This is a genomic window from Butyricimonas sp. BSD2780061689_150309_C8, from assembly GCF_015560935.1.
GTDB classification, from domain to species: Bacteria; Bacteroidota; Bacteroidia; order Bacteroidales; family Marinifilaceae; genus Butyricimonas; species Butyricimonas paravirosa.
Genome location: NZ_JADMSV010000001.1, coordinates 346030 through 576715 on the forward strand (window position 1 = coordinate 346030; position 230686 = coordinate 576715).

General features: G+C 42.2%; 176 protein-coding genes, 2 tRNA genes and 1 pseudogene (2 of these 179 running past the window's edge). 80 read left to right on the forward strand and 99 right to left on the reverse strand.

All coding sequences use genetic code 11. The features are described 5' to 3' along the window. The 3 genes in view from I2I33_RS01295 to I2I33_RS01305 are tightly spaced (at most 6 nt apart) and all read right to left on the reverse strand, a layout consistent with a single transcriptional unit that may run on beyond the window. Nucleotides 1-1111, reverse strand: partial view of a hypothetical protein gene (locus I2I33_RS01295; protein WP_087419146.1) — the 5' portion only. It extends 44 nt beyond the left edge of the window; 1111 of the gene's 1155 nt are visible here — the first part of the coding sequence; its start codon is at nucleotides 1109-1111; its stop codon lies beyond the left edge, outside the window. Nucleotides 1112-1113: 2 nt separating this feature from the next. Beyond that, on the reverse strand, nucleotides 1114-1512 hold the full coding sequence (locus I2I33_RS01300; protein WP_087419147.1) for a YbaN family protein: 399 nt from the start codon (nucleotides 1510-1512) through the stop codon (nucleotides 1114-1116). A 6-nt stretch (nucleotides 1513-1518) separates the two neighbouring features. Beyond that, nucleotides 1519-2481 (reverse strand): tRNA-dihydrouridine synthase family protein, encoded by a 963-nt coding sequence (locus tag I2I33_RS01305; RefSeq protein WP_087419758.1) that lies wholly within the window; start codon nucleotides 2479-2481, stop codon nucleotides 1519-1521. Between the two features lie 138 nt (nucleotides 2482-2619). On the opposite strand from I2I33_RS01305, the gene I2I33_RS01310 reads away from it, so the two are divergent. Continuing rightward, complete coding sequence (locus tag I2I33_RS01310; protein ID WP_027200712.1) at nucleotides 2620-2826, forward strand: hypothetical protein; 207 nt, start codon at nucleotides 2620-2622, stop codon at nucleotides 2824-2826. Between the two features lie 17 nt (nucleotides 2827-2843). Further along, nucleotides 2844-3368 carry a TlpA family protein disulfide reductase gene (locus I2I33_RS01315; RefSeq protein WP_087419148.1) on the forward strand — a complete coding sequence of 175 codons (525 nt, stop codon included), beginning with the start codon at nucleotides 2844-2846 and terminating at the stop codon, nucleotides 3366-3368. 10 nt (nucleotides 3369-3378) lie between these two features. Here the strand turns inward: I2I33_RS01315 and I2I33_RS01320 are convergent, their stop codons facing one another. The 11 genes from I2I33_RS01320 to I2I33_RS01370 form a co-directional block, all read right to left on the reverse strand. Continuing rightward, a complete protein-coding gene (locus I2I33_RS01320) occupies nucleotides 3379-4281 on the reverse strand; it encodes a DNA/RNA non-specific endonuclease (RefSeq protein ID WP_087419149.1) in 903 nt (300 codons plus the stop codon). A 3-nt stretch (nucleotides 4282-4284) separates the two neighbouring features. After that, nucleotides 4285-5883, reverse strand: coding sequence for a S41 family peptidase (locus I2I33_RS01325; RefSeq protein ID WP_087419150.1), 1599 nt, complete (start codon nucleotides 5881-5883; stop codon nucleotides 4285-4287). Between the two features lie 11 nt (nucleotides 5884-5894). Then, nucleotides 5895-6341 carry a dCMP deaminase family protein gene (locus tag I2I33_RS01330; RefSeq protein WP_087419151.1) on the reverse strand — a complete coding sequence of 149 codons (447 nt, stop codon included), beginning with the start codon at nucleotides 6339-6341 and terminating at the stop codon, nucleotides 5895-5897. 13 nt (nucleotides 6342-6354) lie between these two features. Continuing rightward, complete coding sequence (locus tag I2I33_RS01335; RefSeq protein ID WP_087419152.1) at nucleotides 6355-7329, reverse strand: polyprenyl synthetase family protein; 975 nt, start codon at nucleotides 7327-7329, stop codon at nucleotides 6355-6357. A gap of 541 nt (nucleotides 7330-7870) precedes the next feature. Next, complete coding sequence (locus I2I33_RS01340) at nucleotides 7871-8977, reverse strand: thioredoxin family protein (RefSeq protein WP_087419154.1); 1107 nt, start codon at nucleotides 8975-8977, stop codon at nucleotides 7871-7873. Between the two features lie 30 nt (nucleotides 8978-9007). Then, nucleotides 9008-10531, reverse strand: a complete 1524-nt coding sequence (locus I2I33_RS01345; RefSeq protein ID WP_087419155.1) for a PKD-like family lipoprotein — start codon at nucleotides 10529-10531, stop codon at nucleotides 9008-9010. Between the two features lie 18 nt (nucleotides 10532-10549). Continuing rightward, the gene (locus tag I2I33_RS01350) at nucleotides 10550-11362 is read right to left on the reverse strand and encodes a DUF4843 domain-containing protein (RefSeq protein ID WP_162613663.1); all 813 of its coding nucleotides are present in this window, start codon (nucleotides 11360-11362) and stop codon (nucleotides 10550-10552) included. 6 nt (nucleotides 11363-11368) lie between these two features. Beyond that, nucleotides 11369-12865 carry a RagB/SusD family nutrient uptake outer membrane protein gene (locus I2I33_RS01355; protein ID WP_162613664.1) on the reverse strand — a complete coding sequence of 499 codons (1497 nt, stop codon included), beginning with the start codon at nucleotides 12863-12865 and terminating at the stop codon, nucleotides 11369-11371. Between the two features lie 22 nt (nucleotides 12866-12887). Then, nucleotides 12888-16250 (reverse strand): SusC/RagA family TonB-linked outer membrane protein, encoded by a 3363-nt coding sequence (locus I2I33_RS01360; protein ID WP_162613665.1) that lies wholly within the window; start codon nucleotides 16248-16250, stop codon nucleotides 12888-12890. Nucleotides 16251-16352: 102 nt separating this feature from the next. Next, entirely contained in the window at nucleotides 16353-17480 is a 1128-nt protein-coding gene (locus I2I33_RS01365; RefSeq protein ID WP_162613666.1) for a FecR family protein, read from the reverse strand. 47 nt (nucleotides 17481-17527) lie between these two features. Beyond that, a complete protein-coding gene (locus I2I33_RS01370) occupies nucleotides 17528-18061 on the reverse strand; it encodes an RNA polymerase sigma factor (RefSeq protein WP_087419160.1) in 534 nt (177 codons plus the stop codon). Nucleotides 18062-18207: 146 nt separating this feature from the next. Here I2I33_RS01370 and I2I33_RS01375 point away from each other — a divergent pair, with 146 nt between their 5' ends. Beyond that, nucleotides 18208-18786 carry an ORF6N domain-containing protein gene (locus tag I2I33_RS01375; RefSeq protein ID WP_087419161.1) on the forward strand — a complete coding sequence of 193 codons (579 nt, stop codon included), beginning with the start codon at nucleotides 18208-18210 and terminating at the stop codon, nucleotides 18784-18786. A 49-nt stretch (nucleotides 18787-18835) separates the two neighbouring features. Here I2I33_RS01375 and I2I33_RS01380 read toward each other — a convergent pair. Then, nucleotides 18836-18907 (reverse strand) — tRNA-Arg (locus I2I33_RS01380). Between the two features lie 323 nt (nucleotides 18908-19230). Here I2I33_RS01380 and I2I33_RS01385 point away from each other — a divergent pair. The 6 genes from I2I33_RS01385 to I2I33_RS01410 all read left to right on the forward strand — a co-directional run bounded on the left by I2I33_RS01385 (nucleotide 19231) and on the right by I2I33_RS01410 (nucleotide 25190). Beyond that, the gene (locus I2I33_RS01385) at nucleotides 19231-20454 is read left to right on the forward strand and encodes a PLP-dependent aminotransferase family protein (protein ID WP_087419162.1); all 1224 of its coding nucleotides are present in this window, start codon (nucleotides 19231-19233) and stop codon (nucleotides 20452-20454) included. A gap of 91 nt (nucleotides 20455-20545) precedes the next feature. Further along, nucleotides 20546-20998: a D-aminoacyl-tRNA deacylase gene (gene dtd / locus I2I33_RS01390; RefSeq protein WP_087419163.1), complete on the forward strand. Its 453-nt coding sequence runs from the start codon at nucleotides 20546-20548 to the stop codon at nucleotides 20996-20998. A gap of 40 nt (nucleotides 20999-21038) precedes the next feature. Next, nucleotides 21039-21395: a four helix bundle protein gene (locus I2I33_RS01395; protein WP_087419164.1), complete on the forward strand. Its 357-nt coding sequence runs from the start codon at nucleotides 21039-21041 to the stop codon at nucleotides 21393-21395. Between the two features lie 39 nt (nucleotides 21396-21434). Continuing rightward, nucleotides 21435-21764: a nucleotide pyrophosphohydrolase gene (locus I2I33_RS01400; protein ID WP_087419165.1), complete on the forward strand. Its 330-nt coding sequence runs from the start codon at nucleotides 21435-21437 to the stop codon at nucleotides 21762-21764. Nucleotides 21765-21811: 47 nt separating this feature from the next. Then, complete coding sequence (locus I2I33_RS01405; RefSeq protein WP_087419166.1) at nucleotides 21812-24175, forward strand: efflux RND transporter permease subunit; 2364 nt, start codon at nucleotides 21812-21814, stop codon at nucleotides 24173-24175. A gap of 100 nt (nucleotides 24176-24275) precedes the next feature. Next, nucleotides 24276-25190 carry a hypothetical protein gene (locus I2I33_RS01410; RefSeq protein ID WP_087419167.1) on the forward strand — a complete coding sequence of 305 codons (915 nt, stop codon included), beginning with the start codon at nucleotides 24276-24278 and terminating at the stop codon, nucleotides 25188-25190. A gap of 11 nt (nucleotides 25191-25201) precedes the next feature. On the opposite strand, the gene I2I33_RS01415 is transcribed toward I2I33_RS01410, so the two are convergent. Genes I2I33_RS01415 through I2I33_RS01440 form a run of 6 tightly spaced genes read right to left on the reverse strand, consistent with a single transcriptional unit; the run spans nucleotide 25202 to nucleotide 31205 of the window. Continuing rightward, complete coding sequence (locus I2I33_RS01415; RefSeq protein WP_087419168.1) at nucleotides 25202-26533, reverse strand: DUF58 domain-containing protein; 1332 nt, start codon at nucleotides 26531-26533, stop codon at nucleotides 25202-25204. Beyond that, nucleotides 26533-27510: an AAA family ATPase gene (locus I2I33_RS01420; RefSeq protein ID WP_087419169.1), complete on the reverse strand. Its 978-nt coding sequence runs from the start codon at nucleotides 27508-27510 to the stop codon at nucleotides 26533-26535. Before I2I33_RS01420 ends, I2I33_RS01415 begins: the two co-directional genes overlap by 1 nt. 7 nt (nucleotides 27511-27517) lie before the next feature. Next, complete coding sequence (locus I2I33_RS01425; RefSeq protein ID WP_087419170.1) at nucleotides 27518-28678, reverse strand: DUF4350 domain-containing protein; 1161 nt, start codon at nucleotides 28676-28678, stop codon at nucleotides 27518-27520. Then, the gene (locus tag I2I33_RS01430) at nucleotides 28675-29400 is read right to left on the reverse strand and encodes a DUF4129 domain-containing protein (protein ID WP_087419171.1); all 726 of its coding nucleotides are present in this window, start codon (nucleotides 29398-29400) and stop codon (nucleotides 28675-28677) included. Before I2I33_RS01430 ends, I2I33_RS01425 begins: the two co-directional genes overlap by 4 nt. Continuing rightward, a complete protein-coding gene (locus I2I33_RS01435) occupies nucleotides 29384-30262 on the reverse strand; it encodes a hypothetical protein (RefSeq protein WP_087419172.1) in 879 nt (292 codons plus the stop codon). The genes I2I33_RS01430 and I2I33_RS01435 overlap by 17 nt, the downstream gene beginning before the upstream one ends. Beyond that, nucleotides 30249-31205, reverse strand: coding sequence for a stage II sporulation protein M (locus tag I2I33_RS01440; protein ID WP_087419173.1), 957 nt, complete (start codon nucleotides 31203-31205; stop codon nucleotides 30249-30251). Before I2I33_RS01440 ends, I2I33_RS01435 begins: the two co-directional genes overlap by 14 nt. Before the next feature lie 64 nt (nucleotides 31206-31269). Between I2I33_RS01440 and I2I33_RS01445 the strand changes: the two genes are divergently transcribed. After that, entirely contained in the window at nucleotides 31270-31998 is a 729-nt protein-coding gene (locus tag I2I33_RS01445) for an RDD family protein (protein WP_229782354.1), read from the forward strand. A gap of 16 nt (nucleotides 31999-32014) precedes the next feature. Here the strand turns inward: I2I33_RS01445 and deoC are convergent, their stop codons facing one another. Next, nucleotides 32015-32890, reverse strand: coding sequence for a deoxyribose-phosphate aldolase (deoC, locus tag I2I33_RS01450; RefSeq protein ID WP_087419174.1), 876 nt, complete (start codon nucleotides 32888-32890; stop codon nucleotides 32015-32017). Nucleotides 32891-33122: 232 nt separating this feature from the next. On the opposite strand from deoC, the gene mutS reads away from it, so the two are divergent. Next, nucleotides 33123-35738: a DNA mismatch repair protein MutS gene (gene mutS, locus I2I33_RS01455; RefSeq protein WP_087419175.1), complete on the forward strand. Its 2616-nt coding sequence runs from the start codon at nucleotides 33123-33125 to the stop codon at nucleotides 35736-35738. Nucleotides 35739-35760: 22 nt separating this feature from the next. Here the strand turns inward: mutS and I2I33_RS01460 are convergent, their stop codons facing one another. Next, nucleotides 35761-36450, reverse strand: a complete 690-nt coding sequence (locus I2I33_RS01460; protein WP_140402522.1) for a hypothetical protein — start codon at nucleotides 36448-36450, stop codon at nucleotides 35761-35763. Between the two features lie 17 nt (nucleotides 36451-36467). After that, entirely contained in the window at nucleotides 36468-37955 is a 1488-nt protein-coding gene (locus tag I2I33_RS01465) for a hypothetical protein (RefSeq protein ID WP_087419177.1), read from the reverse strand. Between the two features lie 143 nt (nucleotides 37956-38098). Here I2I33_RS01465 and I2I33_RS01470 point away from each other — a divergent pair. Then, nucleotides 38099-38435, forward strand: a pseudogene (locus tag I2I33_RS01470) (transposase); the annotation flags it as partial. A 318-nt stretch (nucleotides 38436-38753) separates the two neighbouring features. Here the strand turns inward: I2I33_RS01470 and I2I33_RS01475 are convergent. Continuing rightward, nucleotides 38754-39557, reverse strand: coding sequence for a peptidylprolyl isomerase (locus tag I2I33_RS01475; RefSeq protein WP_087419178.1), 804 nt, complete (start codon nucleotides 39555-39557; stop codon nucleotides 38754-38756). 115 nt (nucleotides 39558-39672) lie between these two features. Between I2I33_RS01475 and I2I33_RS01480 the strand changes: the two genes are divergently transcribed. Both I2I33_RS01480 and I2I33_RS01485 read left to right on the forward strand, forming a co-directional pair. Beyond that, nucleotides 39673-40098, forward strand: a complete 426-nt coding sequence (locus tag I2I33_RS01480) for an SPOR domain-containing protein (protein WP_087419179.1) — start codon at nucleotides 39673-39675, stop codon at nucleotides 40096-40098. Nucleotides 40099-40109: 11 nt separating this feature from the next. After that, a complete protein-coding gene (locus I2I33_RS01485; RefSeq protein WP_087419180.1) occupies nucleotides 40110-40610 on the forward strand; it encodes an SPOR domain-containing protein in 501 nt (166 codons plus the stop codon). On the opposite strand, the gene I2I33_RS01490 is transcribed toward I2I33_RS01485, so the two are convergent. The 4 genes from I2I33_RS01490 to hemW all read right to left on the reverse strand — a co-directional run bounded on the left by I2I33_RS01490 (nucleotide 40607) and on the right by hemW (nucleotide 45368). After that, nucleotides 40607-41206, reverse strand: coding sequence for a PAP2 family protein (locus I2I33_RS01490; RefSeq protein ID WP_229128145.1), 600 nt, complete (start codon nucleotides 41204-41206; stop codon nucleotides 40607-40609). The two genes, I2I33_RS01485 and I2I33_RS01490, sit on opposite strands and share 4 nt — an antisense overlap. Nucleotides 41207-41224: 18 nt before the next feature. Continuing rightward, the gene (gene rpoN, locus I2I33_RS01495) at nucleotides 41225-42715 is read right to left on the reverse strand and encodes an RNA polymerase factor sigma-54 (RefSeq protein WP_087419181.1); all 1491 of its coding nucleotides are present in this window, start codon (nucleotides 42713-42715) and stop codon (nucleotides 41225-41227) included. 24 nt (nucleotides 42716-42739) lie between these two features. After that, entirely contained in the window at nucleotides 42740-44185 is a 1446-nt protein-coding gene (gene asnS / locus I2I33_RS01500; protein ID WP_204247525.1) for an asparagine--tRNA ligase, read from the reverse strand. Nucleotides 44186-44246: 61 nt separating this feature from the next. Beyond that, entirely contained in the window at nucleotides 44247-45368 is a 1122-nt protein-coding gene (hemW, locus tag I2I33_RS01505) for a radical SAM family heme chaperone HemW (RefSeq protein WP_087419183.1), read from the reverse strand. A 114-nt stretch (nucleotides 45369-45482) separates the two neighbouring features. On the opposite strand from hemW, the gene I2I33_RS01510 reads away from it, so the two are divergent. The 9 genes from I2I33_RS01510 (at nucleotide 45483) to I2I33_RS01550 (ending at nucleotide 54285) form a co-directional block, all read left to right on the forward strand. Then, complete coding sequence (locus tag I2I33_RS01510; protein ID WP_087419184.1) at nucleotides 45483-47720, forward strand: TonB-dependent receptor domain-containing protein; 2238 nt, start codon at nucleotides 45483-45485, stop codon at nucleotides 47718-47720. A gap of 4 nt (nucleotides 47721-47724) precedes the next feature. Then, complete coding sequence (locus tag I2I33_RS01515; protein ID WP_087419185.1) at nucleotides 47725-48531, forward strand: DUF4249 family protein; 807 nt, start codon at nucleotides 47725-47727, stop codon at nucleotides 48529-48531. A gap of 607 nt (nucleotides 48532-49138) precedes the next feature. Then, a complete protein-coding gene (rplM, locus tag I2I33_RS01520; RefSeq protein WP_027200744.1) occupies nucleotides 49139-49594 on the forward strand; it encodes a 50S ribosomal protein L13 in 456 nt (151 codons plus the stop codon). A 6-nt stretch (nucleotides 49595-49600) separates the two neighbouring features. Next, nucleotides 49601-49987 carry a 30S ribosomal protein S9 gene (rpsI, locus tag I2I33_RS01525; RefSeq protein ID WP_027200745.1) on the forward strand — a complete coding sequence of 129 codons (387 nt, stop codon included), beginning with the start codon at nucleotides 49601-49603 and terminating at the stop codon, nucleotides 49985-49987. Between the two features lie 93 nt (nucleotides 49988-50080). Next, a complete protein-coding gene (gene rpsB, locus I2I33_RS01530) occupies nucleotides 50081-50863 on the forward strand; it encodes a 30S ribosomal protein S2 (protein WP_087419186.1) in 783 nt (260 codons plus the stop codon). A gap of 82 nt (nucleotides 50864-50945) precedes the next feature. Further along, nucleotides 50946-51764 (forward strand): translation elongation factor Ts, encoded by an 819-nt coding sequence (tsf, locus tag I2I33_RS01535; RefSeq protein ID WP_087419187.1) that lies wholly within the window; start codon nucleotides 50946-50948, stop codon nucleotides 51762-51764. A gap of 76 nt (nucleotides 51765-51840) precedes the next feature. Beyond that, a complete protein-coding gene (locus I2I33_RS01540; RefSeq protein WP_087419188.1) occupies nucleotides 51841-52518 on the forward strand; it encodes an HAD family hydrolase in 678 nt (225 codons plus the stop codon). A gap of 62 nt (nucleotides 52519-52580) precedes the next feature. Beyond that, nucleotides 52581-53159, forward strand: coding sequence for a hypothetical protein (locus I2I33_RS01545; protein ID WP_087419189.1), 579 nt, complete (start codon nucleotides 52581-52583; stop codon nucleotides 53157-53159). Beyond that, nucleotides 53149-54285 (forward strand): serine/threonine protein kinase, encoded by a 1137-nt coding sequence (locus tag I2I33_RS01550; protein ID WP_087419190.1) that lies wholly within the window; start codon nucleotides 53149-53151, stop codon nucleotides 54283-54285. The genes I2I33_RS01545 and I2I33_RS01550 overlap by 11 nt, the downstream gene beginning before the upstream one ends. Before the next feature lie 5 nt (nucleotides 54286-54290). Here I2I33_RS01550 and I2I33_RS01555 read toward each other — a convergent pair whose 3' ends face one another. The 8 genes from I2I33_RS01555 to I2I33_RS01590 all read right to left on the reverse strand — a co-directional run bounded on the left by I2I33_RS01555 (nucleotide 54291) and on the right by I2I33_RS01590 (nucleotide 66213). Then, nucleotides 54291-55901 carry a leucine-rich repeat protein gene (locus I2I33_RS01555; protein WP_087419191.1) on the reverse strand — a complete coding sequence of 537 codons (1611 nt, stop codon included), beginning with the start codon at nucleotides 55899-55901 and terminating at the stop codon, nucleotides 54291-54293. Nucleotides 55902-55905: 4 nt separating this feature from the next. Beyond that, nucleotides 55906-56853, reverse strand: coding sequence for a hypothetical protein (locus tag I2I33_RS01560; protein ID WP_140402523.1), 948 nt, complete (start codon nucleotides 56851-56853; stop codon nucleotides 55906-55908). Then, nucleotides 56853-58622, reverse strand: a complete 1770-nt coding sequence (locus I2I33_RS01565; RefSeq protein ID WP_087419193.1) for a WG repeat-containing protein — start codon at nucleotides 58620-58622, stop codon at nucleotides 56853-56855. Before I2I33_RS01565 ends, I2I33_RS01560 begins: the two co-directional genes overlap by 1 nt. Before the next feature lie 12 nt (nucleotides 58623-58634). After that, on the reverse strand, nucleotides 58635-58862 hold the full coding sequence (locus I2I33_RS01570) for a MarR family transcriptional regulator (protein ID WP_140402540.1): 228 nt from the start codon (nucleotides 58860-58862) through the stop codon (nucleotides 58635-58637). Between the two features lie 193 nt (nucleotides 58863-59055). Then, the gene (locus I2I33_RS01575) at nucleotides 59056-59943 is read right to left on the reverse strand and encodes a fimbrillin family protein (RefSeq protein ID WP_087419194.1); all 888 of its coding nucleotides are present in this window, start codon (nucleotides 59941-59943) and stop codon (nucleotides 59056-59058) included. Between the two features lie 24 nt (nucleotides 59944-59967). Continuing rightward, nucleotides 59968-63420 carry a fimbrillin family protein gene (locus tag I2I33_RS01580; RefSeq protein ID WP_087419195.1) on the reverse strand — a complete coding sequence of 1151 codons (3453 nt, stop codon included), beginning with the start codon at nucleotides 63418-63420 and terminating at the stop codon, nucleotides 59968-59970. Between the two features lie 15 nt (nucleotides 63421-63435). Beyond that, on the reverse strand, nucleotides 63436-64347 hold the full coding sequence (locus I2I33_RS01585) for a fimbrillin family protein (protein ID WP_162613668.1): 912 nt from the start codon (nucleotides 64345-64347) through the stop codon (nucleotides 63436-63438). Nucleotides 64348-64575: 228 nt separating this feature from the next. Then, nucleotides 64576-66213, reverse strand: coding sequence for an ArnT family glycosyltransferase (locus I2I33_RS01590; protein WP_087419197.1), 1638 nt, complete (start codon nucleotides 66211-66213; stop codon nucleotides 64576-64578). A gap of 176 nt (nucleotides 66214-66389) precedes the next feature. Between I2I33_RS01590 and I2I33_RS01595 the strand changes: the two genes are divergently transcribed. The 7 genes from I2I33_RS01595 to I2I33_RS01625 all read left to right on the forward strand — a co-directional run bounded on the left by I2I33_RS01595 (nucleotide 66390) and on the right by I2I33_RS01625 (nucleotide 76758). Further along, nucleotides 66390-67961 (forward strand): ArnT family glycosyltransferase, encoded by a 1572-nt coding sequence (locus I2I33_RS01595; protein WP_087419198.1) that lies wholly within the window; start codon nucleotides 66390-66392, stop codon nucleotides 67959-67961. Nucleotides 67962-68047: 86 nt separating this feature from the next. Next, nucleotides 68048-68626: an RNA polymerase sigma factor gene (locus tag I2I33_RS01600; protein ID WP_087419199.1), complete on the forward strand. Its 579-nt coding sequence runs from the start codon at nucleotides 68048-68050 to the stop codon at nucleotides 68624-68626. 69 nt (nucleotides 68627-68695) lie between these two features. After that, nucleotides 68696-69811: a FecR family protein gene (locus I2I33_RS01605; protein ID WP_087419200.1), complete on the forward strand. Its 1116-nt coding sequence runs from the start codon at nucleotides 68696-68698 to the stop codon at nucleotides 69809-69811. Between the two features lie 36 nt (nucleotides 69812-69847). Then, the gene (locus I2I33_RS01610; RefSeq protein ID WP_087419201.1) at nucleotides 69848-73324 is read left to right on the forward strand and encodes a SusC/RagA family TonB-linked outer membrane protein; all 3477 of its coding nucleotides are present in this window, start codon (nucleotides 69848-69850) and stop codon (nucleotides 73322-73324) included. Nucleotides 73325-73334: 10 nt separating this feature from the next. Next, nucleotides 73335-74807, forward strand: a complete 1473-nt coding sequence (locus I2I33_RS01615) for a RagB/SusD family nutrient uptake outer membrane protein (RefSeq protein WP_087419202.1) — start codon at nucleotides 73335-73337, stop codon at nucleotides 74805-74807. Nucleotides 74808-74819: 12 nt separating this feature from the next. Then, the gene (locus I2I33_RS01620; protein WP_087419203.1) at nucleotides 74820-75632 is read left to right on the forward strand and encodes a DUF4465 domain-containing protein; all 813 of its coding nucleotides are present in this window, start codon (nucleotides 74820-74822) and stop codon (nucleotides 75630-75632) included. A 7-nt stretch (nucleotides 75633-75639) separates the two neighbouring features. After that, complete coding sequence (locus I2I33_RS01625) at nucleotides 75640-76758, forward strand: thioredoxin fold domain-containing protein (RefSeq protein ID WP_162613669.1); 1119 nt, start codon at nucleotides 75640-75642, stop codon at nucleotides 76756-76758. A gap of 74 nt (nucleotides 76759-76832) precedes the next feature. Here I2I33_RS01625 and I2I33_RS01630 read toward each other — a convergent pair whose 3' ends face one another. Both I2I33_RS01630 and I2I33_RS01635 read right to left on the reverse strand, forming a co-directional pair. Beyond that, nucleotides 76833-77444 carry a lipid-A-disaccharide synthase N-terminal domain-containing protein gene (locus I2I33_RS01630; protein ID WP_087419205.1) on the reverse strand — a complete coding sequence of 204 codons (612 nt, stop codon included), beginning with the start codon at nucleotides 77442-77444 and terminating at the stop codon, nucleotides 76833-76835. Nucleotides 77445-77494: 50 nt separating this feature from the next. Beyond that, the gene (locus I2I33_RS01635) at nucleotides 77495-78229 is read right to left on the reverse strand and encodes a glycosyltransferase (protein WP_087419206.1); all 735 of its coding nucleotides are present in this window, start codon (nucleotides 78227-78229) and stop codon (nucleotides 77495-77497) included. Nucleotides 78230-78361: 132 nt separating this feature from the next. On the opposite strand from I2I33_RS01635, the gene pyrH reads away from it, so the two are divergent. The 9 genes from pyrH to zupT all read left to right on the forward strand — a co-directional run bounded on the left by pyrH (nucleotide 78362) and on the right by zupT (nucleotide 87262). Next, entirely contained in the window at nucleotides 78362-79066 is a 705-nt protein-coding gene (pyrH, locus tag I2I33_RS01640) for a UMP kinase (protein WP_087419207.1), read from the forward strand. Nucleotides 79067-79120: 54 nt separating this feature from the next. Next, nucleotides 79121-81007, forward strand: a complete 1887-nt coding sequence (gene dxs, locus I2I33_RS01645) for a 1-deoxy-D-xylulose-5-phosphate synthase (RefSeq protein ID WP_087419208.1) — start codon at nucleotides 79121-79123, stop codon at nucleotides 81005-81007. Nucleotides 81008-81025: 18 nt separating this feature from the next. After that, a complete protein-coding gene (locus tag I2I33_RS01650) occupies nucleotides 81026-81724 on the forward strand; it encodes a Crp/Fnr family transcriptional regulator (RefSeq protein ID WP_087419209.1) in 699 nt (232 codons plus the stop codon). Nucleotides 81725-81782: 58 nt separating this feature from the next. Next, nucleotides 81783-82979 (forward strand): pyridoxal phosphate-dependent aminotransferase, encoded by a 1197-nt coding sequence (locus I2I33_RS01655; RefSeq protein ID WP_087419210.1) that lies wholly within the window; start codon nucleotides 81783-81785, stop codon nucleotides 82977-82979. 202 nt (nucleotides 82980-83181) lie between these two features. Continuing rightward, nucleotides 83182-84336 (forward strand): 1-acyl-sn-glycerol-3-phosphate acyltransferase, encoded by a 1155-nt coding sequence (locus I2I33_RS01660; RefSeq protein WP_087419211.1) that lies wholly within the window; start codon nucleotides 83182-83184, stop codon nucleotides 84334-84336. Beyond that, nucleotides 84327-84506: a hypothetical protein gene (locus I2I33_RS01665; protein WP_027200763.1), complete on the forward strand. Its 180-nt coding sequence runs from the start codon at nucleotides 84327-84329 to the stop codon at nucleotides 84504-84506. Before I2I33_RS01660 ends, I2I33_RS01665 begins: the two co-directional genes overlap by 10 nt. Beyond that, nucleotides 84506-84826, forward strand: coding sequence for a hypothetical protein (locus tag I2I33_RS01670; protein ID WP_087419212.1), 321 nt, complete (start codon nucleotides 84506-84508; stop codon nucleotides 84824-84826). Before I2I33_RS01665 ends, I2I33_RS01670 begins: the two co-directional genes overlap by 1 nt. Before the next feature lie 19 nt (nucleotides 84827-84845). Further along, the gene (gene gltX / locus I2I33_RS01675; protein WP_087419213.1) at nucleotides 84846-86369 is read left to right on the forward strand and encodes a glutamate--tRNA ligase; all 1524 of its coding nucleotides are present in this window, start codon (nucleotides 84846-84848) and stop codon (nucleotides 86367-86369) included. A 77-nt stretch (nucleotides 86370-86446) separates the two neighbouring features. Further along, a complete protein-coding gene (zupT, locus tag I2I33_RS01680; protein WP_087419214.1) occupies nucleotides 86447-87262 on the forward strand; it encodes a zinc transporter ZupT in 816 nt (271 codons plus the stop codon). 193 nt (nucleotides 87263-87455) lie between these two features. Here the strand turns inward: zupT and I2I33_RS01685 are convergent, their stop codons facing one another. After that, nucleotides 87456-88067, reverse strand: a complete 612-nt coding sequence (locus I2I33_RS01685; protein ID WP_087419215.1) for a nitroreductase family protein — start codon at nucleotides 88065-88067, stop codon at nucleotides 87456-87458. Nucleotides 88068-88308: 241 nt separating this feature from the next. On the opposite strand from I2I33_RS01685, the gene glpK reads away from it, so the two are divergent. Together glpK and I2I33_RS01695 are read left to right on the forward strand one after the other, a co-directional pair. Beyond that, on the forward strand, nucleotides 88309-89817 hold the full coding sequence (gene glpK, locus I2I33_RS01690; RefSeq protein WP_087419216.1) for a glycerol kinase GlpK: 1509 nt from the start codon (nucleotides 88309-88311) through the stop codon (nucleotides 89815-89817). A 36-nt stretch (nucleotides 89818-89853) separates the two neighbouring features. Then, a complete protein-coding gene (locus tag I2I33_RS01695; protein WP_087419217.1) occupies nucleotides 89854-90588 on the forward strand; it encodes an MIP/aquaporin family protein in 735 nt (244 codons plus the stop codon). A 105-nt stretch (nucleotides 90589-90693) separates the two neighbouring features. Here the strand turns inward: I2I33_RS01695 and dusB are convergent, their stop codons facing one another. After that, nucleotides 90694-91710 carry a tRNA dihydrouridine synthase DusB gene (gene dusB, locus I2I33_RS01700; RefSeq protein WP_087419218.1) on the reverse strand — a complete coding sequence of 339 codons (1017 nt, stop codon included), beginning with the start codon at nucleotides 91708-91710 and terminating at the stop codon, nucleotides 90694-90696. Between the two features lie 71 nt (nucleotides 91711-91781). On the opposite strand from dusB, the gene I2I33_RS01705 reads away from it, so the two are divergent. Then, nucleotides 91782-92306 (forward strand): hypothetical protein, encoded by a 525-nt coding sequence (locus tag I2I33_RS01705; protein WP_140402524.1) that lies wholly within the window; start codon nucleotides 91782-91784, stop codon nucleotides 92304-92306. A 20-nt stretch (nucleotides 92307-92326) separates the two neighbouring features. Next, the gene (locus I2I33_RS01710) at nucleotides 92327-93142 is read left to right on the forward strand and encodes an outer membrane beta-barrel protein (RefSeq protein WP_087419220.1); all 816 of its coding nucleotides are present in this window, start codon (nucleotides 92327-92329) and stop codon (nucleotides 93140-93142) included. Between the two features lie 277 nt (nucleotides 93143-93419). Here the strand turns inward: I2I33_RS01710 and I2I33_RS01715 are convergent, their stop codons facing one another. From I2I33_RS01715 to I2I33_RS01770, 12 genes are all read right to left on the reverse strand, one after another. Continuing rightward, the gene (locus I2I33_RS01715; RefSeq protein ID WP_087419221.1) at nucleotides 93420-94562 is read right to left on the reverse strand and encodes a TlpA family protein disulfide reductase; all 1143 of its coding nucleotides are present in this window, start codon (nucleotides 94560-94562) and stop codon (nucleotides 93420-93422) included. Nucleotides 94563-94595: 33 nt separating this feature from the next. Next, a complete protein-coding gene (locus tag I2I33_RS01720) occupies nucleotides 94596-96077 on the reverse strand; it encodes a RagB/SusD family nutrient uptake outer membrane protein (protein WP_087419222.1) in 1482 nt (493 codons plus the stop codon). 10 nt (nucleotides 96078-96087) lie between these two features. Then, nucleotides 96088-99669 (reverse strand): SusC/RagA family TonB-linked outer membrane protein, encoded by a 3582-nt coding sequence (locus I2I33_RS01725; protein ID WP_087419223.1) that lies wholly within the window; start codon nucleotides 99667-99669, stop codon nucleotides 96088-96090. An 83-nt stretch (nucleotides 99670-99752) separates the two neighbouring features. Next, nucleotides 99753-100904 carry a FecR family protein gene (locus tag I2I33_RS01730; protein ID WP_162613670.1) on the reverse strand — a complete coding sequence of 384 codons (1152 nt, stop codon included), beginning with the start codon at nucleotides 100902-100904 and terminating at the stop codon, nucleotides 99753-99755. Nucleotides 100905-101022: 118 nt separating this feature from the next. Further along, a complete protein-coding gene (locus I2I33_RS01735) occupies nucleotides 101023-101589 on the reverse strand; it encodes an RNA polymerase sigma factor (RefSeq protein WP_229128147.1) in 567 nt (188 codons plus the stop codon). 398 nt (nucleotides 101590-101987) lie between these two features. Continuing rightward, a complete protein-coding gene (locus I2I33_RS01740; RefSeq protein WP_087419226.1) occupies nucleotides 101988-103067 on the reverse strand; it encodes a TlpA disulfide reductase family protein in 1080 nt (359 codons plus the stop codon). A 123-nt stretch (nucleotides 103068-103190) separates the two neighbouring features. After that, nucleotides 103191-104720 carry a DUF4998 domain-containing protein gene (locus tag I2I33_RS01745; RefSeq protein ID WP_087419227.1) on the reverse strand — a complete coding sequence of 510 codons (1530 nt, stop codon included), beginning with the start codon at nucleotides 104718-104720 and terminating at the stop codon, nucleotides 103191-103193. 3 nt (nucleotides 104721-104723) lie between these two features. Continuing rightward, nucleotides 104724-106037, reverse strand: coding sequence for a DUF4959 domain-containing protein (locus tag I2I33_RS01750; RefSeq protein WP_087419228.1), 1314 nt, complete (start codon nucleotides 106035-106037; stop codon nucleotides 104724-104726). Nucleotides 106038-106071: 34 nt separating this feature from the next. Continuing rightward, nucleotides 106072-107988, reverse strand: coding sequence for a RagB/SusD family nutrient uptake outer membrane protein (locus I2I33_RS01755; RefSeq protein WP_195666715.1), 1917 nt, complete (start codon nucleotides 107986-107988; stop codon nucleotides 106072-106074). 17 nt (nucleotides 107989-108005) lie between these two features. After that, the gene (locus tag I2I33_RS01760; protein ID WP_195666716.1) at nucleotides 108006-111395 is read right to left on the reverse strand and encodes a TonB-dependent receptor; all 3390 of its coding nucleotides are present in this window, start codon (nucleotides 111393-111395) and stop codon (nucleotides 108006-108008) included. Between the two features lie 163 nt (nucleotides 111396-111558). Continuing rightward, complete coding sequence (locus tag I2I33_RS01765) at nucleotides 111559-112731, reverse strand: FecR domain-containing protein (protein WP_087419230.1); 1173 nt, start codon at nucleotides 112729-112731, stop codon at nucleotides 111559-111561. Nucleotides 112732-112807: 76 nt separating this feature from the next. After that, nucleotides 112808-113320, reverse strand: a complete 513-nt coding sequence (locus I2I33_RS01770) for a sigma-70 family RNA polymerase sigma factor (protein ID WP_229128148.1) — start codon at nucleotides 113318-113320, stop codon at nucleotides 112808-112810. 171 nt (nucleotides 113321-113491) lie between these two features. Here I2I33_RS01770 and I2I33_RS01775 point away from each other — a divergent pair, with 171 nt between their 5' ends. Next, entirely contained in the window at nucleotides 113492-115123 is a 1632-nt protein-coding gene (locus I2I33_RS01775; protein ID WP_087419231.1) for a dipeptidyl-peptidase 3 family protein, read from the forward strand. 61 nt (nucleotides 115124-115184) lie between these two features. Here the strand turns inward: I2I33_RS01775 and I2I33_RS01780 are convergent, their stop codons facing one another. Continuing rightward, nucleotides 115185-116222: an alpha/beta hydrolase gene (locus I2I33_RS01780; RefSeq protein ID WP_229128167.1), complete on the reverse strand. Its 1038-nt coding sequence runs from the start codon at nucleotides 116220-116222 to the stop codon at nucleotides 115185-115187. A 470-nt stretch (nucleotides 116223-116692) separates the two neighbouring features. Here I2I33_RS01780 and I2I33_RS01785 point away from each other — a divergent pair, with 470 nt between their 5' ends. Continuing rightward, nucleotides 116693-117919: a dicarboxylate/amino acid:cation symporter gene (locus I2I33_RS01785; RefSeq protein WP_087419233.1), complete on the forward strand. Its 1227-nt coding sequence runs from the start codon at nucleotides 116693-116695 to the stop codon at nucleotides 117917-117919. Here I2I33_RS01785 and I2I33_RS01790 read toward each other — a convergent pair. The 14 genes from I2I33_RS01790 to I2I33_RS01855 form a co-directional block, all read right to left on the reverse strand. After that, a complete protein-coding gene (locus I2I33_RS01790; RefSeq protein WP_087419234.1) occupies nucleotides 117849-118304 on the reverse strand; it encodes a hypothetical protein in 456 nt (151 codons plus the stop codon). The two genes, I2I33_RS01785 and I2I33_RS01790, sit on opposite strands and share 71 nt — an antisense overlap. Before the next feature lie 23 nt (nucleotides 118305-118327). Then, nucleotides 118328-119953, reverse strand: a complete 1626-nt coding sequence (locus I2I33_RS01795; RefSeq protein ID WP_087419235.1) for a hypothetical protein — start codon at nucleotides 119951-119953, stop codon at nucleotides 118328-118330. After that, nucleotides 119950-120750 (reverse strand): ABC transporter ATP-binding protein, encoded by an 801-nt coding sequence (locus I2I33_RS01800; protein WP_087419236.1) that lies wholly within the window; start codon nucleotides 120748-120750, stop codon nucleotides 119950-119952. Before I2I33_RS01800 ends, I2I33_RS01795 begins: the two co-directional genes overlap by 4 nt. A gap of 125 nt (nucleotides 120751-120875) precedes the next feature. Beyond that, on the reverse strand, nucleotides 120876-122342 hold the full coding sequence (locus I2I33_RS01805; RefSeq protein ID WP_087419237.1) for a fimbrillin family protein: 1467 nt from the start codon (nucleotides 122340-122342) through the stop codon (nucleotides 120876-120878). 10 nt (nucleotides 122343-122352) lie between these two features. Beyond that, nucleotides 122353-123225 (reverse strand): fimbrillin family protein, encoded by an 873-nt coding sequence (locus I2I33_RS01810; protein ID WP_162613671.1) that lies wholly within the window; start codon nucleotides 123223-123225, stop codon nucleotides 122353-122355. 10 nt (nucleotides 123226-123235) lie between these two features. Then, nucleotides 123236-124633: a TlpA family protein disulfide reductase gene (locus I2I33_RS20240; RefSeq protein WP_229128149.1), complete on the reverse strand. Its 1398-nt coding sequence runs from the start codon at nucleotides 124631-124633 to the stop codon at nucleotides 123236-123238. 24 nt (nucleotides 124634-124657) lie between these two features. Continuing rightward, complete coding sequence (locus I2I33_RS01820; RefSeq protein WP_140402525.1) at nucleotides 124658-126007, reverse strand: hypothetical protein; 1350 nt, start codon at nucleotides 126005-126007, stop codon at nucleotides 124658-124660. 11 nt (nucleotides 126008-126018) lie between these two features. Continuing rightward, on the reverse strand, nucleotides 126019-127503 hold the full coding sequence (locus I2I33_RS01825) for a RagB/SusD family nutrient uptake outer membrane protein (RefSeq protein WP_087419240.1): 1485 nt from the start codon (nucleotides 127501-127503) through the stop codon (nucleotides 126019-126021). Between the two features lie 12 nt (nucleotides 127504-127515). After that, the gene (locus I2I33_RS01830) at nucleotides 127516-130971 is read right to left on the reverse strand and encodes a SusC/RagA family TonB-linked outer membrane protein (RefSeq protein WP_087419241.1); all 3456 of its coding nucleotides are present in this window, start codon (nucleotides 130969-130971) and stop codon (nucleotides 127516-127518) included. Between the two features lie 102 nt (nucleotides 130972-131073). Continuing rightward, complete coding sequence (locus I2I33_RS01835; RefSeq protein WP_087419242.1) at nucleotides 131074-132249, reverse strand: FecR family protein; 1176 nt, start codon at nucleotides 132247-132249, stop codon at nucleotides 131074-131076. A gap of 104 nt (nucleotides 132250-132353) precedes the next feature. Beyond that, complete coding sequence (locus I2I33_RS01840; RefSeq protein ID WP_087419243.1) at nucleotides 132354-132893, reverse strand: RNA polymerase sigma factor; 540 nt, start codon at nucleotides 132891-132893, stop codon at nucleotides 132354-132356. A gap of 102 nt (nucleotides 132894-132995) precedes the next feature. Next, nucleotides 132996-134573, reverse strand: a complete 1578-nt coding sequence (locus I2I33_RS01845) for a hypothetical protein (protein ID WP_087419244.1) — start codon at nucleotides 134571-134573, stop codon at nucleotides 132996-132998. Nucleotides 134574-134578: 5 nt separating this feature from the next. Beyond that, nucleotides 134579-135613 carry an HlyD family secretion protein gene (locus tag I2I33_RS01850; protein ID WP_087419245.1) on the reverse strand — a complete coding sequence of 345 codons (1035 nt, stop codon included), beginning with the start codon at nucleotides 135611-135613 and terminating at the stop codon, nucleotides 134579-134581. 23 nt (nucleotides 135614-135636) lie between these two features. Further along, the gene (locus I2I33_RS01855; RefSeq protein WP_087419764.1) at nucleotides 135637-136941 is read right to left on the reverse strand and encodes a TolC family protein; all 1305 of its coding nucleotides are present in this window, start codon (nucleotides 136939-136941) and stop codon (nucleotides 135637-135639) included. A 169-nt stretch (nucleotides 136942-137110) separates the two neighbouring features. On the opposite strand from I2I33_RS01855, the gene I2I33_RS01860 reads away from it, so the two are divergent. Together I2I33_RS01860 and I2I33_RS01865 are read left to right on the forward strand one after the other, a co-directional pair. Continuing rightward, the gene (locus I2I33_RS01860) at nucleotides 137111-137779 is read left to right on the forward strand and encodes a YczE/YyaS/YitT family protein (RefSeq protein ID WP_087419246.1); all 669 of its coding nucleotides are present in this window, start codon (nucleotides 137111-137113) and stop codon (nucleotides 137777-137779) included. Nucleotides 137780-137788: 9 nt separating this feature from the next. Beyond that, on the forward strand, nucleotides 137789-138700 hold the full coding sequence (locus I2I33_RS01865) for a helix-turn-helix domain-containing protein (RefSeq protein ID WP_087419247.1): 912 nt from the start codon (nucleotides 137789-137791) through the stop codon (nucleotides 138698-138700). 598 nt (nucleotides 138701-139298) lie between these two features. Here the strand turns inward: I2I33_RS01865 and I2I33_RS01870 are convergent. The 7 genes from I2I33_RS01870 to polA form a co-directional block, all read right to left on the reverse strand. Beyond that, nucleotides 139299-139369 (reverse strand) — tRNA-Gln (locus I2I33_RS01870). 69 nt (nucleotides 139370-139438) lie between these two features. Then, on the reverse strand, nucleotides 139439-141088 hold the full coding sequence (locus I2I33_RS01875) for a S41 family peptidase (RefSeq protein WP_087419248.1): 1650 nt from the start codon (nucleotides 141086-141088) through the stop codon (nucleotides 139439-139441). A 58-nt stretch (nucleotides 141089-141146) separates the two neighbouring features. Next, the gene (gene yidD, locus I2I33_RS01880; RefSeq protein ID WP_410491989.1) at nucleotides 141147-141359 is read right to left on the reverse strand and encodes a membrane protein insertion efficiency factor YidD; all 213 of its coding nucleotides are present in this window, start codon (nucleotides 141357-141359) and stop codon (nucleotides 141147-141149) included. Then, on the reverse strand, nucleotides 141328-141798 hold the full coding sequence (gene rnpA, locus I2I33_RS01885) for a ribonuclease P protein component (protein WP_087419250.1): 471 nt from the start codon (nucleotides 141796-141798) through the stop codon (nucleotides 141328-141330). Before rnpA ends, yidD begins: the two co-directional genes overlap by 32 nt. Before the next feature lie 4 nt (nucleotides 141799-141802). Next, nucleotides 141803-142567 (reverse strand): uroporphyrinogen-III synthase, encoded by a 765-nt coding sequence (locus I2I33_RS01890; protein ID WP_027202147.1) that lies wholly within the window; start codon nucleotides 142565-142567, stop codon nucleotides 141803-141805. A gap of 36 nt (nucleotides 142568-142603) precedes the next feature. Beyond that, entirely contained in the window at nucleotides 142604-143416 is an 813-nt protein-coding gene (locus I2I33_RS01895; RefSeq protein ID WP_087419251.1) for a DUF4271 domain-containing protein, read from the reverse strand. A gap of 15 nt (nucleotides 143417-143431) precedes the next feature. Next, complete coding sequence (gene polA, locus I2I33_RS01900) at nucleotides 143432-146131, reverse strand: DNA polymerase I (protein WP_087419252.1); 2700 nt, start codon at nucleotides 146129-146131, stop codon at nucleotides 143432-143434. Between the two features lie 414 nt (nucleotides 146132-146545). On the opposite strand from polA, the gene I2I33_RS01905 reads away from it, so the two are divergent. Beyond that, the gene (locus tag I2I33_RS01905) at nucleotides 146546-147997 is read left to right on the forward strand and encodes a tryptophanase (protein WP_087419253.1); all 1452 of its coding nucleotides are present in this window, start codon (nucleotides 146546-146548) and stop codon (nucleotides 147995-147997) included. A gap of 273 nt (nucleotides 147998-148270) precedes the next feature. Continuing rightward, complete coding sequence (locus I2I33_RS01910) at nucleotides 148271-149362, forward strand: bifunctional 3-deoxy-7-phosphoheptulonate synthase/chorismate mutase type II (RefSeq protein WP_087419254.1); 1092 nt, start codon at nucleotides 148271-148273, stop codon at nucleotides 149360-149362. Nucleotides 149363-149416: 54 nt separating this feature from the next. On the opposite strand, the gene I2I33_RS01915 is transcribed toward I2I33_RS01910, so the two are convergent. The 19 genes from I2I33_RS01915 to I2I33_RS02005 all read right to left on the reverse strand — a co-directional run bounded on the left by I2I33_RS01915 (nucleotide 149417) and on the right by I2I33_RS02005 (nucleotide 172930). After that, nucleotides 149417-150844, reverse strand: a complete 1428-nt coding sequence (locus tag I2I33_RS01915) for a TlpA family protein disulfide reductase (protein ID WP_162613672.1) — start codon at nucleotides 150842-150844, stop codon at nucleotides 149417-149419. Between the two features lie 19 nt (nucleotides 150845-150863). After that, the gene (locus I2I33_RS01920) at nucleotides 150864-152354 is read right to left on the reverse strand and encodes a RagB/SusD family nutrient uptake outer membrane protein (RefSeq protein ID WP_087419256.1); all 1491 of its coding nucleotides are present in this window, start codon (nucleotides 152352-152354) and stop codon (nucleotides 150864-150866) included. Nucleotides 152355-152363: 9 nt separating this feature from the next. Continuing rightward, the gene (locus tag I2I33_RS01925) at nucleotides 152364-155957 is read right to left on the reverse strand and encodes a SusC/RagA family TonB-linked outer membrane protein (protein ID WP_087419257.1); all 3594 of its coding nucleotides are present in this window, start codon (nucleotides 155955-155957) and stop codon (nucleotides 152364-152366) included. Between the two features lie 98 nt (nucleotides 155958-156055). After that, nucleotides 156056-157204: a FecR family protein gene (locus tag I2I33_RS01930; RefSeq protein ID WP_087419258.1), complete on the reverse strand. Its 1149-nt coding sequence runs from the start codon at nucleotides 157202-157204 to the stop codon at nucleotides 156056-156058. A gap of 69 nt (nucleotides 157205-157273) precedes the next feature. Next, nucleotides 157274-157867, reverse strand: coding sequence for an RNA polymerase sigma factor (locus I2I33_RS01935; RefSeq protein WP_140402526.1), 594 nt, complete (start codon nucleotides 157865-157867; stop codon nucleotides 157274-157276). 17 nt (nucleotides 157868-157884) lie between these two features. Further along, nucleotides 157885-159690, reverse strand: a complete 1806-nt coding sequence (uvrC, locus tag I2I33_RS01940; protein WP_087419260.1) for an excinuclease ABC subunit UvrC — start codon at nucleotides 159688-159690, stop codon at nucleotides 157885-157887. A gap of 3 nt (nucleotides 159691-159693) precedes the next feature. Next, nucleotides 159694-161310, reverse strand: a complete 1617-nt coding sequence (gene ade / locus I2I33_RS01945; RefSeq protein ID WP_087419261.1) for an adenine deaminase — start codon at nucleotides 161308-161310, stop codon at nucleotides 159694-159696. A 114-nt stretch (nucleotides 161311-161424) separates the two neighbouring features. Next, nucleotides 161425-163308, reverse strand: coding sequence for a tRNA uridine-5-carboxymethylaminomethyl(34) synthesis enzyme MnmG (mnmG, locus tag I2I33_RS01950; RefSeq protein ID WP_087419262.1), 1884 nt, complete (start codon nucleotides 163306-163308; stop codon nucleotides 161425-161427). A gap of 2 nt (nucleotides 163309-163310) precedes the next feature. Next, complete coding sequence (ybeY, locus tag I2I33_RS01955) at nucleotides 163311-163739, reverse strand: rRNA maturation RNase YbeY (RefSeq protein WP_087419263.1); 429 nt, start codon at nucleotides 163737-163739, stop codon at nucleotides 163311-163313. Nucleotides 163740-163746: 7 nt separating this feature from the next. Beyond that, nucleotides 163747-164145 carry an ATP-binding protein gene (locus I2I33_RS01960; RefSeq protein ID WP_027202137.1) on the reverse strand — a complete coding sequence of 133 codons (399 nt, stop codon included), beginning with the start codon at nucleotides 164143-164145 and terminating at the stop codon, nucleotides 163747-163749. A gap of 191 nt (nucleotides 164146-164336) precedes the next feature. Beyond that, on the reverse strand, nucleotides 164337-165527 hold the full coding sequence (locus I2I33_RS01965) for a murein hydrolase activator EnvC family protein (protein WP_087419264.1): 1191 nt from the start codon (nucleotides 165525-165527) through the stop codon (nucleotides 164337-164339). Between the two features lies 1 nt (nucleotide 165528). After that, entirely contained in the window at nucleotides 165529-166383 is an 855-nt protein-coding gene (locus tag I2I33_RS01970; RefSeq protein WP_087419265.1) for a DUF4292 domain-containing protein, read from the reverse strand. Then, nucleotides 166373-168109 (reverse strand): tetratricopeptide repeat protein, encoded by a 1737-nt coding sequence (locus tag I2I33_RS01975; RefSeq protein ID WP_087419266.1) that lies wholly within the window; start codon nucleotides 168107-168109, stop codon nucleotides 166373-166375. The genes I2I33_RS01970 and I2I33_RS01975 overlap by 11 nt, the downstream gene beginning before the upstream one ends. 10 nt (nucleotides 168110-168119) lie before the next feature. Then, nucleotides 168120-168554: a dUTP diphosphatase gene (dut, locus tag I2I33_RS01980; protein ID WP_087419267.1), complete on the reverse strand. Its 435-nt coding sequence runs from the start codon at nucleotides 168552-168554 to the stop codon at nucleotides 168120-168122. A 63-nt stretch (nucleotides 168555-168617) separates the two neighbouring features. Further along, entirely contained in the window at nucleotides 168618-170099 is a 1482-nt protein-coding gene (locus I2I33_RS01985; protein ID WP_087419268.1) for a lipopolysaccharide biosynthesis protein, read from the reverse strand. 565 nt (nucleotides 170100-170664) lie between these two features. Then, a complete protein-coding gene (gene rfaE2, locus I2I33_RS01990) occupies nucleotides 170665-171162 on the reverse strand; it encodes a D-glycero-beta-D-manno-heptose 1-phosphate adenylyltransferase (protein ID WP_229128151.1) in 498 nt (165 codons plus the stop codon). Between the two features lies 1 nt (nucleotide 171163). Then, nucleotides 171164-171514 carry an aspartate 1-decarboxylase gene (gene panD, locus I2I33_RS01995; protein WP_087419269.1) on the reverse strand — a complete coding sequence of 117 codons (351 nt, stop codon included), beginning with the start codon at nucleotides 171512-171514 and terminating at the stop codon, nucleotides 171164-171166. 12 nt (nucleotides 171515-171526) lie between these two features. Beyond that, nucleotides 171527-172366, reverse strand: coding sequence for a pantoate--beta-alanine ligase (gene panC, locus I2I33_RS02000; protein WP_087419270.1), 840 nt, complete (start codon nucleotides 172364-172366; stop codon nucleotides 171527-171529). Between the two features lie 84 nt (nucleotides 172367-172450). Continuing rightward, nucleotides 172451-172930 (reverse strand): arginine repressor, encoded by a 480-nt coding sequence (locus I2I33_RS02005; RefSeq protein WP_087419271.1) that lies wholly within the window; start codon nucleotides 172928-172930, stop codon nucleotides 172451-172453. Nucleotides 172931-173177: 247 nt separating this feature from the next. Here I2I33_RS02005 and carA point away from each other — a divergent pair, with 247 nt between their 5' ends. The 3 genes from carA to I2I33_RS02020 all read left to right on the forward strand — a co-directional run bounded on the left by carA (nucleotide 173178) and on the right by I2I33_RS02020 (nucleotide 178542). Continuing rightward, entirely contained in the window at nucleotides 173178-174260 is a 1083-nt protein-coding gene (gene carA / locus I2I33_RS02010) for a glutamine-hydrolyzing carbamoyl-phosphate synthase small subunit (RefSeq protein WP_087419273.1), read from the forward strand. A 214-nt stretch (nucleotides 174261-174474) separates the two neighbouring features. Further along, on the forward strand, nucleotides 174475-177699 hold the full coding sequence (carB, locus tag I2I33_RS02015) for a carbamoyl-phosphate synthase (glutamine-hydrolyzing) large subunit (RefSeq protein ID WP_317193309.1): 3225 nt from the start codon (nucleotides 174475-174477) through the stop codon (nucleotides 177697-177699). Nucleotides 177700-177843: 144 nt separating this feature from the next. Continuing rightward, nucleotides 177844-178542 carry a hypothetical protein gene (locus I2I33_RS02020; protein WP_087419275.1) on the forward strand — a complete coding sequence of 233 codons (699 nt, stop codon included), beginning with the start codon at nucleotides 177844-177846 and terminating at the stop codon, nucleotides 178540-178542. A gap of 43 nt (nucleotides 178543-178585) precedes the next feature. Here the strand turns inward: I2I33_RS02020 and I2I33_RS02025 are convergent, their stop codons facing one another. Beyond that, nucleotides 178586-179758 (reverse strand): ATP-binding protein, encoded by a 1173-nt coding sequence (locus I2I33_RS02025; protein WP_087419276.1) that lies wholly within the window; start codon nucleotides 179756-179758, stop codon nucleotides 178586-178588. A gap of 181 nt (nucleotides 179759-179939) precedes the next feature. Between I2I33_RS02025 and I2I33_RS02030 the strand changes: the two genes are divergently transcribed. From I2I33_RS02030 to I2I33_RS02135, 22 genes are all read left to right on the forward strand, one after another. Beyond that, nucleotides 179940-180347, forward strand: a complete 408-nt coding sequence (locus I2I33_RS02030) for a hypothetical protein (RefSeq protein ID WP_087419277.1) — start codon at nucleotides 179940-179942, stop codon at nucleotides 180345-180347. Nucleotides 180348-180463: 116 nt separating this feature from the next. Beyond that, nucleotides 180464-181633, forward strand: a complete 1170-nt coding sequence (locus I2I33_RS02035) for an ATP-binding protein (protein ID WP_087419278.1) — start codon at nucleotides 180464-180466, stop codon at nucleotides 181631-181633. Nucleotides 181634-182831: 1198 nt separating this feature from the next. Then, nucleotides 182832-185165 (forward strand): transglycosylase domain-containing protein, encoded by a 2334-nt coding sequence (locus I2I33_RS02040; RefSeq protein ID WP_087419279.1) that lies wholly within the window; start codon nucleotides 182832-182834, stop codon nucleotides 185163-185165. A gap of 198 nt (nucleotides 185166-185363) precedes the next feature. Then, on the forward strand, nucleotides 185364-186728 hold the full coding sequence (radA, locus tag I2I33_RS02045) for a DNA repair protein RadA (RefSeq protein WP_087419280.1): 1365 nt from the start codon (nucleotides 185364-185366) through the stop codon (nucleotides 186726-186728). 90 nt (nucleotides 186729-186818) lie between these two features. Beyond that, entirely contained in the window at nucleotides 186819-187949 is a 1131-nt protein-coding gene (locus I2I33_RS02050; protein WP_087419281.1) for an AAA family ATPase, read from the forward strand. Nucleotides 187950-188057: 108 nt separating this feature from the next. Further along, complete coding sequence (locus I2I33_RS02055) at nucleotides 188058-188621, forward strand: RNA polymerase sigma-70 factor (protein ID WP_087419282.1); 564 nt, start codon at nucleotides 188058-188060, stop codon at nucleotides 188619-188621. 109 nt (nucleotides 188622-188730) lie between these two features. After that, nucleotides 188731-189897 carry a FecR family protein gene (locus tag I2I33_RS02060; protein WP_140402527.1) on the forward strand — a complete coding sequence of 389 codons (1167 nt, stop codon included), beginning with the start codon at nucleotides 188731-188733 and terminating at the stop codon, nucleotides 189895-189897. Between the two features lie 163 nt (nucleotides 189898-190060). Further along, a complete protein-coding gene (locus I2I33_RS02065) occupies nucleotides 190061-193537 on the forward strand; it encodes a SusC/RagA family TonB-linked outer membrane protein (RefSeq protein ID WP_229128152.1) in 3477 nt (1158 codons plus the stop codon). A 16-nt stretch (nucleotides 193538-193553) separates the two neighbouring features. Next, the gene (locus I2I33_RS02070; RefSeq protein WP_087419284.1) at nucleotides 193554-194951 is read left to right on the forward strand and encodes a RagB/SusD family nutrient uptake outer membrane protein; all 1398 of its coding nucleotides are present in this window, start codon (nucleotides 193554-193556) and stop codon (nucleotides 194949-194951) included. 22 nt (nucleotides 194952-194973) lie between these two features. Next, nucleotides 194974-196092: a hypothetical protein gene (locus tag I2I33_RS02075; protein ID WP_087419285.1), complete on the forward strand. Its 1119-nt coding sequence runs from the start codon at nucleotides 194974-194976 to the stop codon at nucleotides 196090-196092. Nucleotides 196093-196225: 133 nt separating this feature from the next. Next, nucleotides 196226-197149, forward strand: a complete 924-nt coding sequence (locus tag I2I33_RS02080; RefSeq protein WP_087419767.1) for an ABC transporter ATP-binding protein — start codon at nucleotides 196226-196228, stop codon at nucleotides 197147-197149. A 21-nt stretch (nucleotides 197150-197170) separates the two neighbouring features. Further along, a complete protein-coding gene (locus I2I33_RS02085) occupies nucleotides 197171-199510 on the forward strand; it encodes a Gldg family protein (protein WP_087419286.1) in 2340 nt (779 codons plus the stop codon). Between the two features lie 172 nt (nucleotides 199511-199682). Continuing rightward, nucleotides 199683-200228, forward strand: a complete 546-nt coding sequence (locus I2I33_RS02090) for a sigma-70 family RNA polymerase sigma factor (protein WP_087419287.1) — start codon at nucleotides 199683-199685, stop codon at nucleotides 200226-200228. A gap of 82 nt (nucleotides 200229-200310) precedes the next feature. Beyond that, entirely contained in the window at nucleotides 200311-201483 is a 1173-nt protein-coding gene (locus I2I33_RS02095) for a FecR family protein (protein ID WP_087419288.1), read from the forward strand. A gap of 149 nt (nucleotides 201484-201632) precedes the next feature. Next, nucleotides 201633-205178: a SusC/RagA family TonB-linked outer membrane protein gene (locus I2I33_RS02100; RefSeq protein WP_229128153.1), complete on the forward strand. Its 3546-nt coding sequence runs from the start codon at nucleotides 201633-201635 to the stop codon at nucleotides 205176-205178. Between the two features lie 12 nt (nucleotides 205179-205190). Next, nucleotides 205191-206732 (forward strand): RagB/SusD family nutrient uptake outer membrane protein, encoded by a 1542-nt coding sequence (locus I2I33_RS02105; protein WP_087419289.1) that lies wholly within the window; start codon nucleotides 205191-205193, stop codon nucleotides 206730-206732. Nucleotides 206733-206743: 11 nt separating this feature from the next. Then, complete coding sequence (locus I2I33_RS02110; protein WP_087419290.1) at nucleotides 206744-207721, forward strand: hypothetical protein; 978 nt, start codon at nucleotides 206744-206746, stop codon at nucleotides 207719-207721. A 13-nt stretch (nucleotides 207722-207734) separates the two neighbouring features. Continuing rightward, nucleotides 207735-208751 (forward strand): peroxiredoxin family protein, encoded by a 1017-nt coding sequence (locus I2I33_RS02115; protein WP_087419291.1) that lies wholly within the window; start codon nucleotides 207735-207737, stop codon nucleotides 208749-208751. Between the two features lie 108 nt (nucleotides 208752-208859). Further along, on the forward strand, nucleotides 208860-210575 hold the full coding sequence (locus I2I33_RS02120) for a S8 family serine peptidase (protein ID WP_087419292.1): 1716 nt from the start codon (nucleotides 208860-208862) through the stop codon (nucleotides 210573-210575). A gap of 31 nt (nucleotides 210576-210606) precedes the next feature. After that, nucleotides 210607-211734, forward strand: a complete 1128-nt coding sequence (locus I2I33_RS02125) for a retropepsin-like aspartic protease (protein WP_087419769.1) — start codon at nucleotides 210607-210609, stop codon at nucleotides 211732-211734. A 20-nt stretch (nucleotides 211735-211754) separates the two neighbouring features. Continuing rightward, on the forward strand, nucleotides 211755-213023 hold the full coding sequence (locus tag I2I33_RS20455) for a thioredoxin family protein (protein ID WP_087419293.1): 1269 nt from the start codon (nucleotides 211755-211757) through the stop codon (nucleotides 213021-213023). 269 nt (nucleotides 213024-213292) lie between these two features. Beyond that, the gene (locus tag I2I33_RS02135; protein WP_087419294.1) at nucleotides 213293-213523 is read left to right on the forward strand and encodes an RNA polymerase sigma factor; all 231 of its coding nucleotides are present in this window, start codon (nucleotides 213293-213295) and stop codon (nucleotides 213521-213523) included. A 44-nt stretch (nucleotides 213524-213567) separates the two neighbouring features. Here the strand turns inward: I2I33_RS02135 and I2I33_RS02140 are convergent, their stop codons facing one another. Next, nucleotides 213568-216798: a glycoside hydrolase family 2 TIM barrel-domain containing protein gene (locus I2I33_RS02140; RefSeq protein WP_087419295.1), complete on the reverse strand. Its 3231-nt coding sequence runs from the start codon at nucleotides 216796-216798 to the stop codon at nucleotides 213568-213570. A 110-nt stretch (nucleotides 216799-216908) separates the two neighbouring features. Here I2I33_RS02140 and I2I33_RS02145 point away from each other — a divergent pair, with 110 nt between their 5' ends. The 6 genes from I2I33_RS02145 (at nucleotide 216909) to I2I33_RS02170 (ending at nucleotide 225998) form a co-directional block, all read left to right on the forward strand. Then, a complete protein-coding gene (locus I2I33_RS02145; protein ID WP_087419296.1) occupies nucleotides 216909-218042 on the forward strand; it encodes a FecR family protein in 1134 nt (377 codons plus the stop codon). Nucleotides 218043-218151: 109 nt separating this feature from the next. Then, nucleotides 218152-221535 (forward strand): TonB-dependent receptor, encoded by a 3384-nt coding sequence (locus tag I2I33_RS02150; protein ID WP_195666718.1) that lies wholly within the window; start codon nucleotides 218152-218154, stop codon nucleotides 221533-221535. A gap of 32 nt (nucleotides 221536-221567) precedes the next feature. Next, nucleotides 221568-222992, forward strand: a complete 1425-nt coding sequence (locus I2I33_RS02155; RefSeq protein WP_162613673.1) for a RagB/SusD family nutrient uptake outer membrane protein — start codon at nucleotides 221568-221570, stop codon at nucleotides 222990-222992. A 29-nt stretch (nucleotides 222993-223021) separates the two neighbouring features. Further along, nucleotides 223022-223942 (forward strand): hypothetical protein, encoded by a 921-nt coding sequence (locus I2I33_RS02160; protein WP_087419299.1) that lies wholly within the window; start codon nucleotides 223022-223024, stop codon nucleotides 223940-223942. Between the two features lie 566 nt (nucleotides 223943-224508). Beyond that, on the forward strand, nucleotides 224509-224982 hold the full coding sequence (locus tag I2I33_RS02165; protein WP_087419300.1) for an RNA polymerase sigma factor: 474 nt from the start codon (nucleotides 224509-224511) through the stop codon (nucleotides 224980-224982). A 77-nt stretch (nucleotides 224983-225059) separates the two neighbouring features. Then, entirely contained in the window at nucleotides 225060-225998 is a 939-nt protein-coding gene (locus tag I2I33_RS02170) for a DMT family transporter (protein WP_087419770.1), read from the forward strand. 691 nt (nucleotides 225999-226689) lie between these two features. Here I2I33_RS02170 and I2I33_RS02175 read toward each other — a convergent pair. From I2I33_RS02175 to I2I33_RS02185, 3 genes are all read right to left on the reverse strand, one after another. Then, the gene (locus I2I33_RS02175; RefSeq protein WP_087419301.1) at nucleotides 226690-228003 is read right to left on the reverse strand and encodes a TlpA family protein disulfide reductase; all 1314 of its coding nucleotides are present in this window, start codon (nucleotides 228001-228003) and stop codon (nucleotides 226690-226692) included. Nucleotides 228004-228005: 2 nt separating this feature from the next. Further along, on the reverse strand, nucleotides 228006-230294 hold the full coding sequence (locus tag I2I33_RS02180; protein WP_255378859.1) for a S9 family peptidase: 2289 nt from the start codon (nucleotides 230292-230294) through the stop codon (nucleotides 228006-228008). 90 nt (nucleotides 230295-230384) lie between these two features. Next, nucleotides 230385-230686 carry the 3' end of a thioredoxin family protein gene (locus I2I33_RS02185; protein ID WP_229128155.1) on the reverse strand. 880 nt of this gene lie beyond the right edge of the window, so the window shows 302 of its 1182 coding nt (coding positions 881-1182); its start codon lies beyond the right edge, outside the window — the gene reads right to left on this strand; the stop codon is at nucleotides 230385-230387.

Genomic DNA, 230686 nt, shown 5'->3' on the forward strand with positions numbered 1-230686 from the left:
CCGACAATTGACGTTTTAACGTCACATCCGGTCGTATTGCACCATGAACTGGCGTCGTAAACCCTTTCCCCCACGAACGACTCATTAAAGGATGACTGTCCACAAGTATCACGATCCGATCGTCCAAACGAGGAATTTCGTAAATATTCCCCTCACCCCATACCCGGTTTTCCGGATTCACCTGCTGCTTACCATCAGCGCCCGTCATCAGAATAGAGTAAGTCCCATCCGGTTGATAGGCTTTATAAGTATAGTACTCCATACAGGCAGAGTCCTGTCCTTCTTCCCTTTCATCTTCCCCCACAAGGTTATGTGCCCGCTGATCCCGTACCGGATCATATTTATAATCCAGCACGCCTAATTTCTCCAACCATCCCCGGTGATACATCTCAATTTGAAACAATGTAAAAAATAAGAAATTACTATCCAGTTGACGAACCGTCACCTCTAATCCAACTCCTTGTTCCGGGGAAAGAATAATAATATCCTCTTCCTCCACCAATTCCAACACGGAAGAAACAAACCCGTAAGCCCCCACGTATTGGGCCAGGAAACCACATAAATCCTCTATATTCTCAACCTGTCGCAAAGATTCCCGCAACGAACGTTCCCGACATATCCGGGACATCACGCACATGATCAGATAATAGCTACCTACAAACGTTTTATACCCTTCGCAATCCAAGGCATACAAAGCCCTCTGATCTGCTTTTTCCAACGCTTCCGGTTCCAACTCGTCCAAGCCGACCTCCAGCATCCCTGCCGCCTTTTTCAGATACGCCACGCAACGCCAAGACCGCTCTATAAAATAATTTACAATCTCCACTGACGAAGGGCAAGGGACACCCCCTTCCGTGATTGATCCCACGCAAAGAGCAGCCACGCAGGCTTTGAAAACATCCATTTCCGGTAAACGCCTTATAACTTCCCCTACAACAGTTTCCGCAACCTCCGGATTTTTACAACAAAAATCAATCAACGCGGAAAACTCCCTATGCTGGAAAATTTCCCCACTTGTCGTTATTTCATCAAAAGCAACTTCCGGCCTCATCACGAAAGCCATAAAATCCCTTACTATCGGATATTGATACGGTTCCATTATCTTTTCCATTATTATATATTATTATCTCTTGAATCTTCTCTCTCTCTTTTAGCATTAGGAACGATAAACAACACGCTACACGTCCCGATCACCCCTAAACCCAAAAGCAGCAAACGCACATGCCAGTTCTCGAAAACCACGAAAGCCGAAATAGAAATCATCGTCCACATACACGCTATCGACACCGCTTTTGTCTTCCACCCGACACCTTTACGTTCCTGAAAACGCCTTAGGTAAGGTCCCAACCATTTCGAACGGTGTAAAGCATCATGTAATCGTTTCGAACTATTATAGAACAACCACGAACTCAACAACAAAAAGGGTGTAGTCGGTAACCCGGGAACAAAAATGCCTATAATCCCCAAAACCACGGAAATACAACCGATGATGATATATATCGTTCTCTTCATTCGCACTTACTCTTCCTCTTCACCCGGCATAAAAGCCTTTACCACCGCCTCGTTATACTGCGTCAACTTATTGCTCTTGTGAATTTTTTTCAAAATCTTCCGGTCTGTCGAAGGCATGAAATACTCCCAGAACGTTTTCATCTTCATCAACAACTGATGATCCCCCTGCAATCGTTCGGCATACCCCGCGAGTAATTCGGCATGAAACGCCTTGAACCTCCTTAATCGTTCCTCCCCGGCAAGCTCCTTATCTTCCACGTACTCTTGTGCCAAGGCCGGGTTCGCCAACAAACCTCTCCCGATCATCACTCCCTCCAAACGAGGAAAACGCTCCGTCACGGCTTGAATATCCTCCAAGGTCAAAATGTCCCCGTTATAATACAACGGATGTTCACACCCCTTGTAGAACGCCTCGAAAGCCTCCTTATCCGTCTCTCCCTTGTATTCCTGCACCCCCACCCGGGCATGAAGAAATATAGCTACCAACGGGGCCGCGTTCAACAAGGGTAATAATTTCAAACATTCCCCCGGATCTTCCCACCCTAACCGCATTTTCACGGAACATTGTATCTCCGGAAAATCCTTCACCACCTCCAGCAAGGCCTCCACCCTCTCCGGGTGAGGTAACAATCCGGCTCCCTTTCCCCGTCGGGAAATCATCGTGAACGGACATCCCATGTTAATATCCACCTGCTTGTATCCCCGTCCTTCCAACATCTGCAAGCAAACATCCAACTCCGCAGGCTCTCCACCCAACACTTGGGGAACCAGTAACTCCACGCTATTTAACTCCGGATCACAATCCTTCATATCCCTTGAACGAAACGAATCCTCTTTCTCCACCCGGATAAACGGCGTGTAATAAGCATCCACTCCCCCGAAATACTTCGTATGCAGATTTCGGAACGTCCAATCGGTAAGCCCCTGTACCGGGGCAAAATGTATCTTATACTTTTTCTGTTTTTCCATATTCAATTATAAAATCACCTCGATTGCAACAAATATACCGTATTTCTTCCCGTATACGAAAAGAAAAGAAACAAATTTCCCCTTTTTTCTCGTACAACTATCTGAAATAATCATTAACTATGCCTCAAAATTCGTGATATGAAATTTTTACTCTGCCCCAAATGCGGAATACGCCGCTTTTACGTGAAAGACGAGAAGGGAAATAACTGTCTCGTACAAGTCACGACCGACTACGTTGTTGTCCCCGTTCACGAGGGAGATTCCCTAGAAGGATTCGACACGGAAACCCTTTATTGTCTCGGATGCTCGTGGAGCGGCAGTCCTAAAAGCTTGAAACGTTATTAATACAAATACATCATCCTATGAAACATCTGACATTTATACTATTACTGGTCATGACCTGTTCGCTGGCAAAGGCCCAGCAAGACGACAGGGGGTATATCGTGAAAGTAGGCGAGAAAGCCCCGAACATCGAGTTATTGTTTCCCGACGGAACCAAGAAACAACTAAAAGACCTGAAAGGAAAAGTCATCATGCTACAATTCACCGCCAGCTGGTGCGGTGTATGCCGCAAGGAAATGCCTTTTATCGAAAAAGACATCTGGCTGAAATACAAGAACAACCCAGAGTTTGCACTCTTCGGTATCGACTTCAAAGAGAACAAAGAAACCACCGAAAAGTTCGCCAAGGACATCAAGATCACCTATCCCCTACTCCTTGACCCGGAAGGTAAAGCATTCTACACCTACGCCGCTCAGGGAGCCGGAGTCACCCGTAACATCATCATCGACAAAAAAGGCAACATCGCCTTCCTCACCCGTCTCTACGACCCGAAAGAATTCGAGGAAATGGTAAAAGTCATTGATAAACTTTTAAAAGAGAAATAAGCCGTTTGGCTTATTTCTTTTTCTTTACCGGTTTGCGTGCCGGTTTCTTTTTCTTCTTCTTGCCTCCACGGTGTTTTATCAAGAAATGTACAACGAGGAAGATCACAATCACAGCAATAACCGCTATCACCTGTTGATTTCTTGTCGGACGATACGCACCTCCCGATGCCTGTCCCCCATCCCGTGACACGTGCGAAAGCGTGTCCGCCTCCAACACCCGCTCCAAATCATCGGGTAATTGAGAAAAGAAATCAATCCCCGTCATCTTCTCCACCTTATCTACGGGAACGGCAAAACTATTCAAGGGACGCTTGCTCTCTTCGTTAGGCAACACGTAAGCGATCATTTGCTGCTTGGAAGGCGAATAAAACAATTTATAGTAATACCCCGGAACCGTCACTTTCCCCTTGCCAATCGCACCTTTATTACTCTTGAAAATCGGGCCTGTCACCACGTAAAGTTTCTCCTTCCGGGCCCGGTTACGCACGTGTTCCTCCAGCTCTTTCCAGATTCCCCGGTTAAACATCGGCACTTGGGGAGACATATTCGACATGTAGAACGTCTCGCTCATCGCCTTCGCATTAAACGACATATCCGCCGCGGGACACAAATGCCCCCGGTCGTAACCGCTCCGCTTGTAATCGTCAGGCGTGGCACTCCAACGGCTGATCTTCGGGTCCACCCGGAAATCATTCTTCCGGCTCGCTTTCCCTGTCAAGTTCGCGGAACCTAACTCGTAATACACCCAGTTCGCCTGTTTATGCTCCTTGTTGAATCCCAAGCAATAATACTTGTAATCCACCCGTATCCCGTCATCATACACCGGAATATAGCGCCCGTCGGCAAAACTACCTAAGGCAAGAAACAGAAACAGGAGGCCAAAAATCAGCCTCCCGTGTAATATACTCTTCATCAATTATTGTTTAATCGCTTCCTGCAACGTGTTATCAATCTGACCAAGAATCGGGTAGAATCCCTCATCATCTATCGTGTGACGAGCAATATACGCTTCGATCCGAGTACGCAAAACCTGGTAGGACTCCTTGATTCCCTTCTCGTCCCGTTTCAAACCGCGACGGGCAGCATAATTCGCCATCTCGTTTACCAAGTCAAATGATTTCAGATAATTCTGAATCTGCTTGTAATCCTTCAGATTCACCATTTCCGGACGATGCCGGTCCATGAAATCAAACGTGTACTCGTACAAGAACTGGGTTCTCGTCACGTCACTCAAATAACGGGAAACCCCGGTCGTATCCGCTGGCACGAAGACATCCGGCATGATACCGCCACCACCATACACGGTACGCCCGTCCACGGTCTGGTATTTCAGATTCTCGTCAAAAACAATACTGTCTTTTTGTGAGAACTCCCCGTGAACCAAACGATTATAAAGATCATTATAATACTTCTCTTTCCCCTCGTTATACGGTTTCTGGATAGAACGTCCCGAAGGCGTGTAATAACGGGCCACCGTCAAACGCAAGGCCGAACCGTCGGGCAACATACGCTGCTCCTGAACCAATCCTTTACCAAACGAACGACGCCCGATAATCAACCCGCGGTCATTATCCTGTATCGCCCCGGCAAAAATCTCGCTAGCTGACGCGCTAAACTCGCTAATCAACACATCCACGCGCAAATCCTTGAATTGCCCTTTGCCGTTAGACTTGTAATCCGTACGAGGTTGCGCCTGTCCCTGCGTGTAAAGAATCAAACGGTCGGCATCCAAAAACTCGTTAATCATCTGTATCGCGATCGGCAACACGCCGCCTTCATTCTCCCGCAAATCAATGATGATTTTCCTCATCCCCTCTGCCTTCAACTTCACCAACGCTTGCATGAACTCGGCATACGTGTGCATGCCGAAAGTATTCGTTTTCAAATAACCCGTCGTGTCATTCAGCATATACGCCACGTCCACGCTCTTCACCGGGATACTTCCGCGAACCACCTCTTTCTTGATCAACTTCGGCTCTCCCCTTCTAGCGATAGTCAACTCTACTTTCGTTCCCAATTCCCCCCTCATCAACTCTTGAATCTTATCCTGACCCATCTTTACCCCGGCAACCAAAGAATCGTTCACCCGTACAATCCGGTCCCCGTCCTTTATCCCGGCTTTCTCCGAGGGTCCACCCGGAACCACCTTCACGACGGTCACCGTGTCCAAATACTTGTAAAACTGGATTCCGACGCCCCCGAAATTTCCCACGATCCCCTCGTTCGCGCGTTGCATATCCTTCGCGGGAATATATACCGTGTGCGGGTCCAGATCCTTCAACAGGACCGGGATCGTGTTCTCCACGATCTGCCTCGTGTCCACGGTATCCACGTACGAATTCTGTATCATACTGATAATCAAATCCAGCTTACTCCCCGTCACGGGCAAAAACATTTCCGAGGACGCTGACACCTGCGTACGGTCCGGCAGAAACCGGTTTAACATCATCCCGAACACGATGGCCAGCGCCAGCACGATCGGGGTCAACAAAGCCCTCAAATTACTCTTATTCATTATCTTCCTATTTAATCTTTATTTTCCTGATTCTCGTTCAACTCGATAAACGCCACGTCAATCCCGGCTTTCTGCAACAACTCGATCCCATCGACACTCCGGTAATTCTCGGAATACACCACCCGCCGGATCCCGGCTTGTATGATCAACTTGGCACACTCGATACAGGGTGAAGCCGTCACGTACAACGTCGCCCCCAAACTGCTGTTATTCGACTTCGCCACCTTCGTGATTGCGTTCGCCTCGGCGTGCAACACGTAAGGTTTCGTCTTGTTATTCTCGTCCTCGCAAATATTCTCGAACCCGGAAGGCGTCCCGTTATACCCGTCGGATATAATAGCATCCCCCCGCACAATCAACGCACCAACCTGCCGACGTTCGCAATACGAATTTTCCGCCCATATCCGGGCCATTCTCAAATAACGTTCATCCAGTAACTGTTGCTTCGATTTACTCATTTATCCTTTCATTTTATTTTTTCCGATCCCCGATCGCATCCAGCGTCTCGTAAAAATCGATCTTTCTTTCTTCCGGCACATCAATCTTATCCAGAATATCCCGGCTCATTTTCAGATATTTATCAATCGCCGCAAAAACGATCTCTTTAATTCCCAAACGATCGTATATCCGGGTCACCGCCTTGATCTTCTCCTCGTGGTCAAACTCTTTCCGCTCAATCCATCCCCACAACTCTTCCTTCGTCTCCGGATCAGCCAGTTCCAACGCCTTGATCAGCATATAAGTCTTTTTGTTGGCCACAATATCACCTCCGATATTCTTCCCGAATTCTGCCACATCGCCATACACGTCCAAGTAATCATCCTGCAACTGGAATGCCAGCCCTAAGTATCCCCCGAATTCATACAAAGCGTTATACTCATGCTCCGGGGCATCAGCCAGCAAGGCTCCATGCCGCAAACTTCCGGCAAGTAACACCGAAGTCTTCAGATAAATCATCTTAATATATTCTTCCTCCGAAACATCATTCCGGGTCTCGAACAACATATCGTACTGCTGTCCCCGACACACGTCCATTGCTACCTGGTTAAAAAAATCTATCGCCCGACGCAGATACTTGTCCTCGCAATGCTCGATACACTGGTAAGCCGTGATCGCTGCCGCATCACCACTCAAGATTGCCACGTTGCTATTCCACTTTTTATGAACAGTCGGCCGACCTCTCCGCAACTCCGCGTCATCCATGACATCATCATGCAAAAGCGTGTAATTGTGGAATATTTCGATCCCGATAGCAGATTTCAACACCTTCTCAATATCTTCCCGGTAAAGATTGTAAGCCATCAACGTTAAAAGAGGCCGCAAGCGTTTCCCCCCGTCTTCCAAAATATACAGAATCGGTTCGAACAGGGAATACGGCTCCTGTATATACTCTTTCTTATCTAACTCTTCTTTTATAATCGCTCTAAGTTCATCTATGGTATACATATCCGTCACATTTTCAAATTAGTTCGGCTAAAGTATAAAAAAAGCGCCAACAACCCATCATCAATACAAAGAAATATCTTTTTCCCAAACAGCCCCCTTTTTTCTCCCACCGCAAAAAATAAAACGATTTTCGAACCTCCGGCCAAGCACGGGGAAACATTCCTAATTTCAAACTATTGATTCTTAATGCCGTAACAGTCTGGATGAGTTCCTGCATAACACTCTTAATTGATAAACAATAGCTGAATAGTTCCGGATGACTTTCGTGTAAAGCGCTATTAGAACGCTATTAAATCCCTATTAAAACGCTATATATAATAGCGTTCTATTAATATTTTAATTGCTTATTAAAATAACTTTATCCGTGAGTGATCATGACTTGATCACAAAATAAAGATAAAATATCGGATAACAAAGAGATGACAACGAGCTTTCCTCTTACAGACCTCCCTTAGTCATAAAAATATCCCGGTCTCTATTTCAGAGAACCGGGACACTCAACGATTCGATTTCGAAAGCCTCTTTTAAATATTCTCGGCCATTAATGACCTTTACCTTCCAATTGCATCAATTGTTGGGCTACAAACATAATCATGGTCGCATCCATATCCAGGAATGAATGACGTATAAATTTTGCCGCACGTTTTTTCACCGTCTCGTTCGCATTGGCGAACACGTTGGCGAAGCTATACATAAGGGAAGACTTGTAATCATCATTCAACTGATCATACTCTTTCTCGCATAACGTCATGAAAGCGTCCATATCCCCCGCACCGTAAGATTCAATAAAGCGGAATGCCGTCGTGTAATAATCATCTTTATTTAATCCCAAATCCATAACTCCTTTTTTCACAATGTCATATTGCTGTTGATTAAAAGGAACCCGGGCCGTCAGATAATTTAAAACATCCATTTTGTACAGTTCTTTTATTCGATCAGAAATATCATTCTTGATCGCAGGAGCGAATTTATCCCGGTTCGCAATCATATATCGTGCGATTGCATCTGCGGGACTCTCCGTGTAAGACGTGTAGATGAACAAATTTTCTTCTGCCAACCTTTCCTTGTCCTTCAAACCGTCAAAATAATCCTGCACCATCTTGAAAGCCTCATCCTTCTTGGTCATATCCGGTTGACGGTTTTTGTAAACTTCCTCCATTTTCAGACCCGCATAAGCAGAAATCAGGTCGGCCGTACGTTCTCCACTTTCATAACGTTGTTTCATACGTTCGGGTGTCTTGTCGGGATCTATCAGGCGGTCAATACTACCGATAAAACCACTCCCACTCCCCGAACCTCCGACTTTAGTCATCAAGATTTCCTCGGCAGGATTAATAGCAACAAACGTAGGGTATGCTTTTACTTGATAACGTTTTGCCAATTCAGGACCTTCACCCTTTTCCGCATCAATTTTTATACACACAAATTTAGAATTCAAATAATTACCGACTTCTTTCAATGGGAAAATATTTTTCATCATCATCTTACAAGGTCCACACCATGAAGTATAAAAATCAATAAACACGAGTTTTTTTTCAGCTTTAGCAGCCGCAAGAGCCTCCTTGTAAGTAATATCACGAAAATTCGTCTGAGCCACTAATGAAAGGGCAAACAAGGAAACGGACAAGAATAGAATTATTTTTTTCATCGTATTAAATTTTTAGTAAAGTATCATTTATCAATAAGGGAAACACGGGCCATACCCGTAGAACGGTCCCAGCATGGCGATCTGATCCACGACTAGCTGGCAAACATAACGGACACTTTTCAATTTCCCTTCCCCGGAGAATTGATCGATAGGCTCACCATACGGCTGTCCCCCGCGGATATTGTACAAGTACACGGTATAGGTATTTTCTTTCTGCGTCCCAATCACGATATTGTCAAAGTTCAAGGAGGTGTCCCCAAATGGACCCATATTCCAATACAGGTTAAAAATATAGGAAATCGTTTCTCCTGCCGGAAGACCCGTGACGGGGATCTCGATTTCCGTTTCCGCGTCAAAATTATAGGCATACAGTTTATTGTTGTGTACGCTGTAAATAAATGTCCCGGTTAATCCGTTCCCGGCAATAATATCTCCTTGTGCCAAATGCAGGGTCGAGTTCAACGGACGAATTTCCACGATCGCACCACCGGAGAGCAAGTACAGGTAGCGGATGCCGGAAACCTTATCCTGACACAGGAAGTAGATGGTTTCGACTCTTCCCACGTAGTTTAGGCCGCTCGATAGGCATTCTAGGTTATCTTGATTGATCTCCGTGTTGTACTCGACTTCAGACGCTGCAATACAATTGTAATCCACGGTCATAACACGATGTTTCGTGTTATTCCAGTACACGTGTCCCCCGAATCCCCCATTTACAATCTGAACGTGTTTACTTCCCCCGTTATCCAACGGGAAACCCATTTTTCCGCTATTTTCACTGGTTGAAGAAGAGCGGATTCCTTTATTCGAGAAATAGAATATACTGGCAAGACTACGAATCATGCAATAGGGTTCCTCATCCGCTTCCATTTCCTCGAAAAGTAGATTCGAATTATCAAATGCTTTCAGCATATCCACGGTACGAAGGCAAATAAGTTTATCCGATTCCGTGGTGATACAGACGGTATTGGCGTTCACCATTTTGTTCTCCTCGGTATCGATAAAGGCTTGGCTATAACCCACGGAGAGGTTACGAGGAGAACCGGGCAACGCTTCCCCTTGGGTCATGGCTAAAAGATCGGGGACCAGCCCGTTCTGCGTGTACACGTCCAGCTCCGTGTTCCCGTCTGCCGTCTCTTTCAAGATGTAGAATCCCTGCGAAAAAGTGGTAGAAACGGCAAGTTTCATCTCTGCCGTCGCAGCATAACCATTCTCGGTTGCCGTGGCTTCAAAGACTATCGTGTAACTTCCCGCCGGTAGATTTACCTCGTACGACAGATTCTTGACCGAATCTATTTTATTCGTCCGGAAGCCTTTATCTTGATCTTCCTTGTAAATGTACCACGCGTAGGTTAATTGATCGTCCGGATAAGTCGTTTCTATTTCCGGTTCACGAATTAATTTATTCCCGCTATAAGAAATAATCGACGCATCTTCCAAAGTTCCGATCGTGATGTCCCCGATTTTCTTGGTACCCAAGCTACTATCATCATCATAACAGGAAATCAGCCCGAACAGCGTAAACAACACGGATAATATGATATATTTTTTCATACTTTCTTGCTTTTAAAATTAACTCCAACTTTTAGGCTCAAAACTAACCGGCGTTCCATCTTCTTCCTTGTAGGGTTCCTCTCCGGCCTCTTCCCGTTTCGCATTCTCTTCTTCCAATTTCCGGGCAAACCAACCGGCCAAGTAGTTGACATAGGCGTTATCCCCGTCCATTAATTCCTTGATGTACGCATCATCCCACTTTTCCCCGCTCCACTCGATCATCAAGCGATGTTTTTCCGACCCGTAAAGACCAAACACATAGTCACAATAGGATTCCTCCCATACGGATGGTTTGGTTAATTTCGAAGAAATGGATAACGTGCGGGTCGTTAACCCGTCATATCCCGGTTTGAAATAACCGTTATCCTTGAAAGTGAACTGCAGGGTAACATCCCCGTTGCTCAAAGAAGGGTCTCTTTTGACAACAACCGGAATTTTAGTTCCCGTTTTACGGGCAGGGATCATGTATTTCGCCTTCAGTTCTTCGTTGGTAAAAGCGACATAATGCACGTCAGCCTTCGCATCATTCCCCCCTGTCTGAATTTGCTCCAGTTCTAACGGTCGGTCCTCATCCGACACGAAACCCATGGTTGATACTTCAAACCAAACCGTGTCAACTTCAACCTCTTCCCCGACATACACGAACGAATACGATGCGTATCGCATCTCGTCGGTAACTTCTTCTGTCCCTAGCACGGAACCATCAAAACTACTGTAGTACACGAAATTCAACCAACAGTCCGGGGTTTCGTACACCGGCAAATCTTTCTCACAAGAACTCATTCCCAAAAGGAATATGCACCCGATCAGTATATTTATTAACTGTTTCATAACCATTTACTTTATTTGAGAGTTAGGATTATATTCGGTTTCTGGGAGAGGAACGATGTACACGTTCTCGTCGGCATTCCCGTTACCCCAAAGCATTGTCGTCGCCCCGGTTCTTTTGTACGTATAGAACATTTGTCCCTCACCGTAAAACTCCCGGCGGTACTCGTTTACCATCTCCCCGGAGACCTCACTCAAGGCGGAGAAACCTGCTTCATTCAATACAACGGAGTGAGCCAACATATAATCATGGTACCATTCGTTTATTTCGTCCAGATCGGAAGAGGTTTCCATCGCTATCAAGTAGACTTCGGACATCCGTAACAACGGGATAATCTGGTAATATAACATCTGGTTTTCAGCGTCATCTGCAAAATAATATTTTGCAAGGGCTCCATACAAGTTGGCCGACGCATCTTTCACGTTCCGGTTCCAACAATTCAGATACCTGTTGTGCGAACCCGTGTTTTGTCCCTCATACAAGTCACTCAACATGGAGCTGGAGATCACGAGATGGGAGGGGCCTGCCTGTTGGTCGGCTTTGTTACCGATCAAGAAAACGGACGAGTATGTTTTCACGTCATATTTACTGAGGTAGAGCAAACATTCCGACGGGCAGGCTTTATATCCCTTGGCAATATCGGTTTCACCGCTCATGGTCATTACCAATTCCCCGTCAGCACCTTTGGCCTCTATGATTTCTTTGGCCAGCGTGTACGCCTTGTCCTTCTTTCCCAAGTAAAGGTACATACGGGCTTGAATGGCTTTTACAGCCCAATAATTCATCCGGGACTGACGATAGTACATGTAGCTATCACTTAATTCATTCCCGTTCGCTGAATTCAACTCGGAAAAAGTATATTGGAACAAGGGATCATTGTCTTTCAATAAAGATTCCGCTTTCGACAAGTCGCTTTCTAATTTCACGACGTAATCATCAAAACTATAATAAGCGGGCATCTCATCAATCGAGGTTGTTTCAGAATAAGGTAATTCCACTTGCCGGGAGGCTCCCTGTGGCATTTGTCCGAACAAACGCAGCACGTCCAACTGGCAAAAAGCACGAATGGCGTACGCCTCTCCCGTGATAACGGCACGAGCCGCGGGGTCATCGATAACATCCCCGTTCTTCTCGGCATATTTAATAATCATGTTCGCCTGGGCGATCACGTTGAATAATCCCGCATAGATGGTCTTCACGGCCGTCTTGGAGTAGTCGCCCGTGTAGTCATGGTTCATGAGGTCGTTATCCTCGTAGCGTGTCGAATTACGGAACTGGTACCAGAGATTAGCCAAAGATTCAATATTCGACATCGTTAATCTTTCGCCATAAACATCTTGGCTGGCCAAACTCATGTAACAACCCGTGAGGGCATCCTGGAATCCTTTGTACGTGGTAAACAAATCTTTGTCTTTCTGTTCCGTGTCCGGCCGAACATCCAGCCAATCATTACAAGAAACGGACAACAAAGCCACGAGTACCGTTATGATATATAATCTTTTCATAAATACAGTTTTTAGTTGCGTGTTAGAATAAAAACTTGATATATCCCTGTATGTTACGAGCATACGGGTAGCTGGTTCCCCGTTCCATTTTAATGGATGATAAATGCAGGATGTCGGACATATTCACACCGAAAGTAATCGACGTGGCACGAGTATATTTCTGAATCCAGGGGGTATCCCATCGATATTGCACACCGATAGACGAGATCTCAAATACATTGTCATCCATCACGAAACGAGAGGTTGCACGGGTCTGGGTGTTACTCAATTGCTTGAAAAATGTCACGTCACCCGCTTGGAACCAACGGGATTTCAGCACACGGGCATCCACGTTTTGGCTGGATAAGGTATTCTTTGTTACCTCTACCTTGTTCAACAACGTCTCGTTGTACACCTTACCTCCCCAGTAATAGGAACAGGCCACGTTGACCGTCAGTCCTTTCCACATGAACATGATGCTGCCATTTCCCCTGTATTTTTGATCTTTTGATCCTAAATATACTTTATCAGATGGTTTCCAAGTATCGGTGATTTTCCCGTTTTTATCCAGAAAAATCTCGTTTCCCGTACTCGGGTCAATACCTAAAGAGCGTACGGCATAAATGGCATTCTGCGGACGTCCCTCGTAGAACAGGTTGCTCACGTCTACATCCTCCTGCAAGTACAATTCATTCTGGGCCTTGATCGCATCGGAAAGTTTGGTGATTTTATTCTTGTTGTAAACCAATTGCCCGCTAAACATCAAGTTCATCCTACGCTCCGAGTCCCGAATGGCATAGCCGCTAAAAGAGGCTTCCCAACCTTTATTTTCAACTTCCCCGACGTTCGCGATATAGGAAGAAAATCCCATTGATAGAGGTAGATCCATGTTAGAAAGGAGGTTTGCCGTCTTTTTCGTGTACACGTTGATTTCTCCTTTTACACGTCCTGTCCACAAACCGAACTCCATCCCGACATTAAATTCATCCGTCTTTTGCCAAGTCAGCTTGGGGTTTCCCCATCCTTGCAGGATCGTCCCATTCCAGTTCATGTATTTGTTGTCCGTGGAATACTTGTAGGTTGTCGATGCCCCGGTAGAGGAACCCTGTTGTGAACCGGTTTCCCCGTAAGAGGCTTTCAACCGTAAGGTCGTAAGCACGGGATGCCCTTGCAGGAATTGTTCGTTATGCAAGTTCCAACCGATACCGGTACTCCAGAAAGGTGCGTATTTCTTGTCACTCCCGAACGTGGAGCTACCATCAACACGATAGGCCAAGTCCACATAGTAACGCCCGTCATAGATGTAGTTCACGTTCCCGGTTAAACCAAAGCGACGGGTACTTGTTTTTGTTCCGCTAGGAATCCCATCCTTCATATACTGACGGGCGTTTCCTAAAAAACTCATATCCTCGCTCGAAAATCCTTCCAGTTCGAAACTGTATGAACGGGATTGTGTTTCGGCCAATGACCAGTCAACACCCACGGACAAAAGATGTTTCTCGGCAAAAGTTTTATTATAGGTCACCGTGACATTCCCGCTGTAACTATATTCTCTCCCGGTTCCATAACGATACAATCCGCGACGGAAGAATCCTTCATCCGTGGCATATTCCGCTTTCTGATCCCCGGTAGTGAAATAGGAATGTTCTGCCGGCAAGAAATAATCGCTACTGTTGTCCGTGCTGGAAATTCCCAACTGTCCCCTTAATTTCAACCCCTCGATGATATCCCATTCGATGGAAAAGTTATTGGTTAACGATTGATATCCCGATTTATCGAAAGTGTTTAACGAGGCGTCATATAACGGATTTTGCTTATCAAGGTTATTATACTGAAAACCATCGAAATAACGCACGAGATTACCATTCTCGTCATACGGGGCATCATAAGGTTGTTGCTGCGCATACGTGCTAAATTCCCCATACCGACTTTCACGCCCCCGGTTCATCCCGTAAGAAGTGTAATTCTTGAATGTCAATTTATCCATCATGTACATCAAAACGATGGAGCCGTTAAAATTACGCCGGGAAGAACCTTTCATGGCTCCAACCACGTTTTTGTAAGCCAAAGCACCACTCCAACGAAATTGTTCACTTCCTCCTTCCAAACGCAAATTATAATGGGTACCGACTCCCGTGTGCAAAGGCTTACTCAACCAATCCGTGTCCACCCCGGAGAGTACGGCTTTCAAACGTTTATTATATCTTTCGGAATATTTCACGTCATTCCCCGGCAGATCGGAATCATATAGCCCGGCCATCTTTTCCAATTGCAGTTTTTCTGCCGCATTCAGCAAATCATAGGAACTCAAATCCGGAGCCTCGATATCCATTCCTATTTCGGCATTCACTCTCAATTTACCCGCTTCCGGTTGTCTCGTGACGACCACGATCACACCATTGGACCCACGAGAACCGTAAATGGCCGTGGCTGCCGCATCTTTCAATATATTGATGGATTCGATCTCGTCGTCATTGTAGTCCATTAACTTTTCCAGTGTGATTTCGAAACCATCCATGATGATCAAAGGTGAGTTCACGTCATTTTTGATGCTTTCATTATACTCCTGCACACTCATGGGTAAAGAGGAATTACCCCGGATATTGATTTGAGGTACGTTATTCGGATTGCTACCCATGGCATTATTTACCATGAAGTTTAAGGAGGCATCAATATTTTTCAAGGTTTGCAAAACATTCTGCCCCTTGTACATTTTTAATTGTTCGGAAGAGATGCTGGAAACCGCACCCGTGTAACTTTCCTTCGCCTTTTTAAAAATACCGGTAACCACCACGTCTTCCAGCACGGTATTATCTTCTTCCATTACAACACGGACTTCGGTTTTGTCTTTGATGGATACCAGTTGTGTCTTCATCCCGACAAACCCGACTTCGAGTGTCATCACGTCTTCCGGAACACGCAAAGTAAAGTTCCCGTCAATATCAGTGGCTGTCCCGATTGTAGCATTCACCACCCGGACCGTTGCCCCGATAACTGTTTCTCCTTTACTATCCACAACTTTTCCCTTGATTTCTTTCGTGGTATCAGACTTTTTCTTGGGTTGGTAGACGACCGATATATATTTCCCATTCGCCACATCCGAAAAAACAAAAGGTTTACCATCAAGTACTTTTTGCAAAGCCTCGGTGATAGTCGCATCCTTCAACGAAACGGTCACTTTATAGGACTGCACGTCGTCGTATGTAAAGAGGATCTTGTAGGTAGAAAGTTTTTCCAGTTGTTTTAACACGTTGGATAAAGGTGTATCCTTGAATTCCGCCGTGATTTTCTTTTCTTGCGCCTGTGTCAGCCCTGCCGACAACAAGCAACATATCAAGAACACAACCCGGAATAACCCGTTCAGTCGAAAACTGCCCGGCTTGAATTGGAGTTTCTGGTGTTTCATAAATTTGTTCATTTAATTTATTTTTACATGACTCAAATACGTATTCTTTATTCAGATTTCGTTTTGAGATGTAAATCGGGTACCAGAAACGATAAAAATTTTTTATTTTACCGAAATTTTATTGTTTTCGTAAGTCGCTTGTACTTTACCAAGCATGTTCAATAATTGTAGTACTTCTTCTATTTTCTGATCGCGTTCGGCAAGGAAATGCAAGCGGTAATTCATCGCTTGCGGGTTCTCGAATTCTACCCGTATATTATACCACCGCCCTAATTCACGCATGATCTCGACCACGGTTTCATTATCAAAATAGAAATACCCTTCCGTCCATAAATAGTAGTTGTCCGTGTCAACTTCCCGCACGTCGAAAGTCCCATCTCCTTGTAAATGAGCGTCCTCCCCGGGACGTATTACCACTTCCGAGGATGAACTAACATTTTTCACTTTCACGCTCCCTTTCAACAAGGTCACGTGTGAATCATCGGACACGTAGGTTCTGACATTAAATTCGGTTCCCAGAACTTCCGTCGTGATATTACCGGATTTTACAATAAAAGGTCTTTTTGAATCGGGCGTTACTTTGAAATAACCTTCCCCCTCTAACTCAACCACTCGCTGCTCTCCGGTGAAGCGACTGGGATATTTCAAACGACTCTCGGCATTTAACCATACTTGAGTTCCATCTGCCAAACGAAGTTGATAAGCCCCACACCTGGGAGTTGTCAATGTATGTATCTTTGTTTCCCGGATCGTTTGCTGGTAATCCAACTCCTCGTCTCCCCGGGTAATACCTGTTTCTCGTAACAAACTATCTGCTTGAGGTGCGGATAAAGACACCATACGCCCGTCACCCGTGGACAAAAGAACTTCTTGAGATTGAGTACTGGCGGTAAAAGCCACGATAGGTTGGTTAACCGGAACCAGGGAGGTCCGATCGAACATCTGCCAACTGAAAAATAAAAGCACAGAGGCCGCCACACCTATCGAGATGCCGATCCACAATTGTTTTCCTTTATTTTTACCGGAAATTCTACTTTGCCGGAAGTTATTCCATTCTTTATTCACATCAGGTTTCAAGGACACATGACGACGTGCAAACGCTTGCCTGTAATCCCCTAGCAAGCGAGCATCTTCCTGTTCTTTCGGATCATCCAGAATTGCATCAAGCTCCTCCTGACTCAACGAGCCGGGATCATCCAAAGCATCCAGCAAATCCTTTTTATTTTTCATATCCTGATCATCCATGTTTATTAACGACCTAATTTATATTAATACGTTTAGACCTCATTTTCGGGCACCCCCTCCGAGCCATTATTTATATGAAATTCTTCCCGCAATAAACGCAAGGCTTTCATAACGTGCTTTTTTACCGCACTAGGACTGATGTTTAGCATCTCCGCAACCTCTGCATATTTTTTTCGGTTAAAATAACATTCTTCCATGATATGCCTTGTCTGCGGGGTTAAATTATCTAATACTTTATATATCCGTTCGATCTTCTCGTTTTCCTCGTCCAGCCCCGCATCCTCTTCCGAAAGCATCCGAGAATACAATGCCACGTAATTCTCTTCCACTTTATTATGCCGGAAGGTGTCTATGCTTTTATTCCGTACACTTTGAAAAAGAATCGCCACCACGTTCATCTTCCGAAAGTTTTCGTAGTTTTTCCACACGTACTCGAACGCATCATTCACCACATCCCGACTGACCTCCGCATCATTCAAAAACTGATAAGCATAGTAGTACAAACGGGAATAGTTCCCCGTGTACAGTTCTTCGAACTCTTTTCCATACCTCAAGCTTTTCAGCATATTCAATCCTGTTTATCCGCCTGCTAAGTTAATAGAAATTCATGGAACACGTACTTTTGATTTGCATATTCTTTAACTTTATAGCTATATAGTGATGATTCATATCTATTTTTACTACATTTGCCCTACTAAATAATATAACCGTGATGGACCTGCAAATCATTCAAGACAAAATTTATGAAATCCGAGGACAAAAGGTCATGCTTGACTTCGATCTGGCTGAATTATATGGAACAGAAACAAAATATTTGAAACGTTCCGTGAAGAATAATTTAAAACGATTCCCATCGGATTTCATGTTCGAGTTGACAAAAGAAGAGTGGCATTCTTTAAGGTGCAGTTTTAGCACCTTAAACGGGGGAAGAGGGCAACACCCCAAATATATGCCTTTTGCTTTCACGGAATTAGGTGTCGCCATGCTAAGTAGCGTCCTTAATTCAGAAATCGCTATCGAGGTAAACATGGGCATCATGCGAGCTTTTGTCGCCGTTCGACAATTAATAGCCAACTCTCCAACAGATAAAATAGGGGAAATTAAAAACGAGTTGAAAGAACTGAAAGAGTATGTCGAGGAAATGTTTGCCGACCAAAACGATATAAACGAGGACACCCGAATGCAACTCGAACTGATCAACCAAACACTTGCCGAATTACAAGTAAAAAATCGAGGGACTAACGAACGAAAACGAATCGGCTATCAATTACCGGGATGTAACAATAAATAAAAGCTAAAAGTACATTCTCCCTGTTTAACTTTTAGCTTTTATCTTTTTGTACCCCCGGGCAGAATCGAACTGCCATTTAAAGTTTAGGAAACTTCCGTTCTATCCGTTGAACTACAAGGGCCTTTATTCGGCTTGCAAAACTAATCGAAAAAACGGTTTATTCCAAATAATTATCACATTAGTCTTCTTTTTCTAGTCGAGAAAATCCCATAGCATCATATTATCTCCTCCACATCTCTGAAGAAACTTTTATCCAAGCAAAATACAACTACAAAGCTCTCAAAATTCAAATTATTACTAAAAAAGCTCGAAAACATACAAAATGAAAGTACCGCAATCGATTTTAATAAAAAACTGATATGAAAAATTTTATTTCAAAAACTTATTATTAACTTCGCAACACAAATACTTAACAGCGTGTATTCACTTTAAATAAGAATAAACATGGTTAGCGACTACAAAGAAATTCTATCAGACAGCGCCAAAGGGATGAAGCGCTCTGCTATCAGAGAGTTGTTGAAATTAACTCAAAAGCCGGAAATTATTTCTTTCGCCGGGGGTCTTCCTGCTAAAGAATCTTTCCCGTTAGAACAATTACAAGAAATTTGTGCGGAAGTAATTGCCACGGATGGTGCTGCTGCTTGCCAGTACGGTTCAACCGAGGGAGTTCCTGAATTATTGGAAATCCTTGCTCAACGTTACCGGGATCAAGGCTTGAGCTATGTTACAAAAGAAAATATCACGATCATCACTTCTTCTCAACAAGGTTTGGACACGGTTGGTAAGATTTTCTTGAACCGTGGAGACAAATATATTTGCGAGTTACCTTCTTATCTTGGGGCCCTCGGTGCGTTCAACTCTTACGGTGGTGTAGGCGTTGGTATTCCTCAGGACGAACAAGGTATGAGTGCCGTGGAATTAGAAAAGACTTTGGCTGAAATGAAGGCTAAAGGGGAAAAACCGAAATTCATCTATTTGATTCCGGACTTCCAGAATCCTGCAGGTATGACCATGCCGGAAGCCAGAAGAATCGAAATTCTGAATATTGCCAAGAAATACGAGATCATGGTTGTTGAGGATAGCCCTTACCGTGAACTACGTTTCTCAGGAAAACCGCAACGTATGTTGTACGACTTGGATAATGGAGAAGGTAATGTAATTACGTTGGGAACTTTCTCCAAGATCTTCATGCCGGGATTCCGCATGGGTTGGGTTCTTGCTCACCCGATGGTGATTGACAACTTTGTGAAGGCAAAACAAAGTACAGACCTTTGTACCTCTGCTTTCTTACAGAAAATCACGGTTAAATTCTTCCAGAAAAACTATTTCGATGCCAACGTGAAGAATATCGTTGATATGTATCGTAGCAAACTGGAAGCCATGTTAGGTGCTTTCGAGAAATATATGCCGGAAGGTGTCACCTGGACTCGCCCGGAAGGTGGTTTGTTCTTGTTCTTGACATTGCCGGAAGGATACGATGCAGAGGAATTATTCCAAATCGCTATCGAAAAGAACGTGGCATTCGTACTTGGAACCGTGTTCTTCGTTAACGGTGGAGGTAAAAACACCATGCGTATCAATTTCTCTTACATGAGCGAGGAAATGAACATCGAAGGTGTTAAGAGATTAGCCGACGCAATTAAAGAACTATACGCTAGAAAAAAATAATCTAGAATGTAGATTTAAAATTTAGAGTTTGGAGTGGAGTATATGAATAAAATTCATATATTTCACTCTAAATTTTAAGACTAAGTTCAAGATGAAAGTAGTTATTCAACGAGTTACACGTGCCAGTGTTACCATCGAGCAACAATTGTTTTCTTCAATAGATAAAGGGATGCTCATATTAGTAGGAATCCAAGCCGATGACACGGATGAAGACATTAACTGGCTATCTTCCAAAATTGTAAATCTCCGTATATTCGATGACGAGAATGGAGTAATGAATAAATCCATCCTAGACTCCGGTGGTGAAATCCTTGCCGTTAGTCAATTTACTCTCATGGCTCGAACCAAAAAAGGCAACCGTCCCTCATATATTGATGCAGCCCCTCCCGCCATCTCCGTTCCGTTATATGAAAAATTCGTCGCAACCCTAAGCCAAGAACTCCACAAAGAAGTTCAAACCGGACAATTCGGAGCTAACATGAAAGTCGAATTAATCAATGATGGACCCGTAACAATCATTATTGATTCCAAGAATCGACAATGATTGTTAAACTCACAACTAAAAGTTAAAAGATAAAAGTTACATGGATTCAATTTTACAAGATAAAAGTTATACTTTTGCCATAAGCATCGTGAAACTTGCTCAATTCCTTCAAAAAGAACAGAAAGAATTTGTTATCAGCAACCAAATTCTAAAAAGTGGAACCTCCATGGGAGCTTTAATCCGTGAAGCAGAATTTGCACAAAGTCAAGCTGATTATATTAACAAATTTTATATCGGTCTTAAAGAAGCGAATGAAACGAATTACTGGCTTAATCTTTTAAAAGACACAGGATATATTGATGGGAATAATTTTACAAATATGGAAAAAGATAATAAAGAATTAATTGCCATGCTTGTCGCCACAGTAAAAACACTCAAATCTAAATTAAAGAAATGAACTTTTATCTTTTAGTTTTTAACTTTTAACTTGGTAACAATGGATATCGCAGAATTACAAACCGCAGTAGATGCATGGATCAAGACCCACGGGGTAAGATATTTTAACGAATTAACAAACATGACTATTCTGGTAGAAGAGGTCGGAGAACTAGCCCGGGTGATGGCTCGAAAATATGGCGAACAGTCGTACAAGGAAGGAGAGAAGGATAATTTGGCAGAAGAGTTGAGTGATGTTCTTTGGGTACTGGTATGCTTGGCAAACCAAACAGGGGTAGATTTGAACGAGGCCGTAAACAATAATTTTGCCAAAAAAACAGCAAGAGATGCTAATCGTCACAAAAAAAATCCGAAACTCTTAAAAGATTAAACACTTTTATCCTACTTTTGCCAACAAATGCGCAAATAAAAAATATCATGTGGATTAAGATTGCAGGGATTCTTCTTCGTAACCGGGTGGCCTTTATTGTTGGGGTCTTGCTTATCACCGTTTTCATGGGATTTCAAATCCCTAAAGTGGAAATGTCATATGAATATTCGAACCTGTTACCAGCCACGGATAGCGCATACCTAGACTACCTTGATTTTCACGAGAAATTCGGACAGGAAGGAAACGTGATGGTCTTTGCCATACAGGACAAAGACTTTTACCAGCTCGACAAAATGAATGACTGGATCAGCATGTGCGATAGCCTGAAAGCTCTTCATGGCATCGTGGCTCTCGTGGATATTACCCATTCATTCAATCTTCACAAGGACACACTGAATAAAAAATTTGACATCCAACCCATCTTTCCCAACCATATCAAGGATCAACGGGAACTGGACAGCTTAGTGAATATCATTGAAAATCTTCCATTCTACGACGGAACGCTGTTCAACAAAAAGAAAGACATCTATGGAATGATGGTTTCCGTCTCCGCTGATGTGATGAACTCTCCTGCACGGGTAGGATTAGTAAAGGATATTTTAGAGATTACCGAACATTTCTCGGAAAAACATAACCTCCAGATGCACTATTCGGGACTTCCTTACATCCGGGTGGTCAACGCAGAAAACATCAAAGGAGAGATGTACATGTTCATCATCCTGTCGTTATTGATCACGACATTCATCCTCTACCTGTTTTTCCGTTCCTTCCGCATCATCGGTTTTTGTTTATTGATTGTGCTGATTTGTGTCAGTTGGACGGTCGGTGTTATGGCCATGCTAGGCATCAAAATCACGCTACTCACCGCCATGTTGCCACCTCTGTTGATCGTGATATGTATTCCGAACTTGGTATTCATGATTAACAAATTTCATGCGGAATACGATCGTCACGGAAATAAAATCAAGGCCTTGCAACGCATGATTCAAAAGATCGGGAATGCCTCATTCCTAAGTAATTTGACCACAGCTGCCGGTTTTGCAACTTTCATCGTGACCTCAAGTCAAATCCTCGTGGAATTTGGAATAACCGCCTCCATTGGTATCACTTTCGTGTACCTTGTGTGTTTGGTCATGATTCCTTGCGGATTCAGTTTCATGCCGGAACCGGATAGCAAACAAATCAAACACTTGCACAATAAAACGGTAACCGGAACACTGGAGCGTGTCACTCAACTTATCTTAAATCGTCGGAATGTCGTGTACGGAGTTGCCATTTCCGTTGTCATCCTTGGAATTATCGGACTTACTCTCATGAAATCCACGGGTTATATGGTGGACGATTTGAAAGAAACAGACCCGATTCGACAAGACCTAAGTTTCTTTGAGGAAAATTTTGACGGATTAATGCCCCTAGAAGTAACTGTTGACTTCGGAAAACCCAAGCAAGTACTGAACTTACCTAACCTCCAAAAACTGGATAAACTCTCCGAGGAATTATCCAAAGACGAAGATATTTCCAAACCCATTTCCCTCATTGAAGTCATCAAATTTGCCAATCAGGCGTTCTATAACGGGAAACCCTCTTATTACAAGCTCCCGACAAATATGACCAAAAATTTCATCTTGAAATATGCCTCCCAATCCACGGGAGAAATTGGCGGACAAGCAAACTCTTTCGTTGACTCCACCTTCCAACGGGTGCGCCTCAGTTTCCGGGTAAAAGACATCGGGACCAAAAAAATGCAGGAAAAAGAAGACAAGCTATACAATATCGTTGAACAATACTTCCCGAATGACCGCTACACGGTGAAAGTTACCGGTTCAAGTATTATTTTCTTTAAAGGGACTCAATATCTTGTATTTAATCTCTTTACCTCACTCGCATTAGCTATTGTTCTCATTGCTTTCTTTATGGCTTGGATGTTCAAGAGTAAGCGCATGGTACTAGTTGCCTTGATCCCCAATATCATTCCACAGATCATCACGGCTGCCATCATGGGATACTTCGGCATCCCGATCAAAGCATCCACGATTCTAGTATTCAGCATCGCTTTCGGAATTTCCGTTGATGGAACGATCCATTATCTCGCTAAATACCGTCAAGAATTACAAGGAACAAACTGGAGTATACGATCTTCCGCTGTACTGGCCCTACAAGAAACAGGACAAAGTATGATTTACAATGCTATCATCCTGTTCTTCGGATTCGGCATCTTTGCTCTTTCCGATTTCGGTGGTACGGTTGCATTGGGTATTTTGGTCTCCATCACGTTATTGGCAGCCATGCTATCTAACCTGATACTTCTACCGTCATTATTACTAACGCTGGACAAACACACGACAAACAAGACTTTTCAGGAACCTAAAATAGACATTCTCGCTGAAGGAGAAAGCAAAGAAATAAAATAAAAACATCCTATGTAGGATTTTTTAAAGTTAAACTGAAGAATATTTATACTCTTCATTAAAAAAAGATGTATACTTGCATAAATAAATCAAAAGCATATTTATGAGGCGGCTATTATTCTTCATGTTGGGGATAAGTATGTTATTCCCGGCCACAGCACAAAAAAAGACAAGTATACACTCGGAGACCTATACGCAATGGAAGAGTAAATCTCCAATAGGCATATCGATCTATTACGACCGACGAAAATACGACCACGATTATTCGATCCAAACTGTAATAGGATACATTCCTGCCCAGGGATACCCTTTTACTACCGATCAAGCCGGTGAATTATTAGAATCTTACTCTAGGGACTACAAAATAAAAAAGAACATCACAAATACAATCCGGTTGCAAGTGGATTACTGGCTTTTCCCTTTCTTAAACATATATGTCCTAGGAGGAAAGATTTTTGATGAAAGCAAACTAAATGCGGCTCTTCAAATCAATTACATCGACTTACCTCCTTTTTCCCAAAGCATAAAAACAGATGGATGGATTTATGGATGCGGCACAAAAAGTGAATTTATATATCATCACTTCAAGCCTCAGATCGAATATACCATATATTGGAACCATTTTGATGAGATCAGTAATAAATCAATATTTCAAACCATAACCCCGAAGCTAGGATACATCGCCACGAGTAACAAGAATTGGATCAAGAATATAGAGATATATGCCGGGGCAACTTACAATCATATAAAATTTAAAAATCATTACGCAGCCTACTATGATGAACCAACACTGCAACAAATATTTGCGGAAATACACCCGTCAGAGGAAGGACCGTTACAACCTCATGGCGGAATTTTGGATGCTATTATATTAAAAAATATACACGATTGGAACATGACCACTGGCATCGAGATCGAATTTTGCCACCACATTCATTACAAATTTGAAACTATCTTTCTGGGAAAAGAAACAACAATTTCCACGGGTATCACTTATCGACTATTCGGTAAGAAGTAGTAGCGGAAGTTTTAAATCAACTTTCGCTCCTTCAGATTCAAATAACTATTGATACTATTCACCGTCAGAGATTCCGGTTTAGAGAGTATCACTCGGATACCCAATTGACTTAATTCCCGGACCATTTGTCGTTTCTCCGTGGCAAATCCCGCTGCAATGGTTTCGAAATATGCATCCTTTAGATTGTGTACGGGACGCTCCAAAGCCTTATTTAATTCAGAGTTCTCGAATAAAATGACCAACACGAGATGCCGTGCCGCCAAGCGCTGTAATGCAGGCAAATGACGTCGTAATCCAGATACGGTATCAAAATTGGTAAACAAAATCAGTAAACTCCGGGTCGGGATTTGTCGATTCACCGACACGTATAATTTCTCGAAATCAGTCTCTTGATAATGTGTTTCCAAACGATACAAAGCCTCACTTATCCGATTTAACTGGCCCACCCGGTTATCGGCCTTCACGCAATTCCGAGAATTATTCGAGAACGTGATCAACCCGGCCCGATCCCCTTTTTTCAATATAATATTCGACAAAGTTAAGACCGTATTTATCGCGTGATCCAACATCGTCATATTATTAAAAGGCGATTGCATCGCACGTCCCTTATCCACCAGACAATAAATCTGTTGAGACCGCTCTTCCGTGTAGGTATTCACCATCAAATGATTATATTTCGCCGTGGCCTTCCAGTTTATCGTGCGGGGATCATCGCCCGTCACATAAGGCTTAATCTGTTCGAAGGCCATGTTTCCCCCGAGAGCCCGGGTACGGATGCCTCCATTCTCCGAATGGTAATTCCCGTAAGCCATCAACTCATAACGGTGCATCATCATAAACGAGGGATAAACCGCCACATCCTGATCCGCACGAAAAGAATAACGCCTTTCGACCAACCCAAAACGCACGGACACGAATACCCGAATCTTCCCGAAATTATAAGAACCTCGTTTTGTAGGACGTAACGTGTAATGGATCTCCCGCTGTTCTCCGGCATTCACCTTCAACCGGAACAAGACATTCCGGTTCTGGAATTCCACCGGGATCTCGTCAATCACACGAAGACAAGCACTCACCGGATAACGATTTCTTAGTACCAGGCCAACCGGATTTTCTTCCCCGTTAGACAATTTATCCGCCACCACCCGCGAAGCATCAATCCCGTCCACTCGCTTGTACAATTCGAATAACTCCACGAGTAACAGCAACAGCACAGTCAGCAAAGCCCCCGCAACCCAGATAAAAAGTAACGGGAAAACGTAAGCCATCACGAAAGCGAATATTCCCAACATCAATATCAGGAAAAAACGGCGGGATAAATATGTATCTTTAAGTATTTGCACTATCTTGGAACTTCTATTTTAGACACTATCTGTTGCACTACCTGATCAACAGTCACGCCTTCCAACTCCTTCTCGGAAGAAAGCTGTACCCGGTGTCGCAATACCGGATTTACCAAATACAAAACATCGTCCGGAACGACAAAATCCCGTCCTTGAATAGCTGCGAAGGCCTTAGCCCCGTTCATTAAAGCGATCGACGCACGGGGAGACGCACCCAGGTAAAGCCAACCGCTTTTACGAGTAGCATCCACGATATTCACGATAAAGGATTTTATCTTCGAATCTACACGCACTTGAGCAACCTGTGTTCTCAACTTCTTCAACGCCTCCACGCTCAACACGGGTTCCAGTTCCTGCCAACGAGCGATAGCCCCGTGATCATGCAACTCAAGCACCTCGATCTCTTCCGCCACGGAAGGATAAGTCACGTTAATCTTAAACAGGAAACGGTCCAGCTGAGCCTCGGGCAAACGATAAGTACCTTCATGTTCTATCGGGTTCTGCGTCCCCACCACCACGAAAGGATAATCCATCCGGTATTCCACCCCATCATTCGTGATTTGCCTTTCCTCCATTACTTCAAACAAAGCCGCCTGTGTCTTTGCCGGAGCCCGGTTGATCTCGTCCACCAACACGATATTCGAGAAAATAGGTCCTTTCCGATATTCAAAGCGCCCTACTGCCGGAAGAAAAACAGAGGTCCCCAGAATATCACTCGGCATCAAGTCCGGCGTAAACTGAATCCGGTTAAAAGTAACATCCAACATCCGGGCCATAACCTTTGCCATCAACGTCTTGGCAATTCCCGGAACACCCTCGATCAAAATATGTCCGTCAGCCAGCATCGCCGTCAGCAACAAATCGGCCACTTCCTTTTGACCGATAATCACCTTACCCATCCGTTCCCGTATTCGGGTGATCTTCTCGTTTAAATCCGTGAAATCTATTCTGGACTCAAAATTTATCTGATCTTCCATAATCTATTTAGCTTTTAGTTTTAAACAGTTCTATATATCTCACCAGCTCACGTAACTGGTCTTCATCCACATGCTCGGTCTTCCGAATCTGGATAATCAAAAAAATCAGGCCTTCCACGCTACCCCGTGCAACTCCCGATCGTTCCGACAACAAATCTATAAAAGAACTATCCAGTTCCTCCGTACGCAATTTATAATTATAACGTACCTCTTCCAGAAAACTATTGATCCGTTTATTCGCGATAGCAACATGATCCCGCTGCTTGTAGTACAGAGAACTCACAACCGACACGAATTCCAATGTCCGATTTTCCAAAGGACGAATTTCCGGAATCGGACGCTGTTCCCGTTTTGTCCGGAACAAAACGTATAGTATCGCCCCCAATATCAACAAAATATACGCCCACTTCAACGCGGGATACCTGAATATCACCCGGAAAAGAGTTTGTTGCCCCTCTGCCCCGGATTTTAGGTATTCATCCCACACCACGTTCGCATCCGGGGGAAGAAACGAAAGAGCCTTCTGGTAATAATCCCCATTCACCGAATCCAACAAGAAGAAATTCGTGAATGCCATCGGGTTCGAATGTAGGTAGATAACCCCCTCCCCGTAATTCATCCGGATAAAATTGGGATTCTTGATCGTGTCGACATATCCTAAAACCTCCCCGTCAAAAGATTCCTTCAATTCAAAATAACGGTGAGTTGCCCTGAAAGGATAACCTTTATCTTCAAAGCCTCGCAAATAATCCTTCCCGTTCTGAATCCTTTTCATTCCTGAAACACCCACGTAAGAATACAATGTATCGGGAATAAATTCTGCCGATATAAAAAGCGCACCTCCGCCTTCCACCTCTTCCAACACGGCCTCCAGATCTCCCGGAACAATCTTAAAAAAGGGACTCACGAAAAAATAGGTCTTCAAGAAAGGTATTCTACCCACACGCAATTGTTCCCGTACAGACATCCGGGCAAAAGACACCTCTCCTTCCGGAAATAGATAAGGCAAAGCATCTTTAATAATATACGTCCCATAAGGACTCTTCTTGCTGATAGAAAAATTAGGACTCCAATCTATCGGTTGCGGTTTATTAGCCTCATACCCCGTGTAAACAGCCATAATGGCGATCACGAAAAGAACAATCAATACATTTTGGCGCCGTTTCATCCTTCCACCTCCTTCCTGAACTCCGTGAAATATCGTTTGATATTCCGATAAGCGGTTTCATCCACGGGAAACTCGCCATAACAAACACAATCAAATATACGGCTTACCTCCTCGAAATGACGGCTCCACGTTTCATTCTTTATCTCGTAAATATAATGCTGATTCGTTTTAGAAACATCCCAACGAATCACCTCTTTTTTATCCAACATTTGCAACAAAGCAGAATAACTCACCCGTATTGCCAACACGTAATCATTCTCCTGCTCCGCTTTCGCCAGTAACCGCACGAAAGAATCCGCTTCCTGTTCCCCGGTATACTCCACGGAATCCTCTGGGGGAAAATCGGTCTCCCGCCTGCGGAAAAGAAATTTATCCCTATTCCTCACGAGCAGGTAAACGATACCCAAGGCAAAAAGACCCAATACAATTTTTAAAATAATATCCATTGTCTGCATTGACCCCTCCGAAACCTTGATCCGAAACAAACGCTCCAGAATCCAACGTTTTATCCAGTCCCATATACTAGGCGAATCTTCAATATTCATCGTGTAATCAAAAGCCGCATCTTTCCTGTATTTCTCCAAGAAATCAGCTTTCGGGCCCCGCAAAACATAAGAAGAATCCGGAAAGAGCGAAGACTCCCGCTCCCCTTCTTCCGCCCATGTCACGTTCCCGACACAAACAAACACGAATAGAATAATATATTTAATTAGCCTCTTCATCCGCCTTTTTCTCGGGTTGAGCCCCCAACTGGTCAATCTGGCTTAATAAAGTCGTGTGTTCCATCTCTTCCGAACGGGAAAAGAAAAGCATCCCGACCCCGACAAACAAAACCGTGTATAACGTGTATTGTCCCAAGTAAGAGAGTAGCAACGAGAAAGTAATCTCGTAAATATTGGGAATCGCCCCCGTGAAAGCCGACGACATCATCACAAACATATAAGGAATACCAAACAGATAAGCCACAACACCTACCAACAAGTACATCACGAGAATAAACCCGAAAGTCTTCCACCAATTTCCCTTCACCATAGCCATCGATTCCGAGATAATTTTTCCGAGTCCGTTATCCCTTAATATCAGCAAATATGATCCGAAAGTAAACGAAATTCCGATATATATTCCGGGAACAAACAAGAACAAGAAACCGATAAAAACAACCAAACCACAGAAAACAGACCACACAAGATACACCCCGAATTTCCTCAACATGACTCTAAAAACTTCGATAATCGTGATCCGTTCCTCAATCCCCGCTTGATAATGATCCCAGTAAACCCGCAAATAAGAAATAGCAAACAATTGCACCCACAGCATCATCAGCACCCCAAACAGTGACGTGAACAGGGTTCGCAACATCGTATCTCCAAAATTATTCACGTCGTAATAAGCCTCCGGGTGCAAAGACATATCAAAAACCCCCATCAACAGATCCTTCATGAAAAAAAGCATCAGCAAAATCATGGGAAACCCGATCACGGCAAAAGCCCGGATAAAAGGAATAAACTCCTGTTTCATGAAATTAATCGTCACGGTAATCAAATCCGAAAAAGAACGCTGCACGCTCAAATTAATCTTTTCCATTGGTCTCTGTTTTATGTAAATAATAAGGATAAACAACAAAATACCCGATAACGCCTCCCAGCGAAAGGATGATTGCCACGGCCCCTACCACCGGGTAAGTATCGGCATAACGCGTGATGAAACTTTCAATCCACCCAGCGATAATAAAAAACGGAATCAGCCCGGTAACAATCTTTATGCCCCGCAAGGCCCCATTCCGAAACGAGTACGAGCGCTTGTACGTCCCCGGGAACAGGAAACTATTTCCCATCACCAGCCCCGCTCCCCCGGCTATGATAATAGACGTTATCTCGAAAGTCCCATGCGCCCACACGGACATCACCGAATGCAACAAAAGCCCGTGCTGGAAAAAGAAGTATTGGAAAGCCCCCAGCATAACCCCGTTCGAGAAAAGAATCCATAACGTTCCCGCGGAAAAAAAGATACCGAAAACAAACGCCACGAAAGCCACCTTAATATTGTTTGCGGTAATCATAAAAAACATATCCACCTCGTTCGAGGACGAATAAATCCCCATCGGAGTCCCGTTCTCGATGTTTTCCAACGTTTTGTCCACGTATGCGTCACCCAGAATCAAGCGCACGAAAGTATCGTCTTTCGCCGTGGAGAAGACCCCGATCAATGCCGAAAACAGAAGAAAAAGAAAAGCAAACAACAACGTCCGCCTCTCTCGATAGAGCAACAGCGGAAACTCCCGCACCCAAAAGGAAAGAATCCCCTTTTTCTCCGATCTCTCCTGCCCGTAAATATTGATCTGGTAAACAGAAATCAACTGATTCAAATACTTCACCACATCACTGCCCGGGTAAAACGTTTTGGCATAGGAGAGATCATCGGAAAGGATCACGTAATTAGAGGCAAGAGTATCTGTATCCAGATGGCTTACATTTTCCATTTTTCCCCATTTCTCCTTGTTCTGACTTACAAATCTAGCCTCTTTCATTCTAAATACCACACTTTTTTCCTGTGATAAAAATAATGCATTTATTCAAAAAAAATGTATGTTTGTGGAAATATTTATACTTATCATGAACATTTCTATCAGTACAGCTCACAACGTTGACATTGATTATATTCCCGCGGGCGTGCTAGACCGCATCCTAGCAACCTTGATTGATGGTGCCTTTCAGTTCGGACTACTCATGTTGGGTCTCATGTTTATCGGCCTCTTCAGCATGGTAGCCTCCCCTACTTGGTTTTTCGTCATTCTCGCGGTGATCATCGCTTCCTATCATCTATTCTGCGAGGCCGTCTTTAACGGCCGCAGCCTTGGCAAATACACCATGCGTATCCAAGTCGTGAAACTAAACGGCAAAAAACTCACTTTCTGGGATTGTATGCTCCGCTGGGTCTTCCGCTTAATAGATATTTCCATCTCAAGCGGTGCCATCGCCGTCATCTCGATCATCGCCTCCAAACGAATGCAAAGACTCGGTGACATGGCGGCAGGAACCACGGTAATAAAACTCGAAAAAGCAGTCACGTTAAAACAAATCAGTGAATTCGAGGCCCCGGAAGAATATCAGGTCGTCTTTCAGCAAGCCGCTCTTTTGTCCGACAAAGACATCAAGATCATCAAGGATGTGCTACGGGAAGTACACAAAAACAACAATTACGCCCTACTGGCCCCTCTCACGAAAAAGATTAAAGAAGTAACAGGAATTGAAACATCCATGATTCCACTGGAATTCGTGGAAACCATCTTAAAAGATCATTCTCACTTGGCAAATAATTAGCTGAAAGCTTTCACTTTCAGCCATTAATTTTTACCGTTTTCATCTCTTTCAGAACATCTTCCAGTAATTGGGACGTTCCTATTCTGAAATAAGCAGGCGTAAGCCATTGCTCGCCTAAAATATGTTTCACGATCGTCAAATAACGAATCGCGTTCTGAATCTTCGTAATACCACCGGCCACCTTAATCCCGACCATCTTCCCGGTCTGTGCATGGAACTGACGCAAGGCTTCACAAATCACGTAAACCGTCTCCGGTGTAGCATTTACCGGAACCTTCCCGGTAGATGTTTTAATAAAATCAGCTCCCGCGTAAGCCCCGATCAATGAAGCATTGAACACGCTCTCGATCGTCTTCAGCTCGCCCGTTTCCAAGATCACCTTCAAAATAACCCCAGCACAAGCCTCACGAATAGCAACCAACTCTTTATACACCTTCTCGTAATTACGCTCCAAGACATCCCCCACGGAAATCACGACGTCTACCTCATCCGCTCCCGCCGCGATAGCAGCCTTGCATTCAGCCAACTTCACGTCCAAAAACGTCTGTGCAGCCGGGAAACAAGCTCCCACGATCGTCGTTTTAATCGGTGTTCCGGCCAGATTTTCCTTCACAAGAGAAGTAAACCGGGGAAACACACATACTGATGCCACATCCGGCAATGTGTTTTTCTTCAATTTCTTCAATAATTCAGAAACGAAAGTCATGATTGATTTCTCCGTATCCGTCACCTTCAGCGAAGTATAATCCATACATGAAACACACAATTCAAAATTCTCATTACAATAAGCCGGAGCAATTTCCTTCTCGATCACCCCATCCAGCTCAAATTCGATCCGATCCTCCAAATTTGAATACCCGTAAATTGCCAATGCATCCAATATATTTTCCATATACACTATTTTATTAATCGGCTATCCCCCTACCCGTCTCCATATTCAATACGAAAAAAATACACGACAGGTTATTCTTCTACACTCACTAAATTTCGTCATTCCCCTTTTTAGCCTAGGCAAAATTACACAATGTTTGCGAAGTTTTAAAGCAAATCTCGATCAAAATATTTACTTTTGGGAGGTGAAAACACGTAATTAAAATTTAATAACAGACAATAAATACAACATAATGGCAACAAAGTCAGAAGAACAGACGCCGCTTATGCAACAATATTATTCGGCAAAAGCTAAATACCCCGATGCGATTTTATTATATAGGATGGGTGACTTTTACGAAACTTTCGGCGAAGATGCCATTCTAACATCCAGAATACTAGGCATCACGCTCACCAAACGCTCCCACGGCTCTCCCGGAGACGTGGAACTTGCCGGCTTTCCTTATCATGCCATCGACACGTACCTGCCCAAACTGGTACGAGCCGGCCAACGGGTAGCCATTTGTGAACAACTGGAAGACCCGAAAAAAACCAAGAAACTGGTAAAAAGAGGGGTTATTGAACTCGTCACCCCCGGGGTTTCCTATAACGAAAACACCATCGACAACAAAAACAACGTCTTTCTGGCTGCCGTGTATTTCACGAAAACCAAAGCCGGGCTATCCCTGTTAGACCTTTCCACGGGAGAATTCCTAACCACAGAAGGAAGTCCCGCCACCATGGATAAGATATTAAACAGTTTCCAACCCAAAGAAGTACTATACCCTAAAGGTTCGGAAACCCGGTTTAACGAACTCTTCGGGACAAAATACTACACTTACCCGATCGAAGAATGGTTCTTTGAAACAGAGTCCGCAACAGATCGTCTCAAAAAACATTTCGAAGTATCATCATTAAAAGGATTCGGGATTGATAAAATGGACTGCGGCATTTCCGCCGCGGGAGCCGTTTTATACTACCTCGACATGACAAAACACGAGCTTGTAGGACACATCACCTCGATCTCCCGTATCGACGAATCGACCTGTGTCCTACTGGATCGTTTCACGCTACGTAATCTCGAAATTTTAGACACCCTCCACGAGGGAGGACGCTCCCTAGCTGACATTATTGACCGCACCATCACCCCGATGGGCGCACGCGCTTTACGTCGCTGGCTGTGTATGCCCTTGAAGAAACCGGCAGACATAAACGAACGCTTGGACATCGTGGAATGTTTCGTGCATCACGAAACGGAACGTTTGGAACTGGAACAAATTCTCCGCACCATTGGAGACCTGGAACGCCTTGCCTCCAAGATCGCCGTCGGCCGCATCTCTCCGAGAGAAATGGTTCAACTAAAAATTGCGTTACAAGCCATCAAACCGTTGAAAGAACAATGCTTATCTACCGGCAATGAAGTTCTTGCCAAATGGACGCAACAACTGGATGATTGCGAAGTATTAAGCCAAAGAATAGACCACGAGATCAGGGAAGATGCCCCCTCGATGCTCAACAAAGGGAATGTCATCGCCCCCGGAGTTAACACAGAACTGGATGAATTACGGGAAATCTCTTCTCACGGGAAAGAACTTCTACTAAAGATGCAACAACGTGAAATAGAGAATACAGGAATACCTACATTGAAGATCAGCTTTAACAATGTTTTCGGCTATTATATCGAAGTGACCAAAACTCACGTGAGCAAGGTTCCCGACACTTGGATTCGCAAACAAACCCTTGTCAACGCGGAACGTTACATCACTCCCGAACTAAAAGAATACGAGGAAAAGATTCTTGGTGCCGAAGACCGGATTCAAGAATTGGAAAGCGATATATACAACACTTTGCTGGCAGCGGCAGCCTCCTATATCAAACCGATACAGTTGGATGCCCGTATCATTTCTCACATTGACGCACTAATCTCGTTTGCCAACATAGCAATCACGAATAATTACCATCGACCGGAGATCAACGAATCCTTCGTGATCGACATAAAAGGGGGACGTCACCCGGTCATTGAACGCCAATTACCTCCGGGAGAAAACTATATCGACAATGATCTCTACCTCGATAACGATAAGCAACAAATCATCATTATCACGGGGCCCAACATGGCGGGTAAATCAGCACTTTTACGCCAAACTGCGCTCATCGTGATCATGGCACAGGCCGGATGTTTTGTTCCCGCCATATCGGCAAAGATCGGGTATGTCGATAAGATTTTCACCCGCGTCGGGGCATCCGACAACATCTCTTTGGGGGAATCCACCTTCATGGTCGAGATGAACGAGGCTGCCAACATCTTGAACAACATTTCCGACCGAAGCCTTGTACTATTCGATGAGCTTGGACGAGGAACCTCCACGTATGACGGTATTTCCATCGCTTGGGCCATTGTCGAGTTTTTACACGAAAATCCGAAAAGCAGGGCAAAGACCCTTTTCGCTACCCACTACCACGAACTGAACGAAATGGAACGCTCTTATCCGAAAATCAAGAACTTCAACGTATCGGTAAAAGAGGTAAACAACAAGGTCGTGTTCCTTCGGAAGCTGGTAAAAGGGGGGTCCAACCACTCGTTCGGTATACAGGTCGGTAAAATGGCAGGCTTGCCGCAATCCGTCATCAAACGTTCGTCCGAGATACTGAAACAACTCGAGAACGACCGTAATTCAAGCGGTGCGATACAAAAGAACGTCGCTAAAATAGGAAACGAAAGAGAAGGCATTCAACTCAGTTTCTTCCAACTAGAAGACCCCGTGTTATTACAAATTCGAGATGAAATAGCCGGACTGGACATCAACAGCCTGACCCCGCTTGAAGCCTTGAACAAACTAAATGAGATAAAAAAGATAACAGGTATTTAGGTCACAAATTGTGACCTAAATACTATTTTTCCAAAGCCACATCTCCACTATTCCATATATTCTTACTCTTAAAAAATGTACAATCATACTCTCTCGGTTTGTACTTCACCTGCTTCACTTGCTGAAACTTACCAGACTTATCTATCTTGTAATAAGTATCTATTCGTTGTCCCTGTATGGAGTCTAATTGATAGTACTTATCAAAAAAAAGTATCGGTTCAGACGATATCGGCTTTACTTGACATACTTGTATCTGCAAATTCTTATCAATTCTCCAATGCTTGGAACTTGTATATTCCCCCCTCCTAACAAAACCTATTTCTACTTCAATGTAATCTATCATCTTTCCCTCTTTATCATATGTAATTAATAGGTGTTTAGTGCATTCAGAAACACCTATTTTAGCTACAACAAGAACAAACTCGCTTGATTCCGGTTTAAATAACCTAAAAATACTACCGCCACTTGTCCAAGTTGTCTTAATAGTACCCCCAAAATCCATATATTCAAATAATAAAGAACAAGGGATTTCCTTATCGGCAACAAGCCCATAACTAGGATTTCTTTGCCCCTTATCTGTTAAAACTCGTTCGTAAGGTAAAGAGGTCTCTTTTATTACTTCAAATTTACATTTTAAATCAAAAGTGTTTTTCTGGCAATTTCCGGATAAACCTATACAGAAAAGCAACACGATAGATAACCATACTTTCATAATTTTCATTTTTTAATTTATTTATTAACCTCCCAAACAGCAATAGTTCCACTCCACGTTCTACCATCATTAGGTCTTACCTGGGTTACGTCAACTCTTTCGCCATTATAATTACTCGGGTCATAAAATTCATTAGAAACTGGATCCCAATAAAGTCTATTTTGTGTAGCATCACATCCTTCACTCAACTCAGACACTCCTGTTTCCATATAAATATAATAATACAATCCCAAATCATAATCATATCCCCGCCCTGTAACAACCACAAAATGATCTGTTGTTCCCTCATTTATACCTCGTCCTATTTCAGTATTAAGCCCCACAACTACTGGCCGACCTTGTTCCAAATGAATATCTATACACTCTAAAGCCTGCATATGAACTACCCAAGGATCACTACTAAAATTCTCAAGCCTCCCATTCAATTCAATCTTTAGTTGATACACACTATTTGGGCTACCAGCATCAAAACCATAATTAGACATAATTTCCTTACATCCTTTCATACAATCTCCAGAAGTCCTATATGGAACAAAGTTATCTACAATAGTAAGATCTACAGAAGGCATTATAAAATTTGGCTCTTCACCAAGCTCTGGATTAGGTAAAGATGTTGAATTTCCCCCACCAGAAATAGAGCCGTCAGAAAAATAAACTACATATTGATAGCTTATTTCAGGAATTGAAAAATAAAAGAAATCAGCCAAGCATTTTTCAAAATAGTCAATAAAAGCCTCAACGGCATACACCACCTCAGAATAAAACATATTACCATGTGCAGAATTTAATCTAAATTCTATGCGCCCCCCTCCATATTTTACTAAATTTCCATATATATACATATCACTTGCCATTAGCCTAAAAGCGTTAGTTATAGCATCCGCTATATCACTATCCGCAAGTTTGCCAAAACGATCTGGATATTTAATATCATTTCTACGATAATCTATATCAAACGTCATTGATATATAAACTTCACCATCAGCGGAACGGCTCAACGCCACAAATTCATGATTGACTCTCATCATACTCCCATTTAATCGATAAGCAAACTCATACATTGCTACAGGTACATTGACACCTCTCAATTTCAATTTATAAAATTTCAAAGAATATAAAAAACGTTCATGTACAGGAATTTCGTTTAATCTTGCTTTATTTAACAACTCTTTAAATTGTAGAGTTCCATTATTCGCAACTTCAAAAATCAAACAACTTTCAACACGTTGCTGATGTATATTTAACACTGGAATCGTGTAATGTAATTGATAGATTCCACTAAACCCAAACATCGTTTCTTCCCATAGCAATGTTGAGTTTTTGCCGATACTTTCCTTGATTTGCTCTAAACATTCAGAAGATTGAATAGCCTTATCGATAAAAGATTTAGCAAATTCATTATCCCCTCCATAAGAGAATAATTTTTGCTCGCAGAAATTTTCACTCAAATAATCTTGACATGCAAAAAACAGAAAAGATATTAATAAATAAATTATTCGTTTCATAGTAACATTAATTATTATCACAATAATGAAGTGATTTAAACTTATGTTAGATTCTTAATTTTTTATCAAAATGTCAGCATAGTGTACCAAACGGATTATTTCCCATATTACGGGAGACCAAAGTCATATATAAAGAAAATCCTATGTACGCTGTGCTTGCCAAAAATACGATAAAAAACGAAATATTGCCCCATCTTTCCAAGCAAAATGCGGTTATGTCACTCAAAGTTGTCTCGTAGATGTTAAATGCCATTTTATACAAACTCAAGACCGGATGCCAATGGGCTCTTCTTCCCGTAGAATCCTTGTTCAGTGGTAAAGTACTAACCTATGGTGCAGTTTATCATCATTATTGTAAATGGTTCAAAGCGGATGAATGGAAGTTCGGGAAAACACCATAATATCCATGATTTTGAGAATGTTATCAAAAGTATGCTTGACGACCTTGGAAAATCCAACATCAGGGTTGACGGGCTTTTTCAGTTACCACATTTAATCAAACAATCAAAACGGCACATTACTACAAACACTTCCATGATACGAATACGAACAATTATAGTCATAGAATTTCTCTATATGATAGAAAACATGACAATACTTATTTCATAATCACATATCATCTATAGCCAGTTTTCTATATTTGTAGCCAGTCTAAGGTTGCAGATTGTAATTTGAAAAACTTATATACTTTAAAATCAATCCTTTCCCATTATTCCATACTATTTTCATTATAAATCAACATAAAACAAACACGAACCCATTAAACGAGAATATGCACACCAAGAAAATAGTCCCCCCCTACTTCGCCACCCTCACCCTCTTAATCATCACATCCTCCACCGGGCGGTCCCATTCACTGGTCTTCACGGCGGCGATTTTATCCACGATTTCCAGCCCCTCGATTACCTCGCCGAAGACCGTGTATTGCCCGTCCAAGTGGGGAGTCCCGCCGACTGTCGTGTAAACCTTTTTCTGTTCTTCCGTCAGCACGAACTCCGCGTTGACAAACAGGCTGTCGCACTCCCGGGTTAGTTTCTCCGACAAAGCGACTATACCCTCCGTATCGTTTACCTCCTGCAAACGGGTAAATTCATCCTTGTACTGATTCTTCAATCGTCCATATAACGCCATCTTACGCCTTTCATTGATACTCTTCACGGTAGCCTCCAACTGTTCCGGAGAATACACCTTTCCTTGAACAATATAAAACTGCGCCCCGCTAGACTTACGTTCCGGATTGGTATCATCCCCTTCTCGGGCAGCCGCAAGCACTCCTTTCTTGTGGAAATACTCCGGCACGAACTCCGCGTCGATCCGGTAATCCACGTCTCCCTCACCCAACATCACGTCCGGCCCTGCATTCTTCGATGTCGGGTCTCCGCCCTGTATCATAAAATGATTAATCACCCGGTGAAACAACAATCCATCATAAAACTTTTCATCCACCAATTTCAAAAAATTATCCCGATGCTTGGGTGTTTTGTCATACAAACGAATCTTTATGTCCCCGTACTCCGTGGTAATTTTCACGATAGGTTCTGTTTCATTCTTACACGAAACGGCAAGAACCAAAATCAACAATACTCCGATAAATTTATTCATAATAACTCTTTTACTGGTTACAATTCGACACTTTCACCACAAAAATAGAAGAAAATACTTTACTAACAATAAATTTGTTTGTATCTTGGCATGATTAACCAAAACGTTGTCAAACATGAAAACGATTCTACTATTTACACTTGTCATCCTAGCGGTTACAATCTCCGGATGTCAAGACAAAAAGAAGGTAAGAAACACGAATACGCAAAAAGAAGCGGTTAAAGTAGAGACCAAGGCTGTCCTTATAAAAGACACCATCCAAGTAACGGAAACAAAAACGGTAACCGAGACCACCGTGGTAAAAGAAGCCCCGGAATATCTCCTTGTCGGCGGCTGTTTCCGCATCAAAGATAATGCAGACCGCATGTACGACAAGCTACACAAGGAAGGTTACGCAAACGCCATAATCATGCCTTATAGCAGGGATCTTTACCTCGTGGCTTACGAAGGGTACAAGACCGAGAAAGAGGCTATCGCTGCCGTGAGAAAAATTCACAAAATCCCCGGTAAAGAAGAGACCTGGATCTATCAAATAAAATAAACGCAAGTAACATGAAACTCGTATTGTTCCTGTCATTCGTCCTGATGTTGCCGTTCGTTGGCTGTCAACGGGATAAAATGAATTCCAAGAACCTGACTACCGTCAACGTGAAAAGAAACCTTCCGGTCTCTCTTTCGGGAAACACCGTCTCCCTTGATACCATCAGGCAAAAAAACTCGCAAGATAACAATAACACAACGATTGCATCAAACATGAAGATTTCCCCATCCCGGCAGGAAACAGGAAAGCAACAAGGAACAGAACAAAACATCAAGAAAACAAATACAAGAAGTTATCATATCATCGTGGCCAGCCATCCCCGGGAAAATCTAGCAGAAAAAGACGTGACACAACTAAAAGCCAAAGGTTTCCAAAACGCACAGATCATTACCAAAGACCAGCGTTATCGTGTCAGTATTGCGAATTACACGGATAAACAGGAAGCCACGAAACAAAGGGATCTACTCGCCACCCAACTGGGACAAAGCGATATATGGATCATGCTTTATTAATACATGATAGCCACCACGGCTGCGGCACCATAAATATACCCGACATACACTTGGGCAGGGGTATGTTGTTTTAGATACAAGCGGGCAGAGGCAACAAGGCCGGAAACCAGAATCAGCAAAGGCAACAAGTTAATCACATCACCCAAGTACTTCATTCCCAGAATAAAAACAAAGCCACACAAAGCCCCGATAGCTGTCATGTGCATACTGATCTTCCAGCGAATCGTCACGATCATAAAGCCGGAGAGCATGATTACCATAATCAGGTAAAACTGTCTCACGATATTTGAATAAGGCAAATTACGGGAAAAATAAAACACGACAAAAGCCCCCACGATCGTCACCAGCACCGGGAACACCCGATCTTGTTTCTGCACTAGACGGTACCCCTCAATCAACCCCAACCATTTTAACAACGGCAAGCAAAGCAATGGAATCAACGTCACCCCCAGCAAGGTCAACAAATAAGACATATTCTGCGTGTATGCCGGAATATAAGTAAAAACGGTTCCTGTATTAAATGTGATAAACAACACGTACAAAGGCAACAACAAAGGATGAAACAGTATGGATATTGCAAAAGCAAGTACTTTCATATTTTAAAATTATGGCTTTTAAACTTCCCTACGAAGTCGGGCCACCGGAATATCCAGCAACTGACGATACTTTGCAATCGTCCGGCGGGCAATCTGGTAACCTTTTTTATTCATTAATTCCACCAACTCATCATCTGTGTAAGGTTTGCGTTTATCCTCGCCGTCCACGATTTCCTTCAACACATTCTTCAACTCGCCCGTGCTAACTTCCTCTCCACTACTTGTCGGCATACTTCCCGAAAAGAATTGTTTTAAAGAGTAGATACCGAACCAAGTCTGTATATACTTAGAATTAGAAACCCTCGAAATAGTAGAAACATCCAATCCCGTAATATCAGCAATATCCCGGAGAATCATCGGTTTCAACTTGCTCTCGTCCCCCGTCTGGAAAAATGGTTTCTGGAACTGCACGATAGCCGTCATTGTCAACATCAGCGTGTTATTTCGCTGTTGCACGGCATCAATAAACGAACGAGCAGAACTCAGCTTATATTTCACGAAAGACACCACATCTTTCTTCTCTCGGGAATTCGAATTCTTCTGGTAATCCTCCAACATATTGACGTATGATTTGTTCAACCTCAACTCGGGAATATCCCCCGTGTTCAAGCTCAACTGTAATTCCCCGTCAACAATATCCAGGTTAAAATCAGGAATAATCTTCTCGGCTCCCGGAACCGAAGAATCGGAAATCTGTCCGCCCGGCTTGGGATTCAATTTCAAAATTTCGTCCACCGCCTCCTTCAACTCCTCGTCCGAAATCCTCATCCGTTTGGAAATCTTCTCGTAATGTTTCTTCGAGAACTCCTCAAAATAACTCTCCAATATAATCCGGGCATTGATCAAAGCCGGTGTGGAAGTCTCCGCCAAGCGTCGTTTCACCTGTAGCAACAGACACTCCCTCAAATCTCTCGCCCCCACTCCTGCCGGATCGAAACGCTGCACGACACGCAACAAAGATTCAATCTTCTCATCGTCCACCTCGATCCCCGCCCCAAAAGCAAGATCATCCACGATATTCTCCACGTCCCGACGCAGATAACCATCATCATCTATATTACCAATGATATACTCGCAGATCTTACGATCCATCTCTCCCAAGTGCTGCGTCCCCAACTGTTCCACCAGATTCTCCCGAAAAGAAATCCCCCCGGAAAGCACGAACTCCCGTGCATCATCATCCTTCGAGGCATTCGATGCTGTCAACTTATAGTCCGGAATATCATCCTCATCACTGATATAATCATCTAAAGAAAACTCATCCTCCGAAGATTCGTAATTATCTTCTTCCTGCGAATTCTCATCATAATCCACCTCATCCCCGTCCTCCTTAATATCAACCTCCGGCTCTGGTTTCTCCTCCCCCTCTTCCAAAAGCGGGTTTGACTCCAGCTCCTCCTTAATCCTCTGTTCAAGTTGATAGGTAGGAAGCTCAAGCAGCTTGATCAGCTGTATCTGCAACGGATTGATTTTTAATCCTAATTTCTGTTGTAAATTTTGCTTGAGCATCCTTCTATTTATTTCAAATTATTCTTAAAACTCGGCATTCTTCGGTGTCCGCGGGAACGGGATCACGTCACGTATATTCCCCATTCCGGTCACGAACAACAACAAACGTTCAAACCCAAGTCCGAATCCGCTATGCTCCGCGGAACCGAACCTTCTCGTGTCCAGATACCAAGACATTGCGGAAACCGGAATCCCAACCTCCTGCATACGGGTCACCAGCTTGTTATAGTCTTCCTCGCGCTGTGACCCCCCGATAATCTCTCCGATTTGCGGGAAAAGCACGTCCATCGCAGCAACCGTCTTTCCGTCCGGGTTCTGTTTCATATAGAAAGCCTTGATTTCCTTCGGGTAACCCGTCAAAATCACCGGTTTCTTGAAATGTTTCTCTACCAAGTAACGCTCGTGCTCACTCTGCAAATCCACACCCCAACCTGTCACCGGATACTGGAACTTACCGTTCTTATTTTGCTTGCTGTTTTTCAATATATCAATAGCCTCCGTGTAAGTAACCCGTTCAAATTCATGGTTCAACACGAATTGCAACTTCTCGATCAACTCCATGGAACGTTCCTCGGCTTTCTTATCCTTCTCCTCTTCCTGCAAACGCTTGCTCAAGAACAATAAATCGTCCATGCAATGCTCCAAAGCATAACGGATCAGGTATTTCAAAAAATCCTCCGCCAAATCCATGTTATCTTCCAAATCATTGAAAGCAACTTCCGGCTCGATCATCCAGAACTCCGACAAATGGCGCGTGGTATTTGAATTCTCCGCCCGGAAGGTAGGCCCGAACGTGTAAATCTTACCCAGCGACATGGCACCCAGCTCACCTTCCAGCTGACCGCTCACCGTCAAGTTAGTTGATTTACCGAAAAAGTCCTGTCTGAAATCAACACTTCCGTCCTCCAATAAGGGGGGATTCTTCGGGTCAAGCGTCGTCACCCGGAACATCTCTCCCGCCCCCTCGCAATCCGAGGCCGTGATCAACGGGGTATGCAAATAATAGAAACCATGATCGTTAAAATATTGATGAATGGCAAAAGCCATCGCGTGACGAATACGGAAAACAGCCCCGAAAATATTCGTGCGGAATCTCAAATGAGCCACCTCACGCAAAAATTCCAAGCTATGCTTCTTCGGTTGAATCGGGAACTTTTCCGGATCAGCCTCTCCCATCACGATCACCTCGTTCGCTTGAATCTCGCAAGCCTGTCCGCTCCCGGCACTCTCCACGAGCAAACCTTTCACGTGAATAGCCGCCCCGGTCGTTACTTTCTTCATCACCTCCTCGGCCACCTTCTCCATATCAACCACCACCTGTATATTATTGATCGTAGAGCCGTCATTCAACGCGATAAAATTCACCTGTTTATTACCACGTTTGGTTCTTACCCAACCTTTAACCTCAACCTCTTTACCGCAATCTCCTGATTGCAACAGTTCTTTGACTGACATTCTACTCGTTTTCATCTGAAAAACATTTAAATATTAAACTTACAACCGCAAAAATAGTATTTTTTCATGTAAAAAACTAGACCACGAATAAATCACTCAAAATCGCGTCTGAAATTACCCACCCGGTCTCGCTGATTTTCCACCTTCCTCCTTCCTCCACCAAATCCCCGGAACGCTCGTATTTCCGGACTTGTTCCTGCACCTGTTCCCAAAACATGGCGTAATCTCTCTCCAATTTTTGTTTCTCCATGCCCCACATTGTCCGCAAGCTCGTCATCACGTATTCATTATATAAATCAATAGGTTTTAATTCCTCTTTTTCAAATGAAAGCGTTCCTTCATTTAAATGATCTATATAAGTTTTCAAATTCGCCGTGTTCCATTGTCTGGAATGCAGGTCATAAGAATGAGCCGAAGGGCCGAAACCAATGTATGGCTTTTGTTGCCAGTAAGATGTATTGTGCCGGGAGTACTTCCCGTTCCGGGCAAAATTGGAAATTTCATAATGTTCAAAGCCCAACTCTTTCAACCGTTCACACACCCGCTGATAACGCCCGGCCATCACCTCTTCATCCTCCAACCGGAACTCACCTCGTTTCACCATATGTTCAAATACCGTATTTGAATCAATACTTAACATATACACGGATAAATGAACTATTGGTAAACAACTTGCCTTCTCCACATCTCTCAACAACTCCTCCTCCGTCTGCCCCGGCAAACCAATAATCAGATCCATGCTTATATTATCAAATCCCATGCCAGCAGCAAGCGCGATTCCATCCATCGCCTGACGGGCCGAATGCGTCCGATTGATTCGTTTCAATTGTTCATCCGAAAAAGATTGCACCCCGATACTTAACCGGTTAAACTCCAAATCCTTTATTCCCTGCAATCTTTCCGGCACCAGATCTTCGGGATTCAACTCGATGGTTCGCTCCATACCGGGGGCGAACGAATAATTTTCCTCCAACTTCCGAATAATTCGTTCCAGCTCCCCCCGTTTCAAGTAAGAAGGAGTACCTCCCCCGAAATACAAAGTATTCATTTCCTGCCGTGGCAAATACCCCCTCCTTAAAACGATCTCCCGTTCGATAGCCCCCAGATATGCCTCCTTCAAGGTCAATGATGCCACCGAATAAAACCCGCAATAAAAACATTTACTCCGGCAAAAAGGTACATGCACGTATATTCCCATGATCAAATTTTAATAGATACCCTGCAAAATAACAACAATTATTCACATGAACCATAAGGCATAAAGGGATTTGTTTACTACATTTGTGAAATTTCGAACTCACAATGCGTGTATATGGGCAAATTGGTTGCAATCTTATTTATATTCATCTCCATATCACTTGACGCCCAAACGGTCATCGTGGGGAAAGTTATAGCCCACTCCGGCGAACCGGTCAACGGGGTACACATCTATTGCGTCGAGAGCGAAAAAGGCTCCACGACAGACTCTCTAGGTCTCTTCCGGTTAGAATGTCCCATCCCTTGCACGTTGGAATTTTCACACGTCAACTATAAAAAAGAAACTTACAAACTCAACAAAAGCGACGCACCCTTCGTCATTACCTTGCGTAACAAACAGAACAACCTGAAAGAAGTCGTCGTCACGGCCCTTCCGGCCAGCGGGCGAATCCTCTCCTCCATCAAGGGGATCGAACGGATTCCGGCCATTCTCGGCGAACAGGATGTACTGAAATACCTCGCCACCATGCCCGGCATCGTGACGACAAACGCGCTCAATTCCGGCATCTACGTCCGAGGTGGAAACAGCAACGAAAACGGATTTCTCATCAACAATATGCCCATCGCCTACCCGGACCACCTCACGGGAATCCTGTCCACGTTCGACCCCTACATACTGAACAACTCCACCCTTTTCAAAAGCGGCTTCCCCGCCCGGTACAACAGTTTTTTATCCTCCTACATCAATATGCGCCCCGAACCGGGAAACAAGCACGAACACGAGGGAGAGCTGACTCTCGGACTTGTCTCTTCCGCCCTGAAAGCCAAAGGCCCGATCATCAAAAATCATACGTCCTTTGCCGCCTCTGCCCGGACCTCTTATTTACAACATATCTCCCGGTTATACAACCGGTCCATGGACGACAAGACGAATCCTAACTACATGCCGGAGTACTCCTTCAGTGATATTACCGCAACCATTGATTCACGTCTTTCCGATAAATGGAGAATGACCGCCTTCGGACTGTTCTCCCTCGACCACATGAAAATGAAGATCAGCGAACACGTGCAATACATTTTCGACTGGCACACCTTTTCCGGCAACGTGAATGTCTCCTACACGCCCAATGCCAACGAGCAATGGGATTTCCAATTCGGTGGGAAAAACACGTACAGCGAGGGTGACGCCTTCGGCAGTGTTCCCATGGGAGGCGGAAATCGCAACTACGCCCTTCTCGGGCAAGCAACCTATTCCCGTAGACTCTCGGATAAATTGAACCTAAACAGCGGGGCAAAATTTGAATACTCCCGGTTCGAAACTGCCAACAAAAGCGACGACAGCCAAAATCTTCTAATAAAAAGTTCGGACAAAGACTTCAATCTATATGAATTATACCTAGATATAAACTACCAATTGAATCAAAACTTCTCCTTAAACGTGGGAGGAAATTATCAATTTTACGCGGGAGAAACCCGGGAACATACCTTCTCGCCCCGGGCAAAAATCAGTTACACGGTCAACAAATTCACCATCTGGGCGGATTACGCCAAGACGGTTCAATATTTAAGCCTCTACCCCTATTTCACGGTTAAAACCCCGATCGACATTTGGTATCCCCTCGCAAAAGGAACCCAACCCGCCACCTGTCACCAGTATTCCATCGGGATTAATCAAGAGATCGGACAATTATTATCCTTCTACGCGGGCATTTTTTACAAGGACATGCGTAACGTGAAAGACTTCGCCTCGGACATTCAAACCGAATATTCCGCCCTAAGCAATCGCCAAATTCAAGGAAAAGGCCATGCCAAAGGTCTCGAATTTGACCTCACGCTCAACCATCACGCCCTATACATGCGGGCCAATTACACGCTCTCCGAATCCAAGCGCAAATTCGCGGAAATCAATAACGGGAAAGCCTTTAATCCCCCGTACGACGTGAAACACAACGTCATGATCAACTTCTCCTATCAGATTTCGCCCCGGCTCCTGTTGAACACCCTTTGGACCTTCTCGTCCGGGGTTTACACGACCTTTCCCAAGGGAATGGTCATCGCCCAGAACATCACGGAGTTTAACGATGACAAACCCATTCTTATCCCCGTGTACACGGATCGCTATAACTACAAATTACCCAACAACCACCGGCTGGATGCCAGCCTCGACTATAAATTCGGCGGCAAGAACCTCTTGTTCAAACTCAGCGTCGGAGCCTACAACGTATATAACCAATCGAACCCTTCGTTCGTTTATTTTCAAGCAGAAAGTGCGGACAACCTGACCAAGATTATCCCGAAATCCAAGGTCATGCTCCCCTTTATCCCGTATGTTTCACTTCGAATAAACTGGTAATCACATGAAAAATGGAATTTTAACCCTCCTATTTCTCTCGCTCCTCTCCTGCATGCCGGAAGAGGAACTTCCCATGAAAGACATGGGTGAGATCTCCGGTTATTTCATTGAATGCTACTGCAAACCGGGTGAATTTTACACGTTGAACGCGGCCAAAGTCTCCCCAATCCACGAGATCATCGACCTGAGCGACCCTATCGATCTGGATGTTTCCATAAAGGCTGACTCCATCATCAAACTTATCCCCACGTTCAGCCCCTCATTCCTCGGAAATTTCAGGCACGACACCAAGTTCAATCAATTCGGGCTAGACTCGCTTTACCTGAGCATCTACACGCCTGAAAAAGAACACATCACGGCCAAAACCGCCATACCGGACCCCATCGCTATCTCTTCCTATTCCGTTTCCAAGGTGACGAACTCCGTCACGATCAGCTTCCCAACCTCCCTCAATCCCATGCAAAATTACTATATATATAGCGTGCAGGCAAGAAAAGAAGGAGCCGGGGATGACAACCTGCTGAAAAAAGAAACAAGCTATCTCGACCTATCCCGCCATACCGGGGGTGTCACGATCGAACGCACCATCAAATGCCAAGAAATCGAAGAGGCAGAAGCCGTCGTCATTCTTCTTTTACGTATTACCGAAGATTGTTACAACTATCAAGTTTCTCTCTACGAGGCTAACAGCGCCAACCAAGGCAGCATCACTTCTCCCGTCCCGCTTATCGGAAACATACAGGGTGCGCTAGGGATATTCACCTGTTACACGGAAGATTACAAATTCGTATCCCACGAAAGTTTTCAATAACATATCCCACCTCACAAGACTCTTTAAACCCGATAAGTCCGGATGTGAAGCTGATTTAAGTAATCATTTGATTATCAAACCATGATCACTTCAGGACAAAATGCGGAAAAACTATTTAAAGTATATTTTTAAAATCCTTATAAAACGCTATTCTTAGTATAGCGCTTTAATAGAGCTTTAATAGCGTTCTAATAGCGCTTTACACGAAAGTGATCCGGAACAAATCAGCTAGAATTAATTGATTATCCGACTATTACCTTAGCACGTCGGCATAAATAGGGTACGTCCCCCCATACGAACAAAAAATACCCCCCGACCATTTACTCCCAAATAAATAATTCCGAAGTCAATCAAAATGCTCTGGAACAAATCTTTTCGCGGAATGTTTTGGAATTCACGTATTAATGTGTAATTTTGCCCCTCATTTTGGAGTGGAGTACTCGCTAAATTGTAAGGGATACCTTAGCCATGCTCTTTACAATGCACCTGTCTCCGTTGAAAATCATATCAGTTTGCCCGATAAACCTCGTTATTTTCAACCGGATAGAATGCCCAGAGTCCCCACGAAGAAATACAAACAGAAGTTTAATTTTTAATTAAAAAAAAAGTGGATCAGATTAGTTACAAAACAACTTATGTCAACAAAGCCACTGCACAGAAAGAATGGGTTTTGATTGACGCAGAGAATCAAGTTGTGGGACGTCTTGCCGCTAAAGTTGCGAAACTATTGAGAGGCAAGTACAAACCCAGTTACACTCCCCACGTGGATTGTGGAGACAATGTAATCATTATCAACGTAGAAAAAGTTATCTTCACAGGTAACAAATTAACAGACAAACAGTATCGTAGACACACCCAGTATCCTGGAGGTCAACGGATTTCTACCCCGGCAGAAGAAATGAAAAGATTCCCGGAAAGAATTCTGGAACATGCTGTTAGAGGTATGCTTCCTAAAAATCGCCTTGGAAGAGCTGTATTCAAGAACATGCACCTGTTCGTAGGACCGGAGCATAACCACGAATCACAACAGCCTAAAGTAATTGATATAAACGCACTTAAATAACAAGGTATGGAAGTAGTAAATGCAGTAGGTAGAAGAAAAACAGCGGTAGCCCGCGTTTATCTTAACGAAGGAAAAGGCAATATTACGATCAACAAGAAAAGCCTGGAAGAATATTTCACATTGCCTACCCTCCAATATATTGTAAAACAACCGCTTGAACTATTAGGTGTGTTGGGACAATATGACATCAAGGTAAACCTTGTAGGTGGAGGTTTCAACGGACAAGCTGAAGCTTTACGTTTGGGAATTGCCAGAGCATTGGTGAAAGTAAACGCAGAGGATAAATCAAAACTAAGAGCAGCAGGATTCATGACCAGAGATCCGCGTGAAGTGGAACGTAAGAAACCGGGACGTCCTGGCGCTCGTAAGAGATTCCAATTCTCTAAACGTTAATAGGAGTTTAGTATCTAAATTGGCGGGACTTCTGTGGAGAACTACCCGACAATTGATTAAATTTAAGAAAGTAAACTTTAAAGGAGACACAAAATGTCAAATACAAATTTCGACGAATTATTAAATGCAGGTTGTCACTTTGGACACCTTACCCGTAAATGGAATCCTAAAATGGCTCCGTATATTTTCATGGAGCGTAATGATATCCACATTATTGACCTGAACAAAACAGCCATCATGTTGGACAAGGCAAGTGCAGCTTTGAAACAGATCGCTAAATCAGGTAGAAGAATTCTGTTTGTTGCAACAAAGAAACAGGCTAAGGACATTGTTGCTGAAAAAATTTCTAATATCAATATGCCGTTCGTGACTGAAAGATGGCCGGGTGGTATGTTGACCAACTTCCCGACAATTCGTAAAGCCGTGAAGAAAATGACCACCATCGACAAGATGGAAAAAGACGGTACTTTCTCTCACCTTTCAAAACGGGAAAAACTTCAGATCTCTCGTCAAAGAGCAAAATTGGAAAAGAACTTGGGTAGCATCGCTGACCTGACTCGTCTTCCGGCAGCTCTTTTCGTGGTTGACGTGATGAAGGAGTACATCGCTGTAAAAGAAGCTAACACGTTGGGAATTCCAGTATTCGCTATCGTGGACACGAACTCAAACCCGGAAGGAATTGACTTCGTAATCCCGGCTAACGACGACGCATCAACTTCTATTTCTTTAATTATCGACAAGGTAGCCGGAGCCATCAAAGAGGGTCTGACGGAAAGAAAAGCCGAAAGAGAGAAAGAAGGAGACAAGAAAGGTGCCGAGAAAGTTGAGGCTCAGGATGAAGTAGCTGAAGTAAGCGAAACCGCTTCTGAAGAATAGATTAATTTTTGACTTTAGATTTCAGATTTTAGATTGAATGATCTAACTTCTGAAATTGAATTAACATGGAGGTTTAAAGAATATGGAAATAAAAGCAGCAGACGTGATGAAGTTGCGTAAAGCAACAAACGCCGGAATGATGGACTGCAAACATGCATTACAAGAAGCTGAGGGAGATTTCGACAAAGCCGTTGATATCATCCGTAAGAAAGGTCTTGTTGTTGCAAGCAAACGTGCAGACAGAGAAGCAAAAGAAGGATGCGTTTTAGCCAAAACCGATGGAAAGAATGCAGTTATGGTTTCCTTAAACTGCGAAACTGACTTCGTGGCTAAAAACGAGGGATTCATTGCTTTCACGACCAAAATTCTTGACGCCGCTTTAGCTAATATGCCTGCAACTACCGAAGATTTGTTGGCTATCCAACTGGACGGTAGAAGTATCGCTGACCAGATTTCAGAACAAACCGGTGTTATCGGCGAGAAACTGGAATTAAGCTATTACGGCTCTGTAAAAGCAGAAGATTGCGTGATCTACATTCACCCGGGAAACATGTTGGCAACCGTTGTTGGTTTCAACAAAGCAGCTGACACCCAAGTGAAGAAAAATATCGCCATGCAAGTGGCAGCCATGGCTCCTGTTGCCGTGGATAAAGACGGTATTCCTCAAAACGTTATCGATCACGAATTCGAGATCGGTCGCGAAAAAGCTCGTGAAGAAGGTAAACCGGAAAACATGCTGGATAAAATTGCTCAAGGTCGCTTGAACAAATTCTTCCAAGAGTCTACCTTGTTAAACCAAGTTTTCGAGCAAGACGGTAAAATGTCTGTAAAAGAGTACTTGAAAAGCGTAGATAAAGATTTAACTGTTACCGCTTTCTTACGTTTCACGTTGAACGCCTAATACAGGAAACAAATCTTTGAAATATAGAAACAGGCTTAGTAATAGGCCTGTTTTTTTATCCACTCACACCCACTATATGCAGCAAGAATACACCTACATTCTTTTAGACCTCGACGGTACGGTCACCGATTCCATGGAAGGAATCACCAAATCAATCCGGTACGCCTTGAAACACTTCGGAATAGAAGTGAATGACTTAAACGGACTACGTAAATTCGTGGGTCCCCCGTTGAAAGAATCCTTGATGGAATTCTGCCATTTCAGCGCGGACCAGGCCGAGGAAGGCATCCGGAAATACCGGGAAAGATTCGCCGACACGGGCATATACGAAAACGCCGTTTATCCCGGCATGGAACGCCTTCTGCAAGAATTAAACGAGGCCGGAAAACAAGTGATGCTCGCTACCGGAAAACCGGCTTATTACGCCGAAAAGATACTTGATCATTTCCACTTGAGCGATTACTTCAAATTCGTCGGGGGAAGCGGGCTTGACGGCTCGTTGTCTCACAAAGACGAGGTGATCCGTCACGTGCTGGAAAATAATGACATCCGGGACTTGAGCAAGGTGGTCATGGTGGGGGATCGGAAGCACGACATCATCGGGGCCCGGAAGACCGGAATTGACTGTATCGGGGTTTTATACGGTTACGGGGATTGGGAAGAATTAACCCAAGCCGGAGCCAAACGGATCGTCGCATCGGTAGAGGAATTAAAACAGGCGTTATTACCCAAAAACCGCCTACATAATCAATAAACAGTCTTGTACAGATCGAGTTATTGTACTATATTTGTTTACTCGATTAATAATTTTTATTGATGAATACATTTAAGCCGGAAATACAAGAATTATTAAAAGCCGTTGAAAAGAAGTACTCTCAAAATTTAAGGACAACCACTGATTTTGATGTATTTTCTCTTCACTTAAAGCTTCAACTCGATGTATCCATATCCACTTCGACCCTAAAGCGGTTGTGGGGCTATGTCAAAGACAAGCACAAACCGAGGAATCAGACACTTGATTCTCTCGCACAATACATCGGCTTTTTCAACTTCAACGAGTTCTGCGCTTACCTGAAAGACAACAGTCTATGCAATTCATCCTTCTTTGTCACGAAACAGATTCAAACCAGAAATCTCTCGGCAGGAGAAGAAATTGAAATCGGATGGTCGCCCAATCGCTACCTTCACCTGCAATACCAAGGGGATTCATGGTTTGAAGTGGTAGAGGCCCAGCACTCCAAGCTCGTGCAAGGAGATCGTTTCGAGGCTGTCAGCTTTTTGATGGGACAACCGTTATCCCTCGGCTATGTTTTAAGAGACAACCAGAAAACGCCGCCATTTATCGCAGGGCGTAACGGGGGATTGACTTTAATTAATCGCATCCATGCCAAATAAGGATTCATTGTCATCGGGATTCGTGGGAGAAGATATTCCAAGTCAAGAGAGTATGTTCAGCAATATTTCCGAATTCTATCGTTCGGAATCGGGTTATAGTTGCCTGCATCTGTGTCGACGGTACGGAAAATTACATATCCTCAAAAGCCTACAACCCCCATTTAAACAAGAAGAGTTCTACAAACAGTTATTACATAAGGAATTCAATATCGGCTACCAGTTGGACCACCCGAATATTCGCCAGACGATCGACTGGGAACAACAGGACGAGTTGGGGCTGTGTATCGTGATGGAATACATTGACGGGATTTCCTTGAAAGAGTTTATGATTCAAGGGAAATTAACGCAACCTCTCGCGTACAAGTTTATCCGGGAACTTTGTGAAGCGTTACACTATATTCATAGCAAGCAACTTGTTCATAAAGACTTAAAGCCGGAGAATATCATCATTACCCACAACGGGAATAACGTCAAATTAATCGACTTCGGCCTCTCGGATCGGGATGATTATGACACGCTGAAAATTCCTGCCGGAACAAAAAAATATCTCGCCCCGGAGCAATTACTTCCTCACGCATCGCTTGATTGCCGCACGGATATTTACTCGCTGGGAGTTATCATCCAAGACATCACAAGCGTGATAAAGGATCGAAGATTGGTTCGAATCGCACAGAAATGTACACAGAAAAATCCTGACAAGAGATTTCATTCCGCCCAAGAAGTGCTGGAAGCGCTCAATGTTAGAAGACATAGCAAGAGCATTCTTTATATTTCTGCGGTCGCGGTACTCTCGTTCCTGACAACCTTTTACTTGAAGAACTTGTCGTCCCAACCGGATAAAAGTAGCATAAACCGGGTGTACAGCAATTCGGTGATCGCACCGACCTGCCAAAAATTCCTCTTACAGGAAAAGAATAATTTGAATAGACACGTGATTGCTTACAAAAAGAACGAACGATCCCTTGTGCAAGATAGCACAAACACGCAAAAGGCACTCAAGCAAATCATAAAAACAGAATTCGCGGACGCCACACAGCAAGAGTCCCGTTTGTTCAAACATCAAGTGAATGAATTAGAATCTGAAATCGGACAAATCTTTGAAGCCATCCGAAAAGAGGTCCAATAAAGCCATCACTGTTCATTAATCCGCAGGAAGTTTCCCCATCCTTTCGCCTGCCGGTAAATCGGTTTACGCCCGGAAGGCACGTAAAGAGTACATACATTGAAAATATCCCCTGCCCCGGTAAACGTCGACGAGTAACAAACAGGCGGGTAAGTTGCCATCAGGTAAAGCTCCTGCAAATTACAACCATCAAGACAATAGTCAAACAATGCCGAAATCTCTTTTCCCAACACCAGTTCTTTCAATTCGGTACACTCTTTAAAGGCTGCCTCCGGAATAGTATAAACTCCATCGGAAATAACGATCTTTTTTAATCTCGAACCCCGGAATACCTGTTCGCCCAGTTCCTCCACCGAGACGGGGATAATGATGGAATCCAACAAACAATTCTGGAAAGCCGCCACCCCGATCTTTCGAACGGAAGAGGGGAACGTGAATTCCTCGGCCGTTTTTCCTTCCGGGTAATGGATCAAGATACTCGCATCTTTATTATATAACACGCCATCAATACTTGAAAAGGTGGTATTCAAAGGAGAAACAGACAATTCCTGCAAAGCACTGCAACCACTTGAAGTTTGGTAAACGACTAGACTATCGGGTATTGTCAAAGAGATCAAACCGGAACATCCTTTGAATGCATCTTTCTCGATCACTTTCAAGCTGTGAGGCAAGACGATTCGCTGCAATTGACTGCATCGAAGAAACATCCCGTAGTCCAACGTGTCCCGACGAGTATATCGGGACCCGTAATAGCTACTTCCACCCTCCACGATCTTTGCCTCGGAGAGATCCATCTCCACTAATTGGCCCGGCGTTTCATGCCCCTCAATATCCCATCCCAACATTTCACGTAACAAACGAATATCCGTTCCGTTCAAGAAACCGGAAAGGGTTAAGGAGGCAAGGTTGTACTTTTGATCTCCCATGATTTCCGGCAACATACCGGGAACAGAATTGTAAACGGCCTCGCTAGTCGTAAATTCCACGGGCGTAGAGTAAGTTTCCCCGATCGAATTCACGGCGTATGCACTCACGATATAAGTGGTTCCCATCTCCAACCCTTGCAGTTTTCCCGTGAAAATACCCTCATCACCCAATGGTACCTCAACCAATTTCCCGGTTTCCGTACCCTTCTCCCGGTACGTAAACGCCAGAGACGTCAAGGCTTCCCCGCCATCATCCACCAAGATACATTGGAATGCCGCGCTAAAAGGCCCCTTGTATATCATGACCAGATCGCCCAGAACGGGTAACGTGTTGGGTAAGGTCTGAAAATGTCCAATATCACTTCGCACGACGCTATGACCATTTGATATTTCCAAGCAATAATAATACGATGTCCCGGCTTGTAAACCCGTGAGGCAAGTCTCCACGTTTCCCTCTACCCCTTCAGCCTCCTGTTGAAACGCTTCCGCCATATCCTCGGATGTCCCGTACAGGAATTTACACGAGGTAACCGTTCCCTCTCCCCGCAATTCAATCTCCGCAGAGATTCTCGCCGTGTTACGAGTAATCTCTGTCACCTCATTTAAAGAGATACAGGGAGCCAGCACAGAAGGTTCCTCTTCCTTTTTACAAGCAAGTAATAGTAAACAGCACGCAATGATCCATTTGTACATATCCCTAAAAATTTATTCCGACTCCAACCGTGGGTTCCCAGTACTCCCCCTTTATCGTGATCACTCCAAGCGTAAAGGCCATTTTGCGAACCTTGACAAGCAAACCAAGTTCCGCAGTAATCCCCTTGTAGGAATAATCTTTATTTCTCAGTTTCAATCCCTCGATGGTTTCCCACACCACTTGCCGTTTCCCATAGCCCAATCCCTCGTATATATAGCATAACGACGCAATCGAGTGAATTCCCCCGGCCAGAAACGCATACCGGGAATACTTCTCGGAACCCGTGTAATAAGGCGTATCCCCGGTAGAAGGTATGCTCCCGTCCTTCCGACATTCCCCATCCACGGACAAAGACTTGAGATCAGCCTGCCCATGCACGTATAACCCATGTTTTTTCATGCACGCCAGCATGACCCCGAAAGCGGGACGTTCGTGATCCCATCCTATCGTGAACAAACTTGTAAAAGCAGGTTTTTGGGATTTCAATTTACCCGTTGGCATGGCTTGTAAGCTTTCGTCCAGCGAGGTGTTCGGTAACGGCCGGTGAACTTTCCGTACTTTCGGGTATTCTTCCTCGACCTTCAAAAGCGGTTCTTCTATCACCAACTCGTAGGTTAATCTCGATTCAAGGGTAACGGGAAATTTATAGTCCCGCAAAACACCCCATCGAGGATGCTTTATCGTTATTTTCCGAGTTCCATTTGGCACGTACAACCAGATTTCACCCACTTCATTCTTACGCTGCACGATTCCCAAAGGAGTAGAAAAGGCGAAATCACGATTCCCGACCACTTTGATTAACGCACACGCCTCGTCATTCAAGTCTCTCACGGGATTCACCCAAGCCGTTATATCGTTGGGCAACAACCGAAACGAGGCGACCTTAAACTCTTGAGCCCATCCCGGCACAAGTAGCCATAAGAGTATGATCGTGCATAAGATTTTTTTCATCATTCAAAATTAAAACTTCCCAAGTGAATAATATCCCGTTCCGGCAACAACGTCTGATCATCTATTCTCCGGGGCTGCCACGTACGCACGTGAATTTTAGGTGCCGTCTCGTCAGAAAAATCCCATAACAGGAATAAATACCCCTCGTCCGAGTACAAGTCCGAAGAGTAAGCCTGACGAACGGAAACGCCATAAATTCCCGGTCGGGTGGGATGCCTCCGGATCAGAAAATCAGAATAACGAATCTCTATTTTCTTATTTGCCTTGAATATCCGGCGTAAACGATCCAGATATTGTTGTTTCGTTTTTATATTGTACCGGATCTGATCGGCTGGAAGATAGTGGCCTTCCTGTGGCAGTTGTTTCACCACGGTACCAACAATGATTAACGCTTTCTCGCTAAAAAGTTGCTCCAAGAAATCAATATCTTTCGTCTCGTACGACATCCGGAAATGCTCCATGTAGTTTAAGATCACTCTCCGATTTTCCGAATCCGTCTCCGAGAATCCGTTTTTCAGGACCTTTTGCGCCTCTTGATAAAACGGGCTGGCAGTATCTATTGCCTGAATTCTTTCTTTCCGGGGCAAAGAAAGTTTCTTCGCTGGCAGTATCGTGTTTTCCGGTTCCGGCACTTCGACCGTCTCCGGGAGCGGGTAACGATAAAAAAACTGTACAACGGGAGAAGTTGTTTCCAAAGATTGCCAGTCCAGTTCAAAAGGATATGCCGTGCTGACGGTCTTTCCAGTCTCGTCAATCAAGAGATCCACGCTGTCTTGATGAACAAAAACACAGTTCGCGTGACTCCACGAATATATTTTATCATAGATAAAGGGAGTCACACGGTTCCCTTTAAAATCAAACAGGGCCCATTTCTCTTTACTCTTTAATGCCAGTCGTTCCGGATTTATAAATTCTCCATCATCATAGTCGGCAGGAACGATCATTTTCCCGGCCTTATCAACCACCCCGATTCCATTTCGAGTTAAACAGAATGCCACGTCGTGACGGAATTCAGTCATTTCCTGTATCTCGGCGGGAAGATACAACACGGTTTTCCCTTTCTTATCCAAACAAGCACAATAGTGTTGCCGCAAATCTTTGTACACGAGTAAACCGCAAGAAAATACCCCCTGTAAGCGACAATTCGTTAACATCACGGGAAAAACGTTCTGTCCCTCCTTGTCGATGACCTCGTAGGCGATTCGCCCCTCCCTGTCTGCCATCCCGACCAAGGCCATCCCCTCGGAAAAATCACAGGCAAAATCATACTCAGGGGCAATAACCCATTCGCCACGGGTATTCACGTAGCCATATTTTTGATTTCCGGTATAAGCCAGAGCAAGGCCATCTCTAAAATTATGCATCACCCGAACGGGTACTCCCCGGTAGGAATCTATTACCGCAATGTTCTCACTCGATTTATTGATTAAAATGAAAGGACCTTCCTTTTCTTCTTGGGCAATGGTTACGTCCTCTATAAAGTTTCCCACTTGGATAAAACGCCGGGAACTTGTTGCCATCGGAACTTTTGAAATATCACACAACCGGAACATTTCATTCCCACAGGGAAGAACGCACACTTGATTTACAACTGTGGAAGGCTTATCAGAAAATAAAGAATCTATCAGCACGTTCCCATCGGGCGTAATGATCCCGAAAGAAGAGTCTCCATGAAGAATTTTCACGGGAAAACCATTTATTTCCACCCGCTTTTTCTCACAGGAGACGCACACGTATATTAGTGCAAATAGAAAAATAATATTTCTCATAAACACACGTTCCTATTTTTTGAAATATCCTCCCGTTTTACGTGAACCTCTATATTCAATTAATCCTTTCTCTTTCAATGATTTCAAATAACGTTCCATCGTGGAAGTCCCTTTTTGAAGGAATTGGGTAATTTCGCCGCCTTTAGCACCTGGATTTTTCTCTAAAAAAGCAAGAATCAAAGCCTCAACCTCATTTATTCCCTCATTTATTCCCTCATCAACGTTTATATGATCATTTATGTGATCATTTGCTCCTTCATTATTATAGGATCATCACAAACGCAACTTTCAGCGGCAATACTGTCTTGATTAGAAAAATGTTCCTTAAATTGGACCGTACTCGTTTCCCCACATGCTACTATCTGTTGTAATTCCTTGCTATCCATCTCTTTTGCCAGTTAATTATCTTACAAAAGTAAGAAAAATAGCCAATCTAATCTTCCCAATCCTCGATTTCTCCACCGATTTCGATTTTCACCTGTTCCGGATTCTTCGAGATCGTGACGGATAACATATGCTGGATACCGGGTTTAAAGACAAACTTGCTTTCCACCATATAGGACACTCCTTTCATCACCACTTCAACCAAAGGAACTTGATTGGTTAATCGTTGGGGTACCACAATGGCCGTATATTGTGTCTTGTTAACTTTTTTCGCCTTAATCGTCTGTGCTGTTCCGTGAGTGTTCCGGGTAACAATTCCCACGCTCAAGTCGATCGTGGCAGAAGGTACCGTGTTATGGATATACACCTCGGCATCTTCCGGAATATCACCATCATAATCTTTACCTTTCATCAGACGCACAACCATTTTACTCATCCGGTGCTTGAATGACAAGGAGACCGGAGAATCGCTTGCCGTGACGTTCTGATCCGTGGCCCAAAGAAAATCACTCGCCTCGTAGCCATCCAATCCGGAATCGGTTGAAGTAGCCGACTGGTCCAATGCCACGGAAAAGGGCAGATCGTCCACTCCCGAAGGAGAGGGGATGTACGGGTAATAAGCGAAAACATCAAACGAACCCTCATCCCAATATAACTTTCTGGCGGGATTCCACTTTGTCCCGTCAAAGGTCAGTAGCTCATTATTCAGAAAATTTCCGGCAACCTCTAAAGGAATCCCGTGTCCGGTCATGTATACTCCAATCTGATCCTGTTTTTCAAAAGCACTCGTCGTGGCCCTTGCCAACGCCGGATGTTGCATATCAAACGTGATCAACATTTCATCCGATTCTTGCACTTGATCGGTCTCACTACACCCGCACGGAATCAGTAGAATGTATAAAAGAATTACACAGCAAGTTATTTTTATGTATTTCATATCTTCTCGAATTTAGTCAAACCATCATTTCAAAATTGAAGGACGTCCCTTGTGAATCACGGGTGGATATTGATTTCCACGTGCCTTTGTACCAAAGTCCATGTCCCGGGTGGAACGTGATAAATTATCCGAACCCCGCTTATCATTCTTCACAAACTCATCGAAGGAATATGTTTCTCCGGCGTAAAGCATGATACGTTTCACGATGGCCTCCCGGCTAATAGCACTATGATACGGGATGTCGTTATTCATACAACTGTTCTGTTCCGACCGAAAAACACCACGCGAGTGCATGAATCCTCCCTCGTAAATGTCCACCACATCGCTATACCGATCATCAAATATAAAATGCGCCCAAGGCACTTCGTGCATCTTCCCGGTAAGAGAAAGATTTTCGTACCATCCTAATGATTTTGCCCAATTGAAGGCATCCACATGCCCGCAACAAGTACAAGAGCAAAAATCAATGAACTCGTTGTGATAAATATACTCGTCACCCAGTTTCCCGAATCCGTGTCCTCCGGCCTCATGCTGGATGACACCGCGAGAATCCAAGGGATAGCCATAGGTACTCAACGGGCAGAATGCAATAGCCGAACCATCAGCCCACATCTGGCATATTCCGCCATAGTCCGTGGAATTCGGAGTTATAATCACGAGCGACTGATTCAAATTACCTTCATTCACCGTGGGCATTCTTAACGCATAAGCAAAGGCCGCATCGTAATCACACCGTAAACCGACGCCTCCCGTGTACGTGGTCTCAAATTTGGTGTAACGAATTGTGTTGATTGTTCCGACTCCACTTTCCGGGGAAACGGCAATAGCCGTGTATATATCAAAATAATCCCGGTACGTGCGATAAGGTTCTATATCAAAGAAACGTTCTACCTGTTCTTTCATCACTTTCAAATAATCCCCCTTGGAAATTTCTTTCGCATCAAATCCATCACCCAAAAAGACGAGATTTACACCATTTCCTTTCGTGTGGGATTGTAAGGTTATAATTTCATCTTCATCGTACTCGTAATCATATTGTGTCACGGAACAACGAGTCGTATAATCCTTATCCTTCAGTTTAAACACGATCTCCCCTTCCCTCGGTTCAGCTTCTTGGGGCATTTCGCTAATAGTAAGCGTTAATTCCGTTTTCTGCGAGCCGGACATCTGTGACAAAGAACACCAATCCGGTTTACTTTCCACTTCCCAATCTCCTTCCGCATTCAAGACCAAACGACGGGTACACTTCGTATTGATTGCCGTGGCCAGCGACGGACGGCAAACCAGTTCCCGATGGGCAGAAATTCGCTTGAATTCATTCCAACCAACGGCCGTTTGGTATTGCTCTACAACAGTCTCCGGCACCTCAAGAGTGAAGTTATCTTTCGGGACCCCGTTGAATGCTCCTACTTGAACGTATGGTGGAATAGTTCCCTTACAAACGATGCTTCCTATGCCGTAACAATTTGCAAAAGCCCCACCATTATCACCCCATGTAGATTCATAGCGAATCGTTTCCAAGCTCTCCGGGAAAACAAGTCCCTCGATGTTCCGACAATTTGCAAAAGCACCGGCCCCGATACTTAATACTCCTTCCGGAAATTCCAATGTTCCCATTAAACGCCAGTTCCCCGCAAAAGCATTATCTCCGATAGAAGCCAATCCCTCAGGCAAAACCAATGTCCCTGAGAAATCACAACCATCAAATGCACTCTCTCCTAAAGCGATCAAATTCTTGGGCAAATGTAATTCTCCTTTTAAAGAAGTTCCTTTAAATGCATTTTCACCAATAGATGCTATTCCATCATGTAATTCCAGTGTTCCATTTAATCCGACACAACCATTAAATGCCCCGCTAGCTATATCAACAACTTTTTGTGGGATTTTTACTGACCCGGATAAATTCTTACATTCGTGAAAAGCTCCCAATCCGATAAATTCCAATTTATCTGGTAATGTCAAAGTCCCATAAAGCCCGTTACATTCCCGGAAACTCCACTCCCCAAGATGTTTTAATTTTTCAGGAAGTTTCAATTCACACGTAAATCCACATCCCCCAAATGCTCCCATATTTCCGGCAAAATCTCCTCCATCAATATATTCTAACGTGGTGGGTAAAACCAAAGTGCCGGTTAAAGCTCGACACTTATCAAAAGCACTTGCTCCAATATATGTTACACCCTCTGGAATGATTAATGAACCTGTCAAATTTTTACATCCGATAAAAGCCGATCGCTTTATTTTTAATAATTGATCTGGTAACACAAGTCTAAGCAATGAATATTTATTTGCCATTGCCTCAACAGGAATTTCGTCATCCAAATCTTCCGAATTTCTCTTTATCTTCACTTCCTTCAAATTCAATGCCTGCAACCGATCCATTGAATCCCTCATGAAATAAAAATCCAAAGCATTAATCTCACCCGTTATTTTCAAATTCTGCAAATTCCTAAAATCTTTTTTGGCAGCCGTGATACACTCCTTCAATTTACCTGCCTCGGACTCAATCACGATATACTCCCTAGCCGTCGCATCATGTGATGCCTGATCATCTTCCCAAGCCGTAATAGATTCACTGACCAATACAAACTCATATTTCCCCTCATTGGCTTTTTTATCTACCCGAATCGTGAAATTATGCATTTTAGAAGGCACGTAAGTAAACGTTTCATTCTTTGAGAACGAGTACGCAACCCCATCAACAGTTATACTAAATAATTTCACTCCGGTAGCCACCTCCTGCGGCACGACGATCGCCCGAAATTCATCCCCATGCTTATAAGGGATCGTCCCTGTTGTCGCCACTTCGCCTGTAACGGTTACAATACCCGTGGCCAAATCGACCCGCGCCCCACGTTTCGTGTTCGTGACCAGCACTTGTTTTTCCAACTTAGTCCATTCCCCTTCACTAAAACCCGTTCCCTCCTGCAATGTCACCCGGGCATTACTCATTTTATGACGGAACGAGAGCCGCACGACGGGTGTCAACGGAGCCACATTCTCCGCCTTCCCCCAAAGAAAATCACTCGCCTCATATCCGCCCATCTCCCCGTTCTCGGATAACTTGGACTGGTCCTTTCGAACTTCAAAGGCATAGGCATTCACGCTTTCCGGAGTTCCTGCCGGATAATACCCATACACGTCAATGGGAGTCTTACTATCCTTCCAGAACACATCGTATGCCGAATTCCATTTATAATTGACTTCATCAAACGTGAATTGAAGATTTGTTGCCCGGTTCCCTTCATCCAACAAAGTCCCGGGAGAGCCTCCCTCGTAGTCCACGATATAAACTCCCATCACATCATTATGACAAAAACCACCATCATTTACCCGGGATAAAGTCACTTGATCAATCTCCCCGGAAAGTGAAATTAAGCAGGCCTGACCGGCATCAGGACCCGCTATTTCGTTATCGTAACATGCCCAACACACACACGATAACGCCATTGCAACCAGAAGAATTATTTTTCTCATAAATATTGTTTTAGATTATTCTGCCACCCCACCATAATCCACCCCATCATCGTCCCATTGGCCGATATTGACGTTAATACCATTACTCGTTTTATTCACCTTCACGGTAAAAGTATATCTTTTATTTTTCTCAAAAGTATGTCCTTTTTTCAACGTGTAATCTTTTCCATTCACGTTAACCACCAATAAGTCAGTTTCGCTAATACTTTGTGGCACAATAAGCGCCCTGTACAACCCGTCATTCTTTCCCAAAATAATGCTTTGCTCTTCATTTACAGCCTCAACTTCTCCTGTAGCCAGATTGATGGATGCCGCAAGCCGGATATGATTAAACTTTACCTGTATTACAGCCTCATCCAATGCCGCTTGCGTGAAACCATTTCCCGGCTCCACCTTTACCTGTGCACAACTAAAAACATGATTCAACGTGATATTAACGGCCTGTTCCGTCGGACTCACTCCCGGTGTCTTTCCCAGAAGGAAATCACTTGCTTTGTAGTTATCCACGGATGCCTGATCCGCTTTCACGTTAAAAACATGGCCAGACACGTTTGCCGATGCAGAATAAGGGTAATAGGCGTAAAAATCCGCTTTCGTTTCATCATCTTTCCAATATATGGTCTGATCCGGTGTCCAAGAAGAATTGTAAACAAAACGCATATTGTTCACGTGATTCCCTGTATTTTGCAAATCACCAGCTTGTTGCCCGTCATAATTCACAACATACAATCCAATCTTGTCACCAGCTTCGAAAGTGGCATCTGTTGCCCTTGCAATATCCTGTACGCCAAAAAGCATTTTAATTTCTTTCCGTACCGGCTCCGGTGTCGGTTCTGGCGTTGGCTCCGGATCCCCACTACCGGATCCTCCAGAACATGCATATAGCAAAGCTATTAGTATAAACTCGATCTTCTTTCTACCTGACATGATGTTCATTTTAATAAAACTTGTAATTTTTATACAAAGGTAGGGGCATATCATTCAAAAATCAAGTTCATAATGGTTCATTTGCAGAAAAACAACTTTCCCTTAACATTCCCATACAAAAGCAGGGGCTGTCCCAAAAGTCTTATCCAGTATCTACAAGCTACCCCTACCAACTCCCCCTATGTAAGGGGGAGTTGGCGGGGTAGTTATTTAAAATACTCTTTTATTCTATTTTTTCTCCAATATAGTCACGTAACGAACAAATTTAGGAGAATAACGTTTTTTATCTGATTTCGGACGATTATTATTGTCGTAGACATCTATCAAACGAAGATTTACTTTCTCCTGTATTCCCACAGGCAAAACTTCCGTTGCAGGTTTGCCGGAAACCAACACGACAGGTAAGGAATTCAAAAGCGTTGTATCATTTTTATAATCCCAAGGCAATATGCGGCGACCAGCCTCATATACCAGCTCGATTCTCAATTCCTCATCCGCCGGGTAATAGAAAGGTACGTGTTGTAACTCTTCAATCTGACGGACGGCCTTGATACTCTTGATCTCCGTGTTATTGAACATATTGGCAACACGAGACATCAACAGGGTTTCCACAAGGATCAATAATAGCACGACTCCCGTGAATACTTTCATGGATTTTATCCTCACCCCACCCGCGAAAATTGAATAGGCGGCAACAAGAAACAGGATCGAAACAATAATCAAAAGGGTCAACCCGACTTCTCCTTCCCGGTAAAATAGAAGATAGACGGCAACCGGCATTCCTAAAGCGATCAATGCCGGGATAAAAGCATTCACACGAAATACGACACGATCACTCGTCGTGAGCGTTTTTTCCTTCGCGGCGGTGAATATATAAACGATATAATGTGCCACAACCATCGCGGCCGGAATCAGTAACGGCAACAAGTACCGAGTTTTTTTCTCCGGGAAAAGAGAAAGTAACACTAAAGTAACCACAGTCCACAAAACGGCAAACGTGTACTCCTTACGCATTTTGATTTTCTTCTTTAACCACGGCCAGCATAACCCGGTCAAGAGGAACAAAGCCCAGATTCCCGACTCGGCAAAGAACAACCAGTAGTAATACCAAGGACGTACATTTCTCTCGATCCAAGCCGTTGATTCTTTCGCCAGCACGAACAAGGCTGTATCCCGATGGAACACATACAGATAAAGCGGCCACCAGAAGCTGATTACTATAAATAACAGCAACATGACCACGATAGGCCAGCCTTTTCTCTTGAGAGAAGGACGATAGATCCATATATAAGAGATCAAGAAAGGAAATAATAACGCATAGAATGCCACAGGCCCTTTACCCAAGAAAGACAAGCCCAAGAATATCCCGGCCCAAACAAAATTAGCCCAACTCGTTCGTACGCTCTTTATCCCTTTATAGAAGAAAAATATTGCTCCCAGCATAAAACTATGGCAATAAATATCCCATGTTGCCACTCGCCCTGCCATAATGACATTAAAGCTGGTCGCCATTACCAGAGCAGAAAGCAATCCCAATAACCTGTTGCCACTTAAAGCCGAAGCAAAGAAATAGAGGAAAAAAGCCATCAGTGTGGCCATAATCCCAGCGGCAGCACGCTGCAAAGATATATTATCCGGTTGCAAATATTCGATTCCCGCGGCTACCCACGTCGGAAGAGGCGGTTTCTCCAAACGCAATTCCCCGTTCATGGTAGGCACCAACCAGTTGTCATATTCAATCATTTCATGCGCCGTGACCAAATTACGGGACTCCATAATATCCTCATAAACAGAACCATTATTCACGAAAAAGGCGAACCAACAAACGATAAGAATAAAAAGATAATGAATATAGTTTTTCTGCATAATCTTATGTACACGTTTAGATTAGAGTGCAAATTTATAATAATAAAACTATTTTCAAGAGCATATCCTTCAAATAATGCAGGAAGAATTTTTTCTCCGGATGTAACAAAAAAGAAACATTTTTGGTATACATTTTGGACGTGTTTTTGCGCGAAAAGGATTTACATACTATAATCATGAAAATTGAACGATATTTTATATTGCTTATTTTGGTGATTCCCGTGTTGATCCTACGGGATTTCACTCCAAACAACGAACTGAAATACCTCAGCATCGTTGATGAGACCCTGCGAGACGGGCATTTCTTTACTTTCTACCATCAAGGAGAACTTTATGCGGATAAACCGCCCCTTTATTTCTGGTTACTCATGTTGAGCAAATGGATCTGGGGAGAATATAATATGTTTGGTCTTTCACTTTTTTCTATTATTCCCGCCCTGATTTCTGTCTATATCATGAATAAATGGGTTGAAGAAGAAACCACCACATCCTTGAGATGGAACGGTTCGCTGATGCTCTTCACAAGCGCATTTTTTATCGGTTCGGGCCTTGTCCTGCGCATGGATATGCTGATGTGTATGTTTATTCTTCTTGCCCTGTACACGTTTTATAAACGCTATTCGGGCAAGGGACAACCGAGAGACCGTTTCTTGCTGCCTTTCTATATTTTCATGGCCATCTTTTCGAAAGGGCCCATCGGGTTTATCGTTCCCTTGATAACCATGCTCGTCTTTCTACTGGTGAAAAGAGACATCCGTTCCTTCTGCCGGCATTTCGGCTGGCGGGAATGGGGTATTTTATCGGGATTCTGTGCCATATGGTTTCTCGGTATTTATCTCGAAGGCGGATCAACTTACCTGAATAATCTTCTTTTCCATCAAACCATAAACCGGGCGATTGATTCGTTCGATCACAAAAAAGCATTCTGGTATTACGGGGTGACGTTCTGGTACTCCGTGGCCCCCTGGTCTATCCTGTACATCACGACAATCGTTATCGCGATAAAAAAGAAACTACTCACGACAGATAAAGAAAAACTTTTCCTCTCGGCAATCGTCTCGACTTTCGTCATTCTTTCCTTGTTCAGCGGAAAACTGGACATTTATATGTTACCCCTGTTCCCGTTCTTCACGTACTTGACGATCCTGTTGCTTCCAAAAATCAAGGAGAAATGGATCGCATTTTCCGTATATATTCCCGTGATAGCCCTTACCATCGCTCCCATCGTGGCATTTTTCATCCACAACAAATTTAATGTTCCCGACTCGCCATTTATTTATGTCGCCATCATAACATTGTTTATCTTCAGTTTAACAGCCTGTTATTTACTATATCGCAAACAAATGTACCGGGCCATCAATTGTGCCGCACTGGGAATCCTAGCCACCCTGTTCACGGGAGCCTTTGCCTTACCCCGGATTAATCCATACATCGGTTTTACCGCTATGGCGAAAGAAGCATATCATATATGCGAGGAAGAGGATATCGATCATTATTACTATTACAAATTCCGCAGCGGGGAAAACATGGACGTTTATTTAAAGGAAGAGGCCATAAAGGTCACGAATGAGGATTCTTTATTTAATATCTACCAGAAAGGCGACTGCATGATTTTCGTCAAAGAAAAGAACGTTACGCGTTCCCCGGCACTCGCCAACTGGATTCAACAAACCCATCACGAGAAGATCGGAAACTTTTATCTTATCCACCCTACTTTAAATACATCGTCTTTATATGATCAACCTTAGAAGTATTTCTATCCATTTACATACTTTATCCCTATATCTTGAAAAATACGATTAAGAGGTGAAACATTTTTTCCTATATTTGTCCCATGGTAACAATCAAGGACACAACATTAATTAAATCTTTCAATGAAGGGGATCCTATGGCTTTCAAAGTCATATTCGATCGCTATTATAAGATTTTGTGTTCCTATACCTACCATTTTATCCGCACGCCTTATGCTGTTGACGATATTGTGCAGGACATTTTCGTAGCTTTATGGAACAGACGGGAAAAATTTGATTGTATCGAAAAAATCAGTTCTTTTCTTTTTGTTTCCGCACGTAACGCTTGCCTGAATCATGCCAAACATGAACAAATGAAAGCAGCAAAACTGAAAGAATTTGTTGCCCAAACAGATGAAGCCGTTTACGATGATTATATCATTATGGCCGAATTCGACCAGAAATTAAACCACTGGTTGGAGTCCTTGCCCACAGAATGCCGCAAAATTATCGATATGTCTGTTTCCGGAATGAAAAATGACGAAATCGCCAAAGCCCTCAACATTTCCATTAATACGGTAAAAAATCAGAAGGTCAAAGGATTTAAAATTCTCAAGGAACTATATAAGGATGAATATCTTACAATCCTGTTTTACATTTTCATATCACTTGGTGCAAAATAATTTTCAAAAAAATAAATCCCGCATAGTACGTTAGAAGGAGTCGATTGTTATACTATAAAAGAGATAACAATGACACCTAAAGATTGTGAACATATCGCCCATTTGCTTTTCCTAGCTTACACGGGGGAGGCAAGTCCCGACCAGCAAGAGGAGTTATCCCGTTGGTTGAAAGAGGACAAACATCACGATGATTTGTACCGGACAATCATGGATCACGAACGAATTCGCTCGGAACAAGAGGTATTTTTATTATTCAACCAGCAAAGAGCTTGGACAAAGATTTCACAAAAGACTTACCGAAAAAGCAAAATGTTATATACCAATTTTTTACGGTATGCAGCCGTATTCATTTGCTTTATCTGTGTCAGCGTGTATTTCCTATACCCCGATAAGCCGGAAGAAAAGATCGAAATTGTCGAGTTATTCTTAGAACCCATTTCTCCCAAGGCTATCCTACAAAACGAACAGGAAGTACGTATATCCCTGCCGGGTCAATGCTATTCGATAAAAGATAGTACCCGTCATAAAAAACAGCTTGAAACATCTGAAATCCTGCGAATTTATGTACCCAAAGGAGGTGAGTTCGAACTTGTGTTAGCTGACGGAACACGTGTCTGGATGAATTCAGAGACAGAATTAAAATTCCCCCGTGTTTTTACCGGGGACAAGCGACAAGTCGAATTGGTTTCCGGAGAGGCTTATTTCGATGTCAGAAAAGATAAAACAAAACCATTTATCGTTCGGAATAAGGATTTGGATTTAACGGTGTTAGGTACTCAGTTTAATATCCAGAATTATTCCGACGAGCATGAAATTATAACAACTCTAGTCGAAGGTGCCGTGCAATTATCATCCGACAAGACCATTCTACACCCCGGGGAACAGGCCACTTACAACAAAGCAACACGAGAAACACAAGTTGAAACGGTAGACACGGAACTCTTCACGGCATGGAGAGAGGGACGATTAATTTTCAAGTCTACTCGCTTGGAGACGGTCCTGAAACAATTGTCCCGTTGGTATGATGTTAAATTCGTGTACGAAGAAGAAAGATTAAAAGACTTAATCTTCTCCGGAAAGATGAAAAAATACGATAACGGTAATGTTATTTTAGGAATATTAAAAGCTACAGGAAAAATCGATTTTATACAACAAGACTCTACTATACATGTAAAAAGACAATAAAAACAAAGATTTTAGTACGTTTAAAAACCAATAACCATGAAAAAAAATTCATCAATCCCCAAAGCGGGATTCAGACTTTTTCGGCCTAACCCGAGAATGTTCGGAAAACTATTTGCTCTTTTTATCTTCATGACATTTTGCACTTACTCGTACGGAGTGAGCCAAAACAAGAAGATGGATGTTCACTTCAAAAACGCCTCGATTGATTTTGTTATCGAGTACCTAGAATCGGCAACGGACTACACGTTCGTGTACAACGACACGGATAAGGAAGGTGTTAAAATAACCGTCTCGTTGAAAGACGCGGACATCGTGACAATTTTGGATGCTGTATTTAAAAACACGCCCCTCGCTTACCAGATAAAAGAAGATCGTATCGTGGTGCTAAGACGTAAGAATAATACGGTAAAAGCTGAAGAGGAGAAACAACTGGTCGTGAAAGGACGCGTGATTTCGGAAAAAGACAAAGAACCTATTATCGGGGCCACCGTTATCTTAGAAGGTACGACTTTAGGGGTTGCTACAGACGTGGAAGGCAAATTTTCAATCAACGTTCCGGAAGATGCGAAAACACTCGTCATCAGTAGCATCGGTTATGCTAAATATCGGTTCGCATTGAACTCAAATGTTTTCGACAAACTCAATATCATTCAACTGAAAGATAGCGTGAGTTTCGTTGACGAGGTGGTTATCGTCGGTTATGGAACCACCAAAGTAAAAGATGCTACCGGAGCCGTATCCCGACTCGGGGAAAAGGATATTGCCATGTCTCCGGCAGGAGCAAGCGTGCAAAGTATGTTGCAAGGACGGGCCCCCGGAGTAAACGTCATGATTCAATCGGCCTCTCCCACTTCCCCGGTAAATGTTATGATTCGAGGAATTTCAACGTTAACCGGAAACACTCAACCGTTATGGGTTATTGACGGAGTACCCGATTATTCACAAAGTTCCACAGGAGACGTAACCAATGCTTTATTCAACTTGAATTTATCAGACATTGAAAGCATTGATATATTAAAAGACGTATCTGCAACAGCAATCTACGGTTCCCGGGCCGCCAACGGTGTCATCATCGTGACCACGAAAAGGGGTAAACTAGGGATGCAGCCGACCGTGGACCTTTCTCTCCGAGCCGGAATCCAGACCATCAATTCAAACAAGCTAAACGCCTTAAATGCGGCAGAATACAAACGTTTCGTGGAGACAGTCGGTCGTCAATCCATTGAAATTGCCGGATTCGATTACAATACCCGACTCTTTTTCAATGAATCCAAATTCAATCAATTGAACACGAGCCAATGGGACGGCAGTATGCTGGAATTACTCCCCGATGCTTTCATGGACGGAGATACCGACTGGTGGGATGAAATGACCCAGAATGCTTTGACCACACAATGCGACATTTCCGTGCGAGGTGGAACACAGAACTCGAACTACTTTATCTCTTTCGGATATAACGACCAAAAAGGTGTTGTAAAGGGAGGACGCAGCAAGCTGTTAACAGGGCGTTTGAATTTTGAAACATTAATCGGGAAACAGGTCAAACTAGGCGTCAATCTATCCGGATCGTCCAGAAAAACCAATAACAAGGATAATCTTATTGACAATATCATCCGATTCCGCCCAGACTTCCCGGCATATAATGAAGACGGAAGTATTAACCTGGTAACAACAAGCACGGTGATCGAAAACCCACATTTAACCCTGGCTAACCGAAACGATGGACGAGGTTTAACTTTCTCCGGTTCTGCCTTTCTGGAATGGACAATTTTGGACGGTTTGAAATTCAAATCTACCGGAACGGTCAATTACACGAATTCGCAAACCGACATTTTCTCGAAAAAAGGGACACGAGGATATGCCACGGCCTACAATAGCCGCAACTTAGGTAATAGTGAGAACAACACCTACGTGTGGGATAACACGCTGACTTGGATGAAAACTTTTGGCAAACACAATTTGGTTGCCATGGTCGGACATTCAATCGAAAAATACAAATCCAGAATGCTTTCCGGTGGTGCGGAAGAATTCCCAGACGAAAAGGTATTAATTAATCTAGGTAGTGGGGCTGACTCCTGGGCAGATAGTGATGAAGCCGGGAACACGCTCGTATCAGCCATTGCTCGTGTGAATTACAAATACAACAATCGTTACCTAGCAACCTTTACTTTCCGTACGGACGGCTCCTCGAAGTTCGGACCGGACAAGCGCTGGGGATATTTCCCTTCCGGAGCGCTCGCTTGGGTGATCTCAGAAGAAGAATTTATGGCCCCCTTGAAATTATATATTCCTTATTTGAAACTACGGGCTTCTGTCGGGAAAATCGGTTCACAGAACTTAGGCAATTATGATTATATCTCCCTTATGGGAGCTGCATCTTATGACGGACAACCGGGAACAAAGCCGACTTCTTTGGGAAATCCGGTCCTTCAATGGGAAGAAACAACCTCTGTCGACGTGGGTCTTGATTTCGGTTTGTTAAACGAACGCCTTCGCGGAACAATCGGATACTACAATAAACAAATCAACAATCTGATTTATGACGGTTCCGTGCCTGCAAACTCATCCTACACGACTGTCAACCAGAATGTAGGAACAATCGCCAATGTCGGATGGGAATTTGACATCCGGGGTGACGTTATCCGGACGGATAAAGTGAACTTTGAAATCGGCTTTAATATCGCCACGAATTCCGGAAAAGTAAAGAAACTGGATGGGATCGTGAAAGAGCTAAAAATGCCTTACTATTACGAATATGTTCGTTTGGTTGAAGGCGGACACATCGGAGACTGGTACGGTTATCAATACGCCGGTCGGCTGTTCCGAACCCAAGAAGAAATTATCGCACTGAAACCGGTGTCATCTACCGGAGTGCAGGAAAATTATTTCGGAAGTTATGATTCTCCGGGTGACGCATACCTGATTGATCAAGACGGAGATGGAAAGATCACGGCAAAGGACAAAGTAAAACTGGGTAATTTCAATCCAAAATTCTTTGGAGGTTTCAACCTCTCTCTCAGTTGGAAAAATTTATACGCAACCGCCGTGTTCACTTACTCGTACGGAGCGAAAAGAATGTGGTATTATCAATATGAGAAAACATCCGGCGTGGGGACCTACAATGTGTATAACTCGATATTTGATAGTTACAATTTCAAAGGAGGCGATGCATTATTCCCAAGGTTAGCCTACGCAGGAACCGTGGCCAATGCTTTATGTGACCTGTATATTCACGACGCCTCGTTTTTACGGATGAATTCTTTGAACTTGAATTATCGCTTACCAGCAAAATGGTTTACCGGAACGTTCGTGAATAACGTGGAATTATCTTTCTCTGCATCCAACTTGTTCACCATCACGAAATACCCGGGCTTTGACCCGCAAGGGAACTTCGGATCGACCTCGACATCCGCAACCGCCAATGACGTAATAACCGTGGCGCAAGGTGTTGATTACAGCACTTATCCATCAGCGAGAACCTATAGCCTTGGTATTAAATTTACATTCAAATAAACTCCGCACCATGAAAAGAATCATATATATTTTGATCTTTGGATTCATCCTATCATCTTGTGATGATTTCCTAACAGAAGAGCCCGTGCATAAACAAACCCTCGAAAATGCCGTGGTGGATTATGACGGGGCACAAAACATTATCAATGGAATGTATGCCTCATTAACATTGGGAAGTGGTACTTCCGGAAGTGACTTTTTCGGAGGTAGCCTAGCTTGCGCCTTGTCTTCTCAGGCAGGAGTATCCCGTGCGGGAGGAACAACATTCTACTCGATGTCATATACTTCCACCACCAGTGGAATTGCTACTTATTGGCAACAATGGTATGCCTGCGTGAATGCCGCAAATGCAGCCATCATTTCTATCTCAGCATTAGCAGATAACAAATTCCCCGATACAAAAGAAAAAAGTCGAATGATCGCCGAAGCCCGTTGTTTCCGGGCATGGGTAAACGCACACTTGTTATGGTGTTTCGGACATTTTCAAACAGATGATGCATACGGGATTTTGTATAGAGAAGAGTTGAGCGACATGGTTAACGTACATCGGGATCGTTTGAGTGTAAAAGATAGTTATCAAAAAATATTTGATGACTTGGATACAGCAATCAAGGATCTGGGAGACTATACAACTTCCAAACGCCTATCCCGTCAACTAGCACAAGCATTGAAGGTCAAATTATTACTCAACCGAGGCTGGGAAGGTGACTACGCAAACGCTTTATCACTATTGAATGAAACGATTTCCACTCTTCCAGCTGATTTCAAGATGGACCCGGATATGAAAAACATGTATAACGAAGCATGGAATTCAAAAGAAGTTTTATGGGCTCGTTATCTTGAAGACGGTAGCGGACGGGCATATTCCGAATTCGCATACACGCAAACCATCATACAGACGGGTGATCTTCTGGTGGTCGGTCAAGAACCATCATCTCTGAAATCATTCTATCCAGAATTCAATTCATGGCTAGAGACTGATCCCCGATACGACGTAACAATGGGATGGGCCAGACGCCTGAATGCTAACGGACAACAATATTTCTGCCCAACCAAAGTTGCCAGAGGCGGACGTGCCGATATGAATGACAAATTTACCACGTATTATTTCCGTTACCCGGAATTACTATTGATGCAAGCCGAATTAAGAGCCAGAACAGGAGCTACGATTGCAGAAGCTCTTGCTCCGATCAATACACTCCGAAACAACCGGACCAATCCCGTATTATCCCAAATCCCGGAACCTGCAACCCGCAATGAATTGATGGACATTATCTTTAAAGAATATTGTTTGGAATTATTTGTAGAAAACGGAAGCGAATGGTTTGCTTCACTGCGTTTCGAAAAAGACGGGAATCCTTGGTTCAAAACATTAAAGCCTGATGTATCTGATGTAAGTACAAATAAATATTGTTGGCCAATCCCCGCCGTGGAAACCAACGTGAACAGTCAAATAAAACCCAATCCCGGTTTCGATAATTAAAAACTTGAAGTGATGAAAAAATTAATCTATATTTTACTCGCAAGTGTCACGATGCTCTTTACGGCATGTGAAGATGACTATGACAAACTGGTCAAAGAACCCAATGATGTTACGTTGAATGAATTACAATTAGAAAAATTTACTCATATCATTCCGGATGGCGGTTTCAAATCCGGAGAAATAACATTCAATACGAAAAAGAATTCAGACGGAACTTTTAGCGGATTCGCGTATTCCCGCCGAAGTAATCGTTCATTTACTTGGAGTGGTACTGATGCTGCCTTAGATTCTAATCGTTTTAGCGTTTACACGCCCCGTCCCAACCAAACGGAAGTGTACGCTGTTGCCTGCGTGAAAGATGATGATGTTTACTTCACGCTGGATAAAGCTACTGTTGTCGAGCATATTCTAGTGGCAAACACGACATACGCCTATTTCGCAATGAATTATGGAAAAGATACAGGCCCCACTCCTATCGCTAATCCTAATGTTCCTTCTGCACCCAAGGGTATTTGGCAAACCTATGCACCCGGAGTGGAACGGGCATTGAACCTTGACGGAGATTATTTTAAACTGATCATTAAAGGTTTCTTGGGAGATACCCACACAGGAACGGTTGAATTTTACTTGTGCTGCCGCAAGGGAGCCGATCCGGCAAATCCAACATTCAATTTTCTCCGTTCAGACTGGATAAAAGCCGATTTGCAATCCTTGGGGGTTGTTGATAAAGTCGTTTTCAATGTAGAGTGTTCGTATCGGGATAATAATCAGCAGAGTTTGATTCCCGCCTGGTTCTGTCTAGATGGAATTCGACTCCAAAAATAATGTTGTTATGATCAAAAAGTATTTTTTACTCCTGTTAGCAACTATTTTGCTAACGGGAGTACACGGACAAAACCGACAAGTGGATTTGCCCAAAAATATCCCTTTACAGGACATTCTAAAAAAAGCGAAAAAACAAAAGAAACATGTATTATTGGATTTCGGCTCTCCAAGATGTTCCCCTTGTCTATTTATTAAAAACAAAATATTCACAATCGATAGTATAGCAGATTTTATCAATGAACGTTTCGTGAGTGTTGATTATACCGAAGGCCCCGAAAAGAAACGATTAAGTAAGATTTACGAGGTTTACACGGAACCCGTACTTCTAATCTGCGATGCGAATGGTAGGGTCATGCACCGGATGGAAGGAAAATGTACCGCAGGCGAAATGATGGCCCGCCTACGCCAAGGTCTAGACGTGAAAAATAATCTGACTGCACAAAAATTAATGTATGACAACGGGAACCGATCTTCAGAATTCCTGATCAACTATCTGGAAACTCTTCATATTGCCGGTTTAAGAACCCAGAGAGACTCCGTATTACAAAATATTTTCTCACCCTCGTTTCATGTAGATTCTTTAAAAACACCCAAATACTGGAACGTGTTCTTGCGCTACAACGAGTCCCCTGTTAGTCGAGAAGGAAGTTATGTATTCAAACATCGGGAAGAATTCTATAAATTGTTTGGAGAACAAATCGTCAATGGAAAAATTGACCAAATGTTTAACGGAAAACTCCGCACGTACACGTACGGACAAACTCCCCCCATTGAATCAAAAGAGTACAGAGATATTTTGGAATGCCTTCAAAATACCGACTACCCAAAATCTACCGAATGGCTTATTTACTTGATGCCCGCCCAGTATAAATTCAAAGACTGGATGGCAATGGTTAAGGCTATCGACCATGCCATTGACCTCAATATTCCCAAAGGAAAGGACAAACAAACTTACATGATTATGATGTCCCGACAAATTTGCTGGTATTCGAACAATTATGAAGCTCTGACCTATGCACTGAAGTGGATTGATCAGGCGATAAAATCAAGTGACGATTCTCAAAAACAAAAACTACAAGATGAACGGGAACAAATCATCGAAAAAATGAATGAATTAAAACCATAAAATTCATATCGCATCTTTTCTAACAGGTTGTAAATTATTAGTTCTTGAAAATAGGCAGATATTTACAACCTGTTTTAGTTTCCGGCTCTTCTGGACAAATAAATATTCCGACTGTAAGCGATTAACCCGGTTGACTGCCCTAAAATTAACACGGGATCACGCCGATAGATAGCATAGGAAACGATGATCAGGGAACCAAAGAGGCTGATCACCCAAAAGCCTATCGGCAAAAGTGATTCATCTTTTCGTTTGGAGTAGATCCACTGGTAAACAAAACGCAAGGTGAAAATAATCTGTCCCATAGACCCGTAGATCAAGAGCCACAAAGGTATCTTTTCGTTCCGAAAGAACTGATCGACAAAAGCGCTTGCATCTTTAAGCATGTATAAAATTGCCGCCACCGGGGTCAGAAGTAATAGTGTCCGGATAACAAACGGTAATTTCTTCCATTGATGTTTTTTGTCCAGATTCCAGATATAGATATAGTAAGATATGATTTGTCCCAGAATAATCGCAAAGTCATCCCTCAACCATCCATATACAAATAACAGGTAGGAACCCACGATACTCAGCTGCCAGAAAATAGCCGGAGAGATCACTTTTTTGGCCCGCTCCGATAAGATCCATTGTAAAAGAATCCGGGCAGAAAAAAACACCTGAGCAAGAAATCCTATAACATAAATCATTTTGTAAACTAAAAGTTTAAAGATAAAAACTAAAAGCTAGAAACTATATCTCAAGAATTCAAATTATTCTCGGCGACTTGATAGTTGATATACCTTTTTCTCATCCAGCGGTAAGCAAAACAATCTTTAAAGGGCCCGACCAAGCGATTGGCCAGATTATACTTAGACTTCCCGGCAATACGGGGAAAATGACGAACCGGAACCTGTTTCACTTGTCCTTCCTGCAATTGAATCAAAGCCGGTAGGAAACGGTGCATCCCCGTGAAGAAAGGAATTCTTTTGGCGTAATCCGTCCTTAAAACCTTCAGAGGACAACCTGTATCTTCAACCCCGTCATGCGTCATCATCCGGCGGAATCCATTCGCGATACGAGAAGACATATTCTTGACAAAACTATCTTTCCGTCCGGTACGGATGCCCATGACCATCTCGTATTGATCCACAAATTCCAACAATTTATTAAAATCCTGTGGAGTGGTCTGGAGGTCAGCATCAATGTAGCCGACCCATTTTGAAAAGCTATTATCGATTCCGGCTTTCATGGCAGCACTCAGTCCCCCGTTTCGAGCCAAATTCAAAAAGAAAAATGCCTCGTTACGCCCACAAACTTCCCGAATCAAACGTTCGCTATCATCTTTCGAACCGTCATTCACGAATAACACGCAAGAAGACACCTTCGCATCCTTTAAAAACTCTCCCAATTCTTTCTCTAACCTTAAGATATTCCCTTCTTCGTTATACACTGGAACAATGATAGTTAATTGATAGTTCGCGGTCTTATTCATCTGCCGAAAAATTTATATTATGAATTTAAATTATAGTTATAACAAAAATCACTAGCTTTGTTGTTACGTTTTTACGTGCAGGAACAACGTTTTTTTTCTGGTTTTTGTTATAAAATTTAAACGAACAAAGATATGCAATATAACCGAATTTTGTTAAAACTCAGTGGAGAATCTTTAATGGGCGAGCAAAAATATGGTATTGACACCCGGTGTCTGGAAAGCTATGCCCGTCAAATTCATGAAATCGCGGAGATGGGAATCCAAATCGGAATCGTCATCGGAGGTGGAAATATTTTTAGAGGACTGAGTGGCACAAATAAAGGTTTTGACCGGGTAAAAGGGGACAGCATGGGTATGTTGGCAACCGTTATCAATAGTTTGGCTTTAAGTTCCGCCTTGGACAACGAAGGCTGTAAAAACAAGGTACTAACTGCCATTCGCATGGAGCCTATCGGGGAATTTTACTCGAAAGCCAAAGCCATGGAATATTTGAAATCCGGACACGTGACGATTATCAGCGGGGGTACGGGAAATCCTTACTTCACGACAGACACGGCCAGTAGCTTACGGGCAATCGAAATCGAGGCTGACGCCATGTTTAAAGGCACCCGCGTAGACGGGATCTACACGGCAGATCCGGAAAAGGACCCTACGGCAACGAAATTTGACAAAATCACGTATGATGAAATATACAACCGGGGACTTAAAGTCATGGATTTGACGGCAACAACCATGTGTAAAGAAAATCATTTACCGATTATCGTGTTCAACATGGATCAGCCGGGCAACCTTAAAAAGGTCATTCTGGGAGAAAACATCGGAACAATCGTGTACTAATTGAAAATGGAGAATTAAGAAGACAAATTCCCCAATTGTTTTCAATAACTAATCATGAGTGAGGAAAAAAGAAATATACTAAACACTATAAATTCTCCCGATGATTTGAAAAAGGTCCCGGAAGACGACCTGATTCAATTATGCAAGGAACTGCGCGAGAAAATCATTGACGAGTGTTCGGAACACCCGGGGCATTTTGGCGCCGGGCTGGGAGTTGTCGAACTGACCGTTGCGTTACACTACGTGTTTGATTCTCCTTACGATAATATTGTATGGGACGTCGGACACCAAGCCTACCCTCATAAGATTCTGACCGGGAGACGGGATAATTTCTCTACCAACCGGCAATATAAAGGTCTCAGTGGTTTCCCTAAAAGAAGTGAAAGTAAATACGACGCTTTCGGAACGGGACATTCCTCGACCTCTATTTCTGCCGCCTTAGGCATGGCTGTTGCAGCAAAAATGAACGGGGAGGAAGACCGCCAGTCGGTTGCCATCATCGGAGACGGTGCCATGACCGGGGGATTGGCTTTTGAAGGCTTGAATAATGCCGGTATAAATAACTCCAACTTGCTAGTCATTCTAAATGACAACAACATGGCCATCGACCCGAATGTAGGCGGGATGAACGAGTATTTGCTGGACATCACGACCTCAAAGACCTACAACAAGCTTAAGGAGGACATCTGGCACATTCTGGGTCGGATCAACAAAATCAGCCCGGGCGCCCGGAACTTTATCCAGAAAATAGATAACAGCATCAAATCGCTCATGTTACGCCAAAGTAACTTGTTCGAGGCTCTTGGTTTCCGGTACTTCGGTCCCGTGGACGGCCATGACGTGAACCACCTCATCAAGGTGCTGAGAGATTTGAAAGATATAAAAGGTCCTAAACTTTTGCATTGTATCACGGTCAAAGGAAAAGGATTCAAACAAGCGGAAATAGACCAGACAACCTGGCACGCCCCCGGAAAATTCAACAAGGAAACCGGAGAGCTGATCAAAGAGAATAAACCTAACACACCTCCTAAATTTCAGGACGTGTTCGGAAATACCATTTTGGAACTGGCACACACCAATCCCAAGATCGTGGGAATCACCCCTGCCATGCCCAGTGGATGCTCCTTGAATATCATGATGAAAGAGATGCCTGACCGTTGTTTTGACGTGGGTATCGCGGAACAACACGCCGTGACTTTCTCCGCCGGACTTGCGGCACAGGGGTACGTTCCGTTCTGTAACATCTACTCTTCATTCATGCAGCGCGCCTATGATCAAGTGATTCATGATGTGGCCCTTCAGAAACTGAACGTGGTTTTCTGCCTTGACCGAGGCGGACTGGTAGGAGCCGATGGAGCAACGCATCACGGGGCTTTCGACCTAGCAAGTTTCCGTTGCATCCCGAACATGACAATCGCCTCTCCTTTAAACGAGGAGGAATTACGTGATATGATGTACACGGCTCAATTACCGGATCAAGGACCATTCTCCATTCGCTACCCGCGGGGTAACGGAACCATGGTTGACTGGCGCACCCCGTTCAAAGAATTAACCATCGGTAAAGGCCGTTGCCTGATTGAGGGAAACGATATTGCCATTCTTTCTATCGGAGCCATCGGGAATGAGGCGTTGAAAGCCATACAAAAAACGACAGATCGTTCCGTAGCCTTCTACGATATGAGATTCCTCAAGCCACTGGATGAAGAATTACTTCACGAGGTATTCCATAAATTCAAAAAAATCATTACCTTGGAAGACGGAACAATTGTTGGTGGGTTAGGAAGTGCGGTACTTGAATTTATGGCAGACCACGGCTATTCAGCAAAGATCGTGCGACTGGGTATTCCCGATCATTTCGTGGAACACGGAACACAACAACAACTTTACCATGAATGTGGATATGATTGTGAATCCATTTATCAAACAATCTGTTCCATATAAACAACAGCAGACTTAACTATGAAAGAAGAGGCTTTATTACCAGACGTAAGCGAATGCATCAGTAAATTCAAGCTGACATTTAAAAACGTGACGGACTCGGAAATCGAGGCCCTGTTCGTGGATAATGCCATCAAATTCTATAAAAAAGGAGAATATATTTACAACGAAGGAGCCCGTATTAAAGGATGCTATTTCCTTTTCTCGGGTATCGTGAAAATCTTCCAGACCGGGGTAGCCGGAAAAGATCAGATCATTCGTTTCGGAAAAGAAGGCGACATTTTCGGATTCCGCTCGGTCATTCGCAACGAGGCCGCCTGTACTTCCGTGGAAACGATGTCCGATTGCATCTTGTGTTACATTCCCAATGCATCTTTGATGCACATGATCACCCACAGTCCCAGCTTTGCCTACGAGATGATGCAGATTGCCTGTAAAGAACTGGGCGACGCGAATCGATATATCCGGGAAATCGCACAAAAATCGGTGAAAGCCCGATTGGCAGAAATCCTGTTATTGATCGCATCCGATTTCGGGGTAGAAGAAGACGGGACTTTAAAACTTAACGTTACCCGGGAAGATTTAAGTAACTTCGTGGGAACCGCAACAGAGACGCTAATTCGCCTACTTTCTGATTTAAAGAACGAAGGACTGGTTGAAGTGAAGGGGAGGAAAATTAAATTATTAAATCGAGACAAATTAAAAAAAATGGCAGATTGAATTAAAATCACTCAATATGTCTATATTTGTACAGGATAAATTTAAACTCAAATAACTTATGCCACAGATCTCAGAAAAAGGAATGGCGATGCCTTCTTCGCCCATCCGCAAACTCGTTCCGTTCGCGGACAAAGCTAAAGAAAGAGGTATCAAAGTATACCACTTGAACATCGGACAACCGGACATCCAGACTCCCGATGTTGCATTGCAGGCATTAAAAACCTGTAACGAAAAAGTGATTGAATACACTCACTCTGCAGGAAATATCTCTTACAGAAAAAAACTAGCCAAATATTACCAGAACATCGGTATCAATATCGATGAAAATAACATCATGATCACGACCGGAGGCTCTGAGGCCATCACGATCGCTTTCATGTCTACATTAAACCCGGGTGACGAAATTATTATCCCCGAACCATTCTACGCAAACTACACGGCTTTCGCCCTGATGTGCGGTGTAAAGGTAAAAACCGTTACTTCTTCTATCGAGAATAACTTTGCCCTGCCCCCGATCAGCGAAATCGAGAAAGTGATCACTCCCCGCACAAAAGGAATTGTGATCGTGAACCCGAATAACCCGACAGGCTATTTGTATTCCAAGGAAGAACTGGAGCAACTAGCTGTAATCGTGAAGAAACACGATTTGTACCTGTATGCGGACGAGGTATACCGTGAATTCTGTTATGACGGTTACAAACATTTCTCTACCATGCAATTGGCAGGTATCGAGCAAAACGTGATTTTGTTGGATTCCGTATCAAAGAGATATAGCGAATGTGGATTGCGCGTCGGAGCTTTGGTTACCCGCAACAAAGAGGTTATGGCGGCTGCCTTGAAATTCGGAATGGCCCGTCTGTGCGCCCCGGCAATCGGACAGATTGTTGCCGAAGCATCACTGGACACCCCGGCCGAATATTTCGAAAGCGTGTACAACGAGTATATCGAAAGACGTGATTTCATGGTAGAGGCCCTGAACAAAATGCCGGGAGTTGTTTGCCCGAAACCCAGAGGAGCTTTCTACGCCGTGGTAAAACTTCCCGTGGATGATGCCGATACTTTCGCAAAATGGTTACTGGAAGAGTTTGAATACAACAAACAAACCGTGATGGTCGCTCCGGCCAGCGGATTCTATTCAACCCCGGGACTTGGGAAAGATGAAGTTCGTATCGCTTACGTACTCAAAATCGAGGAATTGAAAGGTGCCATGGAAACATTAGCCAAAGCACTCGAAGTATATCCCGGAAGAGTATAACACAGCTGCAAGCTAAAAAATCCTGTGATTTAGCCATTCTTGATATCAAGGTCAATGGCTAAATCACAGTTTTTTTATCCATATCCCAATGGATAATCCATATAAACTAAGGCTTTCTCCCCTCATTTTCAATTGTCAATTTTCAATTGTCAAATTTCTTATCTATCTTTGCTTCGTGATTTCTAATAACTAAAATTACGACATGACTTCGGATTCCCAATTTAACGCAATCAGACCCTATATCGGAGAAGAAATTCCGGCCGCCGTAGAGCGCCTGAGCCAAGCAGAAGAATTTCTGACACTTTTCTCCCAAATGACAAGGGTTGATAAAAGCAAAATACAAGAACAATTACAAGGCATCACGAGCAGAGAGCAATTTCAAGCTCAATTCTTTGGCCCGACGATTCAACGGTTGATCGCTGGAACGACCAAAGGAGTTACTGCCACCGGATTGGAATACATCGAGAAAGACAAGAGCTACCTTTTCGTATCCAACCACCGGGACATCATTTTGGACTCGGCCATACTTAACGTGCTACTGTGTGAACGAGGATGCCACTACTGCGAGGCTGCTATCGGGAGTAATTTATTAATCAATAAATGGGTTACCGACCTGGTTAAATTGGATGCTTGTTTCATCATTGAACGCGGATTACCGGTAAGAGACATGATTACCAGTGCCAACCTACGTTCTCATTATTTACGGGATGTCATTTATGAAAATAAAGATTCTGTCTGGATCGCGCAAAAAGAAGGACGTACCAAAAATGGGGACGACCGGACACAACATAGTCTGTTGAAAATGTTCCGTATGAGCGGTCCCAAAGACTTCGTGGAAAACTTTAAAGAACTCCGGGTCGTTCCAGTATCTATTTCCTACGAATGGGAACCTTGTGACGATCTGAAAACAGACGAATTGTATCAAAAGACCGTGGGCGAATACGTGAAAACCCCGGCAGCCGATATGCGAAGCATGCAACAAGGCTTATCCGGATTCAAAGGACGGGTACATTTTGCCATCACCCCTCCCATCGATCATGAACTAATCGAGATCGACGAGCAAGCCAACAACGGAGACCGGATTGCGGAACTAGCCGCATTCATGGATGCCCGTATTCAAGGAAACTTCAAATTGTGGCCGAATAATTATATCGCCTACGATTTACTCCACAGCACGAATAAGTTCGCTTCCAAATACAACGAGGAAGAGAAAGAAAACTTTATCCGTGTCATGGCTGAAAAGTTGGAAAAATTAGAAGGTAATCGTTCTATCTTGAATAATATCTTCCTTGAAATTTATGCCAACCCGGTTAAAAACTCAATTGAACACAATTATTCATCACCAGTATGCGAATAGCCAGATACTTATTAATTTTAGCCGCATTCCTGATCATGATTTCCAGCGTACTCAGCATGTATCATGGTGGAGACCGCACGGCGGTATATGTAAACGTGGGAGCCATGGCTTCCCTAGCCGTAGCCGTTGGTATTCTGAATTTCAAAAACCCGCCTAAAAACAGAAGGTAATGTATAAGTTCAAGCGCAACATATACTTGGAAGATCGCACGATTGAAATGTGGTTTGGACTAACTAGTAAAAGTCGGGATCGGCATAGTAATTTTACCCTATACCTTCTTACCGAAGGGCCGGACAGCCCGTTCAGTTACGCGGAACAAATCAAGAGTGGCATAAACTCCAAAAGTGAGGCGGAACGTTATGCCATTAAATATGCCAAAGACCTGTTGCATCAATTACTGGAACAGGAAAAAGCACCGAAAGACACGGAACCTTCTTCAGACGAGGATTCCGATTTCGACGAAAACCAGGAAACAAACGAACAGGCATAATATTCAAAATCAATAAACAATGGATAGAAAAGTACGAGTAAGATTTGCTCCCAGTCCTACCGGAGCCCTCCATCTAGGAGGTGTGAGAACAGCTCTTTTCAATTATTTATTTGCCCGTCATCACGGGGGTGATTTTTTATTACGAATTGAAGACACGGATCAAACCCGCTACGTTCCGGGTGCCGAAGAATATATTATCGAATCATTAAAATGGTGCGGCCTCACCGTCGATGAAGGTGTCGGCGTGGGAGGTGAATACGGCCCCTATCGTCAAAGCGAGCGGAAACCGCTTTACAAACAATACGCCCTGCAACTCGTGGAATCAGGGAATGCTTACTATTCTTTTGACACCGCGGAAGAACTTAACGCACAACGGGCAGCCTGCGAGTCAAAAGGCGAAACATTCATGTACAACGCCATCAGCCGGAAGAACATGAAGAACTCGCTAACCATGAGTGCCGAAGAAGTGAAGACATTGTTGGATAGCGGGGCAAACTACGTGATCCGTTTCAAAATGCCTGAAAACGAGGATCTCTATTTACAAGATATTATTCGGGGTGAAGTACATTTCAACACCTCGTTACTTGATGATAAAGTTTTATTCAAGGCTGACGGGATGCCTACCTATCATCTGGCAAACATCGTTGATGACCACTTGATGAAAATATCCCACGTAATCCGCGGAGAAGAATGGTTACCCTCTCTCCCGCTACACGTGTTATTATACCGTGCTTTCGGTTGGGAAGATACCATGCCGGAGTTCGCTCACTTGCCGCTAATTCTAAAACCCGTGGGTAACGGAAAGTTAAGCAAACGTGATGGAAATAAAATGGGATTCCCGGTATTCCCGATGGAATTCACCGATCCCGAAACCGGAGAAAAATGGCACGGGTATAAAGAAGACGGTTATTTGCCGGAAGCCTTTATCAACATGCTGGCTCTATTGGGATGGAATCCCGGAACAGAGCAAGAGATCTTCACGTTACAGGAATTGTGCGATCAATTCTCGCTGGAACGCGTGAACAAATCCGGGGCTCGCTTTAATCCGGACAAGGCCAAATGGTTTAATCACAAATACCTGGTACAAAAAAGTGACGCGGAACTAGCCGTTCAGTTAAACGAATTCCTCGTAAAAGACGGGATTTCTTATGATATGGCAAAACTGGAAAAGATTTGTCGCCTTCTGAAAGAAAGAGCCAATTTTGTCGCAGACATCTACAACTCATCCCAGTACTTCTACCATGCCCCTCAGGCTTACGATGAGAAAGGCGTGAAGAAAAGTTGGAAAGAAGAAACTCCGGTACTTATGCAGGAGTTGATTGAGGTACTGGAAAAAGTGGCCGATTTCACCTCTCCAAATACGGAAGAGGCCGTGAAAGAGTGGGTTTCCGGAAAAGAAATCGGATTCGGAAAAATCATGAATCCTTTCCGGTTGGCTATTATCGGTTCTGCCGACGGCCCGCATATGTTTGATATTATCGAAATCTTAGGAAAAGAAGAAACTTTAACACGTCTTCACCGTATTATATCAACACTGAAATAACTCTGAAGACAATAACACAGAAAGTCAGAAAAGATCCACAGACCCTTTCTGGCTTTTTTGTCTACACAAAATAAACGATGGAACTATCTTGGGATAACGTATTACTTGCCTTTGCCCTCACCTTATTCGCCGGATTATCAACCGGTATCGGGAGTGCCATTGCCTTCCTCACCAAGAAAACCAACAAAAAATTCCTGTCCCTCTCCCTCGGATTCAGTGCAGGAGTGATGATTTATGTCTCATTCGTGGAAATATTCCCGACAGCCCAAGAGGCTTTGCGAGAAAGCTACTCCGAGAAAATAGCCGATGTTATCGTGGCCATTTCATTCTTTGCAGGGATGGGTCTGATTGCTATTATTGATAAACTCATTCCCTCGTATGAGAATCCGCACGAGGTGAAATCCGTGGAAAGCATGGATGCCAATCAACCGCATGACAAGAAGTTGATGCGCATGGGAATATTCTCGGCTCTCGCTATCGGGATTCACAATTTCCCGGAAGGATTAGCGACATTCATTGCTGGGCTATCAAATCCTGAAATTGCCTACCCGATTGCCTTTGCCATCGCCATACACAATATCCCGGAAGGAATTGCCGTATCTGTTCCTATTTTCTTTGCTACCGGAAGTCGTAAGAAAGCATTCAAGCTATCCTTCCTCTCCGGCTTATCGGAACCCTTAGGAGCAATTATCGGGTTCTTCCTCATCTACACTTTTATCGGAATCAACTCTGCCATCCTAGGCGTCCTATTCGCACTCGTGGCTGGTATCATGGTTTTTATCTCACTGGATGAACTTTTACCCACCGCCAAAGAATACGGGGCGCATCATCTATCCATTTACGGACTGGTCGCAGGCATGGCGCTGATGGCTTTCAGCTTGTTACTTTTCTAAGATATTAGCTAGCCCTTGTCTACCGATAGACCGGGACAAAAAGACAATAACTTCATAGCATTTACATAGCAAGAACACTGGAGATTGTACTTGCTATGTTCATGCTATGTAGATGCTTGGTACTTGTCATAGCCCATCCCTAGCTTACCCCCGGGGCAGACATAGACAAGCGTGTGGATATAACCTCTCCCAATTAGTATTTATTCCGATGCACTCGTTGTGGGTCAAACTTATCTTTCGCTTTCTGTGGGCCATCCGGGTAACCTATCGGAATCACGCAAAGAGGCACGATATTTTCCGGTAATCCCGTATTCTGGCGTACAACATCAATCCGATCCTCATAAGGATAAGCTGCCGTCCACACGGCACCAAGCCCCAATGCCTCCGCTGCCAACAATACATTCTGCGTTGCCGCGGAGCAATCCAGATACCAGTAAGAAGAAAGTGTCGTATCCCCACAGACAACAATAGCCAACGGGGCATTTGTCAACATTTTAGCATAAGGCAATTTCGCAGCCATCGAATCAAGAGCCTCCCGATCCGTCACGACCACAAACTCCCACGGACGTCTGTCCATACCGGAAGGAGCCGCCATACCGGCTTTCACCATGGCATCGATCTTATCTTCCTCCACACTCTTATTCAAATACTTCCGAATACTTTTCCGTTCAGCTATATTTTCCAAAACAGCCTTTGACTTCAAAGTCGTTTCATCTTGTTTCTGATCTCCCATACACGATGTTTTTAAAATTACAATTGCTAATACTACGACAAGCAACAGGTAAAAGGTATTCCATTTCTTCATTTTCTTTCAATATTAATATAAAATTCATTCCCCCGAAGATACGAAAAAATGCTCTCCCCCTTATTTTTGAATTTATATAAAAAACATTTTTATTTGTAAACCGTATACCGGATTAAGGTTTGAATTAATTATTTTTGGCTAACTTTTTGTTGACAAAAAGAGTGAAGAGAGGGCTAGAAACAAACCATTTGACGCGTGACAATATAAACGAACACAAGTTATACACTATAATAACTATCAAATGAAAGCAGAAAAATATGTACTCGCACTAGACCAAGGAACAACCTCTTCCCGGGCCGTGCTATTCAATCATGATGGCAATATCGTTGCCATGGCTCAAAAACCGATCGAACAACATTATCCTCATCCGGCTTGGGTGGAACATGATCCGAATGAGATCTGGTACTCGCAATCATCCGTTGCGGCTGAGGCTGTTGCCAAAGCAAACCTTACAGGACTTGACATTGCTTGTATCGGGATCACGAATCAACGTGAAACCACCATCGTGTGGGATCGGGAGACGTCCCTTCCCGTTTACCGTGCCATCGTGTGGCAAGACCGACGTACAGCCGATATTTGCCGGGAATTACAAGAAAACGGATATACCGATATGATCCGGGAGAAAACGGGTTTGATCATTGACGCCTATTTCTCCGCCACCAAAATCAAATGGATTCTCGACAACATCGAAGGTGTGCGGGAAAGAGCCGAAAAAGGAAAACTATGTTTCGGAACCGTTGATAGCTGGCTAGTTTGGAAATTCACTCACGGACGAGTACACGTTACCGATGTCAGCAACGCATCGCGTACCATGCTTTTCAACATACATACCCAGAAATGGGATAAAGAACTTCTTGATCTGTTCAACATCCCAGAATCCATGTTACCGGAAGTAAAAAGTAGTAGCGAAATTTATTCAGAAACGGCGACGACCTTATTTTCAACTAAAATTCCAATAGCGGGAATCGCGGGTGACCAACAAGCCGCCCTATTCGGCCAACTCTGTATCGAACCGGGTATGACAAAAACCACCTACGGGACAGGATGTTTCATGGTGATGAACACCGGAAACGAAGTGATTACTTCCGAAAATAACTTGCTGAGTACGATTGCATGGAAGATTGGAGATTCTGTAACTTATGCCCTAGAAGGAAGTGTTTTCGTGGGAGGTGCCGCCATACAATGGCTACGTGATGGTATCAATTTGATCCAAAGTGCAAGTCAAAGTGAAACGCTGGCGACTTCTGTACCGGATAACGGCGGAGTCTACTTCGTCCCTGCCCTCACAGGTATGGGAGCCCCATACTGGGATCAATACGCCCGAGGTGCCATGCTGGGCCTCACGAGAGGGACAACCCCCGCACATATTACCCGAGCCACCCTTGAAGGCATAGCTTTCCAAGTCTACGATATTCTGAAAGCCATGGAACATGACACGAAACGTACCTCTCCGGAGATGCGGGTAGATGGTGGAGCCGTGGCCAATAACTTCCTGATGCAATTCCAAAGTGACATTTGTCGGGAAACCGTGATCCGTCCGAAGATTCTTGAAACAACAGCCCTGGGAGCCGCATATCTGGCCGGACTAGCCACTGGATACTGGCGGGACACGGAAGAATTACGCCAACAATGGAGTATCGATCGGGAATTTACCCCTATTGACACAGAGGAACACGTGAACGCTATGCTCCATAAATGGCATAGAGCTGTTGAGCGCGCAAGAGCCTGGGAAGAACTGGGTGAAGAATAATACTTTTAGTTTTTAACTTTAAACCTTTAGCTCATTATGTCACCTTTTATCGCAGAGCTACTTGGAACAATGGTCATGATCCTTTTGGGAGACGGCGTAGTAGCCAACGTCGTGCTTAAAAAAACCAAAGGATTCCAAGCCGGATGGATCACCATCACCACGGCTTGGGCGCTCGCCGTATTTACAGGAGTTGTGATCGCCGGCCCTTATAGTGGCGCTCATCTGAATCCTGCCATCACGATAGGTTTTGCCATCGCCGAGAAATTCCCGTGGGCCAGCGTGGGGCCTTACATCATCGCCCAAATGCTAGGTGCTGCACTGGGGGCTTTTCTGGTATGGATTATTTATTACGATCATTTTAAAGCCACGGAAGATACCGGAGCCAAACTGGGAGTATTCTGCACCGCTCCTGAAATTCGCCATAATATCGTGAATTTCGGATGCGAGCTGATTGCCACCTTCGTGCTTATGTTCTCCGTCTTCTATATTACCGGGGCCGAACTCATGTCAGACGTGGACTCAACCACCCCGATCGGGCTCGGTTCCATCGGGGCCATTCCCGTATCGTTCATTGTTTGGGTCATCGGTCTTTCCTTAGGTGGAGTCACTGGCTATGCCATCAATCCCGCCCGGGACCTCGGACCGAGAATCATGCATGCCATCCTGCCCATTCCGGGCAAAGGCAATAGTGGCTGGGATTACGCGTGGATCCCCATCGTCGGACCATTAGCGGGATCGCTTGTTGCAGCACTTCTGTATATCAGTTTATAAAGTTACAAGGTTCATAAAGTTTATAACGTACAACATACTAAAACTTTATGGACCTTACTCTATTGGGGGACTGTCTGACAAGTCTATTTGAAACAACTACCCCCTCTAACTACTCAGATCCTCCTCCACTAGATCTTCGGGATCCATCGAACCGTAGCGTTCTGCAATTTGGTCAAACACACCCCACAACTCTTCAATATTAGGAGCTTGTAACATTTGAATCCGCAAGTCCCGGAAATGGGGCAAGCCTTTAAACATACAGGCCATGTGACGCCGCATGTGGAACAAACCTCTCACCTCATCCAACCATTCCATGGACAACAAAATCTGTTCCTTGATGATCTCTATCTGGGCCGGAATCGACAATTCCGGTAACATCTCTCCCGTAGTCAAATAATGCTTGATTTGCTCGAAAATCCAAGGTTTCCCGATCGTGGCACGCCCGATCATCACCCCGTCAACGCCATAACGTTCAAAAGCTTCTTTCACCTTCTGTGGTGAATCTATATCCCCGTTCCCGATAATCGGGATCTTAATACGAGGATTTTGTTTTACCCGGGCAATCGGGTCCCAGTCCGCCTCTCCTTTATACATCTGCGAGCGGGTCCGCCCGTGAATGGCCAACGCACTGATCCCGACATCCTGCAAGCGCTCCGCCACGTCATCAATGATAATATTCTCGCAATCCCATCCCAAACGGGTCTTTGCCGTTACCGGAATTTTCACCGCCTGCACGATCTGTTTGGCCATCTCCACCATCAAAGGAACATCCCGGAGCATTCCTGCCCCCGCCCCTTTGGCGGCCACCCGTTTCACCGGACAACCGAAATTTATATCTATAAAATCGGGCAGAACCTCTTCAACTATTTTTGCCGCCTCAACCATGGAATCAATAAACCGTCCATAAATCTGTATCGTCACCGGACGTTCATTCTCTTCTATCGTCAACTTCTTAACCGTCTTGTTAATAGAACGCACCAATGCATCCGCCGACACGAATTCCGAATAGAGCCAGTCGGCCCCATAGCGTTTACAGAATTTCCGGAAAGGGGGATTGGTAACCTCTTCCATCGGGGCCAGAATCAACGGCCGATCTCCTACATCTTTTCCTCCGACAATCATCTTCAATTAAATAAGTTTTGCCACAAAAATAATAATTTCTATCTTTAACTCACGAAATAAAGAGAATGGATATGTCGATACTTAAAATTATACTTATCGGAATCCTCTGTCTGGCTCCGGAAAAAGACGGTTGGGTGAGAATAAACGGGGATAACTATATCTCGTTCTCGTTCCCCAGTCGTGGAGAACGTTTTAAGAAAGAGGTAAACAATATGCGGTCATGGATATTCCAGACCAAAAATATTACCTGTGTGTTCGGAGCCGTTTGTACCCAGCTCACCAAAGAAAAAGGCGTGCTGGACGAGTACACGATCAACCAGCTATACATCTCCATGAAAAAAGAATCTGTCTCCATGCCCACGGCAAAACTCACCGGGGAGAAAAGGATTCCCGACGTGGACATGGACATCCGGGAAATATCATACACCATCATGAAAGACGAGGAAGAAATGACGTATTTCAAACGATTTATCTTCCGGGACAATTGCATGTACCAACTCACGATAGGCGGGAAAACGGAAGACTTGAAAGAACTCGAAAGCCAGAGAGACAAGTTTTTCAACTCGGTCAAATTTGATCAAAACACGCGTAAATAAACAGCTTACAATATAATATCATGAAAAGTATTATTATCACCTTGACCTTATTATGCAGCTTTTCCTTTTTTTCTCAGGCAGAAAAAACGAATCAAGCCGATACCATAAAGAACGTACATCTTCAGGAAAAACGAGAAAAAGGAGAAGTCTGGAAAACGCAAGTGCTAAGTGATCCTCTCCATAGTAGGGTATATCAACGCAGCCAGAATCCGCGTTTCCGGGGACACTGGAGTGGTTTCAACCTAGGCTTTGCCGATTTCTCTGTCAGTAATGAACAACTGGATGGAGCCGGAGATTATTTAGATTTGGAACGTAAAAATTCGCTCGTCATGCAATTCAACATGTTCCAGTATAGCATGCGCCTCAACAAGCTAAACAATATCGGTTTAGTTACCGGTTTGGGATTAGAGTATCAACGTTTCCGCTTTGCTAACAAAAACAGCATCGAACGAGGTGACGGCGGGCAAATCTACCCGATGGAAGTTGAAAACGTCAAAAAGAGTTCTTTCAAGAACCTTTACCTGACCGTACCTCTTATCTTCGAATGGCAATTCCCGGCCAAGAAATACCAACGTGCCTACGTGGCAGCCGGAGTGATGGGCGGTTTAAGATTGCATACCAAAACAAAAGTCGTTTACAAGAACGAAAACGGCAATACCCGTCGCATGAAAAATTCCGGTAATTATAGTATGAACCCGGTAAAAGCAGATGCCGTGGTTCGTATCGGATATTACAAACTGGCATTATGGGGAAGTTACACTCTTACGAACATGATGGAAAAGAACAAAGCCCCCGAAATCCACCCGTACACAATCGGGTTTGGGGTAAATTTCTAAGTTTAATATAAGAAAAAGTCATTTTTCAAACTCCCTCCCGGTTTCGCCGTATTGAGCCCGGAAACCGGTCTCGAACCAGCTCTTGCTCGGCAATTCAGAAGCAAGTTTTCCCCATTGCTCTCGCTTACTCGCTGGTTTCCCTCTATAAACAGAGGGAGAGTTGAAATACCCCCTGTCTTCGGGAAGAGTCACCAGCTCCTCCTCTGTTTATAGAGGAGGTGGCACGAAGTGACGGAGGAGTTTTTTGAAATAAAATGACTTTTTGAACTGCCCCTTTTTACTTACCCCCGAAAATTATTTCCAGTTCCTTATCCAACTCCCTGGAATCCCCCAAGTAGCGCCCCACAATCCTCCCCTCCTGATCAATGAGTACCTTCGTCGGGAAAGTAGTTACGGAAAATAACCTCACCACATCACACCTTTCCTGCCCTTCATTATTCAATATCTGGGTCCATGTCATCTTATCTTCCTCAATTACTTTTAGCCAATTATCCCGAAATTTCATATCATTCTCCTGCGCCACATTGATAAAATACACCCCCTTGGGTGCATACTTCTCATGTAATTCCACTAGATGCGGATGAGATCGACGACACGGAATACACCATGTCCCCCAAAAGTCGATAAGAACATATTTCCCCTTCAAATCAGACAAACGAATGGTATTCCCTTCTTTATCTACCTTCGAAAAATCCGGAGCAAGCTGTCCCGGTAATGACTTTTTAGTCATGGCAATCTGTTCTGACGTACTCTTCCCCATCTCCGTGTTTCTCACCCTTTCACTTAAATTCAGAAACAATTGCTCATATTTTTCAAAAGGCAGAGACGTACGGACACCGGGTAACAAATGAAGTGATACATAGCTATCCGGATTCAACGGGATAAATTCGTACTCCATTTGTTGACACGCTTCCCGAATGGCACTGATTTCTTGTTTTAATGGCTCCTTATCCACATCTTCCGAAGAATACAACACCCGCATCAGTTCCCATTTCTTTCGTTCCAACGGCCCCTTTTTGCCCCACAGCCGCATATAGTCCTCATTCACTTTTCCCCCGTCAATTCGAGCAATAGGCCATCTCTCTTCATCAAACTGCACACGAATCCTTTGCCCCATTTCTGCAAAAAAGTTAATAGAAGGAGATGGAATAATTCCATCTCCATAAGTAATTCTCTGCGCAGGATCATCATTAATAATAGACACTAACGTGTATTCCGGCGCCGAAATCTCAACCTCTCCCTTACCATTCTTTAAAGGTACTTTTTCCCCCTTGAACTCTCCGCCTGCCATCCACACGATCCGAACAGTATCAAGCGGGTAATTCTCTACCGTGATGATCACCTTCGTTGTGTCATTCGAGACACAACTCGTTACCATTCCCACGACTATCCAAAATAGAAAAATGACTATTTTTTTCATCTGAACGATTTTAGTAATTAATTACTACCCGTATCATGGATTTTGCTCCCACCCCGGATTAAATTCCATCACATATTCCGGAATACGCACGGTCAACCGGTTCTCTGTAAGGGTATAAGTTTTCCCATCAAAGGTTCTTGTTTTCTCGATCAAGGCACTCCCCACCGGATCATTCCATAAACGCCGCATATCAAGCCAACGATGTCCTGTTGCAACAAACTCCTTTATTCTCTCCTCCAACACCCACCTTAAAATAACCTGTGAATCAGAAGATGACAATTCTGTATAAGTTGCAGGAGTGAGACGATTCTCCCTCAAATCATTAAGATACTTCAACGCTTCGGTTGTCCGGTTACTTCGCGCATAACACTCGGCTATCATCAAATAGATGTCAGGCATCGAAATACCCGTGTTCGAATAATGCCCCTCCTTAATCACCCGATCAGGCTCATCCGCATCCGTCCCTGTTTTACTAAGCATCAATTCCTTCCTTCTGTCCCCATCAGCGGGAAACAAACTCATCAGATGATTCGATGCCAGCACAGCAATAGATCCGGTATAAAGAGAACCTTTCGTGGGATCGAACATATATTCATTGATCATCACATCTTCCACGTCAGCGACCGGGTCATAAACCGAGGGTAACCCGGATGGGTCGTAAGGTGAAGGTGTTGCATTCTCATAATTAAAAAGAGCATAGCTATAATTAAACCGGGAAGTTGTCGTCGCCAGTAGTTCAAAGAAATTCTCCAACTCGGTCAAAGCACGCCCGTACTCATTCATGTGATAAAGCACCTTTGCTTTTAACCCGATAACATTCAACCTCGCGGCCTGATAGCGGGATGCCTTTGTCGGGTGGGGCGGCAAATACTTGATAGCAGAATCCAAATCACTGATGATAAAGTTGTACACTTCCCGAACAGGCGTTCTCTCCCGTTTGGTTTCCGTCACGTCATTTTTCTGAATAACGGGAATACCGGGATCACTTTCATTAGCCAAAGCATAAGGTTTCGCGTAGACACTGACAAGATTGAAATAAGTCAAAGCCCTGTACGCTCTCGCCTCCGCCTCGATCACCAGTAAATTCCCCATCGCCTCATTCGGTACATTCCTCACCTCGTCAACAATCTTATTGAACGTGTAAATCATCCCGTATTGCTGATTCCAATGCGTGTTACTCATCGACTGGTCGTATATTTCATCGCTCCATAAATATGCCCTCCGGAATTGTTCATTCCCGGACCAGCTATTGTAGAAACTCTTAGACCAGTAAACATCATCCCCCATAACGGCAAGAATCGGGTTCGCATTATATTTCAGATAAAACGGATAAAGCATATTTTCGTAATCCTCAATAAAGGTAGGAATCGACACGCTTGATGAAGGTGCAACATCCAGAAAGTCGTCACACCCGGCAGAGAAAAACATCACCACCACGGACACCAGACAAATGAATGTTTTATGACATTGTTCCGTCAAGATGCTCCATTTATTTATTATTATATTATATCTCATAGCATTTGGATTAAAAATGAACGTTCAATTTCAACATATACTCCGGCCCGTATTTCAATGTCCGCTGTCCCCCGATCATCGAACCCACAAATCTCGGATCAACCCCTTCCTTATTCGCTTTCCAGCAATACGGGTTAGCCACCTGCACGCTCAACATACATTGTTTCAACTTCAACGGGCTTACTATCGAACTTGGCAAATTATAACTCAACGTGATATCGTTGATATAAATGTACGACGCGTTGATAATATTAATATCCGCCGCCGGGTAGTACTCACGAACGTGTCTGGACTCCCCTACCGGCAACCATCTGGGTACATTCGTGTCATCCCCGGCCTTTCTCCAAGCATGCTTCATATCCTTGTGAATCGGGTTCTTCCAAATATCCCCATTCAAGGCCTGACTATACAATAAACGTCCGCTGATATTCGTACCGGGAACATCATCTCTCATCTTGTGTCCCAAATTATAAATAATCTGTATCGAAAGAGTCAAGTTTTTATAAGAGAACGTGTTGGAAAGACTTCCGGTAAAAGGAGGCTGGGCCGTTCCGGAATGTACGAGAGCATTAATGTCACTGATTGCCTTATCAGTCGCCTGCCCGTTCTCATCATAGACCGTCGGTTCCCCGATCTCGTTCAGTCCCGCCCATTTATACGAGAAGATACTGTACGCCTCATATCCCTGTATAAAAACAGGCTGGTAGGTACTGATATACTGCGTGATATTCGGTTCCACGTAAATATCGACAACTTTATTCCTATTATAAGCAAAATTGAAACTGGAACTCCATTTAAAATCATTCTTTGCAATATTGATGGAACTCAACATGATCTCGATTCCCGTGTTCCTCATCTTACCGATATTGGTTGAGATCGTGGCAAAACCTCCTGTCGGGTCTATCGTCTGTTGTCCGATAAGATCATTTGTATTCTTCCGGTAGAAATCAACCGAACCACTTAACCTGTTTTGCAAGGTAGAAAAATCTATTCCCAAATTGGTGATCGTCGTTTTTTCCCATTTCAGATTCTTCAAGGCAGGAGAAATAATATTCATCGAACTTTGAGTCTGCCCGAACGAGAAGTTCCCATATCCCGCGGAACGAATGATGTCGTAAGGGCCTCCGACTTCAGAATTCGGCGTGTTACCGGCAATTCCCCGGCTGATTCTAAAAGTAAAGCGATCGAACAAGTCCCTGTTCCAAAAATCTTCATGATGCAAGTTCCATAGCACCCCGACAGACCAGATCGGTTTGTAACGAATATCCGTACCGAACAAATTTGCCTGATCAACACGAATACTGGCATTCAGCCCGTATTTACTCTTGTAGTCATAAGCACCATTCGCGTATAAAGAAAAGAAACGCTTATCGTATTTCACGTACCCGGTCCCAAAACCATTCGTGAAACTCTGCTGTGAAGTCGTCTGGCTATTTGGGTCAACAATCGTACCTCCCGTCACCCCGGCAATCATTTGCTGTTCGTTAAGACTTATATGTTGTTTGGTGTTTTCATTATAACCGTAAACTATACGATTGTCTATTTCATGAATATTTTTACGGATTTCCGTTCCCGCAAGCATCGTTATATTATGTTCATCCCGGATACTCAAATCATACGAAACCTGATTCCGCACAATCCATTCGATCGTGTTACTCCATGTTTTATCCTGAATAGCACCAACAGGAACACGGGAAACCGATCCGGCAGTCAGCGGGGTTTGTTGTGCAATCAGATTTCTCACTTTAAACGATTCCGCTTTGTCCAACTTCTCGACTTTACCATACCCGTTCTGGTATTGAAACTGAGATTCGAACGTCAACCCGTCGTAAAGTTTTATATCCAACTTTCCTTGTATTCTGGCATTGAATACACTCTCTTTATTTTTCTGAAGATCAAGCTCATTCAACAACACATAGTCATAATGCATCATGTTCCGTTTATCCAACTCCTGACCTGTCCACGCAACGGCCTCATCGCTATAAAACATATGCATTTGCGAAGTCGGATTCCCGTCAGCATCTTTCAATCGCTCGTAAGGAATCATACCCACCGCATCGGGAAGATACTTGTACTTTTTGTTCATATATGAAATATTGGCCCCCACGGACAACTTTAACCACGAAGTCAAGTTGAAATCATTCTTGGTATCAATGATCAAGCGATCCTCGTTCACCGTTTTTTGCTGGGGTTTTGTATTCCTGTAATTCACGGAGAGAAAATAAGCCGCTTTATCACTTCCGCCATATAAACTGATGTTGTGCTGGTGAACCGTCTTCCAGCGGTAAAGATAATCCTCGATCTGTTTCCTATTATCGGAATTCCGAAGTTTATCCAATTCTCTCTCAACCTCTGTCGCAGAGTATTCACCCGTTTCTCCCTTGTATAAAATTCTTTCCACGGGAGTAATTATCCCGTACCTGCCCAACACGTTCGTACCGTAATTCGTTTTCACCGGGTCAAACACGCTCACGGCAAAATCCACGTAATCCCTAGCCCGCATGTAATCGAGATAATCGAAATCCGGTAATCCCTGTAATTGCAAAGACCCCGTGTAGCTGATCCGTGTTTTCTCTTGCAATCTCCCCCGCTTTGTCGTTATAACAATCACTCCATTGGCTGCTCTTGCACCCCAAATGGACGAGGCTGTCGCATCTTTCAGCACACTGACATTCAACACGTCCTCCGGGTTTACCGTTGCTTCCAGCGTGTTCAGCTCCATCGGCATTCCATCCACGACAAACAAAGGCTCCCGGGAACTATTGATGGATGTCGCACCCCGCAAAAGGTATTTATCCGTTCCGGACGGATTCACCACGAAACCGGGAATCAACCCGTTCAACCGACCAATGATACTGGGATCGCTTTTCAGGCTAAGCTCCTCCCCTTTAACAACCGAGAAAGAGCCGGCACTCCGTTCCTGTGACAACTGGTAGTAACCGGTAATCACCACCTGCCCAAGTTCCTCCGTATTGGGCAACAACACGATCTCAAGCGGCTTATTCCCGTCCACCACGATCTCCCGTGTTTTCATACCCACGAAAGAAATCACGATCGTGATATTCGGCACGTCCTCCGTCGATAAACTGAAATTTCCATTAACATCCGTGACAACGCCCGTCAATGTCCCTTTAACGAGAACAGTTGCTCCCGGCAAAGGCGCCCCGGTGTCATCCTTGACAATTCCCGTTATACTCCTTTTTTCTTTTTCCTGTTGAGCGTGGATCGGAATCTTTTTTACCACAATCACTTCATCCCGGTATTTATAAGTAAATCCTTTAGGTTCCAACACTTCCGTCAGGATCTCATTCAACGGCTTGTCCACGATGTCCAGTGTGATTTTTTCCTCATTCCCGAAAAGCTCGGAATTATAAAGAAAAGATAATCCTGTCTTGTCCTGAATAACCTGAAAGAACTCTTCCATGCTAGCTTTTTCCAACTTTAAGGAGACCTTCATGTACTGTGAAAAAACACTCGCCGAAAGATTAAAACAAAACACAAAAAGAAACAAAACATTGAGTTTCATGATTTTTTTCAATTTTTGATACGCTAAAGCCGACGTGCCGGCTTTAATTAATCGCTTTTTTTTCATACATTTGAATTGTATTTAGTTAATAATACATCAAGGAAGGCGGGCTACATCGGTGCAAAAGATTACAGTCCGCTTTCTTTTATCTAGTATAAGGTAATCTCGTTACCTTGTATCTTGTAATTTACCTCCCCGGTTTCCCGTAGTAATTCCAGGAACACGTTGATCGTGTCGTAACGCTTAAGATGCCCCGTAAAAAGAAGTTCTCTCGATTGATCGGATTCAAAAACAATAGAAATATCATACCAACGTTCAAGATCCTTGGCAATTTGTTCCAAGCTCTTCCTGTTGAACACGTAAAGGCCATCCTTCCACCCCGTGTATTCTTTCGTGTTCACGATGTTCTTCTCCAATTCTCCGGAGACACGGGCAACCAACTGTTCACCCGGCTTTATTTCGACCTGCCGAGAACCGGAATAAGTGACCTTCCCGCTTACCAACGTGGTTGCCATATCCTCATCCGGGTAGGCTTTCACATCAAAAGAGGTCCCGTGTACCCGGATTTCACCCAAAGCGGTTTCGACAATAAACGGCTTACTACCCGATGAAACATCAAAAAAGGCCTCTCCCGCCAATATCACCCTTCTCTCTCTGCCCACAAACTTTACCGGAAACTTCAAACTCGTTCCGGAATTGATCCAGACTTTCGTTTTATCATCCAGTTCCACGTAAAACTCCCCCTTTGCCGGGGTATATAATTCATTATATATCAATTCCTGAATATCGGAGGAGTACCGGATAGAACCGTCCTCGTAGGAGATATGCACGCCCTCCTGTTCATGTTGTGCCAAAGATTGTTTATCCACCTGTACCATCTTGCCGTCCGCAAGGCGTAATTGCGCTTGTTTTGAACCGGGCATGATGATTTTCTCCGTCGCATCCCGAACCATCCTATTTTCCACCTTATCGGCCCCACCATCCTGCAAATACCACGTAACGGCTACCACCAAAAGAAACACGGCAGCCACCGCAGACAAGCGATAGATCATTCTCTTTCTCTTCACATGGCGCATACCAGCAACACAAGACTTAAATTCTTTATACCCCTCTGTATATGGGAATCGCTTATCTTCCTCCATGCCTTCTACAAGTAACTGATGATCCATCCATCTCCGGTAAACTTGTTCCAAGGTCTTATCCTCCAAAAGACAATTCAATTCCTTTTGCTCCGCCTCGGATATATCTCCCACATAAGATTTCTTAAATAGAGTAATGGCTCTTTCTAATCTTTTATCCATACAACTTTCAATCATAATTTCACCCTATATAGTGAACGACATTTGTTTTGGTATGACAAGAAAGTTGATTTTTTCTTATCTTTTTTAAGCCGACAGACGAAATTATAGCCACAGACGACTAAAGAGGAAGATTTTGCCCGGCCAATAAAAATAAAAGATAAAACGAACCGCCCAATTTTGAACGCAGATACTTGAAACTTCTATTTTTCTGAGTTTTTACCGTGTGTATGCTTATTCCCAGTTTATCCGCGATCTCCTTCCCGGAAAGTCCCTCCAAACTAAGATGGATGATCTTACGCTGTTCCTCCGGTAATTCCTGAATACAAAGGCGTAGTTGACGAGTTAACTCCTCCTGCACTGTCAGGGCAAAATGCTGGTCGGAAATCTCGACTTCCTCTTCCCCGTAAGATTGTAACAACGTGTGATGAAGACGCTCCGTCCTAAGATATTGAATAGCATTCGTGTACACCGCTTTGTACAAATAACAAGTTAACTTCTCCATGTGAGAAAAGTGAAGATCGGCTTTCCAGATCCCAATCAGTGAATCCTGCACCACGTCTTGCGAAACAGATTCATCCCCCACTATTTTATACACGTAACTACACAAGGCAGTATAATAATCCCGATAAAGATACTCCCAGGCCTTTGTGCTTTTCTTGTTGAATCCGTCCAGATAATCTGCCATTGAATCCATATTTAATGCAAAAATAATATTTTGTGTGAAATAGCGGAAGTGCTATCGTGATTTTTGATCCCCCTTTTAAAATGTATATCACTATAACTCCTCGACGCCTCTACGTAAAGAATGTCCGCATAAAGATATTTCACGCGAGAACTGTTTTGTTTTATAAATATCCCGTCACAAACGTGAAAAACGGGATATGTTGGTGTCGTTACACCTGGTTTTTCTGTTTTCATAGATTAAAGATTATAGCCCCATGAACAGAATTCAGCAACAGGTGCCTCCGACTATTAATACATCTATCCCCTATACTAGCAAATTAAAAACGGGAGACTATCACACGAACAGCCTCCCGTTGCACGCACCTTTTATAAATAGGTCTCTCTTAATACGATCACTTCCTATTTTCTTTTCAGCAATTCTGCAATCTTTTTCCGCAAATCTACTCCTTGTAGATTCTTGGCTATAATTTTATTTTCCTCATCTAATAAAACAGTGTAAGGAATGGACAACACATGATAGCGATTAAAAACGGTCGAATTAGCATCAAGCCCCTGTTTCCAGAACATTCCATCTTGATTGATCGCTTTTAACCACGCCTGCCTGTTTCCCTCCCGGGAAATACTAACAATTTCCAGTCCTCTTAAATGATATTTCTGGTAAATATCCAAAAAAGTCACGTTATCTTCCCTGCATTTCAGGTTATTTGAATCCCAAAAAACAAGTAGTTTCAACTTACTTTTAATCGGGTAGAGAGAAAGGGAATCCCCGGTTTGAGAGACGACTGTAAAATCAGGAGCCTCATTGCCAACGGACAGTTGTTCCAACTCTTCGATTTGTGACGCTACAAACCGTCCCGGAACCGTTTGCTTTGCCGTCTCTCCCAATAAATTATACCGGGCTTTCAACGGTTCCAACTCCAAGGAACGAGCCCCTGCCGCAACCACGTAAGCTGCCGCGTAGGAATCGGCGTGTTGTTGCAATAACTCCTTCTCTTTTTGCTGTACCAACGTAACTGCCTCTTCAAACTGTTTTGTCAATTCCTGCAATTTTTTCTTGTCTCTCGCTTGTTCCGCTTGCAGGTATGCTTGTTGGTATTGATTTTGAAGTTGCAACAAATCGACTGTTAACCTGTTGAAACGGGCAAAAATATCCTGTTGTTCCCCGCCTTTAATCAAAGCCCTACTATCTCCCACGTTCAACATGACGACCGTGTTTTCCAATATAAAAGGAATCACCACCTTCTGATCCGGGGTCGTGATATAAACGGCCACCGGAGCATCCACTTTCCCGGTAAACATGAAAGCACCATTCGTAATTCGAGTTGTTGCCATTTGCTCCGAACGCCCATTCTCGTCGGACACCAAGAGAAGTTCCCCGTCGGCAACCCCGTCAATTTTTCCACTTATCCGATACCCATCTTGGGCTTGTACACCCAACGTTGCGATCAATAAAAATAATAGCAATAACGACTTACTCATTTGTACAAAATTAAATTCCTAATTACATTTTCAATTGATAACCAGCTCTCCCGGTATGAGGGAGAGTTGGAGTAGGTAGTTAGTAAATACAAATATAAACTTTTAGGTCAGTCTCTATTTGATCTACTCGTAAGGGATAATATCCGCCAGCATGACACGACAAGTACTTCCGCTAACCTGATCATTCAGGGTTACCCGAATATATTTGACATCACGGCTTCCTTCAGTGATCGGTAAGAGCGTGACTTCACCAGACCCTTGCCCTAATGTGTTTTCCTCCACATAAGTAACATTATCCCAATCGATTTTATCCGTAGATGTCTTGATTATGATTGAGGGGGGTAAGTATAACTTAGATTCACGGTCCAATGCCGGGTCAAATAATTTTTGACCGATTTTGATACCCCGGATTTTCTTCAACTCTTTCAAGGTAATCGTCAATTCATACGTACGAATATAGGTCAACGGGGATGTCTCCCAACGAGTTTCCGGATCATTGTCCACCAAGTCCGGTAAATAAGGATCTGCATTAATATCCTTAAAATCACAAGTTACGGTATCCACTTCCGTACTGGGAATGTACACAAGATTATCGGGAACGTCCCACGTCCGGAATCCTTTGTCCTCCACATAATCCGGTTTTTCTGTGAAATAATGGTTTGCATAACGTTCGACCTTCACTCCCGTCAAACGATTCGCCTCATTCAACACTTTGAGCGTTCGAATCTCATCATACAATATACTATAGTTTTCCTTCGTCGTGAATCTTTCAACCAAGTAACGATTCTTACCCAAAACAATCTTTTCCAACTTTGGACAATAAAGAATGTCCTCCAGTGTATTCAGACTATAATCAAATTCTAATACACGAACCGTATCCAAAAAATGATTGAATTCCGATTCTAACGTCGGAGTTGCCGTTGAGAACCCATATCGGTATTGAATTGCCGATATAAAATCCGAAGTTAACGTCCGCTTATTTTCCAAAGTTAAAGTATTAAATTGTATCGTATCTGAAGTACCTGCTATTCTTCCCGTCCGAGAAACCGTGATTGGTTCTCCCACATTTACATCTTCCACGGTCAGAAAACCTTCATTCATTCTTTCTTCTGTCAGTTCATAAATTTTCTTTTCACCATCTGTACTTGTATAATTCAAATTAAGCTCCACAATATCACTATTCCACCTATCCGTGAAGAATACCAAGTTGTTCCCTACACGATAAAATTTAGTAATCGCTTGAGTAAATGTTCGCACAATTTCATGATTTTCCGTATAAGGACGAGCGTAAGTAGTTATTTCTAATGATTCTTCGCCTCTATTATTTACGGCTTGAACCCCAATACGATATGTCCCGTCCTCCAGACTATTAAGAATCAAAGAGGTATCCGTTGCATTCAGCAAGGTATCATGAACCACATCAGAAGAGGCAGACCAAGTCACTCGAATCGAATCAATGGTAGCATCTATGCTATTATTCCATTTCAATGACAATCGATACCACCCCGGCGTGGCATCCAGGTCACTACATTTTCCAACATAACGAATTCTCCCGTTGCCAGCATAATCGCTATAAGTATCTTCCAAGCTTTCACTACAAGCTGCTAATAATATACTTACAACAAATAAGTTTATTAAATATCTCAGTTTCATATCTCAATCTTTTTTTACGTAAACCTCCAATTCATGCATTGTCACATAGTTTTCAGGATTTCCTAACTCATCATTAAACTCAGCATACTGTCCCCCTAAATCAAATGTGTCATTAACTACAATTTTCAAATAACGATATCTTTTCGGAGAAGCAAAAAATGATACTTCCATATAACAAGGATCTGCCGCATTTAGGGCTTCTGGATCCCCTAACCTATCTTCTGTATTATTCTGGTCACAACGCCAATCCCATCTCTCTTTAGGGGTAAGTGATGGACTTTGTACGAATGAACCTAACTTATCCCATGCATTACCATTTTTATCATTTCCTCCATAAACAGTAACATCACAAGGTAATTTTGCTTCCGGGAACTGATTCCACGGATTGGATACTGGCATTAACAACTTCATACGTAATAATCCGTAAATACGGATAGATGCAGGAACTTTCTCTTCTCCCAAATCGACAAACATAGGCTTCCCGATAGCATCCGGTCCCGCAAGGAAAGTAAACATCTCCTCTTGTTTACCCGTATTTATACGTTGTTCTCCTTTCAAATCTCCATCGAATAAATATTTTAATCCCACTTTCATGTTATCTCGTTCCAAAGATTTCCCCCCCGCATCAAAATCATTCTCCGTAAGCGGAAGCCTTTCCGAAATATAGGATTCTATATCCGGCCAGATTTTTTGCCCTACACGGTAGCCCCGATAATCTTCTGTCCGTACAATAATCGTGTTTTTTTCGCGCATTTGCGCCAAAGGAAATGTCAAGGTATCCCCTCCTTTCAATATCGGAAAACTTTTCACAAGAATAGTATCCGGACCTTGAGTTAAGGGGTTTGTTCCCAAGTAAAAGATATGTACCATACCAGATGCCTGTCCCGGACTTTCATAAAGAACTTGAAAACCTCCCCAAGAAGGTAGAACTTGTGCTTTATCAATAAAAGCATAGGGGGCAGACTCCTCCGTATTAAAAGTTACTTCCATCGATTTTGATTCATTCCCCTTATTATCAACAAGAGTCACCCGCGCAGAGACCCCCTGTCGAGCCTCATTGAAACCATCTAAAAACAGCGAATCACTCCCATAATCACTTGTTTTTAATACCTCTATATTTTGAGCATCTTTATAACGGACATTAATTCCAAAAATTTCATTCTCATCCGGAAGTTTATAATACATCATGGCTCCTCCCGGTTGTGCTTTAAAACGGATATCTTCTTGAGACATCAAAGAGCCAAACGAAAAAGAATCATCATCGCTACACCCCCAAAATGCCAACAATATAAACGATATAAATAGTATTCGTTTCATAACCTATAGTTTAATATTTTTACAATCATACATTTTACCATCTCGGATTTTGGACCATACTTGAAATTAATATTTCTTCTGCCTTGATTGGGGTTAAATAATTACGAGGAGCTGTGAATTTAGACTTACTCCAGATCACGATGGGACCTTCAAAATTATTATAAAATGTACGAGCCGATTCTCCAAGAATATTCCACCCATATTGTTTTGCATTCAACTCCAATTCCGCTATTTTCCAACGGCGAAGATTCCAATAACGTTGTCCCTCAAATGCCAACTCTATATTAATTTCTTGACGAATAATCTCGCGCATTCCCTCTTTCGTATCCACTTTACCGGGTTGATTAGAATAAGATTTCCACGCCGTCACGACATCATCAATTCCCGCCCGTTCCCGAACTTTATTCAAGGGAAGATATACATTGTCATTCGGTTTACCTAGATATTCATTCCAAGCCTCAGCCTGTATCAAATAAAGTTCAGCCAAGCGAATAACACTTGCCGTATTATCATTACCCATAGAACCTATGTAATTCACATTATTTATAGAAGATTGCGTATGTTTTTTCAACCAATAACCTCCAGGATTTTGCGGAGCATTACTGGTGACTATATCCATTGTTGTTCCAAAACTTTCTCCCTTATAGGCATATACGGGTAAATTATAATTATTCCAAAGAGTGTTCGTCCCTCGTTGCCAATATGTACGATCCGCCGCAATACAAGCATAGAAACGTGGCTCTCGCCGCAAGTGTAATTGTAACACATCTGTATTCAACATGACCACATCTTTATACAATACGCTGGTTTCCTTTCCCAATTGATAACGACTGGCATAATTCCATGTAACATCAGATTCAATCGGTAATCCGTGCTCCGTGTAATACATTTCCACCATTTTCATCGTTGGAGACAAGCTCCCATCCACTTGATCACTATAATTAACATCGTCAGATTTTAAACGAGGTAATGTATAATAAGGAAACCACCAAGCATCTATTTTCCATTCCAATATATATTCCGGATTAGAAAACATCGAATAAGATGTCTGTTCTATGTCCATCATCGTATTTAATAATGCCGTTGCCTTCCCGGTTGTCCCTTTACACAATGCAAAACCTCCTTGCTCACAAACTTCAACCGCTTTATCAGCTGCCTCGGCGGCTAACCGCCATTTCTCCGGGTCATAGGAAGTACTTACCAAAGGCTCCCCATTTTTTCCTTTAAAATCCATATAAAATTCGTTCCCGTTGAACAGAGGAGAAGCCGCATAAAGTAATGCTTTTGCCTTAATTGCATACGCTGCCTCCAAATGGATATAGGGTTTCCTTGTATACCCTGCAGCAAGACTTGTCGGCAAGTATTCGATCGCCTCGTCCAACAAATTCACAATTTCTTTAAAACAAGTATCCACATGCATTCTCGGCAACTGTAATTGAGAAATATTCGCGTCTGCCGGAAGATTTTTCGGCACTAAAACAATCGGGCCATAGCGACGAACCAATTCGAAGTAAGCATAAGCTTTCAATGCCAACACTTCCCCCTTCCATTGTTTTTTCTCGCCGTCTGTCATATTATATACATTATCAATGTTCTCGATAAAAGTATTACAATCACGAATCAATATATACATTGGTCCCCACACATTATCATAAGGTTCCTGAGACATTTCCAATCCATCTGAAACCTTAAATACTCCAGAATACCATTTATTATTCCGACGATACTCGCAGGCTGCCAATTCATCTGCTCCTAAATAAGCAACATTAGATTCTAAACTCGTACACATACTCGGCATCACAGCATACAAACCTTGTAACCATATATCTGCATCTGCCCGTTGTTCAAAAATCGTTTCCACCGTTTCGATATCCTTTTCCGGGACCATGTCCAAATAATCACAGCCGAATATCAATGTTGCAGAAAGAAAAATAATAATTAAATATCTCATAATTCATTTAATTTAAATTAGAAACTAACGTTCAATCCTAACGAGAAAGTACGTTGTATCGGATAATTAAACCCACTATCACCCAGTTCCACATCCCACACCTTGAAATTAGTGATCAAAAAAGGATTATTTACCCGAGCATAAAATTTAATATTTTGCATTTTCCATCGAGTAACCAAATTTCGAGGCATATTATATGCAAGTTCAATAGACGTGCAACGCAAGAAACTACATTCCCGCATAAAATAGGTACTTTTTCGATTCTCCACTCCCGAATCCCAATCTTCCTGTGGGTTATGTACATTAATCGCTTGAGTCGAAAGTCGAGGCCAAAAAGGTCGATCTTTCATGTTATTCTCGCTCCAATGGTCATCATAAATGGCTTTAAGCATCGCACGATCCCCTACAAAAGGAGCAATCTGCATCGGATCCATGAAGAAAGAACGTTTACCCGATCCTTGGAACGAAAAGCTAAATTCCCAATTTTTAAAATTAAAGAACCCACTAAAACCATAGATCACTCGCGGGGTTGTCGGGAAACCTATGTATGTGGCATCATTCACATCAATTACACCGTCACCATTCAGATCCCGATAGCGAATATCTCCCGGCATAACATCCCCTCCCTGTGTCGGAGAATTATCGATTTCCGCTTGTCCACGGAACACACCCTCGGCAATATAACCAATTTGCTGGGAAATTTCCTGTCCTTTCTTACGCTGCCACGTTGGTTTATCCGTGGCTTCTTCAATTTCCAAATACACAGACTTACTATACGTGAATGTTCCATTAAGAATCAGCCAAAAATCCGGACTAAAGGCGTGTTGAATTTTCCCGGAAAGATCTATCCCTCTTCCACGTGCCTTCCCCACATTGGATAGCTGATAGGCAGCCAAACCCGTACTTTCAGGTACAGTTGTCCGGTAATCTAAGATGTTATGGCGTACTTCTTGATAGAAATCAGCCGTTGCCTCAAAAATTCCATCAAATAATTTTAGTTCAACCCCAAGGTTTGCCTGTTCGGCAATTTCCCATTTAATCTTGGTGTTTGGGTAAGATCGAACCACGTATTTTTGCATTTGCCTTTGACCAGGACGTGGATCAGTTATGCCTTTCTGTTCAATCAACGGAAGATGCGTGAAACGCGGAGTGGCTATAATTCCATCATTTCCTACTTTTCCCCAAGACGCTCGAAATTTCAAGAATGATAACCAATGTGCCGTATTGTCAGCGAGAAAACTTTCTTTCGACGCAATCCATGCTCCTCCTACTGCCGGAAAGAATCCCCATTGGTGATTACGAGCAAAACGTTCAGAGCCATTATAACCAAAACTCGCTTCCACGAAATATTTATCTTTGAACCCATAAGATCCACGCATGGATAGACTCATATTTCTTTGAGGAATTCCATCCAAAACGGTTGATGTCGCAGATGTTGTTGTTTCCTGTGCACTAAATACACCCGTTAAACTTGTCTGATGATCCTTCCAAGCTGCAGAATGTAATGCTCGAACCTCATAACTAACTTGTGTAGCTTGCGTACTCGTACTAGCTTCATTACTTTTTGTTAAGGTACGCCTAGCATCACTTTTCACACTTTGCAATTTATGTTCCCCAGTTTCAAAATTATATCCTTCCAACCTATACATGAAAGGAATTGTCTTGTAAGCATTCACGTAATAACCTTCTTTATTCAACGCAATACTGGCGCGCAGCTCCAAACCTTTCACGAGAGTTGAAAGATTTTGAATATACTCGGCACGAGTTGTTACAGAATAACGACTTCGTTCCTTATACCCTTGTTGTGTAATCATATAAGGATTTTTAGTATATTCATCAATCGCACCAAAACGAATATGTGGCCAATTATACTGTTCATCGCCCGGATAAGTCGGAGCGTAATCTACCGGGGAGGCTTGAAACGCCAAAGCATAAGCCCCTGTTACATCCGAAAACGGTCCATGGTATTTATCCAAGGACGCAGAAGTATTAATCAACAAACGAATCCCTGCAGCTAAATCAATATTTAAATTTGTACGAAATGTAAAAGTGTTATTCTTAATATTACAGTCAAATTGATTCAGGCGATCTGTCTTCAACATACCTTCATCCCGGTTATAATTAACTGAAGCATAATATTGCATAATATTGGACCCACCACGAAGATTCAATCCCATATGGTGATTAACCGTATAATCTTTGAATAAAATATCGTACCAGTCATTTGCAGGATATAACCAAGAAGGATAATTCTTAGAACCCGTGCGTTCAATTTGTTCTACACTGTATTGTGGAGTTGCGGACGGATTACGCGCCAGCAAGGCTTGATTGTACATTTTCATGTAAGTTTTCGGATCCACAACATCAATTTCCCGAGTGGGCATAGAAGCTATTGCCTCGTAACGAACAGAAGTATAAACACTACCGGCCTCTCCTTTTTTCGTTGTGATCAAGATAACGCCATTCGCCCCACGAGCTCCATACATAGCCGTGGCAGAAGCATCCTTTAAAACGCTAAACGTCTCAATGTCTTCCGGGGCCATACGAGAGAGATCTAATTTCGAAGATTCTACCCCATCGATCAAAATCAAAGGATCTATATTGGCTCCCGTTTGGAAAGAAGTAATACCGCGAATGTAAAACTTAGTATTCATTTCCTCTTCCGTTAATGCTCCCGGAATACCTCCCGTTTGCCAACCGACAATTCCGGCAATCTTCCCTGCAAATTGGGTCGTCAAATCACTACTGGACGACTTTAATGTTTTCGCATCTACAGTCGTAATAGATGACACCACGCTTTCCTTTTTTTGTTCTCCGAAAGCAACAACAGTTACCTCTTCCAAGTTTTCAGCCGTGGGGGTCAATCGAATATTTACTTTATCTTTTCCTTTCAATTGCACCAATTCCGTCTTATAACCAATAAACGAAACCCGCAAGGCATCATTGGGTCCAACACTAATCGTGTAACGTCCATCTGTATCCGTGGCCACCCCCTGAGTCGTTCCCTGAATCAACACTGTAGCCCCGGGAATCGGATTCCCTTTTTCATCGACAACCCTACCACTGACTTGCACTAACTTTACTTGTGGTTGAGATTTATCTGCCTCCTTTTTAACCACCGTCACCACATCTTTGTCATACTCAAAAGTCAAAGAAGTTCCTGCTAACACTTCTGTCAAAACCTCCTTCACCTTCTTGTTTTTCACATCAACGCTTACCTTAGGAACTTCTTTCATCTGTTCCGCATTATAAAGGAAACGTAACCCCGTCTGTTTTCGAATTGCATCAAACAACTCGTACAGATTTACATCCGTCAATTTCAACGTAACGGTTTGGTCTTGTGCCATGGTTGGTAAAGAGGTCAAACCTACGAGAAAAACGATTAAAATCATTCGTAATTTCATCATTTGCCAAACTTTTTCTCGTGCTTTCCCAAAGAAATAGCACGATCTCTTCTTTTTTTTCATAACTTTGTTTACAAATTTTGTGTTAAACATGGTAACAGCCTTTCGCTAGAAGGCGGTTACTGGTTATTACAATCCCCGGAGAGTCGCCACAACTCTCCGTTTTTTATTTATTGCTAACAATAATCGTTCGATCTTTCACGCTGAAACGCACGTCGGATGTCTTCTCCAAGAAGAACAATAAATCTCGAATATCAGCATAGCGCTGCACGTTCCCATAGAACCTAACATCTTTCAAAGAATCATTCTGGAAAAAGACACTCACATCATACCAGCGTTCAATCTTTTCCATGATGGATTCCAGCCTTTCGTTCACGAACACCACATCTTGATTTTTCCAAGCAATATAGGAATATACATCCACGTCCTTAATTTCAACCTCCCCCGTGACCTCGTTGGCCTCCCCCAGTTGATTCGGTTTCAGCCTCCGCTCCGGGGTCGAAGCATTTGCCCGGAAACCAACAGCCCCGTTTACCAGCACCACTTGAATCCGTTCTTTATGGTAGGTATTCATGTTAAACTCGGTACCATAGACCCGTAAACGATAGGCCCCGGAAGTGACAAAGAAAGGTTTTGTAGTATCCTTCTTTACACTAAAATAAGCCTCCCCTTTCAATTTCACATGACGCTCTCCCGAAGTAAACTTTACCGGATATTCCAATTCTGACTCCGCATTCAGCCATACCCCCGTCCCGTCAGAAAGCGTTAGGAAGAACTCCCCCCCACGAGGAACGATAACCTTGTTATATATCGGTTTCTCTACTTCCACGTTCTCCGATTGATTATACACGAGTGCCTTATTCGTGTCGATCGCCACCACGGAACCATCCTTCTCCACGATATTATCTGTATTTTTCGTCAGGTCAATGACTTCTCCGGTAGAAAGGACCAATCGAGCCTGCGGATGATTCGCTCGTATAATTGGTGTATTTTCTGCCAGCATATCCTCTTTGGTCGGAGTAGACATAAACAGATACACACCACCCAATGCCACCAGAACTGCCACGGAGGCTGCCACCCGGAACCCGATTTTCCGAATCCTTGCCCGGCGAATTTGTCGAAATAGCATTGCTTTTCTATCCTCCACGTGAACTTTCTGTTCCCGATTCGCCCAACGAATAAATAAGGCATCTTTTTCCAGTTGATAATAGATCTTCTTATTTTCCTGACTATCGTTCAACCATTGCTCCACGGCAAAACGCCCTTCCTCATCCAACTCCCCGTTGAAATAAGCCAGCAAGCGTTCTTCCGTTTCTTGATCTAATAAACCATTTCGCATAAATCATACTATTTTTCATCAATAGTACCGGAAACATCAAAAAAGGTCTAATAGATTTTTGAAAAATTTTTAAATTTTATTTTCGAGTACAGAAAAATAACAGGAATCCCGCGAATAACTCTTCGTTCATTCGCTCTCTCAATTTCTTAACCGAGAGACCCAGCAATGTTTTTACCGTGGAAACTGAGATCCCGTAACGCTCGGCCACTTCCCGGTATTTCAATCCCTCGACAAACACCCCGTTCACGACATCCCGACTTCTTTCGGGCAATAACGCAATCTCGTCCAACACCTTCGACACGATGGCATCATGATTCTCATTATACTCTTCGAAAGCTAAATCCACGTGGTCCAAGTCCACGGCATGATGAAAAACATCTTGCTTATCCATCCGGTTCAGACAACGATTACGCACAGACACGTAAAGAAAAGAGGCCAAAGTAGAAGGGAAGAAATTCAAGTAAACTTTATTATTCCAAATGGAAAAGAAAAAATCCTGCACGACATCTTCTGCCATGTTCACGTCCCGTAAAAACGTATCAGCCCACACGACCAAGGGTTTATAATAGGCATCAAATAACAACTCCATCCCCTTTTGATTTCCGGAACGAAGTAAATTACATATTTCCTGATTCCTATTTTTCTCAGAATCGTTCACCTTATACATCCTAAAAATTAATGATCACGACTAGTAATCACAAAGGTAACGGAATTTTTTATAAATTCGTCCCTCAAATACTCAAACACAAATTTTATAAAAATGAGAAAACTATTCCTACTTCTATCTTTAGGTGTTTTCTTGTTCTCTTGTAAAGAGGCCAAGAAAGAAACGAAGCCAAGTCCCTATCAAGCGCTTGCAGATCAGTATGCTGAATTCCCGTTAACAACAGATTTAAACCAATTGACCGAAAACGAGAAGAAAATGATTCCCATACTTATCGAAGTTGCCGATATCATGGAGAACATCTTCTGGCAAAACGCTTATGGAGATAAGAGTGCATTGATGGCACAATTCGCTCAGGATTCTGCCGCTCTGAAATATCTTTCCATAAACTATGGTCCTTGGGATAGATTAAACGACAACAAACCTTTCATCGACGGCGTGGGAGCAAAACCTCTTGGAGCAAACTTCTACCCGGCTGACATGACGAAAGAAGAATTCGACGCACTGGATGATCCTCGCAAAACGGACTGGTATAGCGTTATCCGTCGGGATGCAGCCGGAAAGCTTATCGTGCTTCCATTCCACGAAGCTTACCCGGAAGAAGTGGCAAAAGCATCCAAATTACTGGAAGAAGCTGCCGCACTAGCCGAAGACCCGGGATTGAAAAACTACTTAACATTAAGATCAAAAGCCCTTTTGGACGACGATTATCTGGCCAGCGACCTAGCTTGGATGGATATGCAAAACAACACCCTGGACTTCGTAGTAGGTCCCATCGAAACTTATGAAGACCAGCTTTACGGGTATAAAGCTTCTCATTCCGGACAAATCCTCGTGAAAGACAAAGAATGGAGCAAACGCTTGTCTGAATATGCTCAATACTTACCCCAATTACAGGAAAACTTACCGGTTCCTGCCAAATACAAAAAGGAAAAAGCAAATGCCAACCCGGATATGAACGCTTACGACGTGATTTATTATGCCGGAGATTGCAATGCCGGAAGTAAAAATATCGCTATCAACCTGCCGAACGACCCGAGAGTACATGCGGCAAAAGGAAGTCGTAAACTACAATTGAAAAACTCCATGCAGGCCAAATTCGAGAAAATGGTTGTGCCGATTTCCAAATTGTTAATTACGCCCGATCAACAAAAACATATTAGTTTTGATGCTTTCTTCGAAAACGTGATGTTCCACGAAGTCGCTCACGGGCTGGGAATTAAATACACGCTGAATGGCAAACAAGACGTTCGTTCCGCCCTGCAAAACTACTACACCTCTATTGAGGAAGGTAAAGCGGACATCCTTGGGTTATTCTGCGTGACCAAACTTGCAGAATGGGGTGTATTGGAAAACAAAGACCTCATGGATAACTACGTGACTTTTATCGCCGGAATCTTCCGTTCCGTTCGTTTCGGTGCTGCCAGCGCCCACGGAAAAGCCAACATGATGCAGTTCGCCCATTTCATGGAAAGCGGAGCTATCAGCAAAGATGAAACCACAGGATACTACACCGTAGATTTCGAAAAGATGAAAAAAGACATCGAAGTGATTGCCGGAGAGTATATCACGATCGAAGGAGACGGTGACATCCAGAAAGCTACCAAATTAGTGGCAGAAAAGGGTATCGTTCCCCCGACCTTACAGAAAGACTTGGATAGAATTGCGGGAGCTAACATCCCGAAGGATATTTTCTTCAAACAAGGAACTAAAGTTCTAGGGTTATAATCTGGAATGATATTATACAAAATACCCAAGTTCAAAATCAACATGAACTTGGGTATTTTTATTATTTCAAATATTCACGAAAAAAAGATTCTATCTTGTCAAAAGGAATAACATTTGCCTGGTTATCGTACAAATCCACGTGGCTTGCACCGGGAATAATCAAAAGTTCCTTGTTATCACCTTTCAATTTTTTGAATGCATCTTCACTAAAATAGCGAGAATGAGCCTTTTCACCATGAATCATAAGCACGGCATTCCGTATTTCATCGCTGTAAGCCAACAAGGGCATATTGATAAATGAAAGTGACGATGTCTTATTCCAGCCATTATTGGAATTAAGTGAACGTTTGTGGTAACCACGCGGCGTTTTGTAGTAAGCGTAATAATCCTTCACGAATTGCGGGGCATCATCCGGTAATGGATCGACCACTCCCCCGGCTAGTTCATACGTGCCATTCTTGGCATCAAGTGTACGCTGGGCATTGAGTTGCCGACGAAGCTCATACCGTTGGTCGGCATCCATCGCATCAAAATACCCGTTGGCATTCACACGGCTCATGTCATACATCGTGGAAGTAACCGTAGCTTTAATACGCGTATCCATGGCGGCAGCGTTAAGAGCCATACCACCCCACCCGCAAATACCTAAAATTCCAATACGTTCAGGGTCAACATCATCGCGAGTCGAAAGAAAATCAACGGCAGCACTGAAGTCTTCCGTGTTAATGTCCGGCGAGGCCACGTACCGGGGTTGGCCTCCACTTTCACCCGTGTAAGAAGGATCGAAAGCAATCGTCAGAAAACCACGTTCCGCCAGCGTTTGCGCATAAAGCCCGGACGATTGTTCCTTGACAGCCCCGAAAGGACCGCTCACCGCAATGGCAGCCAACTTTCCCTCCACATTTTTGGGGATATACATATCTGCGGCAAGCGTGATACCGTAACGATTACGGAATGTCACTTTCTCGTGAACAACCTTGTTGCTCTGTGGAAATACCTTATCCCATTCTTTCACTAATTCTAACTTTTCCATATTCTTCTCTTTTACTTGATTTGTACTTGTTTGGCCGCTTACGATTGTTCCGGCAAGGAACAACATTCCTGTTGCTACAATTGTCTTTATACTCATACTATTTCAATTTTAAATTTCATATCCATTACTTCTGATTTTATGATGTAAAGGTATGAGATTCAATCGGTATGGATTGTATACAAATTACCGTAAAAATAACCACTTTTACGGTTTCTATTGAGGGTGTGTCAAAAGGTATTTTATCCTCAAAAAACTCCTCCGTCACTTCGTACCACCTCCTCTATAAACAGAGGAGGAGCTGGTGACTCTTTCCGAATATAGATAGTATTTCAACTCTCCTTCTGTTTATAGAGGGAAATCGGCGAGTAAACGAGAATAGACAGCGAGTTTACTCGTTGTCTGTCGAGCGAGAGCCGATTCGAGACTGCTTGCAGGCTCAATACCCCGAAGGGGGGAGGGAGTTTGAAAAATGACTTTTGACACACTCTCCTGTAACTAAATCGCTCTTCACGACGATATAAACGAAAAAAAGAAACATGAAGAAATTATTTTCCAGTACTATATTCAAATTAATCATCGCCGTCATTATCGGGATTCTTCTCGGATTCGTCGCTAACGAGGGCTTTATGAACTTTGTCGTTACCGTGAAATACATCCTCGGGCAACTGATCTTCTTCATGGTTCCACTTATTATTTTAGGATTTGTTTCCTACTCGATCGCCAAGATGAAAGATAACGCCTCCAAAATGTTGTCTCTGGCTCTCATTATCGCTTATCTTTCCTCCATTGGTGCGGCCTTCTTTGCCATGGTCTCCGGGTACACCCTGATCCCACACCTCTCCATCGAACCCGTGAAAGAAACCTTACGACAATTACCGGAATTAATCTTCCGCCTTGATATACCCCCTGTTGTCAGCGTGATGACCGCCCTCGTACTGGCCATCATGATCGGTCTGGCCACAGTGTGGACCAAATCGGAAGTGTTCGAAAACCTACTGGACAATTTCCAGAAGATGGTGTTGTTACTCATCAACCGCATTCTTATACCCATCCTCCCCTTCTTCATCGCAGCCAATTTTTGCGCATTAAGTTACGAGGGTGCTATCACGAAACAACTCCCCGTGTTCCTTGGGGTTATGGTTATTGTTATCATCTCCCAGTTCGTGTGGCTTTCTTTCCTGTACGTCCTTGCCGGGGCCATCTCGAAAAAGAATCCTTGGCAGGTATTGAAGTACTACGGCCCCGCCTACCTCACTGCCGTTGGCACGATGTCATCGGCCGCCACGCTGGCTGTCGCGTTGAAATGTGCCAAGAAAAGCCCGGTATTAAAAGACGATGTTATTGATTTCGCCGTTCCCCTATTCTCGAATATCCATTTATGCGGCTCCATCCTAACGGAAGTCTTCTTCGTGATGACCGTATCACTCATGCTTTACGGCTCGCTCCCGTCATTAACCGTCATGATCCTCTTCATCATCCTACTCGGCATCTTCGCCATCGGGGCTCCGGGAGTTCCCGGTGGAACCGTGATTGCCTCTCTAGGAATCGTGATCTCCGTTCTCGGATTCGATGAGGCCGGAACAGCCCTTCTACTAACCATATTCGCTTTACAGGATAGTTTCGGAACAGCCTGCAACATCACGGGAGACGGGGCATTGACATTAATCATGACAAAAGCATCCAGCCACCGTTCTACAAAACATCCCCTGCAACATAAGACTCATAAAGATACCCCGGATTTTCATAATAAAGACTACTGTTGAAGTCTTCGATCTTACGGGATAACCATGAATTGTACACTTCGATTAAAGTATCAATAGGTTCTTTACCTTGTTTTACACAAATATCAACGATCAACCTCTTATAAACCTTTCCTATATCCCAATGTGTAGGTATCGAGTACTTACTATCAGTAATATTATCAAACGATCCTTCTTTGATATGATAATTATCAATCAGTTCATCACTAACCCTATCTATATTATCACTATGATATACATCCGCTAACTCGTACAGATGCTGCAATTTATCCTTACCGATAGCGTTAACAACAACACTTCGATGATTTTTCGTCTTTCGGCCAATATATTCTATCAGGCTACAAACAAAAAATAAATCATTATCTTCTTTCCTTTCCAATCCTATCATTTTTTATTCTTCAAAACTATAAATTAATAGTTAGAAATCACCTTCCTCCAAGAAACACGACATATCACGAATTCCATCAAGAAAACAAGAAACAACATCACCACGATAGCTCCCCAGATTCCAAACCACGACAGCCGCATAGCCAGCGTATGCGCTCCCCCAACAAGAACTAGCATAAGCATCAGTACAATAACCCGCAACATATTCCGCCCGGAATCCATGGAACTTTTCTCTTTCGAAAAGGGAAAAAGCATCCCGGAAAACCATAGATAAATATAACTTACCAACGTACTCACGACCAGAATAAACAACAGGTCCGGAAGAATCACCCAGTCCAGCATCGCGACAAAAATCCCGCAGAGCAACACGTAAACCGGAAGATAATATTTCACGAACAAAGCCTTGAAACACCCGAGGATCAAGGCCCCCGGACGCTCCAACGGTTTGGAACGATAAAGCCAAAGTAAATTCCCCTTATCCGTAATTGACATATTCATCTGGATTCCGATACTAATCATCGCCATCATGTAAAGAGGCATATAATAAGCAATGCCGCCAGCTTCCTCCTGCCGTCCCTGGTATAAAAAGAAAACTGCCAAGAACATCGTGTAAATCATCATGGGCAAAACACCTTGTCTGAACTTCAAATTATCACGGGTCATACGCCATCCCAAGACAAACCCGGTCACCTGCATCGGGCTCCGACCAAACACTCGTGCTAAACCGTAAAGCCATCCCTCCTTTCCACCCTTACGTTTCTTGCTCACGGGTGAGTACGAATTCAACACACCCGCTTTTGCCGCAAAATAAGGAGCAAGATAAGCCACCGTGATATAACCAAGCACGACAACAAGCCCTACCCCGATCAACGCCAGCAACAAGGCGGGTCCCGTCGGTTGCTTAACCATCACCGTCAAGGACATAAAATAACAAGGTGGCGTAAAATACATCCAAGTCCCCGGCTGAAACATATCCAATTGAATATTATGAATTAACTGCCCGACCAACTGGTAGCTCAAAGCCACCCCGGCAATCAACACCACCTGAACATAGCTCATCACCCGCTGAAACCTCTCCACTGAAATAAAGCGCATCACCCCGAGATAAATAACATTAGCAAAAAGCAACGTGAAAATCGTGTTCAGAAACACGGAAATAATGAAAAAAGCCCCGGACATCACCCCTTTCCAAAAACAGACAATCACCAGAGGGATCACCGACATACAACCGGAAAGAAAAAACATGTACACCAACATCGACACGAGACGAGCAACCAGAATCGTTTTAGAATTCACGGGCAAACGCTGCAATATATGATTATCGTTCCCGTCAAAAAGAATCCGGGAATATTCCATCATAAAACTCATCATCAACATCAGAAACAGGTACGACTGGAATAACAAAAGCGACACCCCGAAAGCTCCCGACGCTATTCCCGTCAAGAAAAAGATCGGCCCGCAGATTCCGAGTAAAATTCCCTGCCTCATCAACGCGTTTGACGCATTTTTCTTGTTCCGTCCACTCCGGTCAATCCGGTTATCCACCGTCAGTTTCACCGTCACGATGGCCAGCATCCGGTCGAAATCAACGCCCATACGGGTAAACACCCCTTGAAAGAGTCGCAGAATTTGTGTCACCACCCTAATCATGACTCCCTGTTTTCAAAAGCGTTTACAATCTGTTCCGCTTTTTCCGACTGCCCAGTGGCTCCTATTAACTTCGTGAACAATCCCTCCAAAGAACTCGTTCCGGCCTCCTCCATCAACTCCCGAACCGAACCGTTAGCGATAATCGTTCCCTCGTTAATCAAAATCACCCGACTGGCTATTTTCTCCACCACATCCATCAGATGTGAACAATAAAAGATCGTTTTCCCCTCTTTTGCCAAACGAGCAATGACCTCCTTCACGATAATCACCGCGTTAGCATCCAACCCGTTCAAAGGTTCATCCATGAAAATCACTTCCGGGTTATGCAGCAATCCCGAAATAATATGCACCTTCTGTTTCATCCCCTTCGAGAAATTCACCATTCTCTCGTCCCGGTTCTCCCTCATCTCGAACAACGAGAGCAACTCGTCAGCCTTCCGGTTCACCTCCTTCCGGTCCAGCCCGTACATGGCTCCAATAAACTCCAAATACTCCATCGGGGTCAAATGCTCATACATCACGGCATTCTCCGGGATATACCCGATCCGTTTCTTCACCTCTATATCATTTTCCCGAACATCATACCCCAACACGTCCACCTTCCCTTCAAAATCCTCCAGTAACCCGCACATAATCTTCACAGTCGTGGACTTCCCCGCCCCGTTACTCCCAAGGTAACCGATCACCTCTCCCGGCCGAATCTCCATATCGATACCCTTCAACACGTGCAAAACCTCTTTCCCCTTGGGAAAACTCTTTTTCAAACCGGTCACCCGGATCACGTAATCATCTGCCATATACTGACGTTATTAATTATTCTCCGAACACAACATGACAAAGATAAAGGATAATTTAAGAAATGAGCATAAAAATTCCCCAAAAGCAAACACCTTTGGGGAACTCTCTCTACTTATTCAATAAATTAAAATTTATAGAATGCCCGCACATGACTAGAAGCATCTTGAGACAATAAAGCAACACTAATTCCATCTCCAAACATCGAAAAACTTATACTACGCACCTTGTCACTTAACGATAAAGAAGAAGAAAAATAACCATCAGTATCCCACCAATTTGTTTTTATTTCGGTAGCACCCACCACACCTGTTGCCACAATCTTATCATTAATCAAATCCGTGTTCGTATACAATATATTCCAAAAGTCCCTCAACTCATTCAAAGCCGGCATATACCACCCGGAAATACCATCTTTATTTTTATCCATACACCACTTCATCGCCGGGAACTTCTCTAAAGTCGGATCTACATTCAGAACCTCGTTCAAATTCTCTTGGGCATCACCTGCCGAATAAGCCTGCGCCATCAATGACGGTTCCGTACACCATTGGGTTCGTTCTTCATCCAACGAAATCAATACCCCATGCTTACCCGTTTCATCCACGGCAATAACTAATCCTTGCACTCCATTCAAATTATAAAAATCATACAATTTAAATGTTGGTAAATCTTCCACAACCTCTCCCACAATCGGAGTTTCCGTTTCAATCCAATCCTCGATTTCCTCAACAGTTACATGACATTCACCACTTTCAATACTTACACTCAACGTCATCTGCTTTCCCGGTTGAAAAATAAGATCTTCCGGCAATTCACTAAAATAAGAATAACCTCCCAAAGTTTTTATATCCAACCATTTTACCCCTTTCTTCAAAGTCTGAGGTACAATTATTGCTTTTACGGCGATCTCAAAACCATCTTTTTGCATGACTTCATCTGCCGCCACGACTTCTCCCGTTTCACCCTCTGCGATCACCGTTCCTTCATTCAAATCAATCTTTGCATTTGTTACACTACCAAGAATCCTCACCTCACCCCCAATCATATCACCCGGAATCATCGCATCACTCTTCAAATAAATAATAACCTTACTCATCAGATGACTAAATTCCAATGCGATTGGTTCTGTCTGAAAATCAGCATAACCTCTTGCCCATAAAAAATCACTTTCACCATAGGCAGAAAGCCCGTCTTGCAAAGAATCCTGTCGTTCTGCAACCTGAAACAAACAAGCCTCCGAGAGTATTCCATTCTCCGGCAAATAAGGATAATAAGCTGCAAACTCTATTCCGGTCTCCCGGTTCCAGTAAACAAGCGGATCACCAACCAAGCCATCAGCACTTTGCATAAACTTCTTGTTACTTACACGGGCACCAAGCAAATCCCCGCTTTGCCTCTCACTTGCATCTACAATATAAACTCCCACTCCGGCACCTCCTCGGAAACGAGCCAACGCCTCCCCTTCATTTATCCCGAGAATCTTTCCAGATAAACGTATTGGGATGTCAGATAATGACATCTCCTTATCATCATCGCAAGCTGTCAGAAACATCCCAATAACTCCAATAACTATTAACAATATCTTTCTCATAGCTATTTATTTATGATTCACTTCCACTTTTCAATATAAACACAAAACGTGTACGATACCCTCGTTCCAAGATAATCTCTTCCCCCCGGTATATGTATATTTTTCCATCCTGCAAGCACCTGAACACGGGAATCCCCTTCCCTAGAGACTGTGCTGGCAATAATGCCCTATATGTAAAAGAACCCATATCTGTCGCATCCTCCAAGCGCCACATATCAATCGTACCCGTCTCATTTTCAGCAACAGACACTCCTGTACCTAAATTGAATGAATTTTTCAAACAAATCTCGGTCATTTGCACCTCCAATCTTTCATTCGGCGTAATCACATTACCTCCCCGAATTTCAACTTCCACGACAGCCATCACGTGCCGGAAAAGCAACTCCACCTCCCCCTCGTTCACTCCTGTCGTGTTCGTGGCAACCATCCAATCCGAGCCATTCCTTCCCTCTATCGTCCTTTGATCCGGTTTCACGCCCACGGCAATACCTTCTGGGTTTATCGCATCACGGGAATACGGGTAATAAGCATAAAAATCCAGCTCCGCCCCATCTTGCGGATAAACAATTTTATCTCTCAAAGATGCGGGTTGCCATCCCTCATCCGTCTTCACCCATTTGGCATTATGAGCTTGATTGCCGGATAAAGCGGGAAACGAATTCCCGCCCGCTGCATCATGTTTCACCGCATAAATCCCGATAGAGTCCCCTACCTCAAAATTGGTAGCTGTAGCCCTGGAGAATGTCTCATCGAACCGAGAGATTCGAAAAGCGACCTCCTTATCTTGTCCGACTTCCCCCTCATCTTCCGGCATCCCGGAATAACAGGCCGTACAAAGTCCCAGACAAAACCATGCAAAATATTGATAAACTTTAATCTTCATAATTCCAGTTTTAAATACCTTCCAATGCATTTAACGTCTCCTCTGTTTCCGAATCTGAAGGACGTGTCATTTCCTTATTTATCACCTTACCCTCTCTATCCAATAGGATAAAACGAGGAATGGCCCTAATGGCATAGTCTTTCGCAATTTGAGCTTTATTTCCCCCATGTAATTGAATACCTCCCAACTGATCTTCTTGCACCATTTTAATCCATGCAGCTTTATTAGCATCAATAGATATACTCACGAAATAGATATTCTTTCCTTCAAACTTTTCCTCTAATTTTTTCAAATAAGGTAATTCTGCCTTACACGGACCACACCAAGTTGCCCAAACGTCAATATAAACGTATTTCCCTCTCAAATCCTCCAAAGCGACCATCTTCCCATCAATATCCATATATTTATGATCAGATGACATTATTTGAGTCCCTTCCGAATATTTTGCCCACATTTTCTGCGCTTGCGCCAATTCCTGTTGATAGACTTCTTTTTTCACGTTACGTTTGTAAAAAGATTCTATGTCACGAAGTGGTCTACCTTCCGTTACTTCAATATATTGCATCACCAAACTTTGAGTAATATCTTCCAAAATAACCGGAGTCTTAAAATGTTCCGTCAAAAAGTTTAACTGTTCTAATGTTCCCTTATACCTATCATTCCCCATGAACTCCGATACACCAAGAATACCAATACCACCTTTCACGTAATCCCGGTAAGAAGAAATTTTCCAAACTTGTTCATTATCAATAAAAAGTTTCGGGATATAAGCTTTCACTTGAGGCGTCTCCTCATATTGCTCCAACCCGGTCCATTCACTACCATTTTTCCAAAAATGCTGAATAGGATAACTAACTAATGGAGTATACAACTGATATTTAACCCGAAACAACTCTATCTTTTCAAACTCTTTGGCAAATTTCTGCTTTTTAATCAACTGGGTATTCTCTTTATTCAACTCGGATAGTTTCTTCAAAAACTCGTTCTCTCCTAACGTAAAATCAATGCGCTCTAAAAACTTCAGATCGTTCTCGTTCAAGTATTTATTGATTTTTACATTCTCCACATCTCCTTGATAATTAAAACTATTCTTCTTAAGGTGAAAAGACCCATCTTTATTCGGAACCAAAACAAGAGTTAAATCTTTCCCCGGTTCCAGATAAAGTAAGTTTCTAGCATATCCTATTGTTAAACTAACATATTCTCCTTGTTCCAATGCGATCTCCATCATCCCCATTTTATCCTCTCCCACCACGATCTCTTCTTTCAAATGATTCCCCTTCACCTCCACTTTCCCTGTTAATAAGGCATTTTGCAAATTAACTGTCAACCTCATTTTCTTTGCCTGTGCAAACGTAGCACTACACAACACGAGTACCCCGATTATTAATAACAAAAATCTTTTCATCATCATTTCATTTTAAACATTAATCTAATTTATTGCATCCCAATCTTCTTGAAGTCCTGTCAAGGCATACTTCGATTTATACATCCACCGGGAAGGACACTTTTCTATATGTTCCCGAATTCTGGCTACTTGATCCACCGTAATCGAATTTTTCCAGCTATACCGATCCATCACATTATAAGAAGTAAAATATTCTGTATTCTCATCCACGGAATCTTCCTCCTTACTCGTATTCTTTAAAACAGATGAATTATCATTCCAATAATAATACGTATCAGTACAGTAGTCAGTATCTCCATCAACGATATTACTAATCCCTTCGCTTTCGGAGGCTTGAGTCGATAACAATCCGAAAAATTGAGCCATCGAATTCGAGATCTCAAAAAAATCCGTTGAATTCATCGGATTAAGGAAAGCCGACATATTAATAAAGAAACCAACATCACGAGGTTTTTCCGGGAATTGGTCCAAAGGCCATTCATTAGCATTCAAACCCGGAATTTCTTCTCCTGCTAATATCACCGTCGGAGCCTTCACGGAAGAATTGGACCCTTGAGGATAATTAATTAACCAAATATTCAAATAATACCGGTAATCATATATTAAATTCAATTTATTTTTCAATACATAATTCTCATAATCATCAATATCCTCAAAAGTTTCCGAGGCGCTGATCTCCCAATTATGGATTCCTTCCTCGGCAAGTTTTATCCCGGAAACATCGTACTTAGCGGCAACAAATTTAATTTTCGTATCTGCACCATTAGGATCTGTTGTCACCACACGCCCAAATACATCATTTAGCCGATCAAGATTCTTCTTCACCACCTCTTCCGTTATCTTGAACGAAGGCACTCCCACCTGCTCCGTAGGATTAAGAACATGAAATATCACGGGAAACACTAATTCCTCATACTCCTGTTTCGGTAGCTCCCGGATTCGAATAGCGATCTTTTCACTTTCCAGTTCTCCCGATTTAGCATAGAAATAAACCGTTCTCTCCGTTGCATCTGTCGTTGAATAAACGGCATCCGGAATTTCATTCCCGCTTTCATCATACAATTTCAAAGCTCCTGCCGGAATAACATCTTCCGGAATTTTGAAGGTATCACAAACCACACGGGGATCATACATGATTGTATCGTTATCCACGCCCTTATACTGAGCCGAATAATCCGGTAACTCCTTTATCCCGAAGGCTGTAATATAAAAACACATCTTCGCCTTTCCATCCGGAAGTAACATCTTATGATCCGCCCGAATCGATAATAATTTTATATCACTTAACGAAACCGGATTCTCGTAAAATTTGTCATCATGATCACACGAGACAAACAAAACGAACAATACAAAAAATGATAATATTCTATTCATATACAACCTCTTTATCTGTTCAAATTTCCCCAACCGGGATTCTGTTCTATTTTATTATTGTAATCCAGCTCTACCCCGTTCGGAATAGGCAAAGCATAACGATAATCATCTGATTTCAATTCATAAACTTCCGTACCTTCTCCCTCTTTACTCATTCCGACCCTACTGGTTCCGATTCCCAACCTCTTCATGTCCACCCAACGAGTTCCAGCCTCATAACAAAACTCCTTTCGTCTTTCGTTCAGAATCTCACCTAACACATCCTCTCCTGAATAATTCTCAAAACCGATAATTCTTGCCCTTTTAAAGGTTTCCAACATATCCTTAGCCTCCGCAACCCGATTTTGCCGACACTTGGCCTCCGCATTAATCAAATACATCTCAGCCGTACGGAAAAGAACTGTAACCTCATTAATTGATCTCGTATATCCCGGTTTATTGATGTAATGTATCGTCCGGCCTTCTTCTTCCTCCGTCTTAAACCAAGCCTCCCGACGTATATCTTCCTCGTCATACATATCAAGTAACTCGTTAGAAACTCGCTGGGCTTTTCCCTCTGCCCAAATACCGGAAAAAATATCACCAAAACCACATGATATTCGATAGGTCATCCGGAGTTGATAATTAGCTCCTCCCACTTGATATTCTCGGACTGTCCCGGAAAACATATTAAAAAGAATATCTTCCCGATTTTCAGGCTCATAACCTGCTATCAACTCTCCGGAATATTTCTCGGCATTTGCCCAGTCACTCTCTTCCGCGGCTGCAGAACCAGCCTTAAACATATACACTTGTGCTAAAATAGCTTTCACAATCCCCGGATAATAAAAAATATTCCATTTCTCCCTTACAGTTTCATACTCCAAGACATCTTCCAATTCACGAATCACAATTCTATAAACCTCTCGCTGGGACAACCGCCCTCCGGGAATAACATTTTCCGAATCCAAATTCAACGGAATTCCTAGCTTATCACTATTATAAGGAGCAAAGAATTGCAACAACTTGAATATATAATAAGCACGTATTGTTTTAACCTCACCCGTGATCGTTTCATACTCGGCTTGAGTATATCCTCCGGCTTTTTCCAAATCGTCAAGAATAACATTCAAAAAACCAATTGCCCCGTAACACTTTTCCCACAAAACACTTGCAAGCGAAACACCTTTCCAATCAATACATTCCGTGTACACGTTCATGGCCTTCTCCTCGATACTGGAATGATCCGAATAATAAGACATATTCATATCATCCTCATACAGGCATAACTGGGTTGCCACATCATTATACAAGGGAAAACGGAAAACAGATCCTCCATAAGAAGGAGAAAGACCTCCTGTTGAATACGTTATCGCAGCCAAATAAGTCAACAATTCCGTCTTTACGTCTTCCAAATTCGCCACAACCCTTTTATTCTTCGGTACGAGATTCAAAAAATCCTTACATCCCACAATACCGAATACCAGTATGCACATTATAATCCAACCTCTTTTCATAATTCATTCTCATTAAATTCCTATATTCAAAGAAATCATATACTTTTTGGAATTAGGGTAACTAAATCCCCCAAAATTCTCCGGGTCCAAGCCAGAATAACCGGATATGGTAAACACATCCCGAACATTAAAATTCACCCGTAGTGACGTGAGTGAAAATTTCTGACAAATCTTTGAAGGTACCCGATAACCAAATGAGATACTTGTACATTTCAAGAAATCACCACTTTCCAATTTCAAATCGTACCACTCGCTATAAAGAGACGAATATTCACCCCCGGAAGAATAAACCGGAACATCCGTAATATCTCCCGGCTTACGCCAGCGAGTCGCCTCTTTTTTCAACACGTTCTGGCTGGCTGCCGAAACGACACCTCCCGCCGAAGTAGCGTAATAAGCTGCCGTAATCTTGTGTCCTACCATAAACGTGAAATTTGCATCAAACGTAAAATCCTTCCAAGACAGATTCGTCCGGAATCCTCCATTAACAGTTGGATAACTATCTCCCAAATTCTCTTTTATACTTTCCCGATCTTTATTCACAACATCATCCATATCTAAAACCCATCGACCATCTTCACGCTGAAAACCAATAGGTTTCTCCCGTTTACTGTTATCAACAAACGCCAATGTATGACCTGTACGCGGGTCAATTCCAGCAAAGCGATACCCGAACCATGCATTTGTAGAAGCCCCCTCAACAGGTGTTGTCTTATCATATCCTTTAGGAATCTCTGAAATATCTTTATAATACGTTTTGATCACTTTACTCCTGTTCATCCCGACATTAAAGTCTACCTTCCAAAACAGCTCTTTAGTACGAAGAACCTGAGAATTCATGGAAAATTCCCAACCGTAATTCCTAACCGACGAACTATTATATTTTATACTACTTACTCCCACGGAAATAGGCAAATTTTTCGTGTCCAGCAAATTACGTGTCACGTTATTATAATAATTCACCGTTCCCCGGATTCGACGATTCAGTAATGCGAAATCAACACCCACACTCCGGTCTTCCTTTTTCTGCCACTTCACGGACGGATTCTTAGGTTGAATATAAGTCGGAATATCATAACCGAAATACTCGTCTGTCGACATAAAAGTCATCACACCAAAAGGCAAAGCATTTTTATCAATGCTCCCCGTGTAACCATATGATAATCGAAAAGCCAATTCATCCAGCCAAGAAATCTTTTTCATAAATCCCTCTTCGTACACGTTGTATTTAAAACTGGCATTCCACAATGGGGAAAAACGATTAGCCGTACCGATAATATCAGCACCATCCATACGAATACTTCCGGCAACAACATACCGATCCAAAAAACTATACGACCCTGAAACAAAAAATGAAACACTTCGATTTCGAGATTCCGATAATCCATCCAACAAATTCAGAATTTTCTTCTTCACATCCTCAACACCATCTATATCCGGTACCCCCATTAATCCCTTTTCCGGATCATACTCGGGATACTTCACATAATTACTATTAGATTTATACTCGGAAACTTCATGACCAACATAAATACTCAAAAAATGCTTTTCTTTAAACGCCTGACGTAACTCTAAATTATTGCGCCAAGTCCATCCCGATGATCGGCTATTACCCTCCGCCAACGCACCACGATTCAATTCATCAGGTAACTCCGTGTAAACACCCGTCAACCAGTTATTCAACTTACCCGTATATGATCCTGGATCCCAAGTAGTACGGGTTTCATGGGCATTATTAAAAACAGAACCTCTAGTAGAAAATTTTAGATTTTTCAATATCTGGAAATTTAACTCCAAAGAAATATTGTTATCAAGAGATTTCTTTGTGGACTTATTCCGTTTCATCTCATCCAAAATATTAAAATCATACTTGTAACCGTCTTTCAACGAACTCAACTCCGATGTATAGGAACGGTCATATTCCAGATTTCCCTCCTCATCATAAGGGCGCTCGTAAGGATTAGCGTAAGTTGCATAACGCAAAGGATTAACCGACATCTCCGAATCTTCATCTTTTCGAATTGTTGACGATACATCAAAATTAATTTGTAGCCAAGAATTAAACTTTTGGGACAAACGTAAGGAACCTCCCCAATTTTCATACACATTTGTCGGCACGATACCATTCGTCTTCCGGTAATTCAATGTAGCATAGTACTGACTCTTTTCCGTTCCCCCGGAAAGAGCGATAGAATGATTCTGAGAAAAAGCTGTTTTAAAAATAACATCAAACCAATCCGTGTTGATTTTACTCAAACGCTCAATTTCAGCCTCGGCCTCACTTCGAGTAATCTTACCGACATCCGCATTTCTTAACAAAGTCATCACCCGTCCCCCGGAAGTCTGATTCGGGAAATCCTCATATATACTCCGTTCAAAAGCAATTTTTTCCTCAGAATTCATCAAATCCAACTTATTCTTCGGGGCTGCATCTATTGAAAAGTTTGCCGCAACCCTTATCGAAATACTGCCCTCCTGCCCTCTCTTTCGTTTAATCACAATGACTCCATTCGCCGCCTGAGAACCGTATATAGCTGTTGCTGCCGCATCTTTCAAAACAGTTATACTCTCAATATCTTCCGGTTCTATATCATTTAAACTCCCGTAGAAAGGAGCCCCGTCCACAATCCACATCGGCTCCATTGACCCGTAGAGAGAATTTAACCCTCGTATCCGAATTTCAGGTAAAGTCCCCGGTTTTCCGGAAACATTTCGAGTAGATACCCCTGCCATCGCACCCCGGAGTACATCACCCACAGAAGCATATCCCTTATTCTCAATCTCTTTCGCCGTAACCACATCCACCGCTCCCGTCATCCTTTTCTTTTCTATTGTCTGATAACCGGTCGTGACAGTTACCTCCTCCATCATCGCAACATCCTCAGATAAGATCACCTCTTTCTTCTCTTTTGTCCATTCCATCTCGACAGGCTGCATCCCGATAAAGGAAAATTTAAGCACGGGAGCGATAGATTTAAGTACAACTAACTTAAATTCCCCGTTAACATCCGTCGCCACGCCTATGTTCGTTCCCTTCACGACAATCGATACTCCGGGTAACGGATTTCCCTGTTCATCCTTCACCTTTCCTTTCAACTCCACGTAAACAGGCGTCTCTTCATTACCCTTCTGATCCTTTTTACGCACCATAATGTAACGCCCCTGAATATTAAACGAATACTTCTTCCCCAAGACCACATCCAACACCTCCTTTAACGTACTGTTGTGCATCGACACGGACATCTTCTCCTTCACGTCAACAATATCCGTGTTGTACACGAACTCGACATTTTGCAATTGGCAAATTTTCTCCAGAATCTCTCCCAGAGTAGCCTCTTTCATCTCAATCGTAAGTCTCTTTTCTTGAGAATACACGTTATTCCCGCAAATACCCGAGACGAAAAGCAAAATAAACAAGAACACGCCATGTAAGTGCCCTCGAATTTTTAATTCACAATTTTTCTCCATACATTTGTTATTAACATTAATAATACCCCATAACAGAAGATGCGGCAAACACTGCTGTTATGAAATTATTTTTACAGAACAGGGAAGTGATGATTCCCTGTTCTAATTATTTTTAACCATAATCCGTTTCCCTTCTATATCAAAACGTACCTTCGTAACCTCCTCTATCATTTTTAAAAGAAATTCTATCGGATTGTATTTCTCAGCCGCCCCGCTAAAACGTAAATCTTTTAGTTCCTCCTCTTCATACGCGACCTCAAAATCATACCATCGATTTAATTTCTTCATAATATTCTCCAGCCTCATATCCCGGAACTTGAATTCTCCATCAATCCACGAGGTATAAATCCTCGGATTACACTCCTCCGAGATCACCTGTGCCGTCCCTTTATCAAATTTCAACATATACCCTGGTGTCAAATCACAATTCCACGTGGAATCATTACCATAAACAGAAACTTTCCCTTCCACCAGCGTGGTCATCGCACATGGATCATCCGTATAAGAAGTCACGTTAAAAGATGTCCCTGTAACTTTCACGATATAGTCATTAACCCGCACGTAAAAAGGCTTATCGGAATCAGGTGCAACTTGAAAATAAGCCTCTCCTTTTAAAAACACCTCTCGCCGGTCTGAATTAAAACAAGTTGGAAAAACGAGTTCCGATTCGGAATTCACCCGCACACGAGTCCCATCTGCTAACATTAATTGATACTCTCCGCCACAAGGAACCCGTAACGTATTAATACTCGATTCCCCAGATTTTTCCCGCACATTCCGGTAAGCCAATTCCCCCTTCTCGTTGCTCAAAACAACAGAACTATCCGACTCCATCAAGGATAATCGCTTATCCAATATAATTTCTTGCCCATCATTCAATATCAAGGATGCTCTCATGCACCCCGGTTTTATCTCTGACGGGAACATAAATTGAGATTTTTCTTCCCCTCTATTCGCAAACCACATGCATGTACTCACGAAAAACAAAATTACAACTGCAGCGACACAACGTACAACCAAAAGCTTACGATGACGCTCGTAATGTCTCCGCCACGTCATGAATTCTTCCCAACTATAACGTTTTTCTATTTCCCTCTTTCTAGCCTCCTTCTCCACATAAAAATCAAGATTTCGCAACTCGCCTAAAATCCTTTTTCCCCGATTAGATTCGTTCACCCATTCCGAGACCTCGTCATCCATCTGTTTATCCTCTTCATTCAATAAACTTTTACCTATCCCCCGGGCTAAACGAACCCATTTTTGCACATTCATTTCCATCTTTTCATGCTTTATTTCATCTATAAAACACTTCTCGACGAAATAGGAATGACACCTACTTACATTTTTTTTGGAAAATACCGGAAAAAAGATTTATTCACTAATTAGAATAACAAGAATAGCAAAATCCGCAAATGCCCCAAGTTCTGACGCAGCATAATATAACTTCTCGCTTTGTGCGTTTTGACCGTGTTAACAGATACCCCTAATTCCTCTGCAATCTCTTCATTTGAATAACCATCCAATGCCTTAAATAAAATTTTTCGACTAGTCTCTGAAAGCTTATTAATTTCTTGGAGTACAATGTTCGCCACCTCTTCCTTTATCACGTTCTCCATGAAATAATCTTCTGATTCCCAATCATCCGGTAAGGATTCAAAATACTTTTTACGCACATTTTCATGGCGTAATTGATTCAGACAACCATTACGAATACTTTTATACAAATATGTTTTTAAAGCAATCTCATCATTAAAATTATTTTCTTGCCTCCAATATTTAATAAATGCCTCCTGAACAATATCCTTGCAAGTTTCTTCATCAGGAATATATTTTAAGGCAAATTGGAGGAATAAAGAAAAATAAGACTCAAAAAACTCTTTTTCTTTTATTACTTTATTGGAATATGTAATCGTCTCCTCCATGCTTGCAAAAGTAGCAACATTGCACAAGAAACAAAATTATTTCCCGCAAATCGTCATTATAAATTGCAATCAACCTGACCACATCCCCTAAATCGCAACCAACTAATAACTGACATCCCGTTTCATCACTCGCTTAATCTGCCTCATTCCGGGCAAACGTCCCACCGTGTTCCGGTTCAGATACCTGTAACTCAAAAGCATCAGCAAAAAGAAAATCCCGATAATACATGTCCAGCCATATAGTTCCTTCACGCTGACCAGCATCACCTGCCTCATCGTCTCGCCATAGAGCTGTCCCGTCGGGATATGAGCGGCAACAGGATTCACCGCATCCAGATCGGCAGCCAACAACTGATAGTTCCCCGGCAGAACGTGTTGCATCACCCGCCCATAAATCGCACTTCCGAATGCCGAACCGAACCCCGTCCGCACGAACCCCAGCAAAGACAACACTTGAAAGAAGTGCTGGAACGGCACGAATCCTGAGATATAAACCGTCAACGATATATAAATCATCACGTACCCCGCCCCTCTTAACAACGTCGGCAGGTAAAGCCATTCAATATTCATCCGCGGATCGACCAGAAAATACATGAAACACTGGTATATCACGATCAGTGCGAACCCGGTAAACACGGCCCTTTTGTAGCCCCCATGCAAGCGGGCGTGCCAGTAATAAACTGCCAAAGCTCCCAAAACGATTCCCAACAAGTTCCACCAGTTCAGAGATACCGAGTTCAACACGTCATATTTCAAAATACTCCCGGTAAATATATTTTGCAGGATCGTCGGTGTCGTCTGTAAACAACACAGCACCAAAAAGGCAAGCAATATCGCCCCCATATTCCGATACCCCAGCGCTTCCTTCGTGATATAAGGATGTCGCAACGTGTGCATCCGGTTAATATTCAACAACAACGCCACGACCGCCACCACGATCCCCGAACGTATATAAGGAGAATATAACCAATCATAAAACTTACCATATTCAAAAACGAAAGCTAACGCCAAAAGAAAGATCGCCCACAAAATACCGCCCAACCAATCTATCCCGTACAACGGCAAAGCTTTCATAAACCGGAAATGGCGGGTAAACAGAACCGCACACAACCAAACGACAAGCAACAACCCGATAATCAACCCATGCATATATCGCCAGTCAGCCCAATAGCCTAAATAAACAGTCGCCAACCCCGACAACTGGATACTTCCCAACACGATGAGATACACGACCGGAAAGAACACCGCGAAATTACGGGTCGGCGTGATACTGAGCTGCACGTTCGACAAACACTCAAACGTCCCGCACATACGCAATATCCCGGCAATAAAGCAAACCCCGACCAGCACCGGGAGACTCCCCGTACTCATCGTGATCAAGTTACAAACAATCAACGCCGGGCAGACCATCAAGAAAATCGACCGGGAAGTGAAACGAAACTTCAAGCGAAAAAGAATAGGGAAAACAACCGTTGTCCCCACGAACGAGGCATAACCGGCCATCATAATATCCTCCTGCATCAACGCCAGCGACCCAACCATCTGCGAAACGGATGCCAAATAAATTCCCCCACTAAATTGAAAGGTCACGGCAAAAAACAAACAAAGAAACACACGTACCCGATCCGGGACAAAATCCCGGAACATCATGATGCGTGTCGGTATATTCGGTGCTGACATCTTCTCTAGTAATTAACCTTACATTCCACGTTCATCCCGGCACGCAAGCGGTTCATATCCTCCGGTCTATTCGTCCCCGTGAATTCAATACGAACCGGGATACGTTGTTCCACCTTCACGAAATTTCCGGCAGAATTATCCTGCGGGATCAGTGCAAAAGAAGCTCCCGTGGCCTCCGAAATTGACGCGACACGCCCCTCAAACCTTACTCCCGGAATAGCATCCACCTCGATCTCCACCATCTGCCCTTCCTCCATGCGCGTTGTCTGTGTCTCCTTGTAATTCGCGATCACCCATTTCTCGGTCACATCCACGAGATTAACCATCGTCTGCCCCGGTTGCACGAGTTCCCCCTCGTGTATATTCTTGCGCCCGGTCACCCCATCGGTCGTGGCCAGAATCACCGTGTACGAAAGATTCAGTCGAGCCAAATTCAACGCGGCCTCGGCAAGCTTGATATTCGCCTCGTTCTGTTCCAAACGCTGCGTTTGTTCCTGTTTCACCAGTGAAACCGCCTGTCTCTGGCGAAGGATTTGCTCGTAGCGGGCCTTTGTCGCCTCGAACTCAGTCTTCACTTGATCAAATTGCTGCACGGTAACCGCCTCCTGTTTCAACAACTCCTTGTAACGCTCGTAGTCTTTCTCCGCATTCACCAATCTCACCCGTACTTCCTCGATCCCGGCATCCGTCACCAGAACATTACTCTGCGCCGCATGAACCGTCGTGTGCATCGCATCCATCCCGACCAGCGCGTTCCGGTAATCCGCCTCCGCCTGTGCCAACCGCAGGCAATACTCGGTATCCTCAATCACCACCAAGGTATCACCTTTACGCACACGCTGGTACTCTTCAAAATATATCTTCTTGATAAATCCCTGTACACGGGTATTTATCGGGGTAATATGTTGTTTCACCTGGGCATTATTCGTGTATTCCACCCGTCCCAAATGAATAAAACGACTGGCTACCCAACAAATACCGACAACAATAACAAGGATTAAAACCACGTTAGGAATCAATTTCTTTCTATTTGTACTCATAACTGAAATATCAATTAAAATAATTATAAACTACCGATTGTTCTCTTCAACAAATAATACTGATACAGAATACCGATCCGGGCATTAGTCAACTCCAACTCGCTACTCAACTGAATATTACTGGCATCCAGCATATCCGTCACCAAAGACAACCCGTTCAGGTAACGGTAATGCACCACATCATAATTTTCGTGAGCCAGTTGCACGCTCTTCTCCCGTGTACGTAACCGGGAATAAGCCTCGTCCAGTTCAACCCACGCGGAATGTATCCCGTTAGAGACCTGTTCATCCGCCAATAACCGATCCTCTTCCGCCTTCCGGGTAGCAATCCGGGCTTGTTTCAACTTTTTATTATTCTTGAAAAGAGCGTCAAACTTGTACGAGATACCGATCCCGACATACCAATAATTAAAATTCTTATCAATCGGTGGTACCTCGATCAATATCGGTCCGTCAAAATTATTTGCGGCCACGAGTCCGATATTCGGCCTACGCCCGGCACGTACCAAATCCTGTTGTTTCTTACTCATCTCTACCCCCAAATCAGCCAGTTTCAAGCGTGGAGACTCATTTTTCATTCCCTGCCAAGACAACTCATCCCGCCTCTCGATATTCCTTGCCAACACGGTCGTATCGGGCAAAATAACCGTCTCAGGGGTCAGACCGATCGTCGTGGTCAACTGACGGTTCAAAATCTTAATCCGGTTCCGGATACTCGTCAATCCCAACTCCAGATTCTGCGATTGAAGTTCATAACGGGTAATATCACTTTTCAAAGCCGTCCCCTGTTGAAAGGCTGCTTGAATCTCTTTCACCAACAAGCGGGTTTGCTCAATATTTTTCTCGTAGATCTCTTGTTGGTTATACAACTGGTAAAGTTCCAAGTAATACCCCACCAACAGAAACCGCACCTCCTGGCGGTTATCCTGTAATTCCAGTTCCGCCACCTGTTGTTGCAACTCGCTCAACTGAATACTACGGTTGATAGCTCCCCCGGCATATACCACCTGTGTAGCTTTAATTGCGAAATTATTCCCGTAATGCGGCATTGAGGCCTTCTGCCCGTCAGAAAAATCCCGATCCGTCATCCAGCCGTTCCCAATATAACTGAACGATAAATTTGCCTCGATAGAAGGCAGTTTATCACTTTTAGCCGTTTTTATCCCCTGTTTTGTTTCATCAACAGCCAAGCGATGCGAGCGGATACTCCGACTATTCGTGTCGGCCAAACGAAACATTTCATCCACGCTCAAAACCCTTTGTTGCGCACAAACCGGTAACAGACCGGCCATACACAATAGTCCTGTCACAATTTTCTTCCTATTCATCTTGCTTTCTCTTTCTTTAAGACGCTGCAAAATTCCTAAAAAAGCCACAACAATCGGATGTTCGAAAACCGAGAGAATTTGTTTTATTTGAAACTACCTACCCGCAATTATTCCTATTTTCATCGAAAAACAGTATCTTCGTGCGTTTTTTACAAAGGGAGAATTAACTATGAAGGAACTTTTAAAAAAGTATTTGATATTCGTTATCGGATTGTATTTTCTAGCCGCGGGAATTGTATTAATCATCCGTTCGGCACTAGGCACCACTCCTATTTCCAGTGTAAACTACGTATTGAGCCTGAACAGCTCTCTATCCTTGGGAACCTGCACGTTCATCATCAATATGCTATTGATCATCGGGCAATTCTGGCTAATCCGGAATAATAAAAGTAAACGGGACATCATCGAGATTTTACTCCAGTTACCTTTTTCTTTCATATTCTCGGCATTTATCGATCTGAATATGCTTTTGACAAATGGTGTACACCCCTCGAATTACGGGATGTCCATCGCCTTGCTACTCGTTGGCTGCCTCGTGCAATCCATCGGTGTTGTCCTCGAAATAAAACCCCACGTTGCCATGATGAGTGCCGAGGGATTCGTAAAATATGCCTCCCGCAGTTGTAACAAAGAATTCGGAAAATTCAAAGTGTACTTCGACGTTACCCTAGTCACGTCAGCCGTCATCCTTTCCCTCATCTTGAGCCAACGTGTAGAAGGTGTGCGGGAAGGTTCCATCATCGCGGCCTGCATAACGGGTTATCTGGTAAGCTTTCTGAACCAAAAAATCATGACACAAAAAACATTACACAAACTTCGCTCCATCATCATAAGATAACCCTTCAGCATGGAGTCTTACAATATTGTCAACATCCAAGAAATCGAGACCTTCAAAAAAGGTGAATCCTACAAGGGGGAGATCACCGTGTTCACCTCTGACATCGGCCCTAAATTTCTCCTATTCGGAAATAAATCCGTTTACCTGAATGCCTTTTCCTATATGCTGGTGCTATCGGGAAGAGCCACGCTTTTGGTCGATAGCGTGGAATACCCAATTGACGCTCATTCATTGTGCATCCTGTCCCCACTGCACCTCACAAATTTTCGTCAAGTAAGCCGTGATTTTCAATGCCTATGCCTCTGTTCTCGTAAGAATTTCATCGATCGCCTACCCATTCTCAACATCCAACATCGAATTACCCACGGGATGAATATGTACCACTACCCGATCGTGCAAATTTCTGAGGAAGAGAAACACCTACTAGCCTCCACCATGGAAGACCTCCGGATTCAACTTTTCCGGACGGAACATTCCTATCAGTTGGAAATGATCCAGAACGCCCTAACCCGCTATTATCTGGAAATAGACAATATATTGGATAACAAAGGAATAAATGAAGTTACTGAAAGAGTCCCGCAAACCCGATACGCCAATATATTACGGATGTTTATCTCGTTACTCATGCTCCATTACAAAACGGAACATTCCGTTCCTTTTTATGCCCGGCAAATGAATATCACGCCCCAATACTTGACTTCTATCATCAAAGCACAAACCGGTCGCACCGTGAATAATTTCATTTGCGAAATGTTGTACAGCGAGGCCCGTAACCTTCTCGCCTTATCCGAATTTTCCATCCAACAAATCGCCACCGAGTTACATTTCTCAGATCAAGCCTCCTTCAGTAAGTTTTTCAAAAGATGGGCCGGCATTTCACCCCTAGAATTCAGAAACGTGATGGTGAAATCCAAAAAGTAAAAAATAGTTTCTTCAAAAAAGAGAAATTTCAAACATAATAGGACCGTAACTATATGAAAATTAACAGCTAAATGATAAGAAATTCAGTTCTAATTACATTGTCATCAATTGAACAATACTTGATCACTACCGTCATGAACCTTATAGATACCTTATAGTAACCTTATATGAACCTTATATATAATAAGGTTCATAAAGTATTTATAAAATGTAATGAAAATATTATATTCGGTAGTCATCCGTTAGTCATTATCTATTAATTACAAATTCAGAATAAACCTTAGCACAAACAAGTATAATCCTCACTTATTCCTTCCAAACATACATAAGAAAAATGAGGCACACTCGTTCATTATCATAATATTCACTCGTAAAACACTAACAATAAATACATTAACATGATACCTGAATTTATTGGCAAAACGGGGAAATGATACCTAAAATGATACTAGAACTACATCAAATTATCCCTTAATCCTAATATCACAAATCATTCAGACAAAATAGAAAAGAGAAGTAACAGCACTGATAATCAACAAATTTCATTAAAAAAACAAACCCTCACAGTTTTCCAACTATAAGGGTTTTCTTCATGTTGTTGCCCCACTAGGATTCGAACCCAGACAGACAGAACCAGAATCTGTAGTGCTACCATTACACAATAGGGCAATTGTTTTATTGCGGTGCAAAGATAGTAGTTTTTTGGGATTTCAAAAAACTACTATCTATTTTTTCGTGCTACTTCAATATTTTTTGATACTCATCGTTATTCGACAAAACCTCCAGCGCCTTAGCTATATCCTTGTCATTACGGATATGATACTCGATCACACCCTCTTGCATATAATAACGTTCCATCAACTGGTCGGACAATATATCGGAAATCTCTTTCTTGAAAACATCCAAATCCCGATCGATAGAGTGTCCGAGGCTATTCTTCAATTGCTCTACCTGGCTGGATACTTGATCATAGTATTTCTCGTCTTGAGTTGCCTTTACCAATCTTTCCAGAACAAGCTGGGAGGCTGTCTCGTATTCAAATTCACGCTTTTTCAAGTATTCCTTGAACTCATTGAACAATTCATCCGACAAAACAAATTCAGAAGGAGCTGCAATCGTGGGATGAGTTGCCGCATATTCATTGACAAAATCAAAGATCATATCCTGTAACACCAGTTCCTGGGTTACTTTAGCGTATTTCTCCGGTTCAATCTTCACGTCCGGCGTAATACCACCACCGTCATACACGGTTCTCCCTGCTTTCGTTTTAAAGGGTTTCATTAAAGAATCGGGAATCGTACCCACACTACCATCCGGATTACGGTGGGAATAATCTACCGCTTGAATACAGCGTCCGCTAGGGATATAATATTTCGCCGTGGTTACCTTTAATTTCGTGTTATAGACCAGATCACGGGTTGTCTGCACCAATCCCTTACCGAATGAACGTTCACCGATTACAACCGCCCGATCGTAATCCTGCAAAGAACCGGAAAGGATCTCCGAGGCTGAGGCAGATGCCCGATCGATCAGCACGGCCAGTTTCATATCCGGCAACAAGGGATTTCTCGTCGTGCGATATTCCTTATCCCATTGTTTCATCTTTCCTTTCGTGCTTACAATCAAGGAACCTTTGGGCAGGAAGAAATTGGCAATCTCCACCGCCTGATCCAGCAATCCTCCCCCGTTACCGCGAAGATCGAGAACAAGGGACTGCGCTCCCCGGTTTTTCAAATCCATGATCGCGCTTCTCACATCGTCGGCAGCCTTATCCGTAAAACCGGTAAAATAGATGTACCCAATCTCGTTATTCAGCATCCCGTAGTAAGGAACACTGGGAACCTGTACGACTTCCCGAAGAACCCGCTTCTCCAAAGGCTTTTCTTCCCCAACACGTTGCAGTTTAAGGACCACCTCTTTACCGGGTTGTCCTTTCAGACGAGAACTCACGTACTCGACATTCTTTCCCTTCATATTTTCCCCGTCAACAGCCAGAATTAAATCACCCGGAAGTAACCCGGCCTTGTAAGAGGGAGATCCCTTATAGGGTTCGCGGATCACCACGTAATCATCCTTCATACCGATCACGGAACCGATCCCAGCGTATTCGCCCGTTGTCATCATCTTGAACTCATCCAACTTAGTTTCCGGGTAATAAACCGTGTAGGGGTCCAGTTTCTTCAACATGGCGTCAATCCCGTCCTGCACCATTTTCTCCGGCTGCACGTCATCCACGTAAAAAAGATTCACGTCCCGGAAAAGCGTGGCAAAAATATCCAATCCCTTACTAATCTGGAATCTTTTATCGTCTTCCTTCAAGCCAAGCATCCCGAAAGCCAGTAACAAGACTCCCGAAATGAAGATAATTACACGTGTATTTTTTCTCATAATCTTATTTTAATAACAATCTAGCGAAAATAGTATATATCCAACAAAATAACAAATTTCACGGCACCGGATCGTAGCCCGAACCTCCCCATGGATGGCAGGAACATATCCGTTTTATCGCGAGGTATAATCCTTTTACCAGACCGTGTTTCCGTAACGCCTCCACCGCGTATTGTGAACAGGTCGGGGTATAGCGGCAACTCGGGGGTGTCCAAGGGGAAATGCATAACTGATAAAATTTAATGGGTATCAGCAATATCCCCACCACCATCTTTTTCAATATAGCTCCTAATTTTTTTAATAGCACCGGTTATTGCTTTTTCGATTTTACCATATTCAAAAATTTCGTCATGCAAATATATGAACAATATATCCATCGTTTTATCCTCCGGGATATAAGAGTACAATATATTTTTATTCAGACGATAAGTCTCCCGAATCAAACGTTTTACCCGGTTACGTTTCACGGCTCGCTTGAAACGCCTTTTAGAAACGCTCACGGCTATTCGGGCCGGGAAATCTTTCTCTTCCCTCGGGTATAACCGGATTACCACTCGTAACGGATAAGACACGAAACTATAACCCGAGGATAGAAGTTCCTCGAATCCCCCCTTCCGGCATAGCCGTTCTTCCTTGCAAAACGTGTATTTTATCGTTTCATCCATATACGAGTGCAAACATACAAAAAATGGACATCGCTTGATGTCCATTTTCCTATTTTGATTTATTTTCTTTGTTGTAAGCCTTAATGAACTGTTCCAGCGCCATGGTCATCGAAGGGGCTTTTTCCGTGGGAGCTTTTATGTCAAGCCTCAACCCGGCCTCCTCAACCGCCTCGGCTGTCGCCTCCCCGAAGGCCGCGATAATTGTCGAACCCTGTTCAAAATTCGGGTAGTTGTGGAACAATGACTTGATACCGGCCGGAGTGTAGAATGCCAATATATCATACTCTTTCAAATCCGGAATTTCAGAGGCTACATCACTGGACACGGTTTTATAGAATACGGATTTCGTGTACTTCAGGTGTAGTTCATCCATCAAAGCGGGGATATTTTCTTTATGCACGTCGGAAACCGGAACTAGGAAGTTTTCGGTCTTATGCTTTAACAGAATTTTTGTCATATCCTCGACTTTCTTGTCCCCGTAGAAAATTTTTCTCTTACGGTACACGATATATTTCTGAAGATAGAAAGCAATAGCCTCTGATATACAGAAATACTTCATCGTGTCGGGAACGGTTACCCTCATTTCAGTACAGATCCGGAAGAAATGGTCGATAGCCGTACGACTGGTGAAAACGATCCCGGTAAAATCAAGAATATTTATCCTTTCTTGACGAAATTCTTTTGCCGTGACACCTTCTACCTTTATAAATGATTTGAATTCTAATTTCAATCCAAATTCTTCTGCCAAATCAAAATACGGAGATTTCTCGGTTGTCGGCTTTGGCTGCGAAACTAGTATCTTCTTTATTTTCAACTTCTTCTGTTTTAAAATTACACTAACTTCTCTAACTTATTCCAATAGCTTGTACAAGACAAGAATCGGCAATATTTCAAGCCCACAAAGGTACAAAATCATATACAAAATTGAAACTCTATATCCATATAATATTTTAATCAATCTTATAAATCTGAAAACCAGAATAATGATACCAAGCCCTAAAATGACATATAATAACATATTTATCGCCGAAGTTTGCACGTAAAACAAGGCCAGCACGAACGGGGATATGGATAATCCCAACACGATCGCGCTTGTGCGCAAATTCAAGATGATCTCCGATGCACAATGCCTTCTATTAAATGCCCACCCGAAAAGCCGCACAAGTCCCAAGACTAAAAAATAGTAACCGAAGATGATCAGAAAATAGATTAAGGCATTAAAGAATACAAAGGGAGGATCGATTAAAAAAGCCATCAACATGGACAAGATTGAAAAAGAAAGGCTAACCGACAAGAAAACGAAGAAGTAGTTCGGAATCCCGCCTTCCGATTGTAAACTGGCCCCTCTTTTCCGGTTGAAAAAATAGGTATATACAGTAGTGAGGAAACCTCTTCCTCGCAGGCGCAACAAAGCGATAAAAACGAGATACACGACCGTGTAAATCAGAATACTGGAAATAAATTCAATATTCATTTTCTCCCCGCTCAAAGGAATTCCGTCTACTAATTCCACCTGATTCGTCAGCGTGTCAAACGGTAAGAAAGGTTTCCAAGAGACCGCTTCTTTTAACAAAGAGGCCGGAAACACCACAGAATCCGACACCGGCACGATACTATCCGTTATAACTGAATCTATTTGCTCGTCCAACATTCCCAACAACATCTTTATATTCTAACATTAATGTGCCTCGTACCAGCTTTTCCCGTAGCCCGTACCCACGGTTAAAGGCACCGCTAAGCTCACAACGTGTTCCATGCAATCCACCACGAGATTCTTCAATTCCTCGATTTCCTCGTGATGACATTTGAAGTTCAACTCGTCATGCACCTGCAAAATCATCTTGGAACGTAATCCCCGTTCTTTTAATTTCTGATGAATACATATCATCGCTTTCTTAATAATATCGGCTGCCGATCCCTGGATAGGAGCGTTTACCGCGTTTCGCTCGGCAACACCCCGTACAACCGCGTTCCGGGAATTTATATCTCTCAGATAACGACGGCGGCCCATGATCGTCTCCACGTACCCTTTTTTCCGGGCTTTCTCCACGGATTCCTCCATGTAACGTTTCACTCCGGGATAAAGGGCAAAATAGCCTTCAATCAGTTCCTTACCCTCTTTCCGGGAAATTTTCAGCCGTTCCGCCAATCCCCAAGCCGAAATACCGTAAATAATCCCGAAATTAGCCGTTTTCGCCCGTCGTCTCATCTCCGGGGTCACCTCGTCCAAAGGCACATGATAAATTTTAGATGCCGTTGCAGCATGGACGTCTTCCCCTTTCAGGAAAGCATTGATCAGCTCCGGCGTACCACTTAAATGTGCCATCAATCTTAACTCTACCTGTGAATAGTCGGCCGAGAAGAACCCATAATCCGGATCTCCCGTGATAAAAGCTTTCCGAATGTTCCGACCTTCGGCTGTCCGGATAGGTATATTTTGCAAGTTCGGATTCAAACTACTCAATCTTCCGGTTGCCGCCTCCGCTTGGTTAAAATGCGTGTGAATCTTTCCGGTTGCCGGATCAATATACGTGGGTAAAGCCTCCGCATACGTGGTCAACAATTTCTTTAATCCCCGGTAATTAAGTATATGTCCTACAATCGGGTGTGCATCTTCTAATTTTGACAACACCTGTTCGGAGGTACTGTATTGGCCTGTTTTGGTTTTCTTGTTGCCGGGATCAATGTTCATCTGGTCGAATAATATCTCGCCCAACTGCTTGGGAGAGCTAATATTGAATTCTTTACCGGCCATTTCATATATAATTTTCTCTGTCTCCGCGATTCTTATTTTCAAATCCTCGGATAGCTCATCCAGTGCCACCTTATCAATGGACACACCCTCGTACTCCATATCGGCTAAAACAGATACCAAAGGCATTTCAATTTCTTCGTACAACTTATAAAGCCCGACTTCCTGTAAAGCCTCTTCCAACTTTTCTTTCAAGCGGAATAATATATCCGTACGTTCCGCGAAATCCTTGTCTTTCTTGGCTCCTTCATCGGGAAATAAGGATAATTGAGGATTCTCGGTATTATCTCCTTTTATCAAGCGATAATTCAGCATTTCCAAAGCAACACGTTCCAGTTCGTGGGAACTATCCGGTTGTAGAACATAATGTGCAATCTTGACATCAAATATTTTATTTAGAATCTCTATCCCGGCTCTTCTTAACCAAATAATATCGTCCTTCACATCATTCGAGATCAAAACTTTGTTCTGATCTTCAAGAATAGGTTTAAATAAACGAATCACGTCCTCGGCCTTATCCTTTACTGAAGGTAACCGCAGATAACAGGCAGTATTAACGGCTGTTGAAAAACAGAGATAGTCCGGATAAGAGTTATAAATCGTGCCATCTCCAAAGATCACGTTCAGCACGTATTCCGGGGCCTCCCTCAACTTCTGAAGTAATTCATTCCGTTCCGCCACGGTAGTGATTTCCCGGTAATCGACTTCTTCCGGGTGAATGGTCTCTACCAAATTTTCCTCGTGTTCTATCATGAACACTCGCTTTGCCAGAGAGAAAAGCTCCAATTCATTGAAGATCGGCTTTAACACATCATCTTGAATCTCACCCAATGCCAAATCTTCAGCATTTACATCCGTGGGTACTTCCGTGTTGATCGTCACCAGTTCCTTTGATAAAAAGACAGTATCCTGACAACATAACAAGCGCTCTTTTTGTTTGCCTTTCAGTTCATCTATATGTTGATATACCCCTTCTATACTTCCATATTTATAAATCAATGTGGCAGCACTTTTCGGTCCGACACCATCACATCCCGGCACGTTATCCGCCGTGTCACCCATCAAACCAAGAATATCGATCACCTGTTCCACCCGCTCGATCCCGAAATGATCCAATACTTCCGGAATACCCCACACTTCAGATTTATTTCCGGCACGCCCCGGTTTATACATGAACACTCGTTCGCTGACCAACTGGGCGTAATCTTTATCCGGTGTGATCATATATACCTGAAACCCTTCTTTCTCTCCCCGCTTAGCCAGCGTACCGATCACGTCGTCCGCCTCAAACCCGCTGACAACAATGGATTTAATGCCTAATCCTTCAATAATACTTTTAATATAAGGCACCGACTTTCTCAGGTCCTCCGGCATCGGGGGACGCTGGGCCTTGTAGGGAGGGTACATTTCATGACGAAAAGTAGGACCTTCCGGGTCAAAAACTACTGCCAGATGAGTCGGTTTTTCCAATTCAAGCAATTCCAGTAAAAAATTAAAAAAACCGAAAGTGGCCGATGTATTTATTCCCGTCGTCGTGATCCGGGGATTATTGATAAACGCGTAATATGAACGGTAAATCAACGCGTAAGCATCCAGCAAGTACAATTTTTTCTCCTCGTTAGTCATCATCTTTCCTTTTCAAATTAATCCACACAAAGTTAGACTTTTTCTCCTAACTTTTCTGCTTACTTATTTGTTTTATATTTCAGAATACCTATATTTGTCCCGAACAATGAAAAGAAAATGAACACGATGTACACCTCATATTACTATTTCTATTATTACTTTCCGGAAAAGTAAAGGGGGAATATTGTGATCATATAAAATATACAGGCCCCGAATTTCGGGGCCTTTTTTATTTAAAACCATAGACATGAATATTATTTTTTCACATACAGGTCGTTATTATTACTACTATTATTATTACCTCAACAACAGCTGGGATGACCTTGTATTACCTGTAAAAATGTAAGTAACACGTATTATATTCATTCAACCCGGCTGATCCCAGCCGGGTTTTTTAATTTAAATCCATAAATCATGACAAACAACATTCAATTTTACAGCGGAGAGAACATACCCCTGGAACTACATAAAGTCCGGGTCGTTCAAAAACTACATCTTGTACCCGTGGAACGACGCCTGAAAGCTTTGCAGGAATCCGGGTTCAATACCTTCAAGCTAAATACGAACGATGTGTTTCTGGATATGCTCACGGATAGTGGAACAAACGCCATGAGTGATAACCAAGTGGCTGCCATGTTTCGTGCCGATGACGCTTACGCCGGATCGCAAAGTTTCACCCGCCTGTTGAAAGCCGTGCAAGATGTACTTGGAAAAGAATTTCTACTCCCGGTACATCAGGGAAGAGCGGCAGAAAACATCATTTGCCGTACTTTTATCAAACCGGGACAAATCGTGCCGATGAATTACCACTTCACGACGGCCCTCGCCCATATCACGGAAAACGGGGGAAAGATCGCGGAACTTCTTTGTGACGATGCCTTGGAAATTCAGTCAACAAACCCGTTTAAAGGAAATATAGACATCCATAAACTGGAAAAATGCATTCAAGATCACGGCTCCGAAAATATCCCATTTATCCGAATGGAGGCTTCCACGAATTTAATCGGGGGCCAACCTTTTTCTATCCATAATCTTCAACAAGTCCGGGAAATTGCCGACCGACACGGAATCATGCTAGTGCTGGATGCCAGCCTATTAGGTGAAAATGCCTTTCTCGTGAAACAACGGGAGAAAGAATGGAAAAATGCCTCTCTCGCCGAGATACTGAAAACTATTACGGGACTGGCCGACTTGGTTTATTTTTCTGCTAGAAAACTCAGTTCTTCCCGGGGCGGGGGTATTTGCACGAATAACCGGACGTTATACGCGAAGATGGAAACCCTTATCCCTCTTTTTGAAGGTTTTCTCACTTACGGGGGAATATCGGTCCGGGAAATTGAGGCCATGGCTGTAGGTCTCTACGAAACACAAGATGAAACCATCATCCGACAAAGCCCGGATTCTATCGCGTTCCTCGTGAATGACCTACAACAAAAAGGAATTCCTGTTGTTACCCCTGCCGGTGTACTGGGATGCCACGTGGACGCCATGTCTTTCTGCAAGCATATCCCTCAATCGGAATACCCTGCCGGAGCTTTAGCCGCGGCTTTTTACCTCATTTCGGGTATTCGGGGAATGGAAAGAGGCACGATTTCCAGCGTGAGAGACGAGCAAGGAAACGAAATTCCCTCCGATCTGGAATTACTGCGCCTTGCCCTACCCCGGCGGGTGTTCACGCTATCGCAAATCAAATACGTGAGTGACCGGATGCAATGGTTATTTGATAACCGCCACCTGATCGGAGGACTACGTTTCGTGTATGAACCCCCGGTTCTACGTTTTTTCATGGGGACATTAACTCCTACCTCCGGATGGCCGCTACGTCTTCTAGCCAAATTTAAAGAAGATTTCGGAGAAAGTCTTTAATGAAATAATATTATATAACCCATTAAATAAAATACAATTATGAAAACAAAAAAATCAAATCTTCAAAAAGGAAACAAGAATATGCAAAATCACCTATCAATTTCAAAACAAACAAGTAAAAAGACTTCTACTAAAAAAGAATCTAAATTCAGTTTTAAACACGGAACGTTCTGTTGAAATACATCATCCGCCGGGAGCTATCCAAAAAGTAAAGGGATAGCTCCATTTTTAGAAAAGAAAAGAATATCTTTGAATTCTAATTTTGTAGTTAAAATGACCAAGCCATTAGAAATACAATCCTATTCCGAATGGAATCTGTTCACCCGCCAAGAACGTCCGTTAATGATCGCGGGTCCTTGCAGTGCTGAGAGTGAAGAGCAACTTTTTAACACGGCAACTAAACTGAAAAACAATGGAATAGAAGTTTTACGAGCCGGAATATGGAAACCTAGGACCCGTCCGAATTGTTTTGAAGGAGTCGGAGTAAAAGGATTGCCTTGGCTACAAAATATCCAAAAGGAACTGGGAATGAAAATTTCCACGGAAGTTGCTAATGCCCATCACGTGGAAGTCGCACTGAAATACGGGATGAATATGGTATGGATTGGCGCCCGTTCCACGGCAAACCCGTTTGCCGTTCAAGAAATTGCGGAATCTTTAAAAGGAGTTGATATTCCGGTTCTCGTCAAGAATCCGGTAAACCCGGACATAGAACTATGGATCGGTGCTTTTGAACGTCTCTATTTGTGTGGTATTACAAAATTAGGAGCTATTCATCGCGGTTTTTCATCCTATAACAGCACTCGCTATCGTAATATGCCTCAATGGCAAATACCGATTGAATTAAAGCGACGCATCAAGAATCTACCGCTTTTCTGTGACCCCAGCCACATCAGTGGCCATCGGGAATATATTCAGGAAATATCCCAGAAAGCAATGGACCTGGGATTCGATGGATTAATCATCGAGTCGCACGTGAATCCGGATTGTGCATTAAGTGATGCTTTTCAACAAATTACCCCCGATCAATTAAATCAAATTCTAGCCCATCTGATCATCCGGGAAGAACATCCTAACAACTCAAATAGTACCTTAATCATCGAAGAACTCCGGGAAAAAATAGATACTCTGGATAACACGATCATGGAAGTCCTTACCAACCGGATGAAAATTATTGAAGAGATCGGGACGTATAAAAAACAAAACAATATTACCATTCTCCAACCAGATCGCTGGGAAAAGATTCTAACCCGTGTTCTTGAAGAGGCCCGCAAGAATAATTTGAGTGAAGAACTCGTGGAGCGCGTGTTCAAAGCTATCCACCAAGCCTCTATCGATAGACAAACAGATATTATGAACGAATAAACCCCTTAAAAGTTTATACACTCTTAAGGGGTAATAGTTTATATTAATCTCAGATTACTTCAGTTTAATCATTTTCATACCTCCGGGACCTTTTATCTCTTTCGGTTTGGACAATTGTTCCTCTATAAACGGAATCAGTTTACCGTTAGAAGGTCTCATCGCATTGATCGTAATAATTTTACCTTCACTATCAAACATCATAAAACGAGGTATTCCGGTTATTATGTATTCATTGTACAATTTATCCTTTAAAGCTCCATCAACTATATATTGCGGCCATTGGGGTTTGTCTTCATCTAATTTTTTCTCCCAAAGGTTCTTTTTACTATCCACTGATACACTCACCAATAGAACCCGCGGATCATCTTTATAATGTTGGTATAATTTTTCCATGTTAGGAATCTCTTCCACACACGGCCCACACCATGTTGCCCAAATATCCATATAAACAAGTTTTCCCTTAAAATCTGAGAGTTTCACCAAATTACCATCACGATCACGCATTTCAAAATCCTTAGCTACCGATCCGGCCTCAAGATTATTATCCTTTGATGGTAATGGTCTTGCTTTCACAAAAGCAAGATGTTCCGGGTCTGTATTTATTTTATTAAAAGTTTCAACGAACTCTCTCGCATGAGCATTTCCCCCTCCCATATAAAACATAATGGCATAATAGTGAGAAACACTATTTTTAATCTCTTGATTACTTACTAGTTCATCAAGGATCAATAACTTTCTAATAAATGATTTAGCTGGATCATCTTGAGCGGTAGCCCTGTTTCTTGCCTCCCAAGATATTCGCCTTTCCACCACTCCCGTATAACCTAATGAGGCTTTGCGAGGATCTTTTCTAAAAGTGATACTATCATTCACATCCATTGACTTCATAAATTTTATGTAGTCAGCGTCCGTAAGAGTCAGTTTTTCGTCACCCCTTCCAAATCCAATTTTAGCCGAAATAATATCCACATTCTTTTCCACCCGATACTCCTCGACAAGATCCTGATCTCCCTTAATTTTATTCAATAATTGATCCAATTTTTTATCCAAACGATCCAAATTTGCCGAATACTCTTTAAACGTGGTAAATTTCTGTCCTCTAGCTCCTTTCAATCCAGATAACTGATTCGCATGAACAAATAAATAGGTATTAATATCCGTCCTATCCCCTGCAAATTTTGCTATTGTATTTCCATCCTTATCTTTTGATACTTCCAACCGGACTTCTTCCCCTTTACCTATTAACACGGGAATCCGGGTTTCATCAGGCATATTTATAGTAAACTTTTGTCCTTCATACCTGATCACCGGGTTAAATACAAACGATCCGTCACTTCCTATTTTAAGGGCCTCCCGATCACAACCTCCAATATTAATTTTTATCGTTTCGCCCTGATAATCATTAAATTTTCCTTTAATCACCTGTGCATTCACGGCGAACGTTCCAAGCAATATAATGCTTAATAAAATTAGTTTTTTCATCCTCATCAATATTTTATTGTTATTTATTATTTTGCCAATCATTATTAAATACAAGTATTTTCGGTGGAATTTGATAAACAAGCCGATCTTCTGTCAGCGCATAAGTACTTTCCCCATCTGTATGTGTATATTCAGCCTTCCAATCTTGAAAAAGCGGATCATTCCATAATCTTCTCATATCAAACCAACGTATTCCGGTCATCATATATTCCCGTAACCGTTCTTCCACGACAAAGCGGATTAATTTTTCCTGAGAAGTTATATCGGCAGGAATCACCGCAGCCTCTTGAGACATTCTATGACGCCGGAATTCTTCAAGATTTATCCGGGCCTCATTCTGCAAAGCCTGATCCGTAGAACGAGCCTGACACTCTACTAGCATTAAATATAGGTCTGGCATTTCAACCCCTAAATTAAAGACAGTCCTGCAAGGTAATCTTCTATATCCCTCCATAGCGGCCCCGGTCCTCGTTTTATTCGAAAAAAAGTTTCTTCGAAGATCATCTTGCCCGTACAGATCCATATATTTTTCCTTTATAAATAATTTAGGTTGGCCCGTTGCACTGGAAATAGAAGAGATTGAATACTGATAGTTGTAAACAACCTCTTTATTGGCTCCCGTATTATTAGCCGGGAAACCGGAAGTCCATGCGTATGGCTTAGCGGAATTATATCCCCATTCACTCAACATTTGATTATAATCCCACAGAGTGATACCCGTGGTGTTTATTTCAGAAGATTTAAGTGCTTTCTCTAAGGCAATTCTTGCATTCTCATAATCTCCTTTAACCCAGTAAGCCCTACCCAAGAAAAACCATCCTGCACATTGATAAATTCGTAATGGATGATTCGTTGATTCCACTAAATCGGGACAGGATTCTTCCAATTCTTTAATGATGAAATCATAAACTTCCTGAACTGTACTCCGTTTCAGATTTTTCAAATTCATATCATCCTCAACAACAAGGGGAACACATAAATCCGAATTCGCCGTTGATTCATTATATGGTTTTCCAAAATACTGGGCAAGAATCAGATATCTAAAAGCCCTATTTACCCGTGCTTCAGCTTGAAGTTCCAGCTTTCGTTTATTCGTCCCACCCGATGCATCCATCACATTATTAATGATAACATTGAACGTGTAGATTTGCTGGTACATTGTTGCCCATTCACAAACATCATCCTCTTCACCGAAAATTTTCCCCTCCCACTGATATGCCTGATTCATCTTGAAATCAAGTTCAGAAACCGAAGTTTGTGTCGCCGTAAGTTCATCCCCCATAAAAATATTATACAGAGTACTCACTCCTAATTTAGTCCCGAGTTCCGTTACTTGAGAATAGGTTACAGAAGTCAGATTTGTACTATTGAACATTCCGTTATAGTGTTCAATTGTTTCGGGAATATCCTTTCCTTTAGGTTTTACATCAAGGAAATCCTTACAACCTCCAAGCAACAAGACAACACTCAATATAGTTGCCAATCCGTGATATACATGATTACATTTCATAGGTCAACCTTATTTAAAATTAATAGTAAGCCCAAATGACCACGACGGACCGTATTTTGTCCCGCGTAAGCCACTTCTGTAATGGTGATATTCAGGGTCTATCCCATCATTATTTGCCGCTATCAAGAATAAATTAGAGGCTTGTGCCCGTAACGTTATTCTATCCATGAATAGTTTATCACACAAACTTTTAGGCAGAGAGTAGGATAATGTAATATCCCGTAACTTGACATAAGATGCATCCAAGACATTAATATCCGCTAATTCGTAAAAAGTAATGTCCCGTGACTTCGTTTTATTTTCAACCGTTTTAGAAACATATTTCGGTACATCCGTGTATTTCTCATCACCGGGTTCCCGCCAACGGTCCAAAAACTTCTTACTTACATTACGTGCCAGTCGCCCGTACCAAAAATTATTTACATCACGACGCATTTTGTGACCAAAATTATACACAAGCATAAACGAAAAATCAAACCCCTTGTAAGAAAAGTTGTTCGTCAATGCACCATACCATTTCGGCTGAGTAACACCCATAAACTTCACGGCATCCTCGGTCAAAGATTCATCTTGATAATCACTGATTATTTGTCCTTCTGCGTTGTAAACCTGAGGGTTTCCTTCCTCACTCAAACCTGCCCACCGATACGCAAACAAGCTATTACCTGCATAACCTTCAATATAGTCCATGTACACTTTTTTACCCGCGGTCATTGCACCATCAAGATTGAGTTTCAGAACTTTATTACGGTTATTCGTCATTGTTAGTACGGTTGACCAACTAAAATTTCGTGTAAAAATATTCTTCGTCCTAAGAGATACTTCAAATCCCTGATTTTTCATATCTCCGAAATTAGTATAAAAACTCTCCCACCCTAGCGTCTGATCGGTCGGTTTTGTTGCTAACAATTCTGTTGTCAATTTATGGTACACGTCTATTGATGCGGTAATCCGATTATTGAACATGGCCACATCTATCCCACCATTTATAGTCCGAGTTCTTTCCCAATGAATCTTATCATTTGCCGGATACATGATGTCATAACCTATACCCAATCCTGCAAACATCGTACTGGCCTTTGCATTCAACAGATTATAAGGGCCTCCTTTACCCGGTTTAGGGGAATTTCCTCCCAAACCATAACTAAACCGGAAATCCAGACGATTCAGGAAATCAACCTGATCCATAAAACTTTCCCTCTTCAAGTTCCAAGCCACACCAACAGACCAAATGGGTTTAAACTGGACACTAGGATCACTTCCGTATAAATTTGACTGATCCACTCGAATACTGCCATTTAAAGTATATTTACTATTGTAAGTATAGGCAACATTCGAATAAAAAGAAACAAACCGTTTTTCCGTTTCACTCTGAGAAAACATTTTCGTTACCAATGTATTACGGGGTGTCCCGAAATTACTATACACGGCACCTGAAACTCCATTTGTGGCAAGTTCCTTTTCGTCATACGCTTGGTAAGTTTGCGATTGCGGATCATATCCCCGTCGTGTATTCGAATTGGACGTAGATACTCCCGACTGTATTTCCATACCGGCAATCGCCGTTATTTGTTGCTTATCCTTACCGAAAACACGGTCATAATTGAACTGATTTCGAATCGTCCAGTTCATCCCGTCAATATTAGCAAGGGTATATCGGCCTCCGGTAGTGGGAAGATAATAAGTCGGAGCCGTGGTAGAAGGCGGATTAGCCGGTTTTGTGTATCTTGCTAACTCTATTCTGACTAGCGACGAATTTTGACTGTAAAATAACTCGCTCTTGCTATAATTTTGCTGGTACTGGAAACGTCCCTCATATTTTAATCCCTTGATCAAATTGATAGCTATTCCCAAATTTACACGGCCATTCACTGATTTTGACTTATTAAACCCTTCTTTCATATCATCCAAGGGGACATAACTCAAATCAAGAAGACTCTTTGTTTCAAGCTCATCTTGATAATCTTTATAAAAAACCGTGTGGGAATGGTCAATTGGGTTCCCTTCTTCATCTGCCAACATCTCATAAGGTAAAATCGTATTTTCATTCGTGTATGCCGGCATGAGACCTGTTTTTACATTCTGCACGGAAAGATTCGTTGTCAAGTCAATTTTCAACCATTTTTTCAACTGTATATTATGCTTAAAATTGAGCATGATCTTGTTGGTATTCGCCCGTTCGGTACTTTGGTTGTACTCGTAACCAACCGATCCATAGATGGAATAAATATCATTGGCTGCACCCGAAAATGATACCGTATGTTTCGTGAATAAAGCCGGCTGCAATAAATATTTTTCAATTTGTGAACGATTATTCAACTTGGCTAATGCATCAAGCTGCCGATCCCGTTCAATCTCATCTATCTCACCATTAGCATACTGATATAACGGTATTTCATGCGGATAGACCAAAGCTCCCCCATTTTTGGTTGTTACCGTAGCCCACGGATAAGCTTCCGGATCAAAAATCTCCTTTGCAGATTGGATGATCTGTTCACTACTCATAAGTCCCCTATATCCAAAATCAGGAAGTCCCTTGTAGGTAAATGAACCATCATAAGTGATTTTTAAACGATGATCCCCGGTTTTCCCCGATTTCGTAGTTATCACGATTACCCCATTTGCGGCTCTCGCCCCCCAAATTGAAGCAGAAGTCGCATCTTTAAGGAAGGTCACGCTCTCTATATCGTTACTATTTATAAGTTCTTCAATATTTCCTTCCTCTAACGCAACCCCATCAACCACGATAAGTGGTTCGGTTGACGAGTTGATCGAAGTGGTTCCCCGGATCAGGAATTTGTCTTCTCCCGTTCCGTAATTCACGCTTAATCCGGGAGTAAGTCCCTCAAGAGTTTCAAGAATATTTCCCGTTAGATTCGCTTTTTTGGACACTTCTTCACCTGAAACTCTCGAATATGAACCCGCACTTCTTTCCCTGGAAATAGTCTGGTAGCCAGTCACTATTACATCATCAAATTTTTGCAATTTAGCAGTTAAGACAACTTTATAGTTATCTTTTTCCGAAACTTTCAATTCCTGTGGCTCCATCCCCACAAACGAAAGAACAAATACCGGTTTCGTACCATCTTCAACTGCAACATTAAACTTCCCGTTAACATCCGTTGCAACACCTTTATGTGAACCTTTAATAACAACGTGAACACCCGGTAAGGGTTGCCCGGTTTCATCCGTTACCACACCTGTAATCATTCTCACCGCTTTCAAGGGACGGTCAACAGGAGCTTTCCGAATAACAACAACGCTATCTTCGAAAACATAAGTCAATCCCAATGCAGGTAAAAATTCTTTTAATACTTTTTCTAATTCCTGATTATCAGCCTTTACAGAAACTTTTCCTTTAGATTCAACCAACTTATGGTCGTACAAGAAAACCATTTTAGCCTGTTTTCCCAATTCTGCAAAAACTTCTGAAAGTGGAGTTTCCGTGAAATTAACTGAAATTTTAGCTGTCTGGGAAAAAGCAACTGTATTTACTGATAAAAATAAAATCATCAATAAAAAAAGTGGCAATTTCATTTTAATTAAAAATCTCCGGACACTCAATTCATCCGTCAACCTTTTCTTGGTTCGCTTTTTTTTCATAACTTTGTTTTTTAATTATTACTACTTAGCAAAATAGTCTCACTACCATTTAAGCTATTTTGCAGGTTTAGCTTGCTAAGGATGCAACCTTAGCAAGTTTATTTTTTCCTGACGGTTAATTTCTTACCATTCAGTTCAAATGTAACATTATTGGTATATTCGAATTTTTTAAGCAGATTTATGAGATTGTCGTAACGAGCCATCTTGCCTGAACTCGTGAAACACAAGTCTTTAACTGATTCATCTGCATAGATCACGTCCACATCATACCACAATGACAGCATCGCTAATATATCTTCAAGTCTCGTTTCATTGAATTTATAAAAACCATTTTTCCAGGATGTATATAATTCAGTGTCAACTTCCTGTATCTTTACTGATCTCGTCTCTTTCTCAAAAACAATTTGTTGACCCGGGAGAATCGTATGGGTATTACCGGAACATTCCACGTCAATTTTTCCATTAACGAGTGTCGTCCTGACAATTTTATAATCCGGGTAGGCATTTATATTGAAAGAGGTTCCCCGAACTAAAATATTCATATCATTTGTTTTAACAATGAATGGTTTATTCGGATTATGCGTTACTTCAAAATAGGCCTCTCCTTCAAGAAATACTTGCCGACTTTCACCTGCAAACGAAACAGGGTATTTCAATGTTGACGAAGAATTTAAATAAACCCGAGTTCCATCTTCAAGCGTCACGTTCCATTCTCCTCCCCTTTCCGTTTTCAATATATTATACTCCATTTGCCGCAAGCTATCAGCACGTTGATATGTTAATGTTTTGTCACTGGACGAAACATTGACATGATTCATTCCCGTCAAACGATTCTCTTTAATCGTATCCAGATCTAGCCAGTTACCATTTGCAAGTTGTAGTTGAACTTTCGAATGTTCACCACTTTCATTCAAGTTTACAGATCCCGGCTCCGGATGATTTAAAAACAAGGTAAATAAGGCAACAAGAGCAAAAACAGCCGCCACCGAAGTTGATACAAGAATTTTCCGACGAATGAATCTCCTATTCCGATGCTGTTTTAATCGGGATAGTACATCTGTATATTCTGACCTCCATTGTTCAAATTTCTCATCACTGAGTGAATACGAATCATATGCTTTTATTTTCTGATATAATGCACGATGCTCAGCCGACTCGGCTAACCATTCTGATAGTATTTCCGATTCCTGATCATTTAATGATCCATCAAGACTTTTATTAATAATAATCCAATCTATCGAGTCCATTTTTTGAGTTTATTTGTATATACAATCCCAAGAACTCAAAAAGGTTTACAAATAATTCCGATTTTTTTTCTACTCTTGGAAAAATTCTAAGTATGCACTAATCAAAATAAAGAAAGCAGAATCAGCAGCCAATTGTTCTTTTATCTTTAATATTGCCCTATGTACTTGCACTTTAGCTGTATTTTCAGAAATTGAAAGCTCCGACGCAATTTCGCTATATTTCATTTCTTTGATCAATCGCATTTTAGCTATCTGACGACATTTACCCGATAAATGTTCTATCGCAAGATAAATCTTTTCTAATAACTCTTCATCATCTATCCATTCCATGGATTCGGAATTCAACATTGCCTCTGCATAGAGAACATTTCGACGATCTTCAACTTTCCGATCCCGCAAATATTTCAAACATGAATTACGGACAGATACAAATAACCAACCTGAAAGGTTACTCCGGGCAGATAATTTCTTGCTATTTTCATATAAACTGATGAATACATCCTGTACTAGATCGTGAGCAACCTCGGTATCAAATACCATTCGCTCGGCAAAATGATGTAACTGTTTGAAATAAATCTCAAACAACTCTTGATAAGCCGCCTCATCATTAGCCTTTAATCTTTCTAGCAGAATATTAGTTTCATCCATTACACTGAAATACACACAAAGATATAAAATTATTAAGAAACAGCAGAATGAAAATAATCATACACGATATTTCCTTTAGCCGGACCTATGGCTTTTGCTAACTCTTCACGAGATGCCTCTTTTATAGCATTTACAGATTTAAAATATTGTAATAAAGATACTTCTGTTTTCTCACCTATACCTTTAATTTCACTTAATACACTGATTGTCTGTTTTTTCTCTCGTAATTTACGATGAAAAGTGATACCAAAACGGTGAGCCTCGTCCCGGATGTGCATTAATGTCTTTAAAGCCACGGAAGTTTTCGCTAACAAATAAGGATCTTTATCTCCGGGATAATATATTTCTTCCATTTGCTTGGCCAAACCAATGATAGGTACGCTTTCCAACAAATCCAATTTACGTAATGTGGCCACAGCTGAACTTAATTGCCCCTTTCCACCATCCACCACAATCAAATCAGGCAACTCCCCACCCTCTTCAAGTACCCGGTGATAGCGACGGTACAATATCTCTTCCATCGAAGCGAAATCATTTGCCCCAATAACAGTTTTCACGTGGAAACGTCTGTATTCCCGCTTTGCCGGTTTACCGTCAATAAAAACAACACAAGAGGCTACAGGATTGGTTCCTTGTATATTAGAGTTATCGAAACATTCCATCCGATGAGGTAATCGAGGTAATTTCAGATCATTTTTTATTGTATTTAGTAGATCTAATTTACTATCCTGCCGCCGTAATCCCCGCTGCCTCTCCCGATCCATTTTAAAGAATTTCACGTTCCGTTCAGATAACTCCAATAGTTGTTTTTTCTCCCCTCTTTGCGGGATAGCATAGTTCATTCCTTCCATCAATACATCCGGGTAGAAAGGTACTAGAACCTCCCTAGAGCGACTATTTACCAATTGGCGGATCTCAAAAATGGCAAAAGAAAGCAAAGACTCTTTCGATTCATCCAATTTTTTCTCTAATTCAATAGTATGCACTTGATTCACAGCTCCATGAACAATTCTCAAGTAATTCACATAGGCATATTTTTCATCTTCCAAGTAAGAAAATACATCTATATCGTTTATTGAGGTACTTACTATCGTGGATTTTGTTTGATGAGTTTTCAATGCTTCTATGGCCTCCTTCATTTCCTGTGCCTTTTCGAATTGAAGAGAAATAGTATATTCCTTCATTTTCCGAGTCATAAAATCGATCACGGAAGAAATATTTCCTTTCAAAATATTCCGGATTTGTGCAATATACTCCATGTATTCCTCTTCCTGCACGTACCCAACGCAAGGCCCCATACAATTTCCGATGTGATATTCCAGGCATACTTTATACTTTCCACTATAAACAGCTGATTTATTGAGAGATAAATTACAAGTTCTCAATTTATACAGTGATTTTATCAAGGAAATCAAGGTGTTAGCATATTTAGCCGAAGTGTAAGGCCCAAAATACTCTGAACCGTTCCGGATAAATTTCCGAGTGGTAAAAACTCGTGGAAAAGCCTCTTTTGTAATACAAATCCAAGGGTACGTTTTATCATCTTTCAACAGAATATTATACCGGGGTTTGTATTTTTTTATCAAATTATTCTCTAGTAATAGCGCATCTTCCTCTGTATTAACCACAATGTACTTCAAATCCCGTATTTTACGGACTAAAACCATTGTTTTAGAGGTCTGATTTGTCTTCACAAAATAAGATGAAACTCTGTTTTTCAGATTCTTAGCCTTACCTATATATATAATTACTCCATTTGCATCAAAAAATTGATACACTCCCGGAGTCGTAGGTAATTTACTGACCTTCTCTTTCAATCCAAATTCATCTTCTGCCATATACTATTTCACAAAATCAAACTTCTCAAAATCAAAGATTCCTTTTTCCCCTATTTTTAAAGTAGGTATTACAATTAATGCCATAAATGAAAGTGTCATGAAAGGAGATTTTAAAGGTGTTCCCATTTTTGAAAGTATTTCATTCAATTTCATGTAGCGATCTGCCACTTCTTCCCCACTTTTATCACTTATAATACCACCGATAGGAAGGGGCAAAGAGTGTAATTTGCCCTCTTCATTCACGACTAAACCACCTTTTTCTTTTATCAATTCATTTATTGCAAGCATTAAATCTTGATCGGTACAACCCACCGCAATAATATTATGCGAGTCATGTGATATAGAAGAAGCAAAAGCTCCCCGCTTTAAACCGATGCCCGAAATAAAACCGACCTGCGGTTTAGAATTAAAGTAACGATTTAAATAAACTATTTTCAAAACATCTTTATCTAAATCCGATTGAAAATCTTCTATCTTTTCATCGAAATGAAGAATTTTACGGTCTGTCAAAAGACTATCAGGTTTTACTTGAATACAGGTAACATCTCCAAAAACATTAGTATGGAGATCAGATAAACTTATTTCATCATGATGAAACTTATTTAATAAAGGTACATCACAAACCGGATTATTTTTAGAACTGTTTTCACCATAGACTACCTCCCCACGAATATAAGTGGAACGTATATTCAAAGATTCTATATCATTCAGAATAATGAAATCCGCACTATCCCCAACATGCAAAGTTCCTATATTTAGATTATAAAAACGTACCGGATTAAGACATGCAATCTGCAAAATATCAAAAATACCAAAGCCATCAGCCAATGCTTTTCTGACAATTTTATTAATATGACCTTCATTTAATAAGTCATCAGCATGTGAATCATCCGTGCAAAACATGACGCTATCCGTACGTGTAGCAATCAATGATTTTAACGCATCATAGTTTTTAGCAGCACTTCCCTCCCTGATCATAATGTGCATTCCTTTCGAAATTTTCTCTTCTGCCTCTTCTAGGGTCGAAGATTCATGATCGGTTTCTATACCATGAGCAATATATGAACTCAATGGATCACCCACGAGTTCTGGTGCATGACCATCTATTTTTAATCGGTATTTCTTGGCTATTTCTATTTTTCCAATGACATCCGGATCATTATTTATAACGCCAGGAACGTTCATGGCCTCAGAAAGCATTGTAAATTTTCCAGTTTTTGCTAATTTATCAGTGTCTTCTATGGATAAAATGGACCCCGGTTTATCGAATGAAGTTGCGGGAACACATGAAGGAATACCCCAAAAGAATTTTAAAGGTGCCTTTTTTCCATTATTTACCATCAATTCCACCCCTTCTACCCCTAAAACATTGGCAATTTCATGCGGATCGGCAACCACTCCCACTGTTCCATTCGGAATTACTAATTTGGAAAACTCTACAGGCATTAACATGGAACTTTCCACATGGACATGCGCATCTATAAATCCCGGCGAAATATATTGATCATACGAATTAGAATTCCTTTCTATATTTATGATCTTTCCTTCAGATATAGATATAGCGCAAGGATAAAATTCCCTGTTTTCTATATCAATTAAATTCCCTTCAATAATTTCCATTTTATACCTCGGTTTTTGTTTGTAATTTTTACCCTACAAATATACCTTTTTACCCGGATTTATTCAATAGTGCCCTTCGCACTATTTTTCAATGTTCCACGTGAAACATTTCTTTTATCTTCCCAATAAAATCAATAAAACATTGATGTCAGAAGGTGATACTCCTGTAATACGTGATGCCTGTCCAATAGTTTTCGGATTAATCTTTGTCAATTTTTGACGAGCTTCATAAGAGAGAGAAGTTATCTCCATATAATTAAATTTATTCGCAATAACTAAATTTTCTAACCGATTCAATTTATCAGCTATTAATTTTTCTCTCTCGATATATCCCGAATATTTAATTAAAACTTCGGCAGCTTCTATGATTTCTTCCCGCAAATTATTATCAAAAATAAATTCTTTCAAAGAAGGAATTGAATCTACAATTTTAGGAATAGTTACCTGCGGTCTCGAAATAATATCAATCAATTTAATTTTTTGGCGGATAGGCGAAGATTCTAAACTTTCTAAAGTCGAATTAATTTCTTCGGGTGAAATACTAAAATTAGTAACAAAATCCATCAACCGATCACGTTTCAAAATTTTATCTTCAAACACGGCAAAACGATTTTCTTTCACAAGACCTAGAGAATATCCTAAAGGAGTCAACCGGGCATCCGCATCATCCTGCCTCAATAAAATTCTATACTCCGCACGAGAAGTAAACATACGGTAAGGTTCATCTACCCCTTTTGTAACTAAATCATCAATCAGTACTCCAATATAAGCCTGATCTCGATTCAGTACGAAATCTCTATTTTCATGAAGTGAAAGATGGGCATTTATTCCGGCCATCAATCCTTGAGCCGCTGCCTCCTCGTATCCGGTAGTCCCGTTTATTTGTCCGGCAAAATAAAGTCCCTTGATTAATTTTGTTTCTAAAGTCGGATACAATTGAGTAGGTTGGAAAAAATCATACTCGATAGCATAACCCGGTCTGAAAATTTTTACATTCTCAAAACCCTCCACATTTCTCAATGCCCGCAATTGAATATCCCAAGGTAAAGAAGAAGAAAATCCATTCAAATAATATTCGGTTGTCTTCTCCCCTTCCGGCTCCAAAAACAAATGATGACTATCTCGATCTGAAAAAGTATCTAATTTAGTTTCTATACTCGGACAATAACGAGGACCTATACTTTTTATCGTACCATTAAATAAAGGACTATCATCAAATCCTTCCCGTAAAATATCATGTACGACTTTATTCGTATAGGCGATATAGCAAGGTCTCTTCTCAAGTGAATTCGTATACGCAAAACTCAGAAAAGAGAATTTATGGAAATCATTATCTCCATCCTGACGGGTTAATTTAGAAAAATCAACACTTCGACCATCTATACGAACCGGAGTACCCGTTTTCATCCGCCCGACTGCAAAACCATATTCTTTCAACTGATCGGATAAACCATAAGTAGCCGGTTCTGAAATTCGACCACCGGGAAAACTAACTCGTCCGATATGCATCAGACCGTTTAAAAAGGTACCATTAGTCAAAATCACTCGACGGGAGCTAAAAGAAATCCCTAATTTAGTTTTGACCCCGATAACTCGATCTTTATCCAAAAGAAGTTCGATCACATCATCCTGCCACAAATCCAGATTATCGGTATGCTCTACCCTATCTCTCCATTCGGCAGAAAAAATCATTCGATCACATTGAGCCCTCGGACTCCACATAGCAGGCCCTTTAGATAGGTTCAGCATACGGAATTGGATTGTACTTTTATCTGTTACAATGCCAGATCCACCACCTAAAGCATCTATCTCTCTAACAATCTGACCTTTAGCAATACCACCCATAGCCGGATTACAAGACATTTGCGCTATCTTATTCATATCCAATGTAATAAGTAGCGTCTTCGATCCTAAATTAGCTGCAGCACAAGCTGCCTCACAACCAGCGTGTCCGGCCCCTACTACAATAACATCATATACGGGCAGTAATTGTGACATAATTATATCATTTTAAGCAATTCTAAGCAATGATTTTCATTTTGACGCATCTCTTTCGCGTCAGCATCTGATTTATCTTTAAAACCTATTAAATGAAGTACAGAGTGTACGACAACCCTATGTAATTCATCTTCATAAGTTGTATTGAATTCTAAAGCATTGGATTGAACTGTATCAAGACTGATAAAAACATCACCTGACAATATTTTTCTCTCAGAGTAGTCAAAAGTAATAACGTCGGTGTAATAATCATGATTCAAATATTTCCTGTTTACATCCAGGATATAATCATCATTACAAAAAATAAAAGAGATCGTTCCTAATTGAAACGAATAATCATCAGCAACAGCTTGTAGCCATTGTTTCACTCTCTCTTCATTAAAAAAAGAAGGAATATCACATTCCTCACTAAAAAAAAGAAGTTCGCTCATCTATATATTATAAATTGAAAACCATGGTCACCTTTGATCCACCGTCTTCAAAAATCAAATCATCAGAAAGCGTTTTCATCAGGTAAAGACCACGTCCTGCATCTTTTTCTATATTATCCGGTAAAGTAGGATCCGGGATATAAGAATAATCAAAACCTTCTCCCTCGTCTTTCACGGCCACGAATAAACGCTTTTCTTCTTCGTAAACCGAAAACTTAACATGCTTTGAAGAATCCAGTTTATTTCCGTAAAGAATTGCATTATTAACAGCTTCAATAACACACAAACTTATCTTGCCGAACACATCCGGTTCGACATTATAAACATCCGAGAAATAATCGATAAAGTTCTCAACTTTAACGATATTACCAATTTCAGAGGCAATCGAAAACTCTAATTTGTCCATCGCTTTTTCAAATAATTAATAACGATCATCGCAATCATAACCAAGCCTTTTTTACTCACCATTTTACTCATATTCCGCAGCTATAAAAAGCATTATTCTCACTATCTACCGTCTAGCGAATGTAAGTAAAATATTTTTAAATACCAACCACCAATAAAGTATATTATTAATCTTTCAAACATACTCTTACTCTACCAAGGCGTTAACCATAATTGTGGATCTAAATTGTCTTTATCTCTCCAAACTTGAAAATTTAACGTACTGTTATTACCACTACTCACAGCCAGCTTGCCAATTTTTTGTTTCACATTGACGGTGTCCCCCTTCTTAATAAATATCTCCACCAAATTCGAATACACCGTCAGATAATTTCCATGCCGCACAATCACAACGTTATTATCCCCCGGGATAAACATTATTTCCGTCACCACACCCTTAAATACCGCTCTAACATCAGCATTCCGGGATGTCGTAATAGTAATTCCTGCATTATTTAACTTCACCTGTTTAAAAACAGGGTGTACATTCACCCCGAATTTCTCCGACACAAATCCCTGTTCAACAGGCCAAGGTAACTTTCCTCTATTTTTAGCGAAATCGTCGGAAATAAGTTTCTCTTCTGGTGTTAATTTATATGTAGAATTTTTACTCCCCGACTTTTTAGCCTGAGCAGCAATGAGTTTCTCCAATTCTTTTTTAAAACGTTCTCTGTTCTTAATCTCAATATTCAACTTTCGAAGAAGTTCTTTTTCCTTTTTCTTCAAATCCGCTATATACGTGTTCGCCTCATTTTGTTCCCGGATCAATTGATTATTTTGAGAGGTAATTTTAGACTGAGTTTCACTTTTCAGAGTCATCAATTTACTCAATTCTTTATTAATGGCGGTCAATGAATCGTTTGTCTGTTCAATTAACTGAATCTGCCGCTTGGAATAATCCTGAACCTGTTCAAAATATTTATACCGGGCATAAGCCTGGGCAAAACTCGAAGAAGAAAATATATAGATTAATTTATCCGATTCATTCCTCTTCTTCCAGGTCTCGTACACCATCTTAGAATAGAATTCCAGCATCCGTTGTTTATCGGATTCCAAACCGGATTTAACAGACTCATTCTTTTTAATTTGACCATCAAGGTAATTCACCTCGTTCGTGAGAGATTGAATCATTTCTTTCCCTTTACCAATCTTCTGATTAATGATTGAAACTTTCTGTATCGTGGAGGATTTATCTTTACGGGCATTTTCCAGTAACTTATTCAAATACGCGATTTCCTTCTCCGTCTTTTCATTTTTCTTCTTAATCGCATCAATAGACTGCGAGTAAGAAAAAGTGAAAGAAAACAAGAAAATCACGATCAATATGTTACGACAAATATCCATGCTAATACATTCTTTTATACTTACTAGGTATTTTAAAATTAGGTGAAACTTCCACGTCAAATTCCAACCGGTCAAAATTCAATATAACTTCCCAATTATCATTATCCGAAAATACATTAAAAGTTATTTTCCCGGGAAACAATTTTCCACTAAAATCCTTTATATTCTTGTATTTCACGCTCATTCCGACACCCTCTTCCAAATCCTCGATAGAAACAGCATTAGGTCTGAAACAATCCGGATCAATATGTATTTTCTGCAACACTAAAGAAAATTCTTTATTCTTTCTCCTTTTCTTGTATAATTTCTTCAATTTTCTCCCCAATGCTTTCTCTTCCAAACTATACAATACATAATCGTTACCCGACTTATCAAATTTATAACGCTTTCCCCGCACAGCCTCCGTGGTACAAGATTCAAAATCAAAGAATTGATTTGTCAGTATCCGTTGAAAACAATCAAATGTCAAACCTACGTCAAAACGTTCTGCGAAATAACTATAATCAGAAACAAAATATTTTTTCTCCCTAGGGCTGATAAATTTCACGCTATCCGGGGTTAATAGCAGTCTAGCCACATCAACTCCTAAAGAGGCACTAACTGAAACCCATATAAAACTATCTCTTTGTATTCGTAAAATAGCTTTAAGACTATGGGAATTCTTGTTATCCTTCAAAGATAAATCAACTTTTTTCGCATATATCGTATTATAATCTAACTCGTTAGAAATAATATTTTTAAACAATTTTCCTTCGGTAATATTCGGTAAATCTCTACGACTTTCCGTAATCTCCTTCACGGATCTACACGACACGAAACACAATAAAATCAATAATAAAACACAACTACTTCTCATGATCTACCGGTAAACCATTCTCTATCTTATATTTTAAATCACCACATTCTTCATCTCTAAATTCCAATGCTTTCTGCCACATTTTCACAGCCTCCTCCTTTTCCCCGTTCATGAATAAAATATCTCCATAGTGTTCGTATAAAACTCCACTTGGATTCTTCTCGTTCTCAATAGCTGAACGCATATAAAATTTAGCCAAAGAATAATTTTTACTTTTAAACAAAACCCAGGCATAAGTATCCAAAAAAGTCGAATTATTCGGATCAGCACTCAATGCCGTTGAAATCATTTTTTCAGCTTTATCCAAATGTTCATTTCGTAATGAAAGATAATAGCTGTAATTATTTAATGTCATTATATCACCCGGATTTATCAACAAAGTACTGTCAAACATGGCAAAAGCCTGTTCAACACTATCCTGTTTATAATATACCTCACCAAGATAGGCAAAAAACTGAGCCTTAATAGGAGAATTATCCGGAGACAAGGCAAGTCCTTGTTCCAAATATCCCTTTGCTCGCTCTAAATCTTTCCGAATCAGTAAAGGTAAACTGATCATCACGTAGGGTAACGGCTCATTCGGGAAATATTTCAAACATTCCAACCCACCACGATACATGGCAGTCGTGTCTTCCAATTGATTATATAACATCAACAACTCTTCCCAAACCAAATAATTATTCTTCTCCTTAGAAATAAGAAATTCCAGTTCACCCTTACATTCCTCCAGTCTATTATACCGTTTCAGAAAATCAGCATTCAAAGTCCTAACGGCTATATCTTCAGGATATTTCTCTAACAATAATTGCACGTAGGAATAGATATGATCCAAAGAGATATTCGCATCGTTTTGGTTAACTAATAACTTCAGCAAATATTGAACCTTCAATCCATTTTCAACCTTATCATTCAACAAGGCCGAACGAATATATTTTTCCGTGTTTAAAGTATCATTCTTTGTACGATAATAATCAGCTAGATAAAGCCGCACAAAACCATTATCCGGATCATTTTTTACGATTTTATTCAATAATTGAAGACCTTTCTTCTCTTGATCATGTGACAAATACAGTTCGGCTAATAAACCCAAATAATCTGTTTTTTCAGGATATTTCTTCACCAACTTCATGATTTCCGCCGAAGCATTCTTTACATCATCCATCTTGGAATATAATTTAGCCTTTTCAATAATAGCCGGCTCACTTATTCCAAACTGTTTCTCGTAACGATCCAACACGTTTATAGCCTTATCCCACTTCTCAACAGAAGAATATAAATCAGTCTCCACGATGTAAAAATCCTCTCTCTCGGGATGTAATAATATCAATTTATCATACACCTTACACGCCTCTTCAATCATTGATTTTCTCTGCAAAATATTAGCCAACAATAAATTATACCAAATATTTGTCGGCTCCAATTCCACAGCCTCCCGCATCAGTTGTAAAGGCAGCGCATAATCCTCTCCTAATACCAATATACTGGATAATTCATAACGTACCGCGGCACTTTTGTTATAAATTTTCATACACTGATCGAAATAGGCAATAGCAGATTTCAAGTCACCTAAAACCTTACAACGTACCCCTTCCATGAAAGCATAATCGAACTGTACTTTAGCCTCACCTTCTAAAGTAGGTTCTACCACTTTCTTTTTATCAGCAAAAAGCTGAGTAGTACACAAAAGCAATAAAAAAACAAATAATAATCGACCTATTTTAGTCATTATAAATGATTTATTGTTTACCCGTGTGACCGAAACCTCCTCTCCCTCTCTCCGTCTCGCCCAATTCCTCCACTTCAATTAATTCAGCCTGTTCAACCTTATTAATCACCATCTGGCAAATTCTGTCCCCGTCATTAATCTGTGTTACTTCATGGGACAAATTCACTAAAATAACTCCGATTTCCCCTCTATAATCAGCGTCAATCGTTCCCGGCGTATTCAATAAAGTGATTCCTTCGTTTAAAGCCAATCCACTCCTTGGACGCATCTGAGCCTCGTAGCCATCAGGTAATTCGATAAACAAACCCGTCGGAACAAGTTTCCTCTCCAACGATTTCAACATGATAGGTTCATCAATATTAGCCCGTATATCTAAACCGGCAGATGATTTTGTCTTGTATTCCGGAAGCGGATGCTTCGATTTATTCACTATTTTAATTTTCATTCTCTCTGTAACTTTGGATGTTAATCACATTTTTAACTACTCCCATAAATTGCGCTAAGATAGCTATTTTTTATGAATTAACTTGTACATAAAATCTTTTGTCAGCAAAAAACTCATCTCTTTTTTTATAAAAATATACACGAAGAGTACGAATAACGGTAAACGAGCCAAACAAGTTACCAAGTTATTGTCAAATTTTATATATCCACCGACAAAATAGAACAATAAACAAATCGCAAAATAGAAAATAATCTTAGGTATATCGTAATTGATCTTGTAAAAATGTCTTCCCAGAATAAAAGATAAAATCGTCATAACCAAAAAACACGTGAAAACGGAATAGGCAGATGCCATAAAACCTATTTTCGGCAAGAAAATCACGTTTCCTCCTATCGTGATTACGCAACCGATAATCGCCATGTAAGCCCCGTATATCGTTTTATCCGTCAATTTATACCACAATGACAACGAATAGTAAATTCCTTGAAACAAATTAGCCATCAATACCCAAGGTAATATCGTCAACCCGCTGAAATATTCTGATCCCAAGAAATATTTTAATACATCCAAAAAGTACATAACCCCTAAAAAGATCATTAAACCGAATCCGGTAAAATAGAGCAGTACATCCTGGTATATTTTTTTTGAATCATTATGCTTGGCGTAATTGAAAAAGAAAGGTTCGAAAGCGAAGCGGAAACCTTGCGTAAAAATATACATCACCAAAGCCAATTTATAACTTGCCCCGTATATCCCAGTTATAGCCAAAGCCTCTTCCCCATCTCCTAAAATTTTAGGCATCAAAATCTTATCTCCCTGTAAATTAATCATCCCGGCAACACTCACGATCAAGATCGGGTATGAATATTTCAAAATATCTTTCAGCAAAGAGAACGAGAAAACAAATTTGAACCGGAAAATATAAGGAAACAACATCACCAACGTGCAAACAGAAGAAACCAGATAGGAAATGAAAATATAAACTACCCCACCATCAGCCTGATAGAAAGGAACAGAAATCCCTTTCTTCTCCAAAAATGGACAGAGCAAATAGAAAAACAAGTTCAACCCCACGTTAATAAGTATATTCACGAATTTAATAACCCCGAAACGAAGGGCTTTCCCTTCCATTCTCAATAGAGCGAAAGGCAAAGTACTCACCACATCAATCGCGATCGTTACAATCAATAAAACGAAGTAAATCGGATGATTCCCCACCTCAAGAAAACTGACAATTTGCGGGAGAAACGAAAAACAGAGTAATAAAAACAAAGTCGAAGTAAAGAGTAAAGAGGTCAACAAAGTCGAAAACACCCGGTCTTTATTGTCTTTAGTTGCAAAGCGGAAGAACCCAGTTTCTGTACCATAAGTCAACAATACAACTAACAAAGCAACATACCCCATCAAATTCGTGAATATACCATTATCGACCGGAGAAAGTACCCTGGTATATAGTGGAACCAGCAACCAATTTATAAACCGTCCGAGTATTGTCGAGAAACCATAAATCACGGTTTCCCCCATTAGTTTCTTTAAAGGATTCATAATAACTTTGTCTTTATCAAATATGATTCAACAGACAAAAGTAACAAGTTCCCAACAACAATATCATATATATATTATCTTTTATTTTTTTTAAAAAGAAATATGAGTATTATGATAGGCTGTGAGTTTTTGGTATAAAAAATAAGCGATTCTTTTGTTTTAATCGTTATTATTAATGGAGTGAAGAGTTATTCACAGGTTATAATTTTATTAATCCTTGATAATGAGATTTATTTTCGAGTTATCCACAATTGTTAGTAAAACAGGCTTTGGAAAAGTATTCGGTGAAATTCCCGTGAATTGATGTTAGTATTTTGTAGAAAGGAATTGGAATAATTTGAATAACTATTCTTGCATTTTTTAATTCTATTATTACTTGAATTCGAAATCGAGAAATCAAAATAAAGTTATTCTTTTTAGTTCTTTTTTATTCCACCATGAATACACGAGATACTAACAGTTACTAATAGGTATAATATAAAAAAATTGGAAATAGAATATAACGAATTTCTATTTCCAATTTATTATGACAGAACGTTTTACTTCCTATAAGAGAAATGCACGATTATTTGTTCATCTTTTCGATTGTAGCGGTAGTTGAATATCCTTCGATAAAATCAATAGTAATCACTTCTCCCCCTTTGGCTTTTACTATATCGTAACCTACAATCTCTTCAGGTTTATAGTCTCCTCCTTTTACTAACACGTCCGGTTGAACGAAATCAATCAGATCACGGGGTGTATCCGTATCGAAAAGGATCACTTCGTCAACAAACATGAGAGAAGCTAGTAATAACGCCCGGGCATTCTCGTCGTTTACGGGTCTGGAATCACCTTTTAACCGTTTCACAGAATCATCCGTGTTCAATCCGATCACTAATTTAGTTCCCAGAGAGGCCGCTTTGGCCAGGTATTCTATATGTCCTTTATGGAGAATATCAAAACAACCGTTTGTGAAAACGATCTTGTCATCTTTGAATCTCCACAGACTCAATATATTTTCAGCCTCTTTCGCCGTGTGTGCGATTTTTTTCTCGATAAGTGGTAAATAATCCATGATCATGTCAAATAAGTTTATTTGTTGCGGTGTCCGGGAAAACCAATGTAGGTTTGTGTGATTTAGCCTCTTCAAAATTCATTGAAGCGTATGAGATAATAATGATCACGTCGCCCACGGCACATTTACGTGCTGCCGGACCATTCAGACAAATAATGCCCGAATTGCGTTCTCCTTTGATGATATAGGTATCGAATCTCTCACCATTGTTAATGTTCACGATCTGAACTTTTTCGTTTTCGATCATGTTAGCTGCCTCTAACAGAGCTTCATCAATAGTGATACTGCCCACGTACTGAAGGTTAGCATCAGTAACGGTAACCTTATGAAGTTTAGATTTTACTACTTCTATAAACATCTTCGTGTTAGTTTAAAATACAATATTATCAATTAATCGGATTTTACCGGCATAAACCGCTATACATCCAACTTTTACATTGTTTTCACTCCAGTCTTGAATAGTTTTCAGTTCTGTGTCGTCCACGATCTCAAAATATTCAGTTTCCAGATAAGGGTTTTTATTGATTTCATCTACTACCCATTTTTTTAATTCTTCCACGTTCATTTGGGAAGTTAAGTGAGTAGCTTCTTCGAGTACTTTATGAATATGCGGGGCGTTTTTCCTGTATTCCGGTTCCAGTAAAGTATTTCTGGAACTCATGGCCAACCCGTCTGTTTCCCGGATAATGGGACATGGGACAATTTCCAGATCATAATGTAATTGTTTCACCATGTTTTTGATTACTGCAACTTGCTGGAAATCCTTCATCCCGAAATATGCCCGGTGTGGTCGCACAATGTCAAATAACTTGCTTACGATTTGTCCCACGCCGTTAAAATGTCCCGGACGTCTTGCTCCTTCCATGACACTCTCCACGTATCCGAAGTCAAATACACGGGTATCTTCTTCCGGGTACATCTCTTCCACGCTGGGAGCGAACACGTAATCACATCCGTTCTTTTCCAATAAAGTAACATCTTTGTCCAAAGTACGGGGATAACGTTTCAAATCTTCTTTATCATTAAACTGCGTCGGGTTCACGAACACGCTGACCACGGCAATATCATTTCCTTTTTTACATGCTTTCACGAGGGATATGTGACCTTCGTGAAGTGCGCCCATTGTTGGCACTAAGCCCACCGTTTTCCCTTCACTTTTCAACTTCTCAATAACGGTACTTAATTCCGTTTTCTTAGTTATAATATTCATGCTTATATTCTTGAAAATACGGGGTGCAAGTTTACAAACTATTTTCGATATAATGCAAAATTGAAAGTTGAAAATTCAAAATGATTATTTAAATAGTGAATGAATATTAGCGTGTATAGACGAGAGAGCATCCAGCAACTCGTTATGGGTAACGCCTTCCCGCATGACAATAAGGACTGTATCGTCACCACCGATAGTTCCCAGTACCTCAAAATAATTTTCATTATCAATCAGAACGGTCACGGCTTTCGCATATCCGGGAAGAGTTTTCATCACGGCAATATTTCCTGAAAAATCAATGCTTGAAATGGCGTCCGTCACGATGGCAGAGGCTTTTTCATCGGCTTGTTCATTCTGAATACTGTCCGGGATAATATATATGTAACCTTTATCTTTATGAGGTATTTTAGCTACTCTCATGAATTTAAGATCGCGTGATAACGTACTTTGCGTTGCCTCTACGTTTAGCTCTTTCAGTCTGAACAATAATTCTTCCTGCGAGCAGATCTGTTCGTTCTCAATAAGCTTTCGAATGGCCAACAGGCGTTTCGTTTTATTTCTCATAGGTGTTTATATTACGCCTCACAAAGTTAGGGAAATTTGTTTTATATTCAATACGGGGATATAAAATAAAGAGAGGGTATTGATGTACTTATCTGGGGAGTATAATGGTTTGATAAGTTTTAGAATACGGTGTATTGATGTCCCTATAATCTTAAAAATATTTATTTTCATAAATATGCTTTGTAAATTCATATATTCACCATATTTTTGCATAAAATTTAATTTATAGTTGATTGATTGAATAAATATGCATGAATTAAAGAAAGCCCGTCTCGTTTTAGAAGACAGGACAGTTTATGAGGGAACTTCCTTTGGTTACGAGAAATCGGTGTCCGGGGAAGTTGTTTTTTATACGGCAATGACCGGGTATCCGGAGAGCTTAACAGACCCTTCTTATAAGGGGCAAATTCTGGTTCCGACTTATCCCATGATCGGAAATTACGGGGTCCCGGTCGATGACGAGCGAGACGGAATATCCAAGTTCTTCGAGTCGGATAAGATTCATTGTAAAGCTTTGGTCATTTCGGATTACTCTTCCCGGTATAGTCATTGGAATTCACAAAAAAGTCTCGGAGATTGGTTAAAAGAACAACAGATTCCGGGGCTTTTTGGTATAGATACCCGGGCATTGACTCAAAAGTTAAGGGATCATGGAGCAATGTTGGGTAAAATACTGTTTGACAATGAAGACATACCCTATTATGATCCGAATAAAGATAACATCGTTGCCGAGGTTTCCACGAAAAAGATCATGGAATACGGAAACGGGAAATATAAAGTGGTTCTGGTGGATTGCGGGGTAAAAAACAATATATTGCGATGCTTGTTAAAACGGGATGTTACGGTGAAACGAGTTCCGTGGAATTATGATTTCACGAAGGAAAAATTCGATGGTATCTTTCTTTCTAACGGGCCGGGAGACCCCTCTCGTTGCGAGGAAACGATAGAGCATATACGGAAAGCATTGAAAGGGAATACCCCTATCATGGGTATTTGTCTGGGAAATCAACTCATGGCAAGGGCTGCTGGAGCCTCTACCTATAAATTAAAATATGGACATAGAAGTCACAATCAGCCGGTCATGAACCCCGGTGGAACCCGTTGTTATATTACTTCCCAGAATCATGGGTTTGCGATAGATGAGACAACACTTCCCGCTGACTGGGAACCGTTGTTCGTGAACGTAAATGACGGTACAAACGAGGGAATTCAGCACAAGAAAAAACCTTTTTTCTCGGCTCAATTCCATCCGGAGGCATCAAGTGGTCCCGTGGACACGGAGTTTCTTTTTGACAATTTCATTGCTGCAATGAAAACATCGAAGAAATAATTGAAAGGAATGTTAGTGATAACACTGAAAATGATGAGTATTCCAGCTCCTCCTCTGTTCATAGAGGAGGTGGCACGAAGTGTCGGAGGAGTTATCGTTATTTCTATAAACTCCCTCCCCCCTTCGGGGTACTCCCTCTATAAACAGAGGGAGAGCTAGAATACTCATTTTTGACGGAAAAAACGAGCAATGAATCTAAAACTTTAAATCTAAAATAAGAATGGGTATAGCAAAGGTATTGCTTCTGGGATCGGGAGCATTGAAGATAGGGGAAGCCGGAGAGTTTGATTATTCCGGATCACAGGCTTTGAAAGCACTTCGGGAAGAAGGTATTTACAGCGTGTTGATAAATCCGAATATAGCCACGGTACAGACATCGGAAGGGGTGGCTGACAAGATATACTATTTACCCGTGACACCGGAATTCGTGGAACAGGTGATCGAGAAGGAACGTCCGGATGGTATTCTTCTCTCTTTCGGGGGACAAACTGCATTGAATTGCGGAGTGGCTCTTTATAAATCGGGTGTTTTAGAAAAGTATAACGTGCAAGTACTCGGAACGCCTGTACAAGCCATCATAGATACCGAAGACCGGGAAATCTTTGCCGGGAAATTGGCAGAAATTAACGTGAAAACACCGAGAAGTATCGCTGCCAGTAATATGGAAGAGGCGTTTGCTGCGGTGGATAAACTAGGTTTTCCGGTGATTATCCGGGCAGCTTACACGCTGGGGGGATTGGGTTCCGGTTTTTGTTCGAATAAAGAAGAGTTGGAACGTTTGGCTGCCAGTGCTTTTTCTTATTCTCCTCAGGTTTTAGTGGAAGAATCTTTGAAGGGATGGAAAGAAGTAGAATACGAGGTGGTACGTGATAAATATGATAATTGTATCACGGTTTGTAACATGGAAAACTTCGATCCGTTGGGAATTCATACCGGAGAGAGTATAGTAGTTGCTCCATCACAGACTTTAAGTAATAGCGAATACCACAAATTGAGATCGATAGCTATAAAAATAATCCGGCATATAGGCATCGTGGGTGAATGTAACGTGCAGTATGCCCTTGATCCGAACTCGGAAGATTATCGGGTAATAGAGGTAAACGCTCGTCTTTCACGGTCCAGTGCATTGGCATCCAAGGCAACCGGGTACCCTTTGGCTTTTGTTGCCGCAAAATTGGGTATGGGATACGGGTTACACGAGATCAAAAACTCGGTAACCAAAGTCACCACGGCATGTTTTGAGCCGGCATTGGATTACGTGGTTTGTAAAATACCTCGCTGGGACTTGAATAAATTCGAGGGAGTTTCCAAAGTGATCGGTTCTTCCATGAAAAGCGTGGGAGAAATCATGGCTATCGGACGATCTTTCGAAGAGGCAATTCAAAAAGGAATCCGGATGATCGGGCAGGGTATGCACGGTTTTGTCGGTAACGTGTTGAAAGCGAAAGATATTGATGAAGAGTTAGTGAACCCGACAGATTCTCGGATATTTGCCATTGCCGGGGCTTTCGACAAGGGATATAGCGTAGAGAAAATTCATGAATTGACGAAAATCAATCACTGGTTTTTACAACGTTTGGAAAACATTCACTTGCTAAAAGAAGAGTTAAGCAAACTTGATAAGGAAACGGATATTAGTGAAGGTCTGTTGCGAAAGGCAAAACAATACGGTTTCTCTGATTTCCAGATCGGGCGATTGACCGTGAAGAATACCTCGTTATCTCACCACGAGAAAATGTTGAAGGTTCGGGATTACCGGAAGAAATTGGGAGTATTACCCTGTGTGAAACAGATTGACACGCTGGCGGGTGAATATCCGGCAATGACAAATTACTTGTATGTCACCTACAACGGGTCCGAAAATGACGTGAAATACGAGCATGACGGGCGTTCCGTGATCGTGTTGGGGTCGGGAGCTTATCGTATCGGTAGTAGCGTGGAATTCGATTGGTGTGGTGTGAGTGCTTTGAATACAATACGGAAAGCCGGCTATCGTTCGGTGATGATTAATTATAACCCGGAGACAGTCAGCACGGATTACGATACCTGTGATCGTCTCTATTTCGATGAGTTGTCATTTGAACGGGTGATGGATATTATCGAATTGGAAGAACCGAAAGGCGTGATTGTTTCCACGGGTGGCCAGATTCCGAATAACTTGGCTATGCGATTGCATGGTCAACACGTGAATATTTTGGGAACTTCTCCCGAATCTATCGACCGGGCAGAAGATCGTCAGAAATTCTCTACCATGTGTGACGAGTTGGGTATTGACCAGCCCCGGTGGAGCGAATTAACGAGTATAGAGGACATTTATCATTTCGTGGATAAAGTGGGTTTCCCCGTGTTGATTCGTCCTTCTTACGTGCTATCCGGGGCCGCTATGAACGTGGTGTCGAATAAAGATGAGTTATTACATTTCTTGGAGTTAGCAGCAGAGGTATCGAAAGATCATCCTGTCGTGGTATCCGAGTTTATCGAACAGGCGAAAGAAGTCGAGATTGACGCCGTGGCGCAAGAAGGAGAGGTAAAGGCTTACGCTATCAGTGAGCATGTGGAATTTGCCGGAGTACATTCCGGTGATGCGACTATCGTTTTCCCGGCACAGAAACTTTACGTGGAGACAATCCGTCGAATCAAAAAGATTGCCCGTTCCATTGCTAAAGAACTGAACATATCCGGTCCGTTTAACATGCAGTTTTTGGCGAAGGATAATGATATAAAGGTCATCGAGTGTAATTTGCGGGCATCGAGAAGTTTCCCCTTCGTGTCGAAAGTGTTGAAATACAACTTTATCGATATGGCCACCCGAATCATGTTGGGTGAAAAGGTCGAGGCTTTAAATAAGTCTGTATTTGATTTGGATTACGTGGGAGTGAAGGCATCTCAATTCTCTTTTGCACGGCTTCTGAAAGCCGATCCCGTACTTGGGGTGGATATGGCATCTACCGGGGAAGTGGGTTGTATCGGGGAGAATTATTACGAAGCAATACTGAAAAGTATGCTTTCCGTGGGACATCGAATCCCGAAGAAAAACATACTGATCTCTTCCGGCCCCTTGCGTTCTAAAGTGGAATTGATCAATTCAACCCGTATGTTGATAGAGAAAGGGTTCACTATCTATTCCACGGAAGGAACCGCCAAATTCTTTAAAGAAAACGGTATCGATGTGAATATCTTATACTGGCCGGACGAGGACAAGGAACCGAATATCATGGAGTATTTGCACGACCGGAAAATTGATCTGGCCATCAATATTCCGAAAAACCACACGAAACGGGAGTTGGATAACGGGTATAAAATCCGTCGAGCTGCGGTGGATTACAATATCCCGCTGATCACTAACGCCCGGTTGGCTAGTGCGTTCATCTATGCGATTTGCAAGGTGGATCCGTCGGAGATTGCGATCAAGAGTTGGGACGAATACAGAGAGTATTGAAAGATAAAGACTAAAAATCAAATTGAATCATAATATGCAAAGGGCTGTCTAACAAGATAGTCCTTTCTGATTTTTAAAAACTGTTGTTTTGAATCAGCAATTTTGTATATTTGTATATGAAATTATAAATATAGAAATAGAATTTTGGAAGACGAATGTATAAAGCGGCGAATAAAGATTCCTGACGATTACACGTTTGAGGATTTGAAGAAGGAAATAGATAACGGGGGTAGATTTATTATGTTTCCCTATACTATTTCCATTTTGGCGTTCCCGTTGTCTTTTTTTTCTCCTGCTATTTTGGTAAAAAAGGGGGAATCTATAAGTAAATACAAGTGGCGTTATAATTTGATTTCTTCTATTTTCGGTTGGTGGGGTGTAATTCTTGGGCCTTGGGCGACAGTTAAAAGTATCAGAAGTACGAGCAAAGGCGGGGTGGATGTGACGGATGATGTCTTGTTGAATTTGGATGAAGCAGGTTTTGAGTTACGGGAGTTTGAGTGGAGAGTTTCAAGACAGACTTTTTGTAAGGTTGATAAATGGGATAAGCGAGAATTTATCAAGGCTTTGGCACCTGTTTACGAGAATGATTCTAATATTCGAAAAATTGTAATTGGCTATTATATAGGAGAAAGTTGCGATACGAATGTTTATTGTATAGGTTTGGATTGCGTGTGGAATTTCAATAAATATTATGATATTTTTGGAGCTGCGATATACACTCGTTTCCGGGAAAGTACGGTATTTTTACTTTTGGATCTGAAACAAAATGAGGATTATATGGTTGTGTATTTATTAGAACAGGGTGATGTGATTGTTGATAAAACAATTTGTGAACAGTAGGTCGGATTCAAATATATCTTTTAGTTTTTATCTTTTAGTTTTCTTAATAGATTAATCCGAATGCCCAAAGAGGAATGATATTTTTATATCCGTATTCTATATCATCTTTTACAACATAAGCATTTTCTATCCCTTCAATTTGCTTTTGTGTCTTATTTTTGCCACCAATTTCGAAGGTATATTTACCAATAGTGAAATCTGCTACGGATGATGTGGTAACTTCTTGTGTTGTTCGCATGAAAGAAAAGAACACCGTTTCCCTCACGTTTCCAATATCTGGCGTTGTGTCTGAGATGGCGTATGCAAGATTTGTATTATTAAGATACACCTTGTCAACTTTACCAAGTAGTCTTATTCCTTTGGTATCATTTCGTAATTGGTTGATTACTCCGGCTTTTTCGAGATAGAACATCAAGTCGGGTACGAAATTACGGTTCACGTCTAAATCTCTTGAAAGTTTCGAGAAATTCGGTTTAAAGGGAACACTTTGCGCCACGATATATAATAATTTTTTTAGCTTTTGCGCCGTGGAAATATTCATTTGTGCGAAATTGGGAATATCATTTTCAAGCGTTTGATTTAAAACACTTTTCAAGCGAATGTAATAACCGTCTTCTTTAAAAAACGGGTAATAACCCTGTTGCAGGTACTCTTTAAATAATTGCAACGGTCGTTCCTTATCGTATGGGAATTGTATTTTATTAGATAATATGTCTTCGAATGAATGTACGGGTAATTTTATATTTTTGGCTATATTCAGGTATTCCCTGAATGACAATCCTGTCATATGATATTCTAGTTTACGGCGGCTGAGATCGGCTCCCCCTTGTTCCAGATCAAGAATAGAAGAACCCGTGTATATTACATTTAATCCGGGGATTTGATCATATATATTTTTAATCTCCTTGGCCCATGCTTGATATTTATGGATTTCATCAATATATAACTTTTTTCCACCTTGCTGGTAAAATTTCAATGCAAGCTCATAAAGTGTATTTGTGGAAAAATAGAGATCATCTGCCGTGACAAAAAGAGTTTCGTTAATGTTATCATGGAGTTTTATATGTTGTAATAACAAGGTGGTTTTGCCGACTCCTCTTGCTCCAAGTATTGCCACCAGACGGCTGTTCCATGAAATTTGATCATGTAGATAACGAATGAAATTTGTTGTAGTGTTGTCCAAAAGTAATCTAAATGTTCTATATAGATTTTCCATATTACTGATGTTTTTCAAGTCATTTCTGCAAATATAGGGAAAATTGCATGATATAACAAGCAATAATTTGGTAAAACTGCAAGATATATCTTGCAGTTTTACGGGATGATAATAATTTTTTGGGTATTTGACCTTAAATTGCTAGCTTTGTAATAATCATTATAACAAAAAATAAGTACTTATGACGAGTAAGAAATTGAAAAGAATTCTATATGTTTTCGCAGTTTTAATCATGTTGATACTGGGAATCGTCGTGTGGATGCAATCATCTGGTGGAGTTGTTGAGGAACAGACGTTTACTATTAATAATAAGCAATTGGCCACTTTTGTCTATAACACCGAAACAGAAACTCCCCAAAGGCTACATATCACGGTGAAAGGTACCTTGGATTGTGATGCTATTTTGACGATAAGAGAGGACGGAGAGAGTAAGGGGGTTCGTTCCCGTCGCTCGTTTCCTTTAAAAGCAGGAGAACTGAAAGATCGGGATTTCCAGACGATGTGGACTCATACCGGGATGATCATAGAATTCAAGACAGATGGATGTACCGTTAATGATGTGAAGGTTAAGATTGAGGTGATAGAGTAAATGATTCATAACGATATATTGATTTGCTGATTTAAACTAGCAATTTTTCGAAAAAATGCCGATTTAAATCAGCAGTTTTGTATATTTGCATCAATAACATTGATTTTATTACAGTTATGGAACAATTAATTGAACTTTTCCGGCGTTTATTGTTATTGACAGATACATCATATATCCGATATTTGTATGATAAAATTGATTGGTCGGCACGTATGATTGGAATTGTGGGACCTCGGGGAGTGGGGAAAACCACTATGTTGTTACAGCGTATAAAATTAAATCATTCGCTGGATGATACGCTTTTTATTAATGCGGATGACCTGTATTTTGCAGAACATAGACTTTTTGATTTAGCTTCGGATTTTTATAAAAACGGGGGAAGACATCTTTTTATTGATGAAGTGCATAAATATTCGGAGTGGTCTAAGGAACTGAAAATGATATATGATTATTATCCTGATTTTCAGATTATATTCACGGGTTCTTCTATTTTGGATATTTATAAGGGAAATGCAGATTTAAGTCGTCGGGCATTGAGTTACTATTTGCCGGGACTCTCTTTTCGTGAATATTTGAATTTATCGTATGGAATGCAGTTGCCAGCCTATTCTTTAGAGGATATTCTTTCGCACAAAATTGAATTTCCTGAAACAAGGTTACCATTACCTTTATTTAAAGAGTACATGATGAAAGGATATTATCCATTCTTTCGGGATCCTGGTTATGAACAACGCTTGCGGAATGTGATAGGTCTTACGGTAGAGAATGATATTCCTATCTATGCTAGTATGAATATTGCTTCTACAAAAAAAATTCGGCAATTACTTTATATTATTTCTCAAAGTGTACCATTCAAGCCTAATTTTACGAAAATAGGTCAAATGATAGATGTGCATCGTAATCAAGTAACAGATTTCTTGTATTATCTGGAAAGAGCTGGTATAATTGCTCAATTACGTGGTGAAACTGGAGGTATTAGATTATTGGGTAAAGTGGAAAAAGTGTATTTAGATAACACAAATTTGATTTATGCTTTAGCTGAAAATAAATCAGATATAGGAAATATTCGAGAAACGTTTTTTCTTTCCCAGATGAAAGTGTACAATGATGTCTTTTCATCTGAAAAGTCTGATTTCCGGATTGAAAATTTTACTTTTGAGGTTGGAGGCCAAGGAAAACAGCAAAAGCAGATAGAAGGGATAGAAAATGCATATATCGTAAAGGATAACATTGAATATGGATATAAAAATATTATTCCACTGTGGCATTTTGGTTTTAATTACTAGTTTACTTACTTGATTCTTTTTTCAAAAAAACAAATAAAAACATCCTGTGCTAGATCTTCTGAATAATCTCCATTCATGATATAGTGATAGATAAAATTATATATATCAATATAATGGTATTTGAAAATATGTTCAAATTCTTTCTCTTGCATAGTAAGGATTAAAGATACACCTCACAAATATATAAGATAAAATTTTTATTACAAGTATTAAAAATCGTTTTATTTTTTGATCTTGCCTTTCCCTATCTTTTCTCTATCCTTTTTCTATGGTTCCTCTACCACATAAAGTAATCTCGAACATACCGCATACAGAACATGAACACAAATCTATGTTGTTGTTATGTTGTTACTATGTTTATGCTATGTTTATGGTATAGGGAAAGAATAGCCTAACCATGAGCCAAGTATTATGTATTGTCCTGAAAAAAGTTTACAGTAAACTTAGTAAACCAATTTTAGTAAACTACAATTGACAAAAAGATAGTTAACGAATATATAGTTGTTAAATATCATTATTAACAGATTAGATCAATGAAAATTTTTTTTCCAAAAAAGTGATTTTAATTTATAATGTCATATTCGGAAATGGTATGAAACGATAATGTTTCGAAGTATCTTAAATTCAGTGTAAGATCAGACGTGATTTTTAAAAAGATTAGTTTCCAGTGTGAATGAAAAATAGTTTCCATCTGCACTGGAAACTATTCTTTAAAAAATAAAGTATTGGTCCTAAAGAATTTTTAATGGATAGATAGATGTTTTGAAAACTTATTAATGGAATGTAAATTGGTTCGTTATCCGTGTAGAATCCGTACATTATCCGTTGAAGACAGGGTGTAGTTAGGGATCAAAGACGTATCACTTTCGAATCAAAGACGTTTCAAAGACGTTCAGCGGGTGTCTTTGATATGGGGGTGAAGGGAATATGGTTATTGTGTGATAGGGTATTTCATTTATTCTTCAGGCTTTGTATTTCGTGAAACATGTGCTATCTTTTTCCCATCAATTGTTCAAGATCGGTATTAACTTCGACAACAAGACACGATATATCGAGAAGTGGATTGTGGAATAAAACTCTTAAGGTTTTCAAGAAGTTTTGATCGTTTTTGTGAAAGAGCAAGGAGAGATTCTTCTTGATCGGTAGAGATATAAATTTAATTTTCTAACTTTGTATGCTAAAATAAAAACGAGAAGTGATGTTTAAAAGATATTGGAAAGACTTTGCCATTTTCTGGGGGCTATTTATTGTTTTTGTTGCGGGTGTGTTTTTCTTTTTCTACCTGGTTTCAGCGGGTAAATTAGGTTTTATGCCCACGTTCGAGGAGTTGGAGAACCCCAAGAATAAATTTGCCACGGAGATTTATTCCGAGGACGGGAAGATTTTAGGAAAGTATTTCGAGGGGAGTGAGAACCGTCGGTACATGGACTATAAGGATATTCCTCAGAGTGTTATCGATGCGTTGATTGCCACGGAGGATGTGCGTTTCTATGATCATAGTGGTATTGACGTGCGGGGATTGTTCCGGGTGGCACAGGGTATGTTGACCGGAAATTCTTCTGCCGGAGGTGGTAGTACGATCACGCAACAGTTGGCAAAGATGTTGTTCCCTCGGGAGGCGAATCAGAATTTCATGGAGTTAGCCGTGCGTAAATTCCGGGAGTGGGTGATTGCGGTGAAATTGGAGAAAAGTTACACGAAGGAAGAGATTATCACGATGTATCTCAATAAGTTTGACTTTTTGAACTTGGCCGTTGGTATTAACTCTGCCGCAAACATATATTTTTCGACAACACCCGATTCTTTGAAGGTGGAGCAAGCCGCCATGTTGGTGGGAATGGCTAAAAATCCTTCACTTTTTAACCCGGTACGCAGAGAAGAGAAAACGTTGGGACGCCGGAATGTGGTGTTGGGACAGATGTTGAAATATGACAAGATTTCACGAGCTGAATTTGATTCTTTGAAGGTTCTGCCTTTGGGATTGGACTTCCACAAGGAGGATCATAAAGAGGGTATTGCGACTTATTTCCGGGAATATTTGCGGTTATACATGACAGCATCTAAACCGGATAAAAAGAATTACAGCAAGTGGAGTAAAGACCAGTATGCGGTAGATTCTTTGGCTTGGGAAACGAATCCGCTTTATGGGTGGTGCAACAAGAATCTGAAATCAGACGGTTCGCATTATAATATCTACACGGACGGGTTAAAGATTTATACAACATTGGATTCCCGGATGCAGAAATATGCGGAAGAGGCCGTGACGGAACATCTGGGAGGAACGTTGCAGCCGGCATTTATGGCCGAGAGAAGTAGAAAAGCTCATCCGCCTTTTTCGAATGATTTGACAGTTTCCGAGATCAATGATATTTTGAATACTTCTATCCGTCGTACTGAGCGTTATCGGTCAATGAATAAGGCTGGTAAGAGTTTTCAAGAGATAAAGAAATCCTTTGATAAAGCGATCCCGATGTCTGTTTTCACGTGGAAAGGTGTACGGGATACCGTGATGAGTCCGTTGGATTCATTGAAACATTACAAGTCATTTTTCCGGGCTGGATTCATGGCGATGGAACCTTCTTCAGGCCGAATCAAGGCGTACGTGGGGGGACCGGATTATCGTTATTTCCAGTATGATATGGTAAGTACCGGAAAACGGCAGATCGGTTCAACGATCAAGCCGATTCTTTACACGTTGGCGATGCAGGAGGGGCTGGGACCTTGTGATCAGGTGCTGAACGTGCAACAGACGTTTGTCTTGCCGGACGGGACGACTTGGACGCCTCGTAATTCCACGGATAAGCGGGAAGGTGAGATGGTGACTTTGAAATGGGGATTGGCAAATTCGGTGAATAATATTTCCGGTTGGGTATTGAAACAATTTACCCCGGAGGCCGTCGTGCAGATGGCTCACCGGATGGGAATCACGAGTTTTATAGACCCGGTTCCCGCAATTTTCTTGGGCTCTTCCGAGGTTTCCGTGAAAGAGATGGTCGGGGCATTCTCGATATATGCGAATAAAGGGGTATATAATGCACCGATGATGGTGACTAAAATTGAGGATAAGTATGGTAACGTGCTGGCGAATTTCTACCCGGAATCCAGAGAAGTGATTACTGAAAACACTGCATTCTTGATGGCGAATTTGTTGCAGGGGGTTGTGGATGAAGGAACGGGTCGCCGTTTGCGTTTTCGGTATGGTTTTAAGAACCAGATCGGGGGAAAGACCGGAACGACACAGAATCACTCTGATGGTTGGTTTATCGGAATTACACCTGATCTTGCCGGAGGGGTTTGGGTTGGTGCGGAAGATCGTTCTATCCATTTCCAGAATTTGGCGAATGGACAGGGAGCCAGTATGGCACTTCCGATTTGGGCTTTGTTTATGCAGAAAGTATATGCGGATAAATCTCTTGCCGTGCCGCAAAGTGATTTCCAAAAACCGAATGGAGTGAACCATGTGCTTGATTGTGGGGATGCGGATCGAGAGGGAATGACGGATTACGATTCTTCAGATGAAATCTTTGATTAATTGAAAATTCATTTTGTTGATGATCTGATTTATAGAAAGTATTGTAAGAATAACGAGATTGAAAAAGTTTTATTTGAGAACGACCCCCACCGACTCCCCCTTACACAGGGGGAGAGTTGATTACCAAGTGGTTTTCCCTATTAGGAGAGGAGAGGTTATTATTTAGATGGTTTATTTCAATCTTCAATTTTCAATTGTATGGCTAAAACAAAAACCGTGTACGTTTGTCAGAATTGTGGAGCAAAGGAATCCAAATGGGTTGGGAAATGCTCTACTTGTGGGGAGTGGAATAGTTTTGTGGAAGAGGTGGAAGTTTCTACCAAAGGAAACCGGGTGGCTTCTATCGTGGGGGCAAGTTCTTCACGGCCTTTGAAGTTGTCGGAGGTGAAGGCGAATGCTGATGAGCGTATGGATACCGGAGATGGAGAACTGAACCGAGTGTTGGGAGGTGGAATCGTACCGGGTTCTATGATTCTACTGGGGGGAGAGCCGGGTATCGGTAAATCGACGTTGGTACTGCAATTTGCCTTGCATAATCGTTGTGGGAAAGTGCTGTATGTTTCCGGGGAGGAGAGTGTGTCGCAGATCAAGATGCGGGCGCAACGATTGGGGGCGGAGAATGACGATTGCCTGTTCCTTTCGGGGAACTCGTTGGAGACGGTATTGGAACATTCCCGTGCGCTTGAACCGAAATTATTGATTATTGACTCTATACAAACGCTGGCAACAGAGAGTGTGGATGCCATTCCGGGGAGTTTGTCGCAAATCCGGGAGTGTACTAACGTGTTGCTGCGTTACTCGAAAGAAAATACGATCACGACTATTTTGATCGGGCATATCACGAAAGACGGTCAGTTGGCCGGTCCGAAGATTCTGGAACATATGGTGGATACCGTCCTGCAATTTGAGGGTGATCAGCAACATATGTATCGTATTTTGCGCTCTATGAAGAACCGTTTTGGTTCGACTTCCGAGATAGGTATCTACGAGATGTTGCAATCCGGTTTGCGACAGGTGGCTAATCCTTCCGAGTTGTTGCTATCCAATCATGACCAAGATTTGAGTGGAGTCGCCGTTTCAGCCACCATGGAAGGCGTTAGAACGATTTTGTTGGAAGTGCAGGCCTTGGTTAGCACGGCGGCTTACGGGACGCCTCAGCGGTCTGCAACGGGCTTTGATACGCGACGATTGAACATGTTGCTTGCCGTGTTGGAAAAGCGGGTGGGGTTCCGGTTGGCGGCGAAGGATGTGTTCTTGAATATTGCCGGAGGAATACGGGTGAGTGACCCGGCTCTGGATTTAGGGGTCGTGATGGCAGTTCTCTCTTCAAATATAGACGCCCCGATACCCACGAATACCGTGTTTGCCGGGGAAGTTGGCTTGTCGGGAGAGATTCGTGCCGTGAGTCGTATCGAACAACGAATACTGGAGGCTGAAAAACTCGGATTCCAACAAATATTTGTTCCGGCGGGAAATAAGAAAGCGCTGACAAAAGTTCCTGCACATATAAAAGTGAGATTTGTTTCTCGGGTGGGAGATATTTGCCGGGAGTTATTTAGCTAAATCGTTTATCCATATTGTATTTTGTGAACTGACTATTTTGTAAGTTACAAAATAATCAGTTATATTTGTTCTAGAATAAAACGAATAAATATGGAAACGCCTTTTGTTTTTGGGAAAATAGCTACGGATCAAAATTTCACGGATCGACGAGTGGAAACAGAACGTTTATTGCAGAATTTCAGAAGTTTGACAAATACTATTATTATTTCTCCTCGTCGTTGGGGAAAATCATCGCTAGTAACGCATGCTGCCAAACAACTCCTAGCGTCTGAAGGAGATGTGAAATTATGCATGATAGACCTTTTTAACGTGAGGGAAGAAGAGGAGTTTTATACATTATTGGCGAAAGAGGTTTTAACATCTGTATCTTCCAAGTGGGAAGAAATAGCGATGAATGCCAAAAACTTCCTTGCCCGCTTGATCCCCCGGATTTCTTTTACGGCTGATGTGGAGAGTGAGCTGTCTTTTGGGATTGGGTTGGAGGAATTGAAACGTAATCCGGATGATATTCTGGATTTGGCAGAGGCTTTGGCTGTATCTAAAAATATTCGTTTAATTATTTGTATTGATGAATTTCAGAACGTGGCTAATTTCGGGGATTCTTTGGCGTTTCAAAAGAAGTTGAGGGCCCATTGGCAGCGACATACTCACGTTGCTTATTGTTTATTTGGCAGTAAGCGACACATGTTGATGGATGTTTTTGCGAATGTTTCAATGCCTTTTTATAAGTTTGGAGACTTAATGTTTCTTCAAAAAATAGAAACGGAAGAGTGGGTCCCGTTTATCCGACAAAAATTCCAAACGACTAATAAGGTTATCGAACGGGATGAAATTCAGTTATTGGTGGAATTGGTAGACAGGCACCCGTATTATGTGCAGCAATTGGCTCAACAGGTGTGGCTTAGGACAGAGAAGTTAGTCGTGCCATCTGTTGTTAAGGAAGCGTATAATGGGTTGATTGACCAGTTGAGCTTACTTTTTCTGAATAGCATGGAAACGTTTAGTAATGCCCAGCTCGGTTTTTTGAAGGCATTAATAGCGGGAGAAAAGCAATTAAGTTCAAAACAAACATTGCAGGCTTACCGGATTGGTACCTCTGGAAATGTGGTTAGAATAAAGCAAGCTCTTATGGAACGGGAAGTGATTGATGTGAGAGGAAATGAAATCACATTTCAAGATCCCTTGTTCGAGGCTTGGTTGAAACGGGATTGGTTTAAGTGAAAATAATAGAACTGATTATTTTGTAAGTTACAAAATAATCAGTTCTATTGAATTTTGTTTCTTGGTTGGAATATTTTATATTTGTCAAGAATCCAAGTTAAGGAGTGAATGGATATTTCAGAAGATAAATTTATTCAGCAAATTAATACCAAGGAAGTAGGAGCGTTTCGGGTTTTATTCGAACACTTCTACAATTATCTTGTGTTGTATGCCATGAAACGTGTCCGCCAGCGGGAAGTTGCAGAGGATGTGGTGCAGGAGGTATTCGTGGCAATCTGGGAAAGTCCGAAGGAATACAATTCTTTTCGTGGATTCAAGGCATTTTTGTATGATGCTATTCAGAACAGGTGTTTAGATTATTTAAAGCATAAAGCGGTAGAAAATCGGTATCTTGCTTACCAGCTAGCCAATCATGATGATGAACGGGAACGGGAATATAATTTGATGAGGGAGGAGGTTTACCGGGAGTTGTATTTGTCCGTTCGGGAGTTGCCTGATCGTTGTCGGGAGGTGTTCGAATTGCATCTGAAGGGTAAAAAGAATGAGGAGATTGCCGAATTATTATCTCTTTCCGTAGAAACGGTTAAAACTCATAAAAAGAATGCTGTTCGTTTCTTGAAAGAGCGGATGGGGAATTTATTTAGCTTATTGGTTATATTCCGGGTACTCTGATTTTAGCCTACTTCTCGTTTAGGTTATAAATTTTTCTTGAAAAAAGTTGTTTTCTACTTACCCCTTTTCGGGGTGCTTGTCGTATGTGGTGCAAAATTGGAGAACGGATATGGAAATCTTTAATGAGAAAATAGTTCGAATGATTCGGCTTTATTTGTCCGGTGTCATTTCTGAAGAGGAACGACAGGAACTGGAACGCTGGATACAGGAAAGCGAGAGAAACCGTCGTTTTTTTGAAGAAATGAAGGAAGAGGGACGGTTTGCGGAGGAGTTTCCTGAGTTTTGCCGGATTGATATGGAAAAGGGATGGAGACGTTTTGAACAACAAATTTTGCCGAATCGATGGAGTTTATGGAAGCAAGTGTTGAGATATGCGGCAGTGATAGCCGTACCGGTAGCAATAGGACTTTCCGTCTGGTTGTTGAATCAGGGAGAGAAAAAGGGGAGTCCTGTGGTCAGCGAGGCGATTGAACCGGGGCAGGTTAAGGCTATGCTAGTACTTCCGGGAGGGACAACGCTAGCACTGAAAGACATGAAACAGAAAGAAATTGAGGTCGGTGAAGGGTTGAAAGCGACACAAACAAGTGCAGGTTTAGTGTATGATACTGGTATTGACGAAAAAGAGGAAAAACTGCAATATAGTATGTTGAAGATTCCCCGGGGAGGAGAGTTTCATCTGACCTTATCCGACGGAACGAACATCATATTGAATTCTGCGACAAATCTGAAGTATCCGGTGAGATTTGGAAGGGAAGAGCGTAGAGTTTATTTGGAGGGTGAAGCTTATTTTGAAGTGAAGAAAGATAGTACTCGTCCTTTTTGTGTGGAAATAGAAGGAATGCAGGTACAGGTTTATGGGACATCATTTAATGTGAATGCACGTAAAGGAGAAGATGTACAAACCATTTTGGTAGAAGGAGAAGTGGGTATTAAATTGCCAAATTCAATGAAAGAGTACATGTTGAGTCCTGGAAAGTTGGCCCACTTTGATCGGGGAACCGGAAAAGTTCAGATTAAAAGTGTGAATGTACAACAATATGTGGCTTGGACAAAGGGTATTTTCACGTTTGAAGAGGAGAGCTTGGAACAGATTATGAATACGCTTTCATTGTGGTATGATGTGGATGTGTTTTACCAAACGGAAAGTGTTAAACAACTTCATTTTTCCGGACACTTGGGACGTTATAAGGAAATCCAAGATATCCTAGGGGCAATTACGGAAGCCACGGGAGTAAAATTTACGATAAAGGAAAGAATAATTATTGTTACTAAATAAAAAACGGAAGGCGTTGGAAGCACCTTCCGCTAGTTTAATCTCCGATAGACTTTATCGTGTGAGCCTATTGGTAAATAATCTAACTATCAATTACAAAAGTATGGAAAAAAATCGAATTTGCCTTCGATCTTATTTGGGTTGTTGGCGTAAATTTTGGAAAATTATGAGAATGTGTCTCGTTTTACTGTCTTGTTTCACGTTTTCTCTTTCAGCGAGTACTTATGCTCAGCAGGAACGAGTTAGTTTGAATATGAAAGAGGTTACTGTGAAAATGTTGCTGGATGAGATTCAGCGACAGACAGATTTGCATTTTATTTTTAATACCGAACAAACGAATAGTTTGGGAAAGGTGTCTGTTGAGGCGAGGAATGAGACCGTGGAAGCTGTACTAGTGCGTCTTTTTGAGGGGACAGATTTAACGTATAGTTTTCGAGGGAATATTATCGTGGTGAAGCGTCGGGTTGATGTCGTAGGACAACAGGAGATGTTGAAAGTTACAGGGAAAGTTGTAGACGAGAAAAAACAGGTCTTGCCAGGTGTAACAGTAAAATTAGAAGGAACAACTGTCGGGACGGCAACTAATACAATGGGGGTCTTTTCGCTAATGTTACCAGTTAGAGAGGGCTTTCTGGAATTCTCTTTTGTAGGTTTTAAGAGTAAGAAAGTTCGGTTTACAGAGAAAAGTGATACACTCCATGTCGTGTTGGTGGAAGATTTGAAAGAAATTGAAGAAGTGGTTGTTACCGGTTATCAAGTGATTCGAGAGAAAGCGATGGCAGGAGCTTATGCGAAGGTGAAATCGGAAGATTTGATCATGACGGGAAATGAGACCATCGAGTCTATGTTGCAGGGAAAAATTCCGGGTATGGTGGTGACTCACACGAGCGGTTTGACAGGAACACGGCAGAAAGTGAGAGTGAGAGGAACGTCCACGTTAGTGGGTAATGCTGATCCGGTATGGGTGGTTGACGGTATCATTCAGGAGGATAATTTGCCGTTTGAGGCCGAGTCATTAGCGGCTATGAGTGACGATAACCTTGATATGATGAAAGATTTTATCGGGGGAGCAGTTTCGTGGTTGAATCCGAATGACATTGATGATATTACCGTGTTGAAGGATGCTTCGGCAACGGCAATTTATGGAGTGAAGGCTGCAAACGGGGTGATTTTGATCACGACAAAGAAAGGAGAACGCGGTCGTATGTCAGTAAATTATTCCGGGAATTTTTCTATGAGCCAAAGGTTAAATTATAACCGGATGGAAATTATGAATTCAAAAGACCGGATTGCCCTTTCCCGTGAGGCTTTTGAGCGGGGAGCGCAGGTGGGCGATGAGAATATCGGTTATGTCGGATTGGCATTGGCTTATTCTCGACGTGAAATTAGCTTGGAAGAGTTTCAGAATGGAGTGAAAAAGTTAGAAACCGTGAATACGGATTGGTTTGATATTTTGTATAGAACACCTTTTTCTCAATCGCACTCGTTGAGTTTTTCCGGGGGTAATGAGAACGCAACTTACCGGGCTTCTTTCGGGTATCGGAACCAACAGAATACAGCGAAAGGTAACGAGCAGGAGACTTACACAGGTAATTTGAACATGACGTCTATTTTTTGGAAACGATTGACGCTGACGGCTTCGTTGTCTGGTACTCACACGGAGACAAAGGCTTTTGCTTCAGGAGTAGACCCTTACAATTATGCTATTACCACGAGCCGGACGATTCCTTGTTATGATGAGGGTAAATTGTATTATTATGAAAAAGGTACGGCTAATTATAATATATTGAATGAATTGGATAATTCGGGAAACAAGAATACTGCGAAGAGTCTAAACCTGAATTTGAATGCCCGTTGGAGGGTTTACGAAGATTTAACGATTTCGGCGACAATCGGGGGAATGTCAAGTTCTTCTTTTGCAGAAACGTGGTTCTCGGAACGATCCCATAATATTACCGGGATACGGGGGTATGAATACGGGCAATATTCCGTGTTGGATAATGCATACAAGGTGTCGAAACTGCCTTATGGCGGTATGCTGACTGTTTCTGAGAGTCGGAATTTTAATTACACGGCAAGAATACAAGCGGAGTTCGTGAAAGTGTGGAATGCCGTGCATGCCGTGAACTTGATGGCCGGTTTTGAGACCCGTAGCAATCAATATGAGGGATATTCACAAACGAACTGGGGGTATATGCCCGACCGTGGAAAGAGTTTTACAAATGTACCTTTGCATTATGGTTCTAATTCCGAGGAAAACAAGCTATATGCGCGGACAATCCCGACAGTTACGGACCGTTTGTCTAATTATATCTCTTACTACATATCGGGAGGGTACATGTATGATAATCGTTATTCTATTAATTTTTCAGTACGGGGGGATGCTTCCAATCGTTTTGGCGGATCCACGAAGTTCCAAACAGTTTGGTCCGGAGGTTTGCGTTGGAACGTGACAGACGAACATTGGATGAAAAATCAGAATATTGTGAGTAATTTGTCTTTCTCGGGTACTTTCGGTTACCAGGGAAATGTTGCCGAGAATGTTAGCCCGGATTTTATAGCTAAAATAGGAGCGGTAGATTCCAAGACAGGGGAATGGCGAATGACGTGGAGTCAGCTTCCTAATCCTGATCTGAAACCGGAAAAAACGTTGTCGGTGAATCTAGGGATTAATTTTGCTTTTTTTGAAAATAAGTTAGGCGGGACATTTAACTGGTATTATAAAAAGACGACCGATGTGATCACTACGGCAAAAATTCCTTACGAGAACGGGACGACAAGTATGGCAATAAATGATGGTGACATGAAGAATAAGGGATGGGATCTTTCTTTTAGTATTGTTCCAGTTCGGACGAAGAATTTTATGTGGAGTTTTGGGACAAGTTTTTCAGGGAATGACAATACGGTAAATTCGAAACTTGAGTCAACAAAGGATTGGAAAGTCGCTTCAGATGGGACATTGAATAAAAAAGGGTATCCTGTCGGGAGTTTCTGGGCCTTCCGTTTCACGGGATTAGATCCGAATCATGGTGGTCCTATGTTTGATTTTTCACGGGCAGACACGAGGCAGGCAGCAGAGGACGCTACCGAATATATGAAGTATATGGGAACTCTTGAACCAACTTTCACTGTGGGAATTAATATGGTTTTCCGATGGAAACGTTTTTCTTTCCCATTGAATTTCTACGTAAGCAGGGGTAATTACACGTTTTTATCCTCTCCTTACAGCAATGGCTTCCGGATGATGAGCGAGTACCAGAATGCCTCGACTCAATTAAAAAAACGTTGGCGGGTGCCAGGAGACGAGGCTCATACGAATATTCCCTCTATCCCGGTTGGCGAGAATTGTCGTCCACTTCGTCCATTTGGGAATAGTACGACGCTTTACCCGCTGGAAGCTTGGGCAAAATCGGATGCGCGGGTGGTGAATGCGTGGTATATTCGTTTTAATGATTTCAAATTTTCTTATAGTTTGCCGGATGAGTGGATCAAGGGGTTTGCAAAGAATGTGACTGTTTCTTTCACGGCAACTAATCCTTTGCAGATTAAGAGTAAGGATTTCAAGGGACGTGATCCGGAAGTTGCATTGGGAGAACAACCTCGATCTCAAAATTTCTCGCTGGGAGTTAACCTGAGTTTCTAATTTTAATAAAAGATACATGATGAAAATAAGAAATATATATTTGCTAATGCCTGTCTTTTGTTTGATAGGGTGTAGTGATTTTCTGGAAGAATCCAGCCAAGATGAGGTTAGGCCCGCCATGGTGTCGGATTTAGAGCAAATCTTGTTAGGAGATGGTTACCGGGATGGTCATAATTTCTTTTATATGTCGGAGATTTTCACGGATAATCAAAAATCTGTAGAACCTTTGTCGAATGTTGAGGATGAATACGAACGGAATAAATGGAGATTTTTATGGGATTCGAAGATGTTTGACGATGATGGAGGTGGTTATAATGGCGAATGTTGGGAGGTTCATTATAAAGGTATTTTAGGATGTAATCTGGTGTTGGAGTACCTGGATGACATGAAGGGAGAAGACTATATCCGGGAGAGTTTGCGGGGAGAAGCTTTGACGTTACGTTCCTGGTATTACCTTCACTTGGTGAATTTTTTCGGGATTGCATATAATCAAGGGAATCCGGCAACAGATTTGGGTGTTCCCTTGAAATTGGATCCCACGGTGACAGGTCAGTTTTTCACCCGAAACACGGTGGAAGAGGTTTATTTGCAGATAGAGCGGGATCTTTTACATGGGATTAGGTTGTTGTCGGAGAATAAGTATGACCGTAATTTTTTTAGAATAGATCATCTTGCGGCAAAAGCGATGTTGTCACGGGTATATCTGTACATGGAAAATTGGGACAAGGCGTTGGCTTACGCGGATTCTGTTTTGATGGTGAAGTCTAATTTGTTGGACTTGAATGATGGAGGACGGGTATATCACACCTCTTCAACCCCGGATGAGATTATTTGGGCCCGGGAGTATAATTCTGGATATGAGGTGAGTTTTCAACCCCGGTTATCTCCCCCGTTTATTGCATCAGATGATTTGGTAGGAATATATACGGATAATGTTGATCTTCGGCAAAAGATCTATTTGTATTATGATGGTTCCATCACAAGAGGATACGCTGGCGTGAATAAAGGATATTATGATTATGCGGCGATACAGGGAATCCGCACGGCGGAATTGTATTTGAATCGAGCAGAAGTCTATTCTCGGAAATATCTGGCGGGAGGTCAGGACGAATTTAGAGTGAAGGCTTTGGCTGATTTGAATGAATTGAGAAAATATCGTATTAGTAAAAGTAAGTATATTGAGGTAAACTTGACCGATGGTCAGGAATTGCTGGATTTCTGTTTGTTGGAACGTCGTCGGGAGTTATGCGGGGAAACATGTCATCGTTGGTGTGACGTGCGTCGCCTTGGTGTGACGGTTACTCATCTTTTGTATGATAGTAGTATTGATTATCAGCAGGATATGGGGCATTATGTTTTGCCTATTCCCAAGTTGATCACAGAACAAAATCCTGCCTTGGAACAAAATCAGTAGATTAATTTTAAAATGAAATCGTATGAAAACAAAGAATATATTATGGATATTAATTGTTGGACTCGTCGGATGGATCGGGTGTAATGATGATAATAAAACGTTAACTCCTTCGGGAGTTGCGGAATACGAGCTGGTGATTCCTCAAGGGAATCATGAATACGATGCGCGTATCGTGGATTGGTTTGATCGGACAGGCGTGTATATCCTTTATAAGTTCGATCCGGTTGATGTTTATCTTAAAGTACAAGCGAGCTGGCAAGAGATGTATCTGGACACGATAAGGACTGTAAATTATTATGAGATGAAAGAGGGTGATTTCGTGAAAGATAGCGTTGCGAATCTTGCCGGGGTAGAGTATAAATTAGGGGCGACAAAAAATTCAAGTACTTCATGGCAAGAGGTGTCTTTGGATGGCAAGACGTTGTTGGTCGTGAACTATAAAACCCAGTACGAGGGTACTTTCTCGGTGGAAAAAGCCGACGAGGCGTATGTTGACAAGCAACTGGATTTGCTGGAACAGCTTTTTTTGAATTTTTATCCTGATTCGCTATTGCGTTCCGTGATGCCGTTGAAAATTATCTTGGGTCAAGGTCTGAAAACGGTTTCTGGAAATCAACAGACGTTGTTGAATAAATCCTATCTACTTTCATTCAATAATTTCATCTTCAGTCATGGGGATGAGAGTGCCGGGACAATGACGGACGCAAGTAAAAAGACGTTGAAAAATGATTTGAATAAATGGTTCCTTCAGACCTATGACAAGATGAAAGATCGTTTTTCTTATGATGATTTTTATGATGTTTCCGATTATTATTGGGCAGGAGTTTCGGCTTCATCCCGTCCGGTTGATAGCATGAGTTATCGTTTGGGGTTTGTAAAACGCCCGTATGCAACGTCTCAGCTTTCTTTGATACAGGATGATGATCTTAAAAATTATGTCAATATGATTTTTGATTATACTTATGAAACTTTGGTTGCTACTCCGGTAAATGGAAATTATAATGCAAATGATCTCACAGGGATACTTCACCCGTTAAAAGACCGGAATGGTTTGATTCGGAGAAAGTATGACATTCTAATTAACGAGTTTAAACGACAGGGGGTAGATATAGAAACTATTGGAAGTTATTTGGGTAAATAAAAATTAGATATTGAATATATAGAGACACCGCTCTTATCCTGGTGCGGGATGGGGATGGTGTCTCTTTTATAGAACATGAAATAAGGTGTCGTTGTTTTGATACCTGGCTATAATTATGAATAAAATCGTATGTATGGAAAATCCAATTGTAAAAGTAGAACATTTATATCATCGTTATACCACAACCCGGTGGGCAATCGAGGATATTGATTTTGAGATTAATGGTTCGGGGGTAGTTGGTTTACTGGGGTCAAATGGTGCGGGAAAATCAACGACAATGAATATTATTTGTGGTGTGTTAAAACAGACTCAAGGTAAGGTGTATATTGATGGAATCGATACATTGAAGGATCCCGTGGCTGCCCGAAAATATATCGGTTTTTTACCTCAAAAGCCTCCATTATACCCGGATTTAACCGTGGATGAGTATTTGCGTTTTTGCGCCGAGATACACTGGATGGATCGGAAGAAAATCAATACCGCCATTAGCCTGGCAGAGGAACGCTGTGGGATTACGCACATGAAGGATCGGTTGTTGCGTAATCTGTCTGGGGGGTATCAGCAACGAGTAGGTATTGCTCAGGCTATTTTACACAATCCGAAATTTGTAGTTCTTGATGAGCCTACGAATGGATTGGATCCAAACCAAATTCTGGAAGTTCGTCAATTAATTCGAAATATAGCGGAAGAGCATACAGTAATGCTTTCAACACATATATTGTCGGAAGTTCAAGCTACTTGTTCAACAATCAAAATGATTGAACATGGGCGGGTGGTATTTTCCGGTAGCGTGGAGGAGTTTGATAATTATATCAAACCGAATACGCTTTATGCCGAATTTGATGTACCTCCGCTGCCCGATGAGTTAATGGCACTTCCCGGTATCAAGCAGGTGGAAAGTGTGAGTGGTCGAGGTGCCCGTTTGTTGTATGACGGAGATCGGGACACGGTCAAACAAGTGATTCGTGAAAGTGTTACTAGAGGATGGGAAATGACAGAGATCCGGACTGAAAAGAGTTCTATGGAGGCAGTGTTTGCTAAGTTGTCAGGAAAATAATCATATTAAAAGTAAACTATTATGAGAGCAATATACAGGATAGCTCGTTTGGAGTTATCAAATCTTTTTTATTCACCTGTGGCATGGCTTTTACTTGTCCTTTTTGTGTTTATGACGGGGATGACGTTTGGTGAGATGATGGAAAGTTTATCCCGTAAACAGGAATTAGGTAGAAACTTATATGCAATTTCTAAAGAAATTTTCTATAATTCCAGAGGGCTTTGGGGAAGTGTGAGTCAGTGGTTTTATTTGGTTATGCCCTTGTTGACAATGGGATTAATCAGTCAGGAGTTTAGCCGGGGTTCTATAAAATTGTTATTCTCGGCTCCGATTACGGGACGACATATCGTGTTGGGAAAATATTTAGGAATGATGCTATACGGGTTGATCATGATGGCCATATTATTGGTGTTTGTTGTGATTTCTGGGTGTATTGTGGAATCGTTTGGATGGGCGACCGTCTTAACAGGATTGTTGGGATTGTATCTCTTATTCGGGCTTTATGCGGCGATAGGTCTCTTCATGTCAACTCTAACCAATTATCCTATCGTGGCTGCGATCGGGATGATCGCTTTATTGACATTGCTGGGGCTTGTTTCAGGAATTTGGCAGGAGTATGCGTTTGTGCGTGAAATCACGTACTGGTTATCTTTAGGCGGACGGGCAAATACTTTTATCAGGGGTTTGATTTGTAGCGAGGATATTATCTATTTTGTTATTATGAGTGGAATGTTTCTTGGTTTTGCCGTGTTGAAGTTGGAATTGTTGCGAGAAAGTTGTTCGTTTGCAGGGAAAGTTTCCCGTTATTTGGGAATATTTCTCCTAACGATGCTGGTGGGATATTTGACGTCACGTCCGATGTTAAAGTGGTATTATGATGCTACTTACACGAAAGAAAATTCATTGACGAAAGCGAGTCAAGACATCGTGGAGAAACTCGACGGTAAGTTGAAATTGACAACTTATGTGAATTTGTTTGGAGAACTTTATGGGATGACGGCAAAAGGAATAAAAAGAGATATTGATCGTTACGAACGGTATATTCGCTGTAAACCGGATATGGAGTTAGATTATGTTTTTTATTACCATGCAGATACTACAAATGAGAATTTTAAAAATCGGTATCCGGGGAAAACATTATTGGGAGCGGCAAAAGATGCGGTAAAATTGCAAGATACCCGATTAGGACGTTATCTGACTCCAGAGGAAATAGCTGAAGTGGAAGTTGAAAAAGGGATTCGTTTAAGTGACGAGAGGTATGATTTCGTGACATTGATTGAGCGGGAAAATGGCGAACGGACATTTTTACGTGTCTATCGTGAGTATATGAATCCTTTACCGGGAGAGACGGAAATTTCTGCCGCCTTAAAACGAATTGCTATGCGATTGCCTCGGGTTGGTTTTATTGAAGACCGAGGAACTCGTTCCAGTGTGGGAGATCTAAATCGGGATTATTCTTATTTTGTATCAGAAAAAACTTATCGTCGGGCAATGATTAATCAAGGTTTCGATGTGATGGATGTTAGCCTAAAAGATGGTTACGGGGCGTTGGATAGTTTGGATATTTTGATCGTGTCGGATCCATTGGAACCGTTCTCGAGCGAAGAGTTAGATATTTTATTCCGTTACGTGGAAAATGGTAAAAATTTATTCGTGGCAAGTAAACCGAAGACGTATTCTTGTTTGACTCCTTTGATGGAACGATTAGGACTTCAGTTTGAACCGGGAGTGTTGGTACAGGAAGCTGTGCGTGAATATCCAATGAATCTGCTCCTCTGTACAGTAACCGATAGTGTCAGAGAATTGTCTCATCTTTGGGATAATTTATACAATATGACACATCGGAAAAATTCAGCTCTTTCATTGGTCATGCCGGGGGCTTTGTCTATTCAGCAAAAATCAGATAAAGGTTTTCGGGTGATCCCGTTATTAATTTCTAGAGATTCTATGGCTTGGAATGAGTTAGAGACTGTTGATTTTGTGAATGATACGGCTCGTTTGAATCCCAAGATCGGGGAACGGGCTGGAGTGAAGACTACGATGGTGGGCTTGGAGAGAGAACAAGCCGGGCGTTTGCAACGAATCATCGTGTCAGGGGATGCCGATTGTATTAGTATGGGTGAATTAGCTGTTTCTCGTAGGGGAATTAGTTCTGCTAACGGGGCCTTGCTTATGGCGATGCTTAATTGGTTCTCTTATGAAGAATTACCAGTGAATACTTCTCGTCCGTCATATATTGATAATAAATTGAATCTTGGTATGGAGGCTGGGGCTTCTCTTAAAGTTGTGTTACAATGGATATTTCCGGCATTACTCCTTTTGATGGGTATTTTCGTGCTGATCCGGAGAAAAGGGAAATAGCGGTTTGTGCGTGTAAGTCTTGAATTAAGACTGAACGATTGGTGGAGGTTGGAATTTTTAATTCCAACCTTTCTTTATGAGTAAAACTTGTTAAGAGGGAATATATCTTTTTGAATCAGGAGTTTCTAGAGTCTGATTTTTTTCCTTATACTTGTACGGTAAAACTTGACAAGTGAATTGGAATACTCAAATATTAATTGATTTTCAACAAGGAAAGTTAGATTTGTTATACCGGAATGTTTATCCGGGATTAATCTTGTATGCCATCAAGTATTTGGGGGAGGAAAGCGAATTTCTGGCAGAGGATTGTGTGCAGAATGCCATTTTCAGTGCTTGGGAAAGAAGAAATAAATTCGATTCCGTGTACACGTTCAAGGCTTTTCTTTACATGGCGATCAAAAATGACATCATTAGTATTCACCGGAAAAATTCAGCCCGGGAGCGGTATGTCCGGGAGTTGGAGGATGCATCTTGTTTTGCTAATTCGGTGATTGATCAAGAGGCCCAGACATTGTTGTATAGCGCTATCGAAGAATTGCCGGAGAAGGCAAGAATCGTTTTTGAGATGAGCTTTATGGAAGGGCTAAAGAATGTGGAGATCGCGGAAAAATTAGGTTTATCCGATAGCTCCGTGAAAAAATACAAGGCGACTGCCTTGGATTTTTTGCGTAAAAAGCTAGAACCTTCTTTGTTTCTGTTCTTATTTTCAGGGTTATAGAAATTATTTTGAAAAAACTTCAATTTTTCATTGCCCCTTTTGAGGGGTGTTGCGTTATAGGGGGGATTAAAAAAATAACCGCATGATTACGCGTGAGAATGAAAAATGGTTTCGAATAGCCGGATTACTTGCCCGACAGCGAGTAGGACAGCTTTCTGAAGAAGAACTTCGGGAGTTGGAAGAATGGAGAGAAGTTTCTCCGGAAAATAAGCTGTTGTATGATCGTTGGCAAGATGGAGAATTCCTAGAGGTCGGTTTTAAGAACTACCAAAGAATCGGTCGTCGGAAAGCATTGCTGGATATGGAAAAGCGAGTGCAGCTCCAACGTAAGAAAGAGTTGAGATTACGGGTTTTGCGTTGGGGAACCGTGGCGGCAGTATTTGTCGTGGCCGTGTTCAGTAGCTTATATTTGTTTGAGAGAGGAACTGAAGAACCCGTAAAGGAACAAGTGGCAATCGCTTTGATGAAACCACAACGTCCCGTGTTAAGGTTAGATGACGGGACTACAATGTTGTTGGATAGTTTGAAGGGGGATTTTGAAGAGGCTGGAATTTTAGTAAAGAAGGCTGGTGAATCAACATTGTCTTACTCGGCAGAGAATTTACCACGGCAAGCGCAATTGGCCTATAATACGATTGAAGTTCCCAAGGGGGCCGAGTTTGACTTGATTTTGTCCGATGGTACCCGGGTTTGGTTGAATGCCGATTCTAAACTGAAATATCCGGTTACTTTTGGAAATGATAAACGAGAGGTGGAATTAGAGGGAGAGGGGTATTTTAAAGTGACGAAGGATGAGAGAAAGCCTTTCCGTGTTGTCGTGAAAAAACAGACTGTGGAAGTATTAGGAACTGAGTTTAACGTGGATGCCTATCCGGGAGAGAAGAACACTTATACCACTTTGGTCAGTGGGAAAGTGAAGGTGGATGCCGACGGGCAAACCGTGATTCTTGATCCGGGGATGCAATCCGTAGTGAATGATGAAAAGATGTACACCCGGAAGGTAAACGTGGCGGAGGTCATAAGCTGGCGAAACGGGATGTTCGTGTTGGAGAATCATACCTTGGAAGAGATTATGTCAAAATTGGCTCGTTGGTATGATTTTACGGTTTTCTATCAGAATACGTCTTTAAAGGAGGCTACGTTTAAGGGTAAAATTCCTCGTTATGCCTCTTTCGAGTCGGTTTTGAATATATTGGAGAAAACGGGTGAAGTGAAGTTTAACGTGAAAAATCAAACTGTAACTGTTTATCAATAAATAAAAAAGGGAAATTTGGTCGATTCCCCCTTTGCCAAACATCTGTTGGTCGCAGATGAATGTTTAATGTAATACTTTACAAATGTATGAAAAAAAAGAGTATGACGTGTAGTCTTCTTGGGAGAAGATTGCGAAAAATTCTGTTAGTTATGACATTGAAAGTTTTTATTTTGCTTGTTGCGTTTGGTTCTGTAAGTGCCATGAGTTACTCGCAAGAACAGAAAATGGACGTGGTATTCCATGACGAGATGCTTGAAGACGTGCTGGAGTATTTGAAGGCGAACACGGATTATGAGTTCGTGTATCGTAGAGAAAGTTTGGGGGATTGCAAAGTACAGAGTGTGGAATTGAAAGATGTAACACTGAAACAGATTTTAGATCAGGTATTACGTCAGAATGGCTTTGATTACGAGATCGTGGATCGGATCGTGATTGTTCGTAAATTAGCCCACCCCCAACAAAAAAAGGAAATAAAGATTACTGGTCGGGTGACGGATGATAAAAAACAACCGATACCGGGAGTAACAATTATTGTGAAGGGGTTAACAGTCGGTACGGCTACGGATGCGAATGGTAAGTATATGTTGAGGCTACCGCAGGTGGAAAATCTTTCATTACTGTTTTCTTTCGTAGGAATGGAAACGAAGGAGGTGAAATACACGGGACAGGATACGATTAACGTTGTGCTGAAAGAGACCGTGAACGAGATGGACGAGGTGACAGTGGTGAGTACTGGTTATCAGAATGTGAACCGGAAAGATATGGTAGGATCGTACACGACAGTGAAAGCTGAGGATATTATGATGCCGGCTTATGCTAATATCGATCAGATGTTACAGGGGCAGGTACCGGGAATGATGGTGTTGAGTTCCAGTACTCGTGCAGGGGCTTCTCCTAAAATCCAGATTCGGGGGACTTCAACCCTGTTAGGTAACCAAGATCCAATTTGGGTGGTGGATGGAATCATTCAGGATGATCCTATCTCTATTAATGCTAGTTCTAATATGGCTGAGGACATGAGAGAGATTATTGGTAATCAGGTTTCTTGGCTGAATCCGAATGATATTGAAACAATTACTGTATTGAAAGATGCTTCTGCCACTGCTATATATGGTTCCAAGGCTTCTAATGGGGTTATTGTTATCACAACAAAGAAAGGTAAAGTGGGGCGTATGTCGATTAATTATTCCGGTAACTTTTCGGTTGCACCTCGTCCGAAGTATAAAAACTTTAACTTGATGAACTCACAGGAACGTATAGAGTTCAGTGAGGATGCTTTTGCGGATGGATTAAGGTATTTCAGAGAACCGGTAAAACAAATGTATACTTATGAGGGTGCATTGAGAATGTTTCAGGATGGGGAACTTACGTCTGATGAATTTATAAAGGTTCGTAATAATTTGGAAACGGCTAATACAGACTGGTTGGACTTGTTGACTCGAACGAGTTTCGGGCATAATCATAACGTGAGTGTAACTGGTGCATCGGAAAAAGTAAATTATGCTCTTTCGGTGGGATATAACCAGAATGATGGGCAGGAAAAGGGAAATAGTTCTGAACGTTTGACTGGTAGGGCAGCTGTTACAGTAAACTTACGTGAAAATGTTCGTATAAATTTAACAATGAATGGAACAACTGGAACGAATAAGGGATTTAATGGGGTAGATCCTTTGAATTATGCTTTGACCACAAGCCGTTCTATTGCAGCCTTTAATGAAGATGGAAGCTATTCTTATTATCGTAAGAAGCTTGATTATAAATATAATAAAGAGGCAGAGTCTATCGGTTTTAACGTGTTAAATGAATTGGAGAATACGGGTTCAGAGGTGAATACAAGTAATTTGAATTTGAATTTTGATTTTCAATGGAAGATATTGAATTGGTTAACTTATCAGTTTACTGGAGGCTATTCATATAATACTACGAACAGTCAATCATGGCAGTTAGAACGTTCATCTGCAATTGCAGAAAGCTACCGAGGATATGATTATGGCTCGATTGATGCCGAGGATCCGTGGTTTAAAGCGGCTATTTTGCCATTCGGTGGAGTCTTGTTCAGTTCTGCAGCTACAGTGAGTTCGTATAATATTCAAAATAAGGTGTTATTTTCGAAAACTTTTAATGAGATCCATCGGTTGAATGCCATGATAGCCGTTGAAGCTCGTTCTACCAAAAATAAAAATGATCAGTATACACGTTACGGATATATCCCAGATCGAGGTAATTTAACTGTTCTTCCGACTCTTCCGAATGATTTTTCACCGGTTGGAGGAGGATCAGCACTGGATGGATACGGTATATTTGAAGAATTGTATAACGGTAAAAGTACTTTGAGTGAGCAAACGAATAATTTCTTTTCAGTCTTTGCGACATTGGCTTATTCGTTGAAAAATAAGTATGTTTTTAATTTTAACGTTCGTAATGATGCATCCAATCGTTTCGGGCAGAATACGAATAAACGTTTTGACCCGACCTATTCTTTGGGAGCCTCTTGGAGAATGAGTGGGGAACCATTCATGCAAAATCAAAGGGTTTTAACGAATGTAAATGTAAAAGCCACGTGGGGTATTCAGGGAAATGCCTTGACTAACCTCAGCCCAGACTTGATCTTAAATCAAAAGGGTGTGATGGGGATTTATAATGAGTATTACTCGGCGATTAAATCTATTCCTAACCCGAATCTGTCATGGGAGCGTACTCATTCATGGAATTTTGGTTTAGATCTACAGTTTTTTGGAAAGGTGAATGCAAATATCGATTACTATATTCGACGTTCTAATGCAATTATTAGCATGGATATTCCTTATGAGAATGGGCAGAGTACGATGTCTGTTAATGGTGGTATTATTTATAATAAAGGAATTGAATTTACAGTTTCTTTTACTCCGGTGAATACAGATAATTTTGGTATCAATATGAGTGTGAACTCTTCTAAGAATTGGAATTCCGGAGGACAGACGGATAAAAAAGTTGTTGATGTAAGTACATATCTTGTCGGAAGTAGCGTAATGATTCTGAAAAAAGGATATCCTTTAGGAAGTATATGGTCATTTGATTTTGCCGGATTGAATCCGGAAAATGGTCGCCCTACGTTTAATCGAATCATGTCGGAAGAGGAATATAACGGGGATCGGACTAGTTTTTTGGTATATTCTGGTCAGAAAGATCCTTATTTCACAGGTGGATTGAATTTAAATATTCGGTATCATTCTTTTACTTTGGGAACCACATTCTCCCTGTTATTGGGTGGAGTAACTCGATTGAAGTCTCCGTATCGTGATATGCAGAATGGAAGTTATATGCCAGACCCTGATAAGAATCTTAACAAGGATTTATTAAAACGATGGAAAAAGCCGGGTGATGAAGCCCATACTAATATTCCAGGTTTTATGATTGGGAATTCAGATAAAATGATGAAGTTGCCGACAGGTGGTAATTACGATGTTCTGCAAGCATATTCGTATTCGGATGCATTGACTGTTCCGAGATCATTTTTGCGTTGCCGGGGTATAAATTTGAGTTGGAGATTGAATAATAAGATGATTCAGAAGTTCGGACTGAACAATCTAGCTGTTACCGCATCTGTGAATAATCTGTTTGTTATTGCCTCTAAACGTTATAATGGTTTTGATCCGGAGGCGCAAGATCGGGTAATGCCGAAAACCTATTCTTTAGGAATTAATGTTGGTTTTTAAATGGATTGAAGTATGAAAAAAATATTATTCAGTATAATTTTAGTTGCGGGATTGAGTGGATGTTCAGATTTTCTAGAACCGGATTCACCTAGCGAATATGTTCCGGAAACTGCGGATGCATTGAATGAGATGTTACTTGGTGAGGCTTATCCGAAAGCCACTACTACTGGATTGTTTAGTCTTCATGGTGCTTTAGATGATGATATTGAGATGAGTGACGTGTATATTGCACAGAGAACAACATCTGCGATAGAGAACTTTCGGCTGGTTTATTCTTGGGATCCTGAAATGTATGATTTGTACGAAAGTGGTACTAATGCCATGAAACAATGGGAAACGTATTATCAGTTTATTCTGGGTACGAATGCAGCCTTGGATTATTTAAGTGATGTTACTGGTTCTGTAGAGGATAAGGCATATGTTGCGGCTCAAGCGTATGCTTTGCGTGCATTTTTTTACTTCAACTTAGTAAATCTTTTTGGAGAACCTTACAATTATAACAAAGCTGCTGATGGAGTGCCTTTGAAACTAGCTAGTGGTTTATCCGATAATTACGAAAAACGTGCGACTGTGGGAGAAGTGTACGAGCAAATTATTAAAGATCTGAATGAGGCAGAGAAAAATTTTCTGACTTTACCGGAAGCATCACAGAATAAAGCGAGTTATCGAATTAATTTGCCTGCTGTGGAGTTACTTCATGCTCGTGTATGTTTACACATGGAGGATATGGAAGGGGCGGCTAAGTATGCTCGGAAAGTTATAGAAGACTGGGACTATAGTTTATATGACTTGAAGTCATTTATCAAGGTTGATGAGATTGTGGCCGGGGTTGATGCTTCTTATCCCAATTATGTGTCGTTAGAGAATCCGGAGACAATCTGGGCTTATGGAAATGCTTCGGATTTTGTTTCGACAATTGGGTTGGCAGATTATATGGAGGACGGAAAAACATTGGCTTATATGGTTAATGCTTCACAAGGATTAATTGATTGTTTTGAAGAGGAAGATTTACGAAAGACGTTGTATCTCGTACAAGAGTTGAGGGGTGCAGATAATGCACAACCGAAGGATCTTAAACCAGCTGAGGGCCATTATCTTCCGTGGAGTAAATGTATCATGAATTATAATAATAGCGTGAAATACAATACGGTGTTCGGTATGTCTTTGCGTTTATCCGAGGCTTATCTGATATTGGCGGAGGCAGTGTATAATACAGATGAAGAATTGGCTCTGAGAATGATTAATGAACTACGAGAAAAACGGTATGCGGAAGGGAAGAATTATGAAGTCAATTATTCCGGGGAGGAGTTATTGAATTTTATTCGGGAAGAGCGTCGTCGGGAACTCTGTTTCGAGGGTCAACGGTGGTTTGATTTACGCCGTTACGGTATGCCAAGTTTTAAACGGCGTTGGATTGAATATGGTGATTACTTGGGAAATTACGTGATTGAAAAAGAAGATGCAGCCTATACGCTACCGATTTCTTCTGATGTAATAGAACGTAATCCGGCATTGAAACAGAATAGATTGACAACAAAGAAAATATTACAATAAAACGAGGAACCATGAAATTCAAGTATATTTTTAATTTGCTTTTGCTCGTGACAGTTGTTGCCTGCAACGATGAGGATAAGTTATATCCCCGGAGTGAAGATGCTTCCAGTATTAGTCGTTTTGAGTTTCCACAAGGAAACAGTACTTGGGATCAGGATTTAGAAGAGATTGCAAATACTTTCGGGACAATTCCGATTTACACGGCTTTTGATTCTTTGGATTTGAATCAGGCATGGTCCGGAACGTACACGATAAAATATCGTGGGGAACCATTAAGTGATGATTATGCAGCGTTTTATTCGAATTTCATGAAAAGTCAGGTATTTGTCTTTTTGAAACCGGAGCTATGTAAAGGGGTGTTACCGAATTATATTTATTTAGTGGATGATCTGCGAATGACCGGAGGGTTTTCCGGGGGATTTGCTCCTTTAGCTTGTTATTGGGATGGATTGGATTATTGGGGATTTTCTTTTCGGGCAAAGGAAGAGAACCTCGCTTATATTGAATATCCTAACGGTTTAATTATTAAGCCTTATAAGCCTTACGATTTACCGAAGACATCATGGGAATATAAAGCACGGCGAACTGTTATTTTGCAAAATATTCTGGCTAAGATGGTAAATAAAGGGAAGATTGCAATTCCATCGGAATTTCAGTCAGGAGGGGATTTTGATTATTCGCAAAAATATAGTACAACTGTTAGTGCGGAGAATTATTACATGAAGTTGGGATATCCTGGAAATATGGTTCCTACTGCTTATAATTTTACGAATCCTTCGGGTACGATTGACGCTAAAACCAATTTTGCGAATTATTTGAAATTGGGTTTACGTTATACTCGGGATTCCGTGTTGATAAAGTATCCACAAGAGAAATATCCGTTAATTATCCGGTATTATGATTCAACGGTAAAATATATGAAAGATAAATATAGTTGGGATATTACTCAGATGGCAGAGTTACCAGCTATAATTGGAAAGAATGAATAATAGGTGATAAGTTATGAGATTATTGATATCAATATTATTTATTTGCGTGACGTTAAGCGTGTCTGCTCAGTTTTCCCTACAGGGAAAACTGAGGACACTACGTCCACTGACGATCAAGGTAACTGATTTAGTCGGGAATACGATTGTCGAATACCCAGTGAAAAGCGATAAAGAATTCAAGACTAAACCCGTGAATATCCGGGAAGACTTGTATATTTTCCATATCGGTGATTACACGGAACAAATTATTCTCACGAACAACGTGGTGAGTATGAATGGTTTCCTGAATGACCAAAAACCAGAAGAGAGTACATTGGAATTCGAGGGGATTGATTTACACATGAAGTTGTTAGAGATCATGGGGCAGTGTAAAGAGCAGGTTTTCAAAAAGGAAGTATTTAAGAACTTCGTGGAGAAAGACGAGAGTCTGGAGCCTGTGATACGTGGGGCTTTGATGTATCTGAACAAGATTTATCTCGGGCACGATTACGAATCCTACAAACGAGTATTGGATTTGATCCCGGAGGATGGACGAGAGGCTCAAGTGGTGAAATACTTGGTGGATGAAGTTACAAAGCGACAGAGTATTGCTATCGGAACTCAGGCTTACGATTTTACCTTTGTGGATGTTGATGGAAACGAGGTAAGTTTGAGTGACTTCTGGGGAAAATTCGTGTTGCTTGATTTTTCGGCATCTTGGTGTGGTGGGTGTCGGTTGGAGGCAAAAAAGTTAATCCCGATTTATGATAAACTGAAAGGGGATGATTTGGTGTTCATCAGTATATCGTTGGATAACCGGGAGAAAGATTGGCGGCGAATGGTTAAAGAAGATCAATTACCTTGGGTTACTTTGTGGGATAGTGAAGGATTCACGAAAGGAAATAAACCCAATAAGGTTCAAGCGGCTTACGGTTTTTACCAGATTCCTTTTCTCGTTTTAATTGATAAGGATGGTAAAATTATAGCCCGAGATCTGCGAGGTGAAAAAGTAAAAGAAGCTATCGAGAAAGCGAGAGAAGGTAAGTTATGATTTAGTGATTATAATCATTTTGTAAGTTCATTCTAATTTTCAATTCTGCATTTTCAATTTTCAATTGAAAAAGGGTTTGTATTGTATAAAAAATAAAAAACTGTAAAGATGAAAAAGTATGTTATTGCTCTGATTGTAAGTGTTTTTGTTGCCATAAGTGGGGCTGTGAATGCACAATTGGTAAAACAAAAAACAAAAGTGGAAGAAAAGAATCAGGTGGATAGAGACTGGTACAATTGTTCTTTCGAGAAAGATGGAGTGTACGGGGCTTGTGTGAACGAGGCCTATGAATTCTTGAAAGGGAAAAAGGTGAAGACTCGGCCAATTGTAGCTCTTATCGGTACGGGGATTGACACGGAGCACGAGGCATTGAAGGCTAATATTTGGAAAAATAAGAAAGAAAAAGAGGATGGAAAAGATAATGATAAGAACGGGTATGTGGATGACATGAATGGTTGGAATTTTATTGGAGGGAAAGACGGTCAGGTGATGCCTTTTGTGATGCGTGAGGGGGAACGTGAGTTTTTACGTTTCAAGGATAAGTACGGGGATGTGGTTAGTGATGGGGATATTTATTATTCTTTTGCTACCGGAAAGAAAGAAATATTCACACCTGAGAATGCCGAAGAATTTAATTATTATCGGAAATACGTATGGAAGGAATCTCGATTGGCACAGGCTATGAGTACAAAATGGATGGATCATGTTTCAGCCGATTATACCCGATTATTTGACAAAGAGGTTCGGGCTAAATATCCGGACAAGGAAAAGATTACGGTTGCGGATGTACTTGAGGTTTGTGCTCCAAGCAAAGACGATACCTCAATTCGAGGGATGATATTATATGGGATTCAAATTGTTGCTAATACGAGAAGAACGGATGATTGGGAATCAATCTACAAAATTTTTGTTGCCGAGAGTCGTTTTACTGATGGACAACAAAAATATGATCGGACTTATGCGAAATATGGGAATGACGGTCGTCAGGTGATTGTTGGAGACAATTATCTCGATATAAATGATCGGGTATATGGAAATAATGTACTTTTAACGGCGGATGCTGCAATAGGAACCATGATTGCAGGGGTGATTGTCGGTCAGCGCGGGGTGGAAGGAAGAAATAACCCGATTGCCGATCAAGCGGAGATTATGACCTTGGTTGTGCAAGCTGGTGAGGGTGAACCTTATTTGAAAGATATGGCATTGGCTATTCGTTATGCCGTGGATCATGGGGCTTCCGTGATTATGCTTCCGCAACAGAATTCTTTATATCCGGAAGAACAGAAACAATGGATGAGCGAGGCCATTCGTTATGCAGAGGGAAAAGGTGCATTGGTCATTGTTCCGGTACATGAACTTTCTCGGGATTTGAATGAAAATATTTTCTTCCCCAATCGTTGGATGGATGGCGGCAAGGAGTTCACGAACCTGATGACGGTAGGAATGTCGGGTAAGGATGGAATGCCGTCTGCCAACTCGAATTTCGGGTCTAAGGAATTGGATATCTTTGCACCGGGAATGAAACTCTTTTCTACTTGTACGGGAGATACTTACCAATTCGGGAATGGAGTCCCGATGGCCGCAGCGACCGTTGCGGGTGTGGCAGCTTTAATCAAAACTTACTACCCGAAGTTGACGGGAGGACAGATTCGTGATATATTGTTGAAGACCGTTACTTCACGGAAAGGAATTGAGTTGGAGAAAAACGTGCAGAGAGAAGGAAAGAAATACGTGGATTTATATCTTTTCGATCAATTGTGTCTCTCTGCCGGAATCGTGAATGCCTTGGAAGCCGTGAAAGTTGCCGATGAATGGAGTAAATAATTGGAATATGATGAGAGTAAAGGGTAAAATCATGAAATATCCGATTCTTATTTTGTGCTTCCTTTGTATCTGGGTTTCTTCGGTGGTAGCTCAACGTTATAAATCGGAATTCCCCTACCGGTTGGTTGGGGGAAAGATGGTTGTGGATATGAACGTGAATGGAATGTTACGGTCATTTATTTTCGACACGGGAGCATCCCGGACAACTTTGACCGGGGAGTTTTGCCGGGAACTGGGATTGACAGTGACGGATTCTTTGTCCGTAACAGATGCGAATGGGAAAAAGTCTTTCTATCCTTTGGTGTCGGTTCAAAGTATCAAAACTCCTGACAATGTATTCGAATTTAGAGAGACTTCTGCTATGATTATTCCGGAACCCTCCCCTTTTGCTTGTTTTCAAGTTGATGGACTGATAGGTAGTGATCTACTTGCTAAACTTATACTGGAGATTGACGGGAAGAAAAAGATGATCACCCTTCAAACGGCAGAGAAGGAATCTTCTGTATCCCTTCGGGCGATGCGTCCCTTCGTGACGGCAGGGATGCCGATAATCTCCCTTGTCGTGAATGGTGGGTATAACTTAACTTGTTTGTTTGACACGGGGTGCCCTAAGTTCTTCTCCTTGAAAAAGACAGATTTCAACTCTCTACAAGCTAATGCCGTCGTCGAACTTGTTGCTGAAGGATACACGACAGGAGCCATTAGTGTGGGGGGACAAGCGGCATCAGATACTGTTCATCGAGTGAAATTTCCCTTGCTGTCCGTAGGAGTGGCTAAGTTTCGGGAGGTGATTGCGGAGACAAGTACTCCTCCTTATACTTTGTTGGGGATGGAATTATTGAATTACGGGAAAGTGATTATAGATTATCCCCGGGGGCGTTTCTATTTTGATGCGTACGAGACGGAGAGCAAATATTTGAATAAAAGTCATGATGTGGGTTTTCTGGTAAAGGATGGAGATCTCGTGGTGGGAGCTGTTTGGGGAGAAATGCAACGAGAGATAGAGATGGGGGATAAGGTAATTAAAATTAACGGGAAACCAGTGGGTAAATATGATTTTTGCGAGAGTATTATTAACGGGATTCCGGAATTGAAAGCAAAAAAGAAAACAAAGGTGACGGTGCTTACTCGTCAAGGAGAGAAAGTAATTGTTTATTAATTGAGAAAATAAATTAGAGTATGAAAAATATATTGTGGGTTTGTTGTTTCATGATATTATTGCCTTTGGTATCACGGGCACAGATGAAAAATACCGTATCCGAGGTAAGAGAGTATAAAGAAGTTGATGGTAAGATTATCATTACTTGTTTGGTAAATAGCGTGGAGGCTGATTTCGTGTTGGATTTGGCCGGGCAGACGGCTATTTTGCCTGAATACGTGGAAAAATTTAATATAGATACGACCGAGAAGGCGAAAATCCCGTATGATTGTTTCCAATACAAGAATATCCCGACCTTTCGTTCAGTTTCTTTGAATTCAATTTCTTTTGGGAATAACGCTTTCGCTAACGGGCTTGGTGCTTTTGTTTTAAAGGACGAACCTTATTTGCGGGAACTGGGTGTTGCCGGGATTGTGGGAGGAGCAATTTTCCAGCGGGTGGTTCTGACGATTGATTCCCAGCGTAAGAAATTGACCATGTCTCAGCCTTATCGTCCCTCTTACATGAAATTAACGAACCGGGCGAATGCACAATTGCTTCAAGGGGTTGGCATGGAATGTCCGATAACTATTGATGGAGTCACCTTTTCCTGCATGTTGGATACTTGGAATAAAGGGCTTGTGGAATTGAATGCGACGGATTTTGCCCGGTTGACAGGGACTGCAGGAAAGAATGTACAGGTTTATGCCGGTTACGGTAAAACTTTGGTCATGGTTCCAGCTAAGGTTGTAGGACAATGTGATTTCGTACGGATGGCTTTTAAAGATGTTTCGATTGCTGAAAATAAATCGTTAATTCGTTCTGTGATTGGTACCGAAATATTAAAACATGGTTTACTTTCTGTGGATTTTTTGCGTCAGACCGTTTATTTCCAGTCATTTGATGAGGTTACGGTAAAAGATGATGTCATCGAGAATTATGTTACCGTGGAAAGTGGCAAGGTGAACGAGATTACCGGGGTTTATTTCCGGGAAAATATTCATGATTATCTGAAAGGAACCGATTTCACGTTTAAAGGAGATAAGCCTGTTGTGATTGATTTTTGGGCATCTTGGTGTGGACCTTGTATGAAAATGATGCCATTCATGGAGCAACTGGCTGCTAAGTATAAGGATAAAGTGATTTTCTTGAAAGTGAATGCGGATAAAGAAAAGGAATTGTGTAATAAATTTGGAATAAATGCACTACCCACGTTTATGTTTTTACCGGTGGGAGGAAAGCCTATACAAGAGATTGGGGCGGAACCGGGAAAAGTGGAGAAGATCATCATGGAGCAATTACTGAAATAGTTTTCAATAAGGATTATTGATTCGGGGGGATTGTCAAAACTGATAATCTCCCTTATTTTTATAAGGGTATGATTTTCCATCTTTATAGAGATAATTAGGATTAGTCTGTTATTAAACTTGGAGATATTAGGTGAATTTCAACTTTCCCGTTTTAGGATTAACTTCACATTCTTTATCAGTCTATAAACTTTATCCACTAGATAGGGTTTTGTTTGTTGGAAAGAATGTTTTATATTTGTCCGTGATCATTTGGACGAAAGGGTTATAATTTGGTACGGGAAGATATTTATCAAGAGTTGTATTTAGCTATTACGGAATTACCTGAAGATTGCAGGGAGATATTTTGGTTATACCTTCAAGGTAGGAATAACAAGGAAATTGCAGAAATTCTTTCTCTTCCGGAAAAAGACGTGCGGGCTTGTAAAAGGGAGGCTATTTATCGATTAAAAAGCCGCCTGGGTGGTTTATTTTTCTGGTTGCAGATCATGAGAATCGTGTGAGATGAATGAAGTCGTACTTTCATCGGTACGACTTCATTTATTTTCTAGGGTAAGTACTGATAACTTAGCTTCTCGCTGATTTCCATGTTATTTTTGATCGGTAGAATGGTGAAATTCCAGTGGTAATCCTTGTTTGTCGGGAGCTTGTATTTGGGGTAAGGTTGAGATCCCCAGGCATCGTCCCCGGCAACACCCATCATGCGGTGATCTAGGCATACTTCCACGAAATTGCGGGGGAAGATGTCGTTGATATGCGTTTGTTTAGGTTTCCGTTTTTTCGCCATGAGCGGGTCATGGGATTCTCCTTTCGTGAAGTTTTGCCATTGGTACGGGCGATTGGATTCTTCCCCGTCGAAGTCTTCAATTCGGTTGTGGGAAACGTTAAACTCCATGAAGTTCGAGTCGGCAATGAACAGGAGGCCCTTCCCGGTTTTATCCGTGAGTGCCAGCCAGCGGGTTTCTGTCTTGTGGCCGTTTTCTTGTGGCCGTACGTATGGAACGTATTGTTGCTCGGCCGTACTTTTGTAATGGCCGATAAACGTTCCGTTATTCCGGTCACAATAGTTTTCCTCGGGACCCCGTCCGAGATATTCCAGTTGATTCATGTCCGTGGGGATTCTGAAACGTACTCCGATTCGGGGAAGTTCAGGTACATCCGGTTGTGTTTCCAGATGGCAGGCCACGTGGATCATGCCTGACGGGTATAACGTGTAAGACACGTGGTATTTGCTGTTGGTTTCTTGAAGCCTGTACGTGATGGTTAGGTTCGTGTTTGTTGCGGAAGTAGAGGTTCTGATCCCGGCAATCTTGAAATTCTTGCTTGCTTGTTTCCAGCCTTGCTGACGATTCGGCATTCCATTGCCATAATCGTTGTCCGTAGGGCCCCGCCAGAAGTTAGGTTGGAACCCGAAATCTTCGGCAATGTATTGGATGCCATTGGCTCGGTAGGAAGTCACGTATCCTTTCTGTTTGTTAAACACGAAGTCGATATTTGTGCCGGATATATGGATTTCCGGTCCGTTCTCTTCCATGGCTAGTGTTTTTTCAGGGGTGGGACGGAACACGGGTGCCGGGGTGTAATCCGGTAATCTGAATTGCTCCGAGGCCACGATGTAGCCGGCAGGAACGGTGGATGTCGCTTGTTTGGACTTCACGTAGAGGTTTAGGAAATACTCCGTTCCGGGTTTATTCTTCACGTTTCTGAGTGGAATCGTGAGCTGTTTGTTTGCCCCGGGGACGAGATGTTGCGTGGGCAGAGTTCCGGACTGTACGGTTTCCGTGTTTGCCTGTATCGTGTACTCGATCGTGTATTGATTCAAGTTCGTGAAATCGTATCGATTTTCTACCCGGATGATTCCTTTTCTTAGATCAACGGGTTGAAACCACACGTACTGGTAGGCCTTTTTCACTTCGGTTAAACCGGGGTGCGGTTCTCGATCAGGGCCGACCACTCCGTTACACAAAAAGTTTCCGTCAGACGGGGAGTTTTCCCCGAAATCTCCGCCGTATGCCCAGAACGGGGTTCCTTCTTCATCTTGCACGAGGATTCCTTGGTCGATCCAATCCCAGATGAACCCGCCTTGTAGATTGGGATAACGGTAGATCACATCCCAGAGGTCCATGAGGTTCCCGGTACTGTTTCCCATGGCATGGGCATATTCCGACATGATATAAGGGCGATCCGTTTGCGTGTTACCCCATTTTTCCAGCGTGGTTGCGCCCGGGTATTGCGGGCAGTAGATGTCCGTGTTCCATTCGAGCAAGGCTCTCTCGTACTGTACGGGACGTGTCGTGTCCTTGGATTTTAGCCAGTTGTAAGTCATGTAGAAGTTATACCCGTTTCCGGCTTCATTCCCCAGAGACCAGAACGTGACACAGGGATAATTCTTCCCGGTTTCGTACATGTTTATGGTCCGATCTATATGGGCATTCAGCCAGTTCGGGTTATTCCCTAGTGTTCTTCCTTTGCGAAGATCGTAGCCCATGCCGTGGGATTCTATATTCGCTTCGTTACAAACGTAAAATCCGTATTCATCACAAAGTTCGTAAAAGCGTCTTTGCTGGGGGTAATGGCAGCATCGTACGGCATTAATATTGTGGCGTTTCATGTTCTCGAAATCCTTGCGCATATCCGCCTTGCTGAGAACGTGACCCGTGTGCTCGTTGTGTTCATGATAATTCACGCCTTTAATCAGTACGGCACGACCGTTTACTAGGAATTGGTTCCCCCGGATTTCCAGTTTTCGGAAACCGACCCGGAAAGGAATGATTTCCGGTTTTTTCCCCGGTTGTTCGATCCGGATAAACAGCTGGTACAGGTTTGGGGTTTCGGCCGTCCATGGGGCGACTTGGGCTATCTTCGTGTCGAAATGGACTGTTGCGATGGAATCTATTTTAATGGTTTGTGTCCCTTCTGCCACTCGTGTTCCCGAGGTGCTTTCCAGTTGGTAGGAGACGGTGACTTGGCCCGTTTGCCGGGGATTGGCGTTTTCTAGGAATAAATCCAGCCCGAAAAGTCCGTTTTTGTATGTGCTGTCCAGATCTTGTTGGATCGAGAAATCTCGAAGATGTACGGGGGATTGTGCGAACAAGTAAACGTCCCGTTCGATCCCACTGATTCTCCAAAAGTCCTGACATTCCAGGTAGCTTCCCGTCGACCATCTGTATACTTCAAGGGCGATAAGGTTACGCCCCGGTTTCAAGTAGCGGGTAATGTTATATTCCACGGCTGTCTTGGAATCCTCGCTATACCCGACTTTTGTGCCGTTCACGTACAGGTAGCATCCCGATTTTACCGCACCGATATGTAGGAATATCTCTTTCCCGTTCCATTGTTCGGGTATCTCGATGTATTTCCGGTAAGATCCCACTGGATTTTCCTCCGGCAAAAGAGGTGGTTGTGGGTTACGAGGACAGAATTCGTAAGGGTGATTCGTGTAAAGTGCAGTTCCGTAACCGTTTACTTCCCAGTTTGCCGGGACATCAATCTCTCCCCACGCAGAATCGTCGAAATCTGTTTTATAGAAGTTCATGGGGCGTTTTTTGTAGGAGGGAACCCAGTTGAATTTCCATTTCCCGTTGAGCGATTTGTAATCAGGGGATGTGTTGAAATCATTACTCCGGGCTTTATCCACATTACTGTAGGTCATGAATGCTGTCCGGGGATATTCTTTCCCGACAAAGGGTATGGTCTCGTCTTGCCATTCCGGTTTCACTTGCATGAAAGCCATGGAACAGATTAAACAACAGATAATCGTGGAGAATAGTTTTTTCATTTTGTATGTAGTTTGAGGTTTTGAAGTCTAAAGATAGTGTTTTTTGTTAAAATTATAAAAAGTACTAATGATTTTTATAATACGAGTGTTATGTATGTAAAATATAAAAAATGGAAAAGAGATTGTTGGAGTTATTGGCGTTAGCATTTCAGAACGAATTGTCTGAAAATGAACGGAAAGAATTGGATGTATTATTTCAAAGATTTCCGGAATATCAGGATTTAGCTGAAAAATTACAATTCTCTTACGAACGTATCGACGAGTTGGAATTGGCGGGAATGATCCAAGTTGAAAAAGAATGGAAGAAATTGCAGAAGAAAAATAAAAGATTGCGGGGACAAGGTCGGAAAATGGTTTTCCTTGTTGTTGCAGGCATGGCAGCTGTGTTATTACTTGCGATTGGAATGTTGTTCTTGTTCCGTTCTTTTCCGGAAGTGGAAGTTTCCTCGATTGCTTGTAAACAAGAACCCAAAAAAGTTACTCTTGAATATGCCAATGGAAAGACGTTAGTATTGGATGTGAACTCTTTAGTTATGAATGATAAAGGGAAAATAACGGATCATGTCGTTGCGAAAGAAAATATGGCGGTGGCAGAGGGACTCCGGTTAAATAGATTGTCTGTTCCGAAGGGAGGTGATTTTTCCTTGACATTGGCAGATGGGACAGTGATTCGTTTGAATGCTGATTCCCGACTGCAATATCCTTCGGAATTTTCAGGAGATTCCCGGATCGTTTATCTCGAAGGTGAGGCATTTTTCAACGTGGCTAAAGATAAAACGAAACCTTTTATCGTGAAAACTAAAAAATTGGACGTGGAAGTGACGGGTACCTCTTTCAACGTGATGGCTTACCCCTCTGAAGCTTTCATTCAGACGACTTTGGTTCAAGGGGGTGTTAATATTTTGACAGAGGATGGGAACGTCTGCAAATTGCTGGCCGGAGAGCAGTGTGCCGTGGATACGGCATCTGGGGAGTGTGTTGTGAGTCAGGTGAATGTGGCATCTTTTGTTTCTTGGATCGATGGTCAATTTTTCTTTGATAACGAGTCCATGGAATCATTGATGAGGAAAATAGCCCGTTGGTATGATGTGGATGTCATATTTGAAAATGAAGAGCTGAAGTCAGAACTTTTCTATGGAACAATCACCCGGAGTGATGAAATTACCGAAGTGTTAGATATACTAGTATTAACCAAAACGATGCACTATGAGATAAAGGACCGAACTGTTTATATCCGGAAATAGGATATTTATATTTCGAAAAAAGCCGGAAATAGCTTGCAACATTTTCCGGCACCGATTCGAAATTTGTAAAAAAGTACTAATAGCAACAAATTCAAATCATAACAAAAGTATGAAAAAAAATCTATTATTTGAATTTTCGCCAATAGCGAAATGCGTGAAATTCTCGTGCTTCATGTTTATTCTACTGGTTGGCTTCTCTTATGGAGGTTATGGCCAGAATATAACATTGAATATGAAGAACAAATCTTTAGATCAAGTATTGCGGGCGATAGAGGCTCAATCTTCTTATAAAGTGTTATTTAACGTGAAACAGGTTAATGCTTATAAGAATGTTACAATTGATGTGAAGAACGTGAAATTGGAGGAGGCCCTTGAAACGTGTTTAGAAGGCACGGGATTGAAATATATCCTGCAAGGAAAAACTATTGTCATTACGCTTGCCGACAAGAAGGCTTCTAAAATGGATGGAATTGAAATCAAGGGAGTCGTGCGGGATAAATCCGGGGAGGTATTACCGGGGGCGACCATTATGATTAAAAATACAACAGCCGGGGTGACAACCGATGTGGATGGCGTTTTTACGATTATTGTTCCTAAAGCGGGAGTTACTTTGAAGGCAACTTTTGTGGGCTATAAACCGAAGGAGTTTATCGCTGAAGATGGAAAAGAGATTGTGGTTGTCATGGAAGAAGAGGTGAACGAGTTAAATGAAGTCGTCGCTATCGGGTATGGAACTGCTCAAAAAAAGGATTTGACGGGGAGCGTGTTCCATATAGACGAACAATTGCTTTCTGAATCAGCTGCCACGGACATCGGGCAGATCATTCAAGGACAGGTTCCGGGTATGTATGTTTTGACAGGCAGTGATGCTCCCGGTGCAGAGGTCCAGATTCAGATTCGCGGTATTTCTTCCATTAAGGGGAATGTCAATCCGTTGATTGTGTTGGATGGAGTTCCGATGCCGGATAATTTCAATATCGGCCAGCTTAATCCTCGTGATGTAAAAAGTTTGGACGTGTTGACGGATGCTTCTGCAGCTGCTATTTACGGTTCCAGAGCTTCCGCGGGTGTGATCATCATTGCCAGTAAGCGAGGAGAGACGATTGGTAAACCGCGGGTTTTTTATAGTTATAATCGTGGTTTTGCACAATTAACATCTAGTATCAACACGCTTTCTCCCGAGGAGTTTAAACTGTTACTTTTTGAGGCCGTGAGAAATTCAGCCATGGAAAATAACTACGATCGAATCGAGTCGTATCCGGGGTATATGGCTATCATGGCTCCAGGTTTTTTGGGCGAGGCAAATACCGAATGGATGAAATTACTCATGCGTACACCATCTAAACAAACTCACAACTTCTCTATTTCGGGAGGAGCTTCGGAGGCTCGTTATTATCTTTCTTTTGGCTACAATGAAAATGTCGGTATGTTGCCAAACACGAAAGACGAGAAATATAACTTGTCGTTGAATGTGGATATGCGTCCGTATAAATTTTTAAGGACGGCTATTTCTCTGAAAGGTGATTTCGGGGACAATGACATCAATAATCAATCTTTGATGACGGCAGCCTCTGCTCGTCCCGATCTTCCTGCTTATAATGAGGATGGTTCATACTATATTCATAAATATGAATATAATAATCAGACAAACTATTTGAGTAATCCATTGGTGGAACTGCAAAACGAGAATAATCGGAAAACTAAAAATCTGTATGGTTCTGTTTCTGCCGAGGCTTCGATTATTCGGGGGATGAACTTGCGTGCCATGTTCTCTTATAATTATGAGGATGAAAAAGGGCGGGATTATAAACCAAGTACAACTTATAACGGTAGTGCCAGTTATACAGGGCAGAAAGGAAGTTTGATAGAAACGACCACCACTTCTCAGAAAAAAGAATTGGAGGCTACTTTGTCTTATGCCAAGGCTTTGAAAAAAAATATGTTTGATGTCGTTGCCGGATTGACTTACACGCATCGTAGCCGGGAAAGTTGTAGCATTGGATTCAATGATTTTCCGGATGATAAAATTCAAACCGGATTGTGGCAAGGAGCTAATTTTGCTTACAAAAATGGTAGTTCTTCGGCTGCTGTCATGTTTTCCTATTTCTTGCGTTTGAATTACAATTATGGTGGGAAATACTATTTTACAGGTTCCGTTCGTCGAGATGCTTCTTCTTCATTTGCCCGGAATAATCGCTACGGGACATTTCCTGCTATAGCATTGGCTTGGAATATTGCAGGTGAAAATTTTTTAAAAGACAAGTCATGGCTTACCCTGTTGAAGATCCGGGCTAGCTGGGGATTGACAGGGATGGCTTCTATCGGGGAATACGGTTGGAGAGCGATGTTCCGATCCTCGGAATATTTAGATAAGCCGGCTTTTATTCCCAAGCAAATTGGAAATGACGATTTGAAGTGGGAAAGTACGGAGCAATACAATTTGGCCCTTGATTTCGGGTTGTTAAAACGTTCCCGGGTTACGGGTACTTTAGGGATCTATTTAAAAAAGAGTACGGATGTGCTTTACCCTTTTACTCCGGCTCCCAGTTTGGGAATTACTGCTAATGCAACGGTGAATTTGGCTTCGATCGAGAATAAAGGTATCGAATTTAACATGAATGCTCGTGTTCTGGATGGTAAGAATCTACGTTTGGAATTAGGATTTAATATCTCTAAAAATGTAAGCAAGATTACCAATCTAGATCGGGAATTCAGGTCATCACTTACGACTTCCACGTTGAGTAACACGGTTATTCAAGAAGGTAAGACTTTGGGTTTATTCTATGGTTACAAAACGGATGGCATATTTCAAACGCAAGAAGAGGTGGATCGTTGCGAGGCTCTGAATGCTGATTACCCCTATCAAGGCGTGAGTAAATATGATAAGACCTCTCCGGGAGACATTAAATTTGTAGATTTGAGTGGTGACGGACGGGTGAATTTTGCTTATCAGTCTGATGAGGATAAAACCGTATTGGGATCATCGGTTCCTGATTTTTCTGGGGGAGTATCTTTGCGTGCCAGTTGGAAAGGGTTTTCTTTGAGTGTACAGGGATCTTTTAGCTATGGAAATATGAAATCTTGGGATGGAGAGGGCAAACAATTCAATATGAGTTGGTCCACTCCTTCGAATTTGTTGGATATTGCATTGAAACGTTGGACACCCGAGAACCCGACTTCCAAATATCCGAAAATGAAGATAGAGAACAAGTTGTCAAGTTATTTTTCTGATTTCTACTTGCACGATGCCTCTTATTTCAAGATACAGAATTTGAACTTGAATTACAGTGTACCCTCGAAGATCGTGGAGAAAACGGGTTTTGTAAAATCTTTGGATGTCTCGTTTTCGGTAAATAATGTATACACTTTCACGAGTTACCCGGGACCCAATCCGGAAAGTTTTAGTTCTAATCGTATTGCGGGTGCGGCTGTAGATAACAGCGTGTATCCCATGACCCGGACTTTTAATGTCGGGGCAAGAATATCTTTCTGATAAAATAATGTGAAATGTAAATGGAGACAGGTATGAAATATAGTTTTATAAAAATTGTGATAACTATTTGGGCTGCATACGTTTGTTGTTCATGCGATAGTCTGTTTGAGAATGAACTTCCGAAACATGATTTGACTGCCGAGAATGCCATCGTGGATGAGGCTTCATCGGAAACAGCCTTGCTGGGCGTGTATTCTTTCCTTGGCGAGCGAGTGTTTGATTCTTATTACATTGCCGACAATGCCGTACGCTCAGGTTTGGTCACGTGGACTACCGGAACTTATGCCGAGGCCTTGACTTTGTTACGGTTAGCTGCCGACGGGTTGGAAGTTCGGGATAAATGGAGTTATGCCTATCAGATGATCAATGCCGCGAATAACGTGATTTACTATGTAGATAAATTGAGCGATAGCAAGTTCAGGGGAAACCGGAAAAAAGAAATTATCGCCGAAGCCCGTTTCATGAGGGCTTTCGGCCACATGTTCCTGATGAAATATTTTGCTTACTTTTGGGACGTGAATAGTCCTTACGGGGTGTTGATTCGTACCGAACCGGCTTCTTTGGCCGTGAATGCCAAGGCCCGGATGACGATGCGTGATAGTTATAATCAAATTATCGAGGATTTAGATTATGCCATAGAGAACGGACCGGATTATACAAATTGTTTTCAAGCTTCTAAAGGAGCTGCAATGGCTTTTAAAGCCAATTTGTTGATGATTCGCGGGGAAGGTGATGATTACGCTAATGCTGCTAAGCTCGCGCAGGACGTGATTGATCATGGCGGCTTCCAGATGGAAGAGACTTTTACCGATGTCTTCACGAAGGATTATAGCTCGAAGGAAGTTATTTTCTCTCGTTTCCTTTCGAGTACGGTGTATAAACAAGCTGATAATAAGAGTGAAAGTGTGAAGAGAATGTTCGGGGGAACGATAGGTTATACCGCTTATATTTACATGGGATCGGGTCTGAATAAAGATAAGCGTTTCTCGCAGACCTTACAAAATATTATATACGAGGCGGTGAGTGAGGATCGAAAACAATGGGTTTGGAGTAAGATATGGAGGGAAGACGGGAATTGTCCGGTTTTTTATATGCGTTTGGCTCAAATGTACTTGATCAAAGCTGAGGGGTTAGCTCGGAGTGGCGCTTCCGTGAAGGATGTTATCGAAGAGTTGAACGTGTTGAGAAGGCGTTCGGGCAACACGGCGTTGACAGAGGCTGATTGCGATACGGAGGATAAACTAATGACGGCGATCTATAAAGAAATCCTGTGTGAAGTCTGTTGTGAAAATGATAGTGAATGGTTCACGGTAATTCGTTTTAAATCAACCAAGAGTGGTGGACGTAAGTTGGCTGATTTCAATATCAATTATCAAGATGATGGTATGCTGGCTTTTCCGATTCCTATGGGCGAGCTGCAGAATAACCCGGATATGGAAGATAATCCGGAAATCTGATATGTATAATCTATTAAATAACAGGGACTATGAAATATATAAAGTTATTTATATTGGGATTGTTGGTTTATAGTTGTGATAATATTAGTGACGTGCTGGAACAATCGGACGACATTAACGTGATCTTGTTGGAAACAACCTCTCTGCCGATCGGGAATCCCGGTGACACCATTAGCTTTAAGGTGTTGGCTACAACGAATGATATTATAAAACGAGTGGAACTGACAGAGAAAAGTCATGATTTTCAGCCTTTGGGTGGGAAAATTCGTTATGAAATCGTTGATACGATCAGCGTGGATGAGAATGGGTATTTTAATCGTGATGTCCGGAGTATTGTTGTTAACTATCCGATCGTGTTGACCGATGTGACGATAGGCGACACGCTCAGTATGCGTTTCACCTTTACCACGGATAAAGGTGTGCGTTCGTCCGTAAAAGCTCAGGCCAAGGTTGGAAATTACATTTACAATTCCGTGAAAATGATCGTGGGAGGACACCCGTTGACAGCCACGGGCGGGCGATTCTATTCCGCCACTCGCCATAAGCCATATACAGATGAGTTCTACCAGTCGAAAAAAGATTCAATTGATGTGGCCGTGTTTAGTTTTCAAGATGGTCCGAGTAATTATAAAATTCGGTTCATGTCGCCCGGTAGTCCAAAAACTCAGGAACAGATTGATGGGATGATAAATGCCGTTTTGTTGGATTATGACCACACGACAATGTTGAATACGAAATTCATCAAAGTCGATTTACCGTGGATGAGGATTGGGGATGAGGAAATCCGTCAATTGGATTTTTCGAACGCGACGGATGTGATTGATGTTGCTCCTGACGACCGGATTGGCTTCATGACTCAAGATGGACGGAAAGGAGTTATTTTGGGACTGGAATTAATTGGCTTTAAAATTCCGTTGCAGACTAAGATTCAAAAAATTCCGGAACTTTAGTTGAGAGAGAGATTTTTTGAGTGCTGTTATCGTTTTTCATTGTTTCTAATAATGAAAAACGATAATGGTATTTCTAGTTATAATGGATTGAAATATGCCGCATTAATTTGCCAAATATTGCCTATTTTTATGCAATTACAGCTCATGTTTGTACATCTTTGTTAAACAATTCTTATATTTGCAATGTCTCTAGTGGAGACTGATATAATTTTGGGAAGCGTTTAGCTTATTCCTCGTTGATGAATCTAGACAATTTATGCAGAAGGAATAAGGAAAGGATGTTCTCCCTTTGGTCGGGTATACGTGTAAACGCATATAAAGCCAAGGGCGTGAGCTGTTTTCTTATGTTCTGCAGGGTTGTCTAGAACCTATCAATGGCATAACGTTAACAGTCTTGCGCCTTCTCTATTTTGATAAATATTCTTTTTTGAGACTGGGGAGAAATGAAAATACTTAGATATTATGAGGAAATTCTTGTATCTCGGTAAAGATGACGGCATTTTGATCCAAAATTTGATTTATGAGGTTCTGGTACTTGACGATTTGTTGAAATCAAGAGCTGGAATATGAAGGTGGAAGATCTTTTTAAAAATTATTACATACAACTTGTTTTGTATGTTTTTCGGATCGTGAGAATGAGGTCCGTTGCAGAAGACATTGTACAAGATGTGTTTTTGAAAGTATTGGAAAAGCATCAAGGAAAAGATAAAGATGTGGATATTCAATATTTGTATGTTGCCGTGCGGCATCTTGCTTTTAATTATTTACGAGATACTAGATGCCTGATAAATGGGATCCCTGACAACAATTTGTCGGACACGGAAGTTGATATAGAAGGAGAATTATTGTACGTGCAGCATTTAAAACAAATTTATGTGGCTATTGAGAAATTGCCGCCAGCCAGCCGTCAAGTGTTTAAGGAGGTATACTGGGGGAAACGGAAGTATGTGGATGTGGCCGATGAATTGAATGTTTCGGTGAATACAGTAAGGTCACATATGTATATGGCTCTTGCCACTCTGAAGAAGTTATTAAAATAATTCGGTCGATTGTTATACGATAAACACGATAAATGCAATACCTTTGGCGGGTTAAATATCTTGAGAGTTTAATAATTATGAATGTAAAAGCTAAAGGATACGTGTTAGGGGTCATTGCGGCAGCAACTTACGGGATGAATCCCTTGTTTGCTCTTCCCCTGTACGAGGCGGGGATGAATCCGGATTCAGTTCTTTTTTTCAGGTACTTGTTTGCTATTCCGGTGTTGGGAGCGATGATTAAGTTGCGGGGAAGAGATTTTAAATTGAAACGAAAAGAAATCCTTCCGTTAATTATCATGGGGTTATTGGTGGCACTCTCGTCACTTACCTTGTTCCAGAGTTATAATTACATGGCAGCCGGTATTGCATCGACCTTGTTGTTCGTTTACCCGATCATGGTAGCCTTAATCATGGCCTTTCTCTTTAAAGAGAAATTGACGTTACAAACAATTTTGTGTATCATGTTGGCGTTGGGTGGTATTGCCTTGCTTTACAAAGGTGAAGATGGTTCGGTGTTGAGTCTGACGGGAGTGATTCTCGTTATCGCCTCGGCCTTGTCATATGCCATTTACATTGTCGCTGTGAATAGACCCTTGTTGCGAGAGATTGCGACACTAAAGTTGACATTCTATGTTTTAGTTTTCGGGTTGTCTCTGTTTTTGGTTCGTGTCGATTTCGGGGCCAGTCTGCACGTGGTTGACACGTGGTATCTGTGGGGTAATCTGGTTGCCTTGGCCGTGTTCCCGACTGCTATATCGTTTCTTTGTACCACTCAGGCCATCCAGTATATCGGTTCGACTCCAACCGCTATTTTAGGGGCTTTGGAGCCTTTAACAGCCGTATTTTTCGGGGTGACGGTTTTCGGAGAGCCTTTAACCGTAAGAGTGGGGTGCGGGATCATGATGATCGTTTTTGCCGTGACTATTATTGTTGCGGGAAGTAATGTTACGACTTATTTAGTACGTTTTAGGAAACTTTTCCCGAAACTCCCGATAAAGAGAAAGCCGACGTGTTAACCCGGTAGGCGATGTGTTGATTGGTGTATGAGAAAGGGAATTTTGCATTAATCCAAAGGGTTGATGGGGATTCTCTTTGTAGTTTCACCGTACTCTCACCGTACTCTCACTAATATCTTGGCTGTATATCAAGGAAAAATCGGGGATAAATCAATGGCTCGTGTCGAAGACTTATCGGTAACTTATCGAAGACTTATCGTTAACTTACTAGTGAGACACCGGTGTAAGTGCATTGAAATGAAGAGAAATAACTACTGAATGTATTCTATTGCTGATTTTGTAATTGAATGTTAATTAACAAATATATTTATTTTTCTTAAATTGGATCAAGGATGAGAGGTTGTCCGAAATAATCTATTTGACCATATTTGAACTGTTAGTGTCATTACCCTAATCCAACCCCAATAAAGCGGTAATTTAACCCAAATGATCTCACTCCCTCAGAGATCATTCGATACTTACTCAGAGCTTAGTCATTCCGTAATGTTTGAGCTACGGAGAAGTTTCGAATGAGTTTCGAACAAGGAGGATTATTTCCTTAGGTTCTCCGTGGGATTTCCCCTAGTTCTGACTTGATGTTGAGGTTTTCCCGTTGGGAGATTATGTACAAACAACCTTTAAAAAATAAATGGGACTGTAAATTTACTTTTTGCAGTCCCGTTATTGAAATTTGCTATTTCATTGTTATTTGTCAAGGCAACGAATCGAATAATTGTCGGATGGCTGGTTCCGAGGGGCGGGGAGCGTACGCATCATACACTTTCCCTTCCTTGTCCAAGAGGAGAAAACGGGGGATACCCGTGATGATAAAGTAGTCGGCAAATTCATTGTTGGTAGCACATTGGATGATGAGTTGTGTGCCTCCCAGTTGTTCTTTCTCCACGGTTTTTTTCCACTTGTCCCGATTGTCATCGCTGGAGATGCTTACGAAGGCGATGTCCTTTCCCGCATAGTCATGCTCCAATTTCTTTAAATGGGGAATTTGGGCCCGGCAGGGGCCGCACCAGCTTGCCCAGCAGTCGATGTAAACGTACTTGCCTTTGAACGAGGACAATTTGACCTCTTTGCCTTTCGTGTCGATGAACGTGAAATCGGGAACGGACGCGCCTCGTAGGATACGGGCGTATTTTTCGTAATCCCGTTTAATCTTCTCGCGAAGAGTGGGAGAAGTTACCCGCTGGTTGAATATGTCTAACATGGGTGTAATGTCCGTGGCACCCCGGTATGTCATGTAGTTGGTCAACACGGACTCCATCAGGAAGTCAACGATAGCTGTATCGCGGAAATGGGTATTGAGGTATTCCATTTGCGCTTTAGCCAAGGGGTAGTAAGTACGTTCCGAGACTTGGAACCAGGCGATGAACGAGAGGGCTTCCCGGAGGAATGCGCTATATTCTTCGGTGGGTAGGAGTTCGGGTTGTTCCTTGATTTGCTTCTCTATGAAAGGAACATCTTCCGTGGTCCAATGTTGGTATTTGAATGCTTGACGCATCACTTGGTAACGCTGCCGCTCCCGTTCGAGTGCTTTGAAAGCGGGAGAGAGGGATGATGCCTCCAATCGGGCTTGTCGGGTTTGTACACTGTCCAGCAGAAGTTTTTGTACCATTTCCCCGGTCATGTCTTGTTGTAAGCTGACCAATTGGGTGGGGGTGTCGAGGTGGGTATTCTCGGCGGCTCCTTTCCCTTCGAAGCTGGTTCGTGTGCGTGACTTACCGGGACGCTGGTAGGTCACGATGAGATCTGTTCCCGGTTCGATGTAGAGTATTTTTTGGAAGTTCCCCAAGCGTAGATGGGCGTAGCCCGGGTTTATATCCTGTAACTTGAATACGGCTCCTTGGAGGCTGTCGTAAGGCACGGTCCATGTGTTCCCGTTTAGTTCCAGCCGGGCCTCGTTGGCGTTAGTTGCGTAAGTCTTAAAAGTCAAGGCGGCCTGCCGGGATTGACATCCCGACAGAAAAGCCGTCCAAAACACGAGAAAAATAATTCGTATAATAGTTATTTTCATGCTTATTCGTATTTATAAAAGTCCATTTCGTAATTTTCCACCCGGTCGTCGCCTAATAAATGTTTGGCGAAATAGAACCAGATTTTACGTCGCCAGAATAGATCTTTTGTCCCTTTGTAGGCATGGCCTTGTCCGGGTAGGACGTACATGTCGAAGTTCTTGCCCGCATCCATAAGCGCTCCGGCCAACCGGAACGTTTGTCCCGGATGTACATTGTTGTCCTCGTCACCAGTGATGAGGAGCAGGTGTCCCCGCAGCCGATGAGCGATTTCCGCGACGGTAGGGACCTTACAAGTAAAGACGGTATCTTTCCCTTTGACGGTTTGGGTCACGCCGTGGTAGGTTTCTCCCCAGGGTAGGTTGTAGATATTGCTGTCGTGATTACCGGAAGAGGCTACCGCCACCTTGTAGAAATCGGGATAGGTGCAGATGGCCGATGCCGACATGAATCCCCCGCCGGAATGCCCGAATATGCCTACGCGTTCGAGGTCGATGTAGGAATGCCGTTTCGCCAATTGTTCGATACCGTATTTGTCGTCGGCAAGAGGGTACTCCCTCAGGTTACCGTACCCGTAAGTACGGTAAGCTTTGTCCCGCAAGGGACTTCCACCCCGGTGTCCAAAATTGACCACGATGAATCCCACTTGAGCAAGCGAGGCGTTATGATTGCCCGTGACGGTAAAATTGATGTCCACGGCTTCCATTTGCGGGCCGGGATAAACGTAAGAAATAACCGGATAACGGCGGGTCGAATCGAAGTCAATAGGCTTCCACATCACGCCATAGAGATCCGTTACTCCATCAGCTGCCTTGACCGTGAAGCGTTCCGGCATACGCCAGCCCGTGGCAAGCAGAGTGCTAAGGTCAGCTTCCGCCAGCGTCCGAATTAATTTGCCATTTCGGTTGCGGAGGACGGAGCGCGGTGCCAAGTCCACCCGGGAGAAATTGTCCGTGAAATATTCACCGGAAGGGCTGAATGTCACGTTATGATTGGCATCTTCGGGGGTGAGCAATTGTACGGAACCGTTCCCGTCTAATTCTGCCTTGTATAGACAGGCATAGTAAGGATTCATTTCCTTTTCCCGTCCGTGACCAATGAGATAAACTTCCCGACGGGCAGTATCGATGCGGACGATTTTTTCCGCTAGCCAGTCGCCTGCGGTAACGGAACCTTTTAACTGGCCTTCCGCGGAATAGAGGTAGAAATGTCCCCAACCCGTGCGTTCCGACCACCAGATGAATTCCCGGTCGTCATTGATGAAGTGAATGTCTTGCAGACGGTCGCTGAAATAGGGTTTGCATACCTCGTTGAGGATGACCTTCACCTCACCCGTTTCCGTGTCCACCCGACAGATGTCTAGTTCGTCACGGGTGCGGCGGGTACGTTGCAGGTAAAGGTAGTGACCGTCTTGACTGACTTTGAGTAGTTTTAAGCTTTGGTCTTTCCATTTTTCGATGGGAACCCGGGTTAATGTTCCTGTTTCCGCGTCGATCAGGGAAAGTTCGTATTGAGTCACCTTCTTGTCACCCGGCATGGGATATCTGCCGCTACCGCCGATAGAATGCACTAAACGGGGGCGACCGCTGCCGGTGGAGGCAACAACCGGTAAATCACCGATGCCTCGGTTGTCTTCGCGGATGATAAAGAGCCGATGGGAGTCTTTCAGCCAACTGGCTCTGGTGGCGATGAGTCGGTCGCCTTCCACGACTTCATTGAAAGAGTATGAATAATACGTTTCGCCGTCCGTGGTCACGGGACGGGCAAGGGAGTCAGCCTCGTCACCTTTCCGAATGTAAAGGTTATGTCCCCGGCAAAAAGCCGTGTATGCCCGGTCTGTCGAGATGGAGTATTGCATGGCGAGAGGATTGTGTGGTTTCGACGGTAGCGGCGTTTTTTGCTTTCGAGTCGTATCGGGCTGCGCCTTCAGTACTTCGCTGCACACTCCGGTTTTCATGTCGTAACGGAGTTGGACGTTGTTGACAAAGAAGGTGAAGTATCTCTTGTCTTCTCCGAAGTTCGGGGTGATATTAATGTTTTTTGCATCGCAGATTTTATGCGTGAGGGCATTGATTTGCTCCGCCATGCGGGCGTTATCGAATAATGGACGTTGCTCCTTTTTACGAGGATCAACCCAGTAGTAGGCTGTGCCTTGGCTCGTTTTGTGAGAGAACCAGAAGCAGTCGCTGTTTGGAACGTAGTTCGCTTTGATATCTTTCGAGTAGATAAATTTGCCCGCCACGGAAGGCAGGAATTGTTCGGCGACCTTGTAATTGGGCTTTTGTTGCCCCATGGCGCCGGTACACCACAGGGACAACGAAAATACCCAACCGTATAGCCATATTTTCATGTCGATTTTCTTTTAGGGATAGGGATAAACGGTTTATTCAGATAGGTAACCCCGCATGGGGAGACTTTTGCGGGGGGCGGAGTGTTTGCCGCCGCGCACGGGATTCGCTGAGGTCTCCAAGTCGTGCTGTACGCTTTTTACCTCTTCTGTCATACTCTCGTCCACACCGAGATCTAAAGCCCGTTTGGCCCATGCGGCCATTTTGGTACGGAATTCTTGTCCTTTAATCATACGTTCTCCCAAGGCAGCCCAGTTGCCCAACATGCGGGCGTCGGCGTTGGCTAATGCCTTCTCGCCGAGGGCGTAGGCTTCTACCAACTGTCCCTTGCGCAGGA

Excerpts from the sequence above, each read along its gene's own strand:
- I2I33_RS01960 (WP_027202137.1), bottom strand. The coding sequence starts at position 164,145 with ATGGACAAATTAGAGTTTTCGATTGCCTCTGAAATTGGTAATATCGTT.
- I2I33_RS01610 (WP_087419201.1), top strand. The coding sequence starts at position 69,848 with ATGAAAAAAAATTCATCAATCCCCAAAGCGGGATTCAGACTTTTTCGG.
- I2I33_RS01790 (WP_087419234.1), bottom strand. The coding sequence starts at position 118,304 with ATGATAGGATTGGAAAGGAAAGAAGATAATGATTTATTTTTTGTTTGT.
- I2I33_RS01465 (WP_087419177.1), bottom strand. The coding sequence starts at position 37,955 with ATGAAACGAATAATTTATTTATTAATATCTTTTCTGTTTTTTGCATGT.
- I2I33_RS02180 (WP_255378859.1), bottom strand. The coding sequence starts at position 230,294 with ATGGGGCAACAAAAGCCCAATTACAAGGTCGCCGAACAATTCCTGCCT.
- deoC (WP_087419174.1), bottom strand. The coding sequence starts at position 32,890 with ATGGAAAATATATTGGATGCATTGGCAATTTACGGGTATTCAAATTTG.
- I2I33_RS01735 (WP_229128147.1), bottom strand. The coding sequence starts at position 101,589 with ATGGCAGATTATCTGGACGGATTCAACAAGAAAAGCACAAAGGCCTGG.
- I2I33_RS01540 (WP_087419188.1), top strand. The coding sequence starts at position 51,841 with ATGCAGCAAGAATACACCTACATTCTTTTAGACCTCGACGGTACGGTC.
- I2I33_RS01620 (WP_087419203.1), top strand. The coding sequence starts at position 74,820 with ATGAAAAAATTAATCTATATTTTACTCGCAAGTGTCACGATGCTCTTT.
- I2I33_RS01480 (WP_087419179.1), top strand. The coding sequence starts at position 39,673 with ATGAAAACGATTCTACTATTTACACTTGTCATCCTAGCGGTTACAATC.
- I2I33_RS01330 (WP_087419151.1), bottom strand. The coding sequence starts at position 6,341 with ATGAGTAAATCGAAGCAACAGTTACTGGATGAACGTTATTTGAGAATG.
- I2I33_RS02175 (WP_087419301.1), bottom strand. The coding sequence starts at position 228,003 with ATGAAAATAACTATTATACGAATTATTTTTCTCGTGTTTTGGACGGCT.
- I2I33_RS01440 (WP_087419173.1), bottom strand. The coding sequence starts at position 31,205 with ATGAAAGAGGCTAGATTTGTAAGTCAGAACAAGGAGAAATGGGGAAAA.
- I2I33_RS01475 (WP_087419178.1), bottom strand. The coding sequence starts at position 39,557 with ATGAATAAATTTATCGGAGTATTGTTGATTTTGGTTCTTGCCGTTTCG.
- I2I33_RS20455 (WP_087419293.1), top strand. The coding sequence starts at position 211,755 with ATGAAAAATATATTGTGGGTTTGTTGTTTCATGATATTATTGCCTTTG.
- I2I33_RS01665 (WP_027200763.1), top strand. The coding sequence starts at position 84,327 with ATGCGAATAGCCAGATACTTATTAATTTTAGCCGCATTCCTGATCATG.
- I2I33_RS01655 (WP_087419210.1), top strand. The coding sequence starts at position 81,783 with ATGCCACAGATCTCAGAAAAAGGAATGGCGATGCCTTCTTCGCCCATC.
- I2I33_RS01845 (WP_087419244.1), bottom strand. The coding sequence starts at position 134,573 with ATGTCAGCACCGAATATACCGACACGCATCATGATGTTCCGGGATTTT.
- I2I33_RS02125 (WP_087419769.1), top strand. The coding sequence starts at position 210,607 with ATGAAATATCCGATTCTTATTTTGTGCTTCCTTTGTATCTGGGTTTCT.
- I2I33_RS01350 (WP_162613663.1), bottom strand. The coding sequence starts at position 11,362 with ATGAAACAGTTAATAAATATACTGATCGGGTGCATATTCCTTTTGGGA.
- I2I33_RS01435 (WP_087419172.1), bottom strand. The coding sequence starts at position 30,262 with ATGGAAAAGATTAATTTGAGCGTGCAGCGTTCTTTTTCGGATTTGATT.
- I2I33_RS02110 (WP_087419290.1), top strand. The coding sequence starts at position 206,744 with ATGAAATTCAAGTATATTTTTAATTTGCTTTTGCTCGTGACAGTTGTT.
- I2I33_RS01850 (WP_087419245.1), bottom strand. The coding sequence starts at position 135,613 with ATGAGTACAAATAGAAAGAAATTGATTCCTAACGTGGTTTTAATCCTT.
- polA (WP_087419252.1), bottom strand. The coding sequence starts at position 146,131 with ATGACTAACGAGGAGAAAAAATTGTACTTGCTGGATGCTTACGCGTTG.
- I2I33_RS02075 (WP_087419285.1), top strand. The coding sequence starts at position 194,974 with ATGAAAACAAAGAATATATTATGGATATTAATTGTTGGACTCGTCGGA.
- I2I33_RS01360 (WP_162613665.1), bottom strand. The coding sequence starts at position 16,250 with ATGAAACACCAGAAACTCCAATTCAAGCCGGGCAGTTTTCGACTGAAC.
- I2I33_RS01705 (WP_140402524.1), top strand. The coding sequence starts at position 91,782 with ATGTCGATACTTAAAATTATACTTATCGGAATCCTCTGTCTGGCTCCG.
- I2I33_RS01385 (WP_087419162.1), top strand. The coding sequence starts at position 19,231 with ATGGTTAGCGACTACAAAGAAATTCTATCAGACAGCGCCAAAGGGATG.
- I2I33_RS01795 (WP_087419235.1), bottom strand. The coding sequence starts at position 119,953 with ATGATTAGGGTGGTGACACAAATTCTGCGACTCTTTCAAGGGGTGTTT.
- mnmG (WP_087419262.1), bottom strand. The coding sequence starts at position 163,308 with ATGTCACAATTACTGCCCGTATATGATGTTATTGTAGTAGGGGCCGGA.
- tsf (WP_087419187.1), top strand. The coding sequence starts at position 50,946 with ATGGAAATAAAAGCAGCAGACGTGATGAAGTTGCGTAAAGCAACAAAC.
- I2I33_RS01405 (WP_087419166.1), top strand. The coding sequence starts at position 21,812 with ATGTGGATTAAGATTGCAGGGATTCTTCTTCGTAACCGGGTGGCCTTT.
- I2I33_RS01975 (WP_087419266.1), bottom strand. The coding sequence starts at position 168,109 with ATGACTAAAATAGGTCGATTATTATTTGTTTTTTTATTGCTTTTGTGT.
- I2I33_RS02080 (WP_087419767.1), top strand. The coding sequence starts at position 196,226 with ATGGAAAATCCAATTGTAAAAGTAGAACATTTATATCATCGTTATACC.
- I2I33_RS01775 (WP_087419231.1), top strand. The coding sequence starts at position 113,492 with ATGAGAAAACTATTCCTACTTCTATCTTTAGGTGTTTTCTTGTTCTCT.
- I2I33_RS02120 (WP_087419292.1), top strand. The coding sequence starts at position 208,860 with ATGAAAAAGTATGTTATTGCTCTGATTGTAAGTGTTTTTGTTGCCATA.
- I2I33_RS01410 (WP_087419167.1), top strand. The coding sequence starts at position 24,276 with ATGAGGCGGCTATTATTCTTCATGTTGGGGATAAGTATGTTATTCCCG.
- radA (WP_087419280.1), top strand. The coding sequence starts at position 185,364 with ATGGCTAAAACAAAAACCGTGTACGTTTGTCAGAATTGTGGAGCAAAG.
- I2I33_RS01715 (WP_087419221.1), bottom strand. The coding sequence starts at position 94,562 with ATGAAAAAAATAGTCATTTTTCTATTTTGGATAGTCGTGGGAATGGTA.
- I2I33_RS01800 (WP_087419236.1), bottom strand. The coding sequence starts at position 120,750 with ATGGCAGATGATTACGTGATCCGGGTGACCGGTTTGAAAAAGAGTTTT.
- dut (WP_087419267.1), bottom strand. The coding sequence starts at position 168,554 with ATGAAAATTAAAATAGTGAATAAATCGAAGCATCCGCTTCCGGAATAC.
- I2I33_RS01730 (WP_162613670.1), bottom strand. The coding sequence starts at position 100,904 with ATGGATAAAAGATTAGAAAGAGCCATTACTCTATTTAAGAAATCTTAT.
- I2I33_RS02055 (WP_087419282.1), top strand. The coding sequence starts at position 188,058 with ATGGATATTTCAGAAGATAAATTTATTCAGCAAATTAATACCAAGGAA.
- I2I33_RS01305 (WP_087419758.1), bottom strand. The coding sequence starts at position 2,481 with ATGGAAAAACAGAAAAAGTATAAGATACATTTTGCCCCGGTACAGGGG.
- I2I33_RS01555 (WP_087419191.1), bottom strand. The coding sequence starts at position 55,901 with ATGTACAAATGGATCATTGCGTGCTGTTTACTATTACTTGCTTGTAAA.
- mutS (WP_087419175.1), top strand. The coding sequence starts at position 33,123 with ATGGCAACAAAGTCAGAAGAACAGACGCCGCTTATGCAACAATATTAT.
- carA (WP_087419273.1), top strand. The coding sequence starts at position 173,178 with ATGCATGAATTAAAGAAAGCCCGTCTCGTTTTAGAAGACAGGACAGTT.
- panC (WP_087419270.1), bottom strand. The coding sequence starts at position 172,366 with ATGAATATTATAACTAAGAAAACGGAATTAAGTACCGTTATTGAGAAG.
- I2I33_RS01565 (WP_087419193.1), bottom strand. The coding sequence starts at position 58,622 with ATGAGAAATATTATTTTTCTATTTGCACTAATATACGTGTGCGTCTCC.
- I2I33_RS02145 (WP_087419296.1), top strand. The coding sequence starts at position 216,909 with ATGGAAAAGAGATTGTTGGAGTTATTGGCGTTAGCATTTCAGAACGAA.
- I2I33_RS01755 (WP_195666715.1), bottom strand. The coding sequence starts at position 107,988 with ATGAGATATTTAATTATTATTTTTCTTTCTGCAACATTGATATTCGGC.
- I2I33_RS01320 (WP_087419149.1), bottom strand. The coding sequence starts at position 4,281 with ATGAAGAGTATATTACACGGGAGGCTGATTTTTGGCCTCCTGTTTCTG.
- I2I33_RS01745 (WP_087419227.1), bottom strand. The coding sequence starts at position 104,720 with ATGAAACTGAGATATTTAATAAACTTATTTGTTGTAAGTATATTATTA.
- gltX (WP_087419213.1), top strand. The coding sequence starts at position 84,846 with ATGGATAGAAAAGTACGAGTAAGATTTGCTCCCAGTCCTACCGGAGCC.
- I2I33_RS01310 (WP_027200712.1), top strand. The coding sequence starts at position 2,620 with ATGAAATTTTTACTCTGCCCCAAATGCGGAATACGCCGCTTTTACGTG.
- I2I33_RS02170 (WP_087419770.1), top strand. The coding sequence starts at position 225,060 with ATGAATGTAAAAGCTAAAGGATACGTGTTAGGGGTCATTGCGGCAGCA.
- I2I33_RS02005 (WP_087419271.1), bottom strand. The coding sequence starts at position 172,930 with ATGAGAAATAAAACGAAACGCCTGTTGGCCATTCGAAAGCTTATTGAG.
- zupT (WP_087419214.1), top strand. The coding sequence starts at position 86,447 with ATGGAACTATCTTGGGATAACGTATTACTTGCCTTTGCCCTCACCTTA.
- I2I33_RS01340 (WP_087419154.1), bottom strand. The coding sequence starts at position 8,977 with ATGAAAAAAATAATTCTATTCTTGTCCGTTTCCTTGTTTGCCCTTTCA.
- I2I33_RS01670 (WP_087419212.1), top strand. The coding sequence starts at position 84,506 with ATGTATAAGTTCAAGCGCAACATATACTTGGAAGATCGCACGATTGAA.
- I2I33_RS01560 (WP_140402523.1), bottom strand. The coding sequence starts at position 56,853 with ATGAAAAAAATCTTATGCACGATCATACTCTTATGGCTACTTGTGCCG.
- I2I33_RS01710 (WP_087419220.1), top strand. The coding sequence starts at position 92,327 with ATGAAAAGTATTATTATCACCTTGACCTTATTATGCAGCTTTTCCTTT.
- yidD (WP_410491989.1), bottom strand. The coding sequence starts at position 141,359 with ATGGTGGTGGGGATATTGCTGATACCCATTAAATTTTATCAGTTATGC.
- I2I33_RS01585 (WP_162613668.1), bottom strand. The coding sequence starts at position 64,347 with ATGTCAGGTAGAAAGAAGATCGAGTTTATACTAATAGCTTTGCTATAT.
- hemW (WP_087419183.1), bottom strand. The coding sequence starts at position 45,368 with ATGGGAATATACGTGCATGTACCTTTTTGCCGGAGTAAATGTTTTTAT.
- I2I33_RS02025 (WP_087419276.1), bottom strand. The coding sequence starts at position 179,758 with ATGGAAAATCTATATAGAACATTTAGATTACTTTTGGACAACACTACA.
- rpoN (WP_087419181.1), bottom strand. The coding sequence starts at position 42,715 with ATGCTCAAGCAAAATTTACAACAGAAATTAGGATTAAAAATCAATCCG.
- I2I33_RS01650 (WP_087419209.1), top strand. The coding sequence starts at position 81,026 with ATGAAAGAAGAGGCTTTATTACCAGACGTAAGCGAATGCATCAGTAAA.
- rnpA (WP_087419250.1), bottom strand. The coding sequence starts at position 141,798 with ATGGACATCAAGCGATGTCCATTTTTTGTATGTTTGCACTCGTATATG.
- I2I33_RS02060 (WP_140402527.1), top strand. The coding sequence starts at position 188,731 with ATGGAAATCTTTAATGAGAAAATAGTTCGAATGATTCGGCTTTATTTG.
- I2I33_RS01460 (WP_140402522.1), bottom strand. The coding sequence starts at position 36,450 with ATGAAAGTATGGTTATCTATCGTGTTGCTTTTCTGTATAGGTTTATCC.
- I2I33_RS01905 (WP_087419253.1), top strand. The coding sequence starts at position 146,546 with ATGACAAACAACATTCAATTTTACAGCGGAGAGAACATACCCCTGGAA.
- I2I33_RS01325 (WP_087419150.1), bottom strand. The coding sequence starts at position 5,883 with ATGAATAAGAGTAATTTGAGGGCTTTGTTGACCCCGATCGTGCTGGCG.
- I2I33_RS02065 (WP_229128152.1), top strand. The coding sequence starts at position 190,061 with ATGAGAATGTGTCTCGTTTTACTGTCTTGTTTCACGTTTTCTCTTTCA.
- panD (WP_087419269.1), bottom strand. The coding sequence starts at position 171,514 with ATGTTTATAGAAGTAGTAAAATCTAAACTTCATAAGGTTACCGTTACT.
- I2I33_RS01595 (WP_087419198.1), top strand. The coding sequence starts at position 66,390 with ATGAAAATTGAACGATATTTTATATTGCTTATTTTGGTGATTCCCGTG.
- I2I33_RS02165 (WP_087419300.1), top strand. The coding sequence starts at position 224,509 with ATGAAGGTGGAAGATCTTTTTAAAAATTATTACATACAACTTGTTTTG.
- I2I33_RS01720 (WP_087419222.1), bottom strand. The coding sequence starts at position 96,077 with ATGAGATATAATATAATAATAAATAAATGGAGCATCTTGACGGAACAA.
- I2I33_RS01985 (WP_087419268.1), bottom strand. The coding sequence starts at position 170,099 with ATGAATCCTTTAAAGAAACTAATGGGGGAAACCGTGATTTATGGTTTC.
- ade (WP_087419261.1), bottom strand. The coding sequence starts at position 161,310 with ATGGAAATTATTGAAGGGAATTTAATTGATATAGAAAACAGGGAATTT.
- I2I33_RS01725 (WP_087419223.1), bottom strand. The coding sequence starts at position 99,669 with ATGAAAAAAAAGCGATTAATTAAAGCCGGCACGTCGGCTTTAGCGTAT.
- I2I33_RS01550 (WP_087419190.1), top strand. The coding sequence starts at position 53,149 with ATGCCAAATAAGGATTCATTGTCATCGGGATTCGTGGGAGAAGATATT.
- I2I33_RS01395 (WP_087419164.1), top strand. The coding sequence starts at position 21,039 with ATGGATTCAATTTTACAAGATAAAAGTTATACTTTTGCCATAAGCATC.
- I2I33_RS01835 (WP_087419242.1), bottom strand. The coding sequence starts at position 132,249 with ATGGAAATGAATGTGCAAAAATGGGTTCGTTTAGCCCGGGGGATAGGT.
- I2I33_RS01335 (WP_087419152.1), bottom strand. The coding sequence starts at position 7,329 with ATGTATACCATAGATGAACTTAGAGCGATTATAAAAGAAGAGTTAGAT.
- I2I33_RS01695 (WP_087419217.1), top strand. The coding sequence starts at position 89,854 with ATGTCACCTTTTATCGCAGAGCTACTTGGAACAATGGTCATGATCCTT.
- I2I33_RS01860 (WP_087419246.1), top strand. The coding sequence starts at position 137,111 with ATGAAGGAACTTTTAAAAAAGTATTTGATATTCGTTATCGGATTGTAT.
- I2I33_RS01625 (WP_162613669.1), top strand. The coding sequence starts at position 75,640 with ATGATCAAAAAGTATTTTTTACTCCTGTTAGCAACTATTTTGCTAACG.
- I2I33_RS01485 (WP_087419180.1), top strand. The coding sequence starts at position 40,110 with ATGAAACTCGTATTGTTCCTGTCATTCGTCCTGATGTTGCCGTTCGTT.
- I2I33_RS02070 (WP_087419284.1), top strand. The coding sequence starts at position 193,554 with ATGATGAAAATAAGAAATATATATTTGCTAATGCCTGTCTTTTGTTTG.
- ybeY (WP_087419263.1), bottom strand. The coding sequence starts at position 163,739 with ATGAGCGAACTTCTTTTTTTTAGTGAGGAATGTGATATTCCTTCTTTT.
- I2I33_RS01830 (WP_087419241.1), bottom strand. The coding sequence starts at position 130,971 with ATGGAGAAAAATTGTGAATTAAAAATTCGAGGGCACTTACATGGCGTG.
- I2I33_RS01915 (WP_162613672.1), bottom strand. The coding sequence starts at position 150,844 with ATGAAAAAACTAATTTTATTAAGCATTATATTGCTTGGAACGTTCGCC.
- I2I33_RS01590 (WP_087419197.1), bottom strand. The coding sequence starts at position 66,213 with ATGCAGAAAAACTATATTCATTATCTTTTTATTCTTATCGTTTGTTGG.
- rpsB (WP_087419186.1), top strand. The coding sequence starts at position 50,081 with ATGTCAAATACAAATTTCGACGAATTATTAAATGCAGGTTGTCACTTT.
- I2I33_RS01925 (WP_087419257.1), bottom strand. The coding sequence starts at position 155,957 with ATGAAAAAAAAGCGAACCAAGAAAAGGTTGACGGATGAATTGAGTGTC.
- I2I33_RS02140 (WP_087419295.1), bottom strand. The coding sequence starts at position 216,798 with ATGAAAAAACTATTCTCCACGATTATCTGTTGTTTAATCTGTTCCATG.
- I2I33_RS01920 (WP_087419256.1), bottom strand. The coding sequence starts at position 152,354 with ATGAAATGTAATCATGTATATCACGGATTGGCAACTATATTGAGTGTT.
- I2I33_RS01685 (WP_087419215.1), bottom strand. The coding sequence starts at position 88,067 with ATGAAGAAATGGAATACCTTTTACCTGTTGCTTGTCGTAGTATTAGCA.
- glpK (WP_087419216.1), top strand. The coding sequence starts at position 88,309 with ATGAAAGCAGAAAAATATGTACTCGCACTAGACCAAGGAACAACCTCT.
- I2I33_RS20240 (WP_229128149.1), bottom strand. The coding sequence starts at position 124,633 with ATGAAAAGATTTTTGTTATTAATAATCGGGGTACTCGTGTTGTGTAGT.
- I2I33_RS02115 (WP_087419291.1), top strand. The coding sequence starts at position 207,735 with ATGAGATTATTGATATCAATATTATTTATTTGCGTGACGTTAAGCGTG.
- I2I33_RS02035 (WP_087419278.1), top strand. The coding sequence starts at position 180,464 with ATGGAACAATTAATTGAACTTTTCCGGCGTTTATTGTTATTGACAGAT.
- I2I33_RS01760 (WP_195666716.1), bottom strand. The coding sequence starts at position 111,395 with ATGATGAAATTACGAATGATTTTAATCGTTTTTCTCGTAGGTTTGACC.
- dtd (WP_087419163.1), top strand. The coding sequence starts at position 20,546 with ATGAAAGTAGTTATTCAACGAGTTACACGTGCCAGTGTTACCATCGAG.
- I2I33_RS01425 (WP_087419170.1), bottom strand. The coding sequence starts at position 28,678 with ATGAAACGGCGCCAAAATGTATTGATTGTTCTTTTCGTGATCGCCATT.
- I2I33_RS01785 (WP_087419233.1), top strand. The coding sequence starts at position 116,693 with ATGAAGAAATTATTTTCCAGTACTATATTCAAATTAATCATCGCCGTC.
- I2I33_RS01765 (WP_087419230.1), bottom strand. The coding sequence starts at position 112,731 with ATGCGAAATGGTTTATTAGATCAAGAAACGGAAGAACGCTTGCTGGCT.
- I2I33_RS02085 (WP_087419286.1), top strand. The coding sequence starts at position 197,171 with ATGAGAGCAATATACAGGATAGCTCGTTTGGAGTTATCAAATCTTTTT.
- I2I33_RS02100 (WP_229128153.1), top strand. The coding sequence starts at position 201,633 with ATGACATTGAAAGTTTTTATTTTGCTTGTTGCGTTTGGTTCTGTAAGT.
- I2I33_RS01345 (WP_087419155.1), bottom strand. The coding sequence starts at position 10,531 with ATGAAAAAATATATCATATTATCCGTGTTGTTTACGCTGTTCGGGCTG.
- I2I33_RS01840 (WP_087419243.1), bottom strand. The coding sequence starts at position 132,893 with ATGGAGGAGACGATTACATATTCCAATAAAGTAATAAAAGAAAAAGAG.
- asnS (WP_204247525.1), bottom strand. The coding sequence starts at position 44,185 with ATGAAAACGAGTAGAATGTCAGTCAAAGAACTGTTGCAATCAGGAGAT.
- I2I33_RS01825 (WP_087419240.1), bottom strand. The coding sequence starts at position 127,503 with ATGAAAAGAGGTTGGATTATAATGTGCATACTGGTATTCGGTATTGTG.
- I2I33_RS01910 (WP_087419254.1), top strand. The coding sequence starts at position 148,271 with ATGACCAAGCCATTAGAAATACAATCCTATTCCGAATGGAATCTGTTC.
- I2I33_RS02095 (WP_087419288.1), top strand. The coding sequence starts at position 200,311 with ATGATTACGCGTGAGAATGAAAAATGGTTTCGAATAGCCGGATTACTT.
- I2I33_RS01635 (WP_087419206.1), bottom strand. The coding sequence starts at position 78,229 with ATGAATAAGACCGCGAACTATCAATTAACTATCATTGTTCCAGTGTAT.
- I2I33_RS01355 (WP_162613664.1), bottom strand. The coding sequence starts at position 12,865 with ATGAAAAGATTATATATCATAACGGTACTCGTGGCTTTGTTGTCCGTT.
- dusB (WP_087419218.1), bottom strand. The coding sequence starts at position 91,710 with ATGATTGTCGGAGGAAAAGATGTAGGAGATCGGCCGTTGATTCTGGCC.
- rpsI (WP_027200745.1), top strand. The coding sequence starts at position 49,601 with ATGGAAGTAGTAAATGCAGTAGGTAGAAGAAAAACAGCGGTAGCCCGC.
- I2I33_RS01770 (WP_229128148.1), bottom strand. The coding sequence starts at position 113,320 with ATGGAGTTGTTATTTGATGCCTATTATAAACCCTTGGTCGTGTGGGCT.
- I2I33_RS02160 (WP_087419299.1), top strand. The coding sequence starts at position 223,022 with ATGAAATATATAAAGTTATTTATATTGGGATTGTTGGTTTATAGTTGT.
- I2I33_RS01855 (WP_087419764.1), bottom strand. The coding sequence starts at position 136,941 with ATGAATAGGAAGAAAATTGTGACAGGACTATTGTGTATGGCCGGTCTG.
- I2I33_RS01780 (WP_229128167.1), bottom strand. The coding sequence starts at position 116,222 with ATGTTGTTCCTTGCCGGAACAATCGTAAGCGGCCAAACAAGTACAAAT.
- I2I33_RS01365 (WP_162613666.1), bottom strand. The coding sequence starts at position 17,480 with ATGAAAAATAAAAAGGATTTGCTGGATGCTTTGGATGATCCCGGCTCG.
- I2I33_RS01615 (WP_087419202.1), top strand. The coding sequence starts at position 73,335 with ATGAAAAGAATCATATATATTTTGATCTTTGGATTCATCCTATCATCT.
- I2I33_RS02040 (WP_087419279.1), top strand. The coding sequence starts at position 182,832 with ATGTTTAAAAGATATTGGAAAGACTTTGCCATTTTCTGGGGGCTATTT.
- I2I33_RS01575 (WP_087419194.1), bottom strand. The coding sequence starts at position 59,943 with ATGAAATACATAAAAATAACTTGCTGTGTAATTCTTTTATACATTCTA.
- I2I33_RS02030 (WP_087419277.1), top strand. The coding sequence starts at position 179,940 with ATGACGAGTAAGAAATTGAAAAGAATTCTATATGTTTTCGCAGTTTTA.
- I2I33_RS02105 (WP_087419289.1), top strand. The coding sequence starts at position 205,191 with ATGAAAAAAATATTATTCAGTATAATTTTAGTTGCGGGATTGAGTGGA.
- I2I33_RS01580 (WP_087419195.1), bottom strand. The coding sequence starts at position 63,420 with ATGAGAAAAATAATTCTTCTGGTTGCAATGGCGTTATCGTGTGTGTGT.
- I2I33_RS01750 (WP_087419228.1), bottom strand. The coding sequence starts at position 106,037 with ATGAAACGAATACTATTTATATCGTTTATATTGTTGGCATTTTGGGGG.
- rfaE2 (WP_229128151.1), bottom strand. The coding sequence starts at position 171,162 with ATGATCATGGATTATTTACCACTTATCGAGAAAAAAATCGCACACACG.
- I2I33_RS01930 (WP_087419258.1), bottom strand. The coding sequence starts at position 157,204 with ATGGACTCGATAGATTGGATTATTATTAATAAAAGTCTTGATGGATCA.
- I2I33_RS01370 (WP_087419160.1), bottom strand. The coding sequence starts at position 18,061 with ATGCTGAAAAGCTTGAGGTATGGAAAAGAGTTCGAAGAACTGTACACG.
- I2I33_RS01430 (WP_087419171.1), bottom strand. The coding sequence starts at position 29,400 with ATGAAGAGGCTAATTAAATATATTATTCTATTCGTGTTTGTTTGTGTC.
- pyrH (WP_087419207.1), top strand. The coding sequence starts at position 78,362 with ATGCAATATAACCGAATTTTGTTAAAACTCAGTGGAGAATCTTTAATG.
- I2I33_RS01740 (WP_087419226.1), bottom strand. The coding sequence starts at position 103,067 with ATGAGTAAGTCGTTATTGCTATTATTTTTATTGATCGCAACGTTGGGT.
- I2I33_RS01600 (WP_087419199.1), top strand. The coding sequence starts at position 68,048 with ATGGTAACAATCAAGGACACAACATTAATTAAATCTTTCAATGAAGGG.
- I2I33_RS01970 (WP_087419265.1), bottom strand. The coding sequence starts at position 166,383 with ATGAGAAGTAGTTGTGTTTTATTATTGATTTTATTGTGTTTCGTGTCG.
- I2I33_RS02155 (WP_162613673.1), top strand. The coding sequence starts at position 221,568 with ATGAAATATAGTTTTATAAAAATTGTGATAACTATTTGGGCTGCATAC.
- I2I33_RS01545 (WP_087419189.1), top strand. The coding sequence starts at position 52,581 with ATGAATACATTTAAGCCGGAAATACAAGAATTATTAAAAGCCGTTGAA.
- dxs (WP_087419208.1), top strand. The coding sequence starts at position 79,121 with ATGAGTGAGGAAAAAAGAAATATACTAAACACTATAAATTCTCCCGAT.
- I2I33_RS01965 (WP_087419264.1), bottom strand. The coding sequence starts at position 165,527 with ATGGATATTTGTCGTAACATATTGATCGTGATTTTCTTGTTTTCTTTC.
- I2I33_RS01375 (WP_087419161.1), top strand. The coding sequence starts at position 18,208 with ATGGACCTGCAAATCATTCAAGACAAAATTTATGAAATCCGAGGACAA.
- I2I33_RS01315 (WP_087419148.1), top strand. The coding sequence starts at position 2,844 with ATGAAACATCTGACATTTATACTATTACTGGTCATGACCTGTTCGCTG.
- I2I33_RS01490 (WP_229128145.1), bottom strand. The coding sequence starts at position 41,206 with ATGAAAGTACTTGCTTTTGCAATATCCATACTGTTTCATCCTTTGTTG.
- I2I33_RS01660 (WP_087419211.1), top strand. The coding sequence starts at position 83,182 with ATGACTTCGGATTCCCAATTTAACGCAATCAGACCCTATATCGGAGAA.
- I2I33_RS02050 (WP_087419281.1), top strand. The coding sequence starts at position 186,819 with ATGGAAACGCCTTTTGTTTTTGGGAAAATAGCTACGGATCAAAATTTC.
- I2I33_RS01875 (WP_087419248.1), bottom strand. The coding sequence starts at position 141,088 with ATGAGAAAAAATACACGTGTAATTATCTTCATTTCGGGAGTCTTGTTA.
- I2I33_RS01515 (WP_087419185.1), top strand. The coding sequence starts at position 47,725 with ATGAAAAATGGAATTTTAACCCTCCTATTTCTCTCGCTCCTCTCCTGC.
- I2I33_RS01300 (WP_087419147.1), bottom strand. The coding sequence starts at position 1,512 with ATGAAGAGAACGATATATATCATCATCGGTTGTATTTCCGTGGTTTTG.
- I2I33_RS01400 (WP_087419165.1), top strand. The coding sequence starts at position 21,435 with ATGGATATCGCAGAATTACAAACCGCAGTAGATGCATGGATCAAGACC.
- I2I33_RS01420 (WP_087419169.1), bottom strand. The coding sequence starts at position 27,510 with ATGGAAGATCAGATAAATTTTGAGTCCAGAATAGATTTCACGGATTTA.
- I2I33_RS01510 (WP_087419184.1), top strand. The coding sequence starts at position 45,483 with ATGGGCAAATTGGTTGCAATCTTATTTATATTCATCTCCATATCACTT.
- I2I33_RS01820 (WP_140402525.1), bottom strand. The coding sequence starts at position 126,007 with ATGAATAGAATATTATCATTTTTTGTATTGTTCGTTTTGTTTGTCTCG.
- I2I33_RS01805 (WP_087419237.1), bottom strand. The coding sequence starts at position 122,342 with ATGAGAAAGATATTGTTAATAGTTATTGGAGTTATTGGGATGTTTCTG.
- I2I33_RS01810 (WP_162613671.1), bottom strand. The coding sequence starts at position 123,225 with ATGAAGATTAAAGTTTATCAATATTTTGCATGGTTTTGTCTGGGACTT.
- I2I33_RS01605 (WP_087419200.1), top strand. The coding sequence starts at position 68,696 with ATGACACCTAAAGATTGTGAACATATCGCCCATTTGCTTTTCCTAGCT.
- uvrC (WP_087419260.1), bottom strand. The coding sequence starts at position 159,690 with ATGGCAGAAGATGAATTTGGATTGAAAGAGAAGGTCAGTAAATTACCT.
- I2I33_RS01865 (WP_087419247.1), top strand. The coding sequence starts at position 137,789 with ATGGAGTCTTACAATATTGTCAACATCCAAGAAATCGAGACCTTCAAA.
- I2I33_RS01630 (WP_087419205.1), bottom strand. The coding sequence starts at position 77,444 with ATGATTTATGTTATAGGATTTCTTGCTCAGGTGTTTTTTTCTGCCCGG.
- I2I33_RS02150 (WP_195666718.1), top strand. The coding sequence starts at position 218,152 with ATGAAAAAAAATCTATTATTTGAATTTTCGCCAATAGCGAAATGCGTG.
- I2I33_RS01895 (WP_087419251.1), bottom strand. The coding sequence starts at position 143,416 with ATGTTGTTGGGAATGTTGGACGAGCAAATAGATTCAGTTATAACGGAT.